Genomic DNA, 226,243 nt, shown 5'->3' with positions numbered 1-226,243 from the left:
TATATCAAGGGCGAAGTCGATCCCGCCGCGCTTTCCGGCACCGTGGTGCGCTACGCGATCACCGCCGGCCAGCCGATGACCCAGGGCTCGCTCGTCAAGCCGGGCGATCGCGGCTTCCTGGCCGCAGCACTCGGCCCGGGCATGCGCGCGGTGACGGTTTCCGTCGGTGCCGCGACCAGCGTTGCCGGTTTCGTCTTTCCGGGCGACCGCGTCGACTTGGTGTTGACGCAGGAAGTCGGTGGCGACGGGCCCGCGCTCAAGACCTCGGAAACGATCATCCGCAATCTGCGCGTGCTCGCCACCGACCAGCGCACCACCAACACCAACGACGAAGGCAAGGCCGAAGTCAGGACCTTCTCCACGGTCACGATCGAAGCGACGCCGAGGATCGCCGAGAAGATCGCGGTCGCGCAGACCATCGGCCAGCTGTCGCTGTCGCTGCGCTCGATCGCCGACAACACCGCCGAACTGGAGCGCGCTATCGCCGCCGGCGAAGTGTCTGTGCCCGACAACGCCGATCCGAAGGCCGAGAAGCAGATGCTACTCGCCATCGCTTCGCGCCCGATCGACACCGACACGACGTTCGTCACCGGCGCCGATGTCTCCCGCTTCCAGCGCCGCTCGCTCCCCGTCGCACCGCGTCCTGCCGCATCGGCGGCGGCGCAGGGCGGCTCGGCGCCGTCGGCCGTTTATGCGCCGCAGGGTCCGGTCGTCCGGGTCGCGCGCGGCAACAACATCACCGAAGTTCCTGTGGGGGGAAAGTAAGATGCCAATCTTCAACATGACCAAGCGCCAGGCGCTGGGGACCGCGCTTGCCGCCGTCCTCGCCCTGGGTGCGGGCACGGCCGGAATAGTCCCGCTCGCGGCGCAGCCCAACGGCGCTTCGCAGCCCGCCAACACTCTCAATCTTTCGATCGGTCGTGGCACGCTGGTGAATCTTCCGGCACCGATGACCGACCTGTTCGTCGCCGACAACGGCATTGCCGATGTCCAGGTCCGCTCCGCGACCCAGCTCTACGTCTTTGCGAAGGCGGCCGGTGAGACGACGATCTACGCCACGACCAAATCAGGCAAGGTCGCCTATTCGGCCACCGTCCGCGTCGGGACCAATATCGGCTCGGTCGATGCCATGCTGCGTCTGGCGATGCCCGACGCACAGATCCAGTCGACGCCGATGAACGGCCTGTTGCTGCTCACCGGTACCGTCGCCAGCCCGGACGACGCGGCAGAAGCCGAGCGTCTCGCCCAGGCGTTTATTGGTGCCGGCAGCCAGGTCGTCAGCCGGTTGCGCACGGCGACACCGCTCCAGGTCAATCTCCAGGTCAAGATCGCCGAAGTCAGCCGCGAACTGAGCAAACAGATCGGCTTCAATCTCCTCGCGAGCGATCCGACCGGCGGTTTCATGTTCGGCCTCACTCAGGGTCGACCCAACGCGGTGAAAGTCGACGCGACGACCGGGAAGGCGACCTTCACCGGAATCGAAGGTTCAACCACGCTTGCCGCGGCCGGCAAGCTTTTCGGCCTCAACGTGCTCGGCGCGCTCGACCTTGCCGAGAATGACGGCCTTGTCACCACACTTGCCAATCCGAACCTGACCGCGCTTTCGGGTGAAACCGCCAGCTTCCTGGCCGGCGGCGAGATCCCCATCCCGGTGAGCACGGGACTGGGTCAGGTATCGGTCGAGTACAAGCAATATGGCGTCAGCCTGGCTTTTACCCCGACAGTTCTTGCCGATGGTCGCATCTCCATGCGCGTGCGCCCGGAAGTGTCGCAACTTTCGAGCGCTGGATCGGTCACGCTGAACGATTTCGAGATTCCGGGCATCACCACACGCCGGGCGGAAACGACCGTCGAACTTGGTTCGGGACAAAGCTTCGTCATCGGCGGACTGCTGAGCAATTCCAGCAATAACTCGATGGATAAGGCCCCTTTTCTGGGTGACCTTCCGATCCTGGGTGCCCTGTTCCGGTCCAAGCGCTGGACCCGGGCGGAAAGCGAGCTCGTGATCGTGGTCACGCCTTATCTGGTCAAGCCGGTGTCGGCGAACGAGATCGCGCTTCCGAACGATGGCTATCGCGCGACCAACGACGCCGAAGCCTTCCTGCTCGGGCAGACCTTCGAGGGCAAATCCGGGCAGAAGCGACCAATGCCTTCGGCGGGTGCTCCGCAGACGATCAAGCCCGGCGTCTCTCCGGACGGCGGCCCCAGCGCCGCGCTGCCCAGTGGCAGCCTGCCGGACAACGCGCCGCAACAGCCCGCGTCCAAGGTGGCCCAGGCACCGGTTGTGCCGCAACCCAAGGGCGCCGCTCCGGCGAAGCCCGGTTTCAGCTTCGATTGATTGTGAGGCTTTCCATGAACAGCAATCTCGTCCGCAAGGCCGCCACCCCCGTCATTCTCGCACTCAGCCTGACGCTCGGTGCGTGCGGCGGCACCCGCAATACGGGCATGGAACCGGTGCATCAGCCGGTCGTCAACCGGCTCGACTATGCGCTCGATCTCAATACCGGCGGAAATGGCGGGCTGGCGGATGGTGAATCCCGGCGCCTTGCCGGCTGGTTCGATACGCTGCGCGTCGGTTATGGCGACCGCATCTCGATCGACGATCCTTCGCCCTATGGCAGCGCGGCCAGTCGCGACGCGGTCGCGACCGTGGCCGCACGCTATGGCCTGCTCCTGAATGACGGCGCGCCGGTCACGACGGGGGCCGTCGGAGGAGGCATGGTCCGCGTGGTCGTCAGTCGCATGTCGGCTTCGGTGCGCGGCTGCCCTGACTGGAGCCGTCCATCCCAGCCCGAATATGAAGCGTCGACCATGTCCAACTATGGCTGCGCATCCAACACCAATCTCGCGGCGATGGTCGCCAATCCCGAGGATCTCGTTCGCGGACAGAGTGGCAGCACCGACCCGCGGGTTTCGAGCAAGGCGATCAAGACCTTCCGCGACAAGGCACCGACGGGTGCTTCCGATCTGAAACAAGAGAGCAGCAAGGGAGCGCAATGACATGAACGCACCGTGGAATCCTTCGCGCGGCACAGCGCTCCGCGAACCGTTCAGCGCCTATGTCTGCGACGAGACGACGGCCGAGACGCTGCGCTCGGTCGCGGTCGAGCTCGGCTGGCTGCCCGACAAGGTCAACAAGGGCGGGCTGCGTAACGCCGTACAATCGCTCTCGGTCTCGGCGAGTCCGAACCTGTTGTTCGTCGACCTGTCGGAATCGGGCGATCCGCTCAACGACATCAACGCACTTGCCGAAGTCTGCGAGCCCGGCACGATCGTGATCGCGGCCGGCCAGGTCAACGACGTACGTCTCTATCGCGATCTCGTCGCCAGCGGTATCCAGGATTACCTGCTGAAGCCCCTTAATCCCGACCAGCTCCGCGACGCCTTCGCCCAGGCCCAGGCGACGCTGAGCACGCCCAAACATGTCGATACGGGTATCGAACGTCCGCATGTCATGACCGCCGTCATCGGCGCACGCGGCGGCGTTGGCGCATCCACCATCGCAACCTCGCTCGCCTGGCTGTTCGGCGAGAAATCCAGCCGCTCGACCGCGATCCTCGATCTCGACGTCCATTTCGGCACCGGCGCGCTGGCACTCGATCTCGAGCCCGGCCGCGGCCTGACCGACGCAATCGAGAATCCGAGCCGGATCGACGGACTGTTCATCGAACGCGCGATGGTGCGGGCAAGCGACAAGCTGTCGATCCTGTCGGCCGAAGCGCCGCTCAGCCAGTCGATGCTGACCGACGGATCAGCGTTCTTCCAGCTCCAGGAGGAACTGCGGGCGGCATTCGAATGCACCGTCATCGATCTGCCGCGCAACATGCTGATCCAGCATCCGCATCTGCTGCAGGAGGTGCAGGCAACCGTCATCGTGACCGAGCTGACGCTCGCTGCCGCCCGCGACGTCATCAGGATCCAGTCGTGGCTCAAGAGCAACGCACCTCATGCGCGTGTGCTTGTCGTCGCCAATCGCGTGCCGACCACCGGCGCTCCCGAGGTGAGCCGCAAGGAGTTCGAATCCTCGATCGAACGCAAGGTCGACATGATCGTCCCGCTCGACACCAAGATCGCGGCGCAGGCGGCAAAGCTCGGCAAGCCATTGGCTGAAGCCGGCAAAGGTTCGAAAGTCAGTCAGGCGTTGCTCGAGCTCTCCAATCGTCTGCTCTCGACCGTCGAGGCAGTCGCGGAGGTCGAAGGCAATTCGAGCAAGGGCAAATCCCTGCTCGGCAAGCTTGGCGACATAAAATCGCTGATGCCCAAGGCAAAGCGGGCGAAGACCGCGGCCTGAAGCCGCGGTCGGAATGGAGCACCGGAAATCCGGTGCGGTTGAGGGAATAGGCCGATGATGCCGATAATCGTGCTGACGATCGGGGCGTGCGCCACCCTGCTGCTGGTTTTCGTGGCTTTTTCCGGCCCGTCGACCAGCAAGGCGCTGTCGCGACGCCTGTCCTCGGCGAAGGACCGTCACGCCGCATCGGCGGCCGCCTCGATCGAGGCACAGATGCGCAAGGCGATCTCCGCGCGCCAGGCGACGAAGATGGACAATGTCGCCTCGCAGATCCTGCCCAATCCCACATTGCTCAAACAGCGCATCGCGCGGACCGGCAAAAACTGGACGCTGGGCCAATATGGGCTCGCCTCATTCGCGATCGGCATAGGCTTCACAACACTGGCGACGCTTCTGGGGGGCCCCTTGGCACTGTCCATCCTTTTGGGCGTGATGATGGCGCTGGCGATTCCGCACATGACGGTCAGCCATCTCATCAGAAAGCGGATCAAGACCTTCACGACGCGTTTTCCGGATGCGATCGAGCTGCTCGTGCGCGGCCTTCGCGCCGGCCTGCCGATCTCGGAAACGCTGACCGTCGTCGCCAAGGAGATACCAGGGCCCGTTGGCGAGGAGTTCAGCACCGTCGGCGACAAGATCCGCATCGGGCGCACCATGGAAGCAGCGCTCCAGGATGTCGCAGACCGGCTCGGCACGCCCGAATTCCAGTTCTTCGTGATCACACTCGCCATCCAGCGCGAGACCGGCGGCAATCTGGCCGAGACATTGTCCAACTTGGCCGACGTGCTGCGCAAACGCGCGCAGATGAAGCTCAAGATCAAGGCGATGTCGTCGGAATCCAAAGCCTCCGCCTATATCGTCGGCTCGCTGCCCTTCCTTGTCTTCGCGCTGATCTACGCACAGAGCCCCGACTACATGGGCCAGTTCTTCAGCGATCAGCGGCTGATCATCGCCGGACTCGGCGGACTGATCTGGATGGGCATCGGCAGCGCGATCATGGCCAAGATGGTCAGTTTCGAGATCTAAGGGGCGGATAGACATGACCAACGCACCTGCCGGACCGACCCTGTTGGGAGTCGACGTGATCTGGGTGGCGACCATTCTGGCCGCCGTCGCGACTTTCGCCATGCTCGTCGCGCTCTACGCGGCGACCACCGTGCGCGACCCGATGATCAAACGCGTCAAGGCACTCAACGCACGGCGCGAGCAGCTCAAGGCCGGTATCGTCGCCTCAACCTCCCGCCGCCGGGCCAAGCTGGTCCATCAGAGCGAGACCACCGACCGTATCCGCGAGTTCCTGAAGACCTTCAAGGTGCTGCAGGACGAGCAGGTGAAAGCGGCGCAGATCAAGCTGGCCCAGGCGGGCATCCGATCCAAGGATCTGGCGGTCACCGTCATCTTCGCGCGCATGATCCTGCCGCTCGTGATCGGCGGCACCGTCGTGCTCGGCGTCTATGTGCTCGACTGGTTTCCGGACTGGAGCGCGATCAAGAAATTCGGTCTGGCGGCCGGTGCTCTGATCCTGAGCTACAAGGCTCCGGACATCTATATCAAGAACAAGATCCAGAAGCGCAGCGACGCGATCCGCAAGGGTCTGCCCGACGCACTCGACCTGCTCGTGATCTGCGCCGAGGCAGGCCTCACCGTCGATGCCGCTTTCGGCCGGGTCTCACGCGAGCTCGGCCGCGCCTATCCCGAACTGGGTGAGGAATTCGCGCTCACCGCGATCGAGCTGGGCTTTCTCACCGAACGTCGCATGGCGTTCGAAAATCTGGCCTCGCGCGTCGATCTCGAAGCCATTCGCGGCGTCGTGACCACCATGATCCAGACCGAGAAATACGGCACGCCGCTCGCCTCGGCGCTGCGCGTGCTTTCGGCCGAATTCCGCAACGAACGCATGATGCGCGCCGAGGAAAAGGCCGCGCGGCTGCCGGCGATCATGACCGTGCCGCTGATCCTGTTCATCCTGCCCGTGCTGTTCGTCGTGATCCTCGGCCCCGCGGCCTGCTCGATCTCCGACAGCTTCCTGAGCGGGAACGCCACCGGCGCGGCGCCCTGACAGGATACTGCCCCGGCATGAAAAGCCGGGGCAGCTCATTCACGCCTTCAGCGCGGCCTGCGCGGCGGCCAAACGGGCGATCGGTACGCGATAGGGTGAGGCCGAGACGTAATCGAGCCCGGTCTTTTCACAAAAGCCGATGCTGGCGGGGTCGCCGCCATGCTCGCCGCAAATGCCCAGCTTGATGTCCGGCCGCGTCGCCCTGCCCCGCTCCGCCGCCAACGCGATCAACTGACCGACACCTTCGATATCCAAGCTGACGAACGGGTCGCGCGCAAAGATGCCCTTGTCGACATAGGTCGTCAGGAACCGGCCCGCATCGTCGCGGCTGACGCCGAGCGTGGTTTGCGTCAGATCGTTGGTGCCGAAGCTGAAGAATTCGCCGACCTCGGCGATCTCGCCCGCCATCAGCGCGGCGCGCGGCAGCTCGATCATCGTGCCGACCAGATACTCGACGGTCGCGCCACGTTCGGCGAACACCGCCTGCGCAGTCTTGTCGACGATCGTCTTCATCAGCTCCAGCTCGCGCTTCGTCGCGACCAGCGGGATCATGACCTCGGGGATCGGCGCGTCGCCCGACTTCGCCGCCACGTCAAGCGCCGCCTCGAAGATCGCGCGCGCCTGCATCTCGTAGATCTCGGGATAGGTGACGCCGAGACGGCAGCCGCGATGGCCGAGCATCGGATTGACCTCATGAAGCTCGGCCGCACGCCGCTTGAGCATCTCGATGCTGACATCGGCGGCGGCGGCAACATCGGCAAACTCCGCCTCTTCATGCGGCAGGAATTCGTGGAGCGGCGGATCGAGCAAGCGGATCGTGACGGGCAGGCCCGCCATCACCTCGAAGATCTCGGTGAAGTCCTTGCGCTGTTCAGGCAGCAGCTTCTCCAGCGCCGCGCGGCGGCCCGCCTCGCTGTCCGCCAGGATCATCTGGCGCACCGCCGTGATCCGGCCGGCGTCGAAGAACATATGCTCGGTGCGGCACAGGCCGACGCCCTCGGCGCCGAACTCGCGCGCGGTGCGGCAGTCGAGCGGGGTTTCCGCATTGGCGCGGACCTTGAGCCGACGAACCTTGTCGGCCCATTCCATCAGCGTACCGAAATCGCCGGCCAGTTCGGGTTGGACGGTGGGCACCAAGCCCAGCATCACTTCACCCGACGCGCCGTCGATGGTGATGATATCGCCTTCCTTCACTTCGCGCGATCCGACGCGCATCAGCTTGGCCTTCGCATCGATCGCAAGCGTACCGACGCCCGAAACGCAGGGCCGGCCCATGCCGCGCGCGACAACCGCAGCGTGACTGGTCATACCGCCGCGCGCCGTCAGGATGCCCTTGGCAGCGTGCATGCCATGGATATCCTCGGGGCTGGTCTCGGTGCGCACCAGGATCACCGCATCGCCCATTTCGGCACGCTTCTCCGCAGTGTCGCTGTCGAACACCGCCATGCCCGAGGCCGCGCCCGGCGACGCCGGCAGCCCCTTGGCCAGCACATCGCGCGGCGCATTGGGATCGAGCGTCGGATGGAGCAACTGGTCGAGCGCAGCCGGATCGACGCGCGCAATCGCTTCCTCGCGCGTGATCAGGCCTTCATCGGCCATGTCGACCGAGATCCGCAAAGCCGCTTTCGCCGTCCGCTTGCCGGAGCGGGTCTGGAGCATCCAGAGCTTGCCCTGCTGCACGGTGAACTCGATATCCTGCATGTCGCGATAATGCGTCTCGAGCAGGTCGAACACGCGCGCCAGTTCCTCGAAGGTCTCCGGCATCGCCTCTTCCATCGAAAGCGGCTTGGCCCCTGCCCGCTCGCGCGCGGTTTTCGTCAGATATTGCGGCGTGCGGATACCCGCGACCACGTCCTCGCCCTGCGCATTGATCAGGAACTCGCCATAATAAGCGCGCTCACCGGTCGCGGGATCGCGGGTGAAGGCCACGCCCGTTGCCGAGGTGTCACCCATATTGCCGAACACCATCGCCTGGACGTTGACCGCGGTGCCCCAGTCGCCGGGGATGTCGTTCAATCGGCGATAGACCTTGGCGCGTTCCGACTGCCATGATCCGAACACCGCGCCGACCGCACCCCAGAGCTGGTCGTGCACGTCTTGCGGGAAGGGCTTGCCCCATTGCTGCTCGACGAGCGACTTGTACTCGGCGACCAGCGCCTGCCAGTCCTCGGCACCCATCTGCGTATCGAGATGGAAACCCTTGTCTTCCTTGGCGATCTCCAGCGCTTCCTCGAATGCGCCGTGATCGAGTTCGAGAACGACGTCCGAATACATCTGGATGAAGCGGCGATAGCTGTCCCAGGCGAAGCGCGCATCGCCCGACGTCTCGGCGAGCCCCTTCACCGTCTCGTCGTTCAGACCCAGGTTGAGAACGGTATCCATCATGCCGGGCATCGAGACGCGCGCACCGGAGCGGACCGAGACGAGCAGCGGATCGGCGGCATCGCCGAAGACCTTGCCGGTCACCGCCTCGATATGGGCGATGCCGTTCGCGACTTCGGCCTTCACGCTGGCGGGGAAAGTCTCGCCTTCCTCATAATAGAGCGTGCACATCTCGGTGGTGATGGTGAAACCCGGAGGGACCGGCAGGCCGATCGAGGCCATGCCGTCGAGATTGGCACCCTTGCCGCCGAGGAGATTCTTGTTCCCCTGGCCGCCGTCCGACACACCGCCGCCGAAGCGGTAGACATATTGGGTCATCGTTCCGTCCCTGTTGAAATGTGGAGCTTCGCTTCGCTCTTTCCGGGAGTGATGTGGAAGTCGCGCTCAGCCCTCTATTTTCGAAAAATCCGCGACGCGATGCACCGCATCGCGAACCCGTGCCAGCATCCCCAGTCGCGCCGCCCGCTTTGCCGGGTCGGCATCATTGACCATCACCGCTTCGAAAAAGCTGTCGATCGGTGCACGCAGCATGGCGAGCGCCGCCATCGCACCTTCGAAATCCTCGGCGGCGATCGCGGCCTCGGCCTTTGGCTCCGCCGCGTCGAGCGCTGCAACCAGCGCGACCTCGGCCGGCTCGGTCGGCGCGGCGGGCGCGACGGTCGGCGCAGCCTCCTTCTTCAGGATATTGGCCGCACGCTTGTAACCGGCGAGCAGATTGGCGCCGTCCTCGGTCGCGACAAAGCCCTGCAGCGCCTGCACCCGTGCCAGCAGTCGGACGAGATCGTCCTCGCCACCCAGCGCGAACACCGCGTCGATCAAGTCGTGACGGACGCCCGCCTCGCGCTGCTGGACCTTGAGGCGATCGGCGAAGAAATCGAGCAATTCGCCAGTGTCGAGCGATACGCCCTTCCCGCCCACCGACAGGCCGGATTTGGCGCGTTCGAACATGGCGAGCAGATTCAGCCGAGTGCCGTTGACCAGGATCGTCTGGATCGTCTGCAGCGCGGCGCGGCGGAGCGCGAAGGGATCCTTCGAGCCGGTGGGCCGGATGCCCTGCGCGAAAAAGGCGGCAAGCGTGTCAACGCGATCGGCGAGAGCGACGCATGCGGGGATGCAGCCCTCGACCGCTGCGACATATTGCTGCTGCAGCGCGGAAACCGTGCCCGGCTTTTCCCCGGCATGCTCGGCATAATAGCCGCCCATAATGCCCTGAAGCTCCGGAAACTCGCCGACCATGCCGGTCGCGAGGTCGGCCTTGGCCAGCAGGCCGGCGCGCCGCGCGGTCTCCGGATCGCGCTCGGGGAAATATTCCGTGGCAATCCAGGCCGCGAGCCCGGCGATGCGCTCGGCCTTGGCGCGCAGCGTGCCCATGCCTTCATAGAACAGCATGTTCTCGAGCTTGGGCAGATAGGCGTCGAGCGGCGCCTTCAGATCCTGTTCCCAGAAGAATTTCGCATCCGACAGCCGTGCCGCCAGCACCTTGCGATTGCCGTCGACGATTTTCGCGCCGCCGTCCGCCGCCACGATGTTCGCGGTGCAGATGAAGTTGGGCGCAAGCTTGCCTTCGCGATCATTGACCGCGAAATATTTCTGGTTGGTGCGCATGGTGAGCTGGATCACCTCGCGCGGCACCTGGAGGAAGGCGGGATCGAAGGATCCGAGCAAAGGCACGGGCCATTCGGTGAGCCCGGCATTCTCGATCACCAGGCCTTCGTCCTCGACGAGCACCAGTCCGGCATTGGCGGCCGCAGCGGCGGCGCCCTCACGGATCAGCGCCTTGCGCGCCTCCTGGTCGACGATCACGTGGCAGGCACGCAGCTTCGTGGCGTAATCGTCGGCATTGCCGATCGTGATCCGGCCGGGATGATGGAAACGATGGCCGACCGTCTCGGCGCCCGAGGTCACACCCTCGATCTCGATCGGCACGACGGTGTCACCGAACAACGCGACGATACCCTGCAACGGACGCACCCAGCGCAAGCTTTCGGTGGTCAGGCTGGCGGCGCCCCAGCGCATCGACTTGGGCCAGGGAAAGGCGCGGACGATCGCGGGCACCGCTTCGGCAAGCACCTCGACAGTGGCGCGGCCGGGCTTTTCGATCACCGCGAAGAGGATGCCGTCGCGTTCGACGAGTTGCTCGCGCGCGAGGCCGGTCGCGCGCAGGAAGCCGGCCAGCGCCTGTTCGGGCGCGTTGGCGCGGGGGCCTTTGCGTTCCTCCGACACTGCTTCGGTCTGCAACGGCAAGCCGCGCGCGATCAGCGCGAGGCGCCTTGGTGTCGCGAAGGTCTCGATCGCGGACGGGGCCAGGCCCGACTTCGTCAGTTCCTCGCCGAACAATCGCGCCAGATCGGCGCGCGCCTTGTCCTGCATTCGCGCAGGGATTTCCTCGGACAGCAGCTCGAGCAGGAAATCAGCCATCACGCCGTCCACCCGTTATGCTCCATCCAGGCCGCACAGCTGCCCTTCGCCAAGTCACGGACGCGGCCGATATAGGCCTGGCGCTCGGCAACCGAGATCACGCCGCGCGCATTGAGCAGGTTGAAGATATGGCTCGCCTCGATCGCCTGCTCATAGGCGGGGATCGGCAGCTTGCGTTCCAGACACAATTCGCATTCGGCCGCCGCCTTGCGGAACAGGTCGAACAGCCGGTCGGTGTCCGCGACCTCGAAATTCCAGGTCGACATCTGACGCTCATTCTCGAGGAAGATGTCGCCATAGGTGACGCCGCGACCGTTGAAATCGAGGTCGTACATGCTGTCGACGCCCTGGATGTACATGGCCAGGCGCTCGAGCCCATAGGTCAACTCGCCCGCCACCGGCTTGCAGTCGAAGCCGCCCATCTGCTGGAAATAGGTGAACTGCGTCACTTCCATGCCGTCGCACCAGACTTCCCAGCCCAAGCCCCAGGCGCCAAGCGTCGGGCTCTCCCAATCATCCTCGACAAAGCGGATATCGTGCTTCGAAAAATCGATGCCGATCCGCTTCAGCGACCCCAGATAGAGATCCTGCAGGTTGGACGGGCTGGGTTTCAGTATCACCTGATACTGGTAATAATGCTGTCCGCGATTCGGATTCTCGCCATAACGGCCGTCGGTCGGCCTGCGGCACGGCTGGACGAACGCGGCATTCCAAGGATCGGGCCCGAGCGCGCGCAACGTCGTTGCCGGATGGAAAGTACCTGCGCCCATCCGCATGTCGTAGGGCTGGAGGATCACGCAGCCTTGCTCGCTCCAATAGTCATGGAGCGTGAGGATGAGCTGCTGGAAGCTCGGGGGCTTCGAGTCGGTCAAATTCCGGCCTTCGCAGATGCAAAAAAACTCGCGCGAGCCTTTGGCGGATGCATCCCTGATGGTCAAGAAGCACAGGCGTCATCGCGGGGCTTGCGGAGGCGGTGCCGGCACGCTCTACTGAACCGGGACATACCCGATCTCCCGGACAAGGACGGTAATATGAAGAAGCTTTTCGGCGTGATGCTGGCCGGTGCCGCGATGATGACGACACCGCTTGCCGCGCAGGCGCCATCGTCCGGGACCGTCGATGCCGATCCCGCGCTCTGGGTGGTGAAGGATGCGGACACCACGATCTATCTGTTCGGGACCGTCCATATCCTGAAACCCGGCCTGTCCTGGTTCGACGAGGCGGTGAAGACGGCGTTCGACGCGTCGGACGAGCTGGTGCTCGAAATGATCGAGCCCGATCAGGAGACCATGCAGAAACTGATGACGAGCAAGGGCATCGATCCCGACGGCCCACCGCTCAGCCAGAAGCTCGCCGAGCCGGCACGCGCCAATTACATCAAGGCGATGGCGGATCTCGGTGTTCCCTATCAGGCGTTCGAGGCGATGAAGCCATGGATGGCGTCGATCACACTCGGGATCCTGCCGCTCGGCAAGCTCGGTTACGACCTCAACAGCGGCGCGGAGAAAGTGCTGACCCGTGCCGCAACACAAGCAGGCAAGAAACTGGGCCAGCTCGAATCCGCCGAACAACAGCTCGGTTTCTTCGACAGCCTGCCCGAAGACAAGCAGATCGCCTTTCTCAATTCGACGGTCGACGAAATTCCGACTCTCGGCACCGAGATGGAAAAGATGGACCGGGCCTGGGCCAAGGGCGATCCCGCCGCGCTTGCCGTGTTGATGAACGATTCGCTGGAGAAAACCCCGGAACTGGCAAAGATCCTGCTGATCGACCGTAACGCCCGCTGGGCCGCCTGGATCGACAAGCGGATGGCGGCACCAGGCACCGTCTTCATTGCCGTCGGCGCGGGACATCTCGCCGGCAAGGGCAGCGTCCAGGATCAGTTGAAGACGTATCGGATCAGGGCGAAACGGATCAAATACTGATCGGCCACCCGATAACCTCCGGCAGCCCGCACCACCGGATTGTTCATTGCACCGTCAGCCTCGCATCCCGATATGGCGGCGGATGAAACGGTTCCTGCTCTCCCTTCCCGCTTTTATCGGGTCCCTGCTCGCCGGCTGCGCCTCCGCCCCGGCCGAGCCCGCACCCCGTCCCGCGCTGTGGCAAGTGTCCGACGCCGACACGACCATCTATCTGTTCGGCACGATCCATTTGCTGCCCCCCGACACACGGTGGCGGACCAAGATATTCGACGATGCGGCCGCGAGCGCGCAGCAACTCGTGCTGGAAATCGTTCCCGACGGCATCGCCGATCAGCAGGCGGCGGCCATGCGTGCACTGGCCTATTCCCCCGGCCTGCCGCCGCTGGCCGATCGCGTGCCGCCAGGCAAACGCGCCGCGCTCGACGCATTGATCGTGCGCAGCGAGATTCCAAGGGAAACCCTCGACGGGCTCGAAACCTGGGCGGCGGCGATCGCACTCGCATCGGCGACGCTGCGGACGCTCGACTCCAAGCCCGGCGCGGGCGTCGAGCAACAGCTCGGCGACAGTTTCAAGACCGCGGGCAAGCCGGTCGCCGCGCTCGAAAGCGTCGAAGGGCAGATGCGCCTGTTCGACGGTCTGCCCGAGGCGACGCAACGCCGTTTCCTGACGAGCGTGGTCGACGGCGCAGCCGATACCAACGCCGCATTCACCAAGATGATCGAGGCCTGGTCGAGCGGCGACACGAAAAAGATCGCGGCCAGCTTCGACACCGAAATGCGGGAATCCCCCGAGCTGGCCGAGGCGCTGTTCCATCGCCGCAATGCCGCATGGGCCGACTGGGTCAGGAAGCGGCTGGACACGCCCGGCACCGTGATGGTCGCGGTGGGTGCGGGCCATCTCGCCGGCGCCGATTCGGTCCAGTCGCTGCTCGAGGCGCAGGGGCTGAAGGTGAAGCGGCTGCAATAGGCCGCGCCCCGTTCCGCGACTTGCATCGTGGCGCCGTTCCGCCTATAGGCCCGCGCTTCCCGTCATGGTCATCCCTGGAGGCGTGGCGGGATCGTACAACCAGCATTTGGAGACATGCATATGAGCGATCAGCTTACGCTGTCGGCCGAAGCGCGCGATCGGGCTGGCAAGGGAGCCTCCCGTGCCCTCCGCCGTGAAGGCCGCGTGCCCGCCGTCATCTATGGAAACAAGGAAGACCCCGTCTCGATTCACGTCGAGGAAAAGCTCCTGATCAAGCAGCTTTCGAACGGCCACTTCATGAACACCGTCGTCATGCTCGACATCGGTGGCAAGGCCGTCCGCACCCTGCCCAAGGACGTGGCATTCCATCCCGTCACCGATCGCCCGTTGCATGTCGATTTCCTGCGCATCAGCGAGCACGCGAAGGTGCATGTCGAAGTGCCGGTGCACTTCATCGATGAAGAAACCTCGCCCGGCATCAAGCGCGGCGGCGTTCTCAACATCGTGCGCCACGAGCTTGAGCTCATCTGCGACGCAGCCGAGATCCCCGACCAGATCGACATCTCGCTGGCCGGCTTCGATGTGGGCGATTCGATCCACATCTCTGCGGTGAAGCTGCCCAAGGGCGCCGAGTCGGCGATCACCGACCGCGACTTCACCATCGCCACGATCGTTGCACCGTCGGCGCTCAAGTCGAGCGAAGGCGACAACGAGACCACGACCGAAGGCGAGTAATCGCGCAACGCCTGTTTCCCGTCACCTCGGCAGCCGCCGGGGTGACGGCAACAGGCCAACGAGCACGAACCAATGCAGATATGGGTCGGTCTCGGTAATCCCGGCGCGCAATACGCCATGCACCGGCACAATGTCGGCTTCATGGCCATCGATGCGATCGCCGAAGTCCATGGCTTCGCGCCGGTCCGGAAGGCATTTCAGGGCTGGACGCAGGAAGGCCGCATCGGATCGAGCAAGATCCTGCTGCTGAAGCCCGCCACCTTCATGAACGAGAGCGGTCGCGCCGTCGGCGAGGCCATGCGCTTCTACAAGCTCGATACGGGCGACGTCACCGTCTTCCACGACGAGCTCGACCTGGCGCCGTTCAAGGTGAAGGTGAAGACGGGCGGCGGCACTGCGGGCCATAACGGCCTGCGCTCGACCGAAGCGCATATCGGAAATGAATTTCGCCGCGTGCGCATCGGCATCGGCCATCCCGGCCACAAGGACCGGGTGACCGGCCATGTGCTGGGCAGCTATGCGAAGGTCGAGATCGAGCCGCTGTCCGACATGCTCGGCGCGATCGCGGCCGAAGCCTCATGGCTGGCAGACAGCGACGATGCCCGTTTCATGAACGAGGTGGCATTGCGGCTTCAGGATTGATCCGCACATTGACCCTCATTGTCATTCCCGCGAAAGCGGGACTCCAGACGATTTCACAGACTCGCACGGGCATCGCACGGATTCCCGCATTCGCGGGAATGATACCGAAGGATAAAAAGCAACATGGGTTTCCGCTGCGGCATCGTTGGCCTTCCGAACGTCGGCAAGTCCACTCTTTTCAACGCGCTGACCGAAACCGCCGCAGCGCAGGCGGCGAATTATCCGTTCTGCACGATCGAGCCCAATGTCGGCAACGTCGCCGTGCCTGACGAACGCCTCCAGGCGCTCGCCGGGATCGCGGGATCGGCGAAGATCATCGAGACGCAGCTTGGCTTCGTCGACATTGCCGGCCTCGTACGCGGCGCCAGCAAGGGCGAAGGGCTGGGCAACCAGTTCCTCGGCAATATCCGCGAAGTGGACGCGATCGTCCATGTGCTGCGCTGCTTCGAGAATGACGACATCCAGCATGTCGACAACAAGGTGGATCCTATCGCCGATGCGGAGACGGTCGAAACCGAACTGATGCTGTCCGATCTGGAAAGCCTCGAGAAGCGTGTGCCCAATTATGCCAAGAAGGCAGCACAGGGCGACAAGGAAGCGAAGATCGCCGCCTCGGTGCTCGGCCAGGCGCTCGAGCTGCTGCGCGACGGCAAGCCGGCGCGGCTGACAATGCCCAAGGACGAGGAAGAGAAGCGCGTGCTTGAACAGGCGCAATTGCTGACCGCCAAGCCCGTCCTCTATGTCTGCAACGTCAATGAGGAGGATGCCGCCAACGGCAACGCCTTTTCCGCGCGCGTCTTCGAAAAGGCCAAGTCCGAGGGCGCCGAGGCCGTCGTCGTCTCGGCCGCGATCGAGGCCGAGATCGCGACGATGGCCCCCGAGGAGCGCGGCGAGTTCCTCGCCGAGCTGGGACTTGAGGAAACCGGGCTCGCCCGCGTCATCACCGCCGGGTACAAGCTGCTCCACCTGCTGACCTTCTTCACCGTCGGCCCCAAGGAAGCGCGCGCCTGGACGGTCGAGAAAGGCGCCAAGGCGCCGCAGGCCGCCGGCGAGATCCACACCGATTTCGAGCGCGGCTTCATCCGTGCTGAAACGATCGCGTTCGATGATTATATCACCTGCAAGGGCGAGACCGGCGCACGCGACGCCGGGAAACTGCGCTCCGAAGGCAAGGACTATGTCGTCAAGGACGGCGATGTGATGCTGTTCAGGTTCAACGTATAAATTACGAATTGCCGGAGCGCTGAACGACCCGAACAGGTCCTTCGGCGCTCCGGCTGGTTTCCGGCGCGTCTATGAACCGCGATCGGCGGCAAGCGCATAGGCGGTGTTGAGCGCCATCGAGAAGAGCTGCGCACGCGGATAGCGAAGATCGTCCGGCGGCGCGTCCCGTTCGACATGCGTCGTCACGCAGCTCGCGACGCCGATGCCGAGTTCCGCATCGATCCAGGTCGCGCTACGGGTCGACATCGTCGATCCCGGATGCCCCCAGACTTCACGGCCCGCCCAGGCCCGCCGCTCGAGACCGAGGCCATATTCGGTGCCCAGGCTCATCGGGAAATAAGGCTTGGCCGACGGTTTCATCGTCCGGCCGGCAAGATCCTCAAGGGTGATACCGAGCGGGCTGTCCTTGCGGAGCAGACTGCCATAGATGGCGATGATATCCGCGGCGCTGGCGATACCGTCGCCGGCACCGAACGCCCAGCTGAGATGGGGCGTCATATCGACGGGCATCGGATCGGTGGGGAATGTCGCATAGCCGCGCATCACTTCGGCATCGGGGACGATCCCGCCAAAGCCGGTATGGCCAAGGCCAAGCGGCGCCACGATCCGATCGGCGCAAACTGTGCCATAGGATTGTCCGGCAACCGCCTCGATCACCATCGCGGCAATGATCCAGCCGGTATTGCAATAGTCGAAGCGTTCGCCGGGCTCGAAAATCTGCCCCTGCGGCAATGCCAGCGCCACCAGGTCGCGCGGCGCCATGCTGAGCCGCATGTCGAACTGGAGCCCCGCCCCCAACAGGAATTCGCCCAGACCCGAGCTGTTCATCAGCAGATGGCGCACGGTGATCCGGCGATCGATCGGCAGGTCGAGATGAACATGCACGGGGTCGTCGAGATCGAGCAGACCGTCGCGCGCCATCAGGAACAACACCATCGCGGTGATCGTCTTGCTCTGACTGCCGATCTGGAAGGCGTCGCCGGGCTGGACCGCGCGGCTCCTGTCCAGATCGGAATGGCCGGCGGTGAACGTCACGCGACCGATGCCGGCGACGTCGATCGCCAGCAACGCGCCGAGATTGCCGAGCCGATCGACAAAATCGTCGACCACACGCGCGCACCGGCCGAGCGCATCACCCGAAAAGCTGGAATCGGGCTTGAAATTGAGGTGCTGAGTCATTGATTTTCCTGTGATTAGCTAAGGTCGGCCATCATCATGCGCATGCCGGCCATCGCTTCGCCGGGTGCATAATCCAGCGTGAAACCGGCGGGTGGCTCAGCGCCGAGCAGGTGGCGCGCAAAGAAATTCCAGAGGCGCTGAAGCACATACGGGCTTTCCCCGAGAACACCGTGACCGGCGCCGGGCACGATCAGCTGGTCGAAATCCTTGCCGGCCGCGATCAGCGCGGCGGAAACGGCAAGGGTGTGGCCGGGATGGACATTCTCGTCCATGTCGCCATGGATCAGGAACAGCTTGCCCTGCAGCTGATGCGCGACCGAGGCGTTCGATTGGCTGTCGCGCTCGGGCGTGCCGGGCCGCCCGCCATATTTGTCGATCCAGTGCGCGATATAGTTGCGATTGTCGTGATTGCCGCAGACCGAGACACCGGCCTTGAACACTTCCGGATAGTCGAACAGCGCCCGCGCGGTCGCATGGCCGCCGCCCGACTGGCCGAACATGCCGACGCGATCGCGATCGAGAAAGTCGTGGCGCTGGCAAAGCTGCTCGATCACCGCGACATGGTCGCTGAGCTGTGGCTCGAGCATCCGGCCCTGCCCAGCCTGGTGGAAAGCACGGTTGCGATTGGGCATGCCGCGGGTTTCGATGATGATCCCGACCATGCCGAGTTCCACCACCGACTGGAGCATGGCCGCCATGCCGTTGGGGAAACGGCGCGCATACCAGTTCAGTTGCGGGCCGGGGTAGATATAGTCGACCAGCGGATAGGATCTGGTCTCATCGAAGTCGGAGGGGACATACATCGCCCCGAACAGGCGCGTCACGCCATCGGCGGCCAGCGCCTCGAACAAGCGAGGCTGGGGCGCCGCCCAATGGGCGTCGATATCGACCGCCGCGAGTTCGACTTGCTGGCCGGTCGCGATCTCGATCAGGACGGTTCGCGTCGCCATGTCTGCCCGGCCAAGGCTGGCGACGACATGACGGCCATCGGGCGATGCGCCGCTCCACGCATAGGATGGACGAAAGGGCTTGAGCTGGTCGATACCGGACATAGGATCGGATTTGACCGCAACGTCCCCATCGATGCCGAGCAGCGTCTCGAACCCGCTGCCGTCGAAATTGATCGCGCAGAGCCGGCGCTGGCCGAGATCGCTGGCGTCGTCGAAGCCGCTGGCGAGGAACAGGATACGCCGCCCGGCTTCGTCGACATGGACGATTTCGCGCACCATCCATGCGCCTTCGGTGATCCGGTTCTTGAGCGCGCCGCTGGCCAGGTCATGAAGGTAGAGATGGCCCCAGCCGTCGCGCTGCGAAAACCAGATCAGTTCGCCGGAGCCAGGCAAGGGACGGACGATCGGCTGGCCGACGATCATCGGATGGACGTCGATCCAGCCGGTTTCGGCCGTTTCTGAAAGGATCGTCCTGACCACGCCCGTTTCGAGATTCATAGCAACCAGCGCGACCGCGGACGAAAAGCGCTCCCAATCGAAAAAATAGAGACTGTCGCCCGCAAACCAGGCGCCGCGATAGAGAAAGGGTGAAAAGACCTGCACGATCAGCGGCCGGTCGGCCGAGCTGACCGAGCGGCCGCTCGGCAGATGGAAAGCGACGAACTCCAGCTTCGGCAGGTCATGGTCAGGGCCGGCGACCTTGAAGACATGCGGTATTGCGCGCTTGCTGTCCGCCGGCGCGTTTTCGACCAGCCCGCTTTCAGGCAGGTCGCGCTCGTCGATCCGATGGGTGACGAACCATTCGGAATCGGCCGACCACAGGCCGCACGGCATCGGCGTCTTGCGGCTCGACACCGGCATGATCCCCGATTCCGGAATCTCGCCATAGCCATGGTGACGTGCACCGTCCGGTGTGAGCTGGCTGGCGATGCCGGTCGCGCGATCCTTCACCCAGATCGCATGATCCTTGAGGACGCACGCCTGGCTGCCGTCCGGCGAATGGAGCGCCATCGCCGGATCCAAGGCCTCGGCCCTCACCAAGGTCGGGCCATCGATCGCGACATGATAGATGTCGGTGCCCAGCATCACCACGAGCGTGCCTGCATCGGGCATGTCATATTGTGCGGCAGCCAGATCCGTCGCCGCCACGTCCTTGCCGCTATGGCCGGAGATCAGCGCGGCGAGCGCATCGGCCGCCAGCACCGGCGCCACCGTACCGCTGGCCGTGTCGGCAACCCTGGGCCGGTTCACCTGACCGCCCTCCGCATCGACTTCGGTGACGCAGAAGAAGTAGCGCCGATCATCGAGCCAATAGCCGTCGCCGATCAGACCACCCAGCCTGGTGCCGAGCTTCGATGGCGTGAAGGCTGCCGCGCGCGCGTAGCGCTCCGCAGACAGGGTCGTCGTGGTCATGCTCATATCAGGCTCCTTGAGGCATTATCTTTTCGGGGAATTCGGTGGCGGCTGCCGGATCGTCGCCGCCAGGCCCGGCGCGGGTCGCGATCCAGAAGCTCAAACCGGCGAGCAGAGCGAATGGCGCGCCGACCGCCGCCATCGCATGGCCCAGCATCATCTCCCCACCCAATATGCCGCTCACGAAACCGACCAAAGGCGATCCGATCGCGCCGGTGACGGAGATCAGCACGACATAGAGCCCCATGGTGAGCCCACGCAGTTCGTTTGGGATACGAAGGCTGATGGCGATGACGGGGATCGCGATCGCGATGCCGCCCGCAACCGCGAACACGGCGCTGAACGCGGCGAACCAGATGACGTTGGGCGTCAGCGCCATGAATGCAGCCGGCGCGCACAGCGTGGCGGCGATCGCGGCGGGCAACATCAGCAGCCGATCGCCGCCCCGGTCACGCGCGAGGTTGACCAGCGTGCTGCTGGCGGCAAGGCTGATCAGGCTCGTCGCCAGCATCTGGATGCTGAAACCGATGGCGAAATCGCCGGGCTGCAGATTGTAGAGGCGCATCAGTGCCGGCGCGAACCAGACCTGGACGCCGGTGGAGGCCCCAGCGAGGAAAGTCATGCCCGCGAAAAGGGGGAGCAGAAACCGGCGATACGCCCAGAGCTTGCGTAACGATCCGCGACCCCGCTCCCCCATTTCCATACGGGCGGGTTCGCGCATCGCGAACAGCAGCGGCAGCAGGAACAGGCCGAGCATCGCGAAGAGCAGCGGAACGACGCGCCAGGGTGCCAGGCCGTGCAGCGCGTCGGGATTGGCGGCGACCATCCCGACAAGGCTCGAATAGCCAAGACCGCCGACCAGCAGCGCACCGACCTGCCCCAATGTCTGGCCCATCGGATAGCTCATGGTCGCAAAGGCGCGTTTCGCCGGCGCGAAATGATCGGCCATCAGCGACATCGCCGCCGGATAGGTGATCGCATTGGCGACGCCCAATATGGTCTTGGCCGCGGCCAGCATACAGAAATCGGTGGACATGCCGGTCAGTGCCAGGCCGCCGCACCAGAGGATCATGGCGGCGACCAGCATGCGGACGCGCACCAGCCGGTCGACCAGCATGCCCATCGGCGTCGCCAGCAGGCCATAGGCGGCGTAGAACGATGTCGCATGCGCCAGGCCGAGCTGCACATCGGTGAGCCCCAGATCATGCTTCATCGGTTCGGCCAGGAGGCCGACGATCTGCATGTCCATGGTCGTGAAGACCGCGATGGATGCCAGCACCAGCTGGGCATAGCGGGCGCGGCCCGGGCCCGGATAGGACGATGTCTCGCTCCGAGCGTTCATCTCGATGCCTCCGCTATCCGTCGACGACACATCTCAGCGACGAACCGTCACGCGCAGACCGGCAGTCAGCGGCCGCAACGTCACATAGGGATTGGGCGAACTGGGCGTCTTCAGGATGACGGCGTCATTGTCGGTCAGATTCTCGCCATAAATGGCGACGCTGCCCCAGGACGTGTCGAGGCCGATCGCGGCATCGAGCGACGAATAGTCGTCATTGATGGCGAAGAGCGGATTCAGTCCGCGATTGGCGAACGCATTGGGTGAGCTGTCGGTGAACTGGCCGTCGACCCGCACATAGGCCTGATTGCTGCCGCCCATATCCCAGCGATATTCGAAGCCGCCGGACAATTTCCACTTGGCGAGGCCGGGTAATGTATCGCCCTTGGCCGCGGGTACGATGATGTTGGTCGGCACGCTGTCGATCTTGCCGTCCTGGATCGTGACATTGCCATAGACGTTGAAGCCCCTGGCCGGCCGTGCGGCCATTTCGAATTCGATGCCCCGAACGCTCGCCTTGCCAGCATTGGCGATGAAGCTGCGTCGATCCGAGATGCGCTGCCCGTCGATCTGGATATTCGTCCAGTCGATGTAGAAGCCCGTGAGGTTGAGCGTCAGCGCGCCGTCCAGCCAGCTCGTCTTGGTGCCGATCTCGTAATTGATCGTCGAATCCGGCTCATAGCCTTCGGGGATCACATAATCGCCGGGATCGATCTGGCTCGGCCCGCGATTGGCATTCACCTGCCCGATCCGGAAACCCTTGCTGACATTAGCGTAGAACAGCAGGTTCCGGTCGGGCTCGTAGGAGATGCCGGTGCGCCAGGTGGTGTTGGTCCCCGACCCGCGGTTCCTGAAACTGACCGGATCGAAATAGGTGAAGGTCGCGAAGTCCAGCACGCGCCGGTTCTTCTCGTCATAGCTGGCGGTCGTGCGGAACACGCGCGCGCCGCCGCGCAGCTTCAGCCCGTCGACGATCTCGTAGCTGGCATCGGCATATCCCGCCAATTCACTCGACCGGGTGGTGATGTCGGTATCGAAATAGGCATCGCTGCCGATCGCGCCGCCGAACAGATCGTCGAGGCCGACCACCTCGATCAGATAATTGGGAACGCCCGTCCTGCGTTTGATGTAGAAGCCGCCGAGCACCCATTGGAACGGCGATTCCGTGTTCGATACCAGCCGCCCCTCCTGAACGAAGAAGCGTGAATTCCACGGATCGTTTCGGGAGACGACGGGAAGGCCGAGACCGAACAGATCGCCGAGATCCGAGATCAGCGCAGTCTTGCTTTGCTGATAGGTGGTGGACGAAGTCAGCGTCGCGAAATCGGCAATCTCATAGTCGATCGACAGATTATAATTGGTGATCCGGTTCGGGCGCCCTTCCGCGACCGACGAGGACCGCTTGAATCTGCCGAGCGCCGGATTCCAGCCATCGGCGTCTTCGGGATCGCTGTCCTGATGGAAAATCTCGGCCTTGATCGCGAGCGTATCGCTCGGGGTCCAGCGCAGCGCGACGCGGCCGCCCCAGTCGATCGCGTCGTTGCGCGTACCAAGCGCGGCGTTCTTCACCCATCCCTGTTCGTCGCGATAATAGCCGACGACGCGCAAGGCGAGCGTGTCGGCAGCCAACGGCATGTTGACCATCGCATCATAGCGCTGGCGGAACGCCCCGCCCTTGGTCACGCCGAGATCGACGCGCCCCGCCGCCTCGAACCGCGTGGCATCCGGCTTGTTGGTGATGATCCGGATCGTGCCGCCGAGCGAACCGGAACCGAACAAGGTGCCCTGCGGCCCGCGCAGCACCTCGATCCGCTCCACGTCGAACAGGCGCAGATCGGGCTGGGCCGCCGCGCCGAACGTATCGGTGACGGGCGTGTCGTTGACATAGACCGCCACCGGATCCTGCGTGTTGCCGCCCGTCACGCTGGTGGCGATGCCGCGGATGTTGAAAACTGCCCGGTTCTTCGTCGCCTGATTCATGGTGAGACCGGGCACCGATCGGGCAAAACCCTCGAAGCCGTCGATTCCGCGCGCCTCGATCTGTTCCTGCGAGATCGCCGTGATCGCGCTCGGTACGTCCTGGACAGTCTCCGCACGGCGATTGGCGGTGACGATGATATCGCCGTCATTGGCGACCGGCGCGGAGGCTCCGGTCTGCGCCGATGCGGGCGCCGCCGCGCAGCACAGCCAGGCGATCATCGATGTCGAGCCAAGCCCCAGTCTCTTCATGTCACACTCCCCATTTTCGACGGTTGATCGGTCGATTCTTTTTTAGGTTGGTTGATCAAACTATATAAATGCCGCTAGGCTTGGCTTGTCAAGCCTGATCAGGATCGTCGTAGAAAATGGTCCTGATTGGAAAATATGTATTTGGACTGGCGGGATTTTCGGACAGTGGAATCCGTTCCGTCCGGGGATCGATCGCCCTATGGCAACTGCAGGAGGCGGGGATGCGCGAAGTTGACGAGTCGAACACCGAGGCCCGGCGGGTGCAGATCATCGAGGCAGCGACGCGCTGCCTTGCGCGGAGCGGCGTGGCCAAGACCAGCATCAACGACATCTGCCGCGAAGCCGGCATGCGTTCCGGCCATCTCTATTATTATTTCGAGAACAAGGATGCGGTGCTCGAAGCGGTGCTGCTGCACAATCGCGAGACCGTCATCAACTCGGTCGAACATATGCTCGACGGCGGCGATCTGGTTTCGCAGATCTTCGACGTTCATGTGAAGGCCGAGCAGGGTCGCCTGTCCTACGGATTGACCCCCGCCGTCCGCATCGAACTCGAATGCTATTTTCAGCGGCTCGCCGCCGCCGACACACGCGTGGCGGGGCTTTCCGATCGCCTGATCGACGTGATGCGCAATGCAGCCGAATCAGCCGTGGCGGCAGGCCGACTGTCGAAAGACCTGAATATCGACACGTTCGTCGACGCCGTGGCGCTGATCTGGCAAGGCCTGTCGTACAGCCGGCTCATCCCCGATCTCGATATCGAGGCCATGCGCCGGGCGGTGCAGCTTCTTCTTGCCCCCTGGCTGGTCGGTGACGGCAACCCGCCTGCCCCCGATCGCGGGAAAAACCCGACCACTGCCTGACCGGCCAGTCCCGATCGCGTGGGCACGCAACACCGCAGACCTTCGCCCATGTCCAGCAAGGGTGGCCAATACGTCATTGTCCTGTAGCAAAGGATGGCCACTGGAGATCGTCGTGCTTCGTTTGCTGCCCGCCCTTTTCACCGTCGCCGCGCTCACCGCCTGCGCGACCACTTCACCGCCCGCGGCCACCGTCGTCGTCGAGCAGCGTCGCCCAGTCACGATCCTGATCTCGATCGACGCCTTCAGCCCCGACTATCTGGCGCGCGGCGATACCCCGGTGCTCGACGCCCTGGCCAAGAGCGGGACGAAGGCGACGATGCGTCCGAGCTTTCCGACGCTGACCTTCCCCAATCATTATACGCTGGTCACCGGGCTCAGGCCCGATCGTCATGGGATCGTCGCCAACATCCTGTTCGATCCGCGCCGCAAGGAACGCTTCTACAGCAAGGAGCTCGAAGCCTCCGATCCCTTCTGGTGGGCGGAGGCCGAGCCGATCTGGATCACCGCCGAGAAGAACGGGGTTCGTACGGGGACGATGTTCTGGCCGGGCGAGGAAGCGGCACATGACGGGATTCGCCCCAGCGACTGGGCGCGGTTCGATCCCAATTTCACCGAAGCGCAGCGCGTGCGGACGGTCATCGACTGGATGCGCCGCCCCGCCGCCATCCGCCCCGCATTCGTCACGCTCTATTTCGACCTGGTCGACAAGACCAGCCACAAGCAGGGGCCGCGCGGCGATGCGACGGTCGCGGCCGTACGGCAGATCGATGCACTGATCGGCGACCTCAAGTCAGAGCTGGACGCGCTCGGACAGCCGGCAAATCTGGTCATCGTCTCCGACCATGGCATGCGCGCCATCCAGCCCGAGCGCACGGTGCTGATCGAGACATTGCTGCCGGCGGGCAGCTACCGGCTGGTCAGCTATGGCCCCTTTGCGACGATCGACGCGATGCCGGGCCAGGATGCGGTGGTCGCCCGCGCGCTGCTCGTGCCCAATCCGGACATGGAGTGCTGGCGCAAGGCCGACGTCCCGGCGCGTTTTCACTATGGCAAAAATCCGCGCGTCGCCGCCTTTCTGTGCCTCGCCAAACCGGGTGGCGAAGTGATGCCCGGTGCGCCGCCGACCAACAAGGGCGATCATGGCTATGATCCGGACGATCCGGAAATGACCGCGCTGTTCCTGGTCAACGGCCCGGCCTTTCGCCGCGAAGGGGCAATTCCCGCGAAATTCGACAATGTCGATCTCTACCCGATGCTGATTTCGCTGATCGGCGTGCGCGCCCTTCCCAATGACGGCAATCCGGAGACGTTGCGACCGATCCTTCGGACGAACGGCAATTGACGTTTCCGGAAGCGTCAGCTTGAAGGAATGCGTTCGCGGAGGTGATGATGCAATATTTCGAGGATCTCGAGGTCGGGGCGATAGCGCGTTTCGGGCACTACGAAGTGACCCGTGACGCGGTGATCGACTTTGCGAAGAAGTTCGATCCTCAACCCTTCCACCTCTCCGACGAGGCGGCGGCAAAGACCTATTTCGGGCGGATCGCTGCAAGCGGCTGGCACACCGCCGCCATGTCCATGGCGATGATCGTCGAAAATCTTACCGCAAACCAGCAGGCCGGACTCGGCGGCATCGGCATCGACAATCTGCGCTGGTGGAAACCGGTCTATCCGGGCGATGTCCTGCGCTGCGAAAGCGAGATGCTGGAAAAGACCGCGTCGCGCAGCAAGCCCGATCGCGGCACCTTTCGCTCGCGGCTCACCATCTACAATCAGGATGACGAAAAGGTGATGAGCTACGAGAACACCGCACTCATCCGCCGGCGACCAGCGGAGAGCTGACCGGCGTCAGTGCCCCTCGAAGGCGATCAGGCTCTCTACGGCGATACCAGCCTGTCTCAGGCGATCGGCACCGCCCAATTCCGGCAGGTCCACCACGAACAACGCGCCGGCCACTTCGCCGCCCTGGATGCGGATGAGTTCGGCGGTGGCCATCACGGTACCGCCGGTGGCGATGAGATCATCGACGATCAGCACCCGCCTGGGCGGGATCAGGTCATGGGCATGCATCTCGAGCCGGTCGGTGCCATATTCGAGCGCATAGTCGACGCCCACCGTATGGCCCGGCAGCTTGCCGCGCTTGCGGATGGGCAGGACGCCCAGCTTGAGCTCCTTCGCCAGCGCCGCACCGAACAGGAATCCTCGCGCCTCGACACAGGCGATCAGATCGGGCGCCATCCGACGCGCCAACACCGCCAGCCGATCGACGGTCTCGGCAAAGCCGGGACCGTCGAGCAGCAAGGCGGTGATGTCGCGAAACTGGATTCCGGGCTGTGGAAAGTCCGGAATGGTCCGGATGAGCGCCTTCAGGTCCGCATTGGCTTCGCTGTTGGCGCTCATCGGATCGCTCAGTGCGCGCCCTTCTTGTCGCGCCAGATATTCTGGTACGCCATCCAGGTCAGAACGGTGAAGCAGAGCAGGAAGATGATCACGCCCAGACCGACGCTGTGGCGATTCTCCAGCTTGGGCTCAGCCGTCCAGGTGAGGAACGCCGCGACGTCCTTCGCCATCTGATCGACGCTGGCCTTGGTGCCGTCCGAATAGCTGACCTGCCCGTCGCCGGTGATCGGCGGCGCCATCGCGATGTTGAGGTTCGCGAAATACGGATTGAAGTGCAGCGTGTCGGGCGTCTTCGCGTCGGGGAAATGCTTGAGCAATTCCGCGGGCTGATTCTGGAAGCCGGTCAGCAGCGAATAGACATAGGCGGGGCCGTCATGACGCGCCTTGGTCATCAGCGACAGATCGGGCGGCAGCGCGCCGGCATTGGCGGCACGCGCCGCAACCTCGTTGGCGAACGGCGACGGGAAGCGGTCGGCCGGAATCGACTTGCGCGTCGCCGGCTCGCCGGTCTCCGGATTGATGCTCGGCGTCTCGATCGCCCATTCGGACGCGATCGTCTTGGTCTGGCCTTCGGTGAAGCCAATGCCCTCCAGATCGCGGAAGGCGACGAGGCGCAGCGAGTGGCAGGCCGCGCAGACCTCCTTATAGACCTGGAAGCCGCGCTGGAGCTGCCCCCGGTCATATTTGCCGAACGGCCCTTCGAACGAGAAGGACACTTCCTTGGGGGTCAGGTGGAACTCGTGCTCCACGGTCTTGGCGGGGGGCTCGCTGACGAAAGCGATTGCACCCCAGAGCAGCGACCACAGCAGGACGCCGACAAAGCCGAGACCGACCAGGAAACCGATAGGACGGACCATGTTGTTCTAACCCCTTATTCGGCCGGCTGCGCGGTGGCAGCGTTGGTCGAGAGCGTTGCGCCGTCCTTGCCTGCCAGCACGGCTTCGGTGATCGAGTTGGGCAGCGGCAGCGGCCGCTCGATCTTCGACACGATCGGCAGGATGATCAGGAAATGCGCGAAATAATAAGCCGCCATCACCTGCGAGATCATCACATAGGGCTCTGCCGCCGGTGCGCCGCCGCAATAGCCAAGCACGAGCACGCAGGGGATCAGACCGAACCAGAAGAACTTGCGGTAGAGCGGCCGGTAATTGGCCGAACGCACCGAGGACTTGTCGAGCCAGGGCAGGAAGAAGAGCAGCAGGATCGCCGAGAACATGGCGAGCACGCCCCACAGCTTCGCCGGCAGGATGAAGTCCACCGTGAAGGCGCGCAGGATCGCGTAGAACGGCCAGAAATACCATTCGGGCACGATGTGCGCGGGGGTCGAGAGCGGGTTCGCGGGGATGTAATTGTCGGCATGGCCCAGATAGTTGGGCGCATAGAAGAGCAGGATCGCGAAGGCGATCAGGAAGACGCCAAGCCCGAAACCGTCCTTCGCCGTATAATAGGGATGGAACGGCACCGTATCCTGCGGCCCCTTCACTTCCACACCGGTCGGGTTGGACGAACCCGGAATGTGCAGCGCCCAGATGTGCAGCACGATGACGGCGGCGATCACGAAGGGCAGCAGATAGTGGAGCGAGAAGAAGCGGTTGAGCGCGGCATTGTCGGGGGCGAAGCCGCCGAGCAGCCAGGTCTGGATCGGCTCGCCGACCAGCGGGATCGCGCCGAACAGGCCGGTGATCACCTTGGCGCCCCAGAAGCTCATCTGACCCCAGGGAAGGACATAGCCCATGAAGGCGGTAGCCATCATCAGCAGGAAGATGACGAGGCCGAGCAGCCAGACCATCTCACGCGGCGCCTTGTACGATCCGTAATAAAGGCCGCGGAACATGTGGATATAGACGACGATGAAGAACATCGAGGCGCCGTTGGCGTGCGCATAACGCAGCAGCCAGCCGGCATTGACGTCGCGCATGATGTGCTCGACCGAATCGAACGCGACCCCGCCGTTCGCCGCATAATGCATGGCGAGGACGATGCCGGTGATGATCTGGATCGCGAGCGCGGCGCCCGCGAGGACACCGAAATTCCAGAAATAGTTCAGGTTCCGCGGAACCGGATAACCGGCGCCGACCGCATTATAGACGAGGCGCGGCAAAGGCAGCTTCTCGTCGAGATAGCGCATGAACGGGTGCTTCGGCGCATATTGCGCAGCCCAGGGAAAGCTCATCTGTGTCTACCTCACCCGATCCGGACCAGCGTGTCCGACGTGAATTCATATTCCGGCACTTCGAGGTTCTTCGGCGCCGGGCCTTTGCGGATGCGCGCGGCCGTATCGTAGTGCGAGCCGTGGCAGGGGCAGAAATAGCCGCCGAACTCGCCACGGGCCTCACCCTCGGCCGCCCCCAGCGGAACGCAGCCCAGATGGGTGCAGACGCCCATGGTGATCAGCCATTGCTGCTTGCCGACCTTGGTGCGTTCGGCCAGCGTCTGCGGATCGCGCAGCGAATCCACCGGCACCGCATCGGCCGCCGCAATCTCCTGTGGGGTCAGATGGCGGATGAACAATGGCTGCTTGCGGAAGATCGTCTTGATCGCCTGCCCCGGCTGGATCGCCGCGACATCCTGCTCGATCGACGCGAGCGCGAGCACGTCCGCCGAAGGATTCATTTGATTGATCAGCGGCAGAACGACGGTAGCCGCGCCGACTCCGGCGAAACTGACCGCCGCGATATTGATGAAGTCCCGGCGGCGCACACCCTCTTCGGAGGGGTCGGTCTCGCTCGGGGCGGTCTGTTCCAGCGTAGCCATTCACCTGCCCTTGCGGTTCGAATCGATATGCAGGGGATCGGCCGCGCCTAGGCGACAAGACTGGACCAAGCCCCTCATTTCCGCCCTTGGTCCGGGGCGGATCGCCGGCCTGATAGCCAAGTGACGGCGGTTTTGCCAACTGCAATTTGACAGGATTGCGGTGACCCCATGCGCGGGACTTTTCCGGAGCCACGATTTCGCACTTGGCGGGTGTTTCCCCACGGCGCGAATCCGCTCTATGGGCGCGGCATGCGAATTGCTCTCTACCAGCCCGAGATCGCCGGAAATGTGGGCGCCGTGCTGCGTCTGGCCGCCTGTTACGGCGTGCCCGTCGACATCATCGAGCCCTGTGGCTTCGCCTTTTCGGACAAAAGGCTCGCCCGCGCCGGCATGGACTATGCCGCAGCCGCCGAAGTGACGCGCCATACCGACTGGGCCGCATTCGACGCCCGGCGCAGCGGCCGCATCGCATTGCTGACGACCCGCGGCGCGGTGCCGCTCCACCAAGCGGTATTCACGCCCGACGACATATTGCTGATGGGATCGGAAAGCGCCGGCGTGCCCGATATGGTGCATGACGTTGCCGAATTGCGGGTCCGCATCCCGCTTTGCCCCGGCTTTCGATCCTTGAATGTCGGCATGTCGGCTGGCATCGCGCTCACCGAAGCGCTGAGGCAGACAGGAGGAATGCCGGAATGATCGAACTCGATACCGAGCAGCAGGCGGCACGCGACTGGTTCGAGAGCCTGCGTGACCGGATCTGCGCCGCATTCGAGGCAATCGAACGCGAGGCGGGCAGCGATGCCCATTTCGACTATCTCGCCTGGGACCGCGCCGATCCCGACGGCAGCCCGGGTGGCGGCGGCGTGCGCGGCGTGATGAAGGGCAAGATCTTCGAAAAGGTAGGCGTGAACGTCTCCACCGTCGGCGGCGCATTCGAGGGCGAATTCGCCAAGACCATCCATGGCGCCGCGGAGGACCCCCGTTTCTTCGCGACCGGCATCAGCCTGGTCGCCCATATGGCAAATCCGCATGTGCCCGCCGTCCATATGAACACCCGCTTCCTCGCGACGACCAAGCGCTGGTTCGGCGGCGGCGCGGATCTCAACCCGCCAATTCCCTATGATTCGGATACGACGGACTTCCATGCCCGGCTGAAGGCCGCCTGCGATGCGCATGACGCGGCGCACTATCCGCGCTTCAAGCAATGGGCGGACGAGTATTTCTATATCCCCCATCGTGGCGTCCATCGCGGCGTGGGCGGCATCTTCTACGATCATCTCGAGGGCGATTTCGATTCGCACTTCGCCTTTACCCGCGATGTCGGCGAGGCATTCCTCGACATCTACCCGCAGATCGTGCGCCGGCGCATGGGCAGCGAATGGACTGCGGAGGACCGCGCCCGCCAGCTTGCCTGGCGCGGCCGCTATGCCGAATTCAACCTGGTCTATGATCGCGGCACGCTGTTCGGACTCAAGACCGGCGGCAATGTCGACGCGATCCTGATGAGCCTGCCCCCGATGGCGAGCTGGGAATGACGACGGCGGGGCTCCTGCCGGTGCCCCGCGGCCAAGTCGCCGCGGTCGTCACCTCGCTCGAAATGGCGGCGCGGCCGTCCGCACGCCCCCTGCCCCCTGCCCCGCTGAGGCTGGAGCGCTGGCATGCCCCCGGCACTGCAAAATATCGTCAGCTCTTCCGCCGGGTCGGTGAGCCCTGGCTGTGGTTCTCGCGGCTGATCATGCCCGACGCGCAACTCGAGGCGATCATCCACGACCCGCTCGACGAAATCTATGCGGTGCTCGACGCGCGCGGCATCGAGGTCGGCATATTGGAGCTCGACTTTCGCGTGTCGGGTCAGTGCGAGATCGGCTTTTTCGGCCTGGTGCCCGAGCTTGCCGGGCAAGGCCATGGCCGCTGGCTGATGGCGCACGCCATGGCGCTGGGCTGGCGCAAGGGTGTCGAACGCGTCTGGGTGCATACCTGCACGCTCGACCATCCCGGCGCGCTCGGCTTCTATCAGCGGCAGGGCTTCACCCCCTTTGCCCGCTTCGTCGAAACCTTCGCCGATCCGCGGCTGGCCGGCCATTTACCGCGCGAAGCGGCGCCACACGTTCCGCTGATCGACGGCTAAGGGTTTGATCCGCCCATCTTGCGATGAGCGGTTGCAGCAGGATCAAGATAAGAGGCCACGGCTCCGGGCCCCGCCCTACCCCCGATCGGCCGACAGCTGCGCATAGAGATGCGCGATCATCGTCGAGAGATAGACCGAGAAGACCGTGCTCAGCACCGCGCTGACAAGTTCGAGGATCAGTTTCGCGATCGGCTCCTCGGCGGGGTTGCCGATCGTGACCGTCACGAGGATGCCGAAGATCGCCGACGCCGCGATGCTCGCGACGAGCAGCAGGACGACGAAGGCGACCAGCATCGCGAACAGCTTGAAGAACTGACCGCGGGTGAGTTGCCAGCTTCGGGAAATGATTGCGACAGGACCGGCCGGCTCCATCGCCGCCACCGGATTCATGAAAATCAGCCGCACACCGACCAGCATGAACAGCGGAAACAGCAGCAGCAGGGCGATTCCGGCCCCCGCCATGACGTTGCCGCCGCTGAGCACCGCGGCCAGCATGAGCACCGGCACGCTGGCGACCAAGCCCGCCAGCATCAGCAGCAGCGCGGCGCCGATCAGCGGCACTATCCGCGGCAGCGCCGCCCTGATCGCCTCGCCCACGCTGATCCCCGGGCGCAGGACCAGATTGTTGAGCGTCACCCCGCCCAGGATCGACAGGATCATCATCGGAATGATTGCGAGCATCCACAGCCCGGCTTCCGGCGTTTGCTCGGGGGCCATCGTGGGCGCAAACTGCCCCAGGATCACGCTCGGCAAGCCGACGAACGCGAACGCGACCGGCATGAGCAGCGCCGCCTCGCGCGCGACGAACGCCGTGCTCTGGCTCCACGCGCGACTGATCGATAGATTCGGCATCCGGTCTCCTTTGCGGCGGCTCTTCTAGAGCGCTTCCCCGAAAAGTGGGAACCGGTTTTTCACCTGCACGACGCGCCGGCAAAGGGTCGCGAAGATATGCGCGTCATGAGCGGGCTTGAAGCGATGGCACGGGACGCGCACATGGCACGCATGAGTGATCATGAAGACATTGAATGGCGCGTCAGCGATGCGCCTGTCGCCTACCCGCAAACGCTTGCGGAGATGGAAGCGCGCGCCGCCGCGGTCGCCGCGGGCGAAGCGCGCGAGCTGGTCTGGCTGCTCGAGCATCCGCCGCTCTATACCGCCGGCACCAGCGCCGATCCGATCGAGCTGATCGACCCGCGCTTCCCCGTCTATCCGGCGGGTCGCGGCGGGCGCTATACCTATCACGGCCCAGGCCAGCGCATCGGCTATCTCGTGCTCGACCTGAGCAAGCGCGGACGCGACGTGCGCTGCTTCGTCCACGCGCTCGAAGGCTGGGTGATCGATGCACTCGCCGGGCTCGGCGTCTCGGCACGACGCGCCGAAGGCCGGATCGGTATCTGGACCGACGATCGGGGGCAGGAAGCGAAGGTCGGCGCCATCGGCGTGCGGGTTCGCCGTTGGGTGACGATGCACGGCTTTTCGGTGAACGTCGATCCGGACCTGTCGCATTTCGGCGGAATCGTGCCCTGCGGTCTTGCCGATTTTGCGGTCACCAGCCTTGCGCAACTCGGCGTCGACAAGGGCATGGCGGCGCTCGACGCCGCGCTGGAGCAAAATTTCCAGCACTTCCTGTCGTCGATGTGCGGTGCACAAAGACAGGGTTGAGGCCCATCAAGTTTGTGTTTACGCTGGGTGATGGATTGGGAGAAGGCCAGAGGCCAGCCAGATCCTTGCAACTAGGGAGTTTCAAATGCGTGACATGATCTCGAAGCTGATGACCGGTTCCGCTGTGGCCGGCGCGGCGCTTCTCGTCGCGGCCTGCGGCAGCAGCCAGCCCGCCGAGAACACCGCGACCGCCAATGTCGAGGAAATGAATGCCGAAGACGCGACGATGGACGGCACGACCAACGACATGATGACCAATACCGACGCCGCGATGGGCAATGCCGCGAACATGGCTGCCGACAACGCGGTCGATGCCAATGCGACCAACGCCACGAGCAGCGCTTCCTGATCGCTGGCGATCGAGATCCCCTGCAAAGGGGAATATCGACAGGAAAGGGCCGTCCGGGACACCGGGCGGCCTTTTTCTTTGGGGCTCTCCACGCCCCATACGACCGGTCGTGTGAACGACACGACGAAAAGGTGCTTCCCGCTTGAGCCCGATTCACCTAATCCTTAGGAATTGTGCGGAGCGGAAGGCATTGAACACGATCATGAAGAGTGTGCGTAACATCGTAGCGGGTGCACTGGCAGCCGCCGGATTCATGGCGACGGGGGGTATCGCCAATGCGCAGATCTTCCTGAAGTCCCCCGATTTCAGCGGTGCGCCGGTGACCGGCACAGAGGCCGGCGTGCTATCCCCCCTGCCCGGCGCCAAGCCGGAGGAACTCCATGCCGGCCTGGTATGGAGCCTGCGCGCCGCGCTCAACGTCGCGGCACTGCAATGCCAGTTCGAACCTTCGCTGCTGACGCTCAACCAGTATAATTATCTGATCCGGGATCGCGCCGCCGAATTCACCAAGGCCTACAACACGCTCAACAGCTATTTCAAACGGACCAACAAGACCGCAAAGGCGGCACAGACCGCGATCGACCAATATGGCACGCGCACCTATCTCGGCTTCTCGACGGTGCAGGGGCAGCTCGGCTTCTGCCTGACCGCCAGCCGCGTCGGTCGTGCCGCGCTGTTCGCGCCGAACAACGGCATGGGCGATCTCGCCGCGAAGCGCATGCGCGAGTTGCGCAACAGCATGATCCCGATGGGCGAGCAGCAATTCTCACGCTTCCTGATGCCGCCCTATCAGGCGAAGCGCGTGACATATGATCCGAAATGCTGGGACAAGAAGAATCTGCTCAAGAAGAACTGCCCCGGACTTTCCTGACCGCGGGCGGCCGGAGGCAGGATCAACGCAGGCCGAGCGGTTTGTGAGTCTGGAGCGAGAGACACCATCTGGGGCGCGCCATTGCGAAATCGATCGCGGCGCGCACATTCTCCTCGCCCCGCGCATCGTCCATGGGCTGGACGAGCAGGTGACGGAAATCCCAGCTTTCCATGGCCTCGACATCGCTGCCCGGCTGCGGCCAGACCAGTTTCAGTTCGTCGCCGGAGCGCTGGACGACCTGCGATCCGGCCTTAGGACTGACGCAGATCCAGTCGAGCCCGGCCGGTGCCGCGATCGTGCCATTGGTCTCGACCGCAACCTCGAACCCTTCGGCGTGCAACGCCTCGATCAGCGCCGCGTCGAGCTGCAGCAAAGGCTCCCCGCCGGTACACACGATATAAGCCCGCGCCTTGTCCATGCCCCATAGCGCGCCGGCCCTGGCGGCAAGCGTCGTCGCATCGGGGTAGCGTCCGCCGTCGGTGCCATCCATGCCGACAAAATCGGTGTCGCAGAAACGACAGATCGCGTCGGCGCGGTCCTGCTCGCGCCCCGTCCAGAGATTGCAGCCGGCAAAACGCAGGAAGACCGCGCGGCGGCCGACCTGACGCCCCTCGCCCTGGAGCGTCAGGAACATCTCCTTGACGGCATAGCTCATCGATCGGCCACAGGGGCGCCGTGATCGACCAGCCCCGCTTCGGCAAAGCCCTTCGCACGCAGCCGGCAGCTGTCGCACGTCCCGCAGGGCTGGCCCTGGGGCGTGGGATCGTAACAGGACCAGGCAAGCCCTGTATCGAGCCCGAGCCGATAGGCTTCGCGCGCGATCTCGGCCTTGCCGAGATGCTGAAGCGGCGCATGGATGCGGAATGGCGCACCTTCGACGCCCGCCTTGGTCGCGACTTCGGCCAGGCTTTCGAACGCCGCGATGAATTCGGGCCGGCAATCGGGATAGCCCGAATAGTCGAGCGCATTCACGCCGACAAAGATGTCGCGCGCACCCGCCGCCTCCGCCCAGCCAAGCGCGACCGACAGGAAGATCGTGTTGCGCGCCGGAACATAGGTGACGGGAATACCGTCCTCCACACCGTCATGCGGCACCGCGATATCGTCGGTCAGCGCCGACCCGCCGAAGCTGCGCAGATCGAGCGGCAGGACGACGTGCCGCTCGGCGCCGACCTCATGCGCGATGCGCCGTGCCGCGGCCAACTCGACCAGGTGACGCTGATTATAGTTGATGGTGAGCGCGAGCACGCTGAAGCCCGCCTCACGCGCGAGGCCCGCGCAGACCATCGAATCGAGCCCGCCGGACAGCAGGACAACCGCGCGTCGAACGCCCTGGATTTCATCACTCGCCATGATGGCCGCGCGCTACGCGCTCGGCGCTGCGCTGGCAAGCCGGCTGGCAATCCTTCGTGCCATAACAAACGGGCCGCGTCCGGTTTCGGAGCGGCCCAGTTAGGCTATACAGCCTGCTAGGGAGGAAAGCGTGCCGAACCCGGCACCGGTTCCTTCTAGCCGACAAGCGTGAATATCCGATTAAGCCTAGGAGTTTGTTCGAAAAGGCGTGGAAGAGCGCTTTCCGGCGGCACCGGCTTGCTCAAACACACTCTCAGCGGCAGGCACCGGCATGGCGCGCCTCATAGGTGACGTTGAACGGGGCATTGCTCGCAATGCCCTGCGATTCGATCTGGAGGATACGGCTGGTTTCGACACGAATGGTCGTCCGGCCATGGCCTGCGCCCGGACAGGTGTAATGCACGGTCGCGCGATTGGGCTGGCTGTCGATCACGAAGCGCGAACAAACACCGGCACCATGCTGGATCTGGACCAGCATCGACGGATCGGCGACGCACAGCTTGCGTGGAGCCGCGGTCGATCCCCGCGCACGCAATTCCCACATCCCCCGCTCGACGCCGCGCAACGCCGGCAAATCGGGGGCGCGTTCAGCCTGGCCGGCGGGTGCCGCACTCCCGGCGAGCAGTCCGACGAGCAGAATGGCAGCGGCGTAAATGGATCGAGAACGGGTCGCACGCATCTTCTGTTTCCCTCACCGGAACAGTACAACCATCACCGCTGCGAACCCAGATGCGGCGAATCGTTACGGACATCACATAATGTCGGCAAACGCGGCTGCAAGCCCCGTCAGCCCTCCACCGCCTCGAGCGGAATCGGGAAGACGCGCGCGCAAAAGGCGCAATCGACGCTGATCATGCCGTCGTCTCCGGCCATGTCGCGGCGCTCATCGGCGGGAAAACGACCGATCACGTCGCGGATATGCGCCGGATCGCAGCGGCATCCCTTGATCAGGGGCGCCTCCGCCAGCAGCCGGACTTCATCCTCTTCGTTGAACAGGCGCCAGACCAAAGTCTCAAGCGGCAGCGCCGGATCGGTCAGTTCGTCGCCCCGGATCGTCTCGCCGAGCATGCGGACATGTTCCCATGCCGGATGGTCGAGCCGGGTATGCAGCCGCTCGCGCCCCTGCTCGCCCTCGGGCAGATGCTGGAGCAGCAGGCCGCCGGCGCGACAGCCGTCGACCCCGCCCTGCGCGGTCGCGAAGCGGACGAGCGTCGGAATCTGCTCGGACTGGCAGAAATAGCTCTCCGCCGCATCCGCCAGCGACGCACCTTCGAGCGGCACGATGCCCTGATAGCGTTCGCCCGACACCGCCTGATCGAAGGTGATGGCGAGATAGCCCTTGCCGAACAGCGCGAAGAGCGCCGGGTCGGCGGGAATCTCGGCAAGCCGCTCCGCATCGAACTTCACATAGCCACGCAGCTCGCCGCCACGATAATCGCAGACCAGCAGGTCGATCACGCCATTTTCGGTCTGCGCCTGCAGTGTCATCTGCCCGGCATCGTCCTTGAGCGTCGAGCCCAGCAGCGCGGTCAGCGCCAGCGCCTCCGCCAGCACCTTCTCGATCGCAGGCGGATAGCCATGCGCGGCCAGGATCTGGTCGAGCACCGGCCCGATCCGCACCAGCCGCCCGCGCGCATGATGGCCAGGAATGGTGAAACCGAGCAGGGTATCGATGTTGGCGGTCATGATCTCGCTTCTGATGTCCTTCCCGCGCGGGCGGGAAGGACGAAGATAGGGCTCAGGCGGCGCGGTTCAACCGATCCGGCCCAGCGCCCAGAGCAGGACGGACTTCTGCGCGTGCAGCCGGTTCTCCGCCTCGTCCCAGATCACCGAGCGCGGGCCGTCGATCACCGCATCGACCACTTCCTCGCCACGATGCGCGGGCAGGCAATGGAGGAACAGCGCATCGGATCGCGCATGCGCCATCAGCTCGCTCGTCACCTGATAGGGCATCATCGCCGCAAGCTTCTCTTCGGCGTGCGACTGGCCCATCGAGATCCAGGTGTCGGTGACGACGACGTCGGCATCCGCCGCCGCCGCACGTGCATCGCGGAAAATGCGGATATCGGCACCGCGCGCACGCGCCGCCTTCACATAGCCGTCATCGGGATCATAGCCGGCGGGGCAGCCGATCGCGACCGAGAATTTGAGCAACCCCGCCGCTTCGACGATCGAGTGCAGCACATTGTTGCCGTCGCCGAGCCAGGCCCATTTCGAGCCGGGCAGCGCCTTGCCATGCTCGATCACGGTCAGCAGGTCCGCCACCACCTGACAAGGATGCGACACGTCGGTGAGCCCGTTGATCACGGGCACGCTGGCATGATCCGCCATTTCGCGGATTTTGCCGTGATCGTCGGTGCGGATCATGATCGCGTCGACATAGCGACTGAGCACGCGCGCGGTGTCGGCCACGGTCTCACCGCGGCCGAGCTGCGTCGTGCCCGCATCCATCACGATGCTGGTGCCGCCCAATTGGCGGATCGCCATGTCGAACGAAACGCGGGTCCGCGTCGAATTCTTCTCGAAGATCATGCCGAGCACATGACCCGCGAGCGGCGCATCGATGTCGGGCCGCCCCTTTGCCCAGCCCTTGCGCGCGGCCTTGCGGTCGAGCGCATTGGCCAGCATCGCGGCGACGGCGTCTCCGCCCGCATCGGCGAGATCGAGGAAATGCCGGGTCATTCGACGGGTGATCCATAGGTGGATGCGCCGAGCGACAGCTTCTCGACGAATTCCGCGATATGCGCCTCTTCGAGCACCAAAGGCGGCAGGACGCGGACAACATTGTCGCCCGCCGCCACGGTCAGCAGCCCGTGCTTGCGGAGATGCGCGACGAAGGCGCGGCTGTCGACCTTCATCTTAAGCCCGAGCATCAGCCCGCGACCGCGCACGCCTTCGAACAGATCGTCATGATTGGGAATGAACTGCTCGAGCGCCTGGACCAGCCGGTCGCCCATCTGGTTGACGCGATCGAGGAAACCCGGCTCCAGGATCACGTCGAACACCGCCTGGCCCGCGGCCATGGCCAGCGGATTGCCGCCATAGGTCGATCCATGGGTGCCGATCACCATGCCCGCCGCGGCCTTTTCGGTCGCCAGGCAGGCGCCGAGCGGGAAACCGCCGCCGATACCCTTGGCGGTCGCCATGATGTCGGGCTCGATGCCATATTGTTCATAGGCATAGAGCGTGCCGCTGCGCGCGACGCCGCACTGGACCTCGTCGAGCACGAGCATCAGATCATTCTCGTCGCACAGCTGACGCAGCCCCTGCATGAAGGCGTCGCTCGCCGGACGGATGCCGCCCTCGCCCTGGATCGGCTCGACCAGGAAGCCGGCGGTGTTCTCCGTCATCAGCGCCTTGGCGCCTTCGAGATCGTCGAACTGGGCATAGGCGAAGCCGGGCAGCAGCGGCTCGAAGCCGTCGCGCATCTTCTCCTGGTTGGTCGCGCTGATCGTGCCGAGCGTGCGGCCGTGAAAGGCGTTGGAGAAAGTGATCAGCTCATGCTTGTGGCTATTGCCGTTGACATGATGATAGCGACGCGCGGTCTTGATCGAGCATTCGACGGCTTCCGCGCCGGAATTGGTGAAGAAGACGGTGTCGGCAAAGGTGTTCTCCACCAGCCGCTGCGCGAACGCCTCACCCTGCGGCGAACCGTAGAGATTGGAGACGTGCATCAGCGTCGCCGCCTGATCCTGGATCGCCTTGGTCAGATGCGGATGGCCATGGCCCAGCAGGTTCACCGCGATGCCGCTGGCGAAATCGAGATAGCGCTCGCCGCGCTCGCCGATCAGATAGCACCCCTCGCCTCGGACCGGACGCACCTCACTCCGCGGATAGACGGGCATGAGAGGCGTGATGGTCATTGCTTGGGTACTCCTCCTCGAGGGTCGGCAGAAACGCAAAAAGGCGACCCGTGACGGTCGCCTGGCGCGAAGCGCGCTATACAGGCGCGAGCAAGGCTCAACAACCCCTGCGCGCGGGGCTCAGCGGGGGACCGCAGGGATCGGCGTCGCGACCATGCGAGCAGCCTTGCGATCGATGCTCCACAGGGTGCGCGGCTGCACCGGATCCCAGTCGATCGCCTGGCCGGGCGTGGGCACCGGCAGGGTCGCGACCAGTTCGAGCCGCGTACCGGCCTCGGGACGCTTCAGCGCATAGATTTCGGGCCGGTCATGGCCGCTGACATAGAGCAGCCCGTCACTGCCCCAGGCCGCGCCCGAACAGCTTTTGGGCGCGAAGCGCTCCAGAACGGCATCGGGGAACAGCCAGGATTCGAGCGGGCGGAATGCGGCATCCATTTTCACCAATGTGGTGTAACGATGGTCGCGGCCAGGCTCACCGCCGCGATCGTCATAATTGGCGAACACCGCCCACCAGGCGCCATCATGCCAGTCGAGCACGGTCAGCGATCCGTACATGCGGCCCAGGCTGTGCGTGCGGATATGGCGCAAAGTCTTCGTATCGAAGATCTCGATACTGCTCGCCATCGGCACGGCCGGATAGTTGGACGCGGCGCAAACCAGTTCCGCCTTCACCACCGCGCAGCTGTTGATGTGCGGGAACAGCGCCGGATCGCCGCGCCAATGCGCCACCCTTTTGCCGCTGCCTTTGTCGTATTTGCCGATCTCCGCATTGTCGATCGCATAGACATGGGCCGGGCCCGCCGCCACGCCCTGCCCGGCTTCGGGCGCGGCGATGGCGGCAAGCGAAAGGAACGCCGCGGCGATCAAAAGCGCACCGACGCGCCGGCATAGAAGGTCCGGCCATAGCGTTCGTTCTGGATGACCCAGTCGCGCCGGTCGCCTTGATATTGGCGGGTCGGCTCGTCGGTCAGATTCTGCGCTTCGAAGAATAATTTGATAGTCTCGGTGATCGCGAAGCTCGCCTTGGCATCCAGACGCCGCAGATCGTCATTATGCTGATCGGTCAGCGCGTTCGCGCCCAGCGAAATCAGCGCACGGCCGGTATGGTGATAGGCGATCGACGCCTCGATCGGCCCCTTCTGGTAGAAAAGCTGCGCGCCATAAAGCAGTTCGGACTGCTCGGGGAACGCCGCGGGATCGGTGCGGCCGGGAATGGTCAGGTCGGAATCGATGAAGGTCACGTTCGCCTCGATCCCGAAACCCGACCAGAAGCCGGGCAGGAAATCGAATTGCTGACGATAGGCCGCTTCCAGCCCGAGGATCTCGGCGCTGTCGCCATTCTGCTTCTGCGAGAAACCGAGCATGGCATAGGTCCGTCCGCCATAGGGCGTGTTCAGCAAGGTGAAGCTGCTGGTATAGACCGGGTTCTTGATGAATTTGGCGAAGACGCCGACCGATACCATGCCGCCCTTGGAGAAATACCATTCGGCGGTCGCGTCGAGCCCGTCGGACACATAGGGTTTGAGCTGCGCATTGCCGAGCGACACCGAGCCGTCAAAGGTGCCGTCGCCATTGTCCTCGTACGAAATCGCGCCGCCCGGGGTCAGATCCGAATAATTGGGCCGTCCGACGCTGCGCGTATAGGCGAAGCGCAGCACCATATCCTCCGCCGGCTCGACGCGGACGATCAGGCTCGGCAGGAAATCGGTGTATTTGCGGCGAGCGGTAACCGGAACGACGCTGGTGCCGTTCTGGAGCTGGAAGCCCTGGATGGTCAGGTCGGTGCGCTCGACGCGCAGGCCGGGCGTGACGGTGATTGCGCCGAAATCGAGATTGGCCATGACATAGCCCGAAGCGATATTCTCATCGAGATCGATGTCGAGCAAAGTCGCATTGGCGAGCGAGGTCGTGGTGTCGAGCACGAAATATTTGGCGTTGGCCGGATCCTTCGTGAAGGCCGCGATCGCATCGGCGCCGATCGTCGGCGTGATCAGATATCCCCGCCCCCGACGCGCATAGGACGTCACCGGATCACCCTGGAGATTGAACTGGCCAAGCGTGAAACGCGTCGCGGCATTGGCGCCACGGGCATAGACCGTGTTGTTCGAATCGAAATCCTTGTCGGTCGCGCGATATTTGCCGCCCAGCTTGATGAAGCTGTTCTGGCCCAGCGCAAGCTTGCGCGTCACGTCGAGCCGGCCGGTCCAGATATATTCGTCGCCGCTTTCGTCCTGCACTGTATATTGGCGGAAACCGAGCCCGGCCGGGGTCAGCGGCGTGCGCGGCGTCGCGGTGAACAGCCTGTCGGAGAAATCGAAATCGACGGTGCCGGGATTGCCGCGGAACTGCCACAGCTCGTTGGGCTCGATCACCCGGTTGTGCGAGCGCGCCAGGCCATAGTCGAAAATCCAGTCGTCGAGTTCGGTCTTGCCGCCGAGCATACCGACCAGCACCGATTTCTCCTTATATTCCAGGCGCAGGTCCGAACGCTGCTCGGTCACGGTGGAAACACCGGTCACGCCGTCGGGATTGAGCGTGACGGTGCCTGCCGCACGCTGGGCGACGGTCGCGAAGTCGAGCCGGTAGCGCTGGCGATATTCGTTCTCGGTGAACTTGCTGTAGAGGCCGCGAACATAGAGCTGGGTGGTGTCGTTCACCCGCCAGTCGAACGATCCGACCGCGCCGATCCGCTCGCGTTCGAGCTGATAGTCGGTGAACTTGGTGTTGATCGGCATGCCGCCACGCTTCGCCCCGGGATATTCGGCCCAATCATCGGGGAAAAGGCCGAAGCTCTGGAAATCGCGCTTCGAATAGGCCGCACCGACCAGGATGCCGAACTGCTCGTCGGCGCCGAAGCGGCCGCCCACACTGACATCGCCGCGGATCGGCGCCTTGTCGTTGAGCGTCTGGTAGCCGACCTGCGCAGTGGCGCTGACGATGAAGGGCTCGCGAAAGTCGAACGCGGTCTGGGTGACGAGATTGACGGTGCCGCCGATCCCCTGCCCGTCGAGATCCGCCGTCTTGGCCTTGGTCACCTCGACGCGGTTGAGCAACTGGCCGGAAACCACATCGAGCGGCAACCGGCGGGTATTGCCGTCGGGATTGCCGAGTTCGAAGCCGTTCACGGTATAATTGTTGAGATCGGACGGAATGCCGCGGATCGCGACATAGCGGCCTTCGCCCTGGTCATATTGCACGCCGACGCCGGGAAGCCGTTCGATCACTTCGGCGACGTTGCGGTCGGGCAACTGGCCGATCTCGTCGGCGGCGGCGACATCGAGGATGGCGATCGCGTCGCGCTTGATCTCGATCGAGCGCTCCTGCTGCGCGCGCTGGCCGGTGACGATAATCTCGTCGGCCGGCTCGCCGCCCGCATCCTGCGCCAGTGCAGGCGCGGCCATCAGCATCGCGAACAGCGAAACGCCGCCCGAAAGAATCATGCGCATTTGGAAACCCCTTTTCAGTCGAGGGGGGCCCTAGGCATGGTCGATTGCGGGATGGTGTTAGTCCGGTTGCGCTTTCATGACGATTTGACGGCAATTGCCGTCACAATGCGACGACGACGTGCAGGTCCGCACGGGATCACGCCGCATCCGCCGCCGGCGCGGCCGATCGCCCATCGGCGCGAGGATGCGGTTCGGCGCGGGGCGGACGGATCGCAGCCTCTCCTGCCGATCGGCGATAGACGCCCGGCGTCACACCGGTTGTCCGTTTGAAAGCTTTCGAAAAAGCCGATTCATTCTCATAGCCGATGCGGTGCGCCACCTCGGCGACAGAGCCCTGTTTCCGGCGCAGCATCGTGCCCGCGCGGAACATGCGCCAACGGGTGACATAATCGAGCGGGGTCAATCCGACGCGCTCGCGGAACCGCGCGGCAAAGGCGGAACGCGACATGCCCGCAATCCCCGCCAGTTCCTCCACCGTCCAGCCATGTTCGACCGAGGCGTGGATCGCGCTGAACACCGGCGCCAGCCGGGCATCGCCCAGCGCGCCGAGCCAGCCGCCGGCCTCGTCCCCCGCGCTCTGCGCATAGGCGCGGATCGCCTGAATGAAGAGGATGTCGGCCAACCGGCTGACGACGATCGAGGTGCCCAGTTCGCGCCGCCCGGTCTCGATCGCGAAAAGCTGCAGGATGGTCTGGATCATCTGCGAACGATCATCGTCCATCCGCGTCAGGATCAGTTCGGGCATCAGATCGAACAATGGTTTCGCGCCGAGCGTGTCGAACATGAACCAGCCGGTGACCACTGTTGCCGGCTCCCCGCCACCGCCGAGCCGCACGACATGATGGCTGTGCTCGCGCAGGGCATCGAAACAGAAGCGGGTCGGGGAATCGAGCCGGTCCTGCAGCGCATATTGCGCACCGTGCGCGATGACATAGCAATCGCCCGCGGTCAGCGCGATCGGCTCGCCACCATCGACCGTCAGCCAGCAGCCGCCGCGCACGACCAGACCGAAGCGTGCCGCGCGACCGCGCACGAACGCCACGCCCCAGGGCGCACTCCCCTCGATCCGGCAATAGAGCGCGGTATGTGTCCGCATCGCGCCGAACACGTCGTCAATCGCATCCATCGAACCACTCCTGGACGATTGGCAATGAAACACGGGTTTATACCCATAGATCATCCATCATCGCAAGCGTATTGCCGGGTTTATCCATTGCCTTGACCCGCAATCCTGGGAGTTCTCCGATGCAACGCCTCGCTTCTATATCCCTTCCCCTGCTGGCCCTTTTGTCGACGCCGGCTTTCGCGGCACCAGCCACGGGTGTGGCGACGCTCGGCGGCGGCGCGCTGCCCGCGCAGGTCGTGATCGATGGCAAGCTGTGGCGCTGTGCCGACGGGAAATGCCAGGGTCCGGCCGAGCTGCGCCGCGTCGCGGTCGAGCGCGCCTGCAAGGATCTGGCGCGCAAGGTAGGCGCGGTCGAATCGCTCGCGGTCGGCGGGATGACGCTCGGCAGCGAACAACTCACCGCCTGCAACAAGGACGCCAAGGCTTCCTGATCGGCGGCAATCGAACAAGCCGCCATTCGGGTCAGGCCGTTCGCAGCAAGGCATCACCCGAATGGCGGCCCGTTCTAGCTTTTGATCTTCCAGCCCGACCGCAGCAGCGCATAGCAAAGCGCGCCGAGCGCGGCGTTGAGCCCAAGCAGCAGCAACGCACCGAACAGGATCGGCGAATCGGCTTCGCTCAGAAAGCCGTAGCGAAAGCCCGAGATGATGTAGAAGAACGGATTGGCGTGGCTGATCCCCTGGAACAGCGGCGCCAGACGGTCGACCGAATAGAAAGTGCCCGACAGCAGCGACAGCGGCGCGACCACGAAATTGGTGACAGCGGCGGCATGATCGAACTTCTCGGCCCAGATCGAGGTCAGCACGCCGAGCAGCGCCAGGAACAGCGAGCCCATCAAGCCGAACCAAAGGATCGCCCAGGGATGGCTGGGCGTGACGTGGACGCCCGGCCACAGGGCCATTGCCCCCCAGACCGCAAGTCCCACCAGCACGGCGCGCGTGACCGCGCCCCCGCACAAAGCGGCAAGCAGTTCGCTCGTCGACAGCGGCGGCATCAGATAATCGACGATCGTTCCCTGGATCTTGCCGACCAGCAGGGAGAAGCTGGAATTGGCGAACGCGTTCTGCATCATCCCCATGATGATCAGGCCCGGCGCGATGAAATCGGGAAAGGGAACCCCCATCACCGTGCGGCCCGAACCGCCCAGTGCGACCGAAAAAATCACCAGAAACAGCAAGGTCGTGATGGCCGGCGCCCAGATCGTCTGGAGCTGGACCTTGAAGAAACGCCGCACCTCCTTGATATAGAGGGCACGCAGTCCACCCCAGTTCACGTTGCGGATCAGCGGTACGCCAGGCTCGCGGCCCATCACGGGCGCGAACCCGCCGGCCGACTCCGCCGTTGAATCAGGGTGGTCGTTCATCGCTTGATCGCCTATCGGCTTCGCATTCAGCCCGCAAGCCGGACGACACGGGCGAGAGATTTGATTTTGAGGAGCATCCATGGCCTGGACCGACGAACGCATCGACCAGCTCAAGACCATGTGGGAAGGCGGCATGACCGCGAGCCAGATCGCAGTGGAGCTGGGCGGTGTCAGCCGCAACGCCGTCATCGGCAAGGCGCACCGACTGGGCCTCCAGTCGCGCCCTTCGCCCGTCAAGGAAAAGGACGGCAGCCAGCCGGCCAAAAAGCCCGCCGCGCCCCGAAAGGTGGAAGCGACGCCGCAACCCGCTGCGCCACCGCCCCCGCGTCCGGCACCCGCCCCGCGCCCGCCGGTCACGGCAGCGGCGCCCTCCGCATCCACCACATCCGCCCCGACACTGCCGGCATCCAATGAACCGGTGCTACGGTCGATCGGCCCCGGCGGCTTCCTGCGCCAGGGCCCCGGAGATCAGCAGGCACCGATTCCGCCCGCCCCGCCGCGCCGGCTGGTTCCGGCAAAGCCGAGCGCCGAGGTTGCGGGAAAGACCAGCCTGCTCGAGCTCAATGACAAGATCTGCAAATGGCCGATGGGCCATCCCGGCGAGCCCGATTTCCATTTTTGCGGCGTCCAGGTGAACCCGGGCTTCCCCTATTGCGTCCAGCATTGCGGCCAGGCCTATCAGGCGCAGCTGCCGCGCCGCGATCGCCGTCCGCCACCGCCATTGCCCTTTGGCGGTCCGCGGGTGCGCTGAATTCAGACCCTGAACAAAAAAAGGCCGGCGAAAACGCCGGCCTTTTTCTTTGCACCCCGGCAAACCCTCAGAAACGGAACGACGCTGTAGCGCGAATGCTGTGATAGCGGAACTTGTCGTCGCTGCGACGCATGTCGGTACCGCTCGAATTCACCAGCAGGAACGGGTTGGTCGCCGGCGCGGTGCCGGGCCCGGCACGAACCGTATAATCGTCATCGTTCAGGTTGGTGAACAGATATTGCAGGCCCACGGAGAAGTGCGAGCCGAGCTTCTGATCGACGCCGCCACCCGCACTCCAGCCATAGGCATCGGAATTGCCGTTACCGGTAAAGCTGTTCGCGGTGTTGGTGGTGGTGAAGCGATTGCGGATCTTGCCGTAAGCGCCGCCACCCGTGGCGTAGAACAGCGTCTTGCCATTGGGCGTATAGCCCGCACGCAGGCGCAGGCCGGCGCTATATTTCAGGGTACGGCTGAACGTATAGGATGCCGGCGTCGTGCTGAATGCGCTGGTGCTGTCGCGAATATCGTTCTTGCCGAACTCGCCGACCGCACCGATCACGAAATTGCCCATCTGCTTGTCGAAACCGACATGGCCGAAATATTCGATTCCGTCCTTGTCGTTGCGACAGCCCGAGGTCGGGGCCGTGCCATCGGCCGCACCGCCGCAAAAACCGGGCGAGAAGGCATTGGCGCCGCCAGAGGTGTTGACGTTGTTGTCGAAATCCCCATCCTGATTGGTGTCGAACAGCACCGACGATCCCTGATCGTTCGACTGGACGGTCGCGCCGACCGAGCCGCCGACATAGAAACCCGTCCAACTGTCTTCGGTGGTTTGGGCAAAGGCGGGCGCGGCCGAAGCCGCCGCGGCGAGGACCACCACGGCGGAAAGAAACTGGGTACGCATACGCTACTCCTTACAGGCTTAAAGCCCCACCCAAACGCGTGCAGCGCAGCAATTGATCCCGGCCCGATCGATCTTTATCAAAACGTTGCAGATTTGCCACAATCGTGCTCGATCGTTTCCATTATCGGCCTGATCCGACAACCCGGGCGACGAGGAAAAGTGGATCGATCGAAATCAGGATCGCGACGGCCCGAGACGAGGCAAGCGTCGTCAAAGGGAGCGACGGCGGCTTGCCAGCGGGACTCTGCTCCATCATAGCTGCATGATGTCCGACGATCTGTTCGCTTCCGTTTCCCAGACCACCGGCAATTACGACGCCTCCTCGATCGAGGTCCTGGAGGGGCTGGAGCCTGTCCGCAGGCGCCCCGGCATGTATGTCGGCGGCACCGACGAACGCGCGCTCCATCACCTGGCCGCCGAAGTGCTCGACAATGCCATGGACGAGGCTGTAGCCGGCCACGCCACGCGGATCGAGGTGACGCTGGAGCCGGGCAACCGGCTGACCATCACCGACAATGGCCGCGGCATCCCGGTCGACCCCCATCCCAAATTCCCGGGCAAATCGGCGCTGGAGGTCATCATGACCACGCTGCACTCGGGCGGAAAATTCGCGGGCAAGGCCTATGCGACGTCCGGCGGTCTGCACGGCGTCGGCGTCTCGGTCGTCAATGCGCTCTCGGCGGAAACGACCGTGGAAGTCGCTCTCAACAAGGAAGTGTTTCGCCAGCGTTTCGCCAGGGGACTGGCGATGACGCCGCTGGAAAAGCTGGGGCCGACGCAGAATCGACGCGGCACCAGCGTGTCCTTCGTGCCGGACGAGGAGATTTTCGGCGATATCCTCCAATTCAAGCCGCAGCGGCTCTACCGGCTCGCACGGTCGAAGGCCTATCTGTTCGCGGGTGTCGAGATCCGCTGGAAATGTTCGCCCGAACTGATCGGCGACGACACGCCGGCCGAGGCCAATTTTCAGTTCCCCGGCGGTCTGGCCGATCATTTGCGCGAGCAGTTGGGCGGTCGCGAATGCGCCACCAGCGATTTCTTCGCAGGCGCTCAGAATTTCCCCGACAGCCAGGGCCGCGTCGAATGGGCCGTCGCCTGGCCGCTCTGGTCCGAAGGCAGCTATAGCTGGTATTGCAACACCATCCCGACCCCCGATGGCGGCACGCACGAAGCGGGGCTGCGCGCCGCGCTCGTCCGCGGCATCCGCGCCTTCGGTGAGCTGATCGGGCAGAAAAAGGCCAAGGACATCACGGCCGAGGACGTGATGACCGGTTCGGAGCTGATGCTCTCGGTCTTCATCCGCGAACCCCAGTTCCAGAGCCAGACCAAGGACCGGCTGACCTCGCCCGAAGCGGCCACCCTGGTCGAACGTGCGGTGCGCGACCATTTCGATCATTTCCTCGCCGACAATATGGACCGCGGCAAGGCGCTGCTCGGTTTCGTGCTCGAGCGGATGGACGATCGCCTCCGCCGCAAGGCCGAGCGCGACGTGAAGCGCAAGACCGCGACGTCGGCGCGCAAGCTCCGCCTGCCGGGCAAGCTCACCGACTGTTCGGCCGACGATCCGGCCGGCACCGAGATCTTCATCGTCGAGGGCGACAGCGCCGGCGGCAGCGCCAAGCAGGCGCGCGACCGCAAGACCCAGGCGATCCTGCCGATTCGCGGCAAGATCCTGAACGTGGCATCGGCCAACAGCGCCAAGATCGGGGCCAATCAGGAGATTGCGGATCTCGCCCAGGCACTGGGATGCGGCATGCGCGAGAAATGCGTGCCCGACAATCTACGCTATGAGCGCATCGTGATCATGACCGACGCCGATGTCGACGGCGCGCATATCGCCACCTTGCTGATGACCTTCTTCTTCCAGGAAATGCCCGACCTCGTTCGCCGCGGCCATCTCTATCTCGCCCAACCGCCGCTCTACCGGCTCGTGTCGGGCAGCAAGAGCGCCTATGCGCGTGACGACGCGCACCGCGCCGAACTGGAAACCACCGAGTTCAAGGGCAAGAAGGTCGAGGTCAGCCGCTTCAAGGGGCTTGGCGAAATGAACCCGCAGCAATTGCGCGAAACCACGATGGATCCCAAGACGCGCAGCATGATCCGCATCACCCTGCCACAGGAATATGAGGAACGCGCGCAGGTCCGCGATCTCGTCGACCGGCTTATGGGCAAGAATCCCGAGCACCGCTTCCAGTTCATCCAGGAAAATGCAGCGCAGGTCGACGAAGAGGTGATCGACGCCTGAGCGACATATTTGTCGCTGGAGCGACGGAGAGTCCGGACACGGTGCAATGCGGATACTGACCACCCTTCTGCTGCTCCTTGCATCCCTGCTGCCGTCCAATGCATATGCACAGGCGGATCTCGATACCGCCCTCCGCCAGCGCGCCGCCGAACTTCCCGCGATCCTGAACGGTCGCGCGGATGCGGGCGACTATCTGACCCCCGGCTTTTTCGCCGACGTGCCGATGGCGCGCTTCACCGCGATCACCCGCAGCCTGATCGAACAGAATGGCCCGGTGCTGCGCGTGCAGAAGGTGACGCCCGACGGTTCAGGCAGCGGCAGCGTCGAGGTCGGTTACGAACGGGCGGTGGTCACGATCCGTCTCGTCGTCGAGCCCGACCCGCCACATCGCGTCTCCGGATTTCTCGTCACCGGCAGCCAGGCGCGCGCCGACAGCCTCGCCAGGCTGCTCGACGATGTGAAGGCGCTGCCCGGCATCAGCGCCTTCGCGATCGCCGAACTCGGCGACGGCGCACCACGCTGGATCTTCGAGCACAACCGCGACACCCAGATGGCGGTCGGATCGGCGTACAAGCTCTACATATTGGGTGAGCTCGCGCGTCAGATCGCAGTGGGCGAGCATCGCTGGGACGAAGTGGCCTCACTCGGCCCCGCGTCGCTGCCGTCGGGCATCACCCAGCGCTGGCCCAAGGCGTCGCCGATGACAGTGCACAGCCTGGCGACACTGATGATCTCGATCAGCGACAACACCGCGACCGACACGCTGCTCGACATTGCCGGGCGCGACAGGGTCGGCGCGTTCCTGCGCGAGTCCGGCCATGCCGCACCGGACAGGACACTGCCGATCCTCAAGACCGCCGAGGCCTTCTCGCTCAAGATGCCGGCCAATGCGGCCCTGCGCGAACGCTGGGCGAAAGGCGATGTCGCCCAACGCACGCAATTGCTGACGCAGGCGTCGGCGGATCTGGTGATCGAGCGGATCGACTTCGCCAAGCTCGGCAGCATGCCGCTGCATATCGATACGGTCGAATGGTTCGCCTCACCCAGTGATCTCACAACGATATTCGATCGGCTGCGCAAGAGCGCGGGTCCGGAGGCGATGGCGATCCTCGGCGTCAGCCCGGGCGTCGACGCGCTCACCGCCGCGCGTTTCGACTATATCGGCTTCAAGGGCGGATCGGAGGCAGGGGTGATCTCGCTCAACTATCTGCTGCGCGACAAAAGGGGCCGCTGGTTCGCGGTGACCGGCGCCTGGAACAATCCGGCAAGGGACGTCGACAGTCCGCGCTTCAACGGCCTGATGGTGCGTGCGCTGGCATTGGTGGGGCGCTAGATTCTTGTCACCCTGAACTCGTTTCAGGGTCCATGTCGAAACCGACGCGATGGTGCAGGCTGCCGCATAGATGCTGAAACAAGTTCAGCATGACGATGTGAGTATAAAGGACCACCGAGGCTCGCCTTAAATCCGGCCTTCATCCTCATCCGGCTTGTTCATCCGGAGCTGGTGATAGAGCGAGCGCCGCGCCATGGCGAAGATCATCAATCCGCCGCCCGCCGCGATCGCCAGGATCGCGCCGAGCCGCCACATTGATGGATCGTCGACACGCTTGCTTGCCAGCGCCAGAACGGCGCCGATCGACGCGAGCGCGATCCCCGAAAAGCGCGTCTTGCGCGCGATGGCGCGCAGTTCGTGCCGATAGGCCGCGCGCTCGGCGGGATCGGACAGATTCGGCGGCGGACGGCCGGTCATCGCCATTCGGCAGCGAGCATCCCGAAGATCAGGCTGTCGCGAATACCGATATGCGTCTCCCACTCGGCACGCAAATGGCCCTCGCGCTGGAAGCCGAGCTGTTCGAGGATGCGAACCGAGCCGAAATTATCGGGGTCGCAGTCCGCGAAGATCCGGCGCAGCCGGAGCGAGCGGAAACCATGATCGACCACCGTCGCCACGGCTTCGCGCGCATAACCGCGTCCCCAGCAGTCGCGACGCAGGATATAGCCGAGTTCGCGGACCCCGTCGCGATGCTCGCCCAGCACCACCCAGCCCAGCGCTTCACCGCCCGTCTCCGTCAGGGCCCAGCTCAGCCAGCGATCCTGTTCGGCATTGCCGACGACATAATCGCGGGTTTCCTCCAGCGTGTCGTGCGGCGGGCTCGACCAGTAACGCATCGTCTGATCGTCGCTGAACACCGCATGCATGGCAACGGAATCGCTCTCGACGAGCGGGCGCAGGACGAGCCTTTCGCTTTTCAATGTCGGAAGCGTCATTGCCCCGAAAGCGCCGCGACCAGCGCCTTCACTTTCTTCTGCCGCCATTGCGGCAAGGGTGCGATCAACCAATAGGCAAGCGGCGAAGGCCGGATCTCGCCAAGAGCGGCGACGCGTCCCGAGGCGATATCGCCCGCGGCGAGCAGGCCGGGAACGCAGGCGCGACCGAAACCGCTGGCCGCCGCATCGATCGCCAGGCCCGCATCGGCGACGCTGACCTGCGCGGCGTCCGCATCGGCGGGGCATCCGGGCCATGAGATGCGTGCATCGGCGCCGTTCGCGGCGGTCACGGTGACGAAGCTGCCCTCGGCCAGCGCGACACCCTCATTCTCGCCGGGGCCCTGCGCCAGACGGATGGCGAGATCGAGATTGGCCTCGGTGAAATCGAGATCGCCCTCCGCCGCGATCAGCGTGAAGCGGATTTCCGGATCGCCACGGCCATAATCGGCCAGCCGCGGCGCAAGCCATTTCGCGGTGAAATCGCGCGGGGCCGCAATGGTGAGCGATTTGCTGCTCTGCCCCGCCTGCATCGCGCGGACCGATTCCTCGAACTGGAGAAAACCGGCGCGCAGCGCATCCAGGCCGGCATCACCCTCCGGCGTCAGTTCAAGGCCCTTGGCAGTGCGGCGGAACAGCACGACGCCGAGCGTATCCTCCAGCGCGCGGATCTGCTGGCCGACCGCCGCGGGCGTCACCGCCAGTTCGTCGGCCGCGCGCGTGAAGCTCAGATGGCGAGCCGCAGCATCGAGGACACGCAGGCCGTTGAGGGGAAGATGGGTCCGCTTCATGCCGTCACTCCGCCCCGACAGGTGCCAGCAGCGGGAAACGCGGGATCTTCACGTCGAAACCCGATCCATCCTCGCCGATCATATGATAGCTGCCCTGCATCGAACCGCTCGGCGTGCTGAGCGGGCAACCGGAAACATAGTCGTAAGCCGCACCGGGCGCGATCACCGGCTGTTCGCCGACCACGCCCTCACCCTCGACCGAATGGCGCGCGCCGCGGCCGTCGGTGATCACCCAATGCCGGGCGAGGAGCTGGACGGCGGCATCGCCGCCATTCTCGATGCGGATATGATAGGCCCAGAACCAGCGCCCGCGCTCGGGCTCCGACTGTTCGGGCAGATAGCTGACCGACACCCGCACGGTGACGCCGCGCGTCGTTTCCGCGTACGGAAACAGCGCGTTCATCGAGCGGGAGGGCGTGTTCACAGCCCGACCGCGCTGAGTGCCTGGTCGAAATCCTCGAACAGGTCGTCGGGATCCTCCAGGCCGACGTTCAGGCGCAGCATGCCTTCCTCGACGCCCATCTCCGCGCGCACTTCGGCGGACAGGCCGGCATGGGTGGTCGAGCATGGATGCGTCATCAGGCTGCGCGAATCGCCGATATTGTTCGAGATGTCGACCAGCTTGAGCGCATCGAGCAAACCGTGCGCCTGGGTGCGGCCGCCGTCGAGATAGATCGAGAAGATCGGGCCGCAGGCCTTCATCTGGCTCATCGCCAGATTGTGCTGCGGGTGGCTGGGCAGGCCGGGATGGAGGATGCGCGGCACGCGCCCCTCGAGGAAGCGGCCGACCTTCAGCGCATTCTCGCTCTGGCGATGGATGCGCAGGTCGAGCGTCTCAAGCCCCTTGAGCACGACCCAGGCGTTGAACGCCGACAGCGTCGGCCCGGTGTTGCGCGTGAACGGCAGCAGCACATCGTCGATAAAAGCGCGCGTTCCGCAGACCGCGCCGGCCAGCACCCGCCCCTGCCCGTCCATCATCTTGGTCGCCGAATAGGCGACGACATCGGCACCGAAGTCCATCGGCCGCTGCAGCACCGGCGTTGCAAAGGCATTGTCGACGACGGTGGTGATGCCGTGTTCGCGCGCGATGCCGCACACCGCCGCCATGTCGACGATGTCCATCGTCGGATTGGCCGGCGTCTCGAAGAAGAAGACCTTGGTATTGGACTGGATCGCATCGCGCCACGCATCGGTGTCGCGACCGTCGATGATCGTCGACGAGATCCCGAAGCGCGGCATCAACGAGTCGGTGAGCCAGCGGCACGATCCGAACGCGGCGCGACCCGCGACGACATGGTCGCCCTGGCTGAGCTGACACAGCAACGCCGCGGTCATCGCCGCCATGCCCGAAGCCTGGCAACGCGCCGCTTCGGCGCCTTCGAGCAGCGCAATGCGCTGTTCGAGCATGTCGACGGTCGGATTCTGCAGCCGGCTATAGGTCATGCCCTGCTGCTCGCCGGCAAAGCGCGCCGCCGCGTCGCCCGCGCAGTCATAGGCATAGCCGGAGGTCAGGAAGAGCGCCTCGCTGGTCTCCCCCCATTCCGAACGCGCGGTTCCGCCGCGCACGGCCTGCGTCGCGGGACGCCATGTTTCGGTGATCGAACGATCCTGGCCGGTATGTCTTTTCATCGCGGGCCGCTTTGCAGCGGGGAGGCGGGCTGCGTCAATGCGCGATGCACGATGGGAGAGGTCCCTGAAATACAAAACCCCGCCGGGCGGATTGCCGGGCGGGGCTTCGAAGGGGCTTACGCGGCGAAGACTACGCCGATCGCAAGCGCCTGAGTGGCGAGTACCAGCACGAGGCTGATCGCCGTTTCGAACGACTTCATTTCATTTCTCCTGCGAAACCCGACCGAACGGACGAAAATGCTGCGCATTTCCGCCGAAGAAGGGTCAGGCTTGCTTTTCCCTGCGAATAGCGGACCTTGCCGCTCACCACATTTTGTCATGCGGTGAAGTTGAGATAATATTATTTCAAACTATCACAACTTTGAAACCGGCAATCGCACATGCAGCTTTTGCAACCGGGCATCAGGCAAGTTGATCGCCGATCGGCAATGAGCGGATTCGCTTGCCGCTCGCGGCGTGGATCGCATTGGTGAGCGCGGCGGTGAACGGCGGCAGGCTGGGTTCGCCCATGCCGCGCGGCGGCGCATCGCTCGGCACGATATGCGTTTCGATCCGCGTCGCGGCACGATCGATCCGCATCATCGGATAATCGGCGAAATTGCTCTGCTCCACCCGGCCGCCACGAATGGTGATCGCCTGGCCGAGCGCGGTGGAGAGCGCATCGTTGATCGATCCCTCATTCTGCATGGCGATGCCGTTGGGATTGACCGCGATGCCGCAATCGATCCCGCTCGTGACGCGATCGACGCTGAAAACGCCGCCGGGTTTCATCGTCACCTGCACGACATGCGCGACATAGGATCCGAACGAGAAATGGCCGGCGATGCCGCGCCCCGACCCCTTGGGCAAGGACTTGCCCCAATCGCCCTTCTCCGCCGCCAGCCGGAGCACCGCGGCGAGTCGTCCGGTCGAGAAAGTCGGTCCGCCATGGCTGGCATAAGGCAGGTCGCGAGGCTCGCCGAGCAGCGCAAGGCGGAATGCGAGCGGATCCTGCCCCGCCGCCTCTGCGACCTCGTCGAGAAAGGCCTGCATCGTCCAGCCGTTGATATTGTGGCCCGGCGCGCGCCAGGCGCCACGCGGCGCGGCGCTTTCAATCGGCACATAGTCGAAGCGCCGATTGGGCACGAGCGCACCGGGATAGTCGACGACGGGGACCTCGGACGCGGCGAGCGATGCCGCGCTCTGATCGGCCGGACCGCGATAGCGGCGCGACTGGCTGGCGACGCCATGCGCCCAGCCGGTCAGTGCGCCCTTCGCATCGAGTGCGGCGCGGAACCGATGCGCACCGCCGGGCCGGTAAAGATCGGTCGCGATATCGCATTCGCGCATCCAGACCAGCTTCACGGGCACACCCACCGCCTTGGCGACCAAGGCCGCCTCGGCAACCATATCGGTATAAAGCCGCCGCCCAAAGCCGCCGCCGCAGCGCACGGGCACGACCTTCACCGACTCGATCGGGATGCCCAGCACCTCGGCGACGGTTCCGGCGACGCCCATCGGCTGTTGGGTCGGCGTGATCACCGTCGCGCCTTGTGCGGTGACATGCGCCAGCGTGTTCTGTGGCTCCATCGGCGCATGCGCGACCATCGGCGCATCGTAACGCGCCTCGACCAGCTTGGCAGCGCCGGCGAATGCGGCATCGACATCACCCGCTTCACCCAGGCGATGCCCCTTGCCCGCGGCCAGATCGGCCCAGGCGGCAGCGATGCGTTCATCGCCATTCTCTCCGGTGGCACCGCCCGCCCACTCCACCTTGAGCGCCTCGCGCCCCTTGAGCGCCGCCCAATGGCTGTCGGCGACCACTGCGACGCCTTCGGCGAGGGGGCGGTTGCGATAGGCGCTGCCCGGCGCGATCGCGGGCAGGCGGACGATATGACGAACACCGGGCACTGCCCTGGCGGCCTTGTCGTCGATCGCGGCGACCGACGCGTCGAGCACGGGCGCACGCAGGATGACGGCATGAAGCATGCCGGGCATCGTCTGGTCGATGCCGAACAGCCGCTCGCCGGTGACGATGGCGCGCGCTTCCTTCTGTTTCTGCGGCGTGCCGATCAGCCGATGTGCCGAGCGCGGCTTCAACGGCAAGGGTTCGGCGGGAACCGGCCGCCTGGCGGCTCCCTCGGCAAGCGCGCCATAGGCCAGCCGCCTCTTGCTTGCCGCATGGACGACATGTCCGTCCGCCGTCGACAGGTCGGCGATCGGCACCGACCAGCGCGCCGCCGCTTCCTGCATCAGCAAATTGCGCGCGACGGCGCCCACCTGGCGCGCCGAATCATAGCTTTCCCAGATCGCTGTCGACCCGCCCGCGCCATCGGCAAAGGCGGCGGATTCGGTCCGGCCTTCGGCATTGCGGCGCAGCGGCGGCTGGATGTTCTCCACCCCGGTCCGCGCAAAGGGGAAATCGAGTTCCTCGACGATCAGCATCGGGATCGAAGTGTTGGTCCCCTGCCCGATCTCGGTGGTCGCGGTCCGGATGATCAGCCGGTTGTCCGGGGTCAGCCGGACATGCAGGCCAAGATCGGCGGCCGCGTCCGAGGGTGCGGCGAACGCCTGGTGCTTGATGGTCAGCACCATCGCACCCGAAACGGCGGCGACGCGCAGGAATGCGCGGCGATCGAGCTGGATCGTCATGCCCCCTTCCCCTTCATCAGCGCGGCGGCGCGATGGACGCCCTTGCGCAAGCGCGCATAGCTGCCGCAGCGACACAGGTTATTGAGGTTCTGGTCGATCTCGTCATCGCTGGGATTGGGATTGCGCGCCAGCAGATCGGCGACCGCCATGATCTGCCCGGTCTGGCAATAGCCGCATTGCGCGACATCCTCTTCGATCCAGGCCTGCTGGACCGGATGGAGGACGTCACCCTTCGCCATGCCCTCGATCGTGGTGACGCGCGCGCCGTCCAGCTCGGACATCGGCGTGGCGCAGGATCGCCGCGCTTCGCCCGCGACATGGACGGTGCAGGCACCACAACTAGCGATGCCGCAGCCGAATTTCGTCCCGATCAGATCGAGTTCGTCGCGCAGATACCAGAGCAAAGGCATGTCGGGGTCACCGCCATAGCTCTGCCGCGTACCATTGACCGTGAGCCTGATCGCCATTGCCGAAATCCTCCCTCGGCAAAGGCTATCGCGCGCAGGTGCACCGCGCAAATCCAGCGACTGCGCGATGCACGAATTTTCGACGAACGACGACGGTCAGGGTTAGAGCCTGTTTGGAAATTCGCCGAATGGCGAATTTCCGGTTGCCGCACCGGCCCGCTCCCCCACCCGGCCACCCACAGCAGCGTATCCTGAATGGGTGGCCGGGTGGGGGAGCGGGCCGGTGCGGATATTTCCAAACAGGCTCTTAGGCTTCGAACACCCGCGCGAAGATCGTGTCGACATGCTTGAAGTGATAATCGAGGTTGAAGCGCGCCTCGATCTCGTCGGCGGGCAGCGCCGCGCTCACTTCGGGATCGGCCTTGAGCAGTTCGAGCAGCGACAATGCGCCATCCGATTCCCACACCTTCATCGCGTTGCGCTGGACGAGACGATAGGCGTCCTCGCGGCTGACGCCGGCCTGGGTGAGCGCGAGCAGGACGCGCTGCGAATGGACGAGGCCGCCCATGCGATCGAGATTCTTCTGCATGCGCTCGGGATAGATGACGAGCTTGTCCATCACGCCGGTGAGCCGCGCCAGCGCGAAATCGAGCGTGATCGTGGCATCGGGGCCGACATAACGCTCGACCGAGCTGTGGCTGATATCGCGTTCGTGCCAGAGCGCGACATTCTCAAGCGCCGGCGTGACATAGCCGCGCACCATGCGCGCGAGACCCGTCAGATTCTCGGTCAGCACGGGATTGCGCTTATGCGGCATCGCCGAGCTGCCCTTCTGGCCGGGCGAGAAATATTCCTCCGCCTCGAGCACTTCGGTGCGCTGGAGATGGCGGATCTCGGTGGCAAGGCGCTCGATCGAGCTGGCGATAACGCCCAGAGTCGCGAAATACATCGCATGGCGGTCGCGCGGGATGACCTGGGTCGAGACCGGTTCGACAGTCAGGCCCATCTTTTCCGCGACATGCGCTTCGACGCGCGGATCGATATTGGCGAAGGTGCCGACCGCGCCCGAAATGGCGCAGGTGGCGACGTCGGCGCGCGCGGCCTTCAGCCGGTCGCGGTTGCGCGCGAATTCGGCATAGGCCTGTGCAAGCTTGAGGCCGAAGGTGACCGGTTCGGCATGGATGCCATGGCTGCGGCCGATCGTCGGAGTCAATTTATGCTCATAGGCGCGGCGCTTGAGCACCTCGAGCAGCTTGTCCAGATCCTCGAGCAAGATGTCGGAAGCACGCGCAAGCTGGACCGCAAGACAGGTGTCGAGCACGTCGGAGCTCGTCATGCCCTGGTGCATGAAGCGCGCCTCGTCGCCGACATGCTCGGCGACATTGGTGAGGAAAGCGATCACGTCATGCTTTACCTCGGCCTCGATCGCGTCGATCCGATCGACTTCGAACGCGCCGCGCTCCCAGATCGCCTCGGCCGCCTGTTTAGGAACGACGCCCAGTTCGGCAAGCGCATCGGTGGCGTGCGCCTCAATCTCGAACCAGATGCGGAATTTCGATTCGGGTTCCCAGATCGCGGTCATCGCGGGGCGGGCATAACGGGGGACCATGGCTGACCTTCGGATTTCGCCCCATCGCATTTGGGGCACGGTTATGGACGGGGCGGGCGATAGCAGGGGCCGGACGCGGCATCAATCGAGCCATATGCTGGTCTTTTCCGCCGCGACGCGGCAGTCAGGATCTGCGGCGCGTGGATATCCCCGATCCGCGCGCCGCGCCCCAAGACATATTTGGAGCCCTATCATGATCCGTCATCTCATCGCCCTTGGCGGCATTCTGGTCGCGGTGCCGGCATTTGCGCAGGAGACGCCGCCGGCGAGCGCGCCCGACACCAGCCCGGCGTCGCAGATCGCCGCAGCGGTCGCGGCCGACTGGCCCAAATATGACCATGGCGGCAAGGGCCATTTGAGCGAAGCCGAATTCGCCACCTGGCTGACCGCCCTGCGCGCCAAGGCCGGCAAGACCGAAGACCCGGCCAAGGTGAAGGCCTGGGCGGACGGTGCCTTTCTACAGGCCGACGCCAATGTCGATGCGAAGGTGACACCGGAAGAACTGACCACATTCCTGCAGAAAAAAGTGCGGCGCCCGGTCTCCACAGGCCGCTGAATCCGAACGGATCACCCCCGACTCGCCCCCATGCGACGATGAAGCGTTGAGCCGCGCGAAACCACGCCCCTTGCCGAAGGTTATATATCCAGTGGCGGAAACCCGCGATTTCCCTTGATCGTTCCGCTGCCGACATATTCGATTTAGGAGAATGCAATGATACGCAACATCATGCTCGTAAGCGCCTTTGCGCTGACTGCCCCTGCGTTCGCGCAGGAAACCCAGCCCCCTCAGGAACCTGCGACCGAAAGCACGGCGACCCAGCCCCCGGCCGAGGCCCAGACGGCACCCGAGGCGGCAACGCCGAGCACCACGACCAGCCCGGCCCCGGCTCAGGCAGCTCCCGCCAATACGCCCACGACGGTCGCCGCCGTCGTCGACACCGACTTCCCCGCCTTCGACGCCGACAAGAATGGCGAGCTGAGCAAGGAAGAATTCGCGGCCTGGATGACCAAGCTGCGCGCGGCCCAGCCCAATGCGCCGTCGGCAAGCGCCGACACCGCCGCCTGGACCGAAGCCGCCTTTGCCCAGGCCGACACCGACAAGAGCAAGACCGTCAGCAAGGGCGAGCTGACCACATTCCTCCAGGGCTGATTTCAGGCCTGACTGGATAAGAAGGGCGGCTCCCGCAGACCGGGGGCCGCCCTTTTTTGTCTGAGCCGCCGTCATTCCGATGGGAAAGACACCATGGCATACCGCAAGCGAGTTATTGCGGCTCGGCAACGAAGCCGAAGTGCTCGAGCCGATCGAACTGCGCGAGACAATGGCCGAGATGATCAGTGCCATGGCCGATCGCTACGCAGCACAGCCGCAGCAATGATCCACGAGGAGATGCCGGGTCAGCGGACTCGGCCCTTTTGAAGCGCCTGCGCGCAGGGAGGATTCTCTTATGCGATCGCCCAGCGATATCGCCCGGTGATCGCATGATCGAACAACGCATCCTCCTCACGTGCGCCGCCGCCGATATTGTGGACGACCAGCCATCCGCGCGATCCGCGGCGGTCGGAGACCAGTCCGATATGCGGCAGGCGCCCGTCGATCAGGCTGGTGAAGATGTCGCCCGGCCGCCATCCGGCGGGATCGCGCGGCACCGGCAGCGCGGCGCCCTTTCGCGCCAGCCATGTCCGCAGATTGGGCACCCGGCGGTGATCGATGCTGCAATCCGGCCCGCGCAGCCCCCAGATTTTGGGATAGGCCGCGAAGGCCGCACGCATATCCACGTTGACCAGCGCCTGGAGATCGAGCGCAAAAGCGTCGCGATAGGCGCGGACGATGACGTCGGTGCAGACGCCCTTGGCGCGCGGCACATCGCCGCCCGGAAAGGCCAATGTCGTATAGGCCGGATCATAATGCAGCGTGACGCCGACCTGCCGCCGCGCCGCCGCAATCAATTGAGCGCCGGTCCGCGCCTGGCCTTGGGCCCGGGCCGGAAGGGCCAGGGCCGCGCCCAGGCCGATCAGAAGATCGCGGCGATTCACATCAGCCCCAGCGCGCGCAGGCTGGCATGCCCCTGCGTGCCGACGATGACATGATCGTGCACCGCGATGCCGAGTCCGCGCCCCGCCTCGACGATCTCGCGCGTCAGTGCGATGTCCTGACGGCTGGGTGACGGATCGCCGCTGGGGTGGTTATGGACCAGGATGATCGCGGCCGAGCCCAGATCGATCGCACGGCGGATGACTTCGCGGACATGGATCGCAGCCTCGTTGATCGACCCCTCGCTCATCAGTTCGTCGCGGATCAGGTGATTCTTGCTGTTGAGATGCAGCACGCGCACCCGCTCGATCATCGCATGCGCCATATCGGCGCGCAGATAGTCGAGCAGTGCCTGCCAGCTGCCCAGCACCGGGCGATCGACGATCTCGGCGCGCAGCAGCCGGACCGCCGCAGCCTGGACGATCTTGATCGCGGCGACAGCCCCCTCGCCCACGCCATCGACGCGCGACAGCGCCTCCGCATCGGCGGCGAACAACCCGCCCATGCCGCCAAATTCGGCGATCAATCTTTTGGCGAGCGGCTTGGTGTCGCGGCGCGGAATCGCCGTCGCCAGCAGATATTCGACGATCTCATGATCGAGCAAAGCTTCGCCACCGCCCTCCAGCAACCGCTTGCGCAACCGCGCGCGATGCCCCACCCCGCCATGATCCGTTCCACCGTCGCTCATCTTTCCCAAGCTATCCGTCGATACGCGTCGCCGCAATTGCGCGATGGCGATTGCGGCCTATTCTGGAGATGGCGCGTTATGACGGGATCGACGGGGCAGGTGGCCGGGTGAACGAAGGCGAGGAACGCGCAGCAGCGGAGGTGCCGAGGAGTCGGCGAGCGCGGCGCATCGCGCTCGCGCTCGGCGCGATCCTGCTCGCCGCACTCGCGCTGGCATGGATCCAGCGCAAGCCGATCGCCGACAGCTTCGTCGCCGATGCGCTCGAAAAGCGCGGCGTTTCCGCGCGCTACGAGATCGCGCAGATCGGCCTGCGCACCCAGCGACTCGAAAAGATCAGCATCGGCGATCCCGCCCGCCCCGATCTGACCGCCGACTGGGCCGAGATACTGATCGCGATCCGCACCAACGGCCCGACCGTGACCGGCGTGCGCGCAGGCGGCGTGAAGCTGCACGGGCGGCTGGTCGACGGCACCGTCTCGTTCGGCAGCGTCGATCGGCTGCTGCCCGCGCCGTCGGGACAACCCTTTGCCCTGCCCGACCTCGATCTCGATCTGAACGACGCGCGGATGCGGCTCGACATGCCCAATGGGCCGGTTGGCCTGAAGCTCGACGGACGCGGCAATCTGACCGACGGATTCCGTGGCAAACTGGCGGCGGTCGCGCCATCGCTGACGATCGGCGGCTGCCCGCTCAAGGGCGCGACCGCCTGGCTCGACCTGTCGGTGGCCAGGAAGGCGCCGCGCATATCGGGGCCGGTGCGCGCCACCAGCCTTGCCTGCCCCGACGCCGCGCTCGCGCTGACCGGGCCGCAGGCCCAGGTCGATGCAATGCTCAACGACGCGCTCAATCGCTGGAAGGGGTCGATGCGACTGGCATTGCCCCGCGCCACGCTGGGCGCCAATCGCCTCGACGGTCTCAGCGGTACGATCGGTTTCGACGGCGGCCGCGCGCGCACCGGCGGCACCGCACGAATCACGGCACAGGCGCTCGCCATAGCCGGCGGCTCAGGACGGGGATTGTCGCTCGACGGCGCATATCGCATCGGCGGCACGCCACGCGGTTTCCAGATCGCGCTGGGCGGCAAGGCGGCACTGGCGGATGCCGCGCTCGACCGGCCGACGCTGGCGCGGCTGGCATCATTCGGCAAGGCGGCAGCGGGCACGCCCGTCGCACCGCTCGCCGCCGCGCTGGCCGATGCCGCCCGGCGTGCCGGTGCCGGCATGGCGCTGTCCGGAGACTTCACCGTCGCCCAGCTCGGTCAGGCCGGATCACTCCAGCTCAATGCGATTGACGCCACCAGCCGCAGCGGCGCCCGGCTCGCCATGGCGGGCGGCGCGAAGATCGGCTGGCCAGCCGGCATCCCGCAGATCAACGGCCGGTTGAGCCTGACGGGCGGCGGATTTCCCGATATGACCGTCGATCTTGCGCAGGCGACGCCGGGTGCGCCGATCCGGGGAAATGCCGCGATCGCGCCCTTTGCTGCGGGCGGTGCACGACTTGCGCTGGCCAGGATCGATTTCACCGCCGATCCGTCCGGCGGAACGCGATTCGCGACCCGCATCACGCTCGACGGCCCGCTCGCCGACGGGCGCGTGGCCGGACTCACCCTGCCGCTTGCCGGGCGGATCGATGCGCGCGGCGGCTTCGCGCTCAATCCGGGCTGTGCGCCCTTGAGTTTCACATCGCTGAGCGCGGCGGGACTGACGCTCGACGCCACGCGGCTGACGCTCTGCCCACTCGACGGGCCGGCATTGCTGGCGCGCACGGCGGCCGGCTCGATGACCGGAGGCGCCCGGATCGCGGCGCCGCGGCTCACCGGCCGGCTGGGCGGCAGCCCGATCGCGATCGCCGCCGACGATGCGCGTTTCGCGCTCAGGGACGGCGCACTCGGCGCGCAGGGCGTGGCGATCCTGATGGGCGCGCCCGACCGGGTGAGCCGGCTCGACATCGGTGCGCTCGACGGCCGATTCGGTGCGGCCGGCGGCAGCGGCCGGTTCGAGCGGCTGGGCGGCCAGATCGGTAACGTCCCGCTGATCGTGTCGGACGCCGCCGGCGACTGGCAATTCGCCAATGGCGCGCTTCATCTTGGCGGCGCGCTGAAGCTTGCCGACGCTGCCTCGGAAGCGCGCTTCAATCCACTGATTTCTAACAATTTCAAGCTCAGCCTGATTGACGGGAAGATCGGCGCCCAAGGCATATTGCGCGAGCCCGCCGGGCAAGTGCCGGTGACCAGCGTCGATATCGCGCACGACCTTTCGGCCGGAACCGGCCGGGCCATCCTCGATGTCGCCGAATTGCGCTTCGGCAAGACGCTCCAGCCCGATGCGCTGACGCATCTGGCGTTCGGCGTCGTCGCCAATGTCGAGGCCTTGGTCAGCGGCCGCGGCGAAATCCGCTGGACGCCGGAAGGCGTCACGAGCGACGGCATTTTCCGCACGACGGGTGCGAATCTGGCGGCCGCCTTCGGTCCCGTCACCAATCTGAGCGGCGAGATCCGCTTCACCGATCTGCTCGGCCTGCAGACCGCGCCCGGCCAGGTGGCCACGATCGGAGAGGTCAATCCCGGCCTGCCGGTGACCAACGGCATATTGCGCTATCAATTGCTTCCCGGCCAACGGGTGGCGATCGAGGGCGGAGAATGGCCCTTCGCGACCGGCCGGCTGACGCTGGAGCCGACGATACTCGATCTGGGTGCAGCGAAGCCCCGCTATCTCACCTTCCGTGTCAGCGGAATGGACGCGGCGGCTTTCCTTCAGGGCTTCGATTTCGAGAACATCAATGCCACGGGCATTTTCGATGGCGTGCTGCCGATCGTCTTCGACGAAAATGGCGGCCGGGTCGTCGACGGACATCTCACGGTGCGCGAAGGCGGCGGATCGCTCGCTTATGTCGGCCAGCTCACCCAGGAAGATCTGGGCAATTGGGGCAATATCGCGTTCCAGGCGCTGCGTTCGGTGCGCTACCGGTCACTCGAAGTGATCCTCAACGGCGATCTCGACGGCGAGATGGTCACCCAGGTGCGATTCGCCGGGCTCGGCCAGGGCGAAGGCGCCAAGCAGAATTTCATCACCCGCAAGATCGCGGCGCTGCCGATCCGCTTCAACGTCACCATCCGCGCCCCTTTCCGCCAGCTGCTCTTCTCGGCGCGCTCGCTTTATGATCCGAGCCTGCTGATCGAGCAGAACCTGCCGGCATTGATCGACGCGCAAAAGGCGCGCACCCAGCCCGCGCCGGTTCAGCCCGCCCCACCGGCCACCGGCACGCCCACCACTGTTCAGCCTCCTGAAAGCGATGATAAGCCATGACGAATGCGATGTTGACCAAGGGGCCGCACGGTGAGATTCCCATGTCCATGGGGAAGAAGACCGGATCGGCGATCATCTTGGGCCTGACGTGGCTTGCAGCGAGCATGGGCCTGACCGGCTGCGTGACGCTCGAAGCGCCCGACAAGCCGATCGTGATCAACCTGAACATCAACATCAAGCAGGAGGTGGTCTATCGTCTCGACGGCGAGGCGAAGAACCTCATCAAGCAGGAAGCGGACATATTCTGATGAAGCGCATCACTCTGATCGGCCTCGGCCTCTCCCTCGCCCTGACGGCGGTGGCGGGCACTGCCTATGCGCAGCGCGACCCCGCTTATGAGGCCGCGCGCGCCGCCGGCAAGGTCGGCGAGAAGGTGGACGGCTATCTCGGCGTCGTCGGCGGCCAGGGCGCCGATATCGAGGCGCTGGTCCGCGACATCAACATCAAGCGCAAGGCGGCCTATACGTCGAAAGCCGGGGCGACCGGATCGACGATCGAGCAGTTCGCCTTCACCACCGGCTGCAACCTGATCGCCAACACCAAGCCAGGCGAGAAATATCAGGCGCCCGACGGCAGTTGGCAGACGCGCGGCGCCGGTGCGCCCCAGCGCGATGGCCGCTGTGTGTAACGCGCGGTGATTCGACAGAAATTGTGCCCCGATTCCGGCGAAAGCCGGAATCGATAAAGCGCCTCCGTCGCAGCGGTGCGTGACAAGATTTCAAGAACCCCCGCTTTCGCGGGCTACAAGCCCGGTTTTTCCGGTAATTCCTGCACGTTCTGCTTACCTAGCCACTACGGTTGACTTCCCCCCACCCCCTCCCTAAACGGGCCGCGCCTTGGCGGGTTCGCTCGTCTTCCATGCTTTGTCGATCGTCCGGAAAGCCTCGGCTCAAGGAGGAACGCGCATGGCGGAACGTGAATCCGGGCAAGACCCAATCGGCGAGAATGCGCGACTCCAGTCTCTCGAAGAGCGGCTGAAGCGCGCGCAGCACGACGAAGCGGTCAGGACGGCTACGGCACAAAAGGGCCAGGACGAAAGCTATCGTCTCGGCAACAGAGTGCTGGCGGAACTGATCGGGGGGATTGCGGGTGGGGCACTGATCGGCTGGGTCATAGACCGTTTTGCCGGGACGTCGCCCTGGGGCCTGCTGGTGATGCTGTTCCTCGGAATCATCGTCGCCTTCAGGAACATCGTCAGGATTTCGAACCAGCGCCCGAAGTGATATTTCGGGCGCTATGGTCGCAGGATTTTGGGGTTTTTTCGTGGCCGAGCCTGGTAAAGTCGACCCGATGCATCAGTTCACGATCGAGCCGTTGTTCGGCACCGATCACCTGTCCATCGCCGGCTATAATATAGCGTTCACCAATTCAGCGCTCTGGATGGCGATCACCGCCGTCGTGCTGTGGGTGTTCATGCTGGGCGGCATGAAGCGCCAGCTCGTCCCCGGCCGCTGGCAGATGGCGGTCGAGAGCATGACCGGCTTCATCGATTCGATGCTGGCCGCCAATGTCGGGCCGGCCGGGCGCAAATACGTGCCCTATATCTTCTCGATCTTCATGTTCATTCTGTTCGCCAACCTCTTGGGATTGCTTCCCCTGGGCCTGGTGGGCATCCACCCCTTCACCTTCACCAGCCACTTCACCGTCACCGGTGTGCTCGCGATCATGAGCTTCTCGATCGTGCTCATCGTCGGTTTCTGGCGGCATGGTTTCCACTTCTTCTCGCTGTTCGTACCGCACGGCACACCGATCTGGCTGATGTGGCTGATCCCGGTGATCGAGCTGATCTCGTTCCTCGTGCGCCCGTTCAGCCTCGGCCTGCGACTGTTCGTCGCGATGATGGCCGGCCACGTGCTGCTCGAGGTGCTGTCCAGCTTCGTGATCGGCAGCGCCAATGCCGGCCTCGGCTATGGCATCGGCATCGGCGTTCCCAGCTTCATCCTGATGGTCGCGATCTGCGCGCTCGAGATGCTGGTTGCCGGTATCCAGGCCTATGTGTTTGCACTGCTGACGTCGCTCTACCTGAACGACGCAGAGAATCTTCACTGAGTTTTCAACCCACTATCATTTGAATTTACGAAGGGAGTTTAGAAATGGACGCAGAAGCAGCAAAGCTCATCGGTGCCGGCCTCGCCGCGATCGGTGCGGGCATGGCCGCAATCGGCGTGGGTAACGTCTTCGGCTCGTTCCTCGAGAGCGCGCTCCGCAACCCCGCAGCCGCCGACGGCCAGCAGGGCCGCCTGTTCATCGGCTTCGCCGCCGCCGAGCTTCTCGGCCTGCTGGCGTTCGTCGTCGCGATGATCCTGATCTTCGTCGCCTGAACATCCAAACCCGTTCGGGCCGGGCCCGTCGACGCCGCCTTCCTCTAGAATGGCAACGCGTCGACAGGCTCGGGACGAATGGGAACTGGTATCGGACAAAGACACCCAATGCCTCAGATAGCCCAGCTCGCCGCGACCTATTCATCGCAGATCTTCTGGCTGCTGCTCACCTTCGGCTTCGTCTTCTTCGTGATCGGCCTTGGCATGGTCCCGAAGATCCAGGGGACGGTGGACCGCAGGGACCGGCAGATCGCGGACGATCTCGCCGCGGCCGAACGCGCCCGCCAGGAAGCGGACGCGCAGGACGAAGCCTATCGGGCAAAGGCCGAGGCCAGCCGCGCCGAAGCGCTGAAGCTGACCCAGGCCGCCAAGACCAATGCCGCCGCGGCGTCGGAAAAGACGCTTGCCAAGGCCGATGCCGAGACCGCGGAAACGCTGGCGGCGGCCGAGGCGAAGATCGCCACGGCGACCGCACAGGCGCTTGACGAGATCGAGACCGTCGCGGCCGAGGCCGCGCAGGACATGGTCGCCAAGCTTTCCGGCGCAAAGGTCAACACGGCTGACGCCGCAAAGGCAGTAAGGGCTGCGCTCGCCAATGGCTGACACGGAAACCAACGGCTCGGCGGAAGTCGCCGCGAATCTGTCCCATGCGGACACCGCCGAAGGCCTGCATGCGAGCACCGAAGCGAATGGCGGCGGCGAACATGCCGTACCCTCCGCGCTGGGATTGAATCCCACCGCCTGGGTCGCGCTCGCAATGGCGGTGTTCATCGCCATCCTGCTCTGGAAGAAAGTGCCGGCGCTGCTCGGCGGTGCGCTCGACAAGAAGATCGCGGCGATCCGCGAGCAACTCGACGAAGCCAAGGCGCTCCGCGCCGAGGCCGAGGCGCTCCGCGCCGAATATGCCTCGAAGGTGGCTGCGGCTGAAGCCGAGGCGACCACGATGCGCGAACATGCCGAAGCCGAGGCGCAGCAGATCCTGGCCGATGCCAAGGTCGCAGCCAAGGACCTGACCGTTCGCCGTGCCAAGATGGCCGAGGACAAGATCGCCGCCGCCGAGCGTGCCGCAATCGCATCGATCCGCGAAAAGGCCGTCAATGCCGCCGCAAGCGCAGCAGCGACACTGATCGCACAAGGCCATGGCGCCGCGCAGGACAAGGCATTGGTCGACCAGACCATCGCTGATCTGGGCAGGCGCCTGAACTGATCCCTCCGGATTGAATAGCCAGGCCCTCCTCCGCACAAGCGGCGGAGGGCTTTGGTGTTTTATGGCTATCCCGCCCGGCCCGCGGACGCCGCGATTCAATTGCAGCGGAGCGCTGGCATAAGCGCGCCAACACACCTAAATCCCCATCATGTCCTCCCCCTCCGCTCCCGACCGCTTCAATGAGGAAACCGCCACCTATGCGGTGCGCGGCACGGAGAAGCCCGATCTGGAGGCCGGGGTCGCGGCGATCCGCAACGTACTCAAGACGCTGCCCTCGCGTCCCGGCGTCTATCGGATGCACGATGCGCGCGGCGACGTGCTCTATGTGGGCAAGGCGCGCTCGCTCAAGAACCGGGTCAACAACTATACTCAGGCCGCGCGGCTCTCGATCCGCCTGAAACGGATGGTGGCGCAGACGCGATCGATGACGATCGTCACGACCAACAATGAGGCGGAGGCGCTGCTGCTCGAAGCGCAGCTCATCAAGCGCTACCGGCCCGCCTATAATGTGCTCCTGCGCGACGACAAAAGCTTCCCCTTCATCCTGTTGCGCGCCGACCATCCCTATCCGCGCATCCAGAAGCATCGCGGCGCGCGCAAGATCAAGGGCGACTATTACGGCCCCTTCGCCAGCGCCGGCGAGGTCGGCCGCACGCTCAACGCACTGCAGAAACTGTTCCTGCTGCGCAGTTGCACCGACAGCTTTTTCTCAAATCGCGACCGGCCATGCCTGCTCTACCAGATCAAGCGATGCTCGGCGCCCTGCGTCGACCGGATCGGCAGCGACGATTATGCCGAGCTGGTATCCGACGCGAAGGATTTCCTCGCCGGCAAGTCGACCAGGGTCCAGGCAAAGCTCGCTGATGCGATGCAGGCCGCCAGCGGCAACATGGATTTCGAGATGGCCGCGGTCTATCGCGACCGGCTGAAGGCGCTCACCTTCATCCAGGGCAGCCAGGCAGTGAATGCGGAGGGCGTCGGCGATGCCGATATCTTCGCGCTCGCCTGCAAGGGCGGCACGATGTGCATCCAGGCCTTCTTCATCCGCGGCGGGCAGAATTGGGGCCATCGCAGCTTCTTTCCGGCGCACACCAACGACGTGCCCGAGGATGAGGTGCTGACAAGCTTCCTCGTGCAATTCTACGAGGATGTGCCGCCGCCGCGAACGATCCTGCTCGATCGCACGCTGGAGGAAAGCGCGCTGCTCGCCGAGGCCCTGGGCGAAGTGGCGGGCAACAAGGTGTCGATCCTGGTGCCGCAACGCGGAGATCGCGTCCCGCTGATCAAGCAGGCGAAGCGCAATGCCGAGGAAGCGCTGGACCGCCATCTCGCGGAAAGCACGACCCAGGCCAAGGTGTTCCGTGAAATGGCCGAGCTGTTCGAGCTCGAAGGGCCGCCCGACCGGATCGAGATCTACGACAACAGCCATATCCAGGGGACCAATGCGGTCGGCGCGATGGTCGTCGCGGGGCCGGAGGGTTTCCGCAAGGGCGCCTATCGCAAGTTCAACATCAAGCGTCCGGACACCGCGCCAGGCGACGATTTCGCAATGATGCGCGAAGTGATGGAACGCCGTTTCGGCCGCGCCCAGCGCGAGGATCCCGATCGCGAAGGCAAGGAATGGCCCGACCTCGTGCTGATCGACGGCGGCAAGGGTCAGGTCAGCGCGGTGAAGGGCGTGCTCGACGAACTCGGCGTCGAGGATGTTCCCTTTATCGGTGTGTCCAAGGGACCCGATCGCAACGCCGGGCGCGAGACCTTCCATTTTCCCGATGGCCGCGAATTCACCCTGCCCGTCAATGCGCCGGTGATGTTCCACCTGCAGCGGCTGCGCGACGAGGCCCACCGCTTCGCGATCGGCGCGCATCGCCAGAAACGCGCCAAGGCGATCGGCGTCAGCACGCTCGACGAAGTGCCCGGCATCGGCCCAGCACGAAAACGCGCCCTCCTCCTCCATTTCGGCACCGCGCGCGCCGTGCGCAACGCATCGCTCGAGGATCTGGGCAAGGCGCCCGGTGTGTCGAAAGCGATGGCACAGGGCATTTACGACTTCTTCCACGGCGGACGATGACGATGCACGTCAGCGCCCGCGCGATCATCTGTTCGGTACGGGCGCATGGCGAGCATGGCGCGATCGTACGCGCATTGACGGCGGAAGAGGGCCTGCTTGCCGGCTATGTGCGCGGCGGACGATCACGAACGATGCGGCCGGTGCTGATGCCGTCCAATGTGGTGATCGCCGAATTCCGCGCACGCACCGAGGAACAGCTTGCCGGGCTGACCGTCGAACTGGTGCATAGTCGCGCGCCGCTGATGGCCGAACCGCTCGCCGCCGCCGCGCTCGACTGGGCGACAGCGCTGAGCGCGAGCGCGCTGCCCGAGGCCCAGGCCTATCCGCAGATCTTCCAGGCACTGGAAGGCCTGCTCGACGCGATCGAAGCCGCCCCGTCGGCGCGCGGCTGGGCACGCGCACTGGTGCTGTTCGAAGGACTGCTACTCGCCCGGCTCGGTTTCGGGCCGCCGACGACCGCCACGCTCGGCGACGACGCACAATGGCCGGCGATACTGGACGCGCTCACCGACACGGGCAGGGAGCTTGACGGACATATCTTCGCCGACCGCCGCATCGACGTCATGGCGGCACGCGAACGGCTCACGGATCGCCTGAAAAGGGCTGTTGCGTAAGCTCCGCCATCCGGGCATTTGCTCCACGACCAAAATTCACTCCGTTCGCCCTGAGCCTGAACGGACCTTTTGAAAGGCCCCCTCATGCTGATTGCGCTGCTGCCCGGAGATGGAATTGGCCCCGAAGTGACCGCGCAGGCCGTACGCGTGCTCGAGGCGGCAGGATGCGGGCTGACCTTCGAGACCGCGCCGGTGGGCGGTGCGGCCTATAAGGCGTCGGGCCATCCCCTGCCCCCGGCAACGCTCGATCTGGCGCGACGCGCCGATGCGATCCTGTTCGGCGCGGTCGGCGACCCCGATTGCGATGCGCTCGACCGTCATCTCCGCCCCGAACAGGCGATCCTCGGGCTTCGCAAGGAACTCGGCCTGTTCTCCAACCTGCGCCCGGTGAAGCTGTTCGCCGAACTCGCGGACGCCTCGACGCTCAAGCCCGAAGTGGCGCGCGGGATCGACATGGTGATCGTGCGCGAACTCAATGGCGACGTCTATTTCGGCGAAAAGGCCATGCGCACCACGCCAAGCGGGCTGCGCGAAGGCTATGACGTGATGTCGTACAACGAGGCTGAGGTCGCCCGGATCGCACATAGCGGCTTCCAGACCGCGCGTGCACGCCGCGGCAAGCTGTGCTCGGTCGACAAGGCCAATGTGCTGGAGACCTCGCAGCTCTGGCGCGACGTGGTGATCGAGGTGTCGGCGGACTATCCCGACATCGCGCTCAGCCACATGTATGTCGACAATGCCGCGATGCAGATCGTGCGCGACCCCGCCCAGTTCGACGTGATCGTCACCGGTAATCTGTTCGGCGACATATTGTCCGATCTGGCGAGCATGTGCGCGGGCTCGATCGGCATGCTGCCCTCGGCGGCGCTCGATACGTCGAGCAAGGGCCTTTACGAACCTATCCATGGCAGCGCGCCCGACATTGCCGGCCAGGGCAAGGCCAATCCGCTGGCGACGATCCTCTCCGCCGCGATGATGCTGCGTTATTCGCTCGGCATGGCCGAAGCCGCCGACCGGATCGAAGCCGCCGTTGCCGGCGCGCTGGCCAGCGGTGCCCGCACGCCCGACCTGGGCGGTTCGATGAATACAGCTGCGATGGGCGACGCGGTGATCGCGGCGCTCTGAAGGGCTTCAGCCGCCATCATGTCATCCCCGCGAAGGCGGGGATCCAGCGGCACGGAATTATCCGGAAAGGTCGGTGCGGCTGGATTCCCGCTTTCGCGGGAATGACAAAGAATAACGGCTTCTAGAGCTCGTCCCACATCGTCTTGAGCTTCGCGAAGAAACCTGTCGATTGCGGGCATTCCGCGCCGGTCTCGGTCTCCCGGAACTCAGCCAGCAATTCCTTCTGCCGCGCCGTCAGATGCGTCGGCGTCTCGACGTCGATCTGGACAACCATGTCGCCATGGCCCCTGCCCTGCAGCACGGGCATACCCGCGCCGCGCTGACGAAGCTGCTTGCCCGACTGGATACCCGCGGGAATGCGGATCTCGTGATCGACCTTGTCGAGGCCGGGCACGGTGATCGATCCGCCAAGCGCCGCCGTCGTGAAGCTGATCGGCGCGCGCGCAAACAAAGTCGTGCCTTCGCGCTGGAACACCGAATGACGCTTCACATGGATGAAGATGTAGAGGTCCCCGGCTGGTGCGCCACGCGCGCCCGCTTCGCCTTCGCCCGACAGGCGGATCCGCGTGCCTTCGTCGACGCCCGCTGGAATATTGACCTCAAGCGTCTTCTGGCGATCGACCCGGCCTTCGCCGCGGCACGCCGTGCAAGGCTCGGCGATCACCTGGCCCGCACCATGACAGGCCGGACAGGTCCGTTCGACCACGAAAAAGCCCTGCTGCGCGCGGACCTGTCCGCGGCCGCCGCACTGGCTGCAGGTATGGATGCTGGTGCCCGGCTTGGCGCCCGATCCCTCGCAGGGCTCGCACTGCGCCGACACGTCGAGCGCCACGCTGGTGCGCTTGCCGTGATAGGCTTCCTCCAGGCTGATCTCGAGATCGTAGCGCAGGTCGGCGCCGCGGCGCACATGCTGACGCTGGTTGCCGCCACCAAAGCCGGCACCGAAGATCGTCTCGAAGATATCGCTGAAGCCTTCGAAGCCGGCGCCGGCGCCGCCCGCGCCCGCACCGCCATTCTGGAAGGCGGCATGACCGAACCGGTCATAGGCGGCGCGCTTCTGCGGGTCCTTCAGACAGTCATAGGCTTCGCTGATCGCCTTGAACTTGCCTTCGGAATCCTTGCATCCGCCATTCTTGTCCGGATGATATTGCATCGCCAGCCGGCGATAGGACGATTTGATCTTGGCATCGTCCGCCGTCCGCTCGACTTCGAGCAATTCGTAATAATCTACCTGAGTGCTCATGCCGCCCCCGGCGCGACGCCCCTCCCCCGCATGCGGGGGAGGGTGTTCACGATGTTCGCCTTCATCGGCTTATGCCTTGTTGTCGTCCACTTCCGAGAATTCGGCATCGACGACATCCTCATCGGCCTTGGGCGCATCGGCCTCGGCACCCGGGGACGCGGCCGCGGCCTGTTCCTTCTCGTAGATCGCCTGGCCGAGCTTCATCGCGACCTGGGCAAGCGCCTGCGCCTTTTCGGTCATGGCTGCGCTGTCGCCGCTCTCGACCGCCGACTTGGCTTCGGCGACCGCGGCCTCGATCTCGGACTTGAGCGCCGCATCGACCTTGTCGCCATGCTCTTCGAGCTGGCGCTCGGTCGTGTGGATCAGGCTTTCGGCGTTGTTCTTCGCCTCGGCCGCCTCGCGACGCTTCTTGTCCTCTTCGGCGAACTGCTCGGCGTCGCGGACCATCTGGTCGATGTCCGTATCGCTGAGCCCGCCCGAGGCCTGGATCTTGATCTGCTGTTCCTTGCCGGTGCCCTTGTCCTTGGCCGTCACATTGACGATGCCGTTGGCGTCGATGTCAAAGATGACCTCGATCTGCGGCACGCCGCGCGGCGCCGGCGGGATGCCGACCAGATCGAACTGGCCGAGCAGCTTGTTGTCCGCCGCCATTTCGCGCTCGCCCTGGAACACGCGGATCGTCACCGCCTGCTGATTGTCGTCGGCGGTCGAATAGACCTGCGACTTCTTGGTCGGGATCGTCGTGTTGCGGTCGATCATGCGCGTGAACACGCCGCCCAGCGTCTCGATGCCCAGCGACAGCGGAGTCACATCGAGCAGCAGCACGTCCTTGACGTCGCCCTGGAGCACGCCCGCCTGGATCGCGGCGCCCATCGCGACGACTTCGTCGGGGTTCACGCCGGTGTGGGGCTCCTTGCCGAAGAAACCCTTCACGACTTCGCGGACCTTGGGCATGCGCGTCATGCCGCCGACGAGCACGACCTCGGCAATGTCGTCGGCCTTCACGCCGGCATCGGCGAGCGCCTTCTTGCAGGGCTCGAGCGTGCGCTTGATCAGATCATCGACCAGACGCTCCAGATCGGCGCGGGTGATCGCCTTCACCAGATGCTTGGGACCATTCTGGTCGGCGGTGATGAAGGGCAGGTTCACTTCGGTGCTCGCGGCCGAGCTCAGCTCGATCTTCGCCTTTTCCGACGCTTCCTTGAGACGCTGAAGCGCGAGCTTGTCCTTGGTGAGATCGATCCCTTCGGCCTTTTTGAAGTCCTCGGCGAGGAAGGAGACCAGCTTGGCGTCGAAATCCTCACCGCCCAGGAAGGTATCACCATTGGTCGCCTTCACTTCGAAGACGCCATCGCCGATCTCGAGGATCGAAATGTCGAAGGTGCCGCCGCCAAGATCGTAGACCGCAATGGTCTTGCCGTCCTGCTTCTCGAGGCCATAGGCAAGCGCGGCCGCGGTCGGCTCGTTGATGATGCGCAGCACTTCGAGGCCCGCGATCCGGCCGGCGTCCTTGGTCGCCTGGCGCTGGGCGTCGTTGAAATAGGCCGGGACGGTGATGACCGCCTGCGTGACCGTCTCACCCAGATAGGATTCGGCGGTTTCCTTCATCTTCTGCAGCGTGAAGGCCGAGATCTGCGACGGCGAATAATCCTCGCCGCCCGCCTGCACCCAGGCATCGCCATTGGGGCCCTTGACGATGGTGTAGGGCACCAGTTCGGTGTCCTTGCGCGTCACCGGATCGTCGAAGCGGCGGCCGATCAGGCGCTTCACCGCAAAGACCGTGTTGTCAGGATTGGTGACCGCCTGGCGCTTGGCCGGCTGACCGATCAGTCGCTCGCCATCCTTGGCGAACGCGACGATCGAGGGCGTCGTACGTGCGCCCTCCGCATTTTCGATGACCTTGGGCTTGCCGCCTTCCATGACGGCAACGCAACTGTTGGTGGTGCCGAGATCGATCCCGATAACCTTCGCCATATTCTTCCCTCATACCCCGCATGAATCATGTGGACGGCCCGGACCCCGAAGGCATCCGAACCGAAGCTACCAGCGCGATATAGGTGGGCTTTTTCTTGTCGCAAGCATAAGCGAGGAGTAGTTGGCCACAGTGTCCCATTCAGGAGCCTATTCGATGCGCCTGTCAGTCGCCGCCATCGCCCTGCTTTCGGCCTTCACAGTGTCGAGCTGCGCGAAGGACGAGTATCTTTATATCGACAAGGGCTGGGTCAACCTGCCCGCGGTCGACGGCAACCCGGCCGCCGCCTATTTCACCATTCATGGCGGGCCGCAGGCCGACACGCTGATCGGCGTCTCTTCGCCGGTAGCGATCCGATCGGAGATGCACGACATGTCGAATGACGGCGGCGTCATGAAGATGCGGCCGATCCAGTCGGTGCCGATTCCGGCCAAGGGCAAGGTCGAGTTCGCCCCCGGCGGCAAGCATGTGATGCTGTTCGACCTGCGCCCCAATTTCAAGACAGGCGACAAGATCCGCCTGGATTTCACCTTCGCGAGCGGCGAGCAGATCTATATCGAGGCGCCCGCCCAGTCCGCCGGTGCCCCCTCGCCGCACGAGAAACATTGACCCGGCGTACGCTGACCGAGGGCGAACGGGCGCTCGCCGCCGCGGTCTTCGGCGACGCGATCGACTATGGACGGGTGACGGTCAACAATCGCAAATGGTGGCCGTTCCAGCCCCCGCGCGTGACGATGGCGCCCGACGGGCATTTATGGTTCCATCCCGGCGGCGGCCTCTATTGCGACGATTTCGCCTGTGCCGACCTGGCCGCGCAGGGCCTGTTCATCCATGAGATGACGCATGTCGCGCAGACGATGCATGGCGGCCGCTGGTATCTGCCGCTGATCCGCCATCCCTTTTGCCGCTATGATTACACCATCGAGGCAGGAAAGCCCTTTCGCCGCTATGGCATCGAGCAGCAGGCCGAGATCGTGCGGCATGCATTCCTGATGCGCCAGGGCGCCGTCCTCGCGGGCAAGCCACCGCTCGACGTGTACGAGGCGCTTTTGCCTTACCGCCGCTGACACCTCTCTTGCGTCATCCCAGCGAACGCTGGGATCTCCCTTAACCTTGCAGTGTGTCCCACAGATCCAGCCATTGCGGATTGGCCGTGTCGATCAACTCGAGTTTCCACTCTCGCTTCCAGGCCTTGAGCGCCTTTTCGCGCACAATCGCGTCCTCGATTCGCGCGTGGTGCTCGATCAAGACCAACCGATCGAGGCGATACCGTCGGCAAAATTCAGACCCCTGGCCCGTCCGGTGTTGCGACACGCGTGCAGCCAGATCGGCGGTCACGCCGATATAGAGCACGCCATGGGCGCGATTGGTCATGATATAGGTCCAGCCACCTCGCTCCATCGGTCAAACATCGCGTACAAGGCAGTGAGATGCCAGCTTTCGCTGGCATGACGAGAATGGGCTTACGACTTCCGCCGGAACGTCGGCGCGTGAAAGTCGGGTGGCTTGCCCGCGATCCATTTCAGGAATTTCGCGATTTCCGCATGCTCGCGCAGTGCCTCGGCCGACGCATAGGCCTTCGCCAGATCGCTGTTTCCGAACGTCGCATGGATCGCGCGGTGGCAGATCGGATGGAGCGGCGCGACCTCGCGCCCGCCACGGCTCTTGGGCACCCAATGATGCCATTCGATCCGCCGGCCCAGCGGACGCGCGCAGAGCGCACAGCTTTCGGGGGCGCTTGTGCTCATCGCCGCGACGATACACACTCCGCGCACGATCAGGGAGATGCCCGATGCCCCAACCGCTCGACTCGTTTCGTTCATCCACCTGGGGCTGGCTGCGCGGCACGTTGCTCGGCTGGCTGACGCTCGCGCTGTGCGTGGTCGCCGTCGGTTTCGTCATCATCCTGGTCAAATGGATCCAGAATCTGGCCACCACCTATGAAGTGACCGACGACCGGCTGATTCTGCGCAAAGGCATTTTCGTGAAATCGATCGACGAGATCGAGCTTTATCGCGTCAAGGATATCCGGATCGATTTCACCCTGATCAATCAATGGGCCGGCATCGGCACGATCACCATATTGTCGAGCGACGAAACCACGCGCGACGCGCCGCTGGTCATAGCCGATATCGAAAATGCCCAGGCGCGCCGCGAAGCGCTCCGCCTGCTGGTCGATACCGCCCGGCAGAAGCGCCGCGTCCGCGAAGTCGACATGGTCCACGAGGATATCTGATACGCCCATGTCACATTCCGCCTGGCCCGATCGTCAGGAGAGGGAAGGAGAATGACATGATGACGAGATCGGGACGAATCGGACAGGCGATGGCCGCGCTGGCCCTGCTGCTGGGCGTGTTGATGCTGCTCAATGGCCTTGCGATGCTGGCCAACCCGCTGGCCTGGTATGGCCGCGTGCCCGGCGTGGTCCAGACCGGACCGTTCAACCAGCATTTCATCCGCGATATAGGGCTGATCTATGCGATGACCGGGCTGGGCTTCATGCTGGGCGCGGTGCTGCCGGGTCAGCGCCTCATGCTGTGGAGTGCGGCGACGCTCTTCCTGGCCGGCCACGCGGTCTTCCATGTCTGGGAAGTTGCGGTCGGCATCTGTTCGGCCAGCGCCATTCCCCGCGATTTCACCGGCGTCACTCTGCCCGCGCTGATCGGGATCGTGCTGACCGGCTGGGCGGCATGGCGGCCGCGTCAGAGCCCGGCATAATCGATGGGTGCGTGACGATCGAGCAGGCGGCTCGTATCGGGCAAAGGATATTTCAGGCCGGTCGCACAATTGAACAGGACCACCCTGTCCGATCGGGCGATCAGTCCCCGCTCCAATGCCTGCTCATAGGCCGCGAGCGTCGCGCCACCCTCCGGGCACAGCAACAGCCCATCCTCGCGCGCCGTCCGCTCCACGGCTCCGGCAAGCGCTGCATCGGACACGGCCAGCGCCGCGCCGCCGCTCGCGCGCACCGCGCGCAGAATCAGGAAATCGCCGACCGCGCGCGGCACGCGAATGCCCGAGGCGATCGTAGCAGCACCTTCCCAGCGCTCGGCATGTTCGACACCCTGGTCGAAGGCGCGGACGATCGGCGCACAGCCCTCGGCCTGCACCGCGAACATCCTGGGCCGTCCAGAACCGATCAGGCCGATCGCCTCCAGTTCGTCGAACGCTTTCCACATGCCGATCAGGCCGGTCCCGCCCCCGGTGGGGTAGAAGATCGCGTCTGGAAGCCGCCAGCCAAGCTGTTCGGCCAGTTCCAGCCCCATCGTCTTCTTGCCCTCGATCCGATAGGGTTCCTTCAGGGTCGACAGGTCGAACCAGCCATTGCGCTTCACGCCCTCCGCGACAAGCGCGCCGCAATCGTCGATCAGCCCGTTGACGCGATAGACGCGCGCGCCCTGTGCCGCGATCTCGCGCACATTGATCTCGGGCGTGTCGTCCGGACAGAAGACGATGGTCTCGATGCCCGCACGCGACGCATAGGCAGCCAGCGCCGCCCCGGCATTGCCGTTGGTCGGCATCGCGATGGTCGAGACGCCGAGTTCCTTCGCCATCGACACCGCCATGACGAGCCCGCGTGCCTTGAACGAGCCGGTCGGCAGCCGCCCCTCGTCCTTGACCAGCAATTCCGTCGCGCCGAGCCTGGCGGCAGCCGCCGGCAGGGCAATGACCGGCGTGGCCGTCTCGCCCAGGCTGACGATATTGGCGGCCTGGCGGACCGGTAGCAGCTCACGCCAGCGCCACAGGTCCATCGGCCGGGCGGCGAGTACATCGCGGTTCAGCGCGGTCCGGACACCCGCCAGATCGTAGCGAACGAGCAGCGGGCGGCCGACCGACGACAAACCGTGCAAGCGGTCGGCCTCGAACCGCTCGCCGGTCATCGAACATTCGAGATGCGTGACGAATGTCTTGCGTTCGGCGACCAGATTGTCGTCGAAACGCATTGCGGGCGAAGCCGCGATCAACCCGCCTTGGCCACGCCGACCAGTGCGGGACGCAGCAGCCGATCCTTGATCATATAGCCGGCCTGCATTTCCTGTACGATCGTGCCCGGTTCGGCGTCCGCGCTCGGAATCTCGACCATCGCCTGGTGACGATTGGGGTCGAGCGCTTCGCCCAACGCGGAGATGCGCGTGATGCCGTTACGCTCGAAAACATTCGTCAGCTCGCGTCCGGTGGCTTCCAGCCCGGTGACCAGGCCCTTGAACTTGTCGTCGTCGCGAAGCTCTGCCGGGATCGCGTCGAGTGCGCGTTGCAGATTGTCGGCAACCGACAGGACGTCGCGGGCAAAGCCGGTCGCCGCATAGGCGCGGGCATCCTGCGCGTCCTTCTCCAGCCGGCGGCGGACATTCTGCGTCTCCGCCTGCGCATAGAGCACGGCCTGCTTGGCTTCCGCCAGGTCGCGTTCCAGCTTTACCAGATCGCCTTCCAGGCCCAGCGCCTCGTCATGATCCTTCACTTCGGGCGCAGCTTCGGCGGTCTCGGCGCGCAGCGTTTCGTCAAGCTTCTGTTCTTCGTTCATCCGATCAATCTCGATAATGTCTGTGCAGTGAAATCCACCATGGGAACCACGCGCGCATAGTTCAAGCGCGTCGGCCCGATCACCCCGACCACGCCGACCACGCGCCCGTCCTGCCCGCGATAGGGCGCGGCTATGACCGACGATCCCGATAACGAAAAGAGTTTGTTTTCCGATCCGATGAAGATGCGCGTCGCACTGCCCTCGCGCGCGCTGTCGAGAAGCCGCGCGATTTCCTCGGCGCTTTCGAGTTCGTCGAGCAATTGGCGGACGCGTTCCAGGTCGGCCGCGGCCGCGGCATCGATCAGATTGGCCTGGCCCCGCACGATCAGCACCGGGCGCCGTGCGGGATCCTCCGACCAGACCGCAAGCCCGCGCGCGACCAGTTCCTGCGACGCGGAATCGAGTTCGGCACGCCCTTGCCCGATCTCGCGCGCGATGCGCATCCGCGCGTCGGACAAGGTCAGGCCCGACAGCCGGGCATTCATGTAATTCGCCGCCTCGACCAGCGCGACGCGGCCCATGCCCTGGGGCAGTTCCACGACCCGATTCTCGACCGAGCCGTCGGCACCGACCAGCACCGCCAATGCCTGGCTCTCCGATAGCGAGACGAAACCCACCTGTTTCAGCACGGGCTCGCGCTTTGGCACCAGCACCAGCCCGGCGCACGCGGACAGCCCGGAAAGCGCTACGGTGGCCGCAGCGAGCGCCTCTTCGATCGGCCCGCCTCTGTCGACGCGTGATTCGATCGCGGCACGTTCCTCCGCGGAAGGCTCTGCCGCCTGCATCATGCCGTCGACGAACAACCGCAGGCCGCTTTCGGTCGGCATCCGCCCCGCCGATGTATGCGGCGCCGCGAGCAGCCCCAGTTCCTCGAGATCCTGCATGACGTTGCGGATCGACGCCGGCGACAGGCTGAGCGCCGAAAGTTTCGAGATCGTCCGCGAGCCGACGGGGGTTCCGCTCTCCAGATAGCTTTCCACGACGACGCGAAAAATATCGCGGGCGCGGTCGGTCAGTTCGGAGACGGGCGGTGTGGTCATGCCCCCGATGTAGGCGTGGTGAGCAGGATGCTCAATCCAGGTCTATTTTCTGGCAAGGACGATCAGCAGCAGGCCGGCAGCGGACATCATCGCGCCGCGCACCGTCCATTCGCGCATGTCGATCATGAAGCTGTCCGCCGGCCAGCGCACCAGCCCCAGTCCCTGCCCCATCCAGAGCAGCCCGAGCGCCACCGCCAGCGTCGCAAGCGCGGTGATCGCGAACCTGAATATCGTCATCGCTCCCCCTCCCCACGGCGCCAGTCTATCCACTTGCCGACCCTTGGAAAGCAGAATGACTGGATTGCATGCCCCAGCCGGTCTAAGGCCCGCCGCGAACCGTCATTTTCCAGGAGACCCGAATGCGCCCCTCAGGCCGCGCGCCCGATCAGATGCGTGCCATCACGATCGAACCCCGCTTCACCCGGCATGCGGAGGGATCGTGCCTGATCGGCTTCGGCGACACCAAGGTGCTGGTGACCGCGTCGGTCGAGGAACGCCTGCCGCCCTGGTTGCGCGGCAAGGGTGAGGGTTGGGTGACCGCCGAATACGGCATGCTGCCCCGCGCCACCCATACCCGCGGCAATCGCGAAGCCGCCAAGGGCAAGCAATCCGGCCGTACGCAGGAAATTCAGCGGCTAATCGGCCGTTCGCTGCGCGCTGTGGTCGATCTGAAGGCACTCGGTGAGCGTCAGATCACGCTCGACTGCGACGTGATCCAGGCCGATGGCGGCACGCGCACCGCGTCGATCTCGGGCGCCTGGGTGGCGCTGCGGCTGGCGATCGATTCGCTGATGGAGCGCAAGCTGATCGAGGTCGATCCGATCCGGCAGAAGGTCGCCGCGATTTCGTGCGGCATCCATCAGGGCGTGCCCGTGCTCGACCTCGACTATATCGAAGATTCGAACGCCGGCGCCGATGCCAATTTCGTGCTGACCGAAGACGGCAACATCGCCGAGGCGCAGGCAACTGCCGAAGGCGAAACCTATGACGAGGAAGCGCTGCTGCGCCTTCTGCGCCTCGCGCGGATCGGGTGCCGCGAGATCTTCGCGGCACAGGCGGTGGCGACCGGGCGCGCGGCATGACGATCGCGCCGCAGGCCATCCGCAAGCTCGGCCCCGGCAAGCTGGTCGTGGCCAGCCATAATGAAGGCAAGGTCCGCGAGATCGCGGCCTTGCTCGCGGGTCATGGCGTGGAACCGGTCTCGGCCGCGGCGCTCGACCTGCCCGAACCCGAAGAAACCGGCACGACTTTCATCGCCAATGCCGAATTGAAGGCGCGCCAGGCGGCCGATCTTTCGGGCTTGCCGGCGCTCGCCGACGATAGCGGCCTCTGCGTCGAAGCGCTGGGCGGAGAGCCCGGCATCTTCTCCGCACGCTGGGCGGGGCCGAAGCGCGATTTCGGTGACGCGATGCGGCTTGTCGAACAGAAGCTGGAACAGGCTGGCGAAGACGCCGGACGCGACGCGCATTTCGTATGTGCGCTCGCGCTTGCCTGGCCCGACGGCCATATCGAAAGCTTCGAAGGGCGCGTCGACGGCGTGCTCGTGTGGCCGCCACGCGGCACGCAGGGCTTCGGCTACGATCCCGTCTTCCAGCCGCTCGGCCACGAACAGACGTTCGGCGAGATGGAGCCCGAAGCCAAGCATGGGATGAGCCATCGCGCCGATGCCTTTGCGAAGCTCGTGGCGGCGATCTTCTGAGCGAGCCCCGCCCCGACGGTGCGCAGGCCGGGCCACTCGCCCTTTATGTCCATTGGCCGTTCTGCGTCTCCAAATGCCCCTATTGCGATTTCAACAGCCACGTCCGCGAGTCGGTCGACCAGCCGGCGTGGCGCACGGCGCTGCTGGCCGATCTTGCGCATGAAGCCGCGCTGACGCCGGGCCGGACGCTTGGCTCGATCTTCTTCGGCGGCGGCACGCCGTCATTGATGCCCCCCGATACCGTCGCCGCGCTGATCGACGCGGCCGCCGGCCATTGGACGGTAGCGGACGATATCGAGATCACGCTGGAGGCCAATCCATCCTCGGTCGAGGCGGCGCGTTTCGGCGATCTGGCGCAGGCCGGAGTCAATCGCGTCTCGCTCGGCCTTCAGGCGCTCGACGACGAAGCCCTCGTCTTTCTCGGCCGCGCCCATGGCGTCGCCGAGGGTCTGGCCGCACTCGACACCGCACAGGCGGCGTTCGCACGCGTCAGCTTCGACCTGATTTATGCCCGGCCGGGCCAGTCGCTTGGCGATTGGGAGGCCGAACTGACCCGCGCGCTCAGCTTCGGCACCGAACATCTCTCGCTCTACCAGCTCACCATCGAACCCGGCACGCGCTTCGCGACTTTGGCCGCCCAGGGCCGGCTCGATCCGGTCGATCCCGATCTCGGCGCCGACCTGTTCGAGGCGACGCGTGCGCTGACCGCCGATGCAGGGCTGCCGGCCTATGAGATCTCCAACCATGCCCGATCAGGTTCGGAGAGCCGGCACAATCTGACCTATTGGCGCTATGGCGACTATGCCGGTGTCGGCCCCGGCGCGCATGGGCGCCGCAACGGCCTTGCGACGATCCGGCGCAAGAAGCCGGAGAATTGGATGTCGGCGGTCGAACGGAACGGCCACGGCACCGAGAGCGAGACGCCGCTCGTCGCGGCCGAGCGCGCCGCGGAGGCGCTGCTGATGGGACTGAGACTGGCCGAAGGCGTCGACCTTGCCCGCATCGCCGCGCAGAGCGGCATCGCGCAGAGCGCGCTGGTGGACGGCAACGCGGTCGCGCATTTGTCGGCGCAGGGCCTGCTGAGGACGGACGGCAACCGGCTGACCGTCACCGACACGGGCATGCCCGTGCTCGACCGGATACTCGCCGAAATCGTAACAGTATAATCCTCCCTGAAGGGGAGGGGGACCATGCCGTTAGGCACGGTGGAGGGGTGAGCCGCGACAGCGGCGACTGCGTCGCCCAACCCCTCCACCGTCCTTCGGACGGTCCCCCTCCCCTTCAGGGAGGATTTTTTAGTTCGGCGCCAGGCCCTTTCTCAGAATCTCGTTCGCCGTCGCCGCGACGTCTTCGGGGCTGACATCCTCGTCCCAGACGCCGTAGCGCAGGCCGAGGAACACGTTCATTCCCATCACGGCCCAGGCATGAACCTCCCCGACATCGGCGCGGACCTCGCCGCGTGCGGCGCCGGCCTGCAGGCGTTTGGCGATGCGTTCGACCGAACTCGCATAATGCTGGCGATAGCTGTCGGGATCGACGAATTCCGATTCGTCGATGATCCGATAGATCTCCTTATGCTCGCGCACGAAGGTCAGGAAGGATTCGAGGCCGATCCGTTCGGCGTCGATCTCGTCGGTCGCGGCCTGTACGCGCGGGCCGACATGGTCGCGCACCTGCGCGCTCATGTCGCGCACCAGCGCGCGGAACACTTCGTCCTTCGAATCGAAATAGGTGTAGAAACTGCCCAGCGCCACGCCGGCCCGGCTCGTGATCCCGCTGATCGAACCGTCGTGAAAGCCCTTTTCTCCGAATTCCACCGCCGCCGCGTCGAGAATCGTGCGCAGCGTCCTGCGCCCACGCTCGGTACGCGGCGTCTTCGCTTCGCTGGTGGGCGACGTCCCCACTGTGTCCTTGGCGCTACGCTCGCCCGACATTTTTTCCTCCCGTCTTCAACCCAAGTTGAAACTTGGTTCAGGTTTCAGTATAGGCCCGTTTCGAACCGGCACAACCCACCAGAGGTCGAGCCATTTGTCTTGGGGAGGAGTGAAAGCCATGTCCCGTATCAATCTGTCCAGCCGCACCCTGTTCAGCCTGGGCGCCGCCCTCGCCGCGCTGTCGGCGCAACCCGCCTTCGCCCAGGACGCCGCGGCGCCCGAAGCGGCTGCCGAAGAGGATAGCGGCGACATCGTCGTCACCGCGCGTCGCCGTGAGGAAAGCCTGCTCGACGTGCCGATCGCGGTCACCGCCTTTTCGGGCGCGCAGCTCGAACGCGCGGGTGCGATCGACATCACCGATCTCGCCAACGTCACGCCCAACACCACGCTCGAGAATTCGCGCGGCACCAACAACACGCTGACCGCCTTCATCCGCGGCGTCGGCCAGCAGGATCCGGTGCCCGGTTTCGAGGCGGGCGTCGGCATCTATCTCGACGATGTCTATCTCAATCGTCCCCAGGCCGCGGTGCTCGACATCTACGACGTCGAACGCATCGAAGTGCTGCGCGGGCCGCAGGGTACGCTTTACGGCCGCAACACGATCGGCGGCGCGATCAAATATGTCACCAAGCGCCTGCCCGACGATTTCCAGGTCAAGCTGCGCGCCACCTATGGCAGCTACGATCAGGCCGACGGAGTCCTCACCGTCAGCGCACCGATCGGCGACATGCTGCGGATCGGTGGATCGCTGGCGCGGCTGTCGCGCGGCGGTTTTGGCGACAATCTCAACATTCCGGGGCTTGAGAATTACAACAAGGACGTCTGGGCCGGGCGCGGCACCGTCGAGTTCGGATCGCCCGACGACCGTTTCCTGATCCGCATTTCGGGCGATTATACTCGCGACAAATCCGATCCGCGCAACGGCCACCGGCTGATCCCCGGTCTGTTCTCGGGCGCGCCGGTGCTCGATGATGTCTATGACACGCGCGCCGGGCTCAACAGGCCGAAGCAGGATGTGGAGGCCTATGGTCTCGCGATGAACATCTCGGCGCAGCTGTCGGACGCGGTGACGCTGCGCAGCATCTCGGCATGGCGCAAGGATACCAGCTTCACACCGATCGATTTCGACGCCTTGCCGACGGTCGATGTCGATGTTCCTGCGGTCTATCGCAACGAACAGATCAGCCAGGAATTCCAGCTGCTCTACGAAAGCGACAAGCTCAACGGCCTGGTCGGCTTCTATTATCTGGATGCCAAGGCGGCGACGCTGTTCGACGTGGTGCTCGCGACCACCGGGCCGCTGATCGGCGTTCCGCTCGCCGGCGGTTTCGGACAGCAGACTCGCGGCGACGTCCGCACCGACACCTGGTCGGTGTTCGGCGACTTCACCTATGATCTGACCGATTGGGTAAGCATCTCGGCCGGCGGCCGCTTCACCCGCGACACGCGCAATTCCTATATCTTCAAGCAGAACCGCCTGGGCGGTGCCGATCCGATCTTCGGCGGCACGGGTACCGGGCTCGGCGCGCCGATCACCGATTTCCGCGGCAAGGCGACCTTCGAGAAATTCACGCCCCGCGCCTCGATCAATTTCAAGCCAAGCCGGGACCTGATGGTCTATGCATCCTATGCCAAGGGCTTCAAGGGCGGCGGCTTCGATCCGCGCGGCAGCGCGAACATCACGCCCAACACCGATGGCGTCGCCGGCCCTCCCAGCTATCAGGAGATCTACGACTTCTTCCTGTTCGAGCCCGAGGAAGTCGACAGCTACGAGATCGGCATCAAGGGATCGGCCTTCGATCGCGCGCTGACCTTCGCGCTCACCGGCTTCTATGCCGATTACAAGAATGTGCAGATCCCCGGATCGGTCGGTGTCGATGCCAATAATGATGGCGTCTATGAGGGATTCGCCGGCGTCACCACCAACGCCGCGGCAGCCAGTTTCAAGGGTGTCGAGGCTGAGGCGACCGCGCGCTTCGCTCGCGGTTTTGCAGGCGCGGGATCGCAGATCACCCTGTCCGGCACGCTCGGCTATATCGATGCCAAATATGATCGTTTCGACACGATCATCGCGGGCAAGGCAGTCGACGTTTCCGATTTCCGCAAGATCCAGAACACGCCGAAATGGACGGGCTCGGCAACGCTCGGCGCCAGTTTTGCCGCAGCATCGGGCATGATCAACGCATCGACCACCTTGTCCTATCGCAGCCGCACCACCCAGTTCGAAACCCCCAGCCCCTTTCTCGACCAGCCCGGCTATGCGCTGCTCGATGCGAGCCTGGTGTGGAATTCGGACGGGGATCGCTACTCGATCGGGCTCCACGCCAAGAACATCACCGACAAGAGATACATCACCTCGGGCTATCAGTTCGCGACGAGCGACCCGGTCACCGGCCAGCCTATCATCAATGCGGCCGGCAACATCACGCCATCGCTCGGCCGTGAGGGCATCGCGACCGCCTTTTACGGCAATCCGCGCCAGCTGTTCGTGACGCTGGGCCTCAAATTCTGATTTCTGAAATTCTGATCAGGTCAGCCTCTCCCTCCGCCGGCGGGGAGAGGCGGGGAAGGGAAAGCGTCACGTGACCGATACGGACTCCAGCGCTTCCTTTTCCGCCCCCATGCCGGACTCCCTGCCCTCTTCCCCGCAAGGGGGAGAGGGCATTTCCCGCTATCGTTTCGCCGTGCTGGCGATGCTGTTGCTGGTCTACACCTTCAATTTCGTCGACCGGCAGATCCTCGGCATCCTCGCAGGCCCGATCAAGGCCGAGCTGAAGCTGACCGATACGCAGCTCGGCGTACTCGGCGGCATCGCCTTCGCCGTGCTTTATTCGACGCTGGCGGTCCCGCTCGCATTGCTGGCCGACCGCACCAGCCGCACCTGGGTCATCACCGGATCGCTCGCGGTGTGGAGCGGCTTCACCGCCTTGTGCGGCATGGCGACGAGCTTCTGGCAACTCTTCCTCGCGCGGCTCGGCGTCGGTGTGGGCGAAGCGGGCGGCGTCGCGCCGTCCTATGCATTGATCGCCGATTATTTCCCGCCGCGCGAACGCGCCCGCGCGCTGGCGGTCTATTCGCTCGGCATTCCATTGGGCGCAGCGCTCGGCGTCATGTTCGGCGGCTATATCGCGGCCAGGGTCGACTGGCGCACCGCCTTTGTCGCGGTCGGCCTTGCCGGGGTCGTCATCGCACCGCTGTTCCGCCTGATCGTCCGCGAACCCGCCCGCGCGCCGAAGTCGTCCCAGACGACTCCGCTCAAGGCGGTGTTTCCGATGCTTGCGAAGAAGCGCAGCTTCTGGCTGCTCGCGCTCGGCGCCGCATCGAGCTCGATGCTCGGCTATGGCTTCGCGTTCTGGTTTCCCCAGCTTCTCCAGCGCAGCTTCGGGCTCGACCTTGTCCAGACGTCGCAATTCTATGGCGGGGTGCTGCTGCTCGGCGGCGTCGCCGGCGTGCTCGGCGGCGGCATGATCGGCGACCGGTTCGGCGCGCGCGATCGCGGGCGTTTCGCAAGCATCCCCGCGCTCGCCTTTCTGCTCGCCGTCCCGCTTTTCGCCGCGGGCATCCTCTCGGGCTCGGTCGCCCTGGCTTTCGCCTTGTTCATCATCCCGCAGGCGCTGGCCTATGTCTGGCTCGGTCCGGTGATCACCGCGGTCCAGCATCTCGTCCCGCCGGAAATGCGCGCGACGGCATCGGCCAGCTTCCTGCTGATCAACAATCTCGTCGGGATCGGCGGCGGCACGTTCGCGCTGGGTGCGCTCTCCGATGCGCTCACCGCGGGCTATGGCGACGGCGCGTTGCGCATCGCGATGCTGATCGCGCTGGTTTTCTACCTGCTTGCCGCATTGCTCATGGCGCTGGCGGCGAAGCCGCTGCGTGCGGACTGGGTCGACTGATCACCGCAATGACGCGGAGGGCGGGTTTTGCCTAAACCAGCGGGCCGTGATCGATCCTGGGCAGGACATGGCGCGCGAACAGGTCGGCCTCCGCCGCATGGGGGTAACCCGACAGGATGAACGCCTCGATCCCCATGGCGCGATAGCTTTCGAGCTTTGCCAGCACCTGATCGGGATCGCCGACGATCGCGGCGCCGCAGCCCGAGCGGGCCCGGCCGATGCCGGTCCATAGATTCTCCTCGGCATAGCCGTCGTCCGACGCCGCTTCACGCAACGCGACCTGCGCATTGACCCCGGCCGAGGTCGAATCGAGCGACTTGGCCTTGATCGCCGCCCCGGTCTGCGCGTCGAGCTTCGACAGCAACCGGTCGGCCGCGATACGCGCCTCCGCCTCGGTGTCGCGCACGACGACATGGGCGCGATAACCGAAGCGCAGGGTGCGGCCATGGTTCGCCGCACGCGCGGTCATGTCGGCGATGATCTCGCGAACCGCCTCCTGCCGGTCGGGCCACATCAGATAGACATCGCATCCCTTGGCCGCCGCTTCGCGCGCATCGGGGGAAAGACCACCGAAATAGAGTTGCGGCGCCTTGCCTGACACGGTGCCGATGCGCGGCGGATCGAGCTTGAGCTTCCAGAACTCGCCGTCATGGTCGAGCGCTTCGCCATTGAGCAAAGTCTTGAGGATATGCATCGCCTCGACCGTGCGGGCGTAGCGCGGCGCCGATGCCAGCGTTTCCCCCGGCATGTCGGACGAGATGATGTTGACGGTCAACCGGCCGCCCAGGATGCGGTCGATCGTCGCGATCTGGCGCGCAAGCTGCGGCGGCCAGGTTTCGCCGATGCGGACCGCCATTAGCAGGCGGATGCGCTTGACCAGAGTCGCGATCGCCGCCGCGAAGGCCGTCGTGTCGATGCCCAGCGCATAGCCGGAGGGCAGCAGGATATTGTCGAATCCGCCGCTTTCGGCTTGCATCACGATATCGCGGCAATGCTCCCAGCTCGATTTGAGTTTGGCGTCGGGAACGCCGAGAAACTCGTAATCATCGTCGCACAGGGCCGAAAACCAGCTGATCTCGCAAGCGCCCTTGGTCATGGCAGCCTCTCCCCCATCGATGTCTGCAAAACGGCGTACCATTCGGCGCGCGTCCATCTGGGCTTCAGCGCCTGTGGTATCTCCCGGATCCGGTCCGGCGTCTGGGTGCCCACGATCGGGATCGGGTGCGCGGGATGCGCCATGATCCAGCTATAGGCAGCGGCGGCGCGCGACACGCCATAGGCCTCGGCTTTGGCATCGAGCAGCGCGGCAACGGCATGGACATGATCGTCGAGCGGTTTTGCGAGGCGACCGCCGCCGAGCGGCGACCAGGCGAGCACCGCCATTTCCTCCGCCATCGCCTGATCGAGCACGCCGTCGGTGAGCGGTCCGAGCGCCAGAGGCGAGAATTCGGGCTGATGGCTGGCCAACGGAAGCGTCAGAAACTTCGCGAGCGCCGCTGTCTGCGCCACATTGTGATTGGACACGCCGATCGCGGCGATCTTGCCCGCGCGGTGGGCGTCCTCGAGTGCGCGTGCCGCTTCCTGCGGGTGCGTCAGCATATCGGGACGATGGATCTGCCACAGCTCGACACGCTCGACGCCCAGCCGTGCCAGCGATGCATCGATCGCGGACGCCAGATAGGATGCGCTCGAATCATAGGGCGTGCCCATGACGATGCCGCCCTTGGTCGCGAGTATCATCGAATCGCGCAGCCCAGGCGCCTCGGCGAACACACGGCCGAGCAAAGCCTCCGCTGCACCGAACGGCTCGCCATTGTCGGGACCGTAAATGTCCGCGGTGTCGAACAGCGTCACGCCGGCTTCCATCGCCGCTTCGACGCGTGCCTGCGCCGCGGCGACATCGTCGCCGGCGAAGCGCCACATGCCCCAGGCGATCGGCGAAACGGAAAGGCCGCTCCGGCCCAGCGGGAGCGTTGCGGGCGGTGGGGGAAGACGATCTGACATCGCTGTCATATGACATAATCCAGTCTGTTTGCAAAGAGGGGGATGCACATTTTCGGATCTCAGTGCGCGAGGATTGGCGGCGCTTCGCCCGGCAGATCCTCGTCATCCGCGACGATTCGGGGCAGGATCAGCTGGACCGCCATCAGCGCGAGCAGATAGGTCACCGCGCACACCAGCAGCATCGGCAGATAGCCATGGCCGGCATCGAGCGACCAGCCGGCGAACTCGATCATGCCCATGCCGCTGAGATTGCCGGCAAAGGCGCCGATGCCGATCGCCGAACCGACGATGCGCGCAGGGAAGATGTCGGTGGTCAGGCCGAAGACGTTGGTCGAGAAACCCTGATGCGCAAACAAGGCGAGGCCGAGGATCAGCGCGGCGATCCAGGCGCTTTCGGCATGGACGAGCAACGGCACCGGCAGGATCAGCAGCGCGTAGATCAGCATCGTCGTCTTGCGCGCGGCGTTGAGGCTTTTACCCGCCTTCATCATCCGCGCAGGCAGATAACCGCCGGTGAGCCCGCCCAGCGCCGCCATGAAATAGACGAGCGCGACCGGCAGGCCGAGCGTGCCCTGGCTCAAGCCGAACAGCCGGTGGAACAGATCGGGCATGAAGAAGAGTAGAAACCACCAGACCTGATCGGTCAGCGCCTTGGCGAGGATCACCGCCCATTGGCGCCGATCGGTCAGCAGCGATCGCCACGGGACTTTCGGTGCGGCCGCTTCGGCTGCGGCACCCGGCTGTTCGGGCAAACGCACCGCCAGCCATACCACCACCCAGACCAGGCCGAGCCCGCCCGCGATCAGGAAGGTCGCCTGCCAGCCCATCGCCAAAGCCATCAGCGGAATCAGCAGCGGCGTCAGGATTGCGCCGACATTGGGCGCGATCCCGCCGATGCCCAGTGCGATCGAGCGCTCCCGCGCGTTGAAATAGGTGGCAGCGGTCTTGACCGCCGCGGGCGTGCCGATCGATTCGGCGGCGCCAAGCACGGCGCGCGACGTGATGAATCCTGCCACCGTCGTGGCAAAGGCATGCGCCATGCCCGCCAGACTCCAGACGCCGACGCCCAATGCGAATCCCCAGCGCAGCCCGACTTTGTCGATGAACCAGCCGGTGCCGAGAAAGGCGAGCGCGGCGGAGAATTGGAAGGCCGATGCCATATGGCTGTAGTCGCGGTCGCTCCAGTCGAATTCGGCCTGGAGCGTGGGTTTGAGCAGCGCGAGGATCTGGCGGTCGACATAGTTGAGCACGATCGCGACGAACACCAGGCCGACGACCAGCCACCGCCTGCGATCGGCCATCTCCGCCTTGGTCATGCCCCTCATCCCTTCTCGACTTGTCGGCATAGGATAGCGCTGTCATAGACAAAGTGACAATGCTAAATCACAGCGTCCCGCAAAGGGCCGCCGGGGGAACGGGCAGTGAAGGACAGTGCGATGCAGCGACCGTTGCCGGCGGTGGCCGATCTATACGGTGAGCTTTACGAGCCCGCGACCGCGCCAAGGCTGCGCGACCATATCCCCGGGCTGATCGTCACCGCCTTCGCCACGCTCGCCGCCGCCTATCTTTCCGATCATTATGGCGCGCCGCTGACATTGATGGCGCTGCTCATCGGGCTGGCGCTCAATTTCCTCAATGCCGACAAGCGACTCGCCCCCGGCCTCGCCTTCGCATCGCGGACCTTGCTGCGCGCTGGCATCGTGCTGGTCGGGCTGCGCGTCACCTTCGGCCAGATGGGCGAACTGGGCCCGGCCGCGCTTGCCGCGATCCTCGTGATCGTCGGGCTGACGCTGGGCGCGGGCATCCTCGCCGCGCGCGCCTTCGGTTTCAGCGCCGCGTTCGGCACGCTTGCGGGCGGTGCGGTCGCGATCTGTGGCGCCTCCGCCGCGATGGCGCTGGCGACCCTGCTCGGCGAACGGCGAATCAGCCAGGCGCAGCTCGCTTTGGTGCTGGTCGGCGTCTCCGCGATGAGTTCCTTCGCGATGTTCCTCTATCCGATCATCGCGCACCAGGCCGGGCTGGGCGATACGGCGGCAGGCTTCATGATCGGGGCATCGATCCACGACGTCGCGCAGGCGCTCGGCGCCGGCTATTCCTTTTCGGAGCATGCCGGCGAGACCGCGGCGATCGTCAAGCTCACCCGCGTCGCGATGCTCGCGCCCGTGCTGGCCGTGGTCGCGATGTTCTTCCCACGCGACAAGGGCGGCGGCGTGGGGATTTCGGCATTGCCCTGGTTCGTCGTCGGCTTCTTCGCGCTGGCCGCGGTCAATTCGCTGATCACCGTGCCCGCGTCGGTCGGCAATGTCGCGCAGACCGGCGCCTCCGCATTGCTCGCCTGCGCGGTGACCGCGACGGGGATCCGCTCGCCGATGGACAGCCTGCTGCGCGCCGGCGCCCGTCCGTTGCTGGTGATCCTGGCCGCGACGCTGGTCGCGCTGATGCTCAGCGCGCTCGGCGCGTTTGCGCTGATCCGCTAGAAAACCACTTCCGTTCAGGCTCAGCCCGAACGGGACATGGGTGCAGCTATCCCCCGCCCGGCGGGGCGGTTGACGATCGGATGATCAATTCATGGTCGAGCCGCCGCCGCTCGATACGCTCGTCGAACGCCAGCAGCAGATCGGCAGCCGCATAGCCGAGCGCGCGGATCGGTTGGCGGATGGTGGTGAGCGGCGGCCAGACCACTTGCGCAAGATCGGTATCGTCGAAGCCCGCGACCGAAAGCGCAGCGGGCACCGCGATGCCCAGGCGATGCGCGGTGGCGAGCACGCCCGCCGCCATCTCGTCGCTGCTCGCGAAGATCGCGGTCGGCGGCCGGTCGAGCGCCAGCAACGCTTCCGCTGCTGCCGAGCCCGATTGGAGATCGAATTGCCCGGCCTGGACCAGCACGGGATCGAAACCGATGCCCGCGCGCTGGAGCGCCTGGCGATAGCCGGTCAGCCGCTGGCCGCTCGCGACATAATTGGCATGGCCCATCACCAGCCCAATGCGGCGATGGCCAAGGCCGATCAGATAGGCGGTCATGTCGTCCGCCGCCTGGACATTGTCGATGAAGGATGAGGAGGTCGCGGTCAGGTCCGTCCCCGGCTGGACACGCACGAACGGGATGCGCCGGCGTTCGAGCTCCTCCAGCGCGGGCGCGGCATCGGCGACGGGCGGCGTCAGGATGATGCCGTCGAGCTGCGCCTGGTCGATCAGGCTGCCGATATCGTCGATCAGGGCAGGCGAATGGATGTCGCAGGGCTGGACGATCATGCGGAAACCCGCTTCGCGGCAGCGCGCCCCCACCCCGGCCTGCATATTGTAGATATAATAGGGATTGGGATTGTCGTGGATCAGCCCGATCTGGAACGACCGCCGCCCGGCCAGCGTGCGCGCCGCGAGGCTGGGATGATAGTTCAGCCGTGCGACCGCCGCCTCGACGCGCAGCCGCGTATCCTCGCTGACATATTTCTCTTTGTTGAGGACGCGGGACACCGTCTTGATCGAAACGCCGGCAGCGTCGGAAACGTCCTTGATCGTCGTCCGCGTCAAAATGGCATCATCCGCTGCATCGTTGCGGCATCATCATAATCGCAATCGACGGTCATGCGCCAGCGCCCGGCGTGACGACGTCCAGCGCTGCGGCCTCGACACGGCGAAGCGTCGCCATGAAATCCGCCAGCTCGGCTTCGCTGAAATCGCGGAAGATCCGGGACTCCAGCTCGAGCGCCTTGGGCGCGACATCGGCATAGAGGGCCCGCCCCTGATCGGTCAGTGCCAGCAGGTGCGAACGACGGTCGACACGATGCGCGCTGCGCGCGATCAGCCCGCGATCGACCAGCGCGATCGCGGCGCGGCTGACCGTCACCTTGTCCATGCGCGACCGTACGCAGATATGCTGCTGCGTCACTTCCCCTTCCTCGGCGATCACCGCGATCAGGCGCCATTCGGGGATCCGCAGTCCGAACAACGCCTCATAGGCGCTGGCGATGATCTCGCTCACCACATTGGAGACGATCGAGAGCCGATAGGGAATGAAATCGTCGAGAATGAGAGGACCCTGCGTCATGGTTGCGCACGATCCCCTCTTCCGGGCCTCGCCGTCAATCCCGCAACAGTTCGTTGATGCCGGTCTTGGCGCGGGTCTGCGCATCGACGCGCTTGACGATCACCGCGCAGGCCAGGCTCGGCCCCGGCGAACCGTCGGCCAGCGGCCGACCCGGGAGCGTGCCGGGCACGACCACCGAATAGGGCGGAACCTGTCCGACGAAGATCTCGCCGGTGTTGCGATCGACGATCTTGGTGGTCGAGGTGATGAATACGCCCATCGACAGCACCGAGCCCTGGCCGACGATCACGCCTTCCACGACTTCGGAGCGCGCGCCGATGAAGCAATCATCCTCGATGATCACCGGATTGGCCTGAAGCGGTTCGAGCACGCCGCCCAGCCCGACACCGCCCGAGAGGTGGACGTTGCGGCCGACCTGTGCACAGCTGCCCACGGTTGCCCAGGTGTCGACCATCGTGCCTTCGCCGACAGAGGCGCCGATATTGACGAAGCTGGGCATCAGCACGACGCCCTTGTCGATGAAGGCGCCGCGGCGGACGACGCTGCCCGGCACCGCGCGGAAGCCGGCGGCGCGAAAGCGATTCTCACCCCAGTCGGCGAATTTCGAGGGCACCTTGTCGAACCAGTTGGCACCGCCCGGGCCCTCGATCACGACATTGTCGTTGAGGCGGAAGGAGAGCAGAACGGCTTTCTTGAGCCACTGATTGACCGTCCATTCGCCGTCGACCTTCTCGGCGACGCGCGCTTCGCCCGCATCGAGCGCGGCCAGCGCATGCTCGACCGCGTCGCGGATCTCGCCCGTGGTGCCGAAACCCAAGGTGTCGCGCGCGTCCCACGCAGCCTCGATCACCGCCTGCACGTCAGAACTCATTCATTCCCCCTCTTCAAGGACATGGTCCAGCCAATCGCCGAGATCGGCGACTTCATAATCGATCAGATCGTTCTGCGCGTCGGCACCGGCCTGTTCCGATCCGTTATTCACCCAGACGGTCGTCATCCCCAGCGCCTTTGCCGGCACCAGATTGCGCGCCATATCCTCGACGAACAGCGATTCGGGCGCCGCGATGCCGAGTGCCGCGCACATCCGTGCATAGCCCTCCGCATATGGCTTCGGTCGATAGTCGAGCCGATGGATGTCGTAGATGGTCTCGAACAGGTCATGGAGGCCGAGCTTGTCGAGCACGCGCGCGGCATAGCTGGCATCGCCGTTGGTGAAGACGATGCGGCGTCCGGGCAGCCGGGCGATGCCGTCGATCACGCGGGCGTCCGGAACCAGCCGGTCCATCGGCACGTCATGGACGAAGCGGAGGAATTCGTGCGGGTCGACCTGATGGTCGGCCATCAGCCCGGCCAGGGTGGTGCCATGGGCGTGGAAATACCCCTTCTGCACCTTGCGCGCCGCGACCCGGTCGACGCCGAGCAGTCCGCCGATATATTCACCCATCCGCGCATCGATCAGCGCGAACAGGTCGGCCGACGACGGATAAAGCGTATTATCCAGATCGAAGATCCAGTTGCGGATATGGGCGAGCGCGGGGACCATGACAGGCCGGGCGTGTAGACGAGGGGCCGGCCTGCGGCAATGGCGGTCCCCATGGACCGAGCGTTAGACGGTGAAGCTTTCCCCGCAGCCGCATGCACCCTTGGCATTGGGATTCTCGAAGACGAAGCCGGCGGTGAAATCATCCTCCACCCAGTCCATCTTCGATCCGATCAGATAGAGGATCGATCCGCCGTCGACGAAGAACAACCCGCCGGGAGTCTCGATCCGCTCGTCGAAGCTGTTGGCTTCGCTGACATAGTCGACCGAATAGGCCAGCCCTGAGCAGCCACGGCGCGGCGTCGAGAGCTTGACGCCGATAGCGCCCTCCGGAGCGTTCGCCATCAGATCGGCGATGCGCTTTTCGGCGCCAGGCGTGAGCGTCAGCGCGGCGGGGCGAATGCGAGTGGTCGTGGTCATCTCATTCCAATCCTGTCCGTCCGAGCGGAGCGCCCAACGTCCCTCGATTTCGCTCGGGACAAACGGTTTCATTCCCTTCGATCAAAGTACCACTTTGATCGACTGCTACAGCATTCCCAGTTCGAGCTTGGCCTCGTCCGACATCTTCTGCGGATCCCATGGCGGATCCCAGACCAGATTGACTTCGGCCGATCCGACACCGGGCACCGACCCGACGCGCAATTCGACTTCACCGGGCATCGATTCGGCAACGGGACAATGCGGCGTGGTGAGCGTCATCGTCACCACGGCATGGCCTTCATCGGTAATATCGACACCGTAGATCAGGCCGAGATCGTAAATGTTCACCGGAATCTCGGGATCGTAGATCTCCTTGAGCGATCCGATCACCGCTTCATAGAGATCGCCGCCCGGCTGCCCCGCGGGATCCGCGACGGGCGCCTGCGCCAGAAAGCCTTCCAGATAGTCGCGCTTGCGCTCGAAGATGTCGCGCGGCGCTTCCGCGTCATCGACGCGCGCCTTTGGCGGCTTTTCGGCCGCATCGACTTCCTCGATCTCGATCCTGCGTTCCTCGCTCACCCGAAGATCCTCGTCACTCTTTCGATACCCTTCACCAGCGCGGCGACATCGGCCTCGCTATTGTAAACGCCGAAGCTGGCCCGCGCGGTGGCGTCGACGCCCAGATGCGCCATCAGCGGCTGCGCGCAATGATGGCCGGCGCGGATCGCCACATGCCCTTCATCCAATATGGTGCCGATATCGTGGGGATGAACCCCCTCGATACCGAAGCTGACGATTCCTGCCGAATCCTCGGGCCCGAACAGCCTGACGCTGTTGATCGCGGACAAGGCATCGCGGGTCGCACGAACGAGCGCGGTCTCGTGCGCATGGATCGCCTCCAGCCCGATGCCCTCGACATAGTCGATCGCGGCATGCAGGCCGAGCGCGCCGACGATATGCGGCGTGCCCGCTTCGAAACGCGCGGGCGGGGGGGCATAGGTGGTCTTCTCGAACGTCACCTTGTCGATCATCGCGCCGCCGCCATGCCAGGGGGGCATCGCATCGAGGATGTCCGGACGCGCCCAGAGCACGCCGAAGCCGGTGGGCCCGTAGAGCTTGTGCGCGGAGAAGGCATAGAAATCGGCGCCGATCGCGCCGACGTCGACCGGCAGGCGCGGCACGGCCTGGCAGCCGTCGAGCAGCAGTTTCGCGCCGACCGCATGCGCCAGTTCGGCGGCACGGCGGACGTCGAGCACGGAGCCGAGCACGTTCGAGACATGGGCGAGCGCGACCAGCTTGTGCGCCGGGGTCAGCATCGCCTGTGCGGCATCGAGGTCGATCCGGCCGTCCGGCGTGAGCGGCGCGACGTCGATCTCGATACCGATCCGGTCGCGCAGCAATTGCCATGGCACGATATTGGAATGATGCTCCAGCATCGACAGCAGGATGCGATCGCCACGCCTGAGATGCGTCTGCCCCCAGCTCTGCGCGACGAGATTGATGCTTTCGGTCGCGCCGCGCGTGAAGACGATCTCCGATGCGGATCCGGCGCCGATGAAGCGCGCCACACGCTCGCGCGCCGCCTCGTATGCGATCGTCATGTCGGCCGAGCGCTGATAGACGCCGCGATGGACCGTGGCATAGGTCTTGCCATAGGCGCGATCGATCGCGGCGATCACCGGCGCCGGCTTTTGTGCAGTGGCGGCGGTGTCGAGATAGGCCCAGCCCGCAGGAATCGCGGGGAAATCGGCAAGATGATCGAGCGGGCGGGTATCGGCGATAACGCTCATGCCGTCCTCTCTTCGCCCGTGACGAACGGTGACTGATCGAGCCAAGCGTCCGCATCCTTCACAAACGCCTCGCGGACCTTCTCCTCGCCGATCCGTCCCAGTGCATCCGCCACGAAAGCGCGGGTGAGCAAAGCCTCTGCCTGTTGCGGGGAAATGCCGCGGCTCTGCAGGTAGAAAAGCGCATTGCGATCGAGCTCACCGACGGTCGCGCCATGCGCGCATTTGACGTCGTCGGCGAAGATCTCGAGCTCGGGCTTCAGATTGATCGTCGCGGTCCGCTTGAGCAGCAGGCCGCGCAGCGACTGTTCGCCGTCGGTCTTCTGCGCATCGCGGGCAACCTCGACGCGCGCGGCCAGGCTTGCGGTCGACCGGTCGGCGGCGACGGCGCGCCAGGTCTGCCGGCTGGAGCCGTTCTCCGCGGCATGGCGAAGGACGATCGCCGCTTCCTGGCGCTGATCGCCACGGCACAGCAGGGTGCCGCCCATTTCGGCAAAAGCGCCTTCGCCGGACAGGGTGAGCGCGGCATCGACGCGGCTGCCGGCCGCGCCCGCACCAAGGACGATGGTGACGAGGCTGGCCGCCTGTCCGATATCGGCCTCGTCGCGCAACGAGACGAAGCCGTCCGTCTGCAGCAGGCGAATCGAGCGCATCAGCCGCGCGCTCGGCGCAAGATCGATGTGCGTCAGGCGATTGGACCAGCCCGTGCCGACAAAAGTCTCGACGATGCTCGCCTGCGCATCCTCGGCCAGCGCGATCCGGCCGGGCAGATGATTGGCGCCGCCCGTGGCGATATGGACGATCTCGACAGGGCCGGAGGTCGCATGATCGACGCCCAGCGAAAGCGTCCAGCCCGTCCCCGCGGCGGCGCGACCGAGCGGATGATCGGTCGCGGCTTCGACCGCGCCGATCGTCACGCCCTGCGGATCGCTGGCATCGCCATCGAACATGCCATCGACGAAGACCAGGCGGGGACCGCCCAGGTCGAGAAGAAAGGCGGATGCGTCCGCAGCCTCGACGGCGCCGCGCGGCGCATCGACGATCGCCTCCAGCCCCGACAGATCGGACCAGCGCCACGCCTCCTGGCGTACCGAGGGAAGCGCAAGATTCACGCCGCCAGCGCTCCATAGCCTTCGCGCTCGAGTTCGTGCGCGAGTTCCTTGCCGCCCGAGCGGACGATGCGGCCGGCGCTCAGCACATGGACGAAATCGGGCTGCACATAATCGAGCAGGCGCTGATAATGGGTGATCAGCAGCACCGCCTTGTCGGGGGTGCGCATGATACGGTTGATGCCTTCGCCGACGACGCGGAGCGCGTCGATGTCGAGGCCGCTGTCGGTCTCGTCGAGAATGGCGAGCTTCGGATCGATGATCCCCATCTGCACCATCTCGTTGCGTTTCTTCTCGCCGCCCGAAAAGCCGACATTCACCGGCCGCTTGAGCATATCCATGTTCATGCCCATCGCATCGGCCTGGGCGCGCGCGACCTTGAGGAACTCGCCGCCCGACAATGGCGGTTCGCCGCGATTGCGCCGCTGGCTGTTGAGGGCTTCGCGCAGGAACTGGACGTTGGAGACGCCGGGAATCTCGACGGGATATTGGAAGCCGAGGAACAAGCCTGCCGCAGCGCGCTCGTGCGGCGCCATCTCGAGCAGATCCGCGCCGTCGAAGGTGACGCTGCCGTCGGTGACCTCATAGCCGGGCCGGCCGCCGAGCACATAGGACAGGGTCGACTTGCCGGCGCCGTTGGGGCCCATGATCGCATGGATCTCGCCGGGATTGAGCGCGAGCGTCAGCCCCTTGAGGATCGGCTTGCCGTCGACTTCGGCATGGAGGTTCTCAATCTTAAGCATTTCAACCTTTTCCCGACCGCACGCGTGCGGCGAATTCTTCCAATATCGCGGGCTTGCGCGCGTCGATGCAGGCCCGCATCGCGTCGGCGGCGACCTTGCCCTGCTTCGCGCATTTCGCGGCCGTCCTGCACAATTGCGCATCGACCGCGGGGCTGCCGCTCGATGCGCTCAGTCCGCATGCGAACTTGCCCTTCGCATCGCGGCTCAGGATCACCGACAGGGCCTGAAGGCGGCGTCCCATCACGACGATCTCGTCCTCGGCCGCCACGGGAGCGGCCTGCAGCATCACCGCCGCGACGATCCAGATCACCCGACGCTCCCTTCGAGGCTGATCCCGAGCAGCTTCTGCGCCTCGACCGCGAACTCCATGGGGAGCTGTTGCAGCACTTCCTTGGCGAAGCCGTTGACGATCAGCGCCACCGCGGCCTCCTGATCGAGGCCGCGCTGCATCGCGTAAAAAAGCTGGTCGTCGCTGATCTTGCTGGTCGTCGCCTCATGCTCGATCTGCGCGCTGGGATTGCGCACTTCGATATAGGGCACGGTATGCGCGCCGCATTTGTCGCCGAGCAGCAGGCTGTCGCACTGGGTGAAGTTGCGGACATTCTCGGCGGTCGGACCGACGCGGACGAGACCGCGATAGGTGTTGTTCGAATGGCCGGCGCTGATTCCCTTCGACACGATGGTCGAGCGGCTGTTCCTGCCGAGATGGATCATCTTGGTGCCGGTATCGGCCTGCTGGCGGTTGTTGGTGACCGCGACCGAATAGAATTCGCCGACGCTGTTCTCACCCGCGAGCACGCAGGACGGATATTTCCAGGTGACGGCGGAGCCGGTCTCGACCTGGGTCCAGCTCACCTTGCTGTTGCGCCCCTGGCAGAGCGCCCGCTTGGTCACGAAATTATAGATGCCGCCCTTGCCCTCGGCATCGCCGGGATACCAGTTCTGGACAGTCGAATATTTGATCTCGGCATCGTCGAGCGCGACCAGTTCGACCACGGCGGCGTGAAGCTGGTTCTCGTCGCGCATCGGCGCGGTGCAGCCTTCGAGATAGGAGACGTAGCTGCCCTTGTCGGCAACGATCAGCGTCCGCTCGAACTGGCCGGTATTCTCGGCATTGATCCGGAAATAGGTGCTGAGCTCCATCGGGCAGCGGACGCCCTCCGGGATGTAGACGAAGGTGCCGTCGGAAAAGACCGCGCAATTGAGCGCGGCGAAATAATTGTCGTGCTGGGGCACGACCTTGCCCAGCCACTTCTTCACCAGATCGGGGAATTCGCGGATCGCTTCCGAGATCGAGCGGAAGATGACGCCCGCTTCCTCCAGCTCCTTGCGGAAGGTGGTGGCGACCGAGACGCTGTCGAACACCGCGTCGACCGCGACCTTGCGCGCACCCTCGACACCGGCGAGCACTTTCTGCTCCTCGATCGGAATGCCGAGCTTGCGATAGGTCTCCAGGATCTCGGGATCGAGTTCGTCGAGCGATTTCAGCGACGGCTTCTTGCGCGGCTCCGCGTAATAATAGGCGTCCTGATAGTCGATCGGCGGGATCGAGAGCTTCGCCCAGTCGGGCGTTTCCATCGTCAGCCAGTGGCGATAGGCCTTCAGCCGCCATTCGAGCATCCATTCGGGCTCGTTCTTCTTGCCCGAGATGAAGCGGACGGTGTCCTCGTTCAGTCCCTTGGGCGCGAAATCCTGCTCGACGTCGCTGGAGAAGCCCCATTCATACTGGCTGGCCTTGTCGGCAGCGGCCTGGGCTTCGGCATTTCTCGTGGCCATTACGCGGCTCCCGACAGGCTGGCGAGGCTGACCCCGGCCAGCGCGCCGCGAACCGCGGCATTGGCGACATTCATATGCGGCTTCACATGGCAATGCGCTTCGCGCGCGCAATCATGGCTGCCATGTTCGGTGCAGGCGGTCATCGCGATCGGCCCTTCGACCGCCTCGACGACATCGGCCAGGCTGATCGCCGCGGGCGGGCGCGCCAGCCGGACGCCGCCGCCGGTACCGCGGCTCGATTCGAGCAGCCCGGCCGAGGACAGGCGGCTCACGAGCTTCTGCGCGGTGGGCAGTGGAATGCCGGTTTCGGCGCTCAGCGTCGTCGCGTTCATCTTGCGGCAGCCGCAATTGCGCGCAGCCGCGGCCATCATCACGACGGCATAATCGGCAAGGCTCGACAGGCGCATTGTTGCGAATGACTCTCAATCGGATTGATTCGTTCCGATTGGGCATATGGCGACGTGAGGCCGGTCGATCAACCCTTAAGAGATGGCCCGCACGGGTCGGAGCATCGCCGTCAGTCCGGCTTTCGCCGGAATGACGCAGGGGGTGGTCTATGTCTGATAGATGATGGGATCCACCTGCCCCGCCAGTTCCGCGCGCTTGAGCGTCAGGCGCGCCAGCGTGGGCAGATCGTCCTGGAAGCGGCTTGGCGTCACGCCGGTGAATGCCTTGATCTCGCGGATGAAGTGCGACTGATCGTAAAAGCCCTGTTCGATCAGGTCCGCCATTTCGGCTTCGCCCCGTGCCAGGGTGATCGCCGCGCGCAAGGCGCGATATTTGCGCGCGAGCAGCTTGGGCGGCGCACCATAGAGTTTCTTGCACTGCCGCTCGACATGCCGGCGCGACAGGCCGAGGCGCGCGACCAGATCGTCGACCTGTGGCGACAGGGAGGTCGCAAGCCATTGATCGACGATGCGTGTGAAGGCGAGCGGCGCCTGATCGATCCGCCGCGCCAGATCGAGCGTCATGCGGTTGCCGATCGCCACTTTCGCCTCCAGCGTCGGAGCCGCGCGCAGCTCCGCCATCACATCGACAAGGCCGGGCCCGAAAAGATGCGTCGCATCGATCGCGCGATTGACCAGGGTCGACGCCTCGATTCCCATCAACGCGCCCCAGCCGGCGGGCAACAGCCCGGCGCCGAACACATGGACCGGCCCGGTGACGCGGATATGGGTGTTGCCCGTGGTCGGCCCGACGATCGCGATCGTCGGCGCCGCCTGTTCATGGCCGTCGGCGAAGCGATAGGCGCCCTCGCCCGCGAGCATGAAACGGAATTGCGCGAAATCGGCGCGTTCCTGATCCTCGAACACCGGCAGATCCGCACGGAATTCGTAGAAGACGGAGAGATAATCACGCAGTTCTGGGCATGGGGCGGCATAATCGAGCGAGACCGGCGAAGGCGCGGCCTGGTCTGCAGTATCGGTCATGGCGTCCCCAGCTTCGCCGACGCGGATGCGTCTGCATTCCCCATCAAACGCACGAAACGGGTTTGCGGCCAAGGTCAAGGCGGATTTGGCACAAAAAAAGGCCCGGCCGGACAAGCCGGCCAGGCCCGATAAGTGAAAGAACTCCCGATCGGGAGCCCTTCGGGTCGCCCAATGGGTATAGGCGATCCTACACTTTCGGTATTGTACGGAATCGACAGATGCGGCGGAAATACACGTCTTGCCGCGTCCGCACCGATCAGGATTTGTTGGCGGCGATCCAGGCGGTCACCTGCTGCTCCAAAATGTCGAGCGGCACGGGCCCGCTCTTCAGCACGACATCGTGGAAACCGCGCACGTCGAACCGGCTGCCAAGCGCCGTCTGCGCCTGATCGCGCAGCTCGCTGATCTTGAGCCTGCCGACCAGATAGGCGGTCGCCTGTCCCGGGAAGACGACATAACGCTCGATCGCCTTGACGATGCCGCCCGGCGCGTCGGCGGAATTGTCCTCGACATATTTGATCGCCTGTTCGCGCGACCATTTCTTGTGGTGGAGGCCCGAATCGACGACCAGCCGGATCGCACGATGCAGTTCGAGCTGAAGCCGGCCGAAATCGCGATAGGGATCGGTGTAGAGGCCCATGTCCTTGGCGAGCTTCTCGGCATAAAGCCCCCAGCCCTCCGAATAGGCGGTGACCCCGCCAAACTGACGGAAGGGCGGCACATCCTTGAGCTCGGTCTGGATGGTGCGCTGAAGGTGATGGCCGGGAATGCCCTCATGGTAGAACAGCGCCTCCACCTCGGTCAGCGGCATGTCCGCCATGTCGTAGAGGTTGGCATAATAGGTGCCCGGGCGCGATCCGTCGGGGGCGGGCGACTGGTAGAAGGCCTTGCCCGCCGATTTCTCGCGGAACGCCTCGACGCGCTTCACCACCATCGGCGCCTGGGGCAGCACGCCGAACCATTCGGGAAGCTTCGCCGTCACCCATTTCTTCGCCTTCTCGGTCTCGGCGAGATAGAGTGCGCGACCCTCGTCGGTATTGGGCGCGTAGAAGCGCGGATCCTCGCGCATGAACTTGAAAAAGGCCTGGAGATCGCCCTTGAAGCCGGTCTTGGCCATGATGGCGCGCATCTCGCCATGGATGCGCGCGACATTGTCGAGGCCGATCTGGTGGATCTGGTCGGGGGTGAGCGAGGTCGTGGTATAGTTTGACAGTCGCTCGGCATAATAAGACGCGCCGTCCTTGAAGCGCCAGATGCCGTCATCGGTCGGTGCGCTCGCCTGCTGGCGTTCCATCTCGGCGATCAGCCGGTCATAAGCGGGCTTGACCGATGTCTGCAACGCGTCGGCGCCGGCCGCGAGCAGGGCATCCTTTTCGGTCTGGGGCAGGTCGATCCGTGCGAGCTTCGCCTTGAGATCGGCATAGAGCGGCGCCTCGGTCGCGATCCGGGTGAAGGGAAAGCCCGTGATCATGTTGCGCGCGTCGGAGATCACATAGGGATAGACCCATTTGGGCGGCGCATAGCCGGCGGCGGCGCGCGTCCGCGATTCGGCGATGCGCTGATCGATCGCGGTGCCCAGCGCGATCAGGCGGCTGACATAGGCCTGGGCATGCGCCTTGGTATCGATGCGGTGCATGTTGATCAGGAAAGCCGGCAACTGGCTCTGCGCGCCGTTCATCTGATCGAAGACGTACGCATGATCGCGAAAGCGCCAGCCATTGGTGCGGCGCTCGATCTGCTTCTCGAACAGCCGGAAGGACAGTTGGTTCTCCGCCGACAGCGTCCTGGGGTCGAAGCGCGCGCGCATCGTCTTCAATGCGGCCTGGTCGGCCGCATAGGCGTGCTCCTCGGCAGCGGGAGTCATGTCGTCGAGCCTGGCGTAATCGGCGTCGCGAATGCCCCGCATCGTCTTGGTCATCGGCGATCGCGCGAGCTGATCGGCGTCATATTGCCTGAAGAATTCCATCAGCGCCGCATCCTGCCGGCTGGTCGAAGCGGCGGCGGGCGCCTGCGCAAGAACGGGCTGGGCCGGCAATGCGGCAGCCAGGGCAAGCGCGGACATCGCGCTGCACGAAAGGCGGATCATCGAAATCTCTCCTGAACCAGATCTGCAAAGGGTTAGAGCAGGTCTCGCGGCGAAAGCGAAGCTTTGACCCGGTGGCGGCACGCTGGCATAGGCGCGCCATGGGGCTCTATTCGATCGTCCGTCCGATGGTCTTCGCGCTCGACGCAGAGCGCGCCCATGGACTGACTCTTGCGGCATTGAAGCTGAAACCCACCGCGCCGCCGCCATCGCCCGATCCGGTGCTGGCGACGCGAATCGCGGGGATAGACTTTCCCAATCCGATCGGGCTTGCCGCCGGCTTCGACAAGAATGGCGAAGTGCCCGACGCGATGCTGGGGCTGGGCTTCGGCTTTGTCGAGATCGGCACGATCACGCCCCTGCCCCAGGCCGGCAATCCCCAGCCACGGCTGTTCCGCCTCGCCGAGGACGAGGCGGTGATCAATCGCATGGGCTTCAACAATGGCGGGCAGATCGCTGCGCTCGAACGCCTGAGCGGCCGGGCGGGACGCGGCGGGATCGTCGGCGTCAATATCGGCGCCAACAAGGACAGCACCGATCGCATCGCCGACTATGTCCATGGCGTGCGCATGATGACGCCGGTCGCCGATTATCTGACGGTCAACATCTCCTCTCCCAACACGCCGGGGCTGCGTGCCTTGCAGGATGCCGGCGCGCTGACCGCTTTGCTCGATGCGGTGATGGGCATGCGCGGCATGGACGGGCCGCCCTTGTTCCTCAAGGTCGCGCCCGATCTTGAGACCGCCGATATCGACGATATCGCACGCATCGCGATCGATGCGCGGATCGAGGGGCTGATCGTTTCGAATACCACCATCGCCCGCCCGCCGCTCAGAAGCCGGCATGGCGGCGAGACCGGCGGGCTCTCGGGCGCGCCGCTCAGGGACGTGGCGCTCCAGCGCATCCGCGATTTCCGCACCGCGACGGGTGGTGCGCTGCCGCTGATCGGCGCGGGCGGAATCGCGAGCGGCGAAGACGCCTATCGGCGCATCCTGGCGGGCGCGAGCCTGGTCCAGCTCTATTCGGCTTTGGTCTATCGCGGACCAGGGCTGGCGCGGCAGATCGCGCGCGAACTCAAGGCGTTGCTGGAACGCGACGGCTTCACCAAGGTGATCGAGGCCGTCGGCGAGTCCTGAGTCCATCGACGCTTGCCGCTGCGGCAAACCGCTCTACTATCGAGGCCGATTCAAGCGACACGGGGGCACCGTGCCTTGTGGAGAGGCCATGCGCGAACTCGAATATTTTCCCAATCTCGTCACCATGTTCTTCACCCGTGCCGCGGAGAAGGGCGACGCGCCGTTCCTGTGGCATAAGGAAGGCGGCCGCTGGGTTTCGCAGAGCTGGCGCGAGGTGGCGGAACAGGTCGCAGCACTCGCGGCCGGGCTGAAGCGGATCGGCATGAAGCCCGGCGAGCATGTCATGCTCGTTTCGGAGAATCGGCCCGAATGGTGCATCGCCGATATGGCGATCATGGCGGCGGGCTGCGTGACCGTGCCGACCTACATCACCAACACCGAACGCGACCATCACCACATTCTCGAGGACAGCGAGGCGCGGGCGGTGATCGTCTCCTCCGACAAGCTTGCCCGCGTCGTCATGCCCTCGGTGATCCGATCGTCGCGGGTGCGCGCGGTGATCGGCATCGAGAAGATGCGGATCGGCCAGACCGGCGACACTGGCTTCTACGACTGGCGCGCGCTGATCGACGGCGAGACGCCCGATGTCGCGGGGATCGCCCGCGCGTCCGAAGGCGTGACGCGCGACGACCTTGCCTGCATCATCTACACCAGCGGCACAGGGGGCAGCCCGCGTGGCGTGATGCAGCATCATGGCGCGATCCTCCACAATGTCGCCGGCTGCACGACCGTGATCTCGGAGGATTTCGGCTGGAACGACGAGGTGTTCCTGTCCTTCCTGCCGCTGTCCCATGCCTATGAACACACCGGCGGCCAGCATTTTCCCGTCGGGCTGGGTGCGCAGATCTATTATTCCGAAGGGCTCGACAAGCTGGCCGCCAATATCGAGGAGGTGCGCCCGACGATCATGGTCGTCGTGCCGCGGCTGTTCGAAGTGCTGCGCCAGCGCATGGTGAAGACCATCGAGAAGCAGGGCGCGCTGCCCCAGGCGCTGCTCAAGCGCGCGCTCGGTATCGGCGCCAAGGAACTGAGGGGCGGGTTGCCCTTCTGGGACAAGCCGATGGACCTGATCCTCAACCGGACGCTGCGCCCCAAGATCCAGGCGCGCTTCGGCGGGCGGATGAAGGCGCTGGTGTCCGGCGGCGCGCCGCTCAATCCCGATATCGGCGTCTTTTTCCATTCGCTCGGCCTCACCCTGTTGCAGGGCTATGGCCAGACCGAAGCCGCGCCCGTCATCTCGTGCAACCGCCCCAAGGCCGGCATCAAGATGGACACGGTCGGCCCGCCGCTGCCCAATACCGAAGTCGCGATCGCCGAGGATGGCGAGATACTGGTGCGCGGCGAGCTGGTGATGAAGGGATATTGGCGCAACAAGCCCGAGACCGATCGCGCGCTGGTCGATGGCTGGCTCCACACCGGCGATATCGGCCATATCGACGACAAGGGCCGGATCGTCATCACCGACCGCAAGAAGGACCTGATCGTCCTCGACAAGGGCGACAATGTCTCTCCGCAGAAAGTGGAGGGCATATTGACGCTGCAGCCCGAGATCGCCCAGGCGATGGTCGCGGGGGATCGCCGCCCCTATCTGGTCGGATTGATCGTGCCCGACGCAGAATGGGCACGCGAATTCGCGAAAGTGCACGGATTGCCGAGCGATATCGCGCTGCTGCGCGAGCATGAGCCGTTCCGCGCGGCGGTCTCCGCCGCGGTCGATCGGGTCAATCGCGACCTGTCGACGACCGAAAAGGTCCGCCGCTTCGTCTTCGCCGACGAGCCCTTCGCCATCGAGAACAAGCAGATGACGCCGTCGCTCAAGATCCGCCGCCATGTGCTGCGCGAGGTCTATGGTCCCCGGATGGATGCGCTCTACAAGGGGTGAGTGCGGGGGTTGAGTGCGGCGCGCGCTCCCTCGCCACGGCCTTTCAGGCCGGTGCGCCCTTATTCGGATCGGTACGGCGTGAAATCGCCGAGCGCGCAACTGCCGACATCGAAACCGGCGGTCAGATCGACCACGCGCACGATATCGCCACGGCACAATTGGTTGCTCGGCGTGCGGGTGACGAGCGTACGGCCGGCGCCGCTTGCCGGACAGCCGCCGGCAGGATCGTTGCGATAGATCAGCCTGGAATTGACGCCGTAGATCAGCGTCCGGTCGCCGATCGTCTTGGTCGAGCGGATATCGCGCAGATTGACGCAGCTCACGGGCTTGCCCGGCGTCTTGCCCTTGAGCGCGTCGGCCAGTTCGGCCTCGGCATTGGCGTGGCGCCGGGCGGCTGCGGCTTCCTCCGACGGCGAAGGCGCGCCGGCGCACCCGCCAAGCACGGCCAGAACGGCGAACGGGATCAGAATACGCATCGCAATCTCCATCATGCGGTCTCGTATCCCCCGCATCCTTATACGCTTTTCAGCCGCGGAACGCATCCTTTTCGGCACGGCGGCGGGCAAGCTCGGCGACGTCGGCGGCGCGCATGAACGGATTGGTGGCGCGTTCGAGCGCGATGGTGGTGGGAATGGTGGGCTCGCCCGCTGCGCGCGCCGCGTCGACCGCTGCCATGCGCGCGATCAGCGCCGCATTGCCGGGCTCGGCGACCAGCGCATAGCGGCCGTTCGACTGGGTATATTCATGGGCGCAATAGACACGGGTCTCATCGGGCAATGTCTCAAGCCGGCGCATATTGCCGAACATCTGCTCGGCGGTTCCCTCGAACAACCGCCCACAGCCCATCGCGAACAAGGTGTCGCCGACAAAGGCGGCCGACTCGCCGGCGACATGATAGGCGATATGGCCGGCGGTGTGCGCGGGCACCTCGATCACCTGAGCGGTGACGGCGCCGAGCGAAACCCGATCCCCCTCACCCACCAGCCGGTCGAGCGTCGGGATGCGTTCCGCTTCGGCGGCAGGGCCGGTGATGGTGCAGCCGGTGGCCGCCTTGATCTCGGCGTTGCCGCCTGTGTGATCGGGGTGCCAATGGGTGTTCCAGATCTGCGTGATCCGCCAGCCGCGCTGCTCCGCCGCGTCGAGCACGGGCTGGGCGACTGCGGGATCGACCACCATCGTCTCGCCTGAAACGGGTTCATGGACCAGCCAGACATAATTGTCGCTGAGCACCGGAATGCGGACGATCTCTAACATGGGGGGCCTCCCGTGATGCACGCATGCGCCGCGTCGGACAGTCGGCGCGTCAACGCTTCGGCGGATTCGGGACAGCCCAGCCGTGCCGACTGTCCACTCCAGATCGTCGAGAAGTCGGTACGACCCTTTGCCTCGGCCGCCGCGCGCAGCGCGGCAAGTGCTGCCGAGGCGTGGGGAAAGGGTGGCGCCGCGGGATTTGTCGGCCCCAGCTCCTCCACCAGACGGTTGGGCAGGCCGCGTGCGAGCCCGCCCGAAATCAAATTGGTGAAACGCGTCGCTTCGGCGGCCTCGTCCAGCAGCAAGGCACGATGCGCCGGCGAAGCGAGGCTTTCAGGACAGTGAAGATAGGCCGTGCCGAGCTGCACCGCGCTCGCGCCGAGCGCGAAGGCCGCGGCGATCCCGCGGGCATCGCCGATGCCGCCGGCCGCGACGACGGGCAGGTCGACGGCGTCGGCGATCTGCGGCAGCAACGCGAACAGCCCCATTTCGGTGCCGGGCGCCGCCGGCAGGAAGCGTGCGGTGTGGCCGCCGGCTTCGAAACCCTGGGCGATCACCGCATCGACGCCGCGCGCCGCGAGCCAGCGCGCCTCGGCGACATTGGTGGCCGAGGACAGGATATGGGCCCCGGTCGCCGCGACCCGATCGAGCAGATCTTCGGCGGGCAGGCCGAAATGGAAGCTGACGATCTCGGGCCGGATCGTCTCGACCGCGTCGCACATCGCATCGTCGAACGGTCTGCGCAGCGGCGGCGGCACTTCGGGCGGGCCGACCCCATATTCGGCATAATAGGGCGCGAGCAGGGTGCGCCACGCCGCGTCGTCGCCCGCCGGCTCGAGACGGTGACAGAAGAAATTGAGATTGAGCGGCCCGTCCGCCGCGGCGCGGACGGCGGCGGCCTGCTCGATTGCCTGCGCCGGCGAAAGCAGCGCGCAGGGCAGCGATCCGATCGCGCCGCCCCGGATCGCCGCGGCGGCAAGTGCGACGCCGCCCGCACCCGCCATCGGCGCCTGGACGATCGGGTGCGTGCGCAGCGAAGCCGCGATCGCGGTTACCATTGTCCCGTGTTCGGCATCGACGCCCAGGGTTCGGCGGGCGCGAGATGGCCGTCCTGAAGCAGCTCGATCGAGATGCCGTCGGGGGTGCGGACAAAGGCCATATGGCCGTCGCGCGGCGGGCGATTGATCGTGACGCCGGCATCCATCAGCCGCTGGCACGTCGCATAGATATCGTCGACACGATATGCGAGATGGCCGAAATTGCGGCCGCCCTCATAGGGTTGCGGATCCCAATTATGGGTAAGCTCGACCTGCGCGTCCTCGTCGCCGGGTGCGGCCATGAAGATCAGCGTGAAACGGCCCTGCTCGCTGTCCATCCGCCCGACTTCCCGGAGGCCCAGCAGTTCGAAGAAGCGGATGGTCTCGACCGGATCGGTGACGCGGATCATGGTGTGGAGATATTTCACGAATGCCTGCCCTCATTGCCGCCCGGTCGCGGCCGGACCCTGGCGATATAGGCGATCGCACGACGCTTTGCAGCCTTGCGGACAGGTTATTGCGGCGGCGCTTTCTCCATGTCCGCCTTCAACGCGACAAGTGCCGCCGCGGCCGCCTTGCCGGCATCGCTGTCGGGCTGGTTCTTCACCGCACCTTCCCATGCGACCTTCGCCGCTTCGGGCGCCCCCGACAGGATCGCGACATTGCCGGCCTCCAGCGCCACCGAGGCGTCGTCGGGCGACAGCTTGGCGGCTTCGGCAATGTCGGTCTGTGCCCGCGCAAGGTCGTTCGTCCGCCGCGCCAGCGTCGCCGAGAGCAACCAGGCGAGCGGATCCTTCGGCGCCAGCTTCAGCGCAGCGTCCAGGTCGGTGCGCGCGCCGGCATTGTCGCCAAGCGCGACGCGGGCGCGGGCGCGATCGAGATGGACCTCGCCCAGCCGCTCGCCCGAAAGCGTGCCGTGCGCGAACGCCGCATCGAAGGCGGATCGCGCCAGATCGGGCTGCTTCGCCGCCAGCCGCGCATTGCCGGCCTGCACCCACAAATTGGCGGCACGGCTGTCGCGCGCGACTTCGGCTTCGCGCGCCGCCTGCTCGAATGCGACGGCGGCGGGAACGAAGCGCTGCTGCGCCGCATAAGCGAGGGCGAGGCAATGACGCGCCGGCACGCCGCCGCCGCTGATCCGCCATTGATCGGCCGTCGCGATCGCCTTGACCGGATCTTCGCCCACCAGCGCGACACAGGCGTCGAAACGCTGTTCGGCGGCGGTTGGGGCGGCTGCCTGGGAGGCAAGCATCAAAAGGATCGGGATCATCCGGGCTCCGGCAGACTGGCGACGGTTGCGCGCAGCAGGGCGATGTCCTGCGGGCGCGACAGGCGATGGTCGCCGTCCTTGATCAAGGTCACCTGCACATCGGCTGAACGAAGCCGCTCGGCGAGGCGGAGCGAGATGCTCCATGGCACGTCGGGATCGGCCTGGCCGTGGAGCAATCGCACCGGGCAGTCGATCGCGACCGGGCCCTCCAGCAACAGGCTGGCCTGGCCCGACTCCCACAGATCGCGCGTCGTGACATAGGGCGAATCGGCATAGTCGCTCGGTTCCTCGATCCGGCCGCGTTCGACCAGTTCGGCCTTTTGCGCGTCGGTGAAGCCCCATGACGTAAAGTCCGGCGCGGGGGCGATGCCGACCAGTGCTGCGACGCGTTCGGGGCGGGCAAGCGCGACGAGCAGCATCAGCCAGCCGCCCATCGACGATCCGACCAGCTCCAGCGGCCCTTCGGTCAGCGTATCGATCAGATGCAGCACATCGTCGCGCCACGACAGCAAGGTGCCGTCCTCGAACGCGCCCTCGCTGGCGCCGCATCCGGCATAGTCGAGCCGCAGCATCGCCCGGCCGGTTTCCGCCGCCCAGGCATCGAGCGCGAGCGCTTTCGACCCTGCCATGTCGGACATATAGCCGGGCAGGAAAACGATGGTGGGGCCGTGCCCGGCGCGGAGCAGATAAGCGAGGCGGAGCCCGTCGGGCCGGGCAGCGAAGCTGGGAGTGGACATGACAGGCTCCTAACGCAACAGGCGCGATCGTGGCACCCGATTCTCGGTTGAGAGATCAGCCCGGAAACCAGCCCTCTTCGACATTGGGGTCGTTCTTGCAGATATCGGCCAGCGCGCGCCATTGCGTGGCATCGAGCGCGGGGCGGTAGGTTGCGGACTTGACCACGCCCGCCTTGAATTTCCGCTCGCGCGACTGGGAGAGTGGGTGGCTCGACATATAGCCGAGTGCTGCGCCCGCAGGACCCAGCTTCGCTTCGTCATGGGCGAGCCGCGCGAAGAAGCCGGCGGTGGCGGCGGGCGAAACCCCGGCGCGGGTGAGCGCGCCAAGAGCATAGCCATCGGCGCGCGCCTCCGCCTCGCGCGAATAGGTGGCGGACAGCAGCGCATTGAACGTGCCGCCGACATCGCCGCTGAATCCGCCCAGCAGCACGCTCAAACCCATCTGACGCAGCAAAGCGGCCATGACGTCGCGATTGCGGACATGGCCGATTTCGTGCCCGAGGACACCCGCGACTTCGTCGGGCGATTTCGCGTCGGACAGCAGTCCGCGGAAGATCACCACCTTGCCGCCGGGCAGCGCGACGGCATTGACCATCTTGATATTGGCGACGCGGACCTCGATCGGATCTCCGCCACCGTCGAGCCGGCGGGCAAGCGCATCGAGCGCCTGCTGCCCGCCCGGCGCCTTGCAGAAACGCCCGCCGAAATCGCCGACCATCGCGTCGCCCAGTCGCCGTTCCCAGCTCGACGGCACATAGGGCGCGATCCAGCCGGGCGCGGTGACGCCGATAAAGACGACGAAACCCGCAATGATGGCCAGCACCGCCGATGCGCGGACAAGACCGAAACGATCGATCAATCGTCCATAGCGTTCGGGGTGCGGCAGTTTCGCGTCGATATGCGCCGGCACGTCGCCGGTAAAGCCGATCCGCCAGCCGGGATGCGATTTGAGGCCGTAGACGCGTTCGCCCGCCGCACCGGCCTGCGCGACGAGCGCATCCCAGCCGAACGGTCCGGACACGATATCGTCCTCGACGAGGTTGAAGCCTTTCCCGTCGAGCACCAGCACCGGATGGCGGCGGCGTGCGGTGGCGCCGTCATAGTGCCAGACCGTGACGCCGTCGCTCACGTCAGATCGCACCCACATCGAAGGCGTCGAGCAATCCCTCACCCTGGGTCGGCGTGCGGGTGGTCGATTGCGCGAGCGCATCGGCATCGATCTCGCCATAGGCCTGGAGCCAGGTCACGCCGAACCGCCATGTGCGATAACGGATGAACGGGCCGACCAGCGCGAAGGGAATCACCAGCACCACCAGCGTGACGATGAAGCCCAGCCCGTTTTCGGAGAAAGGTGTTTCGCCCGGCTGCAGGTTGGTGAAATTGGCGAACAGGCCGAACGCTGCGAGCGGCACGGCCGCAACCGCGAGCGCCAGCAGCCACAGGCCGAAATTGCCGAGGAACAGCAGAAACCAGTGTTTGGTCCGTGCCGTGAACGCGAATTCGATCGTGCCGAGGCGCAATGCGCCGACCGCCTCGCGCATGAACGCCGCGTAGAAGACCAGCGCGGCCAGCGGTATCAGCACGTAGAAGGCAAGGACGATCGCGAAGGCGGCAACGACGACGCCGGGGCCCGGCGGCTCGCCGCTACCCGCCGAAATCATGATGATCGGGATCATCGCGAAGACCAGCCCGATCCCCATCACCCAGGGCAAGGCCCAGCAGATGAGGTAGCGCAGGAAGAGATTGCCCCAGCGCGCGTCCGATTCGAAGGTTTGCGCGCCGAAGCTCATCGCGTTCCAGCGCTCGTTCCACAGGCTGGCCATCGCCCAGGGCACCATGAGCGCGAGCGCGAGATAGCTGACCACGGTTTTCCAGAGATAGGACCAGCCATAGCGCCAGCCCTGATCGTCGCTGCCACCGCGTATGCCACGCCACCAGCTTCGACTGAGGCGATAGCGGAGCGCCCGGAAGCGGGCGATGCCGAAGAGGTAGAAAAAGAACATGTAGAGCAGGAAGAACAGGATGCCGACCGCCACGACATGCCCGCGCAGGATCATGCCCTGCGCGACGAACTGCAGCACGAACAGCGGCACGAAGACCAGCAGCATGACCAGCACGAAGCCGATCAGCAGTTCCAGCCCGGTGCCGCTCCATTCGAATCGGTCGTCGATGAAGCGCGTGCGGCTCCACAGATAACGGCGTTCGCGCGTCGTTGCCCAGAATCGATAGATGCCGAGCGTGACGATCGTCAGCAGCAGGTTGGTGATCGCGATCGGCGCGAATTCGCGCCAGGATCCATCGAAAGCGAACGCGCTTTCACCAGCAGCTTGATCGTCCATTGCGGCTCCCCCAGTCAGGCCCTGTCGGCAGCAGGCCTCAAATTCGGCGCAACGTCAACGGATTGGGTCGCAAACGGATCAGATTACCCACTCGATCGAGGCCATTTCGATATTGGCCTCGCGCTTGGCGGCGCGTTTTGCGACCATCAGTTCATAGAGCCGCTTCACCGCACCACTGCCCGTGGTCTGGAAGATGCCGGGGACGAGCGCGTGGATGATGCAGGCGATCCCGCCCACCACCATCGCGACGCCGAAGCCGAACGCGGCACGAAAATGTTCGCCATAGCTTTCGCCGAGATCGGCAGGATGGGCGCGAAACAGTTTGTGGAGCACGTCTAACACCTTCATTTGGCCGGCAATGCCCCCATCTATCAGCTTTGCGCCGGTTTCTCCATGCCACCCTTGGCATCGCACGCCGCCAAAGGCATAAGCCGCGCGCGCAATTTCGCGTATCCAAGCAAAGGCAACCCCATTCCCATGTCCGAGATGTTCCAGATCACGCTGCCCGACGGATCCGTCCGAGAGGTTGCGGCGGGGACTACCCCCGCGGACATCGCGGCCGCGATCGGGCCGGGGTTGGCCAAGGCGGCGATCGCCGCGCGCGTCGATGGCGAACTGCGCGACATCATGCGTCCGCTGGAGGGCGATGCGCAATTGGCGCTGGTGACGGCGCGCGACGAAGCCGATGCGCTCGAACTGGCGCGCCATGACTATGCGCATGTGCTGGCCGAAGCGGTGCAGCAGCTGTTCCCCGGCACGCAGATCACTTTCGGCCCGTCGACCGATGACGGCTTTTACTATGACTTCGCGCCCAAGGATCGCCCCTTCACCGACGAGGACCTGCCGGCGATCGAAGCCGCGATGCGCGCGATCATCGCCGCCGACAAGCCGCTGAAGCGCGAGGAATGGAGCCGTGCCGACCTGATCGCGCGCTGGACCGAGCAGGGTGAGACCTTCAAGGCCGAATGGGCGGCGGAACTGCCCGGCGACGAGGCGCTGACGGTCTATTGGTCGGGCGGCGACTGGCTCGACATGTGCCGCGGCCCGCACCTCGCTTCCACCGGCAAGCTCGATCCGCAGGCGTTCAAGCTGACGCGCGTTTCGGGCGCCTATTGGCGCGGCGACCAGAAGAACGCGATGCTGAGCCGCATCTACGGCACCGGCTGGCTCAACAAGAAGCAGCTCGACGCGCATCTGACGCGGCTCGAGGAAGCGGCCAAGCGCGACCATCGCAAGATCGGTCAGGAAATGGACCTGTTCCACCTGCAGAGCGAGGCGCAGGGCTCGGTGTTCTGGCACCCCAGGGGTTTCATCCTCTGGCGCCAGCTCGAGGCCTATATGCGCCGGCGGCTGGATGCGGCCGGCTATGTCGAGGTGAAGACGCCGCAGCTGATGGATGCGCGCCAATGGGAGCGGTCGGGCCATTGGGGCAAGTATCGCGAGAATATGTTCGTCGTACCCGACGAGATTCCGTCGACCGAGGACGACGCGCCGGTGCTGACGGGCAAGGGCGAATTGATGGCGCTCAAGCCGATGAACTGCCCGGCGCATGTGCTGATCTTCAAGCAGGGCATCACCAGCTATCGTGAGCTGCCGATCCGCATGGCCGAGTTCGGCTGCTGCCATCGGAACGAGCCCCACGGCGCGCTGCATGGCATTATGCGCGTGCGGCAGTTCACGCAGGACGACGCGCATATCTTCTGTCGCGAAGACCAGCTGATCGAGGAGATCGTGGCATTCTGCGACCTGCTCGACAGCATCTACGCCGATCTCGGTTTCGAGAAATACGCGATTAAGCTGGCGCTGCGCCCCGAACAGCGTTTCGGCAGTGACGCCGAATGGGATCGGGCCGAACAGATATTGCGCGATGCGGTGGCCGCCGCCGGCCGCGCGACCGAGACCTATGGCTGGGAAGAACTGCCCGGCGAAGGCGCCTTCTATGCGCCCAAGCTCGAATTCCACCTGACCGATGCGATCGGGCGCACCTGGCAGGTCGGCACGATCCAGGCCGATACCGTGCTGCCGGAACGGCTCGACGCGGCTTATGTCGGCGAGGATGGCGAGAAGCATCGTCCCGTGATGCTCCATCGCGCGATCCTCGGCACGTTCGAGCGCTTCATCGGCATATTGATCGAGCATCATGCCGGACGCTTCCCGCTGTGGCTGGCGCCGGTGCAGGCAGTGGCGGCGACGATCGTGTCGGACGCCAACGACTATGCCGAGACGGTCGTGGATGCGTTGCGCGCCGCCGGGCTGCGTGCCGAGACCGACCTGCGCAACGAGAAGATCAACTACAAGGTGCGCGAGCATTCACTCGCCAAGGTTCCGCACCTGCTGGTGATCGGCAAGCGCGAGGCGGAGGAAGGCACCGTCGCTATCCGTACGCTCGGCCAGGAGGGGCAGCGGGTGATGCCGCTGGCCGACGCCATCGCGATGCTGAAGGCCGAATCGACCCCGCCCGATCTGCGGCGCAACTGAGCGGGCCGGCAGGATTCCACCTGCCTCGAAGTCACTCAAGTGACGCCAAATCGCAACGGTGCAGCGGAAATCTGCTTTCCGCGGCACCGTTGCCCTTTTCTCGGGCGCCCTGAATCGCTAAATGGCGCGCTCACGATCCCGATTCAGGAGACACTGCTATACGTCCGCCCATGACCCGGCGCCCCCTCGGCGCCCCGCCGGTGCCTATGAATGGCCCGCGCTACAATGAATTCATCTCGTCGCCCAAGGTCCGCGTGATCGACGAAAACGGCGAGAATCTGGGCGTGATGTATACAAGGGAAGCGATGGAGCAGGCTCAGGAGGCCGGGCTCGATCTGGTCGAGGTCTCTCCAAACGCCGATCCGCCGGTCGCCAAGTTCCTCGACGTCGGCAAGTTCAAATACGAGGCCCAGAAAAAGGCCAACCTCGCCCGCAAGTCGCAGAAGACGCAGGAGATCAAAGAGATCAAGATGCGTCCGAACATCGACGACCATGATTATGACGTGAAGATGAAGAAGATTCACGCCTTCATCGGCGAAGGTGACAAGGTGAAGGTCACGCTGCGTTTCCGCGGTCGTGAGCTCAGCCACGGCCAGCTCGGCATGGCGCTGCTCCAGCGTGTCCAGGAGGACACCGCCGAAGACGCCAAGGTGGAAGCCTATCCGCGCATGGAAGGCCGCCAGATGCTGATGGTGCTCTCTCCCAAATAAACGAGGCGCGCGGGTCGTGATGACCCGCGATCATGCCCTCGAACGGCCAAAAGGCGCGCGGCTTCGGCTTGCGCGCCTTTTTGCCGTTTCTGCCGCACTGCAACGCTTGCCACTTTCCGTAGCGTCAAAAACCACACTGTGGCAAAAAGGCCGCTAACCCTAGCAAATCCGCCGTTCCTTGCGCTCTCCCGGCTGGCGAGCATCGGACGACCGCGTTAGATTCACGGACAAATAGACAAAGAAAACGACAATCGAGAGGAGCCCATATGTCGAAGTCCGTCTGGCTTGTTTCCGTCGCCTGCTTTGCCTTGGCGACGCCCGCCTTCGCCCAGGATGCCGCCCCCGCTCAAGCCGCGGAGGACACGGCGACCAGCGACAACGACATCATCGTGACCGCACAAGGCCGCTCGCAGCAGCTCCAGGACGTGCCGCTCGCCATCTCCGCCGTCTCGGCCGAGACGCTGCAGAATTCGGGCGCCAACGACATCCGCCAGCTCAACCAGCTTGCGCCGTCGCTGCTGGTCTCCTCGACCGGATCGGAAGCGAACGGGTCCGTGCGCGTCCGCGGCGTCGGCACCGTCGGCGACAATCCCGGGCTGGAAAGCTCGGTCGCGGTGTTCATCGACGGCGTCTATCGCTCGCGTTCGGGCATCGGCCTCAACGAACTGGGTGAGATTGAGCGCGTCGAAGTGCTGCGCGGCCCGCAGGGCACGTTGTTCGGCCGCAACGCCTCTGCCGGCCTGCTCAACATCGTCAGCAAGAAACCCGCCTTCGAATTCGGCGCCACCGCCGAAGCCACCTATGGCAATTACGATTATTGGCGGATCGGCGGCGGCGTCACCGGCCCGATCGGCGAGACGCTGGCCGCGCGGCTGGACGGCGTGTGGGTGAAGCGCGACGGATTCTACAAGGATGTCACCAACGGCACCCGCATCAACGACCGCGACCGCTATTTCGTGCGCGGTCAGTTGCTGTTCGAACCGACCAGCGACCTCAGCTTCCGGCTGATCGGCGACTATACCAAACGCGACGAGAGCTGCTGCGCCGCGGTCTATGTGCGCGCGGCGGACAATCCGCTGGTCGGCGGCCTGCTCGACCCCGTCCAGAATCCGATTGTCCGCGTGCTGACCGCCATGGGGCAGAATCCGGCTTCGTTCACGATCGACCCCTATGAGCGCGACGTCTATGTCTCGCCGGGCCGTTCCTATGCCGGCAAGACCAAGGATATGGGCGTTTCGGGCGAGCTCAACTGGAATTTCGGCAATGCCCGGCTGACCTCGATCACCGCCTATCGCGACTATAGCTCCAACCAGGGCTCGGATACCGATTACAGCCAGATCGACATCCTGTTCCGCGCGCCCGGCAAATCGGCCTATCAGCGCGACTTCCAGACTTTCAGCCAGGAACTGCGCCTGCAGGGTACGGCATTCGACGACCGGCTCGACTGGCTGGTCGGCGGCTATTACGCCAATGAGAAGCTGAAGGTGACCGACAATCTGAAGTTCGGCCGCGACTATGGCCGCTTCGCCACCTGCCGCATCGTTTCCGGCAGCACGCTCGCGGCCTTTTTCGATGCGTCGCAAAGCGGCTGTATCAGCCCCGGGGGCCGTGCGGCGCTGATCGCGACCAATGCCTTCGGTGCTGCGACCCCGCTGGTGCTCGGCGCCTTCGACCGGCTGGACGGCATCCGCAGCGTCGGCGACGACAACGCGGTCTATCGCCAGAAGAGCGAGAATTTCGCGGTTTTCACGCACAATATCGTGCACATCACCGACACGATCGATTTCACCGCGGGTCTGCGCTGGACGACGGAAACCAAGAAGTTCCGCGCGAACTTCAACAACAACAACACCGCCTGCCTGGTCCAGAAACAGCAACTCGGCTCGCTGCTCGCGGTGCCGGCGCTCGCGGCCACGGCCGGCGCGATCATCGGCCTGTCATGCCAGGGCAATTCGAGCTCGGAGCTCAACGGCTATAGTCTGTCCGACCGGATGAAGGACGACGAGTTCACCGGCACCGCCGTGCTGTCGTACAAGCCCAATAGCGACATGCTGTTCTACGCCAGCTATTCGAAGGGTTATAAGGCGGGCGGCTTCAACCTCGATCGTTCTGCGTTGACCACATCGACGATCTTCCCCTTTGCGGCGCCGCAATCGGGCTTCAACGTGGCCAATCTGCGTTTCGACGCCGAGAAGGTCGATGCCTATGAAATCGGCACCAAGCTGTCCTTCCGCAACTTCACGTTCAACGTCTCGGCATTCCGCCAGGATTTCTCGAACTTCCAGCTCAACACCTTCAACGGCACCGTCTTCCTGGTGCAGAATATCAACGGCTGTTCGAACCTGGTCGGCGGCAGCGGCGCGGACGAAGACACTTCGCTCGCCACTGGCACCTGCGCGCCGGGCGACGTCACCTATGGCGTGCGTTCGCAGGGCGTGGAGCTCGAAGCGTCGCTGACGCCGACGCCTTATGTCCGCGTGAATGCCGGCCTCACCTGGGCGCGCACCAAATATCGCGGCGACCTGGTCGGACGCGATACCGGCGCGGCGCTCGATCCTGCGCTTCGCGTGCTGCCCGGCAATCTGATGTCCAACGCACCCGAGATCGTGACCACGGGTTCCTTCACCTGGACTCCGCCGATCGGCGGCTCTGGGCTATCGGGCCTGCTCTATGTCGATACGCGCATGACCGGCGACTATAACACCGGATCGGACCTGTTCCCGCAAAAGGCGCAGGATGGCTTCGCGCTGGTCAATGCCCGTGTCGGTCTGCGCGGCCCCGACGAGAAATGGGCGATCGAGCTCTGGGCGCAGAATCTGTTCGACAAGGGCTATACCCAGGTCGGCTTCAACTCGCCCTTCCAGGCGGGCGTGACGAGCGCGCCGTTCGTCGATCCGCAATATCCCGGCGGCCGCCAGATCTTCTCGGCCTATCTCGCCGAACCGCGGACCTATGGCGTCACGGTGCGCGGCAAGTTCTGATTACATTATCTGTGGGGGAGGGGGGCCGTTCCGGGAAGCCGGAGCGGACCTTTTCCTTTTGCCGCGATTCACGAGCCGTTCGATGATTCCATCGAACGACAAATCGCTCAAGCCGCTTCGCGCGCGTCCTCGCCCGCGGCCGCATCGAGCAGGCGGCGTTCAAGCGCCTTGAGCCGCTGCGCGCCCTCCACCTTGTCGCCGATCAGGTCGGTTATGTAGAAGGTATCGACCGCGCGTTCGCCATAGGTGGCGATATGCGCCGAATGGATCGTCACTTTCGACTGGAAGAGCGCATAGGCAAGCGCATTGAGCAGCGCCGGGCGGTCGCGCGCATTGATCTCGACCACGGTGTAGCGGTTCGACGCCTTGTTATCGACCAAGACCACCGGCTGGATCGTGAAGGCCTCGGCGCGGGTGCGCGTGAGCGGACGCTGCGCAAGCCTCTCGGTCAATTTGTGGCGATTGGCGAGCGCATCCTCGATCGCCTGTTCCAGCCGCTTCAGCCGCTCGGGCTCGTCGAGCATCCGGCCGAACGGATCCTGGACGAGGAAATTGTCGAGCGCCATGCCGTCGCGCGTGGTGTGGATCCGCGCATCGATGATGCTGCCGCCGGCGAGATGGATGGCACCGGCAACGCGATAGAACAGCCCGGGATGGTCGCTGGCATAGACGGTGACCAGCGTTGCGCCGCGATCGGGATAGACTTGCGCCGAAATCGACAGTGGCTGATCCTGCGCCGCCGACACGTGCCGGGCATTGCGTTCGAGCACGTCGAGCGGTTCGGCGATCCAATAGGATGCCGGCAGGCGCCGCGCCGCCGCCTTGATCGTCGCGTCGTCCCAGCCCATCGCGTCGGCCAGCGCGCGCTGCTTGGCGGCGATCCGTTCCTCGCGCCCCTTTTGCTTGTGGCCCAGGCGCAGCACCTCTTCGGCGGCTTCGAACAGGCCGGTGAGCAGCTGCCGCTTCCAGTCGTTCCAGACGCCGGGGCCGACCGCGCGGATGTCGACGACGGTCAGGATCAGCAGAAGCCTGAGCCGTTCGGGGCTCTGCACGGCTTCGGCGAAGTCGAGAATGGTCTTGAAGTCGGCCAGGTCGCGCTTGAACGCGGTCGCGGACATCAACAGATGATAGCGCACCAGCCAGGCGACGGACTCGGTCTCCGCCGGCGACAGGCCAAAGCGGGGGCACAGCTTCATCGCGACTTCGGCGCCGAGCACGCTGTGATCGCCGCCGCGTCCCTTGGCGATGTCGTGCAGCAGCACCGCGACATAGAGCACGCGGCGCGAAACCAGCTGGCGCGCGATCGTCGTCGACAGCGGATGATCGTCGGTCAGGTCGCCCTTCTCGATCTGCGCGAGCAGGCCGATGGCGCGGATCGAATGCTCGTCGACGGTGTAATGATGATACATGTCGAACTGCATCTGCGCGACGACGCGGCCGAAATCGGGCACGAAGCGGCCGAACACCGTGGCCTCGTTCATCCAGCGCAGCACCGTCTCGGGATCGCGCGGCGAGGTCAGCACGTCGATGAAAAGAGCATTGGCACGCGGATCGTTGCGGATGCGCGCATCGATCAGCCGCGCGTCGCGTGCCGCGGCGCGCATCGCCAGCGGATGGATTTCGAGCCCGTGCTTGTCGGCCAGCGCGAAGATCTCGATCAGCCGGACGGGATCCTTCTGGAAAAAGCCGTCATCGGGCAGCGCCAGCCGGCCGCGATCGAGCACGAAGCCGTCGAGCTTGCGTGGGCTGCGACGCAGCACCGGCAGGCCCATGAAGCGCCGGCCACGGCCGGCGAAGCTGTCGTCGAGATGCGCCAGGAACAGGCCGGTCAGGTCGCCCACCTGCTTCGCGGTCAGGAAATAATGCTGCATGAAGCGCTCGACCGCCGATCGCCCGGGGCGGTCCGCATAACGCATGCGCATCGCGATCTCGCGCTGGAAGTCGAAGGTCAGCCGTTCTTCGGCACGCCCGGCGATCATGTGCAGATGGCAGCGCACCGCCCACAGGAAATTCTCGGCCTTCTGGAAACGGCGCAGCTCGTCGCGGGTCAGCAGGCCCTTGTCGACCAGTTCGGCGACGGTGGGCACGCGATGGATATATTTGCCGATCCAGAACAGCGTATGGAGATCGCGCAGGCCGCCCTTGCCTTCCTTGATATTGGGCTCGACGACATAACGGCTGTCGCCCATGCGCTTGTGACGGGCATCGCGCTCGGCCAGCTTGTCGGCGATGAAGGCGCGTCCGGTTCCGGCCATCACCTCACGGTCGAAACGGGCCCAGGCCTCGTCGTTAAGGGCCTGGTCGCCCCAGACATAGCGTGCTTCGAGCAGGCCGGTGCGGATGGTGAGGTCGCTCTTCGCCATGCGCACCATCTCGTCGAGCGAGCGGCTGGAATGGCCGACCTTCATGCCCAGATCCCAGAGCGAATAGAGCATCGATTCGATGACCTGCTCGGTCCAGCCGGTCTGCTTCCACGGCGTGAGGAAGGCGATATCGACGTCGGAGAAGGGCGCCATCTCGCCCCGGCCATAGCCGCCGACCGCCAGCAGCGCCAAACGCTCCGACGCGGTCGGATTGTTGATCGCATAGAGGCGCTGCGTCGTGAAATCGAAGATCAGCCGAAGGATCTGATCGGTCAGGAATGCCTGGGCGGAGGCCGTATCGCTGCCGCGCGACGGGTTCTCCTCCAGCCGCCGCGCAATCTCGGCACGCCCCGCATCGAGCGCTTCGCGCAGCAGCGCCACCATCGCCGGCCGCTGCTTCGCCGCGCCGCCTTCATCGGGCAGGGCAGTCAAGGCATCGGCAAGCGCGCGTCGATCAACGATGCGGCGGCGGTTGGAAAGGCTATCGAAGCGCGCGGGCATGGATTTCAGATAGGGGCTTGCGGGCGGTTCGTCACGCACCCCAATTCGTCATGCTGAACTTGTTTCAGCATCCATGCTTCAATTCCGCGATAATGAGAGTTCGAATATAGACCCTGAAACGAGTTCAGGGTGACGCAAGAATCAGTCATCCTCCGCCAGCCGCTTGAGCTGGTAAAGCGCCTCGAGCGCGTCGCGCGGACTGAGCGCATCGGCGTCGATGGCGGCGAGTGCGTCGCGCAGGGCGTCGCGCGCTTCCTCGGGTGCTGCGGCCATCGCGGCGAACAGCGGCAGATCGTCGAGGCCCGCGGCAAGCCCGCCGGTCTGGGCGCGGCCGGCCTCCAGCTTCTTGAGAACCGTGCCGGCGCGCGCGAGCACCGATGGCGGCAGTCCGGCAAGCTTGGCGACGGCGAGGCCATAGCTGCGATCGGCGGGGCCGGCGCCGACTTCGTGCAGCAGCACCAGATCGCCCTTCCACTCGCGCGCACGGACATGATGGAGCGACAGTGCGTCGAGCCGCTCGGCGAGCCGGGTCAGTTCGTGATAATGGGTGGCGAAGAGGCAGCGGCAGCGATTGACCTCGTGCACCGCCTCGACCACCGCCCAGGCGATGGCGAGACCGTCATAGGTCGAGGTGCCGCGCCCGACTTCATCGAGGATGACGAAGCTGCGCGGTGTCGCCTGCGCCAGGATCGCCGCGGTCTCGACCATCTCGACCATGAAGGTCGACCGGCCGCGCGCGAGATTGTCCGACGCGCCGACGCGGCTGAACAGACGATCGACCAGCCCCAGCCTGGCGCTTGCCGCGGGCACGAAGCTTCCCGCCTGGGCCAGCACCGCGATCAGCGCGTTCTGCCGCAGGAATGTGGATTTACCACCCATATTGGGGCCGGTGACGAGCCAGACGCGCTCGCTTTCGGACAGCCGGCAATCATTGGCGACGAAGCGTTCGCCGGTGCGGCCGACGGCGGCCTCGACCACCGGGTGGCGACCGCCCTCGATCTCGAGGCAGGGATGATCGACCAGCGACGGACGCGACCAGCCGCCTTCTGCCGCGCGTTCGGCCAGTGCGGCGCCGACATCGAGCCGGGCGAGCGCGTCGGCGGTGGCGGCGATCGCGTCGCGACTGTCCAGCGCCTCGGCGGTCAGCGCCTCGAGATGCGCGGCCTCCGCGGCAAGCGCATGCGCGCCGGACTGAGTGACGCGCAGCGCCAGTTCGTGCAGTTCGGGCGCGTTGAAGCGGACGACACCCGCCAGGCTCTGACGATGGGTGAAGCCCGAATCTTGCGCCATCAGCGTATCGGCCGATCGGGCGGGGACCTCGACATGATAGCCGAGCACGCCATTATGGCGGATCTTGAGCGTGGTGATGCCGGTCTGGGTACGGAAGCGCGCCTCGAGCGCGGCAATGGCGCGACGTCCGTCGCCGCCGATCCCGCGCAGTTCATCGAGCGCGGCATCATAGCCTTCGGCGATATAGCCGCCCTGCGCCGCGTCGATCGGCGGTGCGGGCACCAGTGCGCGCGACAGATGGTCGACCAGCGCGCCATGGCCATCGAGCCGCGGCAGCAGGTCGGCCAGCAGGACCGGCGGATCGGGGAGCCGCCCGAGCCGCTCGCGCAATATCCGCGCCTCGCCGAGACCGTCTCGAAGCTGGCCCAGGTCGCGCGGCCCGCCACGTCCGGCGACCAGCCGTCCGAGCGCCCGCCCGATATCGGGCAATGCCTTCAGCGCGGCGCGCAACCCCTCGCGTTCATGGGAATCGTCGAACCAGAAGGCGACCAAGTCGTGCCGCGCCTCGATCAGCCCCCGCTCGGCGAGCGGGGCGCCGAGATCGGCGGCAAGCAACCGCGCGCCCGCGCCGGTTACCGTGCGGTCGAGCGTGTCGAGCAGGCTGCCGGTACGGCCGCCGCCCTGGGCCTGGGTCAGTTCCAGGCTTTCGCGCGTCGCCGCGTCGATCATCATATGCGCGGTTGGGGCGCGGCGCAGCGGCGCCTGGAGGAAAGGCAGACTGCCCTTGCCGGCATGGTCGAGATAGGCGACGAGTCCGCCGGCGGCGGCCAGTTCGGCGCGGCCGAACGTGCCGAAGCCGTCGAGCGTCGCGACGCCGAACAGCGACTTCAGCCGCGTCTCGCCACGCACGCTGTCGAAGTCGCCGCGTGGGCGGGAGAAGGCACCATCGGGCCAGTGATCGGCACTTTCCGAGACGATGATCTCGGCTGCGCCGAGCCGTGCCAGCTCCGCACCCAGGCTTTCGGGCGCGACCTCCGCGACCTCGAACCGCCCCGTCGAGATATCGGCGGCGGCGAGCCCGAGCATTCCGCCCGCCTCACCCAATGCGACCAGCCAGTTGGCCGCACGCGCATCGAGCAACGTTTCCTCGGTCAACGTGCCTGCCGTCACCACGCGGATGATCGCACGTCCCACCAATGCCTTGGATCCGGCACGCTTCTTTGCCTGTTCGGGCGTCTCGATCTGATCGGCAAGCGCGACGCGATGCCCCGCCTTAATCAACCGCGCCAGATAGGCCTCTGCCGAATGGGCGGGTACACCGCACATCGGGATCGGCCGCCCGTCATGTTCACCGCGCGCGGTGAGCGCGATGTCGAGCGTCGCCGCTGCGATCTTCGCATCGTCGAAGAACAGTTCGAAGAAATCGCCCATCCGATAGAAAAGCAGGCAATCGGGAGCGTCAGCCTTGAGCGCGAGATATTGCGCCATCATCGGCGTCGGCTGGCTGGCGGCGGGGGCGGGATGTTTGGTCATGCGAACCGCCGCTGATACCGGCTTCACACGACTTTGCCAAAGCCGCTTTTTGGCGCGATCCGGATCAAATCGGCCGGACGTGAAACGACAGGTCGTTGAAAGCCGGAATGATGCTTTGGATCAGGCGCCGAAGCGCTTTCGCGTCGGCCGATCACGTTCTATGGCACCCCTGAAACGATATGAACGGAAGGCAGAGCATGAGCGAAGGAAGCAACGTCAAATTCTCGGAAGCGGAGGCTCTGCTCTTCCACTCCTACGGCCGACCGGGGAAGATCGAGATCATCGCGTCGAAACCGATGGCGACGCAGCGCGACCTGAGCCTTGCCTATTCGCCCGGCGTCGCCGTGCCGGTACGCGCGATCGCCGACGATCCCGCGACCGCCTATGACTATACCGCCAAGGGCAATCTGGTTGCCGTGATCTCCAACGGCACGGCGATCCTGGGCATGGGCAATCTCGGCGCCCTCGCTTCCAAGCCGGTGATGGAGGGCAAGGCGGTGCTCTTCAAGCGCTTCGCCGATGTCGATTCGATCGACCTCGAACTGGACACCGAGGATCCGGAAGCCTTCATCAACGCGGTGGCGCTGCTCGAACCCAGCTTCGGCGGTATCAATCTGGAAGATATCAAGGCGCCCGAATGCTTCATCATCGAACAGGCGCTCAAGGAGCGGATGAACATCCCGGTGATGCATGACGATCAGCATGGTACCGCGATCATCACCGCGGCCGGCCTGATCAATGCCTGCTACCTCACCAACCGGTCGATCAAGGACGTGAAGGTCGTCGTCAACGGCGCGGGCGCCGCGGCGATCGCGTGCACCGAACTGGTCAAGGCGATGGGCGTGCCGCACGACAATGTGCTGATGTGCGACCGCCAGGGCGTGATCTATCAGGGCCGCGAGACCGGCATGGACCAGTGGAAGTCCGCGCATGCCGCCAAGACCGATCGCCGCACGCTGACCGAGGCGCTGGACGGCGCCGACATCTTCCTGGGCCTGTCCGCCGCCGACGCGCTCAAGCCCGAAATGGTGATGAAGATGGCGCCGCAGCCGATCATCTTCGCCATGGCCAATCCCGATCCGGAGATCACCCCGCCCGCGGCCAAGGCTGCGCGCCCCGACGCGATCATCGCGACCGGCCGTTCGGACTATCCGAACCAGGTCAACAACGTGCTCGGCTTTCCCTTCATCTTCCGCGGCGCGCTCGATGTCCGCGCCACCGCGATCAACGAGGAAATGAAGATCGCCGCCGCCGAGGCGCTGGCCGCGCTGGCGCGCCAGCAGGTGCCCGAGGAAGTCGCGCTGGCCTATGGCGGCCTCGCCCACAGCTTCGGCCCCGACTATATCATTCCTGCGCCTTTCGATCCGCGGTTGATGGAGATCGTGCCCGCCGCAGTGGCGCAGGCGGCGATGGATTCGGGCGTGGCGCGGAAGCCCATTCTCGACATGGCGGCCTATCGCCAGTCGCTGCGCGCACGGCTCAACCCGACCACGTCGGTGCTGACGCTCGCTTATGAAGCGGCGCGTGCGCGGCCGAAGCGCGTGCTGTTCGCCGAGGGCGAAGAGGAAACGGTGTTGCGCGCGGCGATTCAGTTCCGCGATGGCGGCTACGGCATTCCCGTGTTGGTCGGCCGCGAGCATGTCCGCGACCGGTTGCGCGCGATGGGCGTCGACGATCCCGACAGCTTCGAGGTGCACAACAGCGTCAATTCGCCGCTGGTGCCCAAGATGGTCGAATATCTCTACGAACGGCTGCAGCGGCGCGGTTTCCTCAAGCGCGAAATCGAGCGGATGGTGAACCGCGATCGCAACATCTTCGGCGCGATGCTACTGACATTGGGCGAAGCCGATGCGATGATTACCGGCACGACGCGCACCTATGCGCAGACCATGCGCGAGCTGCGCAAGGTGATCGATCCACGCCCGGGCGCGACGCCGTTCGGTATCCATGTGCTGGTGGGGCAGACCCATACGGTGTTCATGGCCGACACCACGGTCAACGAACGACCGACCGCCGAGGAACTGGCCGACATCGCCGAGGGCACGGCGGCGGTCGCGCGCAAGATGGGCCATGAACCGCGCGTCGCTTTCCTCTCCTATTCCACCTTCGGCAATCCGCCGGGCAATTGGCTGGAGAATCTGCGCGAAGCCGTGGCGATCCTCGACGCGCGTGGCGTCAGCTTCGAATATGAAGGCGAGATGGCGCCCGACGTCGCGCTCAATGCCAAGGTGATGAGCAACTATCCGTTCTGCCGCCTCTCGGCGCCCGCGAACGTGCTGATCATGCCTGGCCTCCAATCGGCCAATCTCTCGGCCAAGCTGCTGCGCGAGCTGGGCGGCGACCATGTCATCGGCCCGATGCTGGTGGGCATGGAGAAGCCGGTCCAGGTCGCGACCATGGCGTCGACCGCGTCGGAACTGGTCACGCTGGCCGTGCTCGCGGCCAGCGATATCGCGAGCTGACGATCATCATCACCGCCTCGGCATCGGCCGGGGCGGTGAATGACTCTGGATATTCGTTTGTTTGCCGTGATTTCCGAGCCGGCAGGTGATTCCACCTGCCTCGAAATCACTCTAGCGCGCTTGAAAGCGGATTATTGCGGCGCACCGCCCGCGCCGGGGACGCCGACGGCGCCGATATTGCCGAACAGCTCCTGGAAGAAGCCGCGATGACGGCCAAGCGTCGGCGTCTTGTCGCCCATCGGCGAGATCGAGACGATCTTTTCGAGGCCCGCCTTGTCGACCGACGCCACGGTGCCCGCCTGGTTGAAGCGGACATGGAGGATCGTCTGTTCGGTGGGCTTCGGCTGGGCGAAGGCGAGCTGGCGCGTCTGGCGCGAGACATAATACCAGTCATTGGGATCGAACTGGCCGACAAAGGTCGGCCCGCCCAGCGTGGCCTGCACCGAATCGCGATTGTCGACGCCGGGCTGGATGCCGTCGACCAGCACCTGATCGACGATATAGCCCTGATGGCCGCGGACGCGGGTGCAACCGCCCGTCATGAGCAGCGCCGTAACGGCTGCCGCCGCCATCAGCCCCTGCTTCGTCAACACCGCCATCAAGCCTTCTCCTTGCGCACCACGCGGACGCACGCCATTAAAAGCCGCGTCCGCTGCCTCAATATGCGCTCGGATCACGCCCGGCAAGGGTGACGGGGCGCCGGACCTCAAACAGGAGTTTCCACTGCGTGTCGTTTCTCACTCGCCTCTTCAACCGCAGCAGCGGCCGTGACGCCCTCGCGCCGCTCTACGCCGCCATCGTCGCCGAGGCTCGCAACCCATATTGGTATGTCGAGGGCGGTGTTGCCGATACGATCGACGGCCGGTTCGACATGGTGGCCGCCATTCTCTCGATCGCGCTGGTGCGGCTGGAACGCGAGGGCGACGATGGCGCCGCCAAGGCGGCCCTGCTCACCGAAACCTTCGTCGACGACATGGACGGCCAGCTGCGCCAGCAGGGCATTGGCGACGTCGTCGTCGGCAAGCATATCGGCAAGATGATGAGCGCATTGGGCGGACGGCTGACTGCGTATCGCGACGCCCTGACGGGCGCCGGCGATCTGCCCGAGGCGCTGGCGCGCAATCTCTATCGCGGCGCCCCGCCCACGGGAGCCGCGCTGGCCAATGCCACGGCACGCTTGCGCGACATCGCCGACTCTGTCGGCGCGGCACCGATCGACCGGCTGCTGTCCGGCGGGCTGTCGCGGTCATGAGCGATCCCGAATTCAGCCGGACCTTCCGTCGCGACGAGATCGGCGAGCGGCCGCGCGACGTGCGAGTCGAGGCGAACGAAGCCGAGCGCACGGCGCTGGCCGCGCGATTCGACCTTCAATCGCTGGAGACGCTGGTCGGAACCGCGACGATCGCGCGCATAGCGGCGGGTATCCGCGTCAGCGGGCGAATCACCGCGACCGCGGTGCAAAGCTGCGTCGCGACGGGCGCGCCCGTGCCCGCGGCGATCGACGAACCGTTCGAACTGCTGTTCGTCGAGGAGAATGCGCTGGCGTCGGACGCCGACGAAATCGAGCTTTCCGCCGCCGATTGCGATGTCATCGGTTATGACGGCCAGGCAATCGACCTGGGCGAGGCGCTGGCGCAGACAATGGCGCTGGCGCTCGATCCCTTTCCCCGGGCGCCGGGCGCCGATGACGTGCTGCGCGAAGCCGGGGTGCTGAAAGAGGAAGAGGCCGGCGCGTTCGGTGTGCTCGCCGACCTCAAAAAAGCGTTGGAGCAAGGAAAGGACTGAAACCAATGTCCGATGAGTCGGACTCATCGGACATTGCTATCGAGCCGCTACGCGGGTTGCGCGAATCGACGTTCCTCAGAAGGGAACGTCGTCGTCCAGATCATTGTCGAAGGTCGAAGGCGCGCTGCGCCCGCCACCCGAGGGCGCGGAGCCCGAACCGCCGCCAAAGCCGCCGCCGGAGGATCCGCCGCCGCCCCAGCCGTCGTTCGAACGGGCACTGCCGCCGCCGCCGCTGAATCCACCGCCCGAGCCGCCCTCTTCGCGGCCGCCGAGCAGGACGAGTTCGCCGCGGAAGCGCTGGAGCACGACCTCGGTCGAATATTTGTCCTGGCCGTTATTGTCCTGCCATTTGCGCGTCTGGATCTGGCCTTCCAGATAGACGCTCGATCCCTTGCGCAGATATTGCTTGGCGATCTTGCCGAGATTCTCGTTGAAGATCACCACGCGGTGCCACTCGGTCTTTTCCTGACGATTGCCCTCGCGATCGTTCCAGCGCTCGGACGTCGCGACCGACAGATTGACGACTTCGCCGCCATTGTTCAGCGAACGCGCCTCGGGATCGGCGCCCAGATTGCCGACCAAAATAACCTTGTTGACGCTGCCCGCCATGAGACTCTCCTATAGACCGAGCGCCGTGGCTAACCAGAAAGTCGCGCCGGCGGCAAGATAGGCCAGCACGAAGAGATAGCCGAGCGCGAACATCGGCCATTTCCATCCATTGGTTTCGCGGCGGATGACCGCGATCGTCGACAGGCATTGTGGCGCGAAGACGAACCACATCAGGAATGCGAGCGCGGTGGGCAGCGACCAGCGGCCCTGGAGCTTGGTGCCCAGCGACCGTTCGGTCTCCGCTTCGTCGTCGCTTTCGATCGAATAGACGGTGGCGAGCGCGGAGACCGCGACCTCGCGCGCGGCCATGGCGGGAATCACCGCAAGCGCCATTTCGTGGTTGAAGCCGATCGGACGGACGATCACTTCCAGGCCCGAGGCGATTCGGCCCGCGATCGAATATTCGACCTGGCTCCGTCCCTCCGGCGCGACCGGAAAGCTGAGCAGCGCCCAGAGCGCGATCGTGACCATCATGATGATCGTGCCCGCGCGCCGCAGGAACACCCGGGCACGCTGCCACAGGCCGATCGCAACGTCGCCGAGATTGGGCATCTGGTAACGCGGCAATTCCATCATGAAACCGCTCGGCGTGCCCCGCGCCACGGTCTTGCGCAGGACGAAGGCGGCGGCCACCGCGCCCAGCACGCCGGCCACGTAGAGGCCGAACCAGACCAATCCCTGCAGGCCGACCCCCCATCCCAGGCTGCGCGCGGGAATGAAGGCGCCGATGATCACCGAATAGACCGGCAGCCGCGCCGAGCAGGTCATCAGCGGCGCGATCAATATCGTGGTCAGGCGCTGCTTGGGATCGTCGATCGTGCGTGTCGCCATGATGCCGGGAATCGCGCAGGCGAAGGAGGACAGCAGCGGGATGAAGGCGCGGCCGTTGAGCCCGACGCCCGCCATCAGCCGATCCATCAGAAAGGCGGCGCGTGCCATATAGCCCGATGCTTCGAGCAGCAGGATGAAGAAGAACAGGATCAGGATCTGCGGCAGGAACACGACCACAGAGCCGACGCCCGCGATCACGCCATCGACGATCAGCGACCGCAGGAAACCGTCGGGCATCGCGGCCGTCACCCAGCCCTGTGCCGCCGCGAACGCATCCTCGATCCAGCCGATCGGCGCTTCCGACCAGGCAAAGACCGCCTGGAACATCACGAAGAACAAGGCGACCAGGATGATGAGGCCGGCGACCGGGTGGAGCACCACCGAGTCGATCAGATGCGTGATGCGCCGCACCGGCGTCTCGGAGACGGTGGCGGCGACCGAGATGGCGCGCGCACGGCGCTGCAGCAGGACGATATCGGCCGGCTCGTCGGTTGCCGGCGGCGGTGGCGAACCGTCGGCGAGGACGGAGGCCAGGGCATCGCGCAGCGCATCCATGCCCCGCCGGCGCACCGCGACCGTCGCGACGACCGGCACGCCAAGTTCGCGCGACAGCGCCTGCGGGTCGATCGTCAGGCCGTCGCGCTCGGCCATGTCGATCATGTTGAGCGCGACCACCATCGGCAGGCCGAGTGCGCGGAGCTGGAGCGCGAAGCGCAGATGATTGTCGAGATTGCCGGCATCGATCACGACGATCAGCGCGGCAGGCCTGCGTTCGCCGTCTTGCGTGCCCATCACCACGTCGCGCGTCACCGCTTCGTCGGGACTGGACGGCGTGAGGCTGTACGTACCCGGCAGGTCGACCAGCTCTACCGGGCGCCCGTCGGACAAGGCCATGCGCCCGGATTTCCGCTCGACCGTGACGCCGGGATAATTGCCGACCTTCTGGCGCGCGCCCGTCAGCGCGTTGAACAGGGCGGATTTGCCGGCATTGGGATTACCGACCAAGGCGACGAGCGGTGCGGGATTCATGCCTGTCGCACCACCGAGATCGCCGCGGCATTGCTGCGGCGGATCGCAACCGTCATGCGCCCGACGCGACAGGCGATCGGGCCGCGCCCGAACAGGCCGCTACGGTGCCATATCTCGACCATGACGCCCTCGCCGAAACCAAATTCCTGCAATCGTCGCGCTTCGGCGGCGGACAGGGCATTCCAGTCGATATCGGCGATATGCGCGCGTTCGCGCAGGGGCAGTTGATCGAGGCGCAAGATAATCCGTCCGCGAGAGTTCTGCGATTGATTATCAATAACTCGAGGTAAATGCCAGCCTGCTTGAAATCTGTTTGGGAAAGCCGGTGCCGACGCCGGCAAAATGCATGCTCAGACGGCGGGGTAGCGCAGCCTTCCGATGAAGCGCGACAGGCTGGGCAGATGATCCCGCCGCGCCAGAAGCTGGCCCTTGGCGCGCTCGAAGCGCATGATCCCGTCGATGCGGCGATCAAGGAATCCGCGCGTCTCGGTGAGGTCGGCACTGTCGTCGTCGAGCATCACGAGCAATGTGCCGCCATAGACGCCGGACAGGATCGCGCGCTTGCTATAGTGATTGTAATCGGTCGCCGTATCGCCCGCCAGACGCCACATCGCGTCGGCCGCACGCCAGCCGAGTTGCATGCCGTGCCCGAGATTGGCCGGCATGGCGAGGATGGCGAGCGCGCGGCGCAATGCGTCACGGTGCGGCGCCACCGCCGCGATCCGCGCCATGACGAGTGCTGCGATCCGCTCACGAATCTTCATCGCCGCCAGCCTGTCGGCTGGAAGCGCCTCCGTCATCGACAGGTCGACCACGCCGAACCAGGCATCGATCATGTCGACCGCGCCACCCGTGAAAGCGAGCGATGCTATGTCGCGATCAACGCCGACCTCTTCCGCGGCGCGTGCCAGCGCGTCCGGACCCCAACCGTCGAATCCGGCATGCGCTGGCACCGCTGCGGCCAGCGCAATTCGGATCTCGTCGAGCGTCGGATCGGGGGGCAGCGCGGTCATCGTCATCTCCTCACGCCCGCCTCATGCGCCCGACATGCAGGTGCCGCAAGACCGTGACACCGCGACTCGCGCATGATAACCATCTTCGCCTTACCGGACGAATAAGGGGGACGGTGTCAAATGGCGAAATTCTTCGGAAATCTATATGCGGTGCTGGCCGTCGGCGTGGTGCTGATGCTTGCCGTCGTGTTCGGCGTGCAGGGCATTTACGACAACAACTTCTTCTGGCGTTTCCTGCACGTGATCTGCGGCATCATGTGGATCGGCCATCTCTATTATTTCAACTTCACCCAGATTCCGACCATGCCCAAGGTGCCGGCCGAGCTGAAGCCGGGCGTGTCCAAATATATCGCGCCGGTCGCGCTGTTCTGGTTCCGCTGGGGTGCCGCGGCGACCGTGGCGACGGGCCTCGTCGTCGCGATCCAGGCGGGCTATGCACATGAAGCCTTCACGCTGCAGCAGCCGTTCCGCACGATCGGCATCGGCATGTGGCTGGCGCTGATCATGGCGTTCAACGTGTGGTTCGTGATCTGGCCGGCGCAGAAGAAGGCGCTTGGACTGGTCGAGGCGGATGACGCGACCAAGGCGGCGGCCGCGAGCCGTGCGATGATGTTCTCACGCACCAACACCTTGCTGTCGATCGCGATGCTCTACTGCATGATCTCGGCCGAATCCGGCTATTGATGAAGATGGTCAGGCGACCGGTCGATCCGGCCGCCTGACCAGCACCAATGCGATGGCGACCGCGATGGCGCCGACGAAATCGAGCAACCCCAGGCGCTCGCCATAGATCAGCCAGCCGATGGTGGCGGCGATGATCGGCTGGACGAGCAGGACCAGCCCGACCACGATCGGCTGGAAATGGACCATGGCATAGGTGAGCAGTCCCTGGCCGATCACCTGGCTGATCAGCGCCAGCAGGATCAGCGGCGTCCAGTCGGTCGGCATGATCGTCTCGCCGAGCAGCGCCGCCATGCCGAGCAGCGGCAGGATGCCCGCCATCGTCGAGAGGATCAGCGCGCTCCACGAACCGAGCGTCCCGCGCACCCGTGTCATCGCGACGAGATAACCGGTGTAAAGCAATCCCGCGAGCAGGCAGAGCAGATCGCCGACCAGATTGTCGGGCGACAATTCATAGGATCGCCCCATCAGCAGCGCCGCGCCGAATGCTGCAAGCAGCAGCGCAATGGCCTGGCTGCGATTGGGCCAGGCACGCGCGACGATGAAGCCGTAGATCGGAAAGAGCAGGATGCTCGCATTGCCGAACAAGGTCGCGTTCGCCAGCTTGGTCTGATGGATGCCGAGATGCCAGGCGCCCAGATCGAGTGCGAAGAAAAGGCCGGCGATCGCCAGCATCAGCCACAGTCCGGGGCCGAGCCGCCCGATGCGCTCACGCGAAAGACCCAGCATGATCAGCAGGAACGGCACCGCGAGCGTCACGCGCCAGAAGCCGGCAGCGACCGGGCCGACATCGGCGGCCCGCACGAGCATGGGGCCAAAGGCGAGGCACAGATTGCTGCCGAGCAAAGCCGCGAAGGCGAAACGCGGCGGTGTCTTGCCTGCGCTTGGCGTCGCAACAGAAAAACTTGGAGGATCGGCCTGATGCATGGCGCCCCATAACGCCCTATCTGCGTGCAGTCCCGTTTCAAAAAGGAACTGATTATGCCAAGCCTGTTCGACCCCATTCAGCTCGGTGCAATCGAAGCGCCCAACCGCATGCTGATGGCCCCGCTGACCCGGGGGCGGTCGAGCCGCGAGCATGTCCCCTCCGAAATGATGGCGGTCTATTATGCGCAGCGGGCGAGCGCGGGCCTTATCCTGACCGAAGCGACCGGAATCAGCCAGCAGGGGCTGGGCTTCCCCTATGCACCCGGCCTGTGGAGCGAAGCGCAGACCGAGGCGTGGAAGCCGGTGACCGGGGCGGTCCACGCGGCGGGCGGCCGGATCTTCGCGCAGCTCTGGCATATGGGCCGCATTGTCCATCCCAGTTTCAACAATGGTGCGTTGCCGGTCTCTTCTTCCGCGACGACGGCGCCTGGCCAGACCTACAGCTATGACGGCAAGCAGCCCTATGTGGAGGCGCGACCGCTGCGCATCGACGAAATTCCGGCGTTGCTCGACGACTATGTCCGCGCCACGCGCAATGCGAAGACGGCCGGCTTCGACGGGGTGCAGGTCCATGCCGCGAACGGCTATCTCATCGACCAGTTCCTGCGCGACGGCACGAATTTCCGTGACGACGATTATGGCGGCAGCCCTGAGAACCGCATTCGCCTGCTCCGCGAAGTAACGCAGGTGGTGGCGGACGAGATCGGTGCCGACCGCACCGCCGTGCGCCTGTCGCCCAACGGCAACTCGCAGGGCGTGATCGACAGCGATCCGGAAAGCGTGTTCGTGCCCGCCGCCGCCGCATTGTCCCGGATCGGCATCGCCTTTCTCGAACTGCGCGAGCCCGGGCCCGACGGCAGCTTCGGCCGCGCCGATCAGCCCAAGCTGTCACCCGTGATCCGCCCGATCTTCAAGGGACCGCTGGTCGTCAATTCCGACTATCGCGCCGACGATGCGCAGGCGGTTCTCGACAGCGGCGTCGCCGACGCAGTGTCGTTCGGCCGGACCTTCCTGGCCAATCCCGACCTGCCGGCGCGTTTCGCCAAAGGCCTGCCGCTCAATCCCGATATCCAGGCGACATGGTATGGTCGCGGGCCGGAGGGCTATATCGACTATCCGGCAGCGTCCTGACCAAACCCTAGCGCAGCAAAGCGAGGAAATCGGCGGCGGCGAGGAAATCGGTGCGGCGGCCGGCAAGCGCCTCGGCGGCGAGCGCATCCTCGCCCCATCGCTCGGCCTGCCAGCGCTCGTCGACGATGACCGCCGTCCAGACCGTCTCGGGCGCGATCGCATCTTCCGCCACGGCCAGTGCGGCGACGAGCGATCCGGAGATGCTGACGAGCGGCGACAGGGCCGCCAGCGTGAAAGGATCGCGCGCCGCGGTGACGGCCGTCAGCCGATCGAGCGTCGCCTGCGGCTGGGGAACATGGACGATCCCGGCGGTCACACTGAAGGTGACGTCGTAGCGCCGTGCGGCCCAGTCGAGCAGCGGATCCCATGCCTCGGCCTGGCGGCGGACCAGCGTATCGGGGTTTTCGGCGCGGTAGCAGAGCAGGTCGCTCTCGCCATAGACCGACAGGCCGCGCGCAAAGCTTTCCGGATCGGGGCCGACCCGGTCGATCGCGGCATTGGCGAGGCCGGTGAAGCGCATCGCGCGCGGATCGATCTGCTCGCCCTGCGCCGTCCATTCCGCCGCGATCGCATTTGCCAGATTTTCGGTCGGTGCCAGCAACGGCGCGCGTCCGGGCGTGCGCACCGGTCGCCCGTCGAGTGCGATCCCGCGCTCGGGCGTGACCGTCACCATCTTGTAGAATCGCCTCATCCCTCGCGCGGGCTCCGCCAGCGACGCGCGAGCAGGCGCGGGACGATCAGGAAATCGGCAAGCCCGATCAGGACCAGCGCATAGCCGGCGACGGGCGGGATCGCGGTGATCCGACCGGCCACGACCATCAGGCCGATGACCAGCATCGCCACCCCGCCCAGCCGCATCGCCGCGATGACGAAGAAACGGTTGCGCGCAAGCGTATCGGGATCGGTCGTCATACCAGTTCCTCCAACAGCAGCGGAATGTCCGCGGTCAGCGCGGCGATGCGATGCGCACCCGCCTGGGTCAGTTCCTCGGGCGGATGATAGCCCCAGGCGACACCGACGGCATGTGCGTCGGCGGCGCGCGCCATCGCCATGTCGAAACTGGTATCGCCGATGACGACGGTGGTCGCGGGCGAGGCGCCGGCCTCCGCGATCGCTGCGGCCGCCATTGCCGGATGCGGCTTTGACGGATGGCGATCGGCGGTCTGCAAGGTCACGAAATGCCGGGTCAGCCCATGATGCTCCAGGCAAAGCGCAAGCCCGCGATCCGACTTTCCGGTGGCGACGCCTAGCAGCCAGCCCGCCTCGTCGAGCGCCGCGATCGTCTCGGCAATCCCTTCGAACAACGGCTCTTCCACTTCGCCAAGCCCACGCAGGCGATGAAAGGCCGATTTGTAATTCGCGACGAGCAGATGGTGCAGATCGGGCTCGGCATCGGGCAGCAGCACCTGCATCGCCTCGACCAGGCTCAGCCCGACGATCCGCCGGGTGGCGGCACGGTCGGGCGGATCCAGCCGGGCGCTGGTGAAACAATCCTCCATCGCGCGGCAGATGTTGATCTGGCTGTCGACGAGCGTGCCGTCGCAATCGAAAAGGGCGAGACGGTTCATATCAGTCCATTCACAGCGGCAGATACCGCATCAGATGCGCCATGGCGCGCTTGCCGCCGGCATCGAGCGCGTCGGCCGCGGCGAGCCGCGCTGCCTCCGGCTTGTTCTGGCCGAGCTTCTTCGTGCCGCGCCAGGCGACGATCTCCAGCGTGTAGCCGCTGATCGCGCTCAGCATCTTGTCGACCGTGCCCGGAGTCATCTTCTCGCGCGTCCAGACGGGCTTGGGCGCCAGCCGCGTTTCATGTGCGGCGGACAGGCGGTCGATCTGATCGAGCAGCGCGGCACGATCCATCCTGGTGACGCGCCCTTCGAGCTCGACCGCCAGATAATTCCAGGTCGGCACCTGATCCTCGAGTCCGTACCAGTCCGGGCTGATATAGGCGTCGGGGCCGTGCACCGAGAACAGGGCGGTCGCGCCGTCGAGGTGCCGGGCGATGCCGTTGCCGCGCGCGATGTGAAAGCCGATCCGATCGTCATCGACGAATATCGCAGGCACATGCGCAGCGCGCGGTCCGTCGGCTGTGGCCGCGAAGAGCGTGCCGAAGCCGATTTCGGCAATGAAGCCCCGCATCGCATCACGATCTTCCCAGCGGAATTTCGGATCGGGATGCATCAGTCGCGGCGCTCCCCCGCCTTGGTCCGGCCGCGGCGCTCGCCCTTGCGTTCACGACGCCTGTCCTTGGCGACATTGGCGGCCTTGCGACGCTTGCCTTCGGCGGTGTCGGCGAATTTGACGTCGTCGAGCGGCAGCACCTCGGCCAGCAGCGGGTCGAAACCGAGCGTCGCGATGCTTTCGGCGAAATGCGTGGGCAGCTCCGCCGTCACGTCGACATGATCGCCATCGGGGTGATCGACGCGGATGCGGCGCGCGTGCAGATGCATCTTGCGGCTGATCCCGCCGGTCAGAAAAGCTTCCTTGCCGCCATATTTGCCGTCGCCGACGATGGGATGGCCGATCGCCGCCATATGGACGCGAAGCTGATGGGTGCGGCCGGTAAAGGGCTGCAGCTCCACCCAGGCGGCACGATTGCCGGCGCGTTCGATGACGCGATAGCGGGTGCGCGACGGGAGCCCTTCCTTCTCGTCGACATGCATCTTCTCGCCGCCCGTGCCGGGCTGTTTGGCAAGCGGCAGTTCGATCATGCCGTCGTCGATCGACGGCACGCCGACGACCAGCGCCCAATAGACCTTGCGCGCGGTGCGGCTGGAGAAGGCCTTGGCGAAATGCCCTGCGGCGCGGGCACTGCGTGCGAGCAGCAATGCGCCCGACGTGTCCTTGTCGAGCCGGTGGACCAGCTTGGGCCGTCCCTCCGCTTCGAACTGGAGCGCGTCGAGCAGCCCGTCGACATGCTCGTCGGTCTTGGTGCCGCCCTGCGTCGCAAGCCCCGGGGGCTTGTTGATGACCAGCGCCTGCTTGTCGCGATGGATGAGCAGGGATTGCGCGAATTCCATCTGATCGTCGCTGAGCGGCGGACGTTCGCGCCTGGGCCTGGCTGTGGTTACGGGCTTGGGCGCTTCGGCGGGCGGCACGCGCAGCACCTGTCCTGCCTCGATCCGGTCGCCCGGCGTGGCGCGCTTGCCGTCGACGCGAAGCTGGCCGGTGCGCGCCCAGCGCGAGACGAGGTTGAAGCTGACATCGGGCAGATGCCGCTTGAACCAGCGGTCGAGACGGATGCCGTCATCATCGGCGGCGACGGTGAATTGCCGCACATCGGCTGAAGCTGTCGTATTCATGCGAATCCCTTGGCGAGTGCGAGGCCGATGAAGAGCGCGGCGACCGACCCCACCACGGAGGCGGTCGCATAGATCGCCGCGCTGCCGAAGCTGCCGCGCTCGATCATGGTGGCGACCTCCAGACTGAAAGCGGAGAAGGTGGTGAAGCCGCCGAGCAGGCCGACGCCGAGCAGCAGCCGCCACTCCTCGCCCGCGGCGAGCCGGCCGACCAGTCCGGCGAGCATGCCCATGGCGAGGCCGCCGGCCAGATTGACGGTCAGCGTCCCCCAGGGATAGGCCGGGCCGAACGCGGCGAGCGACGCACGGCCGACGCCGTAGCGCGCACCGGAGCCGAGCGCGCCTCCCAGCATGACGAGAAGCAGATGGATCATGGGCTGCGCTTAGCGCAGCAGAGCCTCGCTGGAAAGGAAGCGGGGGCTCAGCGTCCGTTATTGGCGATCAGGTCGACCTCGGTGCCGCCGCCGGCACGCGCGCGGGCGATGACGATGAAGGCGCCGTCATCCCTGGCACGGGTGCCGCCCAGCATATGCTCGCCGCCATCGACGCGATGTTCGGCGGTGAAGCCGCCGCGCACCGCCTGGGTGTAGTAGAAATCGAGAATGGTCTGGAGCGCCGCGCCGCTGGTGAAGCTGACCGCGCGACAGCCGCCGGCATCGCTGCCCGCGGCCTCGGAGACACGGGCGCTCGGGAAAAGCGGCATGTCCGCGGGCAGGCGCGTCGCCCAGCCCTGGCTGTAGCCGAGTTCGCCGCCGCAGCTCTGGCCGTTGCGCTTGGCCTGCTGACTGGCGAGTGCGCCCAATGTCGTCGGTCCCTCGGGCGCGTCCATCGCGACCGGCTTCGGCGCGGGAAGGAGTTTGCCGGCGGCGATGTCCTTCGCCGCGGGGCCATCGGCGGGGATCGGCGCGCGCATCGGCTCGGCCGGCGGGCGGATGCTGTCGCGATTGGCCTGGGCGCTGAGCGAGGGATCGACCATGATCTGGTCTTCGAGCGAGGCGGCCAGCGCGGGATCGACGTCCTGCGCGTTCACGGCATTGCCCGCCAGGCTCTGGTCGAGCGCATTGAGCGCCTGATCATTTTTCTGCCCGCTGCCGCACGCCGCGAGCGCAAGCGCGAACAGCGGACTCAGCCGGATTGCGGACGAGGTCATGGACATTGCTCCTTCGCCTGCCTTTTGGCTCAGCCAGGGTTAAAAATCCCTGTAAAACATCGTTAATTCCTGAATTTTTCGTTAAGATCTGCCCCGAAATGGATCAATATCTGCCCGCTCGACACCGTGAAAATGCGATGATATGTAATCATATAACATAACGAGGAGGTGGATATGAGGAAGCTTCACTCAGCGGTCGTTGCGGAACCCCGTATCATGCAGGATCTTAATATCACGCCGTTGATCGACGTGATGCTCGTCCTGCTGGTGATGTTCATCCTGCTGATCCCGATCCAGTTCCACGAAGTGCCGCTCGACCTGCCCGGGAAAAGCGTGCCGATGAGCGAACGCCCCGTCGTCCGGTTGAGCATCGGTGCGGACGGCGTGGTACGCTGGAATGGCAGCGCGGTCGGCGAGGAAAGCCTGCCCGGCCGCTTCCGCGCATTGGCCACCGATCCGGCACAGCCGGTCCTGCAGATCGCCGCCGACGGCGCCGCGCGTTACGAGATATTCGACCGCACCCTGGCCGCTGCCAAAAAGTCCGGAATCACCCGCCTCGGCATGGTCGATAACGAGAAGTTCGTCAGTTCGATTTCCGGACGCTGAGCGCAGAGGCGTCGCTTTGCCCCTTCGCGTCTTCGCCTGGGAAAAGGCAGCCCATGCGAGGGCGCGGAGACAGGCTTAACTCGCGAGCCCGCTCTTCCGCGCTCGCCATTCGTCGGCGCTCTGGCCCCAGGCATCGACCGGCGCGTCCTCATAAGGTTCGGGCAGCCGCGTCGGCCCACGATTGGTCGCGCCGAGCCGCTTGGCCAGCGCGATCGACGTGGTGTTCGCCGGATCGATGGTGTGGATCACATCGGTCCAGCCGAGAATTTCGACGGCATAGTCCATGCTCGCGACCGCGGCCTCATGGGCATAGCCCTTGCCCGCAAATTCGCGTGCGACGCCCCAGCCCACTTCGTCGCCGGGCCAGCCATCCGGACGCCAGGGACCGACCCGTCCGACCCAGTGGCCGGTGCTCCGTTCGATCAGCGAGAACATCGCGAAGCCGGAGATCTGCCAGGCCCCGGTCATCGCGCAGAGGCCACGCCAGGCGACCGAGCGCGGCTGGACACCACCCAGGAACCGCATCGTCTCGGGATCAGCGTGGAAATCGGCCCAGGCGTCGAAATCATCGCGCGTCGGCGGACGCAGGATCAATCGCTCGGTCACGAGCAGTGGTCCGTTGAACATGGCGTCCTCCCGATCAGCGCGCGGGGAACCGGGGCCGTTAGCCTCCCGTCCCCGCAAGGGAGGATGCGTCTAGCCGAAACGACCGCGTAGCGCGAGCATCGCGATCGCCGCCTTGGCCGCTTCGCCGCCCTTGTCCTTTTCGGTGCGCCGCGCACGCGTCAGCGCCTGCGCTTCGTTCTCCACGGTCAATATGCCGTTGCCGATCGCCAGGCCGTCCAGCGTCAGCGCCATGATGCCGCGCGCGCTTTCGTTGGAGACGATCTCGAAATGATAGGTCTCGCCACGGATGACCACGCCCAATGCGACATAGCCGTCATAACGGCCGCTCTCGGCGGCAAGCGCGATGGCGCCGGGCACTTCGAGCGCGCCGGGAACGGTGATCGTCTCATGCGCATGGCCGGCATCCTCGAGCGCGGTGCGGACGCCCTCGAGCAGCAGGTCGTTGAGATGGTCGTAGAAGCGGGCCTCAACGATCAGAAACTTCGCCATCATGCCGCTCCTTTGCAGTCGATCGGGCGTTCGCCGACGATCGAGAGACCATAGCCGTCGAGGCCGACCAGAGTGTGGTGGGTGTTGGTGAGCAGGACCATGTCCTGCACGCCGAGTTCGGTCAGGATCATCGCACCGACGCCATAGTCGCGCAATTCCTCCATATCGGGGGTCGGCAATCCGGCCTTGCGCAGCACCGCGGTGGTGAAGGCATCGTTGCGCTGGCGGTTGATCACCACCACCACGCCGGTGCCCTGCGCCGCGATGATCTCCATCGAGCGCTGCAACATGGTGCCGCGATCGCCGGCCTCGCCGAACAGGTCGCCAAAGGGCGACAGCACGTGCATGCGCACCAGCGTCGGCTCCTCGGGATCGATCCGGCCTTTGACCAAAGCGATCTGCTCGGTGCCTGTCGCCTTGTTGTAAAAGGTCATTGCGGTCCAGTCGCCGCCCCAGCGACTCTCGAAGCGCGCTTCGGCCTTTTTCTGGACGAGATGGTCGTGCTGTCTGCGATAGGCGATGAGGTCGCGGATGGTGCCGATCTTGAGGCCATGTTCCTGGGCGAAGGCGATGAGGTCGTCCATGCGCGCCATGGTGCCGTCATCCTTCATGATCTCGCAGATCACGCCGGAGGGATTGAGCCCGGCAAGGCGCGAGACGTCGACGGCGGCCTCGGTATGGCCGGCGCGGACAAGCACGCCGCCCTCGCGCGCGACCAGCGGGAAGACATGGCCCGGCGTCACGATCTCTTCCGGCCCCTTCGATGCGTCGATCGCCACCGAGACGGTGCGTGCGCGGTCGGCGGCGGAGATGCCGGTGGTGACGCCTTCGCGCGCCTCGATCGAGACGGTGAAGGCGGTCTCGTGCCGCGTCCCATTGTTGCGGCTCATCAGGTCGAGCCCGAGCTGGTCGACGCGTGCCTTGGACAGCGCCAGGCAGATCAGTCCGCGGCCATGCTTCGCCATGAAATTGATCGCCGACGGCGTCGCCATCTGCGCCGGGATGATCAGGTCGCCTTCATTCTCGCGATCCTCGTCGTCGACAAGAATGAACATCCGACCATTGCGCGCCTCGTCGATGATCTCCTCGATCGGCACCAATGCGGGTGCGGCTTCGCGGCGGACGAGATAGGTTTCGAGCTTGCGCAGCGTCTCCGCCGTCGGATTCCACTGCGAATCGTCGAGATTGCGAAGCGAATTGGCGTGGAGCCCGGCGGCGCGGGCAAGACCGGAGCGCGAAATCGCGCCATCGGTGACGAGGTCGCGGATGCGATCGATCAGCTGAGTGCTCATAATGGTCGAGCTATCACATTGCAATGTGATTTCTCAACCGGAAAATCACATCAGCCTGTCGATTTTTCCAGAACGGCGCGCATGCGCCCGAGATAGCGCGCCAGCACGTCGATCTCGATATTGAGCGGACGGCCCGGTGCCAGGGTCGCGAAAGTCGTCATCTCGGCGGTGTGCGGGATGATGTTGATGGTGAAGCGCGTTCCCGCCGCATCATCATCGACGGTGTTGACCGTCAGCGAGATGCCGTCGAGCGCAATCGAGCCCTTGGGCGCGATGAAGGGCGCAAGATCGGTCGGCGCGGCGACGATCACGCGATGCGAATCGCCCTGGGCTTCAACCGCGACCACCGTGCCGATGCCGTCGACATGGCCGGTGACGATATGGCCGCCAAGCTCCTCACCCAGTTTCATCGCGCGTTCGAGATTGAGGCGGCTGCCGGCCAGCCATTGTCCCTCGGCGGTGCGCGATCGCGTCTCGCCCGAAACATCGACCGCGAACCAGCCCGGCCCCTTGTCGACCACGGTCAGGCAGACGCCCGAACAGGCGATCGACGCGCCGAGATCGACGGTCGCAGTGTCATAAGCGGTCTCGACGACGAGGCGGAGGTCGCCGCGCTGCTCCGCATTCCGGATGGTGCCAATATCGGTGATGATGCCGGTGAACATGGCCGCCCTTCTATATTTTGCGGACCCGCTCGTAGACTTCGAGCCGGTCGCTGCCAAGCGTGCGCGCATCATGGAGACGCCAGCGGCCATGTGCGTCGGCAAGATCGCCAAGCCCGATATCGCCGAGCGCGGCGCGCCCGCCGCCGATCAGGATCGGTGCACGATAAAGCAGCAGGCGATCGACCAGATCGGCGGCAAGGAATGCCGATGCCGTGCCCGCGCCCCCCTCGACCAGCACATGATCGCCGGACATGTCGGTGATCGCTTCCGGTGCCGCAAGCCGCTGCCATCCATCGGGCGCATCCATGCACGCCGACAGGACGTAACGCGCCGGCGAGCGCGCCTCGAGTCCGGCCAGGCGCACGTCGAGCGTCGGCGCATCGGCCTCGAGCGTGCCGCGTCCGACCACGATCGCTTCGGCGCGGGCGCGCTCCAGATGGCCGTGGCGGCGCGCAGCCTCGCCGGTGATCCAGCGCGCGCTGCCGTCCGCCATGGCGATACAGCCATCGAGCGACGTGGCGAGCTTCAGGGTGACGAAGGGCCGGCCGAGCGACTGGCGCGTCAGGAAACCGGCCATGGAGCGCCGGGCGTTATCGGCACAGGCGCCGTGCCGGACATCGATGCCCGCCGCCTTCAGCGCCGCAAAGCCGCGTCCGTCGGTACGCGGGTCGGGATCGCCGATCGCCGCGACGACACCGGCAACACCGGCCTCGATCAGCAGTGACGAACAGGTCGGGCCGCGCGGGCTGTCATGCGCGCATGGCTCCAGCGTGACATAGGCGATTGCGCCCCTGGCCGCGCTGCCGGCCTGCGCCAGTGCCATCGCTTCGGCATGGGGGCGTCCGCCGGGCTGGGACCAGCCGCGCCCGACGACATGGTCGCCATTCAGGATCACGCAGCCGACGCATGGTGCGGGCGCGGTGGTGCCCCGGCCCCGTTCCGCGAGCGCCAGCGCTGCGGCGACGTAACGTGGATCGGCGCTCAAATGCCGAGATCGTCCAGTTTCTTGTCGAGGCGCTGGAACGACTTCATGCGTTCCTGGCGCAGCTTCTCGATCTCCGCCTTCCTCTGCTTGTCCTTGATCAGGTCGGCGGCAAGCCGGGCGCGGATCTCCTCATCGGATCGATTGGCCGGCCAGTTCTCGAAATATTGGATATCGCGCTTCCACGGCTTTTCGAATTTCGAATCGACATAGAAGCCCGCGATGATCAGCGTCGTGATCATCACCGAAAGAAATCCGAACAGCAGTTCGTGCCGCTGGCGCTGCGCAAGGAAGCCGCGCAGATCGCGGATCGCACGCACGGGCGAGACGGGACGGGGAAAGATCGCCATGGCGCCAAGATAGGCGCGCGAACGCGGCGACGCCAGCCCCGTCCCCGGCACGTCAGGTGTCGAGCCTGAATCGGACGGTCATCGTCCGCCAGCTCTCGACCGGCGTGCCGTCGCTGGTCGCGGGGGTAAAACGCCAGCGCTTCATCGCCTGTTCGGCAGTCGCGCGGAAAAAGGCTTCATCGGCCGCCTCCACCTTCTGCACCTCTTTCACCCGGCCATCGGGGCCGACCAGAACGCGCACCACGACGACGCCTTCCTCGCCCGAACGGATCTTGCCCGGCGGATAAGGGGGCTGAAGTGCTGCGGTATAGCGTGGATCGACCTGCGAGCCCTTGAAGACGGGAATGTGTGGCTGTGGCGGCGGTGCGATCACCGTCCCCTCGCCGCTGGATATTCCGCCGACCGGTGGCCGCGGCGGTAAAGGCGTGAACGGCAACTTATAATCACTGATTGGATCGACGATCAGTGGCTTCGTCACCAAGATCGTGTCTTTGGGCGCTTTCTGAAGCGGCTTCTCCGGCTCGGCCTGGGGCGGTGGAGGCGGCGGCGGGTCGGACTTTACGTTAATCGCTGTAAAGGTCTTGAACTGCTCAGTAACGACCGCTGGATTGATCAGCAGCAACGCGGCGACGGCTCCGCCATTGACTGCGATCGCCGCAGCCAAGCTCAGCGGGCTTCGCGTTTTCTGATCGAGATAGCCTCCTTTGGCATAGACAGACATGACATCCTCCATCACGGGATGGTCCCGCAGAGAAGATGTTACAACATCACATTTGCAAGTAAAGCGCGAAGTGATGTTGTATCATTTCTTCGGATCGGAGTGTCAGCGCAACCTTTCGAGCGCCCGAATCTTCCCGATCAACGGCAGCAAAGCCGCCATGTCGGGGCCATGGTCGCGCCCGGTCAGCGCCTGGCGCAGCGGCAGGAAAAGCGGCTTGCCCTTGCGGCCGGTCTTCTCCTTGAGCGCGGCGGTGAGCGCGTGCCAGGGATCGGACGACCAATCGAGCGACTCGGCGACCGCGGCAGCGTCGGCCAGATAGGCCCAATCCTCATCGGAGAAATCGGGGCGCGCGATCGGCCCTTCGACGACCGACCACCAGTCCGCGACCTGCGCCACGGTTTCGAGATTGGGGCGGATCGCTCCCCAGGCGATGTCGTCCATGCCCGCGGGCAACCGATCGGCGACCGTGTCGAAATCGAGCTGATGGACGATCCGTGCGTTGAGCTGGACCAGCTCGGCTTCGTCGAAGCGCGCCGGCGCGCGGCCGAAATGCGCGAAATCGAACGCGTCGATCAACGGCTGCGGATCGGCGACTGCCTCGACTGGATCGCTGGTGCCGATCCGTGCAAGCTTGGCGACGAGCGTGACCGGTTCGATCCCGATCTCGCGGAAATGGTCGACGCCCAGCGAACCGAGCCGTTTGGAGAGCTTGCCTTCGCTGCCCGTCAGCAGCGCCTCGTGCGCGAAGATCGGTGCCGCGCCGCCGAGCGCTTCGAACATCTGGATCTGCGTCGCGGTGTTCGAGACATGATCCTCGCCGCGCACGACATGGGTGATTCCCATGTCGAGATCGTCGATCGCCGAGGGCAACATATAGAGCCAGCTGCCATCGGCGCGGCGGATGACCGGATCGGACAGCAGTTTCGGGTCGAAGCGCTGCGGCCCGCGGATGAGGTCGTCCCAGACGATCGGCGCATCATGGTCGAGCCTGAAACGCCAATGCGGCTCGCGCCCCTCCGGCACCGGGGCATCGGCGGCCGGGCGCTCATAGACCGGGGGCAGGCCGCGACCGAGCAGCACCTTGCGGCGGAGGTCGAGCTCCTCGGCGGTCTCATAGCAGGGATAGACCCGGCCGGCCGCGCGGAGTTCCTCGAAACGCACTTCGTAGAGCGCGAAGCGTTCGGACTGGCGCGCTTCGCCATCGGGATGAAGGCCGAGCCAGGCGAGGTCGGCGCGGATCGACTCGACATTCTCTTCGGTCGATCGCGCCATGTCGGTATCGTCGATGCGCAACAGGAAGCGACCGCCATGCTTCTTCGCCCACATCCAATTGTGGAGCGCGGTGCGGATATTGCCGACATGGAGCCGCCCGGTGGGCGACGGAGCGAAACGGGTCACGATTGTCATGCGCGCGCTCATACCGTCAATTGCGCGAAAGCGCACGAGTGGCCTTTCTCCTCCCTACCGCGAAGCCGTGGGGAGGGGGACCGCGCGACGCAGTCGCGTGGTGGAGGGGAATTGCGATGTCGGCATTTCTCACATTAACTGACGATTTCAACGCGTGATCTCGCACCGCATTTCCCCTCCACCAACCCGGCTTGCCGGGTTGGTCCCCCTCCCCATCGCTATGCGATAGGGAGGAGAGCTGAGGCGCGATCAGGACGTCCGAAACGCGTTGGTGATCGGATAACGCCGGTCGCGGCCGAAATTGCGCGTGCCGAGCTTCACGCCCGGCGGGGCCTGGCGCCGCTTATATTCCGCGACATAGAGCAGCCGTTCGATACGGATCACGATGTCGCGATCGAAACCGCGCTCGACCAGTGCGGAGACCGACAATTCCTCTTCCACCAGTCCGTGCAGGATCGGATCGAGCACGTCATAGGGCGGCAGCGAATCCGAATCCTTCTGGTCCGGGCGCAGTTCGGCCGATGGCGGCTTGGTGATGACGCTGTCGGGCATGACCGGGCCATCCGGACCCAGGCCGATGCGCGGACGATTCGCGTTGCGCCAGCGCGAGATCGCGAAGACCGTGGTCTTGTACGCGTCCTTCAGCGGATTGTAGCCGCCCGCCATATCGCCATAGATGGTCGCGTAACCGACCGACATCTCGCTCTTGTTGCCGGTGGTCAGCAGCATGTGGCCGAATTTGTTGCTGAGCGCCATCAGGGTGACGCCGCGGATGCGCGACTGGATATTCTCTTCGGTGACGTCGACGGTGCGGTCGGCGAAACTGTCCGACAACATGACGTCGAACGCCTCGACCGCGGGCGAGATCGGAATGGTGTCGAGGCGGCAGCCGATCAGCCGCGCGCATTCGGCGGCATCGTCGAGGCTGGACTGGCTGGTGAAGCGGCTGGGCAGCATCACGCACCAGACGCGATCGGGGCCCAGCGCGTCGGCGGCGATCGCGGCGCAGATCGCCGAATCGATGCCGCCTGACAGGCCGAGCACGACGCCGGGAAAGCGATTGCCGTCGACATAGTCGCGCAAGCCGACGACCATTGCATGATAGATGTCGGAGGGATGCGGTTCCAGCGCGTGGAGCGTGCCGGGCAGGCAACGCCATCCCTTCGGCCCGCGTTGCCACTGGGTCTCGACCACCGCCTCTTCCCAGTCGGGCAATTGATGCGCGAGCAGGCCGTCGGCATTGAGCACGAAGCTGGCGCCGTCGAAGACGATCTCGTCCTGTCCGCCGACGCGGTTGAGATAGGCAAGCGGCAGGCCGGTTTCCGCCACGCGCGCCGCGGCGATCGCGCTGCTGCGCAGATCGTCCTTGTCGACTTCATAGGGGCTGCCATTGGGCGAAATGAGCAGTTCGGCGCCGCGCGCGCGGAGATGCGCGCAGACCGCCGGGAACCAGATATCCTCGCAGATCGGCAGGCCGATGCGCACGCCGCGAAAGGTGATCGGCTCGGGCGGCGGCGCCGATGCGAACAGGCGCTTTTCATCGAACGTGCCGTAATTGGGCAGTTCGTGCTTGCGCCGCACCTCTGCGATCTTGCCGTTATCGAGCAGCGCCAGCGCGTTGTAGAGCAGACCTTGTTCGCGCACGACTGTGCCCACCAGCATCGCCGGTCCGCCATCGGCGGTGGCGGCCGCCAGCCGCGCAAGTTCCGATTCGGCGCGCGCGATCAGCGCCGGCTTCAGCACCAGATCCTCGGGCGGATAGCCGATGAGCTGAAGCTCGGGATAGACGATCAGGTCGGCATTGGGCGCACGGGCGCGCCATTCCAGCATCGCATCCGCGTTTCCAGGAAGATCGCCGACCGTCTGCGAAAGCTGCGCGAGCGCGATTGTGAGCCGGTCCGTCATGTCGGTCCTGCAATAGAGCATCGCGCGGAAAAGTGGGAACCGGTTTTCCGCAAAAAAGATGCGGCAGCAGGTCAGAGCATCGCGCGGAAAAGTGGGAACCGGTTTTCCGCAAAAAAGATGCGGCGGCACGTCCCTGGAGTGAGCGGGCGCCAAGGCCCAAGGTCGACAAGGCGGGCAATGCCCCCTTTACGAATGCGCGGGCGCGGCTAAAGGCTTCCGCCGACCCCTGTTCTTTTGCGTACCGCTCTTTGCGGACCACCTTTTGCGGGAATGCACGCATGAAATTGTTGACCGGCAATTCCAACCTGCCGCTGGCCAAGGCCATTGCCGACTATCTCGAGATCAAGCTGACCGACGCCAGCGTCCGTCGCTTCGCCGACGAAGAGGTCTTTGTCGAGATCCACGAAAATGTCCGCGGCGAGGATGTGTTCGTGCTGCAATCGACCGGTTATCCGGCCAACGACAATCTGATGGAATTGCTGATCTGCATCGATGCGCTGAAACGCGCATCCGCCAAGCGGATCACCGCGGTTCTCCCCTATTTCGGCTATGCCCGGCAGGATCGGAAACCCGGCCCGCGCACGCCGATCTCGGCGAAGCTGGTCGCCAATCTGATCACCGTCGCCGGTGCGAACCGCGTGCTTTCGGTCGATCTCCATGCCGGGCAGATCCAGGGTTTCTTCGATATCCCGACCGACAATCTCTTCGGCGCGCCCGTCATGTCCGCCGATATCCAGGCGCGTTTCGGCGGGCGCAAGATGATGGTGGTTTCGCCCGATGTCGGCGGCGTGGTGCGCGCTCGCGCACTGGCCAAGCGACTCGACAATGCCCCGCTCGCCATCGTCGACAAGCGTCGCGAACGTGCCGGCGAATCCGAAGTGATGAACATCATCGGCGACGTCGAGGGCCGGTTCTGCATTCTGGTCGACGATATCGTCGATTCGGCGGGCACGCTCTGCAATGCCGCCGCCGCGCTCAAGGCGGCCGGCGCCGAGGAAGTCGTGGCCTATTGCACGCACGGTGTGCTTTCGGGCGGCGCCGTGGCGCGCGTCGAGGGATCGGAACTGACCGAGCTGGTCATCACCGATTCGATCGGCGGCCATGAAGTGATCAAGGATGCGGCGAAGATCCGCCATCTGACGATCGCGCCGCTGCTCGCCGAAGCGATCCGCCGCATTGCCGATGAAAGCTCGGTCTCCAGCCTCTTCGACTAATCTTTGTCATTCCCGCGTGCGCGGGAATGACAGGAAGGGGATTGGTTGAGGCTTCGATCTGCCGTTTTCCCCACCAGAAGCCTAGACCAAGATCACTTCAGATTGAATCAATCTGAAGTGTGAATCTTGGTCTCAACTATCCGAATAGAGCCTGATTCACGCCATCGGCGGAAGCGCGTAGCGCTTCCACCTCAAGCGATCAGGCTCTAGCCGCGTCGCATGGGCTGCGCTACCGGAGCGGCATGACCTTCAACGACGACGATATCGCTCTCGCCAAAGCCCTTGCCGAGGTGGCCGGACAGGCGATCCGCCCTTTCTTCCGCGCGCGCTACGAGATCGAGACCAAGGCCGATTCCTCACCCGTCACCCAGGCCGATCGCGCGGCCGAGGCGGCGATGCGGCGGCTGATCGAGGCCGAGCGGCCCAAGGACGGCATCATCGGTGAGGAATATGGCGAGAAGCCCGGCGTCAGCGGGCGGACCTGGGTGCTCGATCCGATCGATGGCACGCGATCCTTCATCGCCGGCCGGCCGATCTTCGGCACGCTGATCGCGTTGCTTGGCGAGGGGTGGCCCATGATCGGCGTGATCGACCAGCCGATCGGGCGCGAACGCTGGCTGGGCGCCGTCGGGCGCAAGACCGAATTCAACGGCAAGCCCGTTGCGACGCGCGCCTGTCCCGCGCTCGATCGCGCGATCCTGGCGACCACCGGCCCGCAATATTTCAGCGGGCATTCCGCCGAACATTTCTCAATGCTCGCGCGTCAATGCGGTGAAACCCTGTTCGGCGGCGATTGTTACAATTACGGGCTGGTCGCCTCCGGCCATATCGACATCGTCGTGGAATCCGGGCTGAAGCTGTACGATTTCGCGGCGTTGGTGCCGATCGTCGAAGGCGCCGGCGGGCGCATGTGCAACTGGAGCGGCGACCCGCTGGGCGAACAGAGCCGGGGTGACGTCATCGCTGCGGGAGATCCCGCCCGCATCGAGGAGATCATCGAGGCGCTTGCCTGCGAACACTGAGTTTCGGGCTGAGACTTTGAACTCTGCTCAGCCTTTCAACGGTCCGCCGATCGCCCAGCAATGGCCGAACGGGTCGGTGACCTGGCCATAGCGCTGACCCCAGAACTGATCGGCCATCGGAAAACGGACCGACGCGCCGGCGGCGAGCGCCTTGTCCCAGGCAGCATCGGCATCGGCCACATCGAGATGGAGCGTCACGCCGGCGGGTGCCGGCGAAGCCTGTCCTCCCATCATCTCGGGAAAGTCGTCATTGAGCAGCACTGAGCCGCCGTTGATCTCGAGATGGGCGTGTAGCAGCCGTTCGCCGTCGTCGGCGTCCTTCCGGAAACGTTCGACCGCACCGAACGCGCGGATGTAGAAATCGATGGCTTCCTTGGCGCGATTGTCGCGGATTGTGAGATGCGGGCTGACACCCGAATGCACGGCGGGGTTGTCCATGTCGGTCTCCTAAGCGAATCGGGGTCCGATAACGTCGATCTAACATCTCGATTATAGACGGAAGCGGCGTTCAGGCATCGCATCAGATGATGCCCAGGAACTTCTTCCTCTGCTTTTTCTCGGTCTGCGGGCTGCGCTTGCCGCTCTCCGACTTGGCGGTCGTGCCGCGGCCGACGTCGTCGCGGGGCTGGCCCTTTGTCGTGCGTTGCGATGTCGCAGTGGCGCCAGAGAGGATAGGGCCGCATTCAGCCGACTTGGCATCGCCGATATCGACGAACGCCAATATTCCGGCGAGCGGAGTTGCGACCACCGCCAACCCCAGCCCAACGCCGGCCCGACCCACGAGCTGCGGGCTGATCACGTCGACCCCAGGCTTGGCGAAATAGCCGTCGATCCCGACCGGCGACTGGCCGGCGAACAGGCTGAACTTCTTCGAATCGGCGCGGAAGGCCAGGTCGAGCGATTCGTTGCGGAAGCTGAAGCCGCCACGGCCGAGCATCACATTCTTGCGCGTGTCGATCAGGATCGGATCGGCCGCGGCGATGCCGTCGCGGACGGTGAAGGCGATCAGCCCGCAATTGATCTGGACGGGCTCCTTCAGCTTGCCTTCGAACATCTTGGTGACGAACGTGCCGAGATCGAGTTCCGAAAGCTGGATGTTGCGCGTCCAGAATGTGCCTTTGGGCAGGATGACCGCGATGCGGCCGTCCGACGTGGCCAGAGACTGACGGATCGAATCGCCCTCGCCGCTCATCTGTACACGTGCCTTGAGCGTGCCGGTGGTGCCCGCCTGCTCAGCGCCGAAGCGTGCCAGCAACAGGCCCATCGGCGTCGGCGACAGGCGGATGTCATATTCGGTGAAAACCGGATTGCGGCGCGCGTTGATCGAGATATCCGAAGACAGATGTCCTTGTGCGACATCGAACGTCAGCGGCGACAATTTGAGCAGGCTGCGGTTGAGATCGAGCGTCATTTCGATGTTCGAGACCGGGAAACTTTCGGCGCGGACGTTCGCGACCTTGTAGACCAGATGCGCATCGAAGCGCCTGATCGCGTCGACACGGAGCGGCGCATCGGGCAGCAGACGCGGCGTGCCGCCGACCTGTTCGATCGCGCCGGCACCGCCCTGCGCCTCCAGCTTCTGCGGATCATAGCCGATAAATGGTCCGATATCGACGATGTCCAGCGAACGCGTGGCGAGCACGGCATCCAGCCTCAGCCGGTCCCGGGGCATGGAGATGGTAAGCCGCCCGGCAATATCGCTTTCGCCGAACACGCCTCGCAGCCGGGTGAAGCGCCATTCGCCGCCGACCTTGGTCAGGTCCGAATCAATCCGGTAGGTCCGTGTGTCCGGCACTGCCACGCCGAGGAAATCGAGCAGCAAGCTGATGTTGGGGCCGCGCACACCCATGCGCAGATCCGCGCCCTCGATTACGGTCGCGCCGGGCAAGGTGCCGGACAATGCAAGACGCGTCTCGCCGGCCGCCGCGGCCAGCTGAAGCTGGTTGCGGCCGCCCGTCACCGTCTCGTTGGGCGACAACAGGCTGCCCGACAGAGTGAAGGGACGGTCGCGCATCGTACCGTTGCCCGAGAAGCGGATTGCATTGGCGAAGCGCGTGTCGCGCGCCTGGACGGTGTCGACGCGGATATCGGCGCCGAGCTGGAGCAGCGGGTCGCGGTAGCGCAATGTGGTGCCCTGTACGATCGCGGCGCGGATCAGCGGCAGTTCCAGGGGCCTGGCGGGCGCGTCGGGATCGCCGAAGGTCCAGCTGTTGCGGCGCGATTTCGCATCCCATTCGAGATCGATTCTGCCGTCGAGCAGCTGCAGCCAGTTGATCCGCCGCTTGTCTCCGAACAGCAGGCTCCAGGTCGCGATGCGGCTGTCGACCAGCTTCGCTTCGAAGAAATTGGGTCTGGTCGCCCATTCCGGATTGGAGATCGTCATCCCTTCGGCAAGAAATTTGACGTTGAAGGGATTGAGATAGAGCTGGAAATCGCCCGCGACCTTCACCTCGCGCTGCGTCGCCGCGCTGACGGTGCGCTCGAACGGCCCTTTCAGGAAACGCCCCTTGGTGACGAACAGGATCAGCCAGGCGAGCAGGATGAGTCCGACGATCGTGACGAGCAGCGACAGCGCCGCCGCGGCGATGGTGCTGCTAGGATGGCGCGGCGGTCCGACCGTCGATATAGGGGGCGAATCGGCGGGGCCGCCGGTTGCGACGGGTGGGGTCGTATCGGTCACACTATCGATGGTTACCGTATTGTCCATTGCAGACAAAACCCCTGCCATTGCACCGAGGTTCCGATTCATGCGCTGAGGTCCGTGCCCTGGTCTTGCCAGAGCGCCGACTCTTCGCTAATGGCCCCGCTTTCCACGATTCAGAGGAACTGTCCGGCTAATAGGGCTGCCGAGGCCGTTCGCGATCGTCGATATAAGGAGACGAAAATGCCCAAAATGAAGACCAAGAGCGGGGTCAAGAAGCGCTTCAAGATCACCGCCACTGGCAAGGTGAAGTGCGGCGTGGCCGGCAAGCGCCACCGCCTTTCCAGCCATAACGCCAAGTATATCCGCCAGAACCGCGGCACCGACGTGCTTTCGGACTCCGATTGGGGTCACGTGAAGCTCTGGGCGCCCTACGGTCTGAGATAAGGAGTACTATAAATGGCACGCGTCAAACGTGGTACGACCACCAAAGCCAAGCATAAGAGGATTTTGGATCAGGCGAAGGGCTTTTACGGCCGTCGCAAGAACACGATCCGTATCGCTCGCCAGGCCGTCGAAAAGGCCGGGCAATACGCCTATCGCGACCGCAAGGTTAACAAGCGCAACTTCCGCGCGCTCTGGATCCAGCGCATCAACGCTGCGGTTCGCGCCGAAGGCCTGACCTATTCGCAGTTCATGAACGGCGTGAAGCTCGCCGGCATCGAACTCGATCGCAAGGTGATGGCCGATCTCGCCATGAACGAGGCCGCGGCGTTTAGCGTCGTGATCGCTCAGGCAAAGGCGGCGCTTCCCCAGGCCGCCTGACCCGGCCTGGCGCGAGACGAATACAAGGGCGCGGGTGGCAATGCCATCCGCGCCCTTTGCTTTTGGGGCCTGGCTTCGTAAGGCCCCAGCGAACATTTCAGAGCGAGAATCCTCGTGACCGATCTCAACATTCTCCAGACCGAGCTGATGGCCGCGATCGTGGCCGCCGCGACGCCCGATGCGATCGAGGACGTCCGCGTGAAGGCGCTCGGCAAACAGGGCGCGGTCACCGCGCTGCTCAAGTCGCTGGGCGCAATGAGCCCGGAAGAGCGCCAGAACGAAGGCCCCAGGATCCACGCGCTGCGCGAGGCCGTCACCCAGGCGCTGGGCGACAAGAAGGCCGGGCTGGAGCGCGCCGCGCTCGACGCCAGGCTGGGCGCCGAGACGCTCGACATGACCCTGCCGCCGCCCGCGTCCGCGCAGGGCAGCGTCCACCCGGTCAGCCAGGTGATGGACGAACTGGCGGAGATCTTCGCCGATCTCGGCTTCTCGGTCGCGACCGGCCCCGAGATCGAGGACGACTGGCATAATTTCACCGCGCTCAACATCCCGGAAACCCATCCGGCGCGCGCGATGCACGACACATTCTATTTCCCCGACCAGCGCGACGGGCGGGACATGCTGCTGCGCACGCACACCTCGCCGGTGCAGATCCGCACGATGACGTCGCAGCCGCCGCCGATCCGGATCATCGCGCCGGGCCGCGTCTATCGTTCCGATTCGGACGCGACCCATACGCCGATGTTCCACCAGATCGAGGGACTGGTGATCGATCGCGGCATCCATCTCGGCCATCTCAAATGGACGCTGGAGACTTTCCTCAAGGCGTTCTTCGAACGTGACGACATCGTCCTGCGCCTGCGCCCGAGCTATTTCCCCTTCACCGAGCCCTCGGTGGAGGTCGATATCGGCTATACGATCGAGAAGGGCCGCCGCGTGCTCGGCGGATCGGGCAATGCCGAGAATGGCGGCTGGATGGAAGTGCTCGGCAGCGGCATGGTCCATTCGCGCGTGATCGAGGCATGCGGGCTCGACCCGAACGAATGGCAGGGTTTCGCCTTCGGCACCGGCATCGATCGGCTGGCGATGCTCAAATATGGCATGGACGATCTGCGCGCTTTCTTCGACGGCGATCTGCGCTGGCTGCGCCATTATGGTTTCGCCGCGCTCGACGTGCCCACGCTGAGCGGAGGAGTCGGCGCATGAAATTCACCTTGTCCTGGCTCCGCGAGCATCTCGACACCGATGCGTCGCTCGAGACCATTCTCGACACGCTCAACGCCATCGGCCTGGAGGTCGAAGGCGTCGACAATCCCGCGCGCGCGCTCGCGCCCTTCACCATCGCCAGGGTGCTGACCGCGGCGCCCCACCCGCAGGCCGACAAGCTGCAGGTGCTTTCGGTCGATGCCGGCGACGGACCGCTCCAGGTGGTCTGCGGTGCGCCCAATGCGCGTGCCGGCCTGGTCGGCGTGTTCGGTGCGCCCGGCGCTTATGTGCCCGGCAGCGGCATCACGCTGAAAGTCGCGGCGATCCGCGGCGTCGAATCGAACGGCATGATGTGTTCGGTGCGTGAGCTCGAACTCGGCGACGAGCATGACGGCATCATCGAACTGCCAGCCGACGCCCCGGTCGGCACGGCCTATGCGGAATGGGCCGGGCTGGACGATCCCGTGATCGACGTCTCGATCACGCCCAATCGGCAGGATTGCATGGGCGTGCGCGGCATCGCGCGCGATCTGGCGGCGGCCGGCCTCGGCACGCTCAAACCGCTCGATGCGACGCCTGTCGCTGGCGAGGGCCCCGGTCCCGACGTGCGGACCGACGATCCGGAGGGCTGCCCGGCCTTTTTCGGCCAGTCGGTCTCGGGCGTGACCAACGGCGCCAGCCCCGACTGGATGGCGCGCCGGTTAAAGGCGATCGGCCAGAAGCCGATCTCCGCGCTGGTCGACATCACCAACTATGTGATGATCGATCTCGGCCGTCCGCTCCACGTCTATGACCGTGCAAAGCTGACCGGCGGGCTCGTCGCGCGCAGGGCACGCGACGGCGAGACCGTGCTGGCGCTCAACGGGCGCACCTACACGCTCGAAGCCTCGATGACCGTGATCGCCGACGATACGCATGTCCATGATATTGGCGGCATCATGGGCGGCGAGGATTCGGGCGTCGAGTTCGATACCAAAGACGTGCTGATCGAATGTGCCTATTTCACGCCCGAGCATATTGCGCGGACCGGCCAGAAGCTGGCGCTGACCTCGGACGCGCGCAGCCGTTTCGAACGCGGCGTCGATCCCGCATTCCTCGAAGACGGTCTTGCCATCGCGGCACGGCTGGTGACGATGATCTGCGGCGGCACGCCGAGCGGGATCACCCGCGCGGGTCAGGCACCCGCCGGCACCTCGACCCATGGCTATGATCCCGACCTGACCGAGCGGCTGGCCGGCGTCGCCGTGCCCGAGGCGCGTCAGGCCGAGATCCTCGAAAGCCTGGGCTTCGTCATCGAGAAAACCACGCCCTGGCAAGTGACTGCACCAAGCTGGCGTCGTGACGTCATCGGTGCGGCGGACCTTGTCGAGGAAGTGATCCGCATCGTCGGGCTCGACCATGTCCCCTCCACTCCGTTGCCGCGCACGCCGGGTGTGGCAACGCCCACCGCGACGTCGGAGCAGCTGGTCGAACGGCGCGCACGGCGCATGGCGGCGGCGCGCGGGCTGAACGAAGCCGTGACCTGGAGCTTCCTGTCGGAAAAGGACGCAGCGGCGTTCGGCGGCGGCGCATGGACGCTCGCCAATCCGATCTCCGAAGATATGAAGGTGATGCGGCCCTCGCTGTTGCCCGGCCTGCTCGCCGCGGCCGCACGCAATCAGGCGCGCGGGGCGGAGGCGATCCGGCTGTTCGAGATCGGGCGTCGCTATTTCGCCGATGGCGAGCGGTTGACGCTTGGGTTCGTGCTTGCCGGCGACCGCCAGCCACGCAACTGGCAGTCGGGCAAGGCGCAGCGCTTCGACGCGTTCGATGCCAAGGCGGAGGCGCTCGCGCTGCTCGCCGCCGCGGGCGCACCCGTCGACAATCTGCAGAATTTCGGCGAGGCGGGCGCGCATTATCACCCCGGCCAGTCGGCGACTTTGCGGCTCGGACCCAAGACGGTGCTCGCGGCGTTCGGCACGCTGCACCCGCTGACCGCCAAGGCGTTCGACCTCGATGGCGCGGTGATGGCGGGTGAGATCTTCCTCGACGCGATTCCCGTCAAGCGCGCCAGCGGCCATATGCGCAGCAGCTACGCACCACCGGCACTGCAGGCGGTGACGCGCGATTTCGCATTCCTGGTCCCGGCCGACCAGCCCGCGGAGTCGCTGGTTCGCGCGGTCAAAGGCGCCGACAAGCAGGCGATTGTCGCGGTACGGCTGTTCGACGTCTTCTCCGGCCAGGGCGTTGAGGATGGGTGGAAATCCCTTGCCGTGGAGGTCGTGCTGCAGCCCGGCGAGAAGAGCTTCACCGACGAAGAACTGAAAGCGATCACCGACCGGATCGTGGCCGCCGCGGCCAAGCAGGGCGCGGCGCTCAGGGGTTGAAGGAGAAACTATGCGTACGGCGTTCATCACTGGGGCGACATCGGGTTTCGGCGAGGCGGCTGCGCGCGCCTTCGTGAAGGCGGGCTGGCGCGTCGTCGGCACCGGCCGGCGCGCGGAGCGACTGGAGCAATTGGCGGCCGAATTGGGCGCGGCTTTCCACGGCGCGGTCTTCGACGTCCGTGACGAGGCTGCGCGCGATGCGGCGCTCGACGCGTTGCCCGAAGGGTTCGGTGAGATCGACCTGCTGGTGAACAATGCCGGGCTGGCGCTCGGCACCGAGCCCGCCCAGGCGGCCTCGCTCACCAACTGGAAGACGATGATCGACACCAATGTGACCGCTCTGGTCTCGATCACGCACCGGATGCTGCCCAGCCTGATCGCCCGGCGCGGCGCGATCATCAACATCTCGTCGGTGGCGGCGAACTATCCCTATGCCGGCGGCAATGTCTATGCCGGCACCAAGGCGTTCGTGCGCCAGTTCAGCCTGGACCTGCGCGCCGATGTGGCGGGCACCGGTGTGCGCGTGACCTCGATCGAACCCGGCATGGCGGAGACCGAATTCACGCTGGTGCGCACCGGCAGCCAGCAGACCTCCGATACGCTCTATTCGGGCGTAGGCCCGATGACGGGCGACGATATCGCCGCGACTCTGCTCTGGGTGGCGGAACTGCCGCCGCACCTCAACATCAACACGATCGAACTGATGCCCGTGAACCAGAGCTTCGCCGGTTTCACCGTCCACCGCGAAGGCTGATCCACGAAATGAATCGACCCGAACGTCGCACTTTCGCGATCATCTCCCATCCGGACGCCGGCAAGACCACGCTCACCGAAAAGCTGTTGCTGTTCGGTGGCGCGATCCATCTTGCCGGCGAAGTGAAGGCGCGCGGCGCGAACCGGCGTGCGCGATCCGACTGGATGAAGATCGAGCAGCAGCGCGGCATTTCCGTCACCTCGTCGGTCATGACGTTCGAGCGTGAAGGGGTGACCTTCAACCTGCTCGACACGCCGGGCCACGAGGATTTCTCCGAAGACACCTATCGCACGCTGACCGCGGTCGATTCGGCGGTGATGGTGATCGACGCCGCCAAGGGCATCGAGGCGCAGACGCGCAAATTGTTCGAGGTCTGCCGGCTGCGCTCGGTGCCGATCATCACCTTCGTCAACAAGGTCGATCGCGAAGGGCGCGATGCGTTCGAACTGCTCGACGAGATCGCCGACATGCTGGCGCTCGACGTCACGCCGATGAGCTGGCCGGTCGGCATGGGCGGGTTGTTCGAGGGGATATACGATCTCAACGCCAACCGGCTGATGCAGCCGAGCGGCGACAGCAAGGCGTTCGAGGGCAAGGCTGCGCATTATGCGGGGCTGGACGATCCGAAGCTTGCCGAGGCGCTTTCGGCGCAGGGGCTGCAGCGGCTGCGCGACGAGGCCGAACTGGCGATGGGCGGTTATGGCGCGTTCGATCCCGAGGCCTATCGCAACGGCGACCAGACTCCGGTCTATTTCGGATCGGCGCTGAAGGAATTCGGCGTCGGCGAGCTGATCGATGCGCTGGCGCGTTTCGCGCCGCCGCCGCGGCCGCAGCCTGCCGAGCCCGCGTCGGTTTCGCCCGACCATGGCGGCGTCACCGGCTTCGTGTTCAAGGTCCAGGCCAATATGGACCCGCAGCATCGCGATCGTATCGCCTTCATGCGGCTCTGCTCGGGCAAGTTCCGCCGCGGCATGAAGCTGACGCCCTCGGGCTCGGGCAAGCCGATCGCGGTGCACAGCCCGATCCTGTTCTTCGCGCAGGATCGCGAACTCGCCGAGGAAGCCTGGCCCGGCGACATCATCGGCATTCCCAATCACGGCACCTTGCGCGTCGGCGATACGCTGACCGAGGGCGAGGCGATCCGTTTCACCGGCCTGCCCAATTTCGCGCCCGAGATCCTGCGCCGCGTCGCCCTGGTCGATCCGACCAAGACCAAGCAGCTCCGCAAGGCGCTGGACGATCTGTCGGAAGAGGGGGTGATCCAGGTCTTCTATCCCGAGATCGGATCGAGCTGGGTGGTCGGCGTCGTCGGTCAGCTTCAGCTCGAAGTGCTGCTGAGCCGGCTCGAGGCCGAATATAAGGTGGCGGCAAAGCTCGAGCCCTCGCCCTGGGATACGGCGCGCTGGATCTCGGGCGACGAGGCGGTGATCAAGGCTTTCGTGTCGATCAGCCAGTCGCAGCTTGCGCGCGATCGCGACGGCGCATTGGTGTTCATGGCCAAGAGCGCCTGGGAAGTCGGCTATGTGCAGGAACGCAATCCCGAGATCCGGTTCAGCGCGACCAAGGAACGCTAGGCCTTAGAGCGATTTGTAGTTCGATGGAATCATCGAACGACTCGAAAATCGCGACAATACAAAAGCCTAGAGCATGTGATCCGCTTCCAGCGGATCACATGCTCTAGTGAAAAGGGCCTGATTCACGTCCATTGCCCATGCCGGGCAAAGAAAACGCTCCCGGCCCAAGGGAAGGCCGGGAGCGTCCTACCCTTTCGGGCGTCACACCGGGAGGAGGCAAACCGCTTCAACCTCTCCCCGGTGCCGGGAGTCAGCGTGTGCCGACCCCGATCGTCTTGCGGCTTGCGTAACGTTGATTGCCGCTTTCCGCGATTGCGACTTCGATGTCGCTATTCGCCTTGTTGAGCGCCTGGTCGAGGCATTCCCGGCGCATCATCTCGATTTCGACACCGCGCATGCCCGAATAGGCGCAGATCTGTCGGGCGGCCGAGCGAACGCGCGTCCGCAGCCGATCGACATCGCCCGACGCCGAGAGATCGAGATCGCTGTAGCGGACTTCGATCGTGCGTGTTTCGGTGCCGTTGTCCTGCGCGGAAGCACCGGTTGCGCCAGCGATCGCCGCCAGCCCCAGCCCTGCGATCAGCGCGGGGCGCATGAAAGATAGCTTGGACGCGTGCATGACTTATCCTTCCCGAATGTGATTTGGTCTTGGTCGGTTCGGTGCCTTCCAAGGGGAGAAGGCGCCGGAGGGGGTGCGGGCGGATCGATCCGGGTCTGGGAACACCGTTCGACCCGCCGCGCACATCCTGATTAGCCGGGCCGCCGGATCGTTTCATGCCCGCTTCGACCGATGACGGCGCGCGTCGGCGAAATGCGTTCGCGCCGACGAACGACATTCAATGTTCGACAAGTGGCGTTGGCGACTGGAAGATGTCCCCGGAAAAGTCGCTTTTGTTACAATATTCCGCAGGCGTCAGGCTTCGGCCTCAGGGGCGCCGGGAAACACCGACGCGCTGCGCCTTCATCTCAGCGCTGCCCAGGATCGTCATGAATGCGATATCGGTGGCGTCACGGCCCACCGAGACGCGGACGATCTCGTCGGTTTCGGCCATGCCGGTCGGATCGATCAGATGCCAGCCGTCGGACAGCCACAGCTCGACGACGGCATGGAAGTCCTGCGGCGTCACATCGGGGGCATAGGCGGACACGACGCGCGCCGGAATGCCCGCCGCGCGCGCGAAACCGACCAGCAGATGCGCATAGTCGCGGCAGACGCCCTGGCGCTGCACGAAACTGTCGGCCGCGTTGGTGGCGCCATGGCTGGCGCCCGGCACATAGGCCATTTCGGTGGCGATCCAGTCGAGCATCGCCGCGATCTTCGCACCACCCTCGACTGTGCCGAAACGGCTTTCGACAAAGGGTTCGAACTGCTCCGACCCGATATAGCGGCTGGGCAACAGATAGGGGACGGCCTCTGCCGGCAGCAGGCGCACGGGCGCCGTTTCGAGCGTCAGGAGCGGCGGCTGCCGCCGCGTCACCTCGACGATCGCGCTATAGGTGATGTGGAGGATACCGTCGGCGCGCAGCCAGGTGCGCTGGCCGATGCCGTCGCCACCCGGAACGGGGCGCAGCGGTTCGGGACTGCTGACCGTCAGATTGTCGCCGATCAGACGCTGGTCCGCCATCTGCGCGACCTCGATCTGAAGCAGCACGTCCGCCGGCTCGGCGAGTTGATAGTCGAGCATCACGTCGATTTCGAATTGCATGCTTATCCTTTGTGCCGCTGCGACCCCGTGCGCAAGCCTTCGGGGCCCACGCCAATTGACACAGTTCTGAAACATTGCATGCCTAGCGCGGCAACATGACGAACAAGCGAAAGCAGGGCGCCGGCAATGGCGCGGTGATGAACGACGATCTGCGGCGGCGGATCGCCGAGGATCTGTTGCTCGGCGTGCCGCGCGATCGGGTGATCCAGCGGCTGGCATCCTCGGGGATCGGGGGCGGCCTGGCTGCGGCCGAAGTCGAGCGCGCGGAAAAAAGTCCCTATTTCGCGGCGGCCGGGCGGCTCCAGGCGCGGCTCGGCAAGCGCGACTGGGTATTGGCCAACCATGCCCGGATGCATGCCGGCGATCTGGTGGCGGTGCCGCGCCGCGATCATATCGATCCGGAAGAATTCTTCCGCGACTTCTACCACGCGCATCGCCCGGTCCTGCTCGGCGGCCTGATCGACCATTGGCCGGCGATGAAGCGCTGGAGCCTCGACATGTTCGAGGCCGAGCATGGCGATATCGAAATCCGCGTCCAGGCCGACCGCGAGCGCGACCGCGACTATGAAATCAATTCCGACGCGCATGGCCGCAATTGCCGCTTCGGCGAATTCATCGCGCGTCTGCGTAGGGATGCGCCGACCAACGACGTCTATATGACCGCCAATAATCACGACCATAATCGGCGCGCGCTTGCCCCCTTATGGGCCGATGTCGGTGAGATTCCGGGCATATTGGCGCATGAGCCGGGTCGCGAGGGATTTTTGTGGATCGGGCCGCGCGGTACGATCACCCCGTGGCATCATGATCTCACCAACAATCTGCTGCTCCAGATCGCCGGCACGAAGCGCGTCCGCCTCGCGTCCAGCAGCGCGCTGCCGCTGATGCGCAACAGCCGCCATTGCTTCAGCGACTGGCGGACCGAGGAACTGGGGCCCGGCCCGGCGGGCGACGGCCGGCCGGCCGTTGCGGAGATCGATATCGGCCCGGGCGAGGCGCTTTTCCTGCCCGTGGGCTGGTGGCACCATGTCGAGTCGCGCGATGTGACCATCGGATTGTCCTTCACCGGCTTCGCCGCGGACAATGATTTCTACAGCCATTATGCGAGCTATGGCGCGCTGTGATCCCGAATGTCGGCCATTTCCGCGCCCCACGCCGAAATTAACCAGTTAACAGTCACTTGTTACCATGTCCCAGCGCGGGACGGCGCGATTTGGGGGGAAGCCTCGCGCATCGATCGGCGCTAAGCGCATCATCCCCGCCCATGTGCGGGGCCAATTAGGGCGGGCATGACCGAATTTCGCGGACCGATGTTTCAGCAGCGCGCGCACGGCAAACGCCGGCGGCGGCTGGCTGCGTTCGCGCTGGCGGTGCTCGCGAGCGCGGGGGCATCGGCGCATGCCGGGTTGAGCGCGATCGCCGAACAGGCGGAGCAGGAACGCGCGATTCCGCGGGCCGATTCGCTCGGCGAGCTGGGCTATGAGCATTTCCCGGGCTCGGCCTATTATTTCGTGCAGGAGGATAATGCCGCGTCCTCGGCGGGGGCGACGGGCTATTTCCCGCTGCCGCAGGAACTTGCCGGGCTCGGCGATCTCGTGCCCATGCCCGGCGGCCCCGGTGCCGCCGCGGCGCCTGCGCTGTTCCGCTCGGCGACCGCGACCGATTCGCTGCGCGCCTCGGTCTGCCTTGCCACCGCCATCTATTACGAGGCCGCGTCGGAAAGCGACGATGGCCAGCGCGCAGTGGCACAGGTCGTGCTCAACCGCGTCCGCCATCCCGCTTTCCCCAACAGCGTGTGCGGCGTGGTCTATCAGGGGTCCGAACGGGTCACGGGCTGCCAATTCTCCTTCACCTGTGACGGCGCATTGAGCCGCGCTCCGTCGCGGGCCGGCTGGGCGCGCGCCAGCCGCATCGCGCGTGAGGCGCTGGCCGGCACCGTCTATGCGCCGGTCGGGCTCGCCACCCATTATCACACGCTCGCGGTGTCGCCCTTCTGGGCGCCGAGCCTGACCAAGACCGCGATCGTCGGCGCGCACATCTTCTATCGCTGGCCCGGCGGCGCCGGCACGCCCGGCGCCTTCCGCCAGGCCTATGCGCTGCGCGAGCCTGTACCCGGCCCCTATCCGCGCGTCGTCTCGCCTGCCGAGCAGCTTGCGGCGCTCGCGGTGCCCGCGACCCCGCTGCCCCTATTGTCGATGGCCTCGGCACCCGCCCCGCGCGCCATGCCCATCGACGTCCAGCCGGCCTATGAAAGCAGCGGCCAACCGCTTGCCGGCAGCCCGGCGGCGATCACGCCGGATTCGCAGATCCGCGAGGAATGGCGCGACAGCGGACGCTGGATCGCGCGTTAGAGTTTGATTGATCTCTCCTTTTGTCATTCCCGCGTTAGCGGGAATGACATGAAGGGCAGATCAGCCCAGGATTCCCGGCAAGTCGAGCTCATGCTCGCGCGCGCAATCGAGCGCGATGTCGTAGCCGGCATCGGCATGGCGCATCACGCCCGTCGCCGGGTCGTTCCACAGCACGCGTGCGAGCCGGCGGTCGGCATCCTCCGATCCGTCGCAGGTGATCACCATGCCTGAATGCTGGGAATAGCCCATGCCGACGCCGCCGCCATGATGCAGCGATACCCAGGTCGCGCCGCTCGCGGTGTTGAGCAGCGCATTGAGCAACGGCCAGTCCGACACGGCATCGGATCCGTCGCGCATCGCTTCGGTCTCGCGATTGGGGCTGGCGACCGACCCTGAATCGAGATGGTCGCGCCCGATCACGATCGGTGCCTTGAGCTCGCCCGTCCGCACCATTTCGTTGAAGGCCAGCCCGAGCCGGTGGCGGTCACCGAGCCCCACCCAGCAAATCCGCGCCGGCAGTCCCTGGAACTGGATGCGCTCGCGCGCCATGTCGAGCCAGCGGTGGAGATGCGCATTGTCGGGCAGCAGCTCCTTCACCTTGGCGTCGGTGCGGTAGATGTCCTCGGGATCGCCCGACAGCGCCGCCCAGCGGAACGGTCCGACGCCGCGGCAGAAGAGCGGGCGGATATAGGCGGGCACGAAACCGGGAAAGTCGAAGGCGTTGGCGACGCCCTGGTCCTTGGCGACCTGGCGGATATTGTTGCCGTAATCGACCGTGGCGACGCCGGCCGCCTGGAAATCGAGCATCGCCTGGACGTGCACGGCCATCGACGCGCTGGCGGCTTCGGTCACGGCCTGGGGATCGCGCTCGCGCGTCTCGAACCAGCGATCGAGCGTCCAGCCGGCGGGCAGATAGCCGTTGACCGGATCATGGGCGGAGGTCTGGTCGGTCAGCATGTCGGGCCGCACGCCGCGACGGTAGAGTTCGGGCAGGATCTCCGCCGCATTGCCGAGCAGGCCGACCGAGATTGCGCGCTTCTCCGCGCACGCCTGTTCGATCAAGGCCAGCGCCTCCTCGATCGTGTTCGCGGCATGGTCGAGATATCGTGTCTTCAGCCGCATCTCGATCCGGCTCGGCTGGCATTCGATCGCGAGGCATGACGCGCCCGCCATCACTGCGGCCAGCGGTTGCGCGCCGCCCATGCCGCCGAGCCCGGCGGTCAGCAGCCAGCGACCCGACAGGTCGCCGCCGAAATGCTGGCGGCCCATTTCGACGAAGGTCTCATAGGTGCCCTGAACGATGCCCTGCGATCCGATATAGATCCACGAACCCGCGGTCATCTGGCCGTACATCGCCAGGCCCTTGCGATCGAGCGCGTTGAAATGCTCCCAATTCGCCCAGGCGGGCACCAGATTCGAATTGGCGATCAGCACGCGCGGCGCATCGGCATGGGTGCGGAACACGCCGACGGGCTTGCCCGACTGGACGAGCAATGTCTCGTCATCCTCCAGCCGCTTCAGCGTCTCGACGATCCGGTCGAAGCTTTCCCAGTCGCGCGCGGCGCGGCCGATGCCGCCATAGACCACCAGCTCGTGCGGATTCTCGGCCACTTCGGCATCGAGATTGTTCATCAGCATGCGCAGCGGGGCTTCGGTAAGCCAGCTTTTCGCATTGAGCGTGGTGCCGCGCGGGGCGGCGATCGAACGGCTATTGTCGAGACGGGTCATTGGTCTTCCCTGGCAAAGTCGAAACATGAAGTGAGAATGGTGCGGAGCGTGGCCTGAAGCGGCGCGGCGACATGCGGGTCCCAGAGCGGCGGCCAACGCCCAAGTTCATCGAGATAGCCGCGCATCGCGAGTTCCATCTGGATCGCATGGACGCCCTGTGCCGGATCGCCGTAATGGCGCGTGATCCAGCCGCCACGAAAGCGGCCATTGGTGACGCGGCTCATCCCGCTGGCATCGCATGCCGCTTCGACCGCCGCAGCGAGTGCGCCGTCGCAGGTCGCGCCGCCATCGGTGCCGATGTTGAACTGGGGCAGTTCGCCGTCGAACAGGCGGGGGACACGGCTGCGGATCGAATGCGCGTCGTACAGGACGATGCGCGAGTGACTGGCGCGCAGCCGCGCGATCTCGGTGGAAAGCGCTGCGTGATAGGGATCGAAATAGGCCTGACGGCGGCGCGCGATCTCGGCCGTGTCGGGCGCGTGGCCGTCGCGGTAGAGCGGCTCTCCGTCGAAAGTCTCGGCCGGGCACAAGCCGGTGGTCGCCTGACCCGGATAGAGCGATGCGCCGGACGGATCGCGGTTCACATCGATCGCGGTGCGCGACACATGGGTGTGGATGATCGTCGCGCCGAGCGCGGCGGCGAAGCCGTAAAGCCGGTCGACATAAAAATCGGCGTCGCGCACGCCGAGCTGCGCAGAGAGGAGACCGGCGGCGACATCGTCGGGTATCCACGTGCCGGCATGCGGCACGCTGACGATCAGCGGCGCCGTGCCGCGTTCGATGGTGAGCCAGCTATCCATTGCACAGCTGCCGTTTGTCCCGAGCGAAGTCGAGGGACGCTCGCGCGATGTTCAACGTCCCTCGACTTCGCTCGGGACAAACGGAGGTAGTGGAGGTCATTCCGAAACCTCGGGCAGTCCAGTCAATGCCGCCACTTCCCCACCCGTCACCAGCGCGGTCGCCGCCAGCATGTCCGGGTGGAAATGACGATCCTCGTCGAGCGTCGGCACCTGTGCCCGCAGCAATGTACGTGCCGATTCGAGCGTGGCGCTCGATGCCAGCGGCCTGTGGAAATCGCAGCCCTGCGCGGCCGCGAGATATTCGATGCCGAGAATGTTCGCCAGATTCTCCGCCATCGCCATCAGCCGGCGCGCGCCATGCGCGGCCATCGAGACATGATCTTCCTGATTGGCGGAGGTCGGGATCGAATCGACGCTTGCCGGATAGGCGCGTTGCTTGTTCTCCGAAACGAGCGCCGCGGCGGTCACCTGCGGGATCATGAAGCCGGAATTGAGGCCGGGGTGTGGTGTCAGGAACGCGGGCAGCCCCGACAGCGCCGGATCGACCAGCATCGCGATGCGCCGTTCGGCGATCGATCCGATCTCGCACAGCGCCAGCGCGACCATGTCGGCGGCGAAGGCGACGGGTTCGGCGTGGAAATTGCCGCCCGACAGCGCCTCGTCGGTCTCGGCGAAGATCAGCGGATTGTCGGAGACGCCATTGGCTTCGGTGCCCAATGTCACCGCCGCCTGACGCAACAGGTCGAGCACCGCGCCCATCACCTGGGGCTGGCAGCGCAGGCAATAGGGATCCTGCACCCGCTCGTCGCCTATGGCATGGCTGGCGCGGATCGCGGAACCCGCCATCAGCGTGCGAAGCGACGCCGCGGTCTCGATCTGGCCCTTGTGCCGGCGCAGCGTGTGGATGCGCGGATCGAACGGCGTGTCCGATCCCTTGGCCGCTTCGGTCGACAGCGCGCCGGTCACCAGCGCGGTCTGGAACAGCCGCTCCGCCTCGAACAGCCCGGCCAGCGCATAGGCGCACGAGAATTGCGTGCCGTTGAGCAGCGCCAGCCCTTCCTTGGGGCCGAGCGTCAGCGGCGCGAGGCCGGCATCGGCCAGTGCCTGCGCGGCCGGCTTGTCGCCGATCCGGCCGACGCCGATCATCGCCGCGGCAAGATGGGCGAGCGGGGCGAGGTCGCCCGATGCGCCGACCGATCCCTGGGCGGGAATGACGGGAATCAGATCCTTGGCCAGCATCGCTTCGAGCAAGGCGATCGTCGCCGGACGTACGCCCGATGCGCCCTGGGCAAGGCTCGCCAGCTTCAATGCCATCATCAGCCGCGCGACCGGCACGGGCATCGGCGCGCCGACGCCGGCGGCGTGGCTGAGCACGATGTTGCGCTGGAGCGTTTCGAGATCGGCGTCGCCGATCTTCACGCTGGCAAGCTTGCCGAAACCGGTATTGATCCCATAGACCGGCTCGTGCCGCGCCAGGATGCGTTCGACGGCGGCGGCGCTCGCCGCGATCTTCGCATGCGCACTGTCGTCGAGCACGGGCGAGGCGCCGCGATAGATGGCACGCCAATCGGAAAGTGGAACTTGGCCGGGAACAACGGTCAGCATGATTTGCCTTTTCTCACGCGGTCATGAAGGGGATTGAAGCCGATGCGGTAGATCAGCTCGGCCGGGCGCTCGATGTCCCAGATTGCGAGATCGCAGGACTTGCCGGGCTCGAGCGTGCCGATTTCCGCCTGCAGCCCGAGCGCGCGCGCGCCCTCGCGGGTGACGCCCGCCAGGCATTCGTCGACGGTCAGGCGGAACAGGGTCGCAGCCATGTTCATAGCCAGCAGCAGCGAGGTCATCGGCGAAGTGCCGGGGTTGCAGTCGGTCGCGATCGCCATCGGCACGCCCGCTTCGCGCAGGCTGACAATCGGCGGCAGCCGGGTTTCGCGCGTGAAATAATAGGCGCCGGGCAGCAGCACCGCGACCGTGCCCGCCTCCGCCATCGCGGCGATGCCCGCGGTGTCGAGATGTTCGAGATGATCGGCCGACAATGCGCCGAAACCTGCCGCGAGCGCGGCGCCATGGCTGTTCGACAATTGCTCGGCATGGAGCTTGACCGGCAGGTCGTGGTCGCGCGCCGCCGTAAACACGCGCTCGACCTGTTCGGGGGTGAAGCCGATCGTCTCGCAGAATGCGTCGACCGCGTCGGCCAGCCCCTGCGCGGCGATTGCCGGGATCATCTCGTCGGTGACATGATCGATATAGCCGTCGGCATCGCCCGCATATTCGGGGGGCAATGCGTGGGCGCCGAGGAATGTGGTGACGACGCGGACATCGCGCAGCCTGCCGAGCGCGCGCGCGGCGTGGAGCATGTCGAGTTCGGCATCGAGCGAGAGGCCGTAGCCCGACTTGATCTCGATCGTGGTCAGCCCTTCGGCGATCAGCGCGTCGAGCCGGGGGAGTGACTGGGCGACCAGGCCGTCCTCGCCGGCCGCGCGCGTCGCGGCCATCGTCGAGACGATCCCGCCGCCGCTGCGCGCAATCTCTTCATAAGAGGCACCGGCCAGCCGGCGCTCGAATTCATGCGCGCGGTCGCCGCCATGGACGAGATGGGTGTGGCAATCGATCAGGCCCGGCGTGATCCAGCGACCCTGGCAATCGATCGTCTCGGTCGCGTCGATCGCCACCACGGGACCGGCATGGACGATGAGTCCGTCGCGGCACGCGACCATGCCCGATTCGACGACGCCCAATGCGCCGCCGGCGTCCGACGACGCCATCGTCGCCAGCCGGGCATTGGTCCAGACACGGTCCGCTTGAATCACCATGCGCTTAAACTTGATCAATCCGATGAATATGTCTAGTCATATTCGCATGACGACACTCTGGCTTGAATCCGCACTGCTTCCCACCGGCTGGACCGACGGCGTTCGCGTCGCGATCGCCGGGGGTGTGATCGAACATGTCGGGCGCGCCGATCCGCAGCCAGGCGACGAGCGCTACGCGATCGGCATTCCCGGCCTGTGCAACGTGCACAGCCACGGATTCCAGCGCGGCATGGCGGGCCTGTCGGAACATCGCGGCACGGCCGGCGCGGACGACGATTTCTGGAGCTGGCGCGAAGTGATGTACCGGTTTCTCGACCGGCTTTCCCCCGACGATGTCGAGGCGATCACCGCGCTGGCCTTTGCCGAGATGCTGGAGGGTGGATATACTCGCGTCGGCGAGTTCCACTATCTTCACAATGATCCCGCGGGCGGGCGTTACGCCGATCCCGCCGAAATGGCGGCGCGCATCGTCGCCGCGTCGGATACGACGGGCATCGGCCTGACCTTGCTGCCGGTCTTCTACGCGCACAGCGATTTCGGCGGACTGCCGCCCAAGCACGGCCAGCGGCGCTTTATCAACGATCTCGACGGTTTTGCCGCTTTGCTCGATGCCTCGGCCGGGCTGCTGAGCGGCGACGCGCGGCTCGGCATTGCGCCGCACAGCCTGCGTGCGGTGACCGGTGAGGAACTGGCGGCATTGCTCGCGATGCGGCCGACCGGACCTGTCCATATCCATGCCGCCGAGCAGGTCGGCGAAGTGCAGGCGAGCATCGCCTTCTCCGGCGCACGGCCGGTCGAATGGCTGCTCGACAATGTCGGGCTCGATGCGCGCTGGTGCCTCGTCCATGCCACGCATCTGAACGAGGCGGAGGTCGATCGGTTGGCGGCGAGCGGCGCGGTGGCGGGGTTGTGCCCGGTCACCGAGGCCAATCTCGGCGACGGCATCTTTCCCGCTCTGCGCTATCTCGCCGCCGGCGGGCGGATCGGCACAGGCACCGATTCGAACATCATGATCGCCGCGGCCGACGAGCTTCGTGCGCTCGAATACAGCCAACGCCTCGCCCATCGCGGCCGCAACATGCTCGCCGGGGACGACCGCTCGACCGCGCGGCGGCTGTTCGATGCGACGCTCGACGGTGGCGCCCGGGCGCTTGGCGTGACGGGCGGGATCGTCGCGGGCGCGTCCGCCGACATCGTGTCGCTCGATGCGAATCATCTCTCGCTCGCCGAACGGACCGGCGACGCGCTGCTCGACGGATGGATCTTTGCCGGCCGGACCGGTGCGATCGACTGTGTGTGGCGCGCGGGCCGCAAAATGGTCGCAAATGGTCGTCATGTCGCCGCCGACGCGATCGCTGCGCGTTACCGGAAGACTTTGGCACGGATCCTTGCATGACGCTGGACGAACGGATCAGGGGCGATATCGAGGACCGGATCCGATCGGGCGCATTGAAGCCGGGCGACCGGATTCCCTTCGAACATGAACTCGTTGCCGATTATGGCTGTGCGCGCGCGACGGTCAGCAAGGCACTGACCGCGCTCAGCCGCGCCGGCCTGATCGAGCGCCGCCGGCGGGCGGGGTCATTCGTCGCGCATCCGCATATCCAGTCGCCGGTGCTCGACGTGCCCGATATCGGTCAGGTGATCGCGGCGCGGGGCGACGCCTATCATTTCACGCTGGCCGGGCGGCGCGTACGCCGGCGGCAGGCGGCCGATCCGCTCGACGGTGCCGGTCAGGTGATCCTGCTCGATGGCGTGCACCATGCCGCAGGGGAGCCGTTCGGCCATGAGTCGCGGCTGATCGCGCTCGACGCGGTGCCCGATGCGCGCGACATCGATTTTTCGGTGGTCGCGCCGGGATCCTGGCTGCTCGATCATGTCGCATGGAGCGATGCGCGCCATCGGATCGCAGCGGTTCCCGCCGAACCGCAGATCGCGCGCATGCTGGGCATCGCGCCAGGCACGGCCTGCCTCCAGCTCGAGCGCTGGACCTGGCGGATGGGGACCGCGATCACCTGGGTACGGCAGACATTTCCCGGCGATCGCTACGATCTGGTCGCGGAATTCACGCCGCAGAGCCGCTGAACGGACGGGCCGTAAAAGAGCCGGTCAGACGAACAGCGCGATGCTTTGCATGCCGCTCGCGATCGGCACGCCATCGGCGTTCCAGATCGCCATGACCTGGCTGGAGCAACCGTTGCGCGCATAATCCGCGACCGATCGCATCAGCCACCAGCCATCGCGCGTCTCGGGCGCCGGGGTCAGCAGGTTGACGAGCCAGGTCATCGAACTGATCGGCCCCGTCTGCGTCGCGAGTGCCAAAGCGGCGGGCGGCAGGGCGTCGCCGACCGTGGCGATCTCGGTCATGGGGTCGATACCGTCGCGATCCTTGAGCCGCACCCACCGCGTCCAGTCCGCCCCGATCCGCGGCATCTCGATCACGTCGAAATTGTGGATGAAGCTCGGAGCGCTGACGGGCAATATGGATGGCGTCGCCGGTGCGGGCAGCGGCCCCGGCGCGGAAAGCGCGACATGATCGATATGCGATGGCTGGTCGTGCATGAAGACGAAGATCGCCGTGAGCCCCAGTCCGGCCTCGCTCGTCACATCGGCGCGGACGAACGCCGCGGTGCGGCCGCGGCGCAGCAATGTCACGCTTGCCGTCACCCGGCCGGCAAGGGGCCCGACGAATGAGACCTGAGCCGTTCTGAGCGGGGGCAGGTCGGGTGCCACGCGTTGGGCAGCCTGTAGCGCGAGCGCGTGCGACAGGCCGCCATAGGCGGTGCGCCCCTGCATCCAGCCCGGAGGAATCTCGAAGCACAGCCCGCCGGGCGTTTCGGTGGCGGCGTTCAATATGGCAGCAAGCGACATGGCACTGCGTTAAAGCGGTCCGCGATGCGATGGAATTGCCGACGGCGCACGATGGCGCCGCGCACGCAATTTCTGGACGATCGGCAGCGCGATGCTCCATGCGGCCCGAGCCAAAAAAATGGCGCGCCGAAGCGCGCCATTTCTTCAACGATGTGTGCCGAGTTTCAGCGGCAGCGGCGCTTGCTGTCGATTTCCTTGCCGATCAGCGCGCCAGCGGCGGCGCCCAGGATCGTGCCGGTGGCGCGGTCGCCGCGCGTATCGATCGCGCGGCCGGCCAGCGCACCGCCGACGCCGCCGACGATCAGGCCGGTCGTGCCGTTGGACTTGCGGCAATACATACGACCGTCGCGACCGCGCCATTCGCGATAGCTGCTATGACGCTTCTTTGCCGACGCGCCGTCGGTCGGGACGACGAAGCTGGCGGGTATCGCAAGCGAGGCGGCACCAATGGCGAGCATGAGAGTACGCATGACTATTTCCCTTTGATTTAGATCAATGACGCGTTGACAACGTGGGGAGTATCGCGCCGGTTGCATGAACCTCATACAACAATGCAACCTGTTGAATCGCAATGTTTCTTTTTTTGGGATGGCGACATGGAAGACGTCGCACGACGCATCATCGATCGCCTCGGACTGGAGCCCCATCCCGAAGGCGGATGGTTTCGGGAGACCTGGCGCGCCGACGCGGCGGCCGGTGCCCGCGCGGCCGGCACCGCGATCCATTTCCTGCTCGAACATGGCCAGCGTTCGCATTGGCACCGGGTGGACGCGACCGAGATCTGGCTGTGGCATGCCGGCCATCCGCTCACGCTCTCGATCGCGGAAAGCGACACCGGCCCCGTGCGCGGCATCCGGCTGGGTGGCGATGTGCTGAACGGCGAAAACCCGCAGGGAATCGTGCCGGCGCATGCATGGCAGGCCGCGGAGGCCATGGACGGCTGGGCATTGGTGAGCTGCACGGTGACACCGGGTTTCGAATTTGCGGGTTTCGCGCTCGCGGCGCCGGACTGGGCGCCGGGGCGGCACTGATCGCTTCATCGCCGGTACAGGCGCATTGGCGCTGAATGGCGCGCGCAAGGAGACATGCCATGCGTCCGATCTGCGCCTTCGTTCTCGCTGCTTTTCTCACGCCCACTCTTCTCACGTCCACGCCGATCTTCGCCCAGGCTCCGGCACGGACCGAGATCATTCTCGCCGATTTCAGCTTCACGCCGGCATCGCTGCATCTGAAGGCGGGGCAGCCAGTGACGCTCCATTTCGTGAATCGCGGCTCGGGCGGGCATAATTTCGCCGCACCCGAATTCTTCGCCGGGGCGCGGATCGATCCCGCGAGCATGGCCGCCGTGAAGCGCGGCAAGGTCGAACTCGCCAAGGGGGCCAGCGCCGACGTGACGCTGGTACCGACCAGGGGCCGTTACCCTGCGCACTGTTCGCATCTGTTGCACAGCGGCTTCGGAATGAAGGGCGATGTCGTCGTCGATTAGAGGCGTACTTTTTTCCCCGATTTCCCCGTTATCCACAGCCAGAAGGGGCTTTGCGCGACTCGGCATTCCATGAAAGCTTGTGTCTGCGGACGAGAGAGATCGGACGGCGACGGACGAAGCCTCCTCACCCGCAAGGCCACTGTGGATGCCGATTTTCCTTCGGGAATTGGGGCTGGAAACGGCGGTTCGGCGACGGACCAAGCGTCGGGATGCAAGCGCGAAAGTGCATGCGGAACGCGATTTGAGGATGGAGCCATCGGTGGTCTCCGCTTTCGGGTGGGGGCGCCAAACCGCCGAAGCGCGGGCGGCTGGCCCTTCGGGTCGTGCACGTCGGGTTCGGCAGCGTGGGGGCTGGCAGCGATGCTGGCCCCCATTTCGCATGCGCACGATCCGCAATCCTGAAAATTTCGAATCGCCGGGTGCTTGCACCTTACGAAAGATGCGCTAATCGCGCCGGGTCGGCGCACGACTCGGGCTGGTGCTTGGCCATCTGAAATGCCGCCGCACTTATCCCCGTTTTCCCCGTTATCCACAGGCTTGGAAGCCGATTTTCCGCTTGGTGCGACTCGGTTTTCATGACAGCTTTGTGACGTGGAAGAGAGAGTTCCGCGGGAAACCAAAGAAGCCTCGATCAACCACAAGCCGCTGTGAAAGCACAGGATTTTCTTCGGAAAGTGGCTGAGTGGAAGCAGATGGTAGGCGCCGGAAGCGGTGTAAACGAGCCGAAACGCAAGTGGAGGCGGCGCGACACCCCAAGAAGGAGCCGGTGAACGACCTGGAGGTTTCGGCTGAAGGGTGGAAAGCACCGACGCCTGAGCGAGAATGGATTGCCGCAAGGTTGAGACGTTCGCAAAGCTCGGCGCAGTGGGGGTTGGCAGCAATGCCAGCCCCCATTTTCGTTTGGGATGTGTGTGCTGTGTTGGCATTGCCTCGGAGGCGGACAGGAAACGCGATTTCCGCCGAACCGTTCGGGCTGAGCTTGTCGAAGCCCTGTCCTTGTTCGGCACTGGCGCAAAAGAAAAGCAGGGGTTGGCCTGCGGCCGACTTCGTCCCGGCAGGCCTAGTCCGAACGGTGCTGTTTGAGCCTTGAGGGCGACCAGTCGCTAAACCATCATCCCCTGAAGCAGCTTCGGCAGATCGCCCGATTCGCCGCGCGCCTCGGCCATGAAGCGTGCCTTGAGCGGCGGTATCCGCTGCACCGCGCCCAGCCCGAAGCGGCGGATCGCCGAAGCCGTGCGCCCCTTCAGCCCGAACAGCCGGGTCAATCCGTCGGTGGAGGCTGCGACCATGAAGGTATCGAGGCTGCGCCAGCGCTCATAGCGCGCAAGGATCTGCGCATCGCCCAGGTCGAGCCCTAGTCGCGCGCCCGCGACGATCACTTCGGCCAGTGCCGCGGCGTCGCGGAAACCGAGATTGAGCCCCTGGCCGGCGATCGGGTGGATGCCGTGCGCCGCATCGCCGACCAGTGCGAGCCGATCGCTCGTGATATGCGCGGCATGGTGGAAGCCGAGCGGGTAGCTCGATCGCGGTGCCGCGGGTGAAAGCCGGCCGAGCAGACCGCCCATCTGTTTCTCCGCCTCGGCCAGGAAAGCGCGATCGGACAATTTGAGCATGCCCGCCGCATCCTTGCGCGCGACCGACCAGACGATCGCCGATCGTCCCAGTCCCGGCGTCGCCGACAGCATCGGCAGCAGCGCGAACGGGCCGGACGGATAGAAGATCTCATAGGCGACATTGCCGTGCGGCTTTTCGTGATCGAAGGCGGAGACGATCGCGACATGATCATATTGCCAGCGCGCGACATTGATCCCGGCCGCCTCGCGCATCGGCGAGTTGCGCCCTTCCGCCGCGACCAGCAGCGGCGCGGTGAGAACCCGCCCATCCTCCAGCACCACGGTCACGCCGTGCGGGCCGCGCTCGACATCGGCCGCGCGGGCGGGGGCGCACAATGTCACGCCGGCGGCGTCCGCGGCGCATTGGTGGAGCGCGCGGCGCAGCCCGCGATTCTCGAACATGATGCCGAGCGGGTCGTCATGCTCGCCCGGCACGAAATCGAGCCCACCGGGCGCCAGGCCGTCGGCCACGCGGATTTCGAGGATTGGACAGCCCTGTCCCTCCAGTTTGGCACCGACCCCGATCGCTTCGAGCATGCGCCAGCTGGCGCTCGACACCGCCGAAGCACGGCCGTCAAAGCCCGGGGCGAGCTGGGCCGACGGGTCGAGCGGATCGATCACCGTGCAGCGCAGGCCATGCGCGTCGAGCGCGATCGCGAGCGTCAGGCCGACCAGTCCGCCGCCGAGGATGATGACGTCGCTGGGAATGGGGCTGCGAAGGGGGGCGCTATTGTCCATATACCCCTCCTAGACCAAGATCACTTCAGATTGAATCAATCTGAAGTGTGAATCTTGGTCTCAACCATATGATAGAGCCTGATTCACGCCATCGGCGGAAGCGCAGAGCGCTTCCACCTCAAGCGATCAGGCTCTAGCGTGTCGCCCGATCGCGCAAAAGCCCGCTGAAGAGTCCGCTAAAATGCGCGACTCTTGACGCAGACTCCCGCAAAAAGGCATTGTACCGTTGCGGGACGATACCGTTCCGCAGCGTAGGGGGTGGCATGGCGAGCCGAAGCGGAATCAAGACCGTGCCGATCTGGCGGGAGTCGATGAAGCGGGGTGCCGTGCGCAGCGGTGCGCTGGCCGGTGCGGTGGCGCTCGTCCTTCTGGCATTGCTGCTCGTGCTTGCGCTGGCCAGCTACCGGCCCAGCGATCCTTCGATGATGACTGCTGCGGGCGGGCCCGCGCGCAATCTGGTGGGCGGCATCGGCGCCTGGACTTCGGACTTGCTGCTCTGGATCTTCGGCCCGGCGATCATACTCGCCATACCGCTGCCGGTGATCTTCGCGACGCGGCTGTGGCGCGGCGTCCCCGCTGGGCATTGGCGGTCGATGCTGCTGCGCGCCGTGCTCGGCATCGTGCTTGCGGCCATCGCGCTCGCGCTTTTCCGCGCCGATGCGGTCCCCTATCTGCCGGGCAGTTTCGGCGGCGCGCTGGGCCTTGCCGGCGCCAATGCGACCGAATGGGCGCTCGGTTTCATCCCCGACGAAACCGCACAGGGCTGGACGCGCTTCGCCGCCGGGCTGGCCTTCGCGCTGGCCGGCATCGTCATCTGGGCACGCAGCCTGGGCCTTGACGACGAGGAGCGCGCCTGGCTGTTCCGCCGCCGCGATCCCGAAGAAGGCGACCAAAGCGACGAGCTCGAGCGCGAAGTCCTGATCCGCGAACCCGCGCGCAAACCCGAGCCGCGCAAGGTGCAGACCGCGGAGGAGCGCCGCCCGCCGATCATCTCACTGCCCGGCAAGCGTCCCGAGCCCGAACCCGAAAAGAAGCCGCAGGCGCCGGTCCAGGCGTCGTTCGACCTGCGCGATCGCTACAAGCTGCCCAGCGGCGACCTGCTCGTTCCGGCACCGCCCTCCACGGGGATCGTGCTCGACAAGGCGGCGCTCGAACGCAATGCGCGGTTACTGGAGACCGTGCTCGACGATTTCCACGTCAAGGGTCAGATCGTCGAGGTTCGCCCCGGCCCGGTCGTCACCATGTACGAACTGGAGCCCGCGGCCGGCATCAAGGCGAGCCGCGTCGTCCAGCTTGCCGACGATATCGCGCGCAACATGTCGGCGCTGTCGGCACGCGTCGCGACGATTCCCGGCCGCAACGTGATCGGCATCGAGCTGCCCAACAAGAATCGCGAATCGGTCTCGCTCCACGAACTGATCACCTCGCCCAGCTTCCAGGATCAGACAGCGCAGCTCTCGCTGATCCTCGGCAAGAACATCGCGGGCGATCCGGTCGTCGCCGATCTTGCGCCGATGCCGCATCTGCTGGTCGCGGGCACCACCGGCTCGGGTAAGTCGGTCGGCCTCAACTGCATGATCCTGTCGCTGCTCTACCGGCTGAGCCCGGATCAGTGCCGGATGATCATGATCGATCCCAAGCATCTGGAATTGTCGACATATGAGGGGATTCCGCATCTGCTGTCCCCCGTCGTCACCGATCCGGCCAAGGCGGTGCGCGCGCTCAAATGGGCGGTCGAGCAGATGGAGGAACGCTATCGGATGATGGCGTCGGTCGGCGTACGCGGCCTTGCCGGCTTCAACGACAAGGTGCGCACCGCCCGGTCCAAGGGCCAGCGGCTCGGCCGCCGCGTCCAGACCGGCTATGATTCGGAAACCGGCCAGCCGATCTACGAGGAAGAACAGCTCGACTATCAGCCGCTGCCGCAGATCGTCGTCATCGTCGACGAGCTGGCCGATCTGATGATCACCGCGGGCAAGGAAGTCGAATTCCTCATCCAGCGGCTGGCGCAGAAGGCGCGCGCCGCCGGCATCCACCTGATCATGGCGACGCAGCGCCCGTCGGTCGACGTCATCACCGGCGTGATCAAGGCCAATCTGCCGACGCGGATCAGCTTTGCCGTCACCTCCAAGATCGATTCGCGCACCATCCTGGGCGAACAGGGCGCCGAACAGCTGCTCGGCAAGGGCGACATGCTCTATATGCCCGGCGGCAAGCAGATCGCGCGTGTCCACGGTCCCTTCGTTTCCGACGAGGAAGTGATGCGCGTCGCCGATCACTGGCGCGCGCAGGGGGCGCCCGAGTATATTCAGGCGGTTACCGAGGAGCCGGAGGATGGCGGCTATGCGCTCGATGGCGCGCCGACCGGTGACGACAGCCCGGAAGACCAGGAATATCGCAAGGCCGTCCAGCTCGTCGCCGAAAGCCAGAAGGCATCGACGAGCTGGCTGCAGCGCCAGCTTCGCATCGGCTACAACCGCGCCGCGCGCCATGTCGAGCGGATGGAGAAGGAAAGCCTCGTCTCCCGCCCCGACCATGTCGGTCGCCGCGACGTGCTCATGGATACCGACGGGCGTCCACTCTGAGGTCCGCCCGGAGGTTTTACCCACCAGGTACGGAACTTAGCGGGTTCACGCCGCATTCAAGGCGGGTTCGGCACTGCAGGCCGGTATCAATCAGGAGTTTGTGATGTTTCGCCGCCGCCTTGCCTTCGCCCTAGTTGCCGCCCCGCTCGGAATCGCCGCGTTCGTGGCGCCCGCCGTCGTCGCGGCCCCCGGCGATCTCGACAAGGTCTCCGCGCATCTCCAGGCGGTGGAAAGCATGACCGCCGGCTTCGTCCAGACCGACCGCGCGGGCAAGGCGGTCACCGGCCAGCTCACCATGAAGCGGCCGGGCAAGGTGCGTTTCCAATATCAGAAGGGCGTACCGCTGCTGATCGTCGGCGATGGCAAGTCGCTGACCATGATCGACTATCAGGTCCGCCAGGTGCAGCGCTGGCCGGTCGGCAATTCCCCGCTCGGCGTGCTGCTCAATCCCAAAAAGGATATCGCCAGCATCGCCAAGGTCGTGCCGACCGCCGATGACCGTATCGTGCTGGTCGAGGCGCGCGACCCCAAGCGCCCCGAATTCGGCACGCTGACGCTCGCATTCGCGCGCAATGCCGCGGCGCCCGGCGGGCTGATGCTGCAGGGCTGGGTGGCGCTGGATTCGCAGAACAACCGGACATCGGTGCGGCTCAGCGATCAGCGCTTCAACGTGCCCGTGTCCGACAGTGCGTTCAAATGGAGCGATCCGCGGCGCCCGCTCGGTCGACCCTGAACGAAATCATTCATGCTGGCGACAGGTACGCCGCGCTATTCATGATGCTGCGGATGAGGGCAAACCCGATCAGGATTTCCCCCCTGTTGCCTGATTGGCGGTCCTCATCCAGCCTCGCGTGACGAACGCCAGGTCGGCCCCTGCTCCACGCCCCCGGAGCGGGGGCCTTTGGCTTTTTTGGAGGGGCCTCAATTGCCGGGCGCGCGCATCCGCGCGCTTGGCTTTCCTCGCATAAGCTTGGGCGGCCGTTCGGCCTTGCGGTCCTCTCGGACCGGATAGTGCTTCGGAGCCCTTGCGGGGCCGATGGCGCGGGGGCTACAGCGCAGGCGATGACCGACACTCTCAAGATCGCATCCTGGAACATCAACTCCGTCCGTTTCAGGATGGAGATCGTCGAGCGCTTCCTGAAGGAGGAGGCGCCCGATGTGCTTTGCCTTCAGGAAACCAAGACCGTCGACGAGACTTTCCCCGCCGATGCCTTTCGCCGCCTGGGCTATTCGTACCAGATGCTCAACGGCCAGCGCATGCATCATGGTGTCGCGATTATCAGCCGCGTGCCGATGGTCGAGGACAACCGACTCGACTGGCAGGCCAATGGCGAGGCGCGCCATGTCGGTGTCCGGCTGGAAAACGGCATGCGGCTCGAAAACGTCTATGTGCCCGCGGGCGGCGACATTCCCGATCCCACCGTCAATCCGAAATTCGGTCAGAAGCTCGATTTCCTCGAACGGATGATCGCCTGGTCCGATGCGCTGTCGGTACCGACGCTGCTGGTCGGCGATTTCAACGTCGCCCCGCTCGAATGCGACGTATGGAGTCACAAGCAGCTGCTCGACGTCGTCAGCCACACCCCGATCGAGGTCGAGACGCTCGGCCGGCTCCAGGCGGCGAACGACTGGGTCGATCTCGGCCGGCAATTCGTGCCGCCGCCCGAACGGCTCTATACCTGGTGGAGCTACCGCGCGAAGGATTGGCTGGCGTCGGATCGCGGCCGCCGGCTCGATCATATGTGGGCGTCGAAGGACGTCGCCGCGCTGGCGGTCGACCACAAAGTCCACGAATCCTGCCGCAGCTGGCTCAAGCCGTCGGACCATGTTCCGCTCGTCACGGAGTTCCGCCTTTGAGCGATCCGCGCGCCGCGGCTCGCGCCATCGACGCACTGAAGCGTGGATGGCCGATCGCGATCGGCGGCGCGGCCGGCACATTGCACCTGCTCGCGATCGAGACCGCCGATGCGACGCGGCTGACGGCGTTCGACCCCGGTGAAGACGCTGATATCCTGATCTCCGCGACACGCGCCGCGACGCTCAAGCTCGCCAACCAGCTTGCCGCCGCCGATCCGTCCCGTCCGGTGCGCGTGGCGCGTGCGCCGTGGATCGACCTGGCCGGCGCCGTCGCGCTCGCCGATCCCGCCTTCGATCTCGCGACACCGCTCAAGGGGCCGTATCGCGCGGTGCCGGTCGCCATCGAGGATGCCGCGTCGGCGGCGCTCGAACTGGCGCGGCTCGCCGGGCTGCTGCCGGCGTTCTTCGTCGCGGCTGCCGGTGCGCCCGAAGTGACGATCGTGCCCGCCGATATCGCTGCTTATGACGATTCGGGCGCGTTGATGATCGCGGCGCGCGCGCGATTGCCCGTCGAGGTGTCGGAGAACGCGGAGATCGTCGCCTTTCGCAGCCGTGACGACGCCACCGAGCATGTCGCGCTGATCCTGGGCGAACCCGATGGCACGCCGCCGCTGGTGCGGCTGCACAGCGAATGCCTGACCGGCGATGTGCTGGGATCGCTCAAATGCGATTGCGGACCGCAGCTCCACGCCGCGCTCCACGCCATCGCTGCGGGCTGGGGCATATTGCTGTATCTGCGCCAGGAAGGGCGCGGCATCGGCCTGATCAACAAGCTGCGCGCCTACAGCCTCCAGGATCAGGGATATGACACGGTCGACGCCAATCTCCGCCTCGGCTTCGCGATCGACGCGCGCGATTTCGGCGTGGCGGCGCGGATGCTGGCGCTGATCGGCCAGACGCGCATCCGCCTGCTCACCAACAATCCCGAAAAGGTCGCGCAGCTCGCCGCGCATGGCGTCGATGTCGTCGAGCGCGTGCCCCACAGCCTGCCGTCCAACCCGCACAATGCGAAATATCTCGATACCAAGCGCGACCGCACCGGGCACCAGCTATAGGGTCGTAAGGACGGTCAGATCGGGAAGATGTCCGCATAGACCATGCGCCGCGCAAATCTGCGGCCGGTGCGCGAATCGTCCGACAGATCCGTGTCGTCGGTGCGGAACCATTCATATTCGCGCAGCGCGAGCCTGACACCGGCGGGAAGCGATGCCGGAAGCGTCATTTCACCTTCCCACAGGCCGGGCGTTGCCGGTTCCTGCACGATCAGCATGCGTGTCGTCTCGATCGGCGTCCAGGATAGCGGGTCCGACGGATTGGCGCCGGCCGCGCATTGCTCGATCACCGCCTCGACCTCGTTCAGGCCGTTGCTGGTGGTCGCTTGCGGAAGGAACGTGTCACTCGCTTCCGATGCGCGATGGGTTGGGCCGTCGACATGGATCTTCAGCACCGCCCCGGCCAGGTCGATCTTCGCATGGCGGGTGGGTGGAACCTGGATGAAGGCGCTCTGGTGCACTGCCGAGAGTTCGGCGTCCTTGACCGATCTGGGCTGGAAACGGGCGAGCGCCAGCCGGACGAAGGGCCAATAGGCATCGCCGCAATCGATGCGGATATCGGCATGCCACAGCTTTCGCGTCGCATCGAAACGGACTTCATGGCCGGCGACGGACACGGTCGCGGCATGTGCGGACAGCGAGAGTCCCGCACCGGTTTCGATCGCCTGCGGAAAGCTCGTCGGGGTGGCGCGAGCGGGCGTGGGCGCACCGCGCCAGATCGGATCGGCACCCCAGACGGTGACGAGTTTGGCGAGAGGGTCTTCCGGAGAGGGGAAGGCGACATTGTCCTGGAACACCACGCCCAGCAACTCGCCATCGCCCGACGAATACCAGGGTCGGTCGAGATAGATGCGCAGGCCGCCGCCCTGTCGGGTCCGTTCGGTCATGCCGGCGGTTCCGGGCGGCGTATCCCATTCGAAGACGGGAATGGCGTAGAGAAAGGCCGGAGGCGCCGGGCGAGCCGAATTGAGGACATCGACGTCGAATGCGGGGCCGGCCAGGGTGGTGGCGTCGGGCGTATTGGACGCGGGCGGGAAATATTCGCGGAACCGTGTGACCGCGCGCGGCGTGTACGACACGCGATGATAGCGGGTGTCGTGGAATTCGTGGATCAGCGCCGCGCCCGTCGTGCCGTCGAGCAACGGCACGGGCAGGGCGTCCTCGCCGACGATCGCCTCACCGATCTCGGCGGCGGAGGTGCGAAGACCGGGGCCGGGCTCGGCTGGATCGTCGACGGGATCCTCCCATGACGCGGAAAGCTGCAGGCGGGCGGAACTGGGATTGTCGGCGCTGGCCGAACCGGTGATCCGGACAAAGCTCTCGCCCAGGGCCTTGGCGGGATCGAGCGTCGTGATCTGCGGCGGCGCCAGCGGCTTCTGCACCGCATGGACTAGCGTCAGGTCGCGCCATGGCAGATGCGCCCAATGGCGGCCGGCGACGATGTCGGCCTTGACCGTGAGCAGGTTCGCCGGCCCCTGCCTTTCGGTCCATTCCCACACACCGCTTGTGTCGAGATCGGCCGCGTCGATGCGGCTGTTGATCCGCACGACCGCGCGCTGGGCGGGTGCGAGCTCGACGGTGAGCACGCCGCTGCCGGCGCCGACCAGTGGCTGCCATGAAGGTGCCGCGGGCATGGTGCCGACCGGGATCGCTTTCAATTCGACACGGAAGGGTTTGAGGTCGGGCCAGGTCCCGTCGAACGTGATGCTCTCGACCGCATCCACCGCCGCGGCGCCGGGCAGGCCGGTCAGCGCGACGCCCTTTGCCTGCGGATCGGGCAGGTAACCGACGGTGACGAAGGGCGCGGTCTGGATCCAGGGATCGCTGTCCGCCGGCGTCGCCGGGATCACGCCGGGTGTGCCGTCGATCGCCGGGCGCGACTGGATGGCATCGTCGCGCACGCTGGCGGATTCGCGGGCGGAAAGCGCATGGCTTGCCGCCGAGCCGTCGAGCCCGATACCGTCGAGCTTGCCGTGCAGCTCGGCCATGAGCTGTGCGGTCTTGGGCGGTGCGACATGCCGCGCGGTGAGATTCCCCATGCCGCCGATCGCGGGGGTGCGGACGACCAGGCGCTCAAGCGATTCGCCCTCCACCGGCGCCTCGCGCAGCATCAGGATCGGCGGCGCGACCGGCTCGTAGCGCCTTGCGGTGAACGGGTCGGTCGGCGCCGGCCCGTCGTCGGCGAAGTCGGGCGCGCCGGGCTGGGTCACGCTGTTGCCGGCAAGATCGGCGACGCGCGCGCGCAGCCGATATTGCCGGCCGAAGCGCAACCGCGGCAGGCTGCCGGGTTTCGCGAGGAAATTGGTCTCGATGCGGAAGGGCGTCACCGCTTCGTTGCCCGGATCGGCATGGCTGTCATCGGGCAGGATCGCTTTGCCCGGGCGCGGTGCGGCCAGGCTCCAGCCCGACCAGGTGAACATCGTCTCGCCCGTCCGCAGGCTTTTGGGCGCGGCGGGATCGCGCGGCTCGGTCGCGGCGAACTGGACGAAACCCTCGTCCCCGGCAGTCTCGACGGCGGGGGCGGGCTCGGCATCTAGGAAATCATAGCGTCCGATGCGGTCGCACAGCGAGTGCCAGAGCGCGGTCTTCACATCGAAAATGTCGATGCGATAGCCGCGCACCAGATCCTCGGCATAGAGTTCGTCGGTGGGTGGCGGCGCCGCCGCGGCGCCCATCGCCGGTGAGGTTTCCGGCGAATTGTCGAGCGCGATCAGGAAGCGGTTGATCGCGCAGGAGCGCTCGAATTGCTGGGCGAGCCCGGGCACGACATCGTTGCGCACCAGCGATATGCCCGTCGTCCGCAGTGCCGGCAGGCCGCCTTCGCCCGGCAATCCGGCGGGGCGATCGGCGGCGTCGGCGAAACGCAGCATATGGGTGGCGGCGTTGCGCAGCTTGGTCGCGTCACCGGGCACGTCGTTCTGGATGATGCGGAAACGCGCGCCATCGTCGACGCGCAGGAAACCGTCGACGATCTCCGGATCCGCCGGACGCGGCGCAGCGGTGAACCGCGTGCCCGATGCCGTGAAATGGGTACGCGGGAAAGCGAGCGTGGTGCCTGCCGCCCAGGCCGGGCCGTTCGCGACGAGCTGGATCGTGCCGGTGGCGGGCAGGACGGTGCCGGCCGGCAGGACCAGATCGAAGACCAGCCCGAGCCGGCGCAGCATCACCGGATAGTCGCCGAGCGCCGCGACCGCCTGGTGGAAATCCCAGCTTTCGGCGAGCGTGGCGGCGTCGGGCAGTGGCGGTTCGGTGCCGGGGTGCGGACGCAGAAAGGCGTCGAGTGCTTCGAAGGCGGCGTGACGAACCTGCTGTGCCGGGGTGAGGGGCGGCGGCAGATAGCTTTTGGCCGGCGGCGGTGGAGCCGGCGGCGCCGGTGCCGTCACTTCGGCGCTGAAGGACGGGGTCGCTATCGGTTGCGCGCTCGGCGCATCGGGGGCGGTGGGCGCAGCACCGCCCTGGGCCCATGGCTTGAACTTGAAACCGAACAGCGCGAGCAGCCAGCGCAGCAGCAGGATCGGCCAGGCCAGGCATCCGCAACCGGGCGCCGGATCGGAATCGGGATCGGGCGCGGGCGGTTCCGGTCCTTCTTCGGGTGCCTCGGTGACGGGCGGCGCATCCGGAAACGGGATCGCGGCGATTTCGGGCTCGACCCATTCGGGGTCGGGTTCGGGAAAGGAGGGGCGGGCGATCGCGGCGATATCCGGATCGGCGGCGAGTACGCCCAGGCCGGGCCGATCGCGTCCTGCTCCATAAGCGGGATCGGCCGAGGCCCGGCCGTAAAGGTCCGACAGCAGGTCATGGACCGTCCAGGATGGAAAGCTCTCGATCGCGATCCCGCGATAATCCTCGAACAGGAACGGCCTGACCCGCGTGTCGGCGGCGAACAGCGCGCGCCACAGCGTTGGCTTCAGCCAGTCGGTCTCGATATCGAGCGCTACCGGCGCCGCGCCTTCGATCCGCGCGCTCCAGCCGATCGCCGCCACCCGATCGGGCCAGTCGATCAGGTCGGGATAATCGGACAGCAGGCGCTGTTCGATCGCCGGATCGTCCGACCAGAGCCGGGGGGCGATGAATACCGAAAGGCGGGCCCGGCCGGTCGCGTCGAGCCCGTTGGGGAGTGCAGTGAGCACGAAGGTCTGTTTTTCCATGGCGGCAGTCCTTCAGGCCGGCTCGGGCGCGAAGGCGCCGCAATAGGTGGACCAGTCGTCGAGCGTGACCATCTGCGCGAAGGTCGGATCGCTGCCCGCGAACTCACGCTCGATCCCGACGCTGACCGAGGTGCTGAAAAAGGCGATCTTGATCTTCACCTTGATCGACGCGGTGCCATAGAGCTTGCCGCCATGCGGCTTCGCCTTGTCGGACTGATAGCCGAGCCCGACATAGAGCTCGACCGAGACGGTGACGATGCCGAGCACGCTCAGCGAACCCGCTGCGCGGAAATAGGCGGTGATCTCGAAGCCCGCACCGGATTTCTGGTAATAGACCCCGCCGGTGATCGACGCCTTGCCCGACGCCACGCCGAGATTGAGCGCGATCGCCGCACCGAATTCGAGCGCCGCCTCGACATTGATCACTTTCGACGTGTCGAGGTCGATCCCGAAATAGCCGCCGCCGCCGAACGCCATCACGGTCAGCAGGAAAGGATGGTCGCGCTCGCAAAAGGCGAAGCGCAGCCCTGCAGCCCCACCGATAAAGGGAAGATGGAAGCCCGCGCTCAGGCTGATGTCCTGGAGGACGAAGATACCGATCCCGATCGTCGGCAGGCCCAAAGTGAAGCCTGAACTGACCCCCTCGGCGGTGACGTCGAGATAGGGTGGGTCGATAAAGCCGTCGAGCGGGATGTAGCGCCGGATCGTGTCGACGAAGGAGAGCGGCCCCAGAAAGACGATGTCGTCGAAATTGACCGAGACGTCGAGCTTGCGGCCCGATCCGGCATCGAAGCGGACATGGTCGAAACGCGCGCCGATCAGGGCGTCGTCGCCGGGCGGCAGGGTGATCAGGAATTTCTCGAGCTTGCCCGACACGTCGAAACTCGGATCGCCGCCATCGATCGGGGTGACGATGCGGCTGTCCAGCCGGAACTGGCCGCCGGGCAGCGGCGTGAAGATCGGCTGTTGCTGGAGCTCGGCCTGGCTCGCTTCCCAGACATAGCGGGTTTCGACGACGGGTTCGGGGCCCGCGCCCAGATCGCGCTCGGTGCGGATCGAGGTGAGGCCGGGAATGCGCGTGCCCGCCTGGGACGGCCAGGAAAAATTGATGAGCTTGAAGATCTTGTCGAGCGGGACGCCGCCGAGGATCTTCACGCCGGCGAAGATCGCGGCGGGGTTGAAGCTGCCGCCGGCAAAGGCACCGACATCGCCGACCGGACCGAACTGGCGCGACAGACCCTGCGGGGTCAGGTCGGGTGCGACGAGCCCGCCCACTTTCTCGACCGGAAATCCGATCGCGGGCGGCGTCTCGATCCGCGCGAAGACCTCGCCGGCATTGCCGAACGTGTCGGACGATGCCGCGAGGAAGCCGTCGTCATAGCGGATGAGCTGCGGTGCCGAACTGCCGGTGATCTCGCGGACCGCCGGGATCGAAACGGTCGCGCCGCGCAATGCGGGCAGGAAGGGCGGCGTGCCATTGGCATTGAGCGCGGCAAGGATCACGCTGTCGGTGTCGATCGCGGTATCGCCGGGGGTCTGTTGCGGCGCGAAGGCAACGCGCTGGCCGCCGAGTGGGCGGGTGCGCCGCGCCGACGCATCGGCGATCGGCGGCACCGGTCCGGTCGCGCCATTATAAGCGGCGACGATCGCGTCCTCATTGGGCTGGGCGGCGGCCGAATCGAAGGCGAAGATCAGTGGCGCGGAGAAACGGCTCGCCACGCCCTGCCAGTCGATCCCCTCGACCTCGAACAACACGTCCAGCGTCTCGCCGCCCTGGCTGAACCGCGGCCAGAAGGCGGCGTCCGGTCCGCCGGGCGGCAACACCGGATCGGTGGTTTCGGGCAGGATATTGGGGGTGATCCGCGTCCGCATCTCGAGGCTGCGAAAGGGAAAGGCGCGGTGGCTGTAGCGTTTGATCGGCTCGCGGACGACGATGAATTTGCGCTGCCGCAAATAGGCGTGGCTGCCCGGGCCATCCTGCCCATTGCCTGCCAGCACATGATGGGATCCGGTCGCGAGCTTGCGTTCGGTGATGGTGAACAGCGCGGCACGGTGGCCGAAGGGGAAGAGAAAGCCCTTGCGCACCGTCTTGACGAACTGGTCGCGGCCCAGCGTCGCCAGCTGCTGCCATTCGACCAATGAGATCTCGTCGGTATTCCAGCGGCCGTCGAGTTCGAGCGAGGCGCCGAGCGACGACAGCATCATCCGGCGGACCGCCACCGCCGCATTGCCCGGCAGCGACTGCTCCGACGACAGGCGGACGATCTCGTGGCGATCCTGGCGGGTGAGCGACGTCAGGAACGGACTGGGCCCCGATGTCGGCGTCGGCCCGTCGGCACCCGTGAAATCGGGCGAGTGGATCGCCCGGACGGTGCGCCGCGTCGCCGTGGCTTCATCGACCGTGCCGGCGGAGCTTCCCGCGACTCCGAGCCTGCTATGCCACATCTCGACGCGGTTGCCGTCGCTCACCGGCCTGGGCGCATGGGCCCAGCGGCCGCCGGGATGCGGGGACAGGATCAGTCGCCAGGGTGCCTCGATCGCGCTGCGCTGCGAACGCAGCCCGCCGAACCAGGCGTATCCGCCCGGTGCCGCACCCGCCGGCGGGCGGCCGGTCCTGTCGCCGACGAGCGGCGCGGATGCCGAGAGCGCCGCGAGGATGGCCTCTGCCGTGAAGTCGAGCGGCAGTCCGTCCGGAGCCAGATGGAAGACCAGCCGGCTTTCGCCCGCGAGCCGCGCGGCGACCGGGGGCGGCAGCAGCGGATCGTCCGGATCCCCTTCCAGAAAGGCCTGCTCGGCGACCGCCTGGGGTGGGAAGCTGACGGCGAGGAACGCGTCGCCGCTCTCGTCCGCGTGCAGCTGACGCGTGGTTTCGTCGAGACGCAGATTATAGCCGTCAATTCTCAGGACGAGCAGATCGTCCGCGCGGACCAGATCGAACGACAGGGTTCGGCGGCGTTGCTGGCGCGCCACGGGCGATGGCGGTGATGGGATGAAGAAGGTCGAAACCAGATCCTGGGCGACCTGGACCAACCCGGTGACGAGATTGCCGATCAGGCTCATGACAGGTCGGCGGGGCGCAGGTTCCACACCCGCCGTGCGGAGCGGACGGCTATTGTCGTCACGAAGCCTTTTTGGTGGGCGCGCATCGTCTGTCACCTCCCCGGACGGTCATGGAGGGAGTGTGTGGAACGTGTCGGAAAACGGCATTGGATAAAAGCGACAATTACGGCAGGCCGAGGCTCGACAGCGATCAATCGCATAGTCAAAAAAGAGTTTCACGGAATTGTTGTTTGATTAACCAGGATCGTTGTTTGGCAATTATTAAATTATGCAGGAGCGAAGGTCGCTAGATTAAATCGCCAATATCGATCGACGACATTGATCGCCGCCGCAAGCTTGCTTTATTTTTAGAGAAGCGGTGTTTTTCGTTTTCGGTTGGGCGATCACTGTTTCCGGATCCTGATCAGTTCTGCCGTTTTTCTCAGGCGCCTAAATGCCGTGCCTCATTCGATCGTGAGACATGGTGCCGGAACTCTTTATGATGTCGACCCGCGCGACCAATTCTCTTCCGCCTCGTTGACACTCGCCTCCGTTGTTAATATGAATATGAGCTCAATAACAATAATATTGGAAAGAGGGTGCTGATGAGGTCGATATTCGTTTCTGTGGGCTGTCTGATGGCAGCGATTCATTGCGGCAGCGTTGCGGCGCGTGGCGGACCTTCGACATCGTGACCCCAATTCAATTTCCGACACGAAAAGGAAGGCCATCCGTGATCAAATCCGTCGCTAGCCTGGCGCTCGCCGCCTGCCTGTTCGCAACCGCATCCGGGGCTCAAACCTCCAATGCCCAGCCCCCGGCGCCCAAGCCCGCGGAGGCGAAGCAGCCCAAGCCCAAGGGATGGAGCGACAAATCCTATTATCTGACGATGCGCGACGGCACCCGCATCGCGCTCAGCCTCTATTTCCCGCTGCGCTACAAGCCCGCCAATCCGGGCAACGACAAATATCCGGTGCTGCTGTTCCAGACGCGCTACGGCCGCGCGGATTCGGCGGAATGGCAATATATGCCGTGGACCCGCAACGATTATGTCGTCGCCGTGATCGATACGCGCGGATCGACCAGCTCGTTCGGCACGCGGCTCGTCGATATCGGGCCGGAGGAAGTGCGCGACATGGACGAAGTGATCGCGCATCTGGCGGCACAGCCCTGGTCGATGGGCAAGGTGATCACGACGGGCGGATCCTATCTGGCGGATACGGCGGACTGGGCCACCAGCCGCCCCGCCCCCGCTCTGGTCGGCGCCGTGCCCTACCAGGCCGATTTCGACGTCTATCTCAATCTCTTCTTCCCAGGCGGCGTTGCCAATGACTGGTTCCGCAACGGCTGGGCCGAGAATGCCCGCGAGATCGACCTGGGGCGCGACGGCGAAGGCAATGGGCTCGACTGCCGCATCCGTGCGGCCGACTGTCCCAAGCTGTTTCCGACATTGCAGCCGGTCGACGACGATGCCGACTATAGCCAGCTTCGCCAGGCGCTGAATGGCAAGGGTGCGCATTGGGGCCCCGAATCCTATGCCGAGCAGACCTTCCGCGACGACAAGGGCACCAACGGCTATACGATGTTCGGATCGTCGCCGGCATCGGCGCTGGCCGGGATCCGCCAGCAGCGCAAACCCGTGCAATATTGGGGTTCCTGGATGGATGCGGGCACCGCCGACGCGGCGCTCGCGCGCTTCCGTTCGGCCCCCGAAGTGCCCGCCGAGCTCTGGATCACCGCGAACAACCATTCGCAGCATCTGAACGGTGATCCGTTCGCACCGGCACGCAAGCTGCCCATTCCCGCGCTCGACTCGCAATATGCGATCCGCAGCGACTTCCACCACCGCATCCTCGACGGCGGCAAGGTCGACCGCATCATCCATTATTATGTGATGGGCGCGGATGTGATGAAGCAGACCAGGGTCTGGCCGCCCGAAGGCACTCGCGTCGAACGGCTGTCGCTGGCGCCGGGCAAGACGCTGACATCCAGGGCGCCGAAATCGGCGGGGGTCGACGACTATGCCGTCGATTATGCGGCGACGACGGGGGACAAGACGCGCTGGTCGACCCAGGGCGGCAACCCGCCCGCCTATCCGGACCGGCGCGAGGCCGACAAAAAGCTGATCGTCTATGACGGGCCGCCCCAGGTGCGCGACATGGAGCTTGCGGGCTATCCCGTCGTCACGCTGAACCTGTCTGCCAGCCACGACGATCCCGCCATATTCGCCTATCTCGAAAGCGTCGCGCCAGACGGCCGGGTGACGATGATCACCGAGGGGCAATTGCGCGCCGTCCATCGCAAGATCGCCGATCCGAAGAGCCTGCCCTATGATCAGGGGCCGGTGCCGCGTAGCTTCAACCGCGCTGATGCCCAGCCCGTGGTGCCCGGCCAGGTCATGGAACTGCGTTTCCCGCTGTTGCCGACCGCCGTGCTGATCCGCAAGGGGCACCGGCTGAGGCTGGCGATCGCGGGCGCCGATGCCGACACGTTCCGCCGCTATCCCGCAAAGGGGGAGTCGCGGTTCCAGATCCACCATGGCGGCCGGTATGCGAGCAGCATCGAGCTGCCGATGCGGCCCTGGCAGCCCTGATCAGGCGGATCCGGACCGAAGGACGGTGGTGATCTACGCCTTCAGCTCCGGATCGGCCACCGCCTCGAGGACCAGAAAATTGAGCGCGGAGCGTCCGCACTTCACCGCGCCGACTGCCTGTTGCGCAGGGTCAGCCATAGGATTGTGAGCGCTGCCCCGGCCGTGAGATGCCCGATCCACACAAGGACGCCATAGGCCGCGCCAAAGACGCCGATCGCGACAAGCAGCGCGATGGTCAGGCCGGTCCAGCCCGCTATCCTTATGGTGCGGGCCTCGACGGTGCCGAGCTTCCGTCCCGCCATCGCGCTGTGATGGCGGGGCATTGCGGCACACAGACAGGCAAATCCGATGGCGGCGCAGGCAAGAATCAGCAACTGGATCATGCGGCCGCCATCTGCGTCCCTGCGCGCAGTCTCGGTTTGGGTGCGGATTTGAAGCGGTGCGCCTTGTGCGCCGCCCAGCCGAGCGCGAGCGCCAGCGCGGCCATGGCAATGTCGAAGCCGACGAACAGCCAGTCGCCATGCAACAGGCTCGCGACGAAATTGCGCGGCGTCGTCAGCGCATTCACCAGGGGGATCGATGCGTAGAACAGCGACGCGGTGGCCAGGGTTTCGACCCATGCGCGTCGAACGGGGCGGGCAATGCCCCAGGCGAGCGCGGCGCCCCAGGTGATGAACAGGCTGTTGATCTCCCAATCGGCGCGATCGACCAGGCTAAGCGGGAGCAGGCGATTGGCGAGGAAATAGACGGCAACCCCCGCGGGCAATCCCGCGATCACCGCGATGTTGAGCCGTTCGATCAGGCGAAAGCCGAAATGCGGCCGCGCCGGATCGGGCAATTTGGCGCGCCGCTTCACCGTCCACAGCACCAGCCCGGTGCCGACCATGATCGTGCCGCCGACGCCCGACAGGAAATAGAGCCAGCGCAACCCCCAGCCCGCGAAGCGGCCGGCATGGAGGCCGATCATCACGCTCTCCGTCGCCGCCGCGCCGCCGCCTGCGGTGCTGGCGTTGAGCAGCTTGCCGCTCGTGCCCGAAAATATCAGCGTCTGGCCGCGCGCGCCGATCGCATCGGCGGACGAGCGGGTCAGCGCGACCGTTGCCGTCGCGTCGCCCGGGCTGACGATCCTGACGCCGCCGACATGCGCGCCGTTCCACTGCGCGGCGGCTTTGGCGAACATCGGCCCGAGCGGCGCGAGTGGCGCGGGCTGCCCGCTCCTCTCGACTTCGGCGCGCGCGGGAAACACGCTCTCGAAGAAGGTGTCGGGCGATGCGTAGTTCGCCGCGATGCCCCAGGGCATGTACATGGTCGCGAGCGTGACGAGGCCGGTATAGGTGATCATCAGGTGGAAGGGCAGCGCGAGGACGGCGGTCACATTATGCGCGTCGAGCCAGCTGCGTTGCCCCTTGCCGAACCGCAGCATGAAGAAATCGGCGAAGATCTTCTTGTGCGTGACGATGCCCGACAGGATCGCCACCAGCATGAACATGGCGGCGATGCCGACCAGATAGCGCGCCAGGAAAACCGGCATGTAATGCAGGTCGAAATGGAAGCGGTAGAGGAAGAAGCCACCGCGCGTCGCGCGGGCCTCCACCCTGTTTCCGTCGCCATCGAGCGTCGCCTGCGTATCGCTGCGCCGCCCGCGCGGGCGATCGCCGGCGGGCTGCCAGAAGACCGAGGTCGCGATGCTGCGCTTGTCGGGCAGCGTGATGAACCAGCTTTTCGCATCGGGCGCGGTCTTGCCCAGATACCGGACCGCCGCCTCGCTCGCCGTCACGGGGTCGGCCGAGCCGCTGATCTCCGGCTCCATCCAGCGCGTGATCTCATGCTGGAAATAGGCCGAGGTGCCGGTCAGGAACATCGCGAACAGCAGCCAGCCGAACAACAGGCCGGACCATGTGTGCAACCAGGCCATGGACTGGCGGAAACCGTCCTTCACAGCCGCCCTCCCGTGACGATCGACAGCCACAGCCCGCTGCCCAGCACCAGCATGGCGCCACCGAGCCATAGCCAGAGCTGCAGCACCGATCGCGCCGAGAAGGCGGCCAGAACGATCACGGCAAAGATCGCGAACGATGCCAGTGTCGCTGCGATGCTCGCCTCGGCCGGCGCCATCGGCAGGATGCGCGCCAGGCAGGCGACGGTGAGCGACGTGACGAGATAGCCGCCGACGATGGCGCCGAGCGCGCGTGCGGGCAGGCTGAGAGTCCGTTTGAGAAAGCCGGCACCGGCCCGCTCCCCCACCCAACCACCCGATCCAGTATGATCCTGTCGGGTGGTTGGGTGGGGGAGCGGGCCGGTGCCGCCCTTGGAAAGCGCTCTTTCGCGCTTTCTCAAACTCAGTCGCCGGGCAAGGTCAGCGAAGAACGGGAGCACAGCCATGGATCAGAAATGGCGCTGGAGTGAGATCATGAAGGTGCGCGGTTCGCCCGGCGTCGTGCGAGTCAGCGAGCCCGTCGGGAAATAGCGCTCGTTGAAGATGTTGCGGATATTGGCCTGCGCCGACCAGTCCCCGAATTTATAGTAGAGCGCAGCGTCGACGAGCAGATAGCCGTCGAGATAGAAGGGCCGCGTCGCGCCCGGCACCGCCGATGCGGTGCTGGCGGCGCGGTTGCTTTCGTGATGCAGCCCGGCGCCCGCGCCGAGATTGGTGAGCGGCCCGTTCTGGATCGTATAGCGCCCCCAGAGATTGACGATGTGCCGCGGCACGCTGCCCAGCCGCGACCCCACCAGCAGGCGGTTGTCGGCGGTCACCTTGGCATCGAGATAGCTATAGGCCGCGGTCAGTTCGACGCCGGGCGCGGGACGCCATGCGCCCTCGGCCTCGATGCCGCGCGTGCGCTGTTCGCCGGTGAGCACATAGACATTGGGCAGCACCGCGTCGGCGGTGGCGACATTGGCGCGGGTCAGCTGGAACAGGGTGAGCATGCCGGTCAGCGTGCCGTCGCTGCGCGCGATCTTGATGCCGCCCTCGTAATTGACGCCGCGTTCGGGCGGCAGGACTTGCTGATTGACGTCCTTGTAGCTGAATTGCGGCGTGAACGATTTGGAGTAGTTCACATAGAGCGACGCCGAGTTGCTGATTGCCAGCGTCGCGCCTGCGCGCGGGCTGAACGCACTCGCCTTGGTTTTCGCACCCCGGACACCGCCGCTCAGATTGATCGCGGACGCGTCGTCCCAGCGGCCGCCAAGCGTGAGCGTCAGGATTTCGCCCAGCTGGATATGATCCTGTACGTAGAAACCGAGCTGCCGTGTTCGGCTGCCGGCGCTGGTCAGCGGCAGTGCCGGATTATGCGTGCTGACCGTGCCGTAGACCGGCGCATAGAGATTCAGATAATATGGGCTGCTGGTGTCGTAGAGATTGGTGTCGTCGGACTTGCGGCGGCCATAGTCGATTCCGGCCAGCACATAATGGTTCAGCGGTCCGGTATCGAAACGCAGGCTGGCATTGGTATCGACCCGGAAATAGCTGCCATTCTGCTCATAGGGTCCGTAAAAGGCGCGGCTGACCCGGCTATAGGCGGGGATCAGCGGCGTGGTCGCGGTGGCCGGGATATCCTGGGTGTTGATGCCCGTGATGAACAGCCAATTGTCCCACGAATTGTGGAAATCCTGATAGCGCAGCGATTGATGGATCGCGAAGGCGTCGCTGAACCTGTGATCGAACACATAGCCCAGATTCCAATAGTCGTTCTTCTGTACGGCGGGATATTCGGTGTCGTTGATCGACAGGCTGATCGGCAGCGGCCCGTTGGGGTTGGGCAGCGCGGTGCCATAGGCGGTCGTGGGCGACCAAGGCCTGATATTGTCCGTCTGATAGCGGCCCAATAGCGTCAGCGTGGTGTCCGGCGTGATTTTCCAGCTCAGCGACGGCGCCAGGAAAATGCGCTTCTGCCCCGAAGACTCGACGAAGAAATCCTGGTTGCGATAAACGGCGGCGAGGCGCGCGGTGAGGCTGCCATTCTGCGTCAGCGCGCCGTTTGCGTCCGCGCGCAGTTCGATCAGGTCATAGGATCCCGCACTGACGCCCACGTCCAGGAACGCCTCGTCCCGGGGGCGCTTGCTGACCAGATTGACGATGCCCGAAAGCGGCCCCTGACCGAACAGTCCGGATGCCGGGCCCTTCACCACTTCGATGCGTTCGAGCCCGATCATCTCCGACGTGCCATAGCCGGTGTCGTCGAGCAGGCCGTCGAGATAGGTCGCGCCCGAAGAGGCGTTAAAGCCGCGGATGTTGAACCCGTCGAAAAAGCCATAGGTGTTGTTGCGCGAGACGCCCGCGACGTTGAACAGCGCGTCGCCGAGCCTGCGGACGCCCTGATCGGCCAGCGTCTGTTCGGAGATGATCGAGATCGCCTGCGCGTTTTCGAGGGCCGGAATATCGGCCTTCGACGCCATCGCGATGGTGTCCGCGGCCTGGGCGGTGACGATGATGTCGTCGCGCTTCTCGTCGGTGTCGGCCGGTTGCTGCGCCAGGACGGCGGCATGCCAGCCGATGGTTGCCGCGCATCCCAGCAAGCATCGTGCGATCGTCGATTGTCTACTCATGGCCACCCCTTTGTCGGTCGAGGGCTGCCCATAGAAGCTAATGCTAATGAGTCGCAATAATAAAATGATCGCGTCGGGAATTGTCATCCGAGCGGGGATGACGAGATTGTTGGTGCTTCTTATCATGCTCGGATCGACCCGGCTTGCCGGGAAAATCGCTTGAGGGTGGAGGCTTTCCGTCCCATCCTCGCCGCAACAGCGCATCAGGGGACCCATACATGCTCAAGACTTTCGCCGGCTTCGTCTCGCTCTTCGCGCTCGCTGCCCCGGCCATGGCGCAGGATGCGCCCTACCAGCGCCAGGCAAGGGATATTTACGAGAAGCTGATCTCCTACCGCACCGCCAAGGGTCATGGTCAAGTTCCGGCGATGGCGGCCTATATCGCTGACACGCTGAAGGCAGGCGGAGTCCCGGCCGAGGACATCGTCATCATTCCGCACAAGGAGACTGCGGCCTTGCTGGTGCGCGTACCCGGCCGCGACCGGTCGACGCGCAAGATCATGTTCTCGGCCCATATGGACGTGGTCGATGCCCGGCCCGAGGATTGGGAACGCAGCCCGTTCAAGCTGATCGAGGAAAATGGGTATTTCTTCGGCCGCGGTACCGGCGACAACAAACAGGGTGTCACTGCGCTCGTCTCCACCATTCTGCGCCTGAAGGCCGACAAGGTCGTGCCCGGCCGCGCGCTCGTCTTCGCCTTTGTCGGCGACGAGGAAACCGGCATGGAGACGACCCGCCTGATCGCCGATCATGAATGGGTGAAGGGCACCGAATATGTGATCAACACCGATGCCGGGGGCGGCACGCTCGACGAGCAGGGCAAGCCGACCTCTTACGGCGTTCAGGGTGCCGAGAAGACCTATGCCACATATACGTTGACCCTGCGCAACCCCGGTGGCCACAGCAGCCGGCCGCGCAAGGACAATGCGATCTACGATCTCGCCGACGTCCTGAACGGTATCCGGGCGCTGAAATTCCCGGCTCAGGCCAATGAGCTGACCAGGGCCACGCTACGCCTCGCAGCCAAGTCCACGCCCGGCGAAAAGGGTTCGATGCTTTCGCGCTTCGCCGAGAATCCAAAGGACGCCGAAGCAGCCGCTTATCTGATGGCCGATCCTACCGTCGCCTATGAGGTCAGTACCACCTGCGTCGCGACCATGGTGGATGCCGGCCATGCTGAAAATGCGTTGCCACAACGCGCGAAGGCGACCGTCAATTGCCGCATCTATCCGGGCGACACGATCGAAGGCGTCAAGGCGCGCCTGGCCGAGGCGGCCGGCAACAACACTGTGGAGATCGAAGTGATCGGCAATCCGGTCGTCAGCCCGGTTTCCGATCCGCGACCCGACATCATGGCCGCGATCACCAAATCGATCCATGCCCGCTATCCCGGCATTCCGATTACCCCGTATCTGGAGGCGGGCGGCACCGACGGCATGATCTATCGCACCAAAGGCATGCCGACCTTCGCAAGCTCGGGCGTGTTCATGAAGAGCAGCGACGTCTTCTTCCACGGCCTCAACGAACGGCTACCGGTAAAGGCCTTTTACGAGGCGATCGACCATGTCCATGATTTGGCCTTGGCGCTGAGCGGCGCCCGCAAATAAGGGCGCGCCCTTAGGCCCCAAATGTCGCTCGGATAATTCACGACGTTCGGTCTCGATTTCTGCTCGTACCGCCATGCCGGATGGCGGCGCATAAAATCATGACAGGATAGCGGTCAAACCCGGTCTATCTGATTGTCGGTCAGAATTTACTGTAACGCATTGCGCTGGAACCGAATCACGTGGACTCGGTTGGCTGGGGCGGCAGGATTCGAACCTGCGAATGCCGGTACCAAAAACCGGTGCCTTACCACTTGGCGACGCCCCAGCAGAGGCGAGCGGCTGCCTTAGTGTGCTGTCCTGCGACTGAAAAGGGGGTTTGGCAGATTGCCGCGCCCCCTTTTCGTCATGGGATCAGATTACCTGCGAGACCCAGCCGTGCGGATCGGGCGCGTTGCCGCGCTGGATATCGACCAGCATCGTGCGGACGCGCTGCGTCAGCGGGCCGGCGGACTGGCCGCCAATGGTGAATTTGCCCTCCGCGCTCGCGACGCTGCCGATCGGTGTCACCACTGCGGCGGTGCCGCAGGCAAAGGCTTCGGTCAGGCGGCCGCTCTTGGCGTCGGCTTCCCATTGCTCGATCGAATAGGGCTCTTCGCGCACCGTGATTCCCTGCGCGCGGGCAAGCGTCAGGATCGAATCGCGCGTGATGCCGGGCAGGATCGTGCCGCTCAGCGGCGGGGTGAGCATCGATCCGTCGTCGAAGACGAAGAACACGTTCATGCCGCCCAGTTCCTCGATCCAGCGGCGCTCGACCGCGTCGAGGAACACCACCTGGTCGCAGCCCTGGCGGATCGCTTCGGCCTGGGCGACAAGGCTTGCCGCATAATTGCCGCCGCACTTCGCCGCACCCGTGCCGCCAGGCGCCGCACGCGTATATTCGCGCGTCACCCACAGCGAGACCGCGGGTGCACCGCCCTTGAAATAAGCGCCGACCGACGAGGCGAGCACCATATAAAGATATTGCGAGGACGGCTTCACGCCGAGGAACACTTCGCTCGCGATCATGAAGGGGCGCAGATAGAGCGCACCATCCTCGCCCTGCGGGATCCAGCCGGCATCGGCGCGGACCAGCGCGCGAATCGATTCGAGGAAGATCTCTTCCGGCAGTGCCGGCATCGCCAGCCGCTGCGCGGAGGCATTGAAGCGGCGCGCATTGGCGTCGGGACGGAACAGGGCGGCGCCGCCATCGGGACGGCTATAGGCCTTGAGTCCCTCAAAAATCTCCTGCGCATAATGCAGCACGGAGGAGGCCGGATCCATCGTCACCGATCCGCGTGCGGCGATGCGTGCGTCATGCCAGCCTTGACCCTCGGTATATTCGACGATCGCCATATGATCGGTGAACACGCGTCCGAAACCCGGATCGACCAACTGCCTCGCGCGATCTTCGATCGCAACGGGGGTGGGATTGGGTTCGAACGCGAAAGTCGGTAGGGAGGCAGACGACATGATATTTCCTCTCGTTCTGGCGCGTGCGTTCGCCTTGCGCGGGACTAGGGACTAAGGATAAATACGTCAATATGGCTGTCCCAAACCCGAGCGCAGCTTCGCCGCTTTTTTTGCGCGAGCCCGAGATACGACGCGGCGTCGAACTGCTCTATTTCGGCTATAGCCACATGACCCGCGCGATCGATGAGGAGCTGGGCCTGCAGGGGCTGGGCCGTGCCCATCATCGCGCGCTCTATTTCATCGCACGCCAGCCCGATCTCACCGTCAGCGAATTGCTCAAGCTGCTCGCGATCACCAAACAGTCGCTGGGCCGCGTGCTCAACGAACTGTCCGCGCGCGAACTGGTCGAGCAGCGCACCGGCGCCAGCGACCGGCGCCAGCGGCTGCTGCGCCTCACGCCCGAGGGCGCGGCGCTCGAAACGCGGCTGTTCGAGGCGCTGCGTGAAAAGGTCTCCGCGGCCTATGCCCAGGCGGGGCAGGGCGCGGTCGCCGGCTTCTGGATGGTGCTGGAGGGGCTGATCCCCGAAAGCGAACGCGGCCGCATCGTCGCGCTCCAGCGCGAACGCTGAGACGATCATGAACGATACGGATCTTGTCCGCATTGCCGCCGCGCTCGAGCGGCTGGCGCCACCCCCCGCGGCGTCGGCCGATCCCGCCGCGCATCCCGCCTATGTCTGGCGCGACGGTGCGCTGGCTGCCGCGCGCGCCTTCTCGCCATTGCCGTTGGCGCTGCTGACCGGCGTCGATGCGCAAAAGGCCGCGGTGCTCGAAAATACGCGCCGGCTCGCGGCCGGCCATGCCGCGCATGACGTGCTGCTCTGGGGATCGCGCGGCATGGGCAAGTCCGCGCTCGTCAAAAGCGTGGTCGGCGCGCTGCGCGACGAGGGCGCGGATATCGCGCTGATCGAAGTGGCGGGCGATCGCATCGGTACGCTCCCGGCATTGTTCGATGCGATCGCGGCGGTGCCCCGCGCTTTTGCCATCTTCATCGACGATCTCGGCTTCGAGGATGCCGGCGGCGCCGATCCGCGCGTGCTGCGCTCGTTGCTGGAGGGCGGCGCCGAAGCGCGCCCGGCCAATGCGCGGCTCCACGTCACGTCTAACCGCCGCCACATCGTCGCACGGGCGATGGAGGAACAGCAAAGCGCGATCAATCCGCGCGACGTGGTCGACGATCGCCTGGCGCTCGCCGATCGCTTCGGGCTCAATCTCGGTTTCCACAATTGCGATCAGGACACCTATCTCGCGATGGTTGGCGCCTATGCGCAGCGGCACGGGCTGGTACTCGATCCGGCCGACGCCCTGCTCTGGGCGCAGCAGCGCGGCAGCCGCTCGGGGCGGATCGCCTGGCAATATGCGGTCGAGCTGGCCGGGCGCGCCGGAAAATCGCTGAGTTGAGCCGAATGGGCCCACCTCTCGAGGGGCAAGTTACCGAATCGTGACCATGCTTTCCTTCGGCGCAGTTTGGCGCTAAGGCGGCGCGGATTTTCCCGATGATATTTAAGAGAATGCATGGCGAAGGAAGAACTTCTGGAAATGCGCGGGCAGGTGGTGGAGCTTCTCCCCAATGCCATGTTCCGCGTCCGGCTCGAGAATGACCACGAGATTCTCGGTCACACCGCCGGTAAGATGCGCAAGAACCGCATCCGCGTGCTCGTGGGCGACGAAGTGCTCGTCGAACTCACGCCGTACGACCTGACCAAGGGTCGGATCACCTATCGCTTCAAATAAGGACCGGGCCGTGCGCCTCGTCCTCGCATCGGCCAGTCCGCGCCGTGTCGACCTGCTTGCGCAGATCGGCGTGACGCCCGACGCGATCGATCCCGCCGATATCGACGAGACTCCGCTCAAGGCCGAACAGCCCGCCATCTATGCGCGCCGCGTCGCCGCGGCGAAGGCGGCGATGGTCGCCGCGCGCCAGCCCGATGCGCTGGTGCTGGCCGCCGATACCGTGGTGGCGGTCGGGCGCCGCATCCTGCCAAAGGCCGAGACCGAGGCCGAGGCGCGCGACTGTCTCGCCTTGCTCTCCGGCCGCCGCCACCGCGTGCTGAGTGCGGTCACTTTGGTCCGTCCCGACGGCATTGCGCGTCACCGGCTGTCGACCACTATCGTCGCGTTCAAGCGGCTGAGCGCCGCCGAGATCCAGGCCTATGTCGCGAGCGGCGAATGGCACGGCAAGGCCGGGGGTTATGCGCTGCAGGGACGCGCGGGTGCGCTGATCCGCTTCGTCGGTGGCAGCCCCTCGGGCGTGATCGGCCTGCCCGTGTTCGAGACGCGGGCACTGCTCGAAGCGGCCGGTTATCCGATGGCGCCGGAGCAGGTCCTTGGCTGAATGGCTCTATGAGGACGGGATCGGCGAGGCGCGCGCCGCTTTGGTCGCCGATGGCGAGATACTGGAAGCGATGATCGAGCCCGAAAGCACCGGCCTGCGTGTCGGTGCGGTGGCCGATGCGCGGCTGACCGAGATAGTGGTGCCGCGCCTCAGCGGGCGCGTGATGCTGGACGGCGGCATGGAGGCGATGCTCGACGGCATCCCGCCGGGCACGACGCAGGGCGCGGCGTTGCGCGTCCGCATCGTCCGCGAGGCGATTCCCGAATCCGGCCGGCCCAAGGCGGTGAAGGCAGTGGCAGCGCTGCCCGACGAGGTCGTGCGGCCCGGCCCGAGCCTGCTCGAACGCATCCGCGCCAACGGATCGCCGGTGCGCATTCTCCAGCCGCACGAACCCGATCTGCTCGAGGCGGCGGGCTGGTCCGAACTGATCGAAGAGGCGGAGAGCGGCGAGATCGCCTTTGTCGGCGGCGCGCTGCGCATGTCGGTCACGCCCGCGATGACATTGTTCGACGTCGATGGCGGTCCGCCGGTCGAACCACTCGCCATTGCCGGCGCCACCGCCGCCGGCCGTGCGATCCGGCGGATGGGCATTGGCGGTTCGATCGGCATCGACCTGCCCACCTTGCCCGGGCGCCAGGCGCGTCGCGCCGCGGCGGAAGCGCTCGACGCGGCCTTGCCGCAACCGTTCGAGCGGACCGCGGTCAACGGGTTCGGTTTTCTCCAGATTATCCGCCGGCGGTTGCGCGCATCCCTGCCCGAACTGCTGGCCGCGGATCCCGCCGCCGCCGCGTTGCGCGCGGCGCTGCGCCGCGCCGAACGCGATCCGCCCGTCGGCGGAACGCTGCACCTGACGCCGCGCGCCTATGCGCTGGCAAGCACGCGGCCCGACTGGATCGACGCACTCGCACGCCGCACCGGTCGGCCGATCGCGATCGCGCCGCTTCAATAACGCGGCACGAACGACTATCTGGGCATCATGAGCAAGACCGATTCCTGCCCGCTGTGCGGCGCGCCCGCCAGCGTCGACAACACCCCTTTCTGCAGCCGCGGCTGCAAGGATCGCGATCTGCTGCGCTGGCTTGGCGAAGGTTATCGCATCCCCGGCCCGCCCGCCGACGGCGCTCTTGGCGAAAAGCCGTCAAACGGGCTGGACAGCGAGCACTAGCCTTCTCTATAGGCGCCACTTCCGCGTTCGCGGCGAGATGCCCGGGTAGCTCAGTTGGTAGAGCATGCGACTGAAAATCGCAGTGTCGGCGGTTCGACTCCGTCCCCGGGCACCATCTCTTTCCGGCCTTGATCACCGATCGCACGCGCCCCGCATTCAGCGGCGCAGAACCGTGGCTCCTGTCATCGGATCGGTCAGCGTCACATTCTCGAGCGCCTGGATGCGCCATTCGCCGTCGCGACGCGTCACCACCGCGAGGATCAGCGTGTCGACCTGATGCGGTCCGGCCGGATGCGCGGCGCCCGCGCCGAGCCGCGACCAGAAATGCAGGATCGCCGCATCGTCGGAGATCGGATCGACATCGGGCGGATCGATCGCAAGCGTCGAATCGCGATAGATCGACGCGTGGATGCCGGCATGACCGGCGACGATCTGGTCGACCCCGCGCCAATAGGTTCCGAACCGGTTCACGAAGGTCGCATCGGGATGGAACAGCCGGCCAAAGGCCGTCATGTCGTGCCTGTTCCACGCGTCCTGGAAACGCGTGGTGATATCTGCCGGCCCGGTGCTCTGCATCATCATGACTGTCCTTGCGGATCCTGCCAGCCGGCTAGCAGATCGGGCGGATAGCGTCGATCTTGCCCTGCCGGGAGGGCGGCATGGCGATCGCTGCGGGCGCGGAGCGCACCGGTTGTTAACCGGCGCCGGATAGCACTTGCCCCGCAATAAAAGGGGGTGCGGGATGAAAGCGGCGGTGCTGGGATTGATGGGTGTGGCGGCCGCTGGCGTTTATGCGGCCAGCGGGTCCGGCGGCGCGCGCCATGAGCGCATCATCGATGAGCCGCCGAACGCCGTATACAATGCGCTCGCGGCGGGGGCCGCGTCGTTGAAGAAGGAACGTATCGAGAATTTCAAGCCGATGCCGACCGCGCCGCTCAAATTCGGCGAAGAGAATCCGCTGCCCGGCAAGACGATCACCTTCGTCACCGAAAGCGTGACCGGCGAATCCGTATCGATCGAGGTGCTGGCCGATGGCGATGAAATCGCCGATATCGACTTTACGGTGAAGCCCGCGCCGGACGGCAAGACGATACTTGTCGGCAGCTTCGATCTGGATGGCGGGCCGCTCAACATGAAGCCGCACTTCGCCCTGCTCGAAATGGCGACCGGCAAGCTCATGGACGAAGTGGTGAAGGGCGCGGAGAAGGGAGACCTCACCGAGTTCGCGGCCATCGATTCGGGGACGTTCCAGGGACTGCTGGACAAGGCGGATGCCAAGGAGCGCGGCATCGTGGAGCATGACCCGTCCGAAAGCGTCGATCTGCGCCGTCGGGAACGCGAGGAGGCGATGACGGCAGCGGCGAAACCGTCGACCGAATCGCTGGGCTATAATCCCTCTGCCGGTCTCAGTCCGAAACCCAATGTGTCGCTGTCGGAGCGATCCCGCTGAACGGCGCTGCCACGTCGGCAATCTGCTCGCCCCGGCACCGCGACCTCTCCCGTCGACCGGTCATTTAGACGCATCTGGGGTACCGGGGTGCTTTGAACTGCCGGCTGCGACCTATTATGTCGCCGGAACTCTTCGTTTCTGGAGGTGTGTGGAGGTGGCAATCATGTTCGGACCTGACAACGAAGCGCGATGCCATCGACAAAGCGCGTCCGGTCTTGCCGCATGATCAGCCGTCGACATCTGCTGCTCGCCGCCGGCTCGGTCGCTTTTGCCGGAACCGCGCGTGCCGCCCCGCCGGGCGATGGCGCCGGGCTGACCGCGCTGATGGACCAGGCGATGCAGGATGCGCTGCTGGACTCGCCGCAATTGATGACGATGACCGGCATGGACACCGGCCCGCATGCGGCGGCCAGGACGCGCCTCGACGACCGCTCGGCCGCCGGCCTGCTTCGCCTGAAGGCGCTGATGCAGCGAATGAAGGACGGGCTGGGCCGGTATCGGCTGGCCGATCTGCACGATACCGACCGCCTGAATTATCAGGTGGCAGCCGATCTGGCGGCCTCGACGTTGCGCGGTTTCGATTTCCCTTATGGCGATCCCGGGGTCGGTGGCGCGGTGCCCTATGTGATCTCGCAGATGACGGGCAGCTATCAGTCGGTCCCCGGTTTCCTCGCGCACCAGCACGGCGTCGCCACCGTCGCGGATGCCGAGGCTTATCTGTCGCGCCTCGCCGCTTTCGCGACGGTGCTCGATCAGGAGACCGAGCGCGCGCGGGACGACTATGCCCGGGGCGCGACCCCGCCGGATTTCGTGCTGCGCCGAAGCGAACAGCAGCTACGCGGCATGATCGCCGGTCCGGCGGCACAGTCGGAGCTGGTGGCGAACCTGACCGGCCGCACCACGGCGAAGGGACTGGCCGGCGATTGGGAGCGCCGCGCCGCCGGCATCGTCGCCGAGCGGGTCTATCCCGCGCTACGGCGTCAGGCCGACCTTCAGGCCCGGGCGCTGCCCGGGGCATCGCACGACGCCGGCTGCTGGCGCCTGCCGGACGGCGAGGCCTATTACCGTTATGGCGTCCGCTCGTTCACGACCACCGACATGAGCGGCGAGGATATCCACCGGCTCGGCCTGGAACTGGTGGCCAGGCTGACCAAGGAGGCCGACGCGATCCTGGCGGCACGCGGCCTGACGCAGGGCTCGATGGCGCAACGCATCGCCGCGCTGCGCAAGGATCCGGCCTATCTCTATCCCAATACCGACGCCGGGCGCGCGGCGGTGCTGAAGGATATCGACGGCATGATCGCCGGCATGCGCCGCCGCCTGCCCGACTGGTTCAACGCGCTGCCCCAGGCCCCGGTCGCCGTCCAGCGCACGCCGCCGAGCGTCGAGGCGGGCGCCCCGGGCGGAACCTATCAGCCGCCATCGGTCGACGGGGGGCGGCCGGGCCTGCTCTCGATGAATTTGCGCGACACCGCCGAATGGCCGAAATTCGACGTGCCGACTTTCGTCTATCACGAGGTCCTGCCCGGCCATCATCTGCAGAACGCGCTGGCGATGGAGGCCAAGGGCCTGCCGCTGCTCCGCCGCATGCCTCTGTTCTCCGGCTATAGCGAAGGCTGGGCGCTCTATGCCGAACAGCTGGCCGACGAGATGGGCGTCTATGCCGGCGATCCGCTCGGCCGGCTCGGCTATCTCGCCTCGCTGCTGTTCCGGGCGGCTCGGCTGGTCGTCGATTCCGGATTGCACCACAAGCGCTGGAGCCGCGAGCAGGCGATCCGCTACATGATCGAGACGCTGGGCGACGCCGAGACGTCGGTGACCCGCGAAGTCGAGCGCTATTGCGTCCAGCCCGGCCAGGCCTGCGGCTATATGCTCGGCCATCAGGTCTGGACCCGTTGCCGCGACAGGGCCCGTGCCCGGCTGGGTGCACGGTTCGACATCAAGGCCTTTCATGACGCCGGACTGCTGACCGGTGCGCTGCCGCTGGCGGTGCTCGAAACCCATCTGGACGGCTGGACGGGATAGGCGCGATCGGCGCCCTTCAGGAGCTGTGCGGTACGCGCCGTTCGCAAACATCCGGCGGACGCAATGCTGAGGCAATTCACTGGGCGGAAAGCCCGCCGGCCGCTGCCGCATATGCGGGGCGGTCGACCAAGGTCCAGTGAAGGAAAAACAGATGAAGAGTCGAATTCTTGTTGCGGCAGTATGCGCGATGGTGCCGACCGGCGCATTCGCGCAATCCGCGGATGAAGGCAGCTTCAGCGGTGTGAAGATCGGCGTTTCGGCGGACTATCGATCCTATGAGGGAGACTATGCGCTTCCCCGGATCGCCACTGCCGTCGACGCCGATCGCGGCGGCTTTGGCTATCGGGGGCATGCCGGTTTCGACATGGAGCTGGGGCACATGTTCGTCATCGGCGCCGAAGCCGGGATCGGCCGGGGCGGCAAGAGCCTGAAGGCGAAGAGCAGCACCGGCGAATATTCGCTCAAGCCGGGCTGGACCTGGGATGCCACGGCGCGCGCCGGCTTTCTTCCCGCCAAAAATGTCCTGATCTATGGCCGTGCGGGCTATAGCTGGCTGCGCGTCCGGGAGAAGACCGACTTTGCCGCAACCACCAGCAAGGACATCAAGACCGGCTCTACGGAAAGCGGCCTTCTCTATGGCGGCGGCATCGAGACCGCCATCGCGCCGGGCTTTTTCGTTCGCGCCGAATATGATCGTATCAATTATCGGGACGGACTGAAGGCGTCACGGACGCAGCTGGGCGTCTCGATGGGTTTTTAGAGTGATTTCGAGGCAGGTGGAATCACCTGCCGGCTCGGAAATCACGGCAAACAAAGGGATCTGGAGTCGATCCGGTTCAATCTGAACCGGATCCACTCCAGAGCATATCCCGGGAACCGGACGGGTGGGCGAGCACGCACCCCGTCCGGTTCCCTTTCGGACGGACATGAAGCGGGGGCAAGGCTGTGAGGATATTGCTGATCGAGGACGAGCTGGAGATGGCCGCGGCGCTCCGGCTGGTGCTCGAACGCGAGGGTTTCGTCATCGACCATGTCCATAGTTTCGCCGATGCGGGGGAAGCCGCGCTCAGCGCGGATCATGATCTGGTGCTGCTCGACCGGACCTTGCCGGACGGGGACGGCCTCTCGCTTCTCCCCGAATTGCGTCGCTGCAATGCCGGGGTTCCCGTCATCGTCCTGACGGCCCGCGGCGAGATCGCCGACCGTGTGTCCGGGCTGGATCATGGCGCCGACGATTATCTCGCCAAACCCTTTGCCATGGAAGAATTGCTGGCGCGGATCAGGGCGGTTCGCCGGCGTCCCGCGAGCCTGGCCGCCGAGCAGGTTCAGCTTGGCGATCTCGTGTTCGACATGGCGCATGACGAGGCGCATGTCCGCAATGCGCGCCTGGATCTGCCGCGACGCGAGCTGCGCGTGCTGGCCGCGCTGATGCGCCGTCGGGGGCGCACGGTCCTTCGTCCCACGCTCGAACAGGCCGTTTACGGGTTTGACGACGAGATCCAGTCGAACACGCTCGACTCCCATATCTCCCGGCTGCGCAAGAAGCTCGTCGAGGCGCAGGCCGGCGTCGAAATCCATGCGATCCGAGGCGTGGGTTATCTTCTGCGTCGCGCCTCATGAGGTTTCCCGGGAAGCGATCGCTCAAGCGTCGCCTGATCGTCCAGCTCCTGCTGTTCCATGTCGTCGTCTTGTTCGTCTTCGGCTTGGCCTTTGTCGCGTTTCTGGTGCGCGCGGACATGGGCGGCGTTCTCGTCGATGCGCAGATCACGGAGATTGCGGCGCGGGCGATCGAGCGGCGAGCCGACGGCCGGCTCGAACTGAAGGACACCGACGAGATCAGGGCGCTTCGGACGGCGGTTCCAGACTATTGGTTCGTCGCGCGCAGCAGTCGCGGCGAGATCGTCGAGGCCGGTGTGGTGCCCGATGCCTATAAGCTGCTCAGTCGGAATCTGGATCGGTTGAGCTTTGCCGACATCCGCGACATTCGTAAGCCCTATCAGCTTTCGGCTGTCATCCGCACGGCCGACGGCCCTGCCGGCACATTCACCGTCCTCGGCAATGGGCGCCTTTTCAGCCTGACCTTCGTCGTCCTGTTCCTGTCCAACCTGCTGATGGTCCCGATCCTGCTGCTGCTTGCGCTCATCACGATCGTCGCGATCCCCTGGATCGTCAGCAGGGCATTTGCCGGCATGGCGGCCATTGCCCGGGAAGCGGAGCATATCGATACCGATCGGCGCGGATATCGGCTGCCGGAAGACGATATCCCCAGCGAAGTGATCCCGCTGGTCCGGGCGATCAATGGCGCCCTGCACCGGCTGGACGAAGGCTATGAGCGGCACCAGCGTTTCGTCGTCGATGCGGCGCACGAGCTTCGTACCCCCATCGCGATCCTGCAGGCCAAGATTGAGGGGCTGGAGGATGCTGATATCGCAAACCGGCTCGGACGCGATGTTGGGCGGCTTGCCACTCTGGCCGAACAGCTCGTCGATCTGCAACGCATCGACCGGGGTGTGTCGCTGTCGAACGGCATCGATCTTGGGCTGATCGCGCGGACCGTCGCCGCGGACCTTGCGCCCATTCTGATCGCCAATGGCTGCGAGGTCGAAGTGGCCGGTCTCGACCCCGTTGCTGTGTGGGGTGATGCCGGCGCGATCGAGCGGATTCTGTCGAACCTCATCCGCAACGCAATCGAGCATGGTGGAAACCATGTCGTCATCCGTGCGCATGAAAATGCCATCGAGGTCGAGGACAATGGACCGGGCATCCCGGCGCATGAGCGCGAGCGGATCTTCGAACCATTTTATCGCCTGCGCGCGCGGGCGACGGGCGCAGGGCTGGGCCTGAATCTGGTTCGGCAGGTGATGGATCGGCATCGCGGACGGATCGAGGTGTCGGACGCGCCCGACGGCGGCACGACGATACGGCTCGAATTTCTCCCGGCCGCGCAGCGTCTGCAACCCTGACGCAATCTTCATGGCGTTGGCTGTGCAGCGATCAAATCCAGATTCGACTGCGAGGTTTCATGAAACGCCAGAGTCCGACATTGTTTGCCGGCCGAATTGCCCTGCTGCTTGTATCGACGCTCATGGTCGGCGGATGCTCGACCGACATCATGCGCGGCTATATCGGCCGCCCGCCGGAGTCGGTCATGGCCAAATATGGCCCGCCGATCGATGTCAGAGACTTGCCCGGCGGGCGGCGCGCCTATCAATGGCTCGAGGAATCCACCACCACCACGCCCGGCACCGCGACGACCCGTGTCGAGCACAAGGGGCGCGGAAACCGGCATCCGGAAATCAAGACCGAATATACGCCGAGCACCACCGAGACGGATCGGTGCTTCTACACCTTCTATGCGAACCGCGTGGAGGACGGATGGCTGATATATGATTTCGAAAAGCCGAGATTCGGTTGCTGAGCGCGCACCCGGAAAGCGCCCCCGGGGCAACGCCAGCTATGCGCAATGTCCATCGTGTCTTGTCCGGAAACGGCGCTGTTGGCCGTCAGTCCGGAGTAGAAAAATGGTCGCTCGACTCGGAAAATACGCCCTTGCCGTGGGAGCCTTTGCCTGGCTCGCCGGAGCCATGCCGCTCTCCTCCGCCGCGTTCGCGCAAGATGGACAGGACCAGCGCTGGAGCCATCGGCCGCCGCCCCGACCGATGGGGCCGTCGTTCTCCGACAATTGCCGGGGGCTGCATGGTCGGGACCGGGTACGGTGTGATTGCGATCGCGATCGCGATCGGCGTGGCTGGCGGGAGCGCGAACGGCGCAAGGACGCCAGGACCGACGGGATGGTGGCGGGTGTCGTCGGCGCCGCGATCGTCGGCGGCGTGATTGCTGCGATCGGAAGCGACAACAAGAAGAAGAAGGAGCGCCGCGAACGGCGTCGCTACTGTCTCGATCGCTATGGCAATTACGACGCGCGAACCGACAGCTATCGGGCCAGGGATGGCCGCTTCTATCCCTGCGAATAGCCTGCGCTTTCAAATCCCTGACATATTGCGTTCCGGGTATGTCCCAGTGTGCCCGGAACTCTGGCCCCAAGGTCGATCCGAGGGGGCGATCTGCCGGCTCGTGGACATTGCGGTCCGCGAGCCGGCCTTTTTGGGGAGCGGATCTTGCGATCGGGCGTGATTGTTCACGCTTGCGAGGCGTACCAACCCATGCGAAGCCACCTGCATCATCGGAACAGGCAGGTGAGGGCCTGCCACCATCGGAGCAGTCGGCCATGGACCTGACCGGGATCATCGTCTTTTCGATCGCGCTTCTCGTTGCCGCGGTATCGCCGGGGCCCGGCATCGCCGCGATCCTCGCCCGTGTTCTCGGGCGCGGTTCCAATGGCGCCGTCGCCTTCACCGCGGGCATGGCGATCGGCGACGTCGTCTGGCTGTCCTGCGCGATCGTCGGGCTCGCCGCACTGGCGCAGACCTTTTACGGGGTTTTCGTCGCGATCAAATGGGCTGGCATCGCCTATCTCATATACCTCGCCTGGAAGCTCTGGACGGCGCCGGTCGTCGCACGCGATGTCGAACAGGACGCGCGGCCCGAACATCCGGTCAGGCTGTTTCTGGCCGGCCTCGCGCTGACATTGAGCAATCCCAAGACGATGATGTTCTATCTCGCCCTGCTGCCGACGATCATCGATCTCACGCGCATTTCGATGCTGGGTTATTTCGAACTGGTGGCCGCGACGCTTGCGGTTCTCGCCTTGGTGTTCGGCACCTATATCTATCTCGCGGTCCGCGCGCGGCGGCTGTTCACCAGCCCGCGCGCGATCAGGGTGCTCAACCGGACGAGCGGCGCGGCGATGGCGGGCGCGGCCGTGGCGGTTGCGACCCGCTGATCGCCTGAGACCCGCCGGCCGATCGCGCCCGCGTCACCCGATCGGCGGAGCGAAAGAAGGTCATCGGCGACGAAGCGCAACCTCTGCGTGCCGGTATCGACGGCGGTGATGGCGATCGGGCTCGTTGCCGAGCGGCGTGGGCACGAGGTTCGCACGGGTCGTGTTTTCGCTCCCCGCGTCATGCTGTGCCCGCGATCACTTGCCGCCTCATCGGCCTGGTCTATACTCGCTTTTCAACCGGACAGGCAGGACCCAGCCATGGCGGATATCTTCATCAGCTATTCCCGGAACGACCGCGACCGGTGCATCGCGATCCGCGACGCGCTCGCCGCGCTTAAGGTCGGAATCTGGTTCGATGCCGGGATCGGCGCCGGCGCGTCGTTCGATCGCGAGATCGAGCGTGAGATCGAAGCGGCGAAGGCGCTGCTTGTGCTCTGGTCCGAAACCTCCGCCCAGTCCGACTGGGTCCGCAACGAGGCGCGCACCGGCAAGGAACGCAGCGGGCTGATCGCCGTCCAGCTCGAGCCCTGCCAGCTGCCGCTCGAATTCCGCTCGATCCAGGCGGAGGTGCTGCCGGCGGGCGCCGAAGGCACCGACAATCCGGTGTGGCTCGGCATCGTCGCGCGTATCGGCGAATTGCTCGGCCGCCCGGGGCTGGCCGAATATGCGCGGCTGAGCCGGACGGGCAGCATCGACGACTGGAAACGCTGGCTGGCACGCTACGCCGCCGATCCGCTGGCATCGGACGTGATCGACACCATCGTCGAGCGCGCCATGCCCGATATGCGGCAGCAGCTTGCCGGCGAGCGCGCGAAGCGGGCGGCGCTCGAAGCCGAGCTGGCCGAACAGGTCGATACGGCCAAGGCGCAATCGGGCGAAGTCGCGACCGGCGCACGCGAAATGGTGCGCATGCGCCGCGAGCTGGACGAGGCCCGGACGGGCCAGCAACAGGCGGAGATGGAGCTTGCCCGCTTCCGCGCGGCATCGGGCACCAAATCCGGCCGTTCGGACAGCGGCCTGGCCGGGCTCGGCATCGTGCTGGAGAACCGGCTGGCGCTCTATGTCGGTGCGCTGCTCTGGGTCGTCGCCATCTGGTTCTGCTGGGGACCGCTCAAGAAACTGATCGACGGCTATGCCGGGTTGGGCGAGGTCTTCGGCCTGGCCTTTGGCATCGTCGCGCTGATCGTGCCCGCGATCATCGTCACCGCCAAGCTGCTGCGCAAGCGCGCGGCCCTGTCGCGAGAGGCGGCGGCGCAGGAGGTTGGCGTGCAGGACGACGGGCCCGTGGACGCGGCAGCGGACTGAACCGATGACCGATGCGCTCGATCGCGCGCGCCGGGCGATCGCACGCGGCGACCTGATCGCGGCCTATGACGAAGCCGTCTCGGCGATCGGCGAAGGCGACGAGTCGCCGGCGATCCGTCATCAGCTCGTGCTGGCGCTGGCCAGGATGGGCGATGCCGATCGCGCAGCCGAGCTGTTCGGCGAATATGGTCTCGATCGCTCCGACGACCCGCATCACCGCGCGATCGCCGCGCGCCTGCTCAAGGATCGTGCGTTGGCGATGCTGACGGGCGCTCGCCGGCTGGGCGCGCTCGCCGCCGCGTCCGATGCCTATCATGCGCTGTTCGTGGACAGCGGCGATCCCTATCCCGGCATCAACGCCGCCAGCCTGGCCGCCTTGTGCGGGCGCGACGATTCCGCTCGGGCGATCGCTACGGAGATATTGGCGCATCCGCAGGTCGGCGATCCGCGCGACTATTATATGGCGGCGACCGGTGCGGAGGCGCTGCTCATCCTCGGGCATGTCGCGGAGAGCGAGGCGATGCTGCGCCGGGCCGTCGCGCTCGACGGCGCCGATCATGGTGCGCGGTCGACCAGCTGCCGGCAATTCGCCGTGCTTGCCGCGCATCTCGGGCTCGACGCGGATGCCGCCGACCGCTTGCTGGACGCGATCCGGCCGCCGCGCGTGATCCATTTTTGCGGGCATATGTTCGTGGCTGATGCCACCGCCGAAGCCGCTCTCGCCGCGGAAGTCGGGCGGCGGCTGGCCGCGGAGGATGTCGGCTTCGCTTATGGCGCGCTTGCGGCCGGCGGCGATATCCTGATCGCGGAGGCGGTGCTGGCGCGCGGCGGCGAACTCCATGTCGTCCTGCCCTTTGCGCGCGACGATTTCATCGCCCAGTCGGTGCTGCCCGCCGGGGCTGGATGGGTCGAACGGTTCGAACGCTGCATGGCGGCGGCGGCCAGCCGGACCTTCGCCAGCGAAATGGCCTATGTCGGCGATCCCGATCAGTTCGCTTATGGCAGCCGTGTCGCAATGGGGCTGGCGGTGCTGCGCGCCCAGCATCTGGGCGGTGTGCCGCGGCAACTCGCGATCTGGGATGGCGCGGCGGCGGCGGGATCGGCGGGCACCGGCGCTGACGTCGCCACCTGGCGCAGACGCGGCGGGACGACGCTTGTCGTCGATCCGGGCAAGATCGACCGTGCGCTCAGGCCGCGGCCGGCGGGGGCGGAGGAACAGAGCGAGCGGGCGCTGGCGGCGATCCTGTTCACCGACTTTCCGGGCTTTTCGCGATTGGCCGAAGCGGTGCTGCCGGCATTCTGGAACGGCGTGATGCGGCATGTCGCCGATGTGCTCGACGAACGCGAGGGCGATGTGTTGTGCCGCAACAGCTGGGGCGACGCGCTCTATGCGGTCGCGTCGAGCGCCGCCGCCGCCGCGGAGATCGCGCTGATGCTCCAGCAAAGGCTAAGCGATTTCGATTATGGCGCGCTCGGCCTGTCGCACAGCGGCGGCATGCGGATCGGGGTGCATTACGGCCCGGCCTATCGCACGCTCGATCGCATCACCGGGCGCATCAATTTCTACGGAACCGAAGTGTCGCGCGCCGCGCGCATCGAACCGGTGACGCCGCCCGGCGCGGTCTTCGTCACCGAGCCCTTCGCGGCGATCCTGACGCTGGAGGCGCCCGATGCGTTCCGATGCCGCTATGTCGGGCGGATCGCGCTGGCCAAGCGCTATGGCACTTATCCGATGTACCGGCTGACGCGCGTCGATGCGGGTGCGGAGAGTGCTGCGTCGCGATAATCTTCGCTGCGCTGCAGCGATTTGAACCATCGGCCGACCCGGCTGTTTGCCCTTCACGAACATCAATCGGAGGGATGCGCGATGACGATGCCCACACAGGATTCAAGTGCGCGTCGTCCGATCGCACCGGGTGCCGGCAAGCCGGTGGCGCGCGCCGATCTGCTGGCGACCTATATGCCGCCGCACCAGCCGCGCGCGGTGCTGCCCAACCGGGTCTTCCGCGGCGGTTGAAATCGCGGGCGTTTCAATCCTCGCGTGTAAAGGGTTCGTCGGTGTCCTCGATGCGATCCGCGCGGTCGCCATCGTCCTCGATCTCGTCGTCATCGGCATCGCCGCCGCCCAGGTCGGGAACGATGTCGGTCTGCACAACGCCACGTGCACCGCGTGGGCCCAGGCTTTCGGCTTCGAGGATCTCGGCGCGCTGGCTGTCGTCATAGCCGTCATCGGCGAAGTCATCCTCCGGACCCGCACCGATCCGGCCATCGTCGCCGGGGCTGCCCGATTGGCCCTTCTCCTGCTGCGCCTCGGCAAAGGCTTGCCTGATCTGGCTGTTGTCGATGGTCATGCGCGGTCTCCTGTGCTGCACGACTGAACGGCCGGGGAGCGGCGGATGTTCCTCTATGAGGTCGAGCGCTGAACGGACGGGTGACGCAATGATCGCTGCAGTTCGATCGCCACCCGATCGCGCCGCCGGATTTGTCGTTCCGGCCCCGCAATGTTAGCCTCCGGTGGAAATCTGGGGAGACATTGCATGATACGCATTGCCCTTGCCGCGGCGACACTGGTTTTCGGGGCGGCCGTTTCCACGACATTTGCCGATCCCGTCGCTGCGCAGCCTATGCCGCCCGGCGAATGCCCCGCCAAGCTCGAGTCCGGTCGCCAGACTCTGGTCTGCCATTGCTCGTCCGAGGCGGTTGCGGCCGGTTCGGTCTGGGGGTCGGATATCTATACCGATGATTCGCAACTCTGCCGGTCGGCGCTCCATGCCGGCGCGGTGCGCGAGGATGGCGGCACCATCCGGGTCGACGCTCGCCCGGGGCGCAGCGCTTATGCCGCATCGACGCGGCGCGGCGTGGCATCGAGCGATTGGGGATCATGGTCGCGCAGCTTCGTCGTCGCGCGCGCCACCGCCGCCAATTCGGTTTCGCCCGGCTATCCCGAGACGACGGTGGCGATCTGTCCGGCCAGCGCCGGCGTGCTGGCGACGGCGGGCACGACGCTCACCTGCCGCTGCCCGGCCGAAGCCGCCGCTTCGGGTTCGGTCTGGGGCAGCGGACCTTATACGACCGACTCCGCGATCTGCCGCGCTGCGCTCCACGCCGGCCTGATCGGCCCGCGCGGCGGCACCGTCACGATGCGCGCAGTACCCGGGCGGTCAAGCTATGCGGGCAGCGAGGCCAATGGCGTCAGCACCGGCGACTGGGGAAGTTATCCGACGAGCTTCGAGTTCGTCCAATAGGATGAAGGTCCACGCCAATTGGCGCTAGGTCCGAACAGACCCACCCCTAACCCCTCCCGCAAGCGGGAGGGGGATTGGCTGAACTAAAAGCCGGAAACCTTAGCTCGCGGCTTCCATCGAATGCTTCAGGTCGCGCATCTGGTCATGGCCCTGGCGGACCGAGCCATAGGCCTGTTCGATCACGCCGCGGGTCTGGGGCGTCAGATCGTCATCCTTGAGCGCATCCTCGAACTTCGCCTTGATATGATCCTCGCCGCGTTCGACTTCGTTCACGATCGCCTTTTCATCCTTGCCCAGCACGGCGGATTTGAGATTGAGGAACATGCGGTGTGCGCCGGCGAGCGCGGTGCCGTCATCTTCGGGATTGCCGCCCAGGCGGGTCACTTCGGTCTGCAGCAGCGTCAGGGCCTGGCGACGCTCGGACGCGCGATCGGTGAAGATCGAGCCAAAGCGGCCGCTATCCGAATCCTTGGCGGCTTCGGTATAGCCATCGACGCTGTCGATCGTCGTGGCGATCAGCGAATTGAGCGTACGGATGTCGTGGCTGGTGTCGGTCATGGAAAATCTTCCTTCAGGTAGAGGAAGTTGTCCAACGAGCGGGCCGATACGAAAGACCCGGGGGCCGAACGCATTTTTCGGGCGGCATGACGCCGGCATCGACTGTCGGGTTATATGCCGCGAAGAGAAACCGACACGGACAAATTCACTCCGCCGCCTCGCCCTCCAGCGCCAGTTCCTTCGCGGGTGCTTTCTTCCCCCGCACCAGCAGCGGCTTCAGATAGCTGCCGGTGAAGCTGCGCGGATTCTCCGCGACCTTCTCCGGCGTGCCTTCGGCGACGATCTCGCCGCCCTTGACGCCGCCTTCGGGGCCCAGGTCGATGATCCAGTCGGCGGTCTTGATGACGTCGAGATTATGCTCGATCACCACGACGCTGTTGCCCTGTTCGACCAGCGCGTGGAGCACTTCGAGCAGCTTGCGGACATCCTCGAAATGCAGGCCGGTGGTCGGCTCGTCGAGGATGTAGAGCGTGTTGCCCGTCGCGCGGCGGCTCAGTTCCTTGGCGAGCTTGACGCGCTGCGCCTCGCCGCCCGACAGCGTCGTCGCCTGCTGGCCGACCTTGACGTAACCCAGGCCGACTTCGGCGAGCATCGCCATCTTGTCGCGGATCGGCGGCACCGCCTTGAAGAATTCGACTGCGTCCTCGACGGTCATGTCGAGCACGTCGGCGATCGACCGGCCCTTGAACTTCACTTCCAGCGTTTCGCGATTGTAGCGTGCGCCGTGGCAGACGTCGCAGGTGACGTAGACGTCGGGCAGGAAGTGCATCTCGATCTTGATCAGCCCGTCGCCGGTGCAGGCCTCGCAGCGGCCACCCTTGACGTTGAAGCTGAAGCGGCCGGGCTTGTAGCCGCGCGCCTCGCTCTCGGGCAGGTTGGCGAACCAGTCGCGGATATTGGTGAAGGCGCCGGTATAGGTGGCCGGATTCGATCGCGGCGTGCGGCCGATCGGCGACTGATCGATGTCGATCACCTTGTCGAGATGTTCGAGCCCGGTGATCTTCTCATGCTTGCCCGCGACCATGCGCGCGCCGTTGAGCGCGCGCGCCGATGCCGCATAAAGCGTGTCGACGGTGAAGCTCGACTTGCCCGATCCCGAGACGCCGGTGATGCAGGTGAAGGTGCCGAGCGGGATCGACGCGGTGACGCCGCGCAGATTGTTCGCGGTCGCGTTGTGCACCGTCAGCTTCTTGCCCGTGCCCTTGCGGCGCTTGGCCGGCACCGGCACTTCGCGGCGGCCGGCGAGATAGTCGCCGGTCAGGCTGTTGTCGTTGGCGAGGATATCCTCCAGCCGGCCCTGCGCCACGATCTCGCCGCCATGGACGCCCGCGCCTGGCCCCATGTCGATGATATGGTCGGCGGTGCGGATCGCATCCTCGTCATGTTCGACGACGAGCACGGTGTTGCCGAGGTCGCGCAGGCGGCGCAGCGTCGCCAGCAACATGTCGTTGTCGCGCTGGTGCAGGCCGATGCTCGGCTCGTCGAGCACGTAGAGCACGCCCGAAAGCCCGCTGCCGATCTGGCTGGCCAGGCGGATGCGCTGCGATTCGCCGCCCGACAGCGTGCCGCTGGTGCGATCGAGATTGAGATAGTCGAGCCCGACATTGTTGAGGAAGCCGATGCGCTCGACGATCTCCTTCAGGATCCGCTCGGCGATCGCGCGCTGCTGGTCGCTCAGATGGTTGGGCAGATCGGTGAACCAGGGGAGCGCGTCGACCACCGACATATGGGTGACCGTGCTGATATCGGTCATCGCGATCTTGACCGCGAGCGCCTCGGGCTTGAGCCGAGCGCCTTCACACACCTCGCACGGCGCGGCCGACTGATATTTGCTCAGTTCCTCGCGCATCCAGGCGCTTTCGGTCTGGAGCATGCGGCGATTGAGATTGCCGATCACGCCCTCGAACGCCTTTTTCACTTCATAGGATTTGCGGCCGTCCTGGAAACGCAGGGTGACGGGCTTGCCGCCGGTGCCGTGCAGGATGATCAGCCGCACTTCGCCCGGCAGGTCCTGCCACGGGGTTTCGAGCGAGAAGCCGAACTCGCGCGCGAGGCTGGCGAGCACCTGCATGTAGTAAGGCGAGGGCGGGTTGGATTTCGCCCAGGGCACGACCGCGCCCTTTTTGAGGCTCAGTGCATGGTTGGGGACGACGAGATCCTCGTCGAACAGCAATTTCTCGCCCAGCCCGTCACAGGCCGGGCAGGCGCCCTGCGGCGCGTTGAAGCTGAACAGGCGCGGTTCGATCTCGGCGATGGTGAAGCCCGAGACCGGGCAGGCGAATTTCTCCGAAAAGACGATGCGGTTCTCGGGCACGCCGGCGCCCTTCATCGCGCCGCCATCGGCGCCCGCGGTCTCGCGCCCAGGCACCGGGCCGTCGGCCATGTCGGTATAGGCCAGGCCATCGGCCAGTTTCAGCGCGGTTTCGAAACTGTCGGCCAGCCGCGTCTCGATGCCCTCGCGGACCGCGATGCGATCGACCACCACTTCGATGTCGTGCTTGTATTTCTTGTCGAGCGCCGGCGCGCTTTCGATGTCGTGGAATTCGCCGTCGATGCGGACGCGGGTGAAGCCCGCTTTCTGCCATTCGAGCAATTCCTTGCGATACTCGCCCTTGCGGCCGCGCACGACGGGGGCGAGCAGGTAGAAGCGCGTGCCCTCCGGCAATTGCATCACGCGATCGACCATCTGGCTGACGGTCTGCGCCGCGATCGGCAGACCGGTCGCCGGACTGTAGGGAATGCCGACACGCGCCCAGAGCAGGCGCATATAATCGTAGATCTCGGTGACCGTCGCGACGGTCGAGCGCGGATTGCGGCTCGTCGTCTTCTGCTCGATCGAGATCGCCGGGCTCAGCCCCTCGATATGATCGACATCGGGTTTCTGCATCAGTTCGAGGAACTGGCGCGCATAGGCCGACAGCGACTCGACATAGCGGCGCTGCCCCTCGGCATAGATGGTGTCGAAGGCGAGCGACGATTTGCCGCTGCCCGACAGCCCGGTGATCACTGTGAGCGTGTCGCGCGGAATCTCGACGTCCACGCCCTTCAGATTGTGCTCGCGCGCGCCGCGCACCGAAATATGAGTCAGCATGGGCCGGTTTGTTCCAGATTTGTTCTTGAAGCGCAAGCGGGCGCGCGACGGTGTAGATGGGTTGAGGGGCGACGGGCGACAAGACGCTGCGTGGTTTCGTGTCGCTCGAACGCGTCGATTGCTCGAATGGAAAAACATTGCTCCAGTCGCGCTCGATAATTGCCAATCCTGAAAACCCGGCTAGGCTGGCTCCATGAAACGCACCCCGCTCCTCCTCCTCGCCCTTTGCTCCACCACCGCGGCCTTCGCCGGAGCACCCCCGGCCTATGACGTCGTGATCCGCGGCGGCACGATCTATGACGGCTCGGGCGGTGACGGCTATACCGGCGACGTCGCGGTGAAGGGCGACCGGATCGTCGCGGTCGCGCCGCGCGTCGAGGGCAAGGGCAAGACCGAAGTCGATGCGCGCGGGCTCGCGGTATCGCCGGGTTTCATCAACATGCTGAGCTGGGCGAACGTCTCGCTGATCATCGACGGCAAGTCGCAGAGCGACATCCGCCAGGGCGTGACCTTGGAAGTGATGGGCGAAGGCAGTTCGATGGGGCCGCTGAGCCCGGAAATGAAGGCCGCTGCCGAGCGCCGCCAGGGTGATGAGCATTTCCCCGTCAGCTGGACCACGCTGGGCGGCTATTTCGACTTTCTCGAGAAAAAGGGCGTCTCGACCAATTTCGGGAGTTTCGTCGGCGCGGAGACGGTGCGTGTCCACGAACTGGGCGAGAAGGATGTCGATCCGACGCCCGAACAACTCGACCGGATGCGCGCGCTGGTGCGTCAGGCGATGGACGAGGGGGCAATGGGTGTGGGCAGCTCGCTGATCTATGCGCCGGGCACCTATGCCGAAACGCCCGAGCTGATCGCGATCACCGCCGAGGCGGGCAAATGCGGCGGCATGTATATCAGCCATATGCGGTCCGAAGGGGACCGGCTGCTCGAATCGATCGACGAGCTGATCGAGATCTCGCGCAAGTCGAAGACCCCGGCCGAGGTCTATCACCTCAAGATGGCGGGGCGGACCAACTGGGCGAAATACGACCAGGCGATCGCGAAGATCGAGGCCGCGCGCGCCGAGGGGCTGCGCATCACCACCGACATGTACACCTATCCCGCGGGCGCCACCGGGCTCGACGCGGCCATGCCGACCTGGGCGCAGGATGGCGGGCTGGAGGCGTGGATCGGGCGGATGAAGGATCCGGCGACGCGCAAGCGCATGGCCGAGGAGATGAAGAAGCCTGCCACGACATGGGAGAATTATTTCTACGGCGTCGGCCCGGCCAATATGAAGTTCACCGGTTTCAAGAATCCGGCGCTGCGCAAATATATCGGCAAGTCGCTGGCCGAGGTCGCGGCCGAACGTGGCAAGCCGGCCGAGGAAGTCGCCATGGACCTGGTGATCGAGGACGGCAGCCGTATCGACACCACCTATTTCATGATGACCGAGGACAATGTCCGCAAGCAGGTCGCGCTGCCGTTCATGAGTTTCGGATCGGACGCCTCGTCGCAGGCGCCCGAAGGCGTGTTCCTGAAATCGAGCACGCATCCGCGCGCCTATGGCAATTTCGCGCGGCTGCTCGGCAAATATGTCCGCGATGAAAAGGTGATCACCCTGCCCGACGCGATCCGGCGGATGAGCGCCTTTCCCGCGTCGAACCTGGGCATCAAGGATCGCGGCTCGCTGAAGCCCGGCCTGTTCGCCGATATCGCGATCTTCGATCCGGCGACGATCACCGATCATGCCACCTTCGAAAAACCCCAGGTCTATGCCACCGGCATGCGCCATGTCTTCGTCAACGGCGTGCAGGTGCTCAAGGACGGCGAACATACCGGCGCCACGCCGGGCCGCGCGGTGCGCGGGCCGGGCTATGGCCAGTGCAAGGGTTAGGTCGACGCCCAATCCGTCGACAAGGCGACCCGCATCGTCACCCTGAACTTGTTTCAGGGTCCATGTCGAAAGCCACGCAACAGTGCGGGTTGTGGCCTGGATGCTGAAACAAGTTCAGCATGACGATGGAATGTCCTTCGCGCAGCGGTGATAGCGACCGACTCTGAAGAACGAATTAGGGGGCATATGCACGAACACGCCCAGGCCATCGTTCCCGCTTGCCGCGATGCGGCTTCGCGTTAAACCTGTGTCATGTCGAATACCACACGCATCCTGATCGCCCTTGTCGCCGGCCTCACGCTCGGCATCATCGCAGGGCAGACGGGGTGGGGAGACCTGGCCAAGGTGGCGGAGCCGATCGGCACGCTATGGCTTGACGGTCTGCGCATGACGATCGTGCCCTTGGTGGTCGCGCTGATGATCACCGGTATCGCCCGGACCGCGGACAGCGCGCGGGGCGGGCGGCTGGCCTTCCGCTCGGTCATCCTGTTCGCGATCGTGCTGTGGCTTTCCGCGACCATCGCGGCGCTGCTCGTGCCGGCGGTGCTCCAGCTCTGGCCGATCCCCGGTGAATCCGCCAAGGCGCTGAGCGCGGCGCTGGGCACGCGCACCGAAAGCGTCGGCCAGGCGCCGAGCGTTCTCGATTTCCTGCGCACGATTGTGCCGACCAACCCGATCGCCGCCGCCGCATCGAGCGATTCAATGCTGCCGCTGATCCTGTTCGTCACCGTGTTCGCGATCGCGGTCACGCGGCTGGGCACCGAGGCGCGCGAGCGGATCGTCGGTTTCTTCTCCGCGATCGAACAGGCGATGCTGGTCATTGTCGGCTGGGTGCTGCTGATCGCGCCGATCGGCGTGATCGCGCTTGCCTTCGTCGTCGGCGTCAATGCCGGCACCTCCGCGATCGGGGCGCTGGCGCATTATGTCATCGTCGTCAGCCTGGCGGGTGTGGTGGTCTGGGCGATGGCCTATCCGCTCGCCATTTTCGGCGGCAAGGTGAGGCTGGGCGATTTTATCCGCGCGGTGGCGCCGGCACAGGCGGTCGCGATCTCGACGCAAAGCTCGCTCGCGTCACTGCCCGCGATGCTCAAGAGCTGCGAGAAGCTGGGCATCCGGGCCGAGACCGCGGGCGTGCCGCTGCCGATCGCGGTCGCGATCTTCCGCGCGACCGGGCCGGCGATGAACCTGGCGGTCGCCATCTATATCGCGCACTGGTTCGGCATCCCGCTGACGCCGAGCGTGCTGGCCACCGGCCTGGTCGTCGCGGCCGTCACGACGATGGGATCGGTCAGCCTGCCCGGACAGATCAGCTTCTTCACCTCGATCGCGCCGATCGCCGCCGCGATGGGTGTGCCGCTGGAACCGCTGGCACTGCTGGTCGCGGTGGAGATGATCCCCGATCTGGTGCGCACTGTCGGCAATGTCACGATGGATGTGGCGGCAACCACCGCGGCGGTGCGGCGCGGGGACAAGGCGGAGGGTTAGGCTGGCGCGTAAGAGTTGAGCCTGTGGGCTAAACCCGTTCGTGTCGAGCGAAGTCGAGACACGCTGCACGGTCCCCAACGTCCCTCGACTTCGCTCGGGACAAACGGTGCAGGTTGAATTGACGCGCGGAGTGACCCAAACGTCAGTTGTTCGCGATGATCGCCCGCGTCACTGCCTGCATCAGGCTCATCCGTTCGGGGATCGGCCGCGTCGTCTCCCCGATCATCACGGCGACCGCATAGGTGCGGCCGTCGGGTGCGGTGAGCAGGGCGATGTCGTTATAGCCGGTGGCCCGCCCGCCCAGTTCCTGGCCCGTGCCGGTCTTGTGTGCGAAGCGCCAGCCGGGCGCGAGCCCGCCCTTGAGGCGTTTCGGCCCGGTCTTGGACTCGGTCATCACCTGGATCAGATAGTCGGTCGAGCGGCTCGACAGCATCTCGCCGCGCTTCAGCCGGGCCAGGCCGTTGACCAGCCCCACCGCGGTCGCGCCATCGGGTGGGCTGGCGAGATAGCGGTCGAGCGCGGCCTCGCGCGTCTGGCGGCTCAATTTGTTGCGCGCTTCCTGGAAGGCGATGCCGCGCGAATAGCTTTGCTGCCAGGTGAGGCCGGCCGTGCCCGCCTGGAGCAGCCGTTCGCCGGGGCCGAAACGGATATCGGTCAGCCCGTTGCGCGCGAGAAAGGCGCGCACCGCTTCGGGCCCGCCGGCGCGGCGGAGCAGCGCGTCGTTCGCGGTGTTGTCGCTCTGCGTCATCGCGCGGTCGAGCAGGTTCGAGATCGTCGTGACATAGCCGTCCTTGCCGACCAATGCGCGGATCGGCTGATGGAACAAGGTCAGGTCTTCCGGCCGGATGGTGACGCTGTCGGACAGCGAGATCCGGCCCTTGTCGACGCCGTCGAGCAATGTGGTCGCGACCCAGAGCTTGCTGACGCTCTGCTGCGGCATTGGGCGCCGGCCATTATATTCGATCAGCCAGTCCTGATGGACATCGCGTACGGCGATGCCGACGCTGCCCGAGAAATTCGCGCCGAGCGACCGGATCGCATTCTCCAGCGCGCGTGAAGCCTGGACGGGGCGGGCGGCGGGCGGGGCGCTGGGCCGCT

214 protein-coding genes and 2 tRNA genes (1 of these 216 cut by a window edge) are annotated in these 226,243 nt (G+C 65.4%); 100 read left to right on the top strand and 116 right to left on the bottom strand.

What is annotated here, in order from left to right; genetic code table 11:
- The 6 genes in view from cpaB to AC3WN8_RS05675 are tightly spaced (at most 54 nt apart) and all read left to right on the top strand, a layout consistent with a single transcriptional unit that may run on beyond the window.
- Positions 1-765, top strand: the 3' portion of a protein-coding gene (cpaB, locus tag AC3WN8_RS05700; protein ID WP_492668420.1) for a Flp pilus assembly protein CpaB. 237 nt of this gene lie to the left of the window's left edge; 765 of the gene's 1,002 nt are visible here — the last part of the coding sequence; its start codon lies beyond the left edge, outside the window; its stop codon occupies positions 763-765.
- Position 766: 1 nt separating this feature from the next.
- A complete protein-coding gene (locus AC3WN8_RS05695) occupies positions 767-2,338 on the top strand; it encodes a type II and III secretion system protein family protein (protein ID WP_492668419.1) in 1,572 nt (523 codons plus the stop codon).
- Positions 2,339-2,352: 14 nt separating this feature from the next.
- Positions 2,353-3,000 carry a CpaD family pilus assembly protein gene (locus AC3WN8_RS05690; protein WP_492668418.1) on the top strand — a complete coding sequence of 216 codons (648 nt, stop codon included), beginning with the start codon at positions 2,353-2,355 and terminating at the stop codon, positions 2,998-3,000.
- Between the two features lies 1 nt (position 3,001).
- Entirely contained in the window at positions 3,002-4,291 is a 1,290-nt protein-coding gene (locus tag AC3WN8_RS05685) for a pilus assembly protein CpaE (protein WP_492668417.1), read from the top strand.
- A 54-nt stretch (positions 4,292-4,345) separates the two neighbouring features.
- Complete coding sequence (locus AC3WN8_RS05680; protein WP_492668416.1) at positions 4,346-5,317, top strand: type II secretion system F family protein; 972 nt, start codon at positions 4,346-4,348, stop codon at positions 5,315-5,317.
- Between the two features lie 13 nt (positions 5,318-5,330).
- On the top strand, positions 5,331-6,350 hold the full coding sequence (locus tag AC3WN8_RS05675) for a type II secretion system F family protein (protein WP_492668415.1): 1,020 nt from the start codon (positions 5,331-5,333) through the stop codon (positions 6,348-6,350).
- A gap of 39 nt (positions 6,351-6,389) precedes the next feature.
- Here AC3WN8_RS05675 and ppdK read toward each other — a convergent pair whose 3' ends face one another.
- The 3 genes from ppdK to AC3WN8_RS05660 form a co-directional block, all read right to left on the bottom strand.
- Complete coding sequence (ppdK, locus tag AC3WN8_RS05670) at positions 6,390-9,050, bottom strand: pyruvate, phosphate dikinase (RefSeq protein WP_492668414.1); 2,661 nt, start codon at positions 9,048-9,050, stop codon at positions 6,390-6,392.
- Positions 9,051-9,116: 66 nt separating this feature from the next.
- Positions 9,117-11,150 (bottom strand): glycine--tRNA ligase subunit beta, encoded by a 2,034-nt coding sequence (gene glyS, locus AC3WN8_RS05665; RefSeq protein WP_492668413.1) that lies wholly within the window; start codon positions 11,148-11,150, stop codon positions 9,117-9,119.
- Positions 11,150-12,022 (bottom strand): glycine--tRNA ligase subunit alpha, encoded by an 873-nt coding sequence (locus AC3WN8_RS05660; RefSeq protein ID WP_492668412.1) that lies wholly within the window; start codon positions 12,020-12,022, stop codon positions 11,150-11,152. The genes glyS and AC3WN8_RS05660 overlap by 1 nt, the downstream gene beginning before the upstream one ends.
- Before the next feature lie 159 nt (positions 12,023-12,181).
- Here AC3WN8_RS05660 and AC3WN8_RS05655 point away from each other — a divergent pair, with 159 nt between their 5' ends.
- From AC3WN8_RS05655 to ychF, 5 genes are all read left to right on the top strand, one after another.
- On the top strand, positions 12,182-13,075 hold the full coding sequence (locus AC3WN8_RS05655) for a TraB/GumN family protein (protein ID WP_492668411.1): 894 nt from the start codon (positions 12,182-12,184) through the stop codon (positions 13,073-13,075).
- An 82-nt stretch (positions 13,076-13,157) separates the two neighbouring features.
- On the top strand, positions 13,158-14,042 hold the full coding sequence (locus AC3WN8_RS05650) for a TraB/GumN family protein (RefSeq protein WP_492668410.1): 885 nt from the start codon (positions 13,158-13,160) through the stop codon (positions 14,040-14,042).
- A 120-nt stretch (positions 14,043-14,162) separates the two neighbouring features.
- A complete protein-coding gene (locus AC3WN8_RS05645) occupies positions 14,163-14,777 on the top strand; it encodes a 50S ribosomal protein L25/general stress protein Ctc (protein ID WP_492668409.1) in 615 nt (204 codons plus the stop codon).
- 72 nt (positions 14,778-14,849) lie between these two features.
- Positions 14,850-15,419 carry an aminoacyl-tRNA hydrolase gene (pth, locus tag AC3WN8_RS05640; RefSeq protein ID WP_492668408.1) on the top strand — a complete coding sequence of 190 codons (570 nt, stop codon included), beginning with the start codon at positions 14,850-14,852 and terminating at the stop codon, positions 15,417-15,419.
- Positions 15,420-15,542: 123 nt separating this feature from the next.
- Positions 15,543-16,643, top strand: a complete 1,101-nt coding sequence (ychF, locus tag AC3WN8_RS05635; RefSeq protein ID WP_492668407.1) for a redox-regulated ATPase YchF — start codon at positions 15,543-15,545, stop codon at positions 16,641-16,643.
- Between the two features lie 69 nt (positions 16,644-16,712).
- Here the strand turns inward: ychF and AC3WN8_RS05630 are convergent, their stop codons facing one another.
- From AC3WN8_RS05630 to AC3WN8_RS05615, 4 genes are read right to left on the bottom strand one after another with little or no spacing between them, the layout of a single operon-like run.
- Positions 16,713-17,822, bottom strand: coding sequence for a serine hydrolase domain-containing protein (locus AC3WN8_RS05630; protein WP_492668406.1), 1,110 nt, complete (start codon positions 17,820-17,822; stop codon positions 16,713-16,715).
- Positions 17,823-17,836: 14 nt separating this feature from the next.
- A complete protein-coding gene (locus AC3WN8_RS05625; RefSeq protein WP_492668405.1) occupies positions 17,837-20,191 on the bottom strand; it encodes a S9 family peptidase in 2,355 nt (784 codons plus the stop codon).
- A 1-nt stretch (position 20,192) separates the two neighbouring features.
- On the bottom strand, positions 20,193-21,527 hold the full coding sequence (locus AC3WN8_RS05620) for an MFS transporter (RefSeq protein ID WP_492668404.1): 1,335 nt from the start codon (positions 21,525-21,527) through the stop codon (positions 20,193-20,195).
- A gap of 33 nt (positions 21,528-21,560) precedes the next feature.
- Positions 21,561-23,753 carry a TonB-dependent receptor gene (locus AC3WN8_RS05615; RefSeq protein ID WP_492668403.1) on the bottom strand — a complete coding sequence of 731 codons (2,193 nt, stop codon included), beginning with the start codon at positions 23,751-23,753 and terminating at the stop codon, positions 21,561-21,563.
- A gap of 221 nt (positions 23,754-23,974) precedes the next feature.
- Between AC3WN8_RS05615 and AC3WN8_RS05610 the strand changes: the two genes are divergently transcribed.
- From AC3WN8_RS05610 to AC3WN8_RS05600, 3 genes are all read left to right on the top strand, one after another.
- Positions 23,975-24,616 carry a TetR/AcrR family transcriptional regulator gene (locus tag AC3WN8_RS05610; protein WP_492668402.1) on the top strand — a complete coding sequence of 214 codons (642 nt, stop codon included), beginning with the start codon at positions 23,975-23,977 and terminating at the stop codon, positions 24,614-24,616.
- Positions 24,617-24,728: 112 nt separating this feature from the next.
- Entirely contained in the window at positions 24,729-25,958 is a 1,230-nt protein-coding gene (locus AC3WN8_RS05605) for an alkaline phosphatase family protein (protein ID WP_492668401.1), read from the top strand.
- 47 nt (positions 25,959-26,005) lie between these two features.
- The gene (locus tag AC3WN8_RS05600) at positions 26,006-26,458 is read left to right on the top strand and encodes a MaoC family dehydratase (RefSeq protein WP_492668400.1); all 453 of its coding nucleotides are present in this window, start codon (positions 26,006-26,008) and stop codon (positions 26,456-26,458) included.
- 6 nt (positions 26,459-26,464) lie between these two features.
- On the opposite strand, the gene AC3WN8_RS05595 is transcribed toward AC3WN8_RS05600, so the two are convergent.
- Genes AC3WN8_RS05595 through petA form a run of 4 tightly spaced genes read right to left on the bottom strand, consistent with a single transcriptional unit; the run spans position 26,465 to position 29,770 of the window.
- Entirely contained in the window at positions 26,465-27,016 is a 552-nt protein-coding gene (locus tag AC3WN8_RS05595; RefSeq protein ID WP_492668399.1) for an adenine phosphoribosyltransferase, read from the bottom strand.
- Between the two features lie 8 nt (positions 27,017-27,024).
- A complete protein-coding gene (locus AC3WN8_RS05590) occupies positions 27,025-27,873 on the bottom strand; it encodes a cytochrome c1 (RefSeq protein WP_492668398.1) in 849 nt (282 codons plus the stop codon).
- Between the two features lie 14 nt (positions 27,874-27,887).
- A complete protein-coding gene (locus tag AC3WN8_RS05585; RefSeq protein ID WP_492668397.1) occupies positions 27,888-29,189 on the bottom strand; it encodes a cytochrome b in 1,302 nt (433 codons plus the stop codon).
- A gap of 11 nt (positions 29,190-29,200) precedes the next feature.
- The gene (gene petA / locus AC3WN8_RS05580) at positions 29,201-29,770 is read right to left on the bottom strand and encodes a ubiquinol-cytochrome c reductase iron-sulfur subunit (RefSeq protein ID WP_492668396.1); all 570 of its coding nucleotides are present in this window, start codon (positions 29,768-29,770) and stop codon (positions 29,201-29,203) included.
- 249 nt (positions 29,771-30,019) lie between these two features.
- On the opposite strand from petA, the gene AC3WN8_RS05575 reads away from it, so the two are divergent.
- From AC3WN8_RS05575 to AC3WN8_RS05565, 3 genes are read left to right on the top strand one after another with little or no spacing between them, the layout of a single operon-like run.
- The gene (locus AC3WN8_RS05575; protein ID WP_492668395.1) at positions 30,020-30,469 is read left to right on the top strand and encodes a tRNA (cytidine(34)-2'-O)-methyltransferase; all 450 of its coding nucleotides are present in this window, start codon (positions 30,020-30,022) and stop codon (positions 30,467-30,469) included.
- On the top strand, positions 30,466-31,308 hold the full coding sequence (hemF, locus tag AC3WN8_RS05570; RefSeq protein WP_492668394.1) for an oxygen-dependent coproporphyrinogen oxidase: 843 nt from the start codon (positions 30,466-30,468) through the stop codon (positions 31,306-31,308). Before AC3WN8_RS05575 ends, hemF begins: the two co-directional genes overlap by 4 nt.
- On the top strand, positions 31,305-31,901 hold the full coding sequence (locus AC3WN8_RS05565; protein WP_492668393.1) for a GNAT family N-acetyltransferase: 597 nt from the start codon (positions 31,305-31,307) through the stop codon (positions 31,899-31,901). The genes hemF and AC3WN8_RS05565 overlap by 4 nt, the downstream gene beginning before the upstream one ends.
- A gap of 75 nt (positions 31,902-31,976) precedes the next feature.
- Here AC3WN8_RS05565 and AC3WN8_RS05560 read toward each other — a convergent pair whose 3' ends face one another.
- A complete protein-coding gene (locus AC3WN8_RS05560) occupies positions 31,977-32,753 on the bottom strand; it encodes a DUF7847 domain-containing protein (RefSeq protein WP_492668392.1) in 777 nt (258 codons plus the stop codon).
- A gap of 141 nt (positions 32,754-32,894) precedes the next feature.
- On the opposite strand from AC3WN8_RS05560, the gene lipB reads away from it, so the two are divergent.
- From lipB to AC3WN8_RS05545, 3 genes are all read left to right on the top strand, one after another.
- Positions 32,895-33,563 carry a lipoyl(octanoyl) transferase LipB gene (gene lipB, locus AC3WN8_RS05555; protein WP_492668391.1) on the top strand — a complete coding sequence of 223 codons (669 nt, stop codon included), beginning with the start codon at positions 32,895-32,897 and terminating at the stop codon, positions 33,561-33,563.
- Between the two features lie 85 nt (positions 33,564-33,648).
- The gene (locus AC3WN8_RS05550; protein ID WP_492668390.1) at positions 33,649-33,912 is read left to right on the top strand and encodes a hypothetical protein; all 264 of its coding nucleotides are present in this window, start codon (positions 33,649-33,651) and stop codon (positions 33,910-33,912) included.
- Positions 33,913-34,114: 202 nt separating this feature from the next.
- Positions 34,115-34,783: a hypothetical protein gene (locus tag AC3WN8_RS05545; RefSeq protein ID WP_492668389.1), complete on the top strand. Its 669-nt coding sequence runs from the start codon at positions 34,115-34,117 to the stop codon at positions 34,781-34,783.
- Positions 34,784-34,805: 22 nt separating this feature from the next.
- Here the strand turns inward: AC3WN8_RS05545 and queE are convergent, their stop codons facing one another.
- From queE to AC3WN8_RS05500, 9 genes are all read right to left on the bottom strand, one after another.
- A complete protein-coding gene (gene queE, locus AC3WN8_RS05540) occupies positions 34,806-35,438 on the bottom strand; it encodes a 7-carboxy-7-deazaguanine synthase (RefSeq protein ID WP_492668388.1) in 633 nt (210 codons plus the stop codon).
- Complete coding sequence (gene queC / locus AC3WN8_RS05535) at positions 35,435-36,136, bottom strand: 7-cyano-7-deazaguanine synthase QueC (RefSeq protein ID WP_492668387.1); 702 nt, start codon at positions 36,134-36,136, stop codon at positions 35,435-35,437. Before queC ends, queE begins: the two co-directional genes overlap by 4 nt.
- Positions 36,137-36,389: 253 nt before the next feature.
- Positions 36,390-36,815 (bottom strand): DUF3617 domain-containing protein, encoded by a 426-nt coding sequence (locus tag AC3WN8_RS05530; protein WP_492668386.1) that lies wholly within the window; start codon positions 36,813-36,815, stop codon positions 36,390-36,392.
- A 107-nt stretch (positions 36,816-36,922) separates the two neighbouring features.
- Positions 36,923-37,822, bottom strand: coding sequence for an Hsp33 family molecular chaperone HslO (locus AC3WN8_RS05525; protein WP_492668385.1), 900 nt, complete (start codon positions 37,820-37,822; stop codon positions 36,923-36,925).
- A gap of 66 nt (positions 37,823-37,888) precedes the next feature.
- Positions 37,889-38,818: an ornithine carbamoyltransferase gene (gene argF / locus AC3WN8_RS05520; RefSeq protein ID WP_492668384.1), complete on the bottom strand. Its 930-nt coding sequence runs from the start codon at positions 38,816-38,818 to the stop codon at positions 37,889-37,891.
- Positions 38,815-39,999, bottom strand: coding sequence for an aspartate aminotransferase family protein (locus AC3WN8_RS05515; protein WP_492668383.1), 1,185 nt, complete (start codon positions 39,997-39,999; stop codon positions 38,815-38,817). The genes argF and AC3WN8_RS05515 overlap by 4 nt, the downstream gene beginning before the upstream one ends.
- 120 nt (positions 40,000-40,119) lie before the next feature.
- A complete protein-coding gene (locus AC3WN8_RS05510) occupies positions 40,120-40,866 on the bottom strand; it encodes a hypothetical protein (protein WP_492668382.1) in 747 nt (248 codons plus the stop codon).
- Positions 40,863-43,445: a TonB-dependent receptor gene (locus tag AC3WN8_RS05505; protein WP_492668381.1), complete on the bottom strand. Its 2,583-nt coding sequence runs from the start codon at positions 43,443-43,445 to the stop codon at positions 40,863-40,865. The genes AC3WN8_RS05510 and AC3WN8_RS05505 overlap by 4 nt, the downstream gene beginning before the upstream one ends.
- Before the next feature lie 136 nt (positions 43,446-43,581).
- Complete coding sequence (locus tag AC3WN8_RS05500) at positions 43,582-44,571, bottom strand: AraC family transcriptional regulator (protein WP_492668380.1); 990 nt, start codon at positions 44,569-44,571, stop codon at positions 43,582-43,584.
- A gap of 119 nt (positions 44,572-44,690) precedes the next feature.
- Between AC3WN8_RS05500 and AC3WN8_RS05495 the strand changes: the two genes are divergently transcribed.
- On the top strand, positions 44,691-45,002 hold the full coding sequence (locus tag AC3WN8_RS05495) for a DUF8200 family protein (protein ID WP_492668379.1): 312 nt from the start codon (positions 44,691-44,693) through the stop codon (positions 45,000-45,002).
- Between the two features lie 74 nt (positions 45,003-45,076).
- Here AC3WN8_RS05495 and AC3WN8_RS05490 read toward each other — a convergent pair whose 3' ends face one another.
- Complete coding sequence (locus AC3WN8_RS05490) at positions 45,077-45,934, bottom strand: ABC transporter permease (RefSeq protein WP_492668378.1); 858 nt, start codon at positions 45,932-45,934, stop codon at positions 45,077-45,079.
- Positions 45,935-46,013: 79 nt separating this feature from the next.
- On the opposite strand from AC3WN8_RS05490, the gene AC3WN8_RS05485 reads away from it, so the two are divergent.
- Positions 46,014-46,685, top strand: a complete 672-nt coding sequence (locus tag AC3WN8_RS05485; RefSeq protein ID WP_492668377.1) for a GcrA family cell cycle regulator — start codon at positions 46,014-46,016, stop codon at positions 46,683-46,685.
- Between the two features lie 67 nt (positions 46,686-46,752).
- Here AC3WN8_RS05485 and AC3WN8_RS05480 read toward each other — a convergent pair whose 3' ends face one another.
- On the bottom strand, positions 46,753-47,589 hold the full coding sequence (locus AC3WN8_RS05480; protein WP_492668376.1) for an outer membrane protein: 837 nt from the start codon (positions 47,587-47,589) through the stop codon (positions 46,753-46,755).
- 265 nt (positions 47,590-47,854) lie between these two features.
- Here AC3WN8_RS05480 and parE point away from each other — a divergent pair, with 265 nt between their 5' ends.
- On the top strand, positions 47,855-49,834 hold the full coding sequence (gene parE / locus AC3WN8_RS05475) for a DNA topoisomerase IV subunit B (RefSeq protein WP_492668438.1): 1,980 nt from the start codon (positions 47,855-47,857) through the stop codon (positions 49,832-49,834).
- 46 nt (positions 49,835-49,880) lie between these two features.
- Complete coding sequence (locus tag AC3WN8_RS05470; protein ID WP_492668375.1) at positions 49,881-51,167, top strand: serine hydrolase; 1,287 nt, start codon at positions 49,881-49,883, stop codon at positions 51,165-51,167.
- Between the two features lie 126 nt (positions 51,168-51,293).
- On the opposite strand, the gene AC3WN8_RS05465 is transcribed toward AC3WN8_RS05470, so the two are convergent.
- From AC3WN8_RS05465 to purB, 8 genes are all read right to left on the bottom strand, one after another.
- Positions 51,294-51,584 (bottom strand): hypothetical protein, encoded by a 291-nt coding sequence (locus tag AC3WN8_RS05465; protein ID WP_492668374.1) that lies wholly within the window; start codon positions 51,582-51,584, stop codon positions 51,294-51,296.
- Positions 51,581-52,102: a GNAT family N-acetyltransferase gene (locus AC3WN8_RS05460; protein WP_492668373.1), complete on the bottom strand. Its 522-nt coding sequence runs from the start codon at positions 52,100-52,102 to the stop codon at positions 51,581-51,583. The genes AC3WN8_RS05465 and AC3WN8_RS05460 overlap by 4 nt, the downstream gene beginning before the upstream one ends.
- A complete protein-coding gene (locus AC3WN8_RS05455) occupies positions 52,099-52,890 on the bottom strand; it encodes a LysR family transcriptional regulator (RefSeq protein ID WP_492668372.1) in 792 nt (263 codons plus the stop codon). Before AC3WN8_RS05455 ends, AC3WN8_RS05460 begins: the two co-directional genes overlap by 4 nt.
- A 4-nt stretch (positions 52,891-52,894) precedes the next feature.
- A complete protein-coding gene (apaG, locus tag AC3WN8_RS05450) occupies positions 52,895-53,293 on the bottom strand; it encodes a Co2+/Mg2+ efflux protein ApaG (protein ID WP_492668437.1) in 399 nt (132 codons plus the stop codon).
- A 17-nt stretch (positions 53,294-53,310) separates the two neighbouring features.
- Positions 53,311-54,519: a trans-sulfuration enzyme family protein gene (locus AC3WN8_RS05445; RefSeq protein WP_492668371.1), complete on the bottom strand. Its 1,209-nt coding sequence runs from the start codon at positions 54,517-54,519 to the stop codon at positions 53,311-53,313.
- 402 nt (positions 54,520-54,921) lie between these two features.
- Positions 54,922-57,150: a xanthine dehydrogenase family protein molybdopterin-binding subunit gene (locus AC3WN8_RS05440; protein WP_492668370.1), complete on the bottom strand. Its 2,229-nt coding sequence runs from the start codon at positions 57,148-57,150 to the stop codon at positions 54,922-54,924.
- Positions 57,147-57,617: a (2Fe-2S)-binding protein gene (locus AC3WN8_RS05435; protein WP_492668369.1), complete on the bottom strand. Its 471-nt coding sequence runs from the start codon at positions 57,615-57,617 to the stop codon at positions 57,147-57,149. The genes AC3WN8_RS05440 and AC3WN8_RS05435 overlap by 4 nt, the downstream gene beginning before the upstream one ends.
- A 247-nt stretch (positions 57,618-57,864) precedes the next feature.
- Positions 57,865-59,166, bottom strand: coding sequence for an adenylosuccinate lyase (gene purB, locus AC3WN8_RS05430; protein ID WP_492668368.1), 1,302 nt, complete (start codon positions 59,164-59,166; stop codon positions 57,865-57,867).
- Positions 59,167-59,359: 193 nt separating this feature from the next.
- Between purB and AC3WN8_RS05425 the strand changes: the two genes are divergently transcribed.
- The 3 genes from AC3WN8_RS05425 to AC3WN8_RS05415 all read left to right on the top strand — a co-directional run bounded on the left by AC3WN8_RS05425 (position 59,360) and on the right by AC3WN8_RS05415 (position 60,542).
- The gene (locus AC3WN8_RS05425) at positions 59,360-59,722 is read left to right on the top strand and encodes a hypothetical protein (RefSeq protein WP_492668367.1); all 363 of its coding nucleotides are present in this window, start codon (positions 59,360-59,362) and stop codon (positions 59,720-59,722) included.
- Between the two features lie 156 nt (positions 59,723-59,878).
- Positions 59,879-60,316, top strand: coding sequence for an EF-hand domain-containing protein (locus tag AC3WN8_RS05420; protein WP_492668366.1), 438 nt, complete (start codon positions 59,879-59,881; stop codon positions 60,314-60,316).
- A gap of 79 nt (positions 60,317-60,395) precedes the next feature.
- Positions 60,396-60,542: a WCX domain-containing protein gene (locus tag AC3WN8_RS05415; protein WP_492668365.1), complete on the top strand. Its 147-nt coding sequence runs from the start codon at positions 60,396-60,398 to the stop codon at positions 60,540-60,542.
- A gap of 67 nt (positions 60,543-60,609) precedes the next feature.
- Here the strand turns inward: AC3WN8_RS05415 and AC3WN8_RS05410 are convergent, their stop codons facing one another.
- On the bottom strand, positions 60,610-61,200 hold the full coding sequence (locus tag AC3WN8_RS05410) for a DUF1287 domain-containing protein (RefSeq protein WP_492668364.1): 591 nt from the start codon (positions 61,198-61,200) through the stop codon (positions 60,610-60,612).
- Positions 61,197-61,886 carry a RadC family protein gene (gene radC, locus AC3WN8_RS05405; RefSeq protein WP_492668363.1) on the bottom strand — a complete coding sequence of 230 codons (690 nt, stop codon included), beginning with the start codon at positions 61,884-61,886 and terminating at the stop codon, positions 61,197-61,199. The genes AC3WN8_RS05410 and radC overlap by 4 nt, the downstream gene beginning before the upstream one ends.
- Before the next feature lie 50 nt (positions 61,887-61,936).
- Here radC and AC3WN8_RS05400 point away from each other — a divergent pair, with 50 nt between their 5' ends.
- From AC3WN8_RS05400 to leuB, 11 genes are all read left to right on the top strand, one after another.
- Entirely contained in the window at positions 61,937-65,191 is a 3,255-nt protein-coding gene (locus AC3WN8_RS05400; protein ID WP_492668362.1) for an intermembrane phospholipid transport YdbH family protein, read from the top strand.
- On the top strand, positions 65,188-65,439 hold the full coding sequence (locus AC3WN8_RS05395; protein ID WP_492668361.1) for a YnbE family lipoprotein: 252 nt from the start codon (positions 65,188-65,190) through the stop codon (positions 65,437-65,439). Before AC3WN8_RS05400 ends, AC3WN8_RS05395 begins: the two co-directional genes overlap by 4 nt.
- Positions 65,439-65,819, top strand: coding sequence for a YdbL family probable chaperone protein (locus AC3WN8_RS05390; RefSeq protein ID WP_492668360.1), 381 nt, complete (start codon positions 65,439-65,441; stop codon positions 65,817-65,819). Before AC3WN8_RS05395 ends, AC3WN8_RS05390 begins: the two co-directional genes overlap by 1 nt.
- Positions 65,820-66,096: 277 nt before the next feature.
- Positions 66,097-66,414 (top strand): AtpZ/AtpI family protein, encoded by a 318-nt coding sequence (locus AC3WN8_RS05385; protein WP_492668359.1) that lies wholly within the window; start codon positions 66,097-66,099, stop codon positions 66,412-66,414.
- Between the two features lie 40 nt (positions 66,415-66,454).
- A complete protein-coding gene (locus AC3WN8_RS05380; protein WP_492668358.1) occupies positions 66,455-67,240 on the top strand; it encodes a F0F1 ATP synthase subunit A in 786 nt (261 codons plus the stop codon).
- Positions 67,241-67,284: 44 nt separating this feature from the next.
- On the top strand, positions 67,285-67,512 hold the full coding sequence (locus tag AC3WN8_RS05375) for a F0F1 ATP synthase subunit C (protein ID WP_017670380.1): 228 nt from the start codon (positions 67,285-67,287) through the stop codon (positions 67,510-67,512).
- Positions 67,513-67,620: 108 nt separating this feature from the next.
- Positions 67,621-68,115 carry a F0F1 ATP synthase subunit B family protein gene (locus tag AC3WN8_RS05370; protein ID WP_492668357.1) on the top strand — a complete coding sequence of 165 codons (495 nt, stop codon included), beginning with the start codon at positions 67,621-67,623 and terminating at the stop codon, positions 68,113-68,115.
- Positions 68,108-68,719 (top strand): F0F1 ATP synthase subunit B family protein, encoded by a 612-nt coding sequence (locus tag AC3WN8_RS05365; RefSeq protein WP_492668356.1) that lies wholly within the window; start codon positions 68,108-68,110, stop codon positions 68,717-68,719. Before AC3WN8_RS05370 ends, AC3WN8_RS05365 begins: the two co-directional genes overlap by 8 nt.
- A gap of 148 nt (positions 68,720-68,867) precedes the next feature.
- Positions 68,868-70,790: an excinuclease ABC subunit UvrC gene (gene uvrC / locus AC3WN8_RS05360; protein WP_492668355.1), complete on the top strand. Its 1,923-nt coding sequence runs from the start codon at positions 68,868-68,870 to the stop codon at positions 70,788-70,790.
- Between the two features lie 2 nt (positions 70,791-70,792).
- The gene (recO, locus tag AC3WN8_RS05355; RefSeq protein ID WP_492668354.1) at positions 70,793-71,404 is read left to right on the top strand and encodes a DNA repair protein RecO; all 612 of its coding nucleotides are present in this window, start codon (positions 70,793-70,795) and stop codon (positions 71,402-71,404) included.
- 84 nt (positions 71,405-71,488) lie between these two features.
- Positions 71,489-72,529: a 3-isopropylmalate dehydrogenase gene (gene leuB / locus AC3WN8_RS05350; protein ID WP_492668353.1), complete on the top strand. Its 1,041-nt coding sequence runs from the start codon at positions 71,489-71,491 to the stop codon at positions 72,527-72,529.
- A 121-nt stretch (positions 72,530-72,650) separates the two neighbouring features.
- On the opposite strand, the gene dnaJ is transcribed toward leuB, so the two are convergent.
- Both dnaJ and dnaK read right to left on the bottom strand, forming a co-directional pair.
- Positions 72,651-73,772, bottom strand: coding sequence for a molecular chaperone DnaJ (gene dnaJ, locus AC3WN8_RS05345; RefSeq protein WP_492668352.1), 1,122 nt, complete (start codon positions 73,770-73,772; stop codon positions 72,651-72,653).
- Positions 73,773-73,841: 69 nt separating this feature from the next.
- Entirely contained in the window at positions 73,842-75,746 is a 1,905-nt protein-coding gene (gene dnaK, locus AC3WN8_RS05340) for a molecular chaperone DnaK (RefSeq protein WP_492668351.1), read from the bottom strand.
- A gap of 154 nt (positions 75,747-75,900) precedes the next feature.
- Here dnaK and AC3WN8_RS05335 point away from each other — a divergent pair, with 154 nt between their 5' ends.
- The gene (locus AC3WN8_RS05335) at positions 75,901-76,353 is read left to right on the top strand and encodes a copper chaperone PCu(A)C (RefSeq protein WP_492668350.1); all 453 of its coding nucleotides are present in this window, start codon (positions 75,901-75,903) and stop codon (positions 76,351-76,353) included.
- Positions 76,350-76,811 carry a vgr related protein gene (locus AC3WN8_RS05330; protein ID WP_492668349.1) on the top strand — a complete coding sequence of 154 codons (462 nt, stop codon included), beginning with the start codon at positions 76,350-76,352 and terminating at the stop codon, positions 76,809-76,811. Before AC3WN8_RS05335 ends, AC3WN8_RS05330 begins: the two co-directional genes overlap by 4 nt.
- Positions 76,812-76,851: 40 nt before the next feature.
- Here AC3WN8_RS05330 and AC3WN8_RS05325 read toward each other — a convergent pair whose 3' ends face one another.
- Both AC3WN8_RS05325 and AC3WN8_RS05320 read right to left on the bottom strand, forming a co-directional pair.
- Entirely contained in the window at positions 76,852-77,145 is a 294-nt protein-coding gene (locus AC3WN8_RS05325) for a GIY-YIG nuclease family protein (RefSeq protein WP_492668348.1), read from the bottom strand.
- A gap of 62 nt (positions 77,146-77,207) precedes the next feature.
- A complete protein-coding gene (locus AC3WN8_RS05320) occupies positions 77,208-77,492 on the bottom strand; it encodes an HNH endonuclease (RefSeq protein ID WP_492668347.1) in 285 nt (94 codons plus the stop codon).
- Positions 77,493-77,536: 44 nt separating this feature from the next.
- Here AC3WN8_RS05320 and AC3WN8_RS05315 point away from each other — a divergent pair, with 44 nt between their 5' ends.
- Together AC3WN8_RS05315 and AC3WN8_RS05310 are read left to right on the top strand one after the other, a co-directional pair.
- The gene (locus tag AC3WN8_RS05315) at positions 77,537-77,980 is read left to right on the top strand and encodes a PH domain-containing protein (protein WP_492668346.1); all 444 of its coding nucleotides are present in this window, start codon (positions 77,537-77,539) and stop codon (positions 77,978-77,980) included.
- Between the two features lie 56 nt (positions 77,981-78,036).
- Positions 78,037-78,462, top strand: coding sequence for a hypothetical protein (locus tag AC3WN8_RS05310; protein WP_492668345.1), 426 nt, complete (start codon positions 78,037-78,039; stop codon positions 78,460-78,462).
- On the opposite strand, the gene AC3WN8_RS05305 is transcribed toward AC3WN8_RS05310, so the two are convergent.
- Genes AC3WN8_RS05305 through AC3WN8_RS05290 form a run of 4 tightly spaced genes read right to left on the bottom strand, consistent with a single transcriptional unit; the run spans position 78,447 to position 81,543 of the window.
- The gene (locus AC3WN8_RS05305; RefSeq protein WP_492668344.1) at positions 78,447-79,688 is read right to left on the bottom strand and encodes a threonine synthase; all 1,242 of its coding nucleotides are present in this window, start codon (positions 79,686-79,688) and stop codon (positions 78,447-78,449) included. The two genes, AC3WN8_RS05310 and AC3WN8_RS05305, sit on opposite strands and share 16 nt — an antisense overlap.
- A gap of 17 nt (positions 79,689-79,705) precedes the next feature.
- Positions 79,706-80,266: a nucleotide exchange factor GrpE gene (gene grpE / locus AC3WN8_RS05300; protein ID WP_492668343.1), complete on the bottom strand. Its 561-nt coding sequence runs from the start codon at positions 80,264-80,266 to the stop codon at positions 79,706-79,708.
- Entirely contained in the window at positions 80,263-81,306 is a 1,044-nt protein-coding gene (hrcA, locus tag AC3WN8_RS05295; protein ID WP_492668342.1) for a heat-inducible transcriptional repressor HrcA, read from the bottom strand. The genes grpE and hrcA overlap by 4 nt, the downstream gene beginning before the upstream one ends.
- Positions 81,307-81,348: 42 nt before the next feature.
- Entirely contained in the window at positions 81,349-81,543 is a 195-nt protein-coding gene (locus AC3WN8_RS05290) for a hypothetical protein (protein ID WP_492668341.1), read from the bottom strand.
- A 122-nt stretch (positions 81,544-81,665) separates the two neighbouring features.
- Between AC3WN8_RS05290 and rph the strand changes: the two genes are divergently transcribed.
- Genes rph through hemW form a run of 3 tightly spaced genes read left to right on the top strand, consistent with a single transcriptional unit; the run spans position 81,666 to position 84,171 of the window.
- Positions 81,666-82,388, top strand: coding sequence for a ribonuclease PH (gene rph, locus AC3WN8_RS05285; RefSeq protein WP_492668340.1), 723 nt, complete (start codon positions 81,666-81,668; stop codon positions 82,386-82,388).
- On the top strand, positions 82,385-83,005 hold the full coding sequence (gene rdgB / locus AC3WN8_RS05280) for an RdgB/HAM1 family non-canonical purine NTP pyrophosphatase (RefSeq protein ID WP_492668339.1): 621 nt from the start codon (positions 82,385-82,387) through the stop codon (positions 83,003-83,005). The genes rph and rdgB overlap by 4 nt, the downstream gene beginning before the upstream one ends.
- Positions 83,002-84,171 carry a radical SAM family heme chaperone HemW gene (hemW, locus tag AC3WN8_RS05275; RefSeq protein ID WP_492668436.1) on the top strand — a complete coding sequence of 390 codons (1,170 nt, stop codon included), beginning with the start codon at positions 83,002-83,004 and terminating at the stop codon, positions 84,169-84,171. The genes rdgB and hemW overlap by 4 nt, the downstream gene beginning before the upstream one ends.
- Before the next feature lie 129 nt (positions 84,172-84,300).
- Here the strand turns inward: hemW and AC3WN8_RS05270 are convergent, their stop codons facing one another.
- Complete coding sequence (locus AC3WN8_RS05270; RefSeq protein ID WP_492668338.1) at positions 84,301-84,939, bottom strand: TetR/AcrR family transcriptional regulator; 639 nt, start codon at positions 84,937-84,939, stop codon at positions 84,301-84,303.
- Positions 84,940-85,057: 118 nt separating this feature from the next.
- Here AC3WN8_RS05270 and AC3WN8_RS05265 point away from each other — a divergent pair, with 118 nt between their 5' ends.
- Positions 85,058-87,451: a TonB-dependent receptor gene (locus tag AC3WN8_RS05265; RefSeq protein WP_492668337.1), complete on the top strand. Its 2,394-nt coding sequence runs from the start codon at positions 85,058-85,060 to the stop codon at positions 87,449-87,451.
- A 181-nt stretch (positions 87,452-87,632) separates the two neighbouring features.
- Positions 87,633-88,832: a spinster family MFS transporter gene (locus tag AC3WN8_RS05260; RefSeq protein WP_492668435.1), complete on the top strand. Its 1,200-nt coding sequence runs from the start codon at positions 87,633-87,635 to the stop codon at positions 88,830-88,832.
- Between the two features lie 31 nt (positions 88,833-88,863).
- On the opposite strand, the gene AC3WN8_RS05255 is transcribed toward AC3WN8_RS05260, so the two are convergent.
- The 3 genes from AC3WN8_RS05255 to AC3WN8_RS05245 are packed head-to-tail and all read right to left on the bottom strand — an operon-like array spanning position 88,864 to position 92,152.
- Entirely contained in the window at positions 88,864-89,928 is a 1,065-nt protein-coding gene (locus AC3WN8_RS05255; protein WP_492668336.1) for an LLM class flavin-dependent oxidoreductase, read from the bottom strand.
- Positions 89,925-90,836, bottom strand: a complete 912-nt coding sequence (locus AC3WN8_RS05250) for an aldo/keto reductase (RefSeq protein WP_492668434.1) — start codon at positions 90,834-90,836, stop codon at positions 89,925-89,927. The genes AC3WN8_RS05255 and AC3WN8_RS05250 overlap by 4 nt, the downstream gene beginning before the upstream one ends.
- A gap of 59 nt (positions 90,837-90,895) precedes the next feature.
- Positions 90,896-92,152: an MFS transporter gene (locus AC3WN8_RS05245; RefSeq protein WP_492668335.1), complete on the bottom strand. Its 1,257-nt coding sequence runs from the start codon at positions 92,150-92,152 to the stop codon at positions 90,896-90,898.
- A gap of 120 nt (positions 92,153-92,272) precedes the next feature.
- Here AC3WN8_RS05245 and AC3WN8_RS05240 point away from each other — a divergent pair, with 120 nt between their 5' ends.
- Entirely contained in the window at positions 92,273-93,313 is a 1,041-nt protein-coding gene (locus AC3WN8_RS05240; protein ID WP_492668334.1) for a YeiH family protein, read from the top strand.
- Positions 93,314-93,359: 46 nt separating this feature from the next.
- Here AC3WN8_RS05240 and AC3WN8_RS05235 read toward each other — a convergent pair whose 3' ends face one another.
- The 14 genes from AC3WN8_RS05235 to AC3WN8_RS05170 form a co-directional block, all read right to left on the bottom strand.
- On the bottom strand, positions 93,360-94,367 hold the full coding sequence (locus AC3WN8_RS05235; protein ID WP_492668333.1) for a LacI family DNA-binding transcriptional regulator: 1,008 nt from the start codon (positions 94,365-94,367) through the stop codon (positions 93,360-93,362).
- Positions 94,368-94,419: 52 nt separating this feature from the next.
- Positions 94,420-94,884, bottom strand: a complete 465-nt coding sequence (locus AC3WN8_RS05230; protein ID WP_492668332.1) for a MarR family winged helix-turn-helix transcriptional regulator — start codon at positions 94,882-94,884, stop codon at positions 94,420-94,422.
- Positions 94,885-94,918: 34 nt separating this feature from the next.
- Entirely contained in the window at positions 94,919-95,755 is an 837-nt protein-coding gene (gene dapD, locus AC3WN8_RS05225) for a 2,3,4,5-tetrahydropyridine-2,6-dicarboxylate N-succinyltransferase (RefSeq protein WP_492668331.1), read from the bottom strand.
- Positions 95,756-96,427, bottom strand: a complete 672-nt coding sequence (locus AC3WN8_RS05220) for a pyrimidine 5'-nucleotidase (protein WP_492668330.1) — start codon at positions 96,425-96,427, stop codon at positions 95,756-95,758.
- A gap of 63 nt (positions 96,428-96,490) precedes the next feature.
- On the bottom strand, positions 96,491-96,844 hold the full coding sequence (locus AC3WN8_RS05215) for a HesB/IscA family protein (protein ID WP_492668329.1): 354 nt from the start codon (positions 96,842-96,844) through the stop codon (positions 96,491-96,493).
- 105 nt (positions 96,845-96,949) lie between these two features.
- Positions 96,950-97,423, bottom strand: coding sequence for an SUF system Fe-S cluster assembly protein (locus AC3WN8_RS05210; protein WP_492668328.1), 474 nt, complete (start codon positions 97,421-97,423; stop codon positions 96,950-96,952).
- On the bottom strand, positions 97,420-98,634 hold the full coding sequence (locus tag AC3WN8_RS05205; protein ID WP_492668327.1) for a cysteine desulfurase: 1,215 nt from the start codon (positions 98,632-98,634) through the stop codon (positions 97,420-97,422). Before AC3WN8_RS05205 ends, AC3WN8_RS05210 begins: the two co-directional genes overlap by 4 nt.
- On the bottom strand, positions 98,631-99,743 hold the full coding sequence (locus AC3WN8_RS05200) for a SufB/SufD family protein (protein ID WP_492668326.1): 1,113 nt from the start codon (positions 99,741-99,743) through the stop codon (positions 98,631-98,633). Before AC3WN8_RS05200 ends, AC3WN8_RS05205 begins: the two co-directional genes overlap by 4 nt.
- Entirely contained in the window at positions 99,740-100,483 is a 744-nt protein-coding gene (sufC, locus tag AC3WN8_RS05195) for a Fe-S cluster assembly ATPase SufC (protein ID WP_492668325.1), read from the bottom strand. The genes AC3WN8_RS05200 and sufC overlap by 4 nt, the downstream gene beginning before the upstream one ends.
- Position 100,484: 1 nt before the next feature.
- Positions 100,485-100,793: a hypothetical protein gene (locus AC3WN8_RS05190; protein WP_492668324.1), complete on the bottom strand. Its 309-nt coding sequence runs from the start codon at positions 100,791-100,793 to the stop codon at positions 100,485-100,487.
- Positions 100,790-102,259 (bottom strand): Fe-S cluster assembly protein SufB, encoded by a 1,470-nt coding sequence (gene sufB / locus AC3WN8_RS05185; protein WP_492668323.1) that lies wholly within the window; start codon positions 102,257-102,259, stop codon positions 100,790-100,792. The genes AC3WN8_RS05190 and sufB overlap by 4 nt, the downstream gene beginning before the upstream one ends.
- The gene (locus tag AC3WN8_RS05180) at positions 102,259-102,666 is read right to left on the bottom strand and encodes an RrF2 family transcriptional regulator (RefSeq protein WP_492668322.1); all 408 of its coding nucleotides are present in this window, start codon (positions 102,664-102,666) and stop codon (positions 102,259-102,261) included. Before AC3WN8_RS05180 ends, sufB begins: the two co-directional genes overlap by 1 nt.
- 147 nt (positions 102,667-102,813) lie before the next feature.
- A complete protein-coding gene (locus AC3WN8_RS05175; RefSeq protein WP_492668321.1) occupies positions 102,814-103,689 on the bottom strand; it encodes a helix-turn-helix transcriptional regulator in 876 nt (291 codons plus the stop codon).
- Between the two features lie 256 nt (positions 103,690-103,945).
- Complete coding sequence (locus tag AC3WN8_RS05170) at positions 103,946-105,775, bottom strand: DUF885 domain-containing protein (protein WP_492668320.1); 1,830 nt, start codon at positions 105,773-105,775, stop codon at positions 103,946-103,948.
- 98 nt (positions 105,776-105,873) lie between these two features.
- Here AC3WN8_RS05170 and AC3WN8_RS05165 point away from each other — a divergent pair, with 98 nt between their 5' ends.
- Positions 105,874-106,908 carry a quinone-dependent dihydroorotate dehydrogenase gene (locus AC3WN8_RS05165; protein ID WP_492668319.1) on the top strand — a complete coding sequence of 345 codons (1,035 nt, stop codon included), beginning with the start codon at positions 105,874-105,876 and terminating at the stop codon, positions 106,906-106,908.
- Positions 106,909-106,996: 88 nt separating this feature from the next.
- Positions 106,997-108,790, top strand: a complete 1,794-nt coding sequence (locus AC3WN8_RS05160) for an AMP-dependent synthetase/ligase (protein ID WP_492668318.1) — start codon at positions 106,997-106,999, stop codon at positions 108,788-108,790.
- Between the two features lie 59 nt (positions 108,791-108,849).
- Here AC3WN8_RS05160 and AC3WN8_RS05155 read toward each other — a convergent pair whose 3' ends face one another.
- From AC3WN8_RS05155 to AC3WN8_RS05115, 9 genes are all read right to left on the bottom strand, one after another.
- Positions 108,850-109,266 (bottom strand): hypothetical protein, encoded by a 417-nt coding sequence (locus tag AC3WN8_RS05155; RefSeq protein WP_492668317.1) that lies wholly within the window; start codon positions 109,264-109,266, stop codon positions 108,850-108,852.
- 49 nt (positions 109,267-109,315) lie between these two features.
- Entirely contained in the window at positions 109,316-110,044 is a 729-nt protein-coding gene (gloB, locus tag AC3WN8_RS05150) for a hydroxyacylglutathione hydrolase (protein WP_492668316.1), read from the bottom strand.
- The gene (locus tag AC3WN8_RS05145; protein WP_492668315.1) at positions 110,038-111,099 is read right to left on the bottom strand and encodes an NAD(P)H-dependent flavin oxidoreductase; all 1,062 of its coding nucleotides are present in this window, start codon (positions 111,097-111,099) and stop codon (positions 110,038-110,040) included. Before AC3WN8_RS05145 ends, gloB begins: the two co-directional genes overlap by 7 nt.
- A complete protein-coding gene (locus AC3WN8_RS05140; protein WP_492668314.1) occupies positions 111,093-111,506 on the bottom strand; it encodes a VOC family protein in 414 nt (137 codons plus the stop codon). The genes AC3WN8_RS05145 and AC3WN8_RS05140 overlap by 7 nt, the downstream gene beginning before the upstream one ends.
- Before the next feature lie 86 nt (positions 111,507-111,592).
- Positions 111,593-112,348 carry a tetratricopeptide repeat protein gene (locus AC3WN8_RS05135; RefSeq protein WP_492668313.1) on the bottom strand — a complete coding sequence of 252 codons (756 nt, stop codon included), beginning with the start codon at positions 112,346-112,348 and terminating at the stop codon, positions 111,593-111,595.
- Positions 112,345-113,085 carry an alpha/beta fold hydrolase gene (locus AC3WN8_RS05130; RefSeq protein ID WP_492668312.1) on the bottom strand — a complete coding sequence of 247 codons (741 nt, stop codon included), beginning with the start codon at positions 113,083-113,085 and terminating at the stop codon, positions 112,345-112,347. Before AC3WN8_RS05130 ends, AC3WN8_RS05135 begins: the two co-directional genes overlap by 4 nt.
- Before the next feature lie 55 nt (positions 113,086-113,140).
- Complete coding sequence (locus AC3WN8_RS05125) at positions 113,141-114,214, bottom strand: M48 family metallopeptidase (RefSeq protein ID WP_492668311.1); 1,074 nt, start codon at positions 114,212-114,214, stop codon at positions 113,141-113,143.
- A 1-nt stretch (position 114,215) separates the two neighbouring features.
- Complete coding sequence (locus AC3WN8_RS05120; protein ID WP_492668310.1) at positions 114,216-115,424, bottom strand: YjgN family protein; 1,209 nt, start codon at positions 115,422-115,424, stop codon at positions 114,216-114,218.
- A gap of 78 nt (positions 115,425-115,502) precedes the next feature.
- Entirely contained in the window at positions 115,503-115,757 is a 255-nt protein-coding gene (locus AC3WN8_RS05115) for a DUF6356 family protein (protein ID WP_492668309.1), read from the bottom strand.
- Between the two features lie 144 nt (positions 115,758-115,901).
- Here AC3WN8_RS05115 and thrS point away from each other — a divergent pair, with 144 nt between their 5' ends.
- From thrS to AC3WN8_RS05100, 3 genes are all read left to right on the top strand, one after another.
- The gene (gene thrS / locus AC3WN8_RS05110) at positions 115,902-117,902 is read left to right on the top strand and encodes a threonine--tRNA ligase (protein ID WP_492668308.1); all 2,001 of its coding nucleotides are present in this window, start codon (positions 115,902-115,904) and stop codon (positions 117,900-117,902) included.
- Positions 117,903-118,072: 170 nt separating this feature from the next.
- On the top strand, positions 118,073-118,612 hold the full coding sequence (gene infC, locus AC3WN8_RS05105; protein ID WP_492668307.1) for a translation initiation factor IF-3: 540 nt from the start codon (positions 118,073-118,075) through the stop codon (positions 118,610-118,612).
- A gap of 266 nt (positions 118,613-118,878) precedes the next feature.
- Entirely contained in the window at positions 118,879-121,593 is a 2,715-nt protein-coding gene (locus tag AC3WN8_RS05100) for a TonB-dependent receptor (RefSeq protein ID WP_492668306.1), read from the top strand.
- 107 nt (positions 121,594-121,700) lie between these two features.
- On the opposite strand, the gene AC3WN8_RS05095 is transcribed toward AC3WN8_RS05100, so the two are convergent.
- Positions 121,701-124,457 (bottom strand): [protein-PII] uridylyltransferase, encoded by a 2,757-nt coding sequence (locus AC3WN8_RS05095; RefSeq protein ID WP_492668433.1) that lies wholly within the window; start codon positions 124,455-124,457, stop codon positions 121,701-121,703.
- Positions 124,458-124,598: 141 nt separating this feature from the next.
- Positions 124,599-127,178 carry a DNA mismatch repair protein MutS gene (gene mutS / locus AC3WN8_RS05090; protein WP_492668432.1) on the bottom strand — a complete coding sequence of 860 codons (2,580 nt, stop codon included), beginning with the start codon at positions 127,176-127,178 and terminating at the stop codon, positions 124,599-124,601.
- Positions 127,179-127,417: 239 nt separating this feature from the next.
- On the opposite strand from mutS, the gene AC3WN8_RS05085 reads away from it, so the two are divergent.
- Positions 127,418-129,682 (top strand): NADP-dependent malic enzyme, encoded by a 2,265-nt coding sequence (locus tag AC3WN8_RS05085; RefSeq protein WP_492668305.1) that lies wholly within the window; start codon positions 127,418-127,420, stop codon positions 129,680-129,682.
- A gap of 131 nt (positions 129,683-129,813) precedes the next feature.
- On the opposite strand, the gene AC3WN8_RS05080 is transcribed toward AC3WN8_RS05085, so the two are convergent.
- A complete protein-coding gene (locus AC3WN8_RS05080; RefSeq protein ID WP_492668304.1) occupies positions 129,814-130,281 on the bottom strand; it encodes an outer membrane protein assembly factor BamE in 468 nt (155 codons plus the stop codon).
- Between the two features lie 128 nt (positions 130,282-130,409).
- Here AC3WN8_RS05080 and AC3WN8_RS05075 point away from each other — a divergent pair, with 128 nt between their 5' ends.
- Positions 130,410-130,934 (top strand): ubiquinol-cytochrome C chaperone family protein, encoded by a 525-nt coding sequence (locus AC3WN8_RS05075; protein ID WP_492668303.1) that lies wholly within the window; start codon positions 130,410-130,412, stop codon positions 130,932-130,934.
- On the top strand, positions 130,931-131,467 hold the full coding sequence (locus tag AC3WN8_RS05070) for a YceD family protein (RefSeq protein ID WP_492668302.1): 537 nt from the start codon (positions 130,931-130,933) through the stop codon (positions 131,465-131,467). Before AC3WN8_RS05075 ends, AC3WN8_RS05070 begins: the two co-directional genes overlap by 4 nt.
- A gap of 75 nt (positions 131,468-131,542) precedes the next feature.
- On the opposite strand, the gene ssb is transcribed toward AC3WN8_RS05070, so the two are convergent.
- From ssb to AC3WN8_RS05050, 4 genes are all read right to left on the bottom strand, one after another.
- On the bottom strand, positions 131,543-132,076 hold the full coding sequence (gene ssb / locus AC3WN8_RS05065; RefSeq protein ID WP_492668301.1) for a single-stranded DNA-binding protein: 534 nt from the start codon (positions 132,074-132,076) through the stop codon (positions 131,543-131,545).
- Between the two features lie 9 nt (positions 132,077-132,085).
- Positions 132,086-133,936: a ferrous iron transporter B gene (feoB, locus tag AC3WN8_RS05060; RefSeq protein WP_492668300.1), complete on the bottom strand. Its 1,851-nt coding sequence runs from the start codon at positions 133,934-133,936 to the stop codon at positions 132,086-132,088.
- Positions 133,933-134,175, bottom strand: a complete 243-nt coding sequence (locus AC3WN8_RS05055; RefSeq protein WP_492668299.1) for a FeoA family protein — start codon at positions 134,173-134,175, stop codon at positions 133,933-133,935. The genes feoB and AC3WN8_RS05055 overlap by 4 nt, the downstream gene beginning before the upstream one ends.
- Before the next feature lie 111 nt (positions 134,176-134,286).
- Positions 134,287-134,949, bottom strand: a complete 663-nt coding sequence (locus AC3WN8_RS05050) for a COQ9 family protein (protein WP_492668298.1) — start codon at positions 134,947-134,949, stop codon at positions 134,287-134,289.
- Positions 134,950-135,069: 120 nt separating this feature from the next.
- On the opposite strand from AC3WN8_RS05050, the gene AC3WN8_RS05045 reads away from it, so the two are divergent.
- Positions 135,070-135,633 (top strand): urate hydroxylase PuuD, encoded by a 564-nt coding sequence (locus AC3WN8_RS05045; protein ID WP_492668297.1) that lies wholly within the window; start codon positions 135,070-135,072, stop codon positions 135,631-135,633.
- A 9-nt stretch (positions 135,634-135,642) separates the two neighbouring features.
- On the opposite strand, the gene AC3WN8_RS05040 is transcribed toward AC3WN8_RS05045, so the two are convergent.
- Positions 135,643-136,557 (bottom strand): DMT family transporter, encoded by a 915-nt coding sequence (locus AC3WN8_RS05040; protein ID WP_492668296.1) that lies wholly within the window; start codon positions 136,555-136,557, stop codon positions 135,643-135,645.
- A 54-nt stretch (positions 136,558-136,611) separates the two neighbouring features.
- On the opposite strand from AC3WN8_RS05040, the gene AC3WN8_RS05035 reads away from it, so the two are divergent.
- Entirely contained in the window at positions 136,612-137,688 is a 1,077-nt protein-coding gene (locus AC3WN8_RS05035) for an alkene reductase (protein ID WP_492668295.1), read from the top strand.
- Positions 137,689-137,695: 7 nt separating this feature from the next.
- On the opposite strand, the gene AC3WN8_RS05030 is transcribed toward AC3WN8_RS05035, so the two are convergent.
- The 7 genes from AC3WN8_RS05030 to AC3WN8_RS05000 are packed head-to-tail and all read right to left on the bottom strand — an operon-like array spanning position 137,696 to position 142,137.
- The gene (locus tag AC3WN8_RS05030) at positions 137,696-138,379 is read right to left on the bottom strand and encodes an ATP12 family chaperone protein (RefSeq protein WP_492668294.1); all 684 of its coding nucleotides are present in this window, start codon (positions 138,377-138,379) and stop codon (positions 137,696-137,698) included.
- Entirely contained in the window at positions 138,376-138,600 is a 225-nt protein-coding gene (locus AC3WN8_RS05025) for a hypothetical protein (RefSeq protein WP_492668293.1), read from the bottom strand. Before AC3WN8_RS05025 ends, AC3WN8_RS05030 begins: the two co-directional genes overlap by 4 nt.
- The gene (locus tag AC3WN8_RS05020; RefSeq protein WP_492668292.1) at positions 138,597-139,256 is read right to left on the bottom strand and encodes an HAD-IA family hydrolase; all 660 of its coding nucleotides are present in this window, start codon (positions 139,254-139,256) and stop codon (positions 138,597-138,599) included. The genes AC3WN8_RS05025 and AC3WN8_RS05020 overlap by 4 nt, the downstream gene beginning before the upstream one ends.
- A gap of 10 nt (positions 139,257-139,266) precedes the next feature.
- A complete protein-coding gene (locus AC3WN8_RS05015) occupies positions 139,267-139,869 on the bottom strand; it encodes an FMN-binding negative transcriptional regulator (protein ID WP_492668291.1) in 603 nt (200 codons plus the stop codon).
- Positions 139,869-140,990, bottom strand: coding sequence for an RluA family pseudouridine synthase (locus AC3WN8_RS05010; protein WP_492668290.1), 1,122 nt, complete (start codon positions 140,988-140,990; stop codon positions 139,869-139,871). The genes AC3WN8_RS05015 and AC3WN8_RS05010 overlap by 1 nt, the downstream gene beginning before the upstream one ends.
- A complete protein-coding gene (crcB, locus tag AC3WN8_RS05005; protein ID WP_492668289.1) occupies positions 140,987-141,361 on the bottom strand; it encodes a fluoride efflux transporter CrcB in 375 nt (124 codons plus the stop codon). Before crcB ends, AC3WN8_RS05010 begins: the two co-directional genes overlap by 4 nt.
- Before the next feature lie 47 nt (positions 141,362-141,408).
- Positions 141,409-142,137 carry a hypothetical protein gene (locus tag AC3WN8_RS05000; RefSeq protein ID WP_492668288.1) on the bottom strand — a complete coding sequence of 243 codons (729 nt, stop codon included), beginning with the start codon at positions 142,135-142,137 and terminating at the stop codon, positions 141,409-141,411.
- 216 nt (positions 142,138-142,353) lie between these two features.
- Here AC3WN8_RS05000 and AC3WN8_RS04995 point away from each other — a divergent pair, with 216 nt between their 5' ends.
- The gene (locus AC3WN8_RS04995) at positions 142,354-142,743 is read left to right on the top strand and encodes an ExbD/TolR family protein (protein WP_492668287.1); all 390 of its coding nucleotides are present in this window, start codon (positions 142,354-142,356) and stop codon (positions 142,741-142,743) included.
- A 75-nt stretch (positions 142,744-142,818) separates the two neighbouring features.
- Here AC3WN8_RS04995 and AC3WN8_RS04990 read toward each other — a convergent pair whose 3' ends face one another.
- The 9 genes from AC3WN8_RS04990 to AC3WN8_RS04950 form a co-directional block, all read right to left on the bottom strand.
- A complete protein-coding gene (locus AC3WN8_RS04990; RefSeq protein WP_492668286.1) occupies positions 142,819-143,370 on the bottom strand; it encodes a GNAT family N-acetyltransferase in 552 nt (183 codons plus the stop codon).
- Between the two features lie 69 nt (positions 143,371-143,439).
- Entirely contained in the window at positions 143,440-143,859 is a 420-nt protein-coding gene (gene ribH / locus AC3WN8_RS04985) for a 6,7-dimethyl-8-ribityllumazine synthase (protein ID WP_492668285.1), read from the bottom strand.
- Positions 143,859-145,151: a 3,4-dihydroxy-2-butanone-4-phosphate synthase gene (gene ribB, locus AC3WN8_RS04980; RefSeq protein WP_492668284.1), complete on the bottom strand. Its 1,293-nt coding sequence runs from the start codon at positions 145,149-145,151 to the stop codon at positions 143,859-143,861. The genes ribH and ribB overlap by 1 nt, the downstream gene beginning before the upstream one ends.
- 50 nt (positions 145,152-145,201) lie before the next feature.
- Entirely contained in the window at positions 145,202-145,816 is a 615-nt protein-coding gene (locus AC3WN8_RS04975; RefSeq protein ID WP_492668283.1) for a riboflavin synthase, read from the bottom strand.
- 10 nt (positions 145,817-145,826) lie between these two features.
- On the bottom strand, positions 145,827-146,801 hold the full coding sequence (ribD, locus tag AC3WN8_RS04970; RefSeq protein WP_492668282.1) for a bifunctional diaminohydroxyphosphoribosylaminopyrimidine deaminase/5-amino-6-(5-phosphoribosylamino)uracil reductase RibD: 975 nt from the start codon (positions 146,799-146,801) through the stop codon (positions 145,827-145,829).
- Positions 146,798-147,199, bottom strand: a complete 402-nt coding sequence (locus tag AC3WN8_RS04965) for a hypothetical protein (RefSeq protein ID WP_492668281.1) — start codon at positions 147,197-147,199, stop codon at positions 146,798-146,800. Before AC3WN8_RS04965 ends, ribD begins: the two co-directional genes overlap by 4 nt.
- Position 147,200: 1 nt before the next feature.
- Positions 147,201-147,869 carry an energy transducer TonB gene (locus tag AC3WN8_RS04960; RefSeq protein ID WP_492668280.1) on the bottom strand — a complete coding sequence of 223 codons (669 nt, stop codon included), beginning with the start codon at positions 147,867-147,869 and terminating at the stop codon, positions 147,201-147,203.
- Positions 147,870-147,971: 102 nt separating this feature from the next.
- Positions 147,972-149,276: a glutamate--tRNA ligase gene (gltX, locus tag AC3WN8_RS04955; RefSeq protein WP_492668279.1), complete on the bottom strand. Its 1,305-nt coding sequence runs from the start codon at positions 149,274-149,276 to the stop codon at positions 147,972-147,974.
- Positions 149,277-149,525: 249 nt separating this feature from the next.
- A complete protein-coding gene (locus AC3WN8_RS04950) occupies positions 149,526-151,181 on the bottom strand; it encodes an NAD+ synthase (RefSeq protein WP_492668278.1) in 1,656 nt (551 codons plus the stop codon).
- A gap of 278 nt (positions 151,182-151,459) precedes the next feature.
- Between AC3WN8_RS04950 and AC3WN8_RS04945 the strand changes: the two genes are divergently transcribed.
- Together AC3WN8_RS04945 and hisN are read left to right on the top strand one after the other, a co-directional pair.
- The gene (locus tag AC3WN8_RS04945; RefSeq protein WP_492668277.1) at positions 151,460-152,395 is read left to right on the top strand and encodes a ribose-phosphate pyrophosphokinase; all 936 of its coding nucleotides are present in this window, start codon (positions 151,460-151,462) and stop codon (positions 152,393-152,395) included.
- A gap of 242 nt (positions 152,396-152,637) precedes the next feature.
- A complete protein-coding gene (gene hisN, locus AC3WN8_RS04940) occupies positions 152,638-153,417 on the top strand; it encodes a histidinol-phosphatase (RefSeq protein WP_492668276.1) in 780 nt (259 codons plus the stop codon).
- A 27-nt stretch (positions 153,418-153,444) separates the two neighbouring features.
- Here the strand turns inward: hisN and AC3WN8_RS04935 are convergent, their stop codons facing one another.
- Positions 153,445-153,855, bottom strand: coding sequence for a VOC family protein (locus AC3WN8_RS04935; RefSeq protein WP_492668275.1), 411 nt, complete (start codon positions 153,853-153,855; stop codon positions 153,445-153,447).
- 82 nt (positions 153,856-153,937) lie between these two features.
- On the bottom strand, positions 153,938-156,124 hold the full coding sequence (locus tag AC3WN8_RS04930) for an AsmA family protein (protein ID WP_492668274.1): 2,187 nt from the start codon (positions 156,122-156,124) through the stop codon (positions 153,938-153,940).
- A gap of 177 nt (positions 156,125-156,301) precedes the next feature.
- Here AC3WN8_RS04930 and rpmI point away from each other — a divergent pair, with 177 nt between their 5' ends.
- The 6 genes from rpmI to AC3WN8_RS04900 all read left to right on the top strand — a co-directional run bounded on the left by rpmI (position 156,302) and on the right by AC3WN8_RS04900 (position 162,783).
- Positions 156,302-156,505, top strand: a complete 204-nt coding sequence (rpmI, locus tag AC3WN8_RS04925) for a 50S ribosomal protein L35 (protein WP_492668273.1) — start codon at positions 156,302-156,304, stop codon at positions 156,503-156,505.
- A gap of 12 nt (positions 156,506-156,517) precedes the next feature.
- Positions 156,518-156,883: a 50S ribosomal protein L20 gene (gene rplT, locus AC3WN8_RS04920; RefSeq protein ID WP_489070366.1), complete on the top strand. Its 366-nt coding sequence runs from the start codon at positions 156,518-156,520 to the stop codon at positions 156,881-156,883.
- 147 nt (positions 156,884-157,030) lie between these two features.
- Positions 157,031-158,089, top strand: a complete 1,059-nt coding sequence (gene pheS / locus AC3WN8_RS04915; protein ID WP_492668431.1) for a phenylalanine--tRNA ligase subunit alpha — start codon at positions 157,031-157,033, stop codon at positions 158,087-158,089.
- On the top strand, positions 158,086-160,455 hold the full coding sequence (gene pheT / locus AC3WN8_RS04910; protein ID WP_492668272.1) for a phenylalanine--tRNA ligase subunit beta: 2,370 nt from the start codon (positions 158,086-158,088) through the stop codon (positions 160,453-160,455). The genes pheS and pheT overlap by 4 nt, the downstream gene beginning before the upstream one ends.
- Before the next feature lie 10 nt (positions 160,456-160,465).
- Entirely contained in the window at positions 160,466-161,209 is a 744-nt protein-coding gene (locus tag AC3WN8_RS04905; protein ID WP_492668271.1) for an SDR family NAD(P)-dependent oxidoreductase, read from the top strand.
- Between the two features lie 8 nt (positions 161,210-161,217).
- A complete protein-coding gene (locus AC3WN8_RS04900) occupies positions 161,218-162,783 on the top strand; it encodes a peptide chain release factor 3 (RefSeq protein ID WP_492668270.1) in 1,566 nt (521 codons plus the stop codon).
- A 250-nt stretch (positions 162,784-163,033) separates the two neighbouring features.
- On the opposite strand, the gene AC3WN8_RS04895 is transcribed toward AC3WN8_RS04900, so the two are convergent.
- Both AC3WN8_RS04895 and AC3WN8_RS04890 read right to left on the bottom strand, forming a co-directional pair.
- The gene (locus AC3WN8_RS04895; protein ID WP_492668269.1) at positions 163,034-163,402 is read right to left on the bottom strand and encodes a UrcA family protein; all 369 of its coding nucleotides are present in this window, start codon (positions 163,400-163,402) and stop codon (positions 163,034-163,036) included.
- A gap of 307 nt (positions 163,403-163,709) precedes the next feature.
- Positions 163,710-164,489 (bottom strand): transglutaminase-like domain-containing protein, encoded by a 780-nt coding sequence (locus tag AC3WN8_RS04890; RefSeq protein WP_492668268.1) that lies wholly within the window; start codon positions 164,487-164,489, stop codon positions 163,710-163,712.
- Positions 164,490-164,584: 95 nt separating this feature from the next.
- On the opposite strand from AC3WN8_RS04890, the gene AC3WN8_RS04885 reads away from it, so the two are divergent.
- Positions 164,585-165,613 carry a cupin-like domain-containing protein gene (locus AC3WN8_RS04885; protein ID WP_492668267.1) on the top strand — a complete coding sequence of 343 codons (1,029 nt, stop codon included), beginning with the start codon at positions 164,585-164,587 and terminating at the stop codon, positions 165,611-165,613.
- 165 nt (positions 165,614-165,778) lie between these two features.
- Positions 165,779-166,840, top strand: coding sequence for a cell wall hydrolase (locus AC3WN8_RS04880; RefSeq protein WP_492668266.1), 1,062 nt, complete (start codon positions 165,779-165,781; stop codon positions 166,838-166,840).
- Between the two features lie 60 nt (positions 166,841-166,900).
- Here the strand turns inward: AC3WN8_RS04880 and hutU are convergent, their stop codons facing one another.
- The 4 genes from hutU to hutI all read right to left on the bottom strand — a co-directional run bounded on the left by hutU (position 166,901) and on the right by hutI (position 172,175).
- Positions 166,901-168,568, bottom strand: coding sequence for a urocanate hydratase (gene hutU / locus AC3WN8_RS04875; RefSeq protein ID WP_492668265.1), 1,668 nt, complete (start codon positions 168,566-168,568; stop codon positions 166,901-166,903).
- Complete coding sequence (gene hutG / locus AC3WN8_RS04870) at positions 168,565-169,368, bottom strand: N-formylglutamate deformylase (protein WP_492668264.1); 804 nt, start codon at positions 169,366-169,368, stop codon at positions 168,565-168,567. Before hutG ends, hutU begins: the two co-directional genes overlap by 4 nt.
- Positions 169,369-169,464: 96 nt before the next feature.
- A complete protein-coding gene (hutH, locus tag AC3WN8_RS04865; RefSeq protein ID WP_492668263.1) occupies positions 169,465-170,973 on the bottom strand; it encodes a histidine ammonia-lyase in 1,509 nt (502 codons plus the stop codon).
- Positions 170,967-172,175 carry an imidazolonepropionase gene (gene hutI / locus AC3WN8_RS04860; protein ID WP_492668430.1) on the bottom strand — a complete coding sequence of 403 codons (1,209 nt, stop codon included), beginning with the start codon at positions 172,173-172,175 and terminating at the stop codon, positions 170,967-170,969. Before hutI ends, hutH begins: the two co-directional genes overlap by 7 nt.
- A 52-nt stretch (positions 172,176-172,227) precedes the next feature.
- Here hutI and AC3WN8_RS04855 point away from each other — a divergent pair, with 52 nt between their 5' ends.
- Complete coding sequence (locus tag AC3WN8_RS04855) at positions 172,228-173,577, top strand: formimidoylglutamate deiminase (RefSeq protein ID WP_492668262.1); 1,350 nt, start codon at positions 172,228-172,230, stop codon at positions 173,575-173,577.
- Complete coding sequence (hutC, locus tag AC3WN8_RS04850) at positions 173,574-174,266, top strand: histidine utilization transcriptional repressor HutC (RefSeq protein ID WP_492668261.1); 693 nt, start codon at positions 173,574-173,576, stop codon at positions 174,264-174,266. The genes AC3WN8_RS04855 and hutC overlap by 4 nt, the downstream gene beginning before the upstream one ends.
- A 24-nt stretch (positions 174,267-174,290) precedes the next feature.
- Here the strand turns inward: hutC and AC3WN8_RS04845 are convergent, their stop codons facing one another.
- Positions 174,291-175,052 carry a thioesterase family protein gene (locus AC3WN8_RS04845; protein WP_492668260.1) on the bottom strand — a complete coding sequence of 254 codons (762 nt, stop codon included), beginning with the start codon at positions 175,050-175,052 and terminating at the stop codon, positions 174,291-174,293.
- Between the two features lie 164 nt (positions 175,053-175,216).
- Positions 175,217-175,522, bottom strand: coding sequence for a glycine zipper 2TM domain-containing protein (locus tag AC3WN8_RS04840; RefSeq protein WP_492668259.1), 306 nt, complete (start codon positions 175,520-175,522; stop codon positions 175,217-175,219).
- 126 nt (positions 175,523-175,648) lie between these two features.
- Here AC3WN8_RS04840 and AC3WN8_RS04835 point away from each other — a divergent pair, with 126 nt between their 5' ends.
- Positions 175,649-176,083, top strand: coding sequence for a cupin domain-containing protein (locus AC3WN8_RS04835; protein WP_492668258.1), 435 nt, complete (start codon positions 175,649-175,651; stop codon positions 176,081-176,083).
- A gap of 59 nt (positions 176,084-176,142) precedes the next feature.
- Positions 176,143-176,538 (top strand): cupredoxin domain-containing protein, encoded by a 396-nt coding sequence (locus AC3WN8_RS04830; protein WP_492668257.1) that lies wholly within the window; start codon positions 176,143-176,145, stop codon positions 176,536-176,538.
- Between the two features lie 1,103 nt (positions 176,539-177,641).
- On the opposite strand, the gene AC3WN8_RS04825 is transcribed toward AC3WN8_RS04830, so the two are convergent.
- Positions 177,642-178,889, bottom strand: a complete 1,248-nt coding sequence (locus AC3WN8_RS04825; protein ID WP_492668256.1) for a UbiH/UbiF/VisC/COQ6 family ubiquinone biosynthesis hydroxylase — start codon at positions 178,887-178,889, stop codon at positions 177,642-177,644.
- A 263-nt stretch (positions 178,890-179,152) separates the two neighbouring features.
- Between AC3WN8_RS04825 and AC3WN8_RS04820 the strand changes: the two genes are divergently transcribed.
- From AC3WN8_RS04820 to ribA, 4 genes are all read left to right on the top strand, one after another.
- Positions 179,153-181,474, top strand: a complete 2,322-nt coding sequence (locus AC3WN8_RS04820) for an FtsK/SpoIIIE family DNA translocase (RefSeq protein ID WP_492668255.1) — start codon at positions 179,153-179,155, stop codon at positions 181,472-181,474.
- Between the two features lie 103 nt (positions 181,475-181,577).
- The gene (locus AC3WN8_RS04815) at positions 181,578-182,207 is read left to right on the top strand and encodes a LolA family protein (RefSeq protein ID WP_492668254.1); all 630 of its coding nucleotides are present in this window, start codon (positions 181,578-181,580) and stop codon (positions 182,205-182,207) included.
- Between the two features lie 329 nt (positions 182,208-182,536).
- Positions 182,537-183,331, top strand: coding sequence for an exodeoxyribonuclease III (locus tag AC3WN8_RS04810; protein ID WP_492668253.1), 795 nt, complete (start codon positions 182,537-182,539; stop codon positions 183,329-183,331).
- Positions 183,328-184,386, top strand: coding sequence for a GTP cyclohydrolase II (ribA, locus tag AC3WN8_RS04805; RefSeq protein ID WP_492668252.1), 1,059 nt, complete (start codon positions 183,328-183,330; stop codon positions 184,384-184,386). Before AC3WN8_RS04810 ends, ribA begins: the two co-directional genes overlap by 4 nt.
- Positions 184,387-184,400: 14 nt before the next feature.
- Here the strand turns inward: ribA and AC3WN8_RS04800 are convergent, their stop codons facing one another.
- Complete coding sequence (locus tag AC3WN8_RS04800) at positions 184,401-188,531, bottom strand: hypothetical protein (protein ID WP_492668251.1); 4,131 nt, start codon at positions 188,529-188,531, stop codon at positions 184,401-184,403.
- A gap of 12 nt (positions 188,532-188,543) precedes the next feature.
- Positions 188,544-191,591 (bottom strand): hypothetical protein, encoded by a 3,048-nt coding sequence (locus tag AC3WN8_RS04795; protein WP_492668250.1) that lies wholly within the window; start codon positions 191,589-191,591, stop codon positions 188,544-188,546.
- 712 nt (positions 191,592-192,303) lie between these two features.
- On the opposite strand from AC3WN8_RS04795, the gene AC3WN8_RS04790 reads away from it, so the two are divergent.
- Positions 192,304-194,163, top strand: a complete 1,860-nt coding sequence (locus AC3WN8_RS04790) for a CocE/NonD family hydrolase (RefSeq protein ID WP_492668249.1) — start codon at positions 192,304-192,306, stop codon at positions 194,161-194,163.
- A gap of 101 nt (positions 194,164-194,264) precedes the next feature.
- Here AC3WN8_RS04790 and AC3WN8_RS04785 read toward each other — a convergent pair whose 3' ends face one another.
- From AC3WN8_RS04785 to AC3WN8_RS04770, 4 genes are all read right to left on the bottom strand, one after another.
- Positions 194,265-194,546: a DUF3325 domain-containing protein gene (locus AC3WN8_RS04785; RefSeq protein ID WP_492668248.1), complete on the bottom strand. Its 282-nt coding sequence runs from the start codon at positions 194,544-194,546 to the stop codon at positions 194,265-194,267.
- Entirely contained in the window at positions 194,543-196,102 is a 1,560-nt protein-coding gene (locus AC3WN8_RS04780) for a PepSY-associated TM helix domain-containing protein (protein ID WP_492668247.1), read from the bottom strand. The genes AC3WN8_RS04785 and AC3WN8_RS04780 overlap by 4 nt, the downstream gene beginning before the upstream one ends.
- Positions 196,099-196,407 carry a hypothetical protein gene (locus AC3WN8_RS04775; protein WP_492668246.1) on the bottom strand — a complete coding sequence of 103 codons (309 nt, stop codon included), beginning with the start codon at positions 196,405-196,407 and terminating at the stop codon, positions 196,099-196,101. The genes AC3WN8_RS04780 and AC3WN8_RS04775 overlap by 4 nt, the downstream gene beginning before the upstream one ends.
- A 141-nt stretch (positions 196,408-196,548) precedes the next feature.
- Entirely contained in the window at positions 196,549-198,711 is a 2,163-nt protein-coding gene (locus tag AC3WN8_RS04770; RefSeq protein WP_492668245.1) for a TonB-dependent siderophore receptor, read from the bottom strand.
- Positions 198,712-198,929: 218 nt separating this feature from the next.
- Between AC3WN8_RS04770 and AC3WN8_RS04765 the strand changes: the two genes are divergently transcribed.
- Positions 198,930-200,318: a M20/M25/M40 family metallo-hydrolase gene (locus tag AC3WN8_RS04765; protein WP_492668244.1), complete on the top strand. Its 1,389-nt coding sequence runs from the start codon at positions 198,930-198,932 to the stop codon at positions 200,316-200,318.
- 190 nt (positions 200,319-200,508) lie between these two features.
- Here the strand turns inward: AC3WN8_RS04765 and AC3WN8_RS04760 are convergent.
- Both AC3WN8_RS04760 and AC3WN8_RS04755 read right to left on the bottom strand, forming a co-directional pair.
- A tRNA-Gln gene (locus tag AC3WN8_RS04760) sits at positions 200,509-200,583 on the bottom strand.
- A gap of 86 nt (positions 200,584-200,669) precedes the next feature.
- A complete protein-coding gene (locus AC3WN8_RS04755) occupies positions 200,670-201,767 on the bottom strand; it encodes a branched-chain amino acid aminotransferase (protein ID WP_492668243.1) in 1,098 nt (365 codons plus the stop codon).
- Between the two features lie 71 nt (positions 201,768-201,838).
- Here AC3WN8_RS04755 and AC3WN8_RS04750 point away from each other — a divergent pair, with 71 nt between their 5' ends.
- The 7 genes from AC3WN8_RS04750 to AC3WN8_RS04720 all read left to right on the top strand — a co-directional run bounded on the left by AC3WN8_RS04750 (position 201,839) and on the right by AC3WN8_RS04720 (position 205,379).
- Entirely contained in the window at positions 201,839-202,336 is a 498-nt protein-coding gene (locus AC3WN8_RS04750) for a MarR family winged helix-turn-helix transcriptional regulator (protein ID WP_492668242.1), read from the top strand.
- A gap of 7 nt (positions 202,337-202,343) precedes the next feature.
- Positions 202,344-203,165 carry an ATP-binding protein gene (locus tag AC3WN8_RS04745; protein WP_492668241.1) on the top strand — a complete coding sequence of 274 codons (822 nt, stop codon included), beginning with the start codon at positions 202,344-202,346 and terminating at the stop codon, positions 203,163-203,165.
- A 114-nt stretch (positions 203,166-203,279) separates the two neighbouring features.
- Positions 203,280-203,498, top strand: coding sequence for a translation initiation factor IF-1 (infA, locus tag AC3WN8_RS04740; RefSeq protein ID WP_003049127.1), 219 nt, complete (start codon positions 203,280-203,282; stop codon positions 203,496-203,498).
- 10 nt (positions 203,499-203,508) lie between these two features.
- The gene (locus AC3WN8_RS04735; RefSeq protein WP_492668240.1) at positions 203,509-204,099 is read left to right on the top strand and encodes a Maf family protein; all 591 of its coding nucleotides are present in this window, start codon (positions 203,509-203,511) and stop codon (positions 204,097-204,099) included.
- Positions 204,092-205,048, top strand: coding sequence for a ribonuclease (locus tag AC3WN8_RS04730; protein ID WP_492668239.1), 957 nt, complete (start codon positions 204,092-204,094; stop codon positions 205,046-205,048). The genes AC3WN8_RS04735 and AC3WN8_RS04730 overlap by 8 nt, the downstream gene beginning before the upstream one ends.
- A gap of 27 nt (positions 205,049-205,075) precedes the next feature.
- On the top strand, positions 205,076-205,264 hold the full coding sequence (locus AC3WN8_RS04725) for a DNA gyrase inhibitor YacG (RefSeq protein ID WP_492668238.1): 189 nt from the start codon (positions 205,076-205,078) through the stop codon (positions 205,262-205,264).
- A gap of 39 nt (positions 205,265-205,303) precedes the next feature.
- Positions 205,304-205,379 (top strand) — tRNA-Phe (locus AC3WN8_RS04720).
- Between the two features lie 41 nt (positions 205,380-205,420).
- On the opposite strand, the gene AC3WN8_RS04715 is transcribed toward AC3WN8_RS04720, so the two are convergent.
- On the bottom strand, positions 205,421-205,843 hold the full coding sequence (locus AC3WN8_RS04715; protein ID WP_492668237.1) for an SgcJ/EcaC family oxidoreductase: 423 nt from the start codon (positions 205,841-205,843) through the stop codon (positions 205,421-205,423).
- A 163-nt stretch (positions 205,844-206,006) separates the two neighbouring features.
- Here AC3WN8_RS04715 and AC3WN8_RS04710 point away from each other — a divergent pair, with 163 nt between their 5' ends.
- From AC3WN8_RS04710 to AC3WN8_RS04660, 11 genes are all read left to right on the top strand, one after another.
- Positions 206,007-206,714 (top strand): SRPBCC family protein, encoded by a 708-nt coding sequence (locus tag AC3WN8_RS04710; RefSeq protein ID WP_492668236.1) that lies wholly within the window; start codon positions 206,007-206,009, stop codon positions 206,712-206,714.
- 222 nt (positions 206,715-206,936) lie between these two features.
- Positions 206,937-208,739, top strand: a complete 1,803-nt coding sequence (locus tag AC3WN8_RS04705; RefSeq protein WP_492668235.1) for a DUF885 domain-containing protein — start codon at positions 206,937-206,939, stop codon at positions 208,737-208,739.
- Between the two features lie 151 nt (positions 208,740-208,890).
- Positions 208,891-209,499 carry an outer membrane protein gene (locus tag AC3WN8_RS04700; RefSeq protein WP_492668234.1) on the top strand — a complete coding sequence of 203 codons (609 nt, stop codon included), beginning with the start codon at positions 208,891-208,893 and terminating at the stop codon, positions 209,497-209,499.
- Positions 209,500-209,684: 185 nt separating this feature from the next.
- Positions 209,685-210,359: a response regulator gene (locus AC3WN8_RS04695; protein WP_492668233.1), complete on the top strand. Its 675-nt coding sequence runs from the start codon at positions 209,685-209,687 to the stop codon at positions 210,357-210,359.
- Positions 210,356-211,702 (top strand): sensor histidine kinase, encoded by a 1,347-nt coding sequence (locus tag AC3WN8_RS04690; protein WP_492668232.1) that lies wholly within the window; start codon positions 210,356-210,358, stop codon positions 211,700-211,702. Before AC3WN8_RS04695 ends, AC3WN8_RS04690 begins: the two co-directional genes overlap by 4 nt.
- Positions 211,703-211,761: 59 nt before the next feature.
- A complete protein-coding gene (locus AC3WN8_RS04685) occupies positions 211,762-212,157 on the top strand; it encodes a hypothetical protein (protein WP_492668231.1) in 396 nt (131 codons plus the stop codon).
- Positions 212,158-212,260: 103 nt separating this feature from the next.
- Positions 212,261-212,713 (top strand): BA14K family protein, encoded by a 453-nt coding sequence (locus AC3WN8_RS04680; RefSeq protein ID WP_492668230.1) that lies wholly within the window; start codon positions 212,261-212,263, stop codon positions 212,711-212,713.
- Between the two features lie 254 nt (positions 212,714-212,967).
- Positions 212,968-213,582 (top strand): LysE family translocator, encoded by a 615-nt coding sequence (locus AC3WN8_RS04675; protein ID WP_492668229.1) that lies wholly within the window; start codon positions 212,968-212,970, stop codon positions 213,580-213,582.
- A gap of 258 nt (positions 213,583-213,840) precedes the next feature.
- On the top strand, positions 213,841-214,887 hold the full coding sequence (locus AC3WN8_RS04670) for a TIR domain-containing protein (protein WP_492668228.1): 1,047 nt from the start codon (positions 213,841-213,843) through the stop codon (positions 214,885-214,887).
- Positions 214,888-214,891: 4 nt separating this feature from the next.
- A complete protein-coding gene (locus AC3WN8_RS04665; RefSeq protein WP_492668227.1) occupies positions 214,892-216,673 on the top strand; it encodes a tetratricopeptide repeat-containing protein in 1,782 nt (593 codons plus the stop codon).
- An 81-nt stretch (positions 216,674-216,754) separates the two neighbouring features.
- Positions 216,755-216,904 (top strand): hypothetical protein, encoded by a 150-nt coding sequence (locus tag AC3WN8_RS04660; protein WP_492668226.1) that lies wholly within the window; start codon positions 216,755-216,757, stop codon positions 216,902-216,904.
- Positions 216,905-216,917: 13 nt separating this feature from the next.
- Here the strand turns inward: AC3WN8_RS04660 and AC3WN8_RS04655 are convergent, their stop codons facing one another.
- A complete protein-coding gene (locus AC3WN8_RS04655) occupies positions 216,918-217,238 on the bottom strand; it encodes a hypothetical protein (protein ID WP_492668225.1) in 321 nt (106 codons plus the stop codon).
- A 186-nt stretch (positions 217,239-217,424) separates the two neighbouring features.
- Between AC3WN8_RS04655 and AC3WN8_RS04650 the strand changes: the two genes are divergently transcribed.
- Complete coding sequence (locus AC3WN8_RS04650; RefSeq protein ID WP_492668224.1) at positions 217,425-218,132, top strand: LCCL domain-containing protein; 708 nt, start codon at positions 217,425-217,427, stop codon at positions 218,130-218,132.
- A 99-nt stretch (positions 218,133-218,231) separates the two neighbouring features.
- Here AC3WN8_RS04650 and AC3WN8_RS04645 read toward each other — a convergent pair whose 3' ends face one another.
- A complete protein-coding gene (locus AC3WN8_RS04645; RefSeq protein ID WP_492668223.1) occupies positions 218,232-218,690 on the bottom strand; it encodes a PA2169 family four-helix-bundle protein in 459 nt (152 codons plus the stop codon).
- A 145-nt stretch (positions 218,691-218,835) separates the two neighbouring features.
- Entirely contained in the window at positions 218,836-221,781 is a 2,946-nt protein-coding gene (gene uvrA / locus AC3WN8_RS04640; protein WP_492668222.1) for an excinuclease ABC subunit UvrA, read from the bottom strand.
- Between the two features lie 193 nt (positions 221,782-221,974).
- Between uvrA and AC3WN8_RS04635 the strand changes: the two genes are divergently transcribed.
- Both AC3WN8_RS04635 and AC3WN8_RS04630 read left to right on the top strand, forming a co-directional pair.
- Positions 221,975-223,660: an N-acyl-D-amino-acid deacylase family protein gene (locus AC3WN8_RS04635; protein WP_492668221.1), complete on the top strand. Its 1,686-nt coding sequence runs from the start codon at positions 221,975-221,977 to the stop codon at positions 223,658-223,660.
- Between the two features lie 252 nt (positions 223,661-223,912).
- Positions 223,913-225,145: a dicarboxylate/amino acid:cation symporter gene (locus AC3WN8_RS04630; protein WP_492668220.1), complete on the top strand. Its 1,233-nt coding sequence runs from the start codon at positions 223,913-223,915 to the stop codon at positions 225,143-225,145.
- A 142-nt stretch (positions 225,146-225,287) separates the two neighbouring features.
- Here the strand turns inward: AC3WN8_RS04630 and AC3WN8_RS04625 are convergent.
- Positions 225,288-226,243: serine hydrolase (locus tag AC3WN8_RS04625; RefSeq protein WP_492668219.1), on the bottom strand; the 956-nt coding region annotated here is incomplete at its 5' end.

The sequence above is a fragment of the Sphingobium sp. FW305-3-2-15-F-TSA7 genome (assembly GCF_058787155.1).
Note: the sequence above shows the minus strand (reverse complement) of the source record. Positions and strands in the feature narration are given on the sequence as shown.

Excerpts from the sequence above, each read along its gene's own strand:
- AC3WN8_RS05655 (WP_492668411.1), top strand. The coding sequence starts at position 12,182 with ATGAAGAAGCTTTTCGGCGTGATGCTGGCCGGTGCCGCGATGATGACG.
- thrS (WP_492668308.1), top strand. The coding sequence starts at position 115,902 with ATGTCCGAGATGTTCCAGATCACGCTGCCCGACGGATCCGTCCGAGAG.
- AC3WN8_RS05250 (WP_492668434.1), bottom strand. The coding sequence starts at position 90,836 with ATGTCAGATCGTCTTCCCCCACCGCCCGCAACGCTCCCGCTGGGCCGG.
- hutC (WP_492668261.1), top strand. The coding sequence starts at position 173,574 with ATGACGCTGGACGAACGGATCAGGGGCGATATCGAGGACCGGATCCGA.
- mutS (WP_492668432.1), bottom strand. The coding sequence starts at position 127,178 with ATGATGGCGCAATATCTCGCGCTCAAGGCTGACGCTCCCGATTGCCTG.
- AC3WN8_RS05085 (WP_492668305.1), top strand. The coding sequence starts at position 127,418 with ATGAGCGAAGGAAGCAACGTCAAATTCTCGGAAGCGGAGGCTCTGCTC.
- glyS (WP_492668413.1), bottom strand. The coding sequence starts at position 11,150 with ATGGCTGATTTCCTGCTCGAGCTGCTGTCCGAGGAAATCCCTGCGCGA.
- AC3WN8_RS04655 (WP_492668225.1), bottom strand. The coding sequence starts at position 217,238 with ATGACCATCGACAACAGCCAGATCAGGCAAGCCTTTGCCGAGGCGCAG.
- dnaJ (WP_492668352.1), bottom strand. The coding sequence starts at position 73,772 with ATGAGCACTCAGGTAGATTATTACGAATTGCTCGAAGTCGAGCGGACG.
- AC3WN8_RS05550 (WP_492668390.1), top strand. The coding sequence starts at position 33,649 with ATGCGTGACATGATCTCGAAGCTGATGACCGGTTCCGCTGTGGCCGGC.
- AC3WN8_RS04885 (WP_492668267.1), top strand. The coding sequence starts at position 164,585 with ATGACGAACAAGCGAAAGCAGGGCGCCGGCAATGGCGCGGTGATGAAC.
- AC3WN8_RS05615 (WP_492668403.1), bottom strand. The coding sequence starts at position 23,753 with ATGAAGAGACTGGGGCTTGGCTCGACATCGATGATCGCCTGGCTGTGC.
- infA (WP_003049127.1), top strand. The coding sequence starts at position 203,280 with ATGGCGAAGGAAGAACTTCTGGAAATGCGCGGGCAGGTGGTGGAGCTT.
- AC3WN8_RS05310 (WP_492668345.1), top strand. The coding sequence starts at position 78,037 with ATGATGACGAGATCGGGACGAATCGGACAGGCGATGGCCGCGCTGGCC.
- hutU (WP_492668265.1), bottom strand. The coding sequence starts at position 168,568 with ATGACCCGTCTCGACAATAGCCGTTCGATCGCCGCCCCGCGCGGCACC.
- AC3WN8_RS05590 (WP_492668398.1), bottom strand. The coding sequence starts at position 27,873 with ATGGTCCGTCCTATCGGTTTCCTGGTCGGTCTCGGCTTTGTCGGCGTC.
- AC3WN8_RS05265 (WP_492668337.1), top strand. The coding sequence starts at position 85,058 with ATGTCCCGTATCAATCTGTCCAGCCGCACCCTGTTCAGCCTGGGCGCC.
- AC3WN8_RS05045 (WP_492668297.1), top strand. The coding sequence starts at position 135,070 with ATGGCGAAATTCTTCGGAAATCTATATGCGGTGCTGGCCGTCGGCGTG.
- AC3WN8_RS05290 (WP_492668341.1), bottom strand. The coding sequence starts at position 81,543 with ATGACGATATTCAGGTTCGCGATCACCGCGCTTGCGACGCTGGCGGTG.
- AC3WN8_RS05035 (WP_492668295.1), top strand. The coding sequence starts at position 136,612 with ATGCCAAGCCTGTTCGACCCCATTCAGCTCGGTGCAATCGAAGCGCCC.
- AC3WN8_RS05375 (WP_017670380.1), top strand. The coding sequence starts at position 67,285 with ATGGACGCAGAAGCAGCAAAGCTCATCGGTGCCGGCCTCGCCGCGATC.
- AC3WN8_RS04930 (WP_492668274.1), bottom strand. The coding sequence starts at position 156,124 with ATGGACAATACGGTAACCATCGATAGTGTGACCGATACGACCCCACCC.
- AC3WN8_RS04685 (WP_492668231.1), top strand. The coding sequence starts at position 211,762 with ATGAAACGCCAGAGTCCGACATTGTTTGCCGGCCGAATTGCCCTGCTG.
- AC3WN8_RS05530 (WP_492668386.1), bottom strand. The coding sequence starts at position 36,815 with ATGCGTGCGACCCGTTCTCGATCCATTTACGCCGCTGCCATTCTGCTC.
- AC3WN8_RS05370 (WP_492668357.1), top strand. The coding sequence starts at position 67,621 with ATGCCTCAGATAGCCCAGCTCGCCGCGACCTATTCATCGCAGATCTTC.
- ribB (WP_492668284.1), bottom strand. The coding sequence starts at position 145,151 with ATGAGCACTCAGCTGATCGATCGCATCCGCGACCTCGTCACCGATGGC.
- AC3WN8_RS05575 (WP_492668395.1), top strand. The coding sequence starts at position 30,020 with ATGCGAATTGCTCTCTACCAGCCCGAGATCGCCGGAAATGTGGGCGCC.
- AC3WN8_RS05560 (WP_492668392.1), bottom strand. The coding sequence starts at position 32,753 with ATGCCGAATCTATCGATCAGTCGCGCGTGGAGCCAGAGCACGGCGTTC.
- AC3WN8_RS04800 (WP_492668251.1), bottom strand. The coding sequence starts at position 188,531 with ATGGAAAAACAGACCTTCGTGCTCACTGCACTCCCCAACGGGCTCGAC.
- ribH (WP_492668285.1), bottom strand. The coding sequence starts at position 143,859 with ATGGCGAAGTTTCTGATCGTTGAGGCCCGCTTCTACGACCATCTCAAC.
- AC3WN8_RS04630 (WP_492668220.1), top strand. The coding sequence starts at position 223,913 with ATGTCGAATACCACACGCATCCTGATCGCCCTTGTCGCCGGCCTCACG.
- AC3WN8_RS05545 (WP_492668389.1), top strand. The coding sequence starts at position 34,115 with ATGAAGAGTGTGCGTAACATCGTAGCGGGTGCACTGGCAGCCGCCGGA.
- AC3WN8_RS04765 (WP_492668244.1), top strand. The coding sequence starts at position 198,930 with ATGCTCAAGACTTTCGCCGGCTTCGTCTCGCTCTTCGCGCTCGCTGCC.
- AC3WN8_RS04960 (WP_492668280.1), bottom strand. The coding sequence starts at position 147,869 with ATGTCTGTCTATGCCAAAGGAGGCTATCTCGATCAGAAAACGCGAAGC.
- AC3WN8_RS04975 (WP_492668283.1), bottom strand. The coding sequence starts at position 145,816 with ATGTTCACCGGCATCATCACCGATATTGGCACCATCCGGAATGCGGAG.
- AC3WN8_RS05695 (WP_492668419.1), top strand. The coding sequence starts at position 767 with ATGCCAATCTTCAACATGACCAAGCGCCAGGCGCTGGGGACCGCGCTT.
- AC3WN8_RS04700 (WP_492668234.1), top strand. The coding sequence starts at position 208,891 with ATGAAGAGTCGAATTCTTGTTGCGGCAGTATGCGCGATGGTGCCGACC.
- AC3WN8_RS05260 (WP_492668435.1), top strand. The coding sequence starts at position 87,633 with ATGCTGTTGCTGGTCTACACCTTCAATTTCGTCGACCGGCAGATCCTC.
- AC3WN8_RS04725 (WP_492668238.1), top strand. The coding sequence starts at position 205,076 with ATGAGCAAGACCGATTCCTGCCCGCTGTGCGGCGCGCCCGCCAGCGTC.
- dnaK (WP_492668351.1), bottom strand. The coding sequence starts at position 75,746 with ATGGCGAAGGTTATCGGGATCGATCTCGGCACCACCAACAGTTGCGTT.
- queE (WP_492668388.1), bottom strand. The coding sequence starts at position 35,438 with ATGAGCTATGCCGTCAAGGAGATGTTCCTGACGCTCCAGGGCGAGGGG.
- AC3WN8_RS05525 (WP_492668385.1), bottom strand. The coding sequence starts at position 37,822 with ATGACCGCCAACATCGATACCCTGCTCGGTTTCACCATTCCTGGCCAT.
- AC3WN8_RS05335 (WP_492668350.1), top strand. The coding sequence starts at position 75,901 with ATGCGCCTGTCAGTCGCCGCCATCGCCCTGCTTTCGGCCTTCACAGTG.
- AC3WN8_RS05130 (WP_492668312.1), bottom strand. The coding sequence starts at position 113,085 with ATGTCCACTCCCAGCTTCGCTGCCCGGCCCGACGGGCTCCGCCTCGCT.
- AC3WN8_RS05240 (WP_492668334.1), top strand. The coding sequence starts at position 92,273 with ATGCAGCGACCGTTGCCGGCGGTGGCCGATCTATACGGTGAGCTTTAC.
- AC3WN8_RS04715 (WP_492668237.1), bottom strand. The coding sequence starts at position 205,843 with ATGATGCAGAGCACCGGGCCGGCAGATATCACCACGCGTTTCCAGGAC.
- pheT (WP_492668272.1), top strand. The coding sequence starts at position 158,086 with ATGAAATTCACCTTGTCCTGGCTCCGCGAGCATCTCGACACCGATGCG.
- AC3WN8_RS05255 (WP_492668336.1), bottom strand. The coding sequence starts at position 89,928 with ATGACCAAGGGCGCTTGCGAGATCAGCTGGTTTTCGGCCCTGTGCGAC.
- pth (WP_492668408.1), top strand. The coding sequence starts at position 14,850 with ATGCAGATATGGGTCGGTCTCGGTAATCCCGGCGCGCAATACGCCATG.
- AC3WN8_RS05645 (WP_492668409.1), top strand. The coding sequence starts at position 14,163 with ATGAGCGATCAGCTTACGCTGTCGGCCGAAGCGCGCGATCGGGCTGGC.
- AC3WN8_RS05415 (WP_492668365.1), top strand. The coding sequence starts at position 60,396 with ATGGGAAAGACACCATGGCATACCGCAAGCGAGTTATTGCGGCTCGGC.
- AC3WN8_RS05630 (WP_492668406.1), bottom strand. The coding sequence starts at position 17,822 with ATGACTCAGCACCTCAATTTCAAGCCCGATTCCAGCTTTTCGGGTGAT.
- AC3WN8_RS05435 (WP_492668369.1), bottom strand. The coding sequence starts at position 57,617 with ATGGCGATCAGGCTCACGGTCAATGGTACGCGGCAGAGCTATGGCGGT.
- AC3WN8_RS05205 (WP_492668327.1), bottom strand. The coding sequence starts at position 98,634 with ATGAGCGTTATCGCCGATACCCGCCCGCTCGATCATCTTGCCGATTTC.
- AC3WN8_RS05040 (WP_492668296.1), bottom strand. The coding sequence starts at position 136,557 with ATGCATCAGGCCGATCCTCCAAGTTTTTCTGTTGCGACGCCAAGCGCA.
- AC3WN8_RS04840 (WP_492668259.1), bottom strand. The coding sequence starts at position 175,522 with ATGCGTACTCTCATGCTCGCCATTGGTGCCGCCTCGCTTGCGATACCC.
- AC3WN8_RS04750 (WP_492668242.1), top strand. The coding sequence starts at position 201,839 with ATGGCTGTCCCAAACCCGAGCGCAGCTTCGCCGCTTTTTTTGCGCGAG.
- AC3WN8_RS04670 (WP_492668228.1), top strand. The coding sequence starts at position 213,841 with ATGGCGGATATCTTCATCAGCTATTCCCGGAACGACCGCGACCGGTGC.
- AC3WN8_RS05135 (WP_492668313.1), bottom strand. The coding sequence starts at position 112,348 with ATGATCCCGATCCTTTTGATGCTTGCCTCCCAGGCAGCCGCCCCAACC.
- AC3WN8_RS04745 (WP_492668241.1), top strand. The coding sequence starts at position 202,344 with ATGAACGATACGGATCTTGTCCGCATTGCCGCCGCGCTCGAGCGGCTG.
- AC3WN8_RS05485 (WP_492668377.1), top strand. The coding sequence starts at position 46,014 with ATGGCCTGGACCGACGAACGCATCGACCAGCTCAAGACCATGTGGGAA.
- AC3WN8_RS04710 (WP_492668236.1), top strand. The coding sequence starts at position 206,007 with ATGAAAGCGGCGGTGCTGGGATTGATGGGTGTGGCGGCCGCTGGCGTT.
- ssb (WP_492668301.1), bottom strand. The coding sequence starts at position 132,076 with ATGGCGGGCAGCGTCAACAAGGTTATTTTGGTCGGCAATCTGGGCGCC.
- AC3WN8_RS05050 (WP_492668298.1), bottom strand. The coding sequence starts at position 134,949 with ATGACCGCGCTGCCCCCCGATCCGACGCTCGACGAGATCCGAATTGCG.
- ychF (WP_492668407.1), top strand. The coding sequence starts at position 15,543 with ATGGGTTTCCGCTGCGGCATCGTTGGCCTTCCGAACGTCGGCAAGTCC.
- AC3WN8_RS04785 (WP_492668248.1), bottom strand. The coding sequence starts at position 194,546 with ATGATCCAGTTGCTGATTCTTGCCTGCGCCGCCATCGGATTTGCCTGT.
- recO (WP_492668354.1), top strand. The coding sequence starts at position 70,793 with ATGCACGTCAGCGCCCGCGCGATCATCTGTTCGGTACGGGCGCATGGC.
- AC3WN8_RS05505 (WP_492668381.1), bottom strand. The coding sequence starts at position 43,445 with ATGCGCATGATTCTTTCGGGCGGCGTTTCGCTGTTCGCGATGCTGATG.
- AC3WN8_RS04675 (WP_492668229.1), top strand. The coding sequence starts at position 212,968 with ATGGACCTGACCGGGATCATCGTCTTTTCGATCGCGCTTCTCGTTGCC.
- AC3WN8_RS04830 (WP_492668257.1), top strand. The coding sequence starts at position 176,143 with ATGCGTCCGATCTGCGCCTTCGTTCTCGCTGCTTTTCTCACGCCCACT.
- AC3WN8_RS04845 (WP_492668260.1), bottom strand. The coding sequence starts at position 175,052 with ATGTCGCTTGCTGCCATATTGAACGCCGCCACCGAAACGCCCGGCGGG.
- AC3WN8_RS04880 (WP_492668266.1), top strand. The coding sequence starts at position 165,779 with ATGACCGAATTTCGCGGACCGATGTTTCAGCAGCGCGCGCACGGCAAA.
- AC3WN8_RS04990 (WP_492668286.1), bottom strand. The coding sequence starts at position 143,370 with ATGTTCAACGGACCACTGCTCGTGACCGAGCGATTGATCCTGCGTCCG.
- AC3WN8_RS04935 (WP_492668275.1), bottom strand. The coding sequence starts at position 153,855 with ATGGACAACCCCGCCGTGCATTCGGGTGTCAGCCCGCATCTCACAATC.
- AC3WN8_RS05685 (WP_492668417.1), top strand. The coding sequence starts at position 3,002 with ATGAACGCACCGTGGAATCCTTCGCGCGGCACAGCGCTCCGCGAACCG.
- grpE (WP_492668343.1), bottom strand. The coding sequence starts at position 80,266 with ATGAACGAAGAACAGAAGCTTGACGAAACGCTGCGCGCCGAGACCGCC.
- AC3WN8_RS05120 (WP_492668310.1), bottom strand. The coding sequence starts at position 115,424 with ATGGACGATCAAGCTGCTGGTGAAAGCGCGTTCGCTTTCGATGGATCC.
- AC3WN8_RS05680 (WP_492668416.1), top strand. The coding sequence starts at position 4,346 with ATGATGCCGATAATCGTGCTGACGATCGGGGCGTGCGCCACCCTGCTG.
- rplT (WP_489070366.1), top strand. The coding sequence starts at position 156,518 with ATGGCACGCGTCAAACGTGGTACGACCACCAAAGCCAAGCATAAGAGG.
- AC3WN8_RS04705 (WP_492668235.1), top strand. The coding sequence starts at position 206,937 with ATGATCAGCCGTCGACATCTGCTGCTCGCCGCCGGCTCGGTCGCTTTT.
- parE (WP_492668438.1), top strand. The coding sequence starts at position 47,855 with ATGTCCGACGATCTGTTCGCTTCCGTTTCCCAGACCACCGGCAATTAC.
- AC3WN8_RS05420 (WP_492668366.1), top strand. The coding sequence starts at position 59,879 with ATGATACGCAACATCATGCTCGTAAGCGCCTTTGCGCTGACTGCCCCT.
- AC3WN8_RS05500 (WP_492668380.1), bottom strand. The coding sequence starts at position 44,571 with ATGGATGCGATTGACGACGTGTTCGGCGCGATGCGGACACATACCGCG.
- AC3WN8_RS05390 (WP_492668360.1), top strand. The coding sequence starts at position 65,439 with ATGAAGCGCATCACTCTGATCGGCCTCGGCCTCTCCCTCGCCCTGACG.
- gltX (WP_492668279.1), bottom strand. The coding sequence starts at position 149,276 with ATGACAATCGTGACCCGTTTCGCTCCGTCGCCCACCGGGCGGCTCCAT.
- AC3WN8_RS05305 (WP_492668344.1), bottom strand. The coding sequence starts at position 79,688 with ATGCGTTTCGACGACAATCTGGTCGCCGAACGCAAGACATTCGTCACG.
- AC3WN8_RS05610 (WP_492668402.1), top strand. The coding sequence starts at position 23,975 with ATGCGCGAAGTTGACGAGTCGAACACCGAGGCCCGGCGGGTGCAGATC.
- lipB (WP_492668391.1), top strand. The coding sequence starts at position 32,895 with ATGGCACGCATGAGTGATCATGAAGACATTGAATGGCGCGTCAGCGAT.
- hemF (WP_492668394.1), top strand. The coding sequence starts at position 30,466 with ATGATCGAACTCGATACCGAGCAGCAGGCGGCACGCGACTGGTTCGAG.
- AC3WN8_RS05315 (WP_492668346.1), top strand. The coding sequence starts at position 77,537 with ATGCCCCAACCGCTCGACTCGTTTCGTTCATCCACCTGGGGCTGGCTG.
- AC3WN8_RS05030 (WP_492668294.1), bottom strand. The coding sequence starts at position 138,379 with ATGAGGCGATTCTACAAGATGGTGACGGTCACGCCCGAGCGCGGGATC.
- apaG (WP_492668437.1), bottom strand. The coding sequence starts at position 53,293 with ATGAACGCGCTGTTTCCGTACGCGGAAACGACGCGCGGCGTCACCGTG.
- gloB (WP_492668316.1), bottom strand. The coding sequence starts at position 110,044 with ATGTTAGAGATCGTCCGCATTCCGGTGCTCAGCGACAATTATGTCTGG.
- rpmI (WP_492668273.1), top strand. The coding sequence starts at position 156,302 with ATGCCCAAAATGAAGACCAAGAGCGGGGTCAAGAAGCGCTTCAAGATC.
- AC3WN8_RS05145 (WP_492668315.1), bottom strand. The coding sequence starts at position 111,099 with ATGGTAACCGCGATCGCGGCTTCGCTGCGCACGCACCCGATCGTCCAG.
- AC3WN8_RS05155 (WP_492668317.1), bottom strand. The coding sequence starts at position 109,266 with ATGCGTATTCTGATCCCGTTCGCCGTTCTGGCCGTGCTTGGCGGGTGC.
- AC3WN8_RS05515 (WP_492668383.1), bottom strand. The coding sequence starts at position 39,999 with ATGACCATCACGCCTCTCATGCCCGTCTATCCGCGGAGTGAGGTGCGT.
- leuB (WP_492668353.1), top strand. The coding sequence starts at position 71,489 with ATGCTGATTGCGCTGCTGCCCGGAGATGGAATTGGCCCCGAAGTGACC.
- AC3WN8_RS05620 (WP_492668404.1), bottom strand. The coding sequence starts at position 21,527 with ATGAACGCTCGGAGCGAGACATCGTCCTATCCGGGCCCGGGCCGCGCC.
- AC3WN8_RS05455 (WP_492668372.1), bottom strand. The coding sequence starts at position 52,890 with ATGAAGCGGACCCATCTTCCCCTCAACGGCCTGCGTGTCCTCGATGCT.
- AC3WN8_RS04810 (WP_492668253.1), top strand. The coding sequence starts at position 182,537 with ATGACCGACACTCTCAAGATCGCATCCTGGAACATCAACTCCGTCCGT.
- AC3WN8_RS05565 (WP_492668393.1), top strand. The coding sequence starts at position 31,305 with ATGACGACGGCGGGGCTCCTGCCGGTGCCCCGCGGCCAAGTCGCCGCG.
- AC3WN8_RS05100 (WP_492668306.1), top strand. The coding sequence starts at position 118,879 with ATGTCGAAGTCCGTCTGGCTTGTTTCCGTCGCCTGCTTTGCCTTGGCG.
- AC3WN8_RS05385 (WP_492668359.1), top strand. The coding sequence starts at position 66,097 with ATGGCGGAACGTGAATCCGGGCAAGACCCAATCGGCGAGAATGCGCGA.
- AC3WN8_RS04905 (WP_492668271.1), top strand. The coding sequence starts at position 160,466 with ATGCGTACGGCGTTCATCACTGGGGCGACATCGGGTTTCGGCGAGGCG.
- AC3WN8_RS05015 (WP_492668291.1), bottom strand. The coding sequence starts at position 139,869 with ATGCATCCCGATCCGAAATTCCGCTGGGAAGATCGTGATGCGATGCGG.
- AC3WN8_RS05080 (WP_492668304.1), bottom strand. The coding sequence starts at position 130,281 with ATGGCGGTGTTGACGAAGCAGGGGCTGATGGCGGCGGCAGCCGTTACG.
- AC3WN8_RS05070 (WP_492668302.1), top strand. The coding sequence starts at position 130,931 with ATGAGCGATCCCGAATTCAGCCGGACCTTCCGTCGCGACGAGATCGGC.
- AC3WN8_RS04855 (WP_492668262.1), top strand. The coding sequence starts at position 172,228 with ATGACGACACTCTGGCTTGAATCCGCACTGCTTCCCACCGGCTGGACC.
- AC3WN8_RS05470 (WP_492668375.1), top strand. The coding sequence starts at position 49,881 with ATGCGGATACTGACCACCCTTCTGCTGCTCCTTGCATCCCTGCTGCCG.
- AC3WN8_RS05095 (WP_492668433.1), bottom strand. The coding sequence starts at position 124,457 with ATGCCCGCGCGCTTCGATAGCCTTTCCAACCGCCGCCGCATCGTTGAT.
- AC3WN8_RS04770 (WP_492668245.1), bottom strand. The coding sequence starts at position 198,711 with ATGAGTAGACAATCGACGATCGCACGATGCTTGCTGGGATGCGCGGCA.
- AC3WN8_RS04825 (WP_492668256.1), bottom strand. The coding sequence starts at position 178,889 with ATGGACAATAGCGCCCCCCTTCGCAGCCCCATTCCCAGCGACGTCATC.
- rdgB (WP_492668339.1), top strand. The coding sequence starts at position 82,385 with ATGACGATCGCGCCGCAGGCCATCCGCAAGCTCGGCCCCGGCAAGCTG.
- uvrC (WP_492668355.1), top strand. The coding sequence starts at position 68,868 with ATGTCCTCCCCCTCCGCTCCCGACCGCTTCAATGAGGAAACCGCCACC.
- AC3WN8_RS05675 (WP_492668415.1), top strand. The coding sequence starts at position 5,331 with ATGACCAACGCACCTGCCGGACCGACCCTGTTGGGAGTCGACGTGATC.
- AC3WN8_RS05650 (WP_492668410.1), top strand. The coding sequence starts at position 13,158 with ATGAAACGGTTCCTGCTCTCCCTTCCCGCTTTTATCGGGTCCCTGCTC.
- AC3WN8_RS05020 (WP_492668292.1), bottom strand. The coding sequence starts at position 139,256 with ATGAACCGTCTCGCCCTTTTCGATTGCGACGGCACGCTCGTCGACAGC.
- AC3WN8_RS04795 (WP_492668250.1), bottom strand. The coding sequence starts at position 191,591 with ATGAGCCTGATCGGCAATCTCGTCACCGGGTTGGTCCAGGTCGCCCAG.
- AC3WN8_RS05490 (WP_492668378.1), bottom strand. The coding sequence starts at position 45,934 with ATGAACGACCACCCTGATTCAACGGCGGAGTCGGCCGGCGGGTTCGCG.
- AC3WN8_RS05025 (WP_492668293.1), bottom strand. The coding sequence starts at position 138,600 with ATGACGACCGATCCCGATACGCTTGCGCGCAACCGTTTCTTCGTCATC.
- AC3WN8_RS04755 (WP_492668243.1), bottom strand. The coding sequence starts at position 201,767 with ATGTCGTCTGCCTCCCTACCGACTTTCGCGTTCGAACCCAATCCCACC.
- hutG (WP_492668264.1), bottom strand. The coding sequence starts at position 169,368 with ATGGATAGCTGGCTCACCATCGAACGCGGCACGGCGCCGCTGATCGTC.
- AC3WN8_RS05165 (WP_492668319.1), top strand. The coding sequence starts at position 105,874 with ATGGGGCTCTATTCGATCGTCCGTCCGATGGTCTTCGCGCTCGACGCA.
- AC3WN8_RS04690 (WP_492668232.1), top strand. The coding sequence starts at position 210,356 with ATGAGGTTTCCCGGGAAGCGATCGCTCAAGCGTCGCCTGATCGTCCAG.
- AC3WN8_RS04650 (WP_492668224.1), top strand. The coding sequence starts at position 217,425 with ATGATACGCATTGCCCTTGCCGCGGCGACACTGGTTTTCGGGGCGGCC.
- AC3WN8_RS04645 (WP_492668223.1), bottom strand. The coding sequence starts at position 218,690 with ATGACCGACACCAGCCACGACATCCGTACGCTCAATTCGCTGATCGCC.
- AC3WN8_RS04890 (WP_492668268.1), bottom strand. The coding sequence starts at position 164,489 with ATGCAATTCGAAATCGACGTGATGCTCGACTATCAACTCGCCGAGCCG.
- AC3WN8_RS05175 (WP_492668321.1), bottom strand. The coding sequence starts at position 103,689 with ATGACCGATACTGCAGACCAGGCCGCGCCTTCGCCGGTCTCGCTCGAT.
- AC3WN8_RS05215 (WP_492668329.1), bottom strand. The coding sequence starts at position 96,844 with ATGACCACGACCACTCGCATTCGCCCCGCCGCGCTGACGCTCACGCCT.
- AC3WN8_RS04950 (WP_492668278.1), bottom strand. The coding sequence starts at position 151,181 with ATGACGGACCGGCTCACAATCGCGCTCGCGCAGCTTTCGCAGACGGTC.
- AC3WN8_RS05230 (WP_492668332.1), bottom strand. The coding sequence starts at position 94,884 with ATGACGCAGGGTCCTCTCATTCTCGACGATTTCATTCCCTATCGGCTC.
- uvrA (WP_492668222.1), bottom strand. The coding sequence starts at position 221,781 with ATGCTGACTCATATTTCGGTGCGCGGCGCGCGCGAGCACAATCTGAAG.
- argF (WP_492668384.1), bottom strand. The coding sequence starts at position 38,818 with ATGACCCGGCATTTCCTCGATCTCGCCGATGCGGGCGGAGACGCCGTC.
- rph (WP_492668340.1), top strand. The coding sequence starts at position 81,666 with ATGCGCCCCTCAGGCCGCGCGCCCGATCAGATGCGTGCCATCACGATC.
- infC (WP_492668307.1), top strand. The coding sequence starts at position 118,073 with ATGACCCGGCGCCCCCTCGGCGCCCCGCCGGTGCCTATGAATGGCCCG.
- radC (WP_492668363.1), bottom strand. The coding sequence starts at position 61,886 with ATGAGCGACGGTGGAACGGATCATGGCGGGGTGGGGCATCGCGCGCGG.
- crcB (WP_492668289.1), bottom strand. The coding sequence starts at position 141,361 with ATGATCCATCTGCTTCTCGTCATGCTGGGAGGCGCGCTCGGCTCCGGT.
- AC3WN8_RS04815 (WP_492668254.1), top strand. The coding sequence starts at position 181,578 with ATGTTTCGCCGCCGCCTTGCCTTCGCCCTAGTTGCCGCCCCGCTCGGA.
- hutH (WP_492668263.1), bottom strand. The coding sequence starts at position 170,973 with ATGCTGACCGTTGTTCCCGGCCAAGTTCCACTTTCCGATTGGCGTGCC.
- AC3WN8_RS05170 (WP_492668320.1), bottom strand. The coding sequence starts at position 105,775 with ATGATCCGCCTTTCGTGCAGCGCGATGTCCGCGCTTGCCCTGGCTGCC.
- AC3WN8_RS05690 (WP_492668418.1), top strand. The coding sequence starts at position 2,353 with ATGAACAGCAATCTCGTCCGCAAGGCCGCCACCCCCGTCATTCTCGCA.
- AC3WN8_RS05495 (WP_492668379.1), top strand. The coding sequence starts at position 44,691 with ATGCAACGCCTCGCTTCTATATCCCTTCCCCTGCTGGCCCTTTTGTCG.
- dapD (WP_492668331.1), bottom strand. The coding sequence starts at position 95,755 with ATGAGTTCTGACGTGCAGGCGGTGATCGAGGCTGCGTGGGACGCGCGC.
- AC3WN8_RS05625 (WP_492668405.1), bottom strand. The coding sequence starts at position 20,191 with ATGAGCATGACCACGACGACCCTGTCTGCGGAGCGCTACGCGCGCGCG.
- AC3WN8_RS05445 (WP_492668371.1), bottom strand. The coding sequence starts at position 54,519 with ATGAAAAGACATACCGGCCAGGATCGTTCGATCACCGAAACATGGCGT.
- AC3WN8_RS04660 (WP_492668226.1), top strand. The coding sequence starts at position 216,755 with ATGACGATGCCCACACAGGATTCAAGTGCGCGTCGTCCGATCGCACCG.
- AC3WN8_RS04900 (WP_492668270.1), top strand. The coding sequence starts at position 161,218 with ATGAATCGACCCGAACGTCGCACTTTCGCGATCATCTCCCATCCGGAC.
- AC3WN8_RS05320 (WP_492668347.1), bottom strand. The coding sequence starts at position 77,492 with ATGAGCACAAGCGCCCCCGAAAGCTGTGCGCTCTGCGCGCGTCCGCTG.
- AC3WN8_RS05465 (WP_492668374.1), bottom strand. The coding sequence starts at position 51,584 with ATGACCGGCCGTCCGCCGCCGAATCTGTCCGATCCCGCCGAGCGCGCG.
- AC3WN8_RS05480 (WP_492668376.1), bottom strand. The coding sequence starts at position 47,589 with ATGCGTACCCAGTTTCTTTCCGCCGTGGTGGTCCTCGCCGCGGCGGCT.
- ppdK (WP_492668414.1), bottom strand. The coding sequence starts at position 9,050 with ATGACCCAATATGTCTACCGCTTCGGCGGCGGTGTGTCGGACGGCGGC.
- pheS (WP_492668431.1), top strand. The coding sequence starts at position 157,031 with ATGGCCGCGATCGTGGCCGCCGCGACGCCCGATGCGATCGAGGACGTC.
- feoB (WP_492668300.1), bottom strand. The coding sequence starts at position 133,936 with ATGAATCCCGCACCGCTCGTCGCCTTGGTCGGTAATCCCAATGCCGGC.
- AC3WN8_RS04995 (WP_492668287.1), top strand. The coding sequence starts at position 142,354 with ATGCAGGATCTTAATATCACGCCGTTGATCGACGTGATGCTCGTCCTG.
- AC3WN8_RS05010 (WP_492668290.1), bottom strand. The coding sequence starts at position 140,990 with ATGAATACGACAGCTTCAGCCGATGTGCGGCAATTCACCGTCGCCGCC.
- AC3WN8_RS04635 (WP_492668221.1), top strand. The coding sequence starts at position 221,975 with ATGAAACGCACCCCGCTCCTCCTCCTCGCCCTTTGCTCCACCACCGCG.
- AC3WN8_RS04835 (WP_492668258.1), top strand. The coding sequence starts at position 175,649 with ATGGAAGACGTCGCACGACGCATCATCGATCGCCTCGGACTGGAGCCC.
- AC3WN8_RS05395 (WP_492668361.1), top strand. The coding sequence starts at position 65,188 with ATGACGAATGCGATGTTGACCAAGGGGCCGCACGGTGAGATTCCCATG.
- AC3WN8_RS05365 (WP_492668356.1), top strand. The coding sequence starts at position 68,108 with ATGGCTGACACGGAAACCAACGGCTCGGCGGAAGTCGCCGCGAATCTG.
- AC3WN8_RS05220 (WP_492668330.1), bottom strand. The coding sequence starts at position 96,427 with ATGGTCCCCGCGCTCGCCCATATCCGCAACTGGATCTTCGATCTGGAT.
- AC3WN8_RS05160 (WP_492668318.1), top strand. The coding sequence starts at position 106,997 with ATGCGCGAACTCGAATATTTTCCCAATCTCGTCACCATGTTCTTCACC.
- AC3WN8_RS05595 (WP_492668399.1), bottom strand. The coding sequence starts at position 27,016 with ATGAGCGCCAACAGCGAAGCCAATGCGGACCTGAAGGCGCTCATCCGG.
- purB (WP_492668368.1), bottom strand. The coding sequence starts at position 59,166 with ATGGTCCCCCGTTATGCCCGCCCCGCGATGACCGCGATCTGGGAACCC.
- sufC (WP_492668325.1), bottom strand. The coding sequence starts at position 100,483 with ATGCTTAAGATTGAGAACCTCCATGCCGAAGTCGACGGCAAGCCGATC.
- AC3WN8_RS04945 (WP_492668277.1), top strand. The coding sequence starts at position 151,460 with ATGAAATTGTTGACCGGCAATTCCAACCTGCCGCTGGCCAAGGCCATT.
- hrcA (WP_492668342.1), bottom strand. The coding sequence starts at position 81,306 with ATGACCACACCGCCCGTCTCCGAACTGACCGACCGCGCCCGCGATATT.
- AC3WN8_RS05270 (WP_492668338.1), bottom strand. The coding sequence starts at position 84,939 with ATGTCGGGCGAGCGTAGCGCCAAGGACACAGTGGGGACGTCGCCCACC.
- AC3WN8_RS05245 (WP_492668335.1), bottom strand. The coding sequence starts at position 92,152 with ATGACCAAGGCGGAGATGGCCGATCGCAGGCGGTGGCTGGTCGTCGGC.
- AC3WN8_RS05325 (WP_492668348.1), bottom strand. The coding sequence starts at position 77,145 with ATGGAGCGAGGTGGCTGGACCTATATCATGACCAATCGCGCCCATGGC.
- petA (WP_492668396.1), bottom strand. The coding sequence starts at position 29,770 with ATGGCTACGCTGGAACAGACCGCCCCGAGCGAGACCGACCCCTCCGAA.
- AC3WN8_RS05600 (WP_492668400.1), top strand. The coding sequence starts at position 26,006 with ATGCAATATTTCGAGGATCTCGAGGTCGGGGCGATAGCGCGTTTCGGG.
- AC3WN8_RS04680 (WP_492668230.1), top strand. The coding sequence starts at position 212,261 with ATGGTCGCTCGACTCGGAAAATACGCCCTTGCCGTGGGAGCCTTTGCC.
- AC3WN8_RS05180 (WP_492668322.1), bottom strand. The coding sequence starts at position 102,666 with ATGCGCCTGTCGAGCCTTGCCGATTATGCCGTCGTGATGATGGCCGCG.
- AC3WN8_RS05440 (WP_492668370.1), bottom strand. The coding sequence starts at position 57,150 with ATGACGATCCAGCTCGATCGCCGCGCATTCCTGCGCGTCGCCGCCGTT.
- AC3WN8_RS04820 (WP_492668255.1), top strand. The coding sequence starts at position 179,153 with ATGGCGAGCCGAAGCGGAATCAAGACCGTGCCGATCTGGCGGGAGTCG.
- sufB (WP_492668323.1), bottom strand. The coding sequence starts at position 102,259 with ATGGCCACGAGAAATGCCGAAGCCCAGGCCGCTGCCGACAAGGCCAGC.
- AC3WN8_RS04665 (WP_492668227.1), top strand. The coding sequence starts at position 214,892 with ATGACCGATGCGCTCGATCGCGCGCGCCGGGCGATCGCACGCGGCGAC.
- AC3WN8_RS04895 (WP_492668269.1), bottom strand. The coding sequence starts at position 163,402 with ATGCACGCGTCCAAGCTATCTTTCATGCGCCCCGCGCTGATCGCAGGG.
- AC3WN8_RS05585 (WP_492668397.1), bottom strand. The coding sequence starts at position 29,189 with ATGAGCTTTCCCTGGGCTGCGCAATATGCGCCGAAGCACCCGTTCATG.
- AC3WN8_RS05425 (WP_492668367.1), top strand. The coding sequence starts at position 59,360 with ATGATCCGTCATCTCATCGCCCTTGGCGGCATTCTGGTCGCGGTGCCG.
- AC3WN8_RS05000 (WP_492668288.1), bottom strand. The coding sequence starts at position 142,137 with ATGACCTCGTCCGCAATCCGGCTGAGTCCGCTGTTCGCGCTTGCGCTC.
- hisN (WP_492668276.1), top strand. The coding sequence starts at position 152,638 with ATGACCTTCAACGACGACGATATCGCTCTCGCCAAAGCCCTTGCCGAG.
- queC (WP_492668387.1), bottom strand. The coding sequence starts at position 36,136 with ATGGCGAGTGATGAAATCCAGGGCGTTCGACGCGCGGTTGTCCTGCTG.
- AC3WN8_RS05460 (WP_492668373.1), bottom strand. The coding sequence starts at position 52,102 with ATGACGCTTCCGACATTGAAAAGCGAAAGGCTCGTCCTGCGCCCGCTC.